Origin of the sequence: Enterobacter sp. SM3, from assembly GCF_009811935.2 — a bacterium.
Classification (GTDB): Bacteria; Pseudomonadota; Gammaproteobacteria; order Enterobacterales; family Enterobacteriaceae; genus Enterobacter; species Enterobacter asburiae_D.
This window is the reverse complement of record NZ_CP099971.1, coordinates 1669908-1895966: the sequence shown is the minus strand read 5'-3', so window position 1 is coordinate 1895966 and position 226059 is coordinate 1669908. Positions and strand designations below refer to the sequence as shown.

General features: G+C 56.2%; 233 protein-coding genes, 4 tRNA genes, 3 pseudogenes and 2 riboswitches (2 of these 242 running past the window's edge). Of the genes and pseudogenes, 104 read left to right on the top strand and 136 right to left on the bottom strand.

All coding sequences use genetic code 11. The annotated features are described in order from the left end of the window. The 3 genes from yeaG to GVO84_RS08890 all read left to right on the top strand — a co-directional run. Positions 1–1078, top strand: partial view of a protein kinase YeaG gene (yeaG, locus tag GVO84_RS08900; RefSeq protein ID WP_008500713.1) — the 3' portion only. It extends 857 nt beyond the left edge of the window; 1078 of the gene's 1935 nt are visible here — the last part of the coding sequence; its start codon lies off the left edge, out of view; its stop codon occupies positions 1076–1078. A 74-nt stretch (positions 1079–1152) separates the two neighbouring features. Continuing rightward, positions 1153–2436, top strand: coding sequence for a YeaH/YhbH family protein (locus GVO84_RS08895; protein WP_024908577.1), 1284 nt, complete (start codon positions 1153–1155; stop codon positions 2434–2436). Positions 2437–2534: 98 nt separating this feature from the next. Beyond that, on the top strand, positions 2535–3035 hold the full coding sequence (locus GVO84_RS08890; RefSeq protein ID WP_029739834.1) for a YbaK/prolyl-tRNA synthetase associated domain-containing protein: 501 nt from the start codon (positions 2535–2537) through the stop codon (positions 3033–3035). A 21-nt stretch (positions 3036–3056) separates the two neighbouring features. On the opposite strand, the gene yoaI is transcribed toward GVO84_RS08890, so the two are convergent. Next, positions 3057–3161 (bottom strand): small membrane protein YoaI, encoded by a 105-nt coding sequence (gene yoaI, locus GVO84_RS08885; protein WP_010430055.1) that lies wholly within the window; start codon positions 3159–3161, stop codon positions 3057–3059. A gap of 145 nt (positions 3162–3306) precedes the next feature. Between yoaI and GVO84_RS08880 the strand changes: the two genes are divergently transcribed. Beyond that, the gene (locus GVO84_RS08880; protein WP_121423405.1) at positions 3307–3753 is read left to right on the top strand and encodes a DUF441 domain-containing protein; all 447 of its coding nucleotides are present in this window, start codon (positions 3307–3309) and stop codon (positions 3751–3753) included. On the opposite strand, the gene GVO84_RS08875 is transcribed toward GVO84_RS08880, so the two are convergent. Further along, positions 3737–4528, bottom strand: a complete 792-nt coding sequence (locus GVO84_RS08875; protein WP_159513908.1) for an AraC family transcriptional regulator — start codon at positions 4526–4528, stop codon at positions 3737–3739. The genes GVO84_RS08880 and GVO84_RS08875 overlap by 17 nt on opposite strands. A 99-nt stretch (positions 4529–4627) precedes the next feature. Between GVO84_RS08875 and GVO84_RS08870 the strand changes: the two genes are divergently transcribed. Next, positions 4628–5815, top strand: coding sequence for a CynX/NimT family MFS transporter (locus GVO84_RS08870; RefSeq protein WP_159513907.1), 1188 nt, complete (start codon positions 4628–4630; stop codon positions 5813–5815). Between the two features lie 96 nt (positions 5816–5911). Here the strand turns inward: GVO84_RS08870 and GVO84_RS08865 are convergent, their stop codons facing one another. Continuing rightward, positions 5912–6622: a CTP synthase C-terminal region-related (seleno)protein gene (locus GVO84_RS08865; protein WP_159513906.1), complete on the bottom strand. Its 711-nt coding sequence runs from the start codon at positions 6620–6622 to the stop codon at positions 5912–5914. A 101-nt stretch (positions 6623–6723) separates the two neighbouring features. On the opposite strand from GVO84_RS08865, the gene GVO84_RS08860 reads away from it, so the two are divergent. Further along, the gene (locus tag GVO84_RS08860; protein ID WP_159513905.1) at positions 6724–7068 is read left to right on the top strand and encodes a DUF488 domain-containing protein; all 345 of its coding nucleotides are present in this window, start codon (positions 6724–6726) and stop codon (positions 7066–7068) included. On the opposite strand, the gene GVO84_RS08855 is transcribed toward GVO84_RS08860, so the two are convergent. After that, entirely contained in the window at positions 7069–7374 is a 306-nt protein-coding gene (locus tag GVO84_RS08855) for a hypothetical protein (protein ID WP_121423401.1), read from the bottom strand. It abuts the gene before it with no gap. Between the two features lie 80 nt (positions 7375–7454). Further along, positions 7455–7709, bottom strand: coding sequence for a putative hemolysin (locus tag GVO84_RS08850; protein WP_159513904.1), 255 nt, complete (start codon positions 7707–7709; stop codon positions 7455–7457). Between the two features lie 309 nt (positions 7710–8018). On the opposite strand from GVO84_RS08850, the gene GVO84_RS08845 reads away from it, so the two are divergent. Beyond that, positions 8019–9047: a sensor domain-containing diguanylate cyclase gene (locus tag GVO84_RS08845; protein ID WP_159515618.1), complete on the top strand. Its 1029-nt coding sequence runs from the start codon at positions 8019–8021 to the stop codon at positions 9045–9047. 45 nt (positions 9048–9092) lie between these two features. After that, entirely contained in the window at positions 9093–9191 is a 99-nt protein-coding gene (locus GVO84_RS08840; RefSeq protein WP_029739841.1) for a YoaK family small membrane protein, read from the top strand. Between the two features lie 129 nt (positions 9192–9320). Here the strand turns inward: GVO84_RS08840 and GVO84_RS08835 are convergent, their stop codons facing one another. The 3 genes from GVO84_RS08835 to GVO84_RS08825 all read right to left on the bottom strand — a co-directional run bounded on the left by GVO84_RS08835 (position 9321) and on the right by GVO84_RS08825 (position 12999). Next, positions 9321–9569: a GlsB/YeaQ/YmgE family stress response membrane protein gene (locus tag GVO84_RS08835; protein WP_006174788.1), complete on the bottom strand. Its 249-nt coding sequence runs from the start codon at positions 9567–9569 to the stop codon at positions 9321–9323. A 281-nt stretch (positions 9570–9850) separates the two neighbouring features. Then, positions 9851–11335 (bottom strand): sensor domain-containing diguanylate cyclase, encoded by a 1485-nt coding sequence (locus GVO84_RS08830; RefSeq protein ID WP_370686452.1) that lies wholly within the window; start codon positions 11333–11335, stop codon positions 9851–9853. Between the two features lie 113 nt (positions 11336–11448). Beyond that, positions 11449–12999 (bottom strand): EAL domain-containing protein, encoded by a 1551-nt coding sequence (locus tag GVO84_RS08825; protein WP_236545794.1) that lies wholly within the window; start codon positions 12997–12999, stop codon positions 11449–11451. Positions 13000–13204: 205 nt separating this feature from the next. On the opposite strand from GVO84_RS08825, the gene GVO84_RS08820 reads away from it, so the two are divergent. Beyond that, a complete protein-coding gene (locus tag GVO84_RS08820; RefSeq protein WP_159513903.1) occupies positions 13205–14704 on the top strand; it encodes an EAL domain-containing protein in 1500 nt (499 codons plus the stop codon). 290 nt (positions 14705–14994) lie between these two features. On the opposite strand, the gene GVO84_RS08815 is transcribed toward GVO84_RS08820, so the two are convergent. From GVO84_RS08815 to GVO84_RS08805, 3 genes and pseudogenes are all read right to left on the bottom strand, one after another. After that, positions 14995–15240, bottom strand: a complete 246-nt coding sequence (locus GVO84_RS08815) for a DUF2543 family protein (RefSeq protein WP_159513902.1) — start codon at positions 15238–15240, stop codon at positions 14995–14997. Between the two features lie 74 nt (positions 15241–15314). Further along, complete coding sequence (locus GVO84_RS08810; protein ID WP_159515615.1) at positions 15315–15662, bottom strand: DUF1304 domain-containing protein; 348 nt, start codon at positions 15660–15662, stop codon at positions 15315–15317. 77 nt (positions 15663–15739) lie between these two features. Continuing rightward, a pseudogene (locus GVO84_RS08805) lies at positions 15740–15910 on the bottom strand (NADP-dependent isocitrate dehydrogenase); the annotation flags it as partial. Positions 15911–16346: 436 nt separating this feature from the next. Here GVO84_RS08805 and GVO84_RS08800 point away from each other — a divergent pair. After that, complete coding sequence (locus GVO84_RS08800) at positions 16347–17063, top strand: DUF6602 domain-containing protein (RefSeq protein WP_159513901.1); 717 nt, start codon at positions 16347–16349, stop codon at positions 17061–17063. A 215-nt stretch (positions 17064–17278) separates the two neighbouring features. Here the strand turns inward: GVO84_RS08800 and GVO84_RS08795 are convergent, their stop codons facing one another. After that, positions 17279–17827: a hypothetical protein gene (locus tag GVO84_RS08795; RefSeq protein WP_159513900.1), complete on the bottom strand. Its 549-nt coding sequence runs from the start codon at positions 17825–17827 to the stop codon at positions 17279–17281. 464 nt (positions 17828–18291) lie between these two features. On the opposite strand from GVO84_RS08795, the gene GVO84_RS08790 reads away from it, so the two are divergent. Together GVO84_RS08790 and GVO84_RS08785 are read left to right on the top strand one after the other, a co-directional pair. Beyond that, on the top strand, positions 18292–18993 hold the full coding sequence (locus GVO84_RS08790; RefSeq protein WP_159513899.1) for a hypothetical protein: 702 nt from the start codon (positions 18292–18294) through the stop codon (positions 18991–18993). A gap of 497 nt (positions 18994–19490) precedes the next feature. Continuing rightward, a pseudogene (locus GVO84_RS08785) lies at positions 19491–19888 on the top strand (integrase); the annotation flags it as partial. A gap of 52 nt (positions 19889–19940) precedes the next feature. Here GVO84_RS08785 and GVO84_RS08780 read toward each other — a convergent pair. Together GVO84_RS08780 and icd are read right to left on the bottom strand one after the other, a co-directional pair. Continuing rightward, positions 19941–20780: a putative phage abortive infection protein gene (locus GVO84_RS08780; RefSeq protein WP_159513897.1), complete on the bottom strand. Its 840-nt coding sequence runs from the start codon at positions 20778–20780 to the stop codon at positions 19941–19943. A 116-nt stretch (positions 20781–20896) separates the two neighbouring features. After that, entirely contained in the window at positions 20897–22147 is a 1251-nt protein-coding gene (gene icd / locus GVO84_RS08775; RefSeq protein ID WP_159513896.1) for an NADP-dependent isocitrate dehydrogenase, read from the bottom strand. Positions 22148–22264: 117 nt separating this feature from the next. On the opposite strand from icd, the gene rluE reads away from it, so the two are divergent. The 8 genes from rluE (at position 22265) to GVO84_RS08735 (ending at position 30074) form a co-directional block, all read left to right on the top strand. Then, positions 22265–22918 (top strand): 23S rRNA pseudouridine(2457) synthase RluE, encoded by a 654-nt coding sequence (gene rluE / locus GVO84_RS08770; RefSeq protein ID WP_159513895.1) that lies wholly within the window; start codon positions 22265–22267, stop codon positions 22916–22918. A gap of 9 nt (positions 22919–22927) precedes the next feature. Then, positions 22928–23401: an NUDIX hydrolase gene (locus GVO84_RS08765; RefSeq protein WP_159513894.1), complete on the top strand. Its 474-nt coding sequence runs from the start codon at positions 22928–22930 to the stop codon at positions 23399–23401. Between the two features lie 40 nt (positions 23402–23441). Further along, positions 23442–24554 (top strand): tRNA 2-thiouridine(34) synthase MnmA, encoded by a 1113-nt coding sequence (gene mnmA / locus GVO84_RS08760; RefSeq protein ID WP_032657963.1) that lies wholly within the window; start codon positions 23442–23444, stop codon positions 24552–24554. Between the two features lie 27 nt (positions 24555–24581). Next, positions 24582–25211 (top strand): high frequency lysogenization protein HflD, encoded by a 630-nt coding sequence (gene hflD, locus GVO84_RS08755; protein ID WP_159513893.1) that lies wholly within the window; start codon positions 24582–24584, stop codon positions 25209–25211. A gap of 19 nt (positions 25212–25230) precedes the next feature. Continuing rightward, positions 25231–26601: an adenylosuccinate lyase gene (gene purB / locus GVO84_RS08750; protein WP_159513892.1), complete on the top strand. Its 1371-nt coding sequence runs from the start codon at positions 25231–25233 to the stop codon at positions 26599–26601. 123 nt (positions 26602–26724) lie between these two features. Continuing rightward, positions 26725–27396, top strand: coding sequence for a two-component system response regulator PhoP (gene phoP, locus GVO84_RS08745; RefSeq protein WP_028019015.1), 672 nt, complete (start codon positions 26725–26727; stop codon positions 27394–27396). Continuing rightward, on the top strand, positions 27397–28860 hold the full coding sequence (gene phoQ, locus GVO84_RS08740; RefSeq protein ID WP_159513891.1) for a two-component system sensor histidine kinase PhoQ: 1464 nt from the start codon (positions 27397–27399) through the stop codon (positions 28858–28860). It begins immediately after the preceding gene. A gap of 92 nt (positions 28861–28952) precedes the next feature. Further along, positions 28953–30074 carry a cupin domain-containing protein gene (locus tag GVO84_RS08735; RefSeq protein ID WP_159513890.1) on the top strand — a complete coding sequence of 374 codons (1122 nt, stop codon included), beginning with the start codon at positions 28953–28955 and terminating at the stop codon, positions 30072–30074. Positions 30075–30166: 92 nt separating this feature from the next. On the opposite strand, the gene GVO84_RS08730 is transcribed toward GVO84_RS08735, so the two are convergent. Together GVO84_RS08730 and pepT are read right to left on the bottom strand one after the other, a co-directional pair. Next, on the bottom strand, positions 30167–30658 hold the full coding sequence (locus GVO84_RS08730; protein WP_159513889.1) for an REP-associated tyrosine transposase: 492 nt from the start codon (positions 30656–30658) through the stop codon (positions 30167–30169). Positions 30659–30754: 96 nt separating this feature from the next. After that, positions 30755–31978 carry a peptidase T gene (pepT, locus tag GVO84_RS08725; RefSeq protein ID WP_159513888.1) on the bottom strand — a complete coding sequence of 408 codons (1224 nt, stop codon included), beginning with the start codon at positions 31976–31978 and terminating at the stop codon, positions 30755–30757. Between the two features lie 237 nt (positions 31979–32215). On the opposite strand from pepT, the gene potA reads away from it, so the two are divergent. The 4 genes from potA to potD are packed head-to-tail and all read left to right on the top strand — an operon-like array spanning position 32216 to position 36024. Further along, on the top strand, positions 32216–33364 hold the full coding sequence (potA, locus tag GVO84_RS08720; protein WP_201283091.1) for a spermidine/putrescine ABC transporter ATP-binding protein PotA: 1149 nt from the start codon (positions 32216–32218) through the stop codon (positions 33362–33364). Next, positions 33348–34205, top strand: a complete 858-nt coding sequence (potB, locus tag GVO84_RS08715; RefSeq protein WP_121425912.1) for a spermidine/putrescine ABC transporter permease PotB — start codon at positions 33348–33350, stop codon at positions 34203–34205. The genes potA and potB overlap by 17 nt, the downstream gene beginning before the upstream one ends. Then, complete coding sequence (potC, locus tag GVO84_RS08710; RefSeq protein ID WP_159513886.1) at positions 34202–34993, top strand: spermidine/putrescine ABC transporter permease PotC; 792 nt, start codon at positions 34202–34204, stop codon at positions 34991–34993. The genes potB and potC overlap by 4 nt, the downstream gene beginning before the upstream one ends. Further along, the gene (gene potD / locus GVO84_RS08705) at positions 34990–36024 is read left to right on the top strand and encodes a spermidine/putrescine ABC transporter substrate-binding protein PotD (RefSeq protein WP_121425910.1); all 1035 of its coding nucleotides are present in this window, start codon (positions 34990–34992) and stop codon (positions 36022–36024) included. The genes potC and potD overlap by 4 nt, the downstream gene beginning before the upstream one ends. 47 nt (positions 36025–36071) lie before the next feature. Here potD and GVO84_RS08700 read toward each other — a convergent pair whose 3' ends face one another. After that, on the bottom strand, positions 36072–37301 hold the full coding sequence (locus GVO84_RS08700; protein ID WP_121425909.1) for an EAL and HDOD domain-containing protein: 1230 nt from the start codon (positions 37299–37301) through the stop codon (positions 36072–36074). A 238-nt stretch (positions 37302–37539) separates the two neighbouring features. On the opposite strand from GVO84_RS08700, the gene GVO84_RS08695 reads away from it, so the two are divergent. Next, on the top strand, positions 37540–39471 hold the full coding sequence (locus GVO84_RS08695; RefSeq protein ID WP_159513885.1) for a methyl-accepting chemotaxis protein: 1932 nt from the start codon (positions 37540–37542) through the stop codon (positions 39469–39471). Between the two features lie 45 nt (positions 39472–39516). On the opposite strand, the gene cobB is transcribed toward GVO84_RS08695, so the two are convergent. Genes cobB through lolC form a run of 5 tightly spaced genes read right to left on the bottom strand, consistent with a single transcriptional unit; the run spans position 39517 to position 44456 of the window. Continuing rightward, positions 39517–40338, bottom strand: coding sequence for a Sir2 family NAD+-dependent deacetylase (gene cobB / locus GVO84_RS08690; RefSeq protein ID WP_121425907.1), 822 nt, complete (start codon positions 40336–40338; stop codon positions 39517–39519). Between the two features lie 14 nt (positions 40339–40352). Further along, on the bottom strand, positions 40353–41264 hold the full coding sequence (nagK, locus tag GVO84_RS08685) for an N-acetylglucosamine kinase (RefSeq protein WP_159513884.1): 912 nt from the start codon (positions 41262–41264) through the stop codon (positions 40353–40355). 54 nt (positions 41265–41318) lie between these two features. Next, entirely contained in the window at positions 41319–42563 is a 1245-nt protein-coding gene (gene lolE, locus GVO84_RS08680) for a lipoprotein-releasing ABC transporter permease subunit LolE (protein WP_159513883.1), read from the bottom strand. Beyond that, on the bottom strand, positions 42563–43264 hold the full coding sequence (gene lolD / locus GVO84_RS08675) for a lipoprotein-releasing ABC transporter ATP-binding protein LolD (protein ID WP_159513882.1): 702 nt from the start codon (positions 43262–43264) through the stop codon (positions 42563–42565). The genes lolE and lolD overlap by 1 nt, the downstream gene beginning before the upstream one ends. Further along, complete coding sequence (lolC, locus tag GVO84_RS08670) at positions 43257–44456, bottom strand: lipoprotein-releasing ABC transporter permease subunit LolC (RefSeq protein WP_024908607.1); 1200 nt, start codon at positions 44454–44456, stop codon at positions 43257–43259. Before lolC ends, lolD begins: the two co-directional genes overlap by 8 nt. A 256-nt stretch (positions 44457–44712) precedes the next feature. On the opposite strand from lolC, the gene GVO84_RS08665 reads away from it, so the two are divergent. From GVO84_RS08665 to ldtC, 3 genes are all read left to right on the top strand, one after another. Next, on the top strand, positions 44713–45786 hold the full coding sequence (locus GVO84_RS08665) for an acyltransferase family protein (RefSeq protein ID WP_159513881.1): 1074 nt from the start codon (positions 44713–44715) through the stop codon (positions 45784–45786). Positions 45787–45935: 149 nt separating this feature from the next. After that, positions 45936–49382: a transcription-repair coupling factor gene (mfd, locus tag GVO84_RS08660; RefSeq protein WP_159513880.1), complete on the top strand. Its 3447-nt coding sequence runs from the start codon at positions 45936–45938 to the stop codon at positions 49380–49382. A 148-nt stretch (positions 49383–49530) separates the two neighbouring features. Beyond that, positions 49531–50496: a L,D-transpeptidase LdtC gene (gene ldtC / locus GVO84_RS08655; protein ID WP_029739865.1), complete on the top strand. Its 966-nt coding sequence runs from the start codon at positions 49531–49533 to the stop codon at positions 50494–50496. 75 nt (positions 50497–50571) lie between these two features. On the opposite strand, the gene bhsA is transcribed toward ldtC, so the two are convergent. Further along, positions 50572–50829, bottom strand: coding sequence for a multiple stress resistance protein BhsA (gene bhsA, locus GVO84_RS08650; RefSeq protein ID WP_032639138.1), 258 nt, complete (start codon positions 50827–50829; stop codon positions 50572–50574). A 244-nt stretch (positions 50830–51073) separates the two neighbouring features. Between bhsA and GVO84_RS08645 the strand changes: the two genes are divergently transcribed. Then, positions 51074–51709, top strand: coding sequence for a TetR/AcrR family transcriptional regulator (locus tag GVO84_RS08645; RefSeq protein WP_029739866.1), 636 nt, complete (start codon positions 51074–51076; stop codon positions 51707–51709). A 59-nt stretch (positions 51710–51768) separates the two neighbouring features. On the opposite strand, the gene GVO84_RS08640 is transcribed toward GVO84_RS08645, so the two are convergent. The 8 genes from GVO84_RS08640 to hinT all read right to left on the bottom strand — a co-directional run bounded on the left by GVO84_RS08640 (position 51769) and on the right by hinT (position 57857). Continuing rightward, complete coding sequence (locus tag GVO84_RS08640; RefSeq protein ID WP_028012731.1) at positions 51769–52308, bottom strand: glycine zipper 2TM domain-containing protein; 540 nt, start codon at positions 52306–52308, stop codon at positions 51769–51771. A 193-nt stretch (positions 52309–52501) separates the two neighbouring features. Then, positions 52502–53806, bottom strand: a complete 1305-nt coding sequence (locus GVO84_RS08635; protein WP_023335290.1) for an NAD(P)/FAD-dependent oxidoreductase — start codon at positions 53804–53806, stop codon at positions 52502–52504. Positions 53807–54044: 238 nt separating this feature from the next. Continuing rightward, positions 54045–54587 (bottom strand): alpha/beta hydrolase YcfP, encoded by a 543-nt coding sequence (gene ycfP / locus GVO84_RS08630; RefSeq protein ID WP_121425902.1) that lies wholly within the window; start codon positions 54585–54587, stop codon positions 54045–54047. A 34-nt stretch (positions 54588–54621) separates the two neighbouring features. Continuing rightward, positions 54622–55647: a beta-N-acetylhexosaminidase gene (gene nagZ, locus GVO84_RS08625; protein WP_159515614.1), complete on the bottom strand. Its 1026-nt coding sequence runs from the start codon at positions 55645–55647 to the stop codon at positions 54622–54624. An 11-nt stretch (positions 55648–55658) separates the two neighbouring features. Next, entirely contained in the window at positions 55659–56483 is an 825-nt protein-coding gene (thiK, locus tag GVO84_RS08620) for a thiamine kinase (RefSeq protein ID WP_159513879.1), read from the bottom strand. Beyond that, positions 56464–57111 carry a penicillin-binding protein activator LpoB gene (gene lpoB, locus GVO84_RS08615; RefSeq protein ID WP_023311160.1) on the bottom strand — a complete coding sequence of 216 codons (648 nt, stop codon included), beginning with the start codon at positions 57109–57111 and terminating at the stop codon, positions 56464–56466. The genes thiK and lpoB overlap by 20 nt, the downstream gene beginning before the upstream one ends. A 10-nt stretch (positions 57112–57121) precedes the next feature. After that, positions 57122–57496, bottom strand: a complete 375-nt coding sequence (locus tag GVO84_RS08610) for a YcfL family protein (RefSeq protein ID WP_159513878.1) — start codon at positions 57494–57496, stop codon at positions 57122–57124. 1 nt (position 57497) lies between these two features. After that, complete coding sequence (gene hinT, locus GVO84_RS08605; protein WP_159513877.1) at positions 57498–57857, bottom strand: purine nucleoside phosphoramidase; 360 nt, start codon at positions 57855–57857, stop codon at positions 57498–57500. Between the two features lie 350 nt (positions 57858–58207). On the opposite strand from hinT, the gene fhuE reads away from it, so the two are divergent. Beyond that, on the top strand, positions 58208–60397 hold the full coding sequence (fhuE, locus tag GVO84_RS08600; protein ID WP_121425899.1) for a ferric-rhodotorulic acid/ferric-coprogen receptor FhuE: 2190 nt from the start codon (positions 58208–58210) through the stop codon (positions 60395–60397). A 141-nt stretch (positions 60398–60538) separates the two neighbouring features. Here the strand turns inward: fhuE and ptsG are convergent, their stop codons facing one another. From ptsG to yceD, 14 genes are all read right to left on the bottom strand, one after another. Beyond that, the gene (ptsG, locus tag GVO84_RS08595; protein WP_121425898.1) at positions 60539–61972 is read right to left on the bottom strand and encodes a PTS glucose transporter subunit IIBC; all 1434 of its coding nucleotides are present in this window, start codon (positions 61970–61972) and stop codon (positions 60539–60541) included. A 297-nt stretch (positions 61973–62269) separates the two neighbouring features. Continuing rightward, positions 62270–63064, bottom strand: a complete 795-nt coding sequence (locus GVO84_RS08590; RefSeq protein ID WP_159513876.1) for a metal-dependent hydrolase — start codon at positions 63062–63064, stop codon at positions 62270–62272. 10 nt (positions 63065–63074) lie between these two features. Further along, on the bottom strand, positions 63075–64079 hold the full coding sequence (holB, locus tag GVO84_RS08585; RefSeq protein ID WP_159513875.1) for a DNA polymerase III subunit delta': 1005 nt from the start codon (positions 64077–64079) through the stop codon (positions 63075–63077). Beyond that, entirely contained in the window at positions 64076–64717 is a 642-nt protein-coding gene (tmk, locus tag GVO84_RS08580; RefSeq protein WP_029739872.1) for a dTMP kinase, read from the bottom strand. The genes holB and tmk overlap by 4 nt, the downstream gene beginning before the upstream one ends. Beyond that, complete coding sequence (gene yceG, locus GVO84_RS08575; RefSeq protein WP_159513874.1) at positions 64707–65729, bottom strand: cell division protein YceG; 1023 nt, start codon at positions 65727–65729, stop codon at positions 64707–64709. Before yceG ends, tmk begins: the two co-directional genes overlap by 11 nt. Positions 65730–65731: 2 nt before the next feature. Beyond that, positions 65732–66541, bottom strand: coding sequence for an aminodeoxychorismate lyase (pabC, locus tag GVO84_RS08570; protein WP_159513873.1), 810 nt, complete (start codon positions 66539–66541; stop codon positions 65732–65734). Positions 66542–66661: 120 nt separating this feature from the next. Further along, on the bottom strand, positions 66662–67903 hold the full coding sequence (gene fabF / locus GVO84_RS08565; RefSeq protein WP_023335279.1) for a beta-ketoacyl-ACP synthase II: 1242 nt from the start codon (positions 67901–67903) through the stop codon (positions 66662–66664). 91 nt (positions 67904–67994) lie between these two features. After that, positions 67995–68231 carry an acyl carrier protein gene (acpP, locus tag GVO84_RS08560; RefSeq protein WP_003857954.1) on the bottom strand — a complete coding sequence of 79 codons (237 nt, stop codon included), beginning with the start codon at positions 68229–68231 and terminating at the stop codon, positions 67995–67997. A 154-nt stretch (positions 68232–68385) separates the two neighbouring features. Next, positions 68386–69120: a 3-oxoacyl-ACP reductase FabG gene (fabG, locus tag GVO84_RS08555; RefSeq protein WP_028019048.1), complete on the bottom strand. Its 735-nt coding sequence runs from the start codon at positions 69118–69120 to the stop codon at positions 68386–68388. A 12-nt stretch (positions 69121–69132) separates the two neighbouring features. Continuing rightward, positions 69133–70062, bottom strand: coding sequence for an ACP S-malonyltransferase (fabD, locus tag GVO84_RS08550; protein ID WP_159513872.1), 930 nt, complete (start codon positions 70060–70062; stop codon positions 69133–69135). Between the two features lie 15 nt (positions 70063–70077). Next, on the bottom strand, positions 70078–71031 hold the full coding sequence (locus tag GVO84_RS08545) for a beta-ketoacyl-ACP synthase III (protein WP_159513871.1): 954 nt from the start codon (positions 71029–71031) through the stop codon (positions 70078–70080). Between the two features lie 6 nt (positions 71032–71037). Further along, positions 71038–72072: a phosphate acyltransferase PlsX gene (gene plsX, locus GVO84_RS08540; RefSeq protein WP_060568787.1), complete on the bottom strand. Its 1035-nt coding sequence runs from the start codon at positions 72070–72072 to the stop codon at positions 71038–71040. Between the two features lie 80 nt (positions 72073–72152). Further along, positions 72153–72326 carry a 50S ribosomal protein L32 gene (gene rpmF / locus GVO84_RS08535; protein WP_003857964.1) on the bottom strand — a complete coding sequence of 58 codons (174 nt, stop codon included), beginning with the start codon at positions 72324–72326 and terminating at the stop codon, positions 72153–72155. A 16-nt stretch (positions 72327–72342) separates the two neighbouring features. Further along, positions 72343–72864, bottom strand: a complete 522-nt coding sequence (gene yceD, locus GVO84_RS08530) for a 23S rRNA accumulation protein YceD (protein WP_014883375.1) — start codon at positions 72862–72864, stop codon at positions 72343–72345. A gap of 140 nt (positions 72865–73004) precedes the next feature. Here yceD and GVO84_RS08525 point away from each other — a divergent pair, with 140 nt between their 5' ends. Next, the gene (locus GVO84_RS08525; RefSeq protein WP_121425892.1) at positions 73005–73589 is read left to right on the top strand and encodes a Maf family protein; all 585 of its coding nucleotides are present in this window, start codon (positions 73005–73007) and stop codon (positions 73587–73589) included. A gap of 100 nt (positions 73590–73689) precedes the next feature. Here the strand turns inward: GVO84_RS08525 and rluC are convergent, their stop codons facing one another. Continuing rightward, the gene (gene rluC, locus GVO84_RS08520; RefSeq protein ID WP_024909023.1) at positions 73690–74637 is read right to left on the bottom strand and encodes a 23S rRNA pseudouridine(955/2504/2580) synthase RluC; all 948 of its coding nucleotides are present in this window, start codon (positions 74635–74637) and stop codon (positions 73690–73692) included. Positions 74638–75209: 572 nt separating this feature from the next. Between rluC and rne the strand changes: the two genes are divergently transcribed. Then, a complete protein-coding gene (gene rne, locus GVO84_RS08515) occupies positions 75210–78332 on the top strand; it encodes a ribonuclease E (protein ID WP_159513870.1) in 3123 nt (1040 codons plus the stop codon). Between the two features lie 41 nt (positions 78333–78373). Here the strand turns inward: rne and GVO84_RS08510 are convergent, their stop codons facing one another. Further along, a complete protein-coding gene (locus GVO84_RS08510) occupies positions 78374–79276 on the bottom strand; it encodes a LysR family transcriptional regulator (RefSeq protein WP_370686449.1) in 903 nt (300 codons plus the stop codon). A 145-nt stretch (positions 79277–79421) separates the two neighbouring features. Between GVO84_RS08510 and GVO84_RS08505 the strand changes: the two genes are divergently transcribed. Beyond that, positions 79422–80636, top strand: a complete 1215-nt coding sequence (locus GVO84_RS08505) for an MFS transporter (protein WP_159513869.1) — start codon at positions 79422–79424, stop codon at positions 80634–80636. Positions 80637–80710: 74 nt separating this feature from the next. On the opposite strand, the gene flgL is transcribed toward GVO84_RS08505, so the two are convergent. The 11 genes from flgL to flgB form a co-directional block, all read right to left on the bottom strand. After that, positions 80711–81664: a flagellar hook-associated protein FlgL gene (flgL, locus tag GVO84_RS08500; protein WP_121425888.1), complete on the bottom strand. Its 954-nt coding sequence runs from the start codon at positions 81662–81664 to the stop codon at positions 80711–80713. A gap of 14 nt (positions 81665–81678) precedes the next feature. Continuing rightward, complete coding sequence (gene flgK, locus GVO84_RS08495) at positions 81679–83319, bottom strand: flagellar hook-associated protein FlgK (protein WP_159513868.1); 1641 nt, start codon at positions 83317–83319, stop codon at positions 81679–81681. Positions 83320–83394: 75 nt separating this feature from the next. Continuing rightward, positions 83395–84348: a flagellar assembly peptidoglycan hydrolase FlgJ gene (flgJ, locus tag GVO84_RS08490; RefSeq protein WP_159513867.1), complete on the bottom strand. Its 954-nt coding sequence runs from the start codon at positions 84346–84348 to the stop codon at positions 83395–83397. After that, on the bottom strand, positions 84348–85445 hold the full coding sequence (locus GVO84_RS08485) for a flagellar basal body P-ring protein FlgI (RefSeq protein WP_029740346.1): 1098 nt from the start codon (positions 85443–85445) through the stop codon (positions 84348–84350). Before GVO84_RS08485 ends, flgJ begins: the two co-directional genes overlap by 1 nt. 12 nt (positions 85446–85457) lie before the next feature. Next, the gene (gene flgH / locus GVO84_RS08480) at positions 85458–86156 is read right to left on the bottom strand and encodes a flagellar basal body L-ring protein FlgH (RefSeq protein WP_024909015.1); all 699 of its coding nucleotides are present in this window, start codon (positions 86154–86156) and stop codon (positions 85458–85460) included. A 57-nt stretch (positions 86157–86213) separates the two neighbouring features. Beyond that, entirely contained in the window at positions 86214–86996 is a 783-nt protein-coding gene (gene flgG / locus GVO84_RS08475; RefSeq protein ID WP_008500810.1) for a flagellar basal-body rod protein FlgG, read from the bottom strand. An 11-nt stretch (positions 86997–87007) separates the two neighbouring features. Then, entirely contained in the window at positions 87008–87763 is a 756-nt protein-coding gene (locus GVO84_RS08470; protein WP_121425885.1) for a flagellar basal body rod protein FlgF, read from the bottom strand. A 20-nt stretch (positions 87764–87783) separates the two neighbouring features. After that, entirely contained in the window at positions 87784–89034 is a 1251-nt protein-coding gene (flgE, locus tag GVO84_RS08465) for a flagellar hook protein FlgE (protein ID WP_121425884.1), read from the bottom strand. Positions 89035–89060: 26 nt separating this feature from the next. Further along, the gene (gene flgD / locus GVO84_RS08460) at positions 89061–89771 is read right to left on the bottom strand and encodes a flagellar hook assembly protein FlgD (RefSeq protein WP_121425883.1); all 711 of its coding nucleotides are present in this window, start codon (positions 89769–89771) and stop codon (positions 89061–89063) included. Positions 89772–89782: 11 nt separating this feature from the next. Beyond that, a complete protein-coding gene (gene flgC / locus GVO84_RS08455; RefSeq protein ID WP_008500814.1) occupies positions 89783–90187 on the bottom strand; it encodes a flagellar basal body rod protein FlgC in 405 nt (134 codons plus the stop codon). Positions 90188–90190: 3 nt separating this feature from the next. Next, positions 90191–90607 carry a flagellar basal body rod protein FlgB gene (flgB, locus tag GVO84_RS08450; RefSeq protein WP_023311135.1) on the bottom strand — a complete coding sequence of 139 codons (417 nt, stop codon included), beginning with the start codon at positions 90605–90607 and terminating at the stop codon, positions 90191–90193. A gap of 157 nt (positions 90608–90764) precedes the next feature. Here flgB and flgA point away from each other — a divergent pair, with 157 nt between their 5' ends. The 3 genes from flgA (at position 90765) to flgN (ending at position 92241) form a co-directional block, all read left to right on the top strand. Continuing rightward, entirely contained in the window at positions 90765–91424 is a 660-nt protein-coding gene (gene flgA, locus GVO84_RS08445) for a flagellar basal body P-ring formation chaperone FlgA (RefSeq protein ID WP_121425882.1), read from the top strand. A gap of 93 nt (positions 91425–91517) precedes the next feature. Further along, positions 91518–91811 carry a flagellar biosynthesis anti-sigma factor FlgM gene (gene flgM, locus GVO84_RS08440; RefSeq protein ID WP_023311133.1) on the top strand — a complete coding sequence of 98 codons (294 nt, stop codon included), beginning with the start codon at positions 91518–91520 and terminating at the stop codon, positions 91809–91811. A 4-nt stretch (positions 91812–91815) separates the two neighbouring features. Beyond that, positions 91816–92241: a flagella biosynthesis chaperone FlgN gene (flgN, locus tag GVO84_RS08435; protein WP_025755834.1), complete on the top strand. Its 426-nt coding sequence runs from the start codon at positions 91816–91818 to the stop codon at positions 92239–92241. A 59-nt stretch (positions 92242–92300) separates the two neighbouring features. On the opposite strand, the gene murJ is transcribed toward flgN, so the two are convergent. From murJ to rimJ, 4 genes are all read right to left on the bottom strand, one after another. Then, positions 92301–93836: a murein biosynthesis integral membrane protein MurJ gene (gene murJ, locus GVO84_RS08430; protein ID WP_023311131.1), complete on the bottom strand. Its 1536-nt coding sequence runs from the start codon at positions 93834–93836 to the stop codon at positions 92301–92303. A 129-nt stretch (positions 93837–93965) separates the two neighbouring features. Next, a complete protein-coding gene (locus GVO84_RS08425; RefSeq protein ID WP_159513866.1) occupies positions 93966–94889 on the bottom strand; it encodes a Gfo/Idh/MocA family protein in 924 nt (307 codons plus the stop codon). A gap of 2 nt (positions 94890–94891) precedes the next feature. Further along, a complete protein-coding gene (locus GVO84_RS08420; protein ID WP_159513865.1) occupies positions 94892–95542 on the bottom strand; it encodes a YceH family protein in 651 nt (216 codons plus the stop codon). Positions 95543–95551: 9 nt separating this feature from the next. Continuing rightward, entirely contained in the window at positions 95552–96136 is a 585-nt protein-coding gene (gene rimJ, locus GVO84_RS08415; protein WP_008500822.1) for a ribosomal protein S5-alanine N-acetyltransferase, read from the bottom strand. Positions 96137–96372: 236 nt separating this feature from the next. Here rimJ and mdtH point away from each other — a divergent pair, with 236 nt between their 5' ends. The 9 genes from mdtH to GVO84_RS08370 all read left to right on the top strand — a co-directional run bounded on the left by mdtH (position 96373) and on the right by GVO84_RS08370 (position 103049). Further along, on the top strand, positions 96373–97581 hold the full coding sequence (gene mdtH / locus GVO84_RS08410) for a multidrug efflux MFS transporter MdtH (protein ID WP_159513864.1): 1209 nt from the start codon (positions 96373–96375) through the stop codon (positions 97579–97581). A gap of 123 nt (positions 97582–97704) precedes the next feature. Further along, on the top strand, positions 97705–98265 hold the full coding sequence (locus tag GVO84_RS08405) for a lipoprotein (protein ID WP_029740355.1): 561 nt from the start codon (positions 97705–97707) through the stop codon (positions 98263–98265). Positions 98266–98391: 126 nt separating this feature from the next. Further along, positions 98392–99438 (top strand): dihydroorotase, encoded by a 1047-nt coding sequence (gene pyrC, locus GVO84_RS08400; protein ID WP_033145198.1) that lies wholly within the window; start codon positions 98392–98394, stop codon positions 99436–99438. Positions 99439–99512: 74 nt separating this feature from the next. Beyond that, a complete protein-coding gene (gene dinI / locus GVO84_RS08395) occupies positions 99513–99758 on the top strand; it encodes a DNA damage-inducible protein I (RefSeq protein WP_008500826.1) in 246 nt (81 codons plus the stop codon). A gap of 273 nt (positions 99759–100031) precedes the next feature. Continuing rightward, positions 100032–100286: a biofilm formation regulator BssS gene (gene bssS / locus GVO84_RS08390; RefSeq protein WP_008500827.1), complete on the top strand. Its 255-nt coding sequence runs from the start codon at positions 100032–100034 to the stop codon at positions 100284–100286. Between the two features lie 116 nt (positions 100287–100402). Next, positions 100403–101521, top strand: a complete 1119-nt coding sequence (solA, locus tag GVO84_RS08385; protein WP_159513863.1) for an N-methyl-L-tryptophan oxidase — start codon at positions 100403–100405, stop codon at positions 101519–101521. A gap of 59 nt (positions 101522–101580) precedes the next feature. Next, the gene (locus GVO84_RS08380) at positions 101581–101694 is read left to right on the top strand and encodes a YceO family protein (RefSeq protein WP_032638658.1); all 114 of its coding nucleotides are present in this window, start codon (positions 101581–101583) and stop codon (positions 101692–101694) included. Between the two features lie 208 nt (positions 101695–101902). After that, positions 101903–102469 (top strand): cytochrome b, encoded by a 567-nt coding sequence (locus GVO84_RS08375; protein WP_063145757.1) that lies wholly within the window; start codon positions 101903–101905, stop codon positions 102467–102469. Between the two features lies 1 nt (position 102470). Further along, complete coding sequence (locus tag GVO84_RS08370; protein WP_024909002.1) at positions 102471–103049, top strand: YceI family protein; 579 nt, start codon at positions 102471–102473, stop codon at positions 103047–103049. Positions 103050–103090: 41 nt separating this feature from the next. Here the strand turns inward: GVO84_RS08370 and GVO84_RS08365 are convergent, their stop codons facing one another. Next, the gene (locus GVO84_RS08365) at positions 103091–104140 is read right to left on the bottom strand and encodes a rhodanese-related sulfurtransferase (RefSeq protein ID WP_023335250.1); all 1050 of its coding nucleotides are present in this window, start codon (positions 104138–104140) and stop codon (positions 103091–103093) included. A gap of 221 nt (positions 104141–104361) precedes the next feature. Here GVO84_RS08365 and GVO84_RS08360 point away from each other — a divergent pair, with 221 nt between their 5' ends. The 3 genes from GVO84_RS08360 (at position 104362) to GVO84_RS08350 (ending at position 107118) form a co-directional block, all read left to right on the top strand. Then, entirely contained in the window at positions 104362–105288 is a 927-nt protein-coding gene (locus GVO84_RS08360; RefSeq protein WP_029740361.1) for a Kdo(2)-lipid IV(A) acyltransferase, read from the top strand. A gap of 140 nt (positions 105289–105428) precedes the next feature. Further along, positions 105429–106646: a multidrug efflux MFS transporter MdtG gene (gene mdtG / locus GVO84_RS08355; RefSeq protein WP_159513862.1), complete on the top strand. Its 1218-nt coding sequence runs from the start codon at positions 105429–105431 to the stop codon at positions 106644–106646. A 97-nt stretch (positions 106647–106743) separates the two neighbouring features. Beyond that, positions 106744–107118 (top strand): MysB family protein, encoded by a 375-nt coding sequence (locus GVO84_RS08350; protein WP_023311118.1) that lies wholly within the window; start codon positions 106744–106746, stop codon positions 107116–107118. Between the two features lie 6 nt (positions 107119–107124). Here the strand turns inward: GVO84_RS08350 and GVO84_RS08345 are convergent, their stop codons facing one another. From GVO84_RS08345 to mdoG, 3 genes are all read right to left on the bottom strand, one after another. Next, complete coding sequence (locus GVO84_RS08345; protein ID WP_121425871.1) at positions 107125–107352, bottom strand: YceK/YidQ family lipoprotein; 228 nt, start codon at positions 107350–107352, stop codon at positions 107125–107127. 84 nt (positions 107353–107436) lie between these two features. Next, positions 107437–109965: a glucans biosynthesis glucosyltransferase MdoH gene (gene mdoH / locus GVO84_RS08340; RefSeq protein WP_038417546.1), complete on the bottom strand. Its 2529-nt coding sequence runs from the start codon at positions 109963–109965 to the stop codon at positions 107437–107439. Next, complete coding sequence (gene mdoG, locus GVO84_RS08335; protein ID WP_021240787.1) at positions 109958–111511, bottom strand: glucans biosynthesis protein MdoG; 1554 nt, start codon at positions 111509–111511, stop codon at positions 109958–109960. The genes mdoH and mdoG overlap by 8 nt, the downstream gene beginning before the upstream one ends. Positions 111512–111765: 254 nt before the next feature. Between mdoG and mdoC the strand changes: the two genes are divergently transcribed. Beyond that, positions 111766–112905, top strand: a complete 1140-nt coding sequence (gene mdoC, locus GVO84_RS08330; protein ID WP_121425869.1) for a glucans biosynthesis protein MdoC — start codon at positions 111766–111768, stop codon at positions 112903–112905. A 33-nt stretch (positions 112906–112938) separates the two neighbouring features. On the opposite strand, the gene ymdB is transcribed toward mdoC, so the two are convergent. From ymdB to csgB, 5 genes are all read right to left on the bottom strand, one after another. Continuing rightward, on the bottom strand, positions 112939–113481 hold the full coding sequence (gene ymdB, locus GVO84_RS08325; RefSeq protein ID WP_159513861.1) for an O-acetyl-ADP-ribose deacetylase: 543 nt from the start codon (positions 113479–113481) through the stop codon (positions 112939–112941). Between the two features lie 106 nt (positions 113482–113587). After that, positions 113588–113908 carry a type 1 fimbrial protein gene (locus GVO84_RS08320; RefSeq protein ID WP_121425867.1) on the bottom strand — a complete coding sequence of 107 codons (321 nt, stop codon included), beginning with the start codon at positions 113906–113908 and terminating at the stop codon, positions 113588–113590. 164 nt (positions 113909–114072) lie between these two features. Then, positions 114073–114405 (bottom strand): curli assembly chaperone CsgC, encoded by a 333-nt coding sequence (csgC, locus tag GVO84_RS08315; RefSeq protein ID WP_032658052.1) that lies wholly within the window; start codon positions 114403–114405, stop codon positions 114073–114075. Positions 114406–114466: 61 nt separating this feature from the next. Further along, positions 114467–114919, bottom strand: coding sequence for a curli major subunit CsgA (gene csgA, locus GVO84_RS08310; protein WP_121425866.1), 453 nt, complete (start codon positions 114917–114919; stop codon positions 114467–114469). Positions 114920–114960: 41 nt separating this feature from the next. Next, the gene (gene csgB, locus GVO84_RS08305) at positions 114961–115416 is read right to left on the bottom strand and encodes a curli minor subunit CsgB (RefSeq protein ID WP_121425865.1); all 456 of its coding nucleotides are present in this window, start codon (positions 115414–115416) and stop codon (positions 114961–114963) included. Positions 115417–116158: 742 nt separating this feature from the next. Here csgB and csgD point away from each other — a divergent pair. Genes csgD through csgG form a run of 4 tightly spaced genes read left to right on the top strand, consistent with a single transcriptional unit; the run spans position 116159 to position 118500 of the window. After that, a complete protein-coding gene (csgD, locus tag GVO84_RS08300; protein ID WP_090417387.1) occupies positions 116159–116809 on the top strand; it encodes a biofilm master transcriptional regulator CsgD in 651 nt (216 codons plus the stop codon). 4 nt (positions 116810–116813) lie between these two features. After that, positions 116814–117203, top strand: a complete 390-nt coding sequence (gene csgE / locus GVO84_RS08295) for a curli production assembly/transport protein CsgE (RefSeq protein WP_121425864.1) — start codon at positions 116814–116816, stop codon at positions 117201–117203. Between the two features lie 23 nt (positions 117204–117226). Further along, positions 117227–117640, top strand: coding sequence for a curli production assembly/transport protein CsgF (gene csgF / locus GVO84_RS08290; RefSeq protein ID WP_121425863.1), 414 nt, complete (start codon positions 117227–117229; stop codon positions 117638–117640). Between the two features lie 26 nt (positions 117641–117666). Next, entirely contained in the window at positions 117667–118500 is an 834-nt protein-coding gene (csgG, locus tag GVO84_RS08285; protein ID WP_121425862.1) for a curli production assembly/transport protein CsgG, read from the top strand. 43 nt (positions 118501–118543) lie between these two features. On the opposite strand, the gene GVO84_RS08280 is transcribed toward csgG, so the two are convergent. From GVO84_RS08280 to ghrA, 4 genes are all read right to left on the bottom strand, one after another. Continuing rightward, positions 118544–119026 carry a DUF1097 domain-containing protein gene (locus GVO84_RS08280; protein WP_159513860.1) on the bottom strand — a complete coding sequence of 161 codons (483 nt, stop codon included), beginning with the start codon at positions 119024–119026 and terminating at the stop codon, positions 118544–118546. A gap of 96 nt (positions 119027–119122) precedes the next feature. After that, the gene (locus tag GVO84_RS08275) at positions 119123–119677 is read right to left on the bottom strand and encodes a TorD/DmsD family molecular chaperone (protein ID WP_159513859.1); all 555 of its coding nucleotides are present in this window, start codon (positions 119675–119677) and stop codon (positions 119123–119125) included. 20 nt (positions 119678–119697) lie between these two features. Then, complete coding sequence (locus GVO84_RS08270; RefSeq protein WP_121425859.1) at positions 119698–120435, bottom strand: phosphatase; 738 nt, start codon at positions 120433–120435, stop codon at positions 119698–119700. 84 nt (positions 120436–120519) lie between these two features. Next, entirely contained in the window at positions 120520–121458 is a 939-nt protein-coding gene (gene ghrA, locus GVO84_RS08265; protein ID WP_159513858.1) for a glyoxylate/hydroxypyruvate reductase GhrA, read from the bottom strand. A 232-nt stretch (positions 121459–121690) separates the two neighbouring features. On the opposite strand from ghrA, the gene GVO84_RS08260 reads away from it, so the two are divergent. After that, positions 121691–121778 (top strand) — tRNA-Ser (locus tag GVO84_RS08260). 241 nt (positions 121779–122019) lie between these two features. On the opposite strand, the gene GVO84_RS08255 is transcribed toward GVO84_RS08260, so the two are convergent. Beyond that, the gene (locus GVO84_RS08255) at positions 122020–122925 is read right to left on the bottom strand and encodes a LysR family transcriptional regulator (protein ID WP_121425856.1); all 906 of its coding nucleotides are present in this window, start codon (positions 122923–122925) and stop codon (positions 122020–122022) included. Between the two features lie 109 nt (positions 122926–123034). Between GVO84_RS08255 and GVO84_RS08250 the strand changes: the two genes are divergently transcribed. The 3 genes from GVO84_RS08250 to GVO84_RS08240 all read left to right on the top strand — a co-directional run bounded on the left by GVO84_RS08250 (position 123035) and on the right by GVO84_RS08240 (position 124828). Continuing rightward, positions 123035–123895, top strand: a complete 861-nt coding sequence (locus GVO84_RS08250) for a pirin family protein (protein WP_159513857.1) — start codon at positions 123035–123037, stop codon at positions 123893–123895. A gap of 20 nt (positions 123896–123915) precedes the next feature. Beyond that, entirely contained in the window at positions 123916–124593 is a 678-nt protein-coding gene (locus tag GVO84_RS08245) for an isochorismatase family protein (RefSeq protein ID WP_032638688.1), read from the top strand. A 147-nt stretch (positions 124594–124740) separates the two neighbouring features. Next, a tRNA-Ser gene (locus tag GVO84_RS08240) sits at positions 124741–124828 on the top strand. A 341-nt stretch (positions 124829–125169) separates the two neighbouring features. On the opposite strand, the gene phoH is transcribed toward GVO84_RS08240, so the two are convergent. The 4 genes from phoH to efeU form a co-directional block, all read right to left on the bottom strand. Then, positions 125170–125958 carry a phosphate starvation-inducible protein PhoH gene (phoH, locus tag GVO84_RS08235; RefSeq protein WP_008503509.1) on the bottom strand — a complete coding sequence of 263 codons (789 nt, stop codon included), beginning with the start codon at positions 125956–125958 and terminating at the stop codon, positions 125170–125172. A gap of 499 nt (positions 125959–126457) precedes the next feature. Continuing rightward, the gene (gene efeB, locus GVO84_RS08230; protein ID WP_159513856.1) at positions 126458–127741 is read right to left on the bottom strand and encodes an iron uptake transporter deferrochelatase/peroxidase subunit; all 1284 of its coding nucleotides are present in this window, start codon (positions 127739–127741) and stop codon (positions 126458–126460) included. Positions 127742–127746: 5 nt separating this feature from the next. Further along, positions 127747–128874, bottom strand: a complete 1128-nt coding sequence (efeO, locus tag GVO84_RS08225; protein WP_159513855.1) for an iron uptake system protein EfeO — start codon at positions 128872–128874, stop codon at positions 127747–127749. A 40-nt stretch (positions 128875–128914) separates the two neighbouring features. Next, positions 128915–129748 (bottom strand): iron uptake transporter permease EfeU, encoded by an 834-nt coding sequence (efeU, locus tag GVO84_RS08220; RefSeq protein WP_159513854.1) that lies wholly within the window; start codon positions 129746–129748, stop codon positions 128915–128917. Positions 129749–129999: 251 nt separating this feature from the next. On the opposite strand from efeU, the gene GVO84_RS08215 reads away from it, so the two are divergent. Next, a complete protein-coding gene (locus GVO84_RS08215; protein ID WP_159513853.1) occupies positions 130000–131184 on the top strand; it encodes a NupC/NupG family nucleoside CNT transporter in 1185 nt (394 codons plus the stop codon). A gap of 95 nt (positions 131185–131279) precedes the next feature. On the opposite strand, the gene GVO84_RS08210 is transcribed toward GVO84_RS08215, so the two are convergent. After that, positions 131280–131699, bottom strand: a complete 420-nt coding sequence (locus GVO84_RS08210) for a DUF3574 domain-containing protein (RefSeq protein ID WP_032658073.1) — start codon at positions 131697–131699, stop codon at positions 131280–131282. A gap of 115 nt (positions 131700–131814) precedes the next feature. Then, positions 131815–133323, bottom strand: coding sequence for a sodium/proline symporter PutP (gene putP, locus GVO84_RS08205; RefSeq protein WP_159513852.1), 1509 nt, complete (start codon positions 133321–133323; stop codon positions 131815–131817). A 422-nt stretch (positions 133324–133745) separates the two neighbouring features. On the opposite strand from putP, the gene putA reads away from it, so the two are divergent. Together putA and GVO84_RS08195 are read left to right on the top strand one after the other, a co-directional pair. Then, positions 133746–137708: a trifunctional transcriptional regulator/proline dehydrogenase/L-glutamate gamma-semialdehyde dehydrogenase gene (gene putA, locus GVO84_RS08200; protein ID WP_159513851.1), complete on the top strand. Its 3963-nt coding sequence runs from the start codon at positions 133746–133748 to the stop codon at positions 137706–137708. 101 nt (positions 137709–137809) lie between these two features. Next, the gene (locus GVO84_RS08195) at positions 137810–138205 is read left to right on the top strand and encodes a lysozyme inhibitor LprI family protein (protein ID WP_159515613.1); all 396 of its coding nucleotides are present in this window, start codon (positions 137810–137812) and stop codon (positions 138203–138205) included. Here the strand turns inward: GVO84_RS08195 and rutR are convergent. Continuing rightward, the gene (rutR, locus tag GVO84_RS08190) at positions 138202–138840 is read right to left on the bottom strand and encodes an HTH-type transcriptional regulator RutR (protein ID WP_023335217.1); all 639 of its coding nucleotides are present in this window, start codon (positions 138838–138840) and stop codon (positions 138202–138204) included. The genes GVO84_RS08195 and rutR overlap by 4 nt on opposite strands. 715 nt (positions 138841–139555) lie before the next feature. Here rutR and GVO84_RS08185 point away from each other — a divergent pair. From GVO84_RS08185 to rutG, 10 genes are all read left to right on the top strand, one after another. After that, entirely contained in the window at positions 139556–141001 is a 1446-nt protein-coding gene (locus GVO84_RS08185) for a hypothetical protein (RefSeq protein ID WP_159515612.1), read from the top strand. Between the two features lie 98 nt (positions 141002–141099). Continuing rightward, positions 141100–141291, top strand: a complete 192-nt coding sequence (locus GVO84_RS08180) for a hypothetical protein (protein WP_159513850.1) — start codon at positions 141100–141102, stop codon at positions 141289–141291. 24 nt (positions 141292–141315) lie between these two features. Beyond that, positions 141316–141717 (top strand): hypothetical protein, encoded by a 402-nt coding sequence (locus GVO84_RS08175; RefSeq protein WP_159513849.1) that lies wholly within the window; start codon positions 141316–141318, stop codon positions 141715–141717. A 316-nt stretch (positions 141718–142033) separates the two neighbouring features. Then, positions 142034–143125, top strand: a complete 1092-nt coding sequence (rutA, locus tag GVO84_RS08170) for a pyrimidine utilization protein A (RefSeq protein WP_100167076.1) — start codon at positions 142034–142036, stop codon at positions 143123–143125. Beyond that, positions 143125–143814, top strand: coding sequence for a pyrimidine utilization protein B (gene rutB, locus GVO84_RS08165; protein WP_029742091.1), 690 nt, complete (start codon positions 143125–143127; stop codon positions 143812–143814). Before rutA ends, rutB begins: the two co-directional genes overlap by 1 nt. Before the next feature lie 11 nt (positions 143815–143825). Continuing rightward, entirely contained in the window at positions 143826–144212 is a 387-nt protein-coding gene (rutC, locus tag GVO84_RS08160) for a pyrimidine utilization protein C (RefSeq protein WP_010429508.1), read from the top strand. 7 nt (positions 144213–144219) lie between these two features. Then, positions 144220–145020, top strand: coding sequence for a pyrimidine utilization protein D (gene rutD / locus GVO84_RS08155; RefSeq protein WP_159513848.1), 801 nt, complete (start codon positions 144220–144222; stop codon positions 145018–145020). A gap of 9 nt (positions 145021–145029) precedes the next feature. Continuing rightward, a complete protein-coding gene (locus tag GVO84_RS08150; protein WP_121425844.1) occupies positions 145030–145620 on the top strand; it encodes a malonic semialdehyde reductase in 591 nt (196 codons plus the stop codon). Between the two features lie 9 nt (positions 145621–145629). Then, positions 145630–146124 carry an NADH-dependent FMN reductase RutF gene (gene rutF / locus GVO84_RS08145; RefSeq protein ID WP_023292823.1) on the top strand — a complete coding sequence of 165 codons (495 nt, stop codon included), beginning with the start codon at positions 145630–145632 and terminating at the stop codon, positions 146122–146124. Positions 146125–146145: 21 nt separating this feature from the next. Further along, positions 146146–147468, top strand: a complete 1323-nt coding sequence (gene rutG, locus GVO84_RS08140; RefSeq protein WP_159513847.1) for a pyrimidine utilization transport protein G — start codon at positions 146146–146148, stop codon at positions 147466–147468. A gap of 60 nt (positions 147469–147528) precedes the next feature. Here rutG and GVO84_RS08135 read toward each other — a convergent pair whose 3' ends face one another. From GVO84_RS08135 to GVO84_RS08120, 4 genes are all read right to left on the bottom strand, one after another. Beyond that, positions 147529–148050, bottom strand: a complete 522-nt coding sequence (locus GVO84_RS08135; protein ID WP_159513846.1) for a GNAT family N-acetyltransferase — start codon at positions 148048–148050, stop codon at positions 147529–147531. A gap of 6 nt (positions 148051–148056) precedes the next feature. Beyond that, on the bottom strand, positions 148057–148326 hold the full coding sequence (locus GVO84_RS08130) for a DUF1778 domain-containing protein (RefSeq protein WP_008499829.1): 270 nt from the start codon (positions 148324–148326) through the stop codon (positions 148057–148059). Positions 148327–148387: 61 nt separating this feature from the next. Next, the gene (locus GVO84_RS08125; protein WP_159513845.1) at positions 148388–149305 is read right to left on the bottom strand and encodes a DMT family transporter; all 918 of its coding nucleotides are present in this window, start codon (positions 149303–149305) and stop codon (positions 148388–148390) included. A gap of 116 nt (positions 149306–149421) precedes the next feature. Then, a complete protein-coding gene (locus GVO84_RS08120; protein ID WP_024909630.1) occupies positions 149422–149595 on the bottom strand; it encodes a general stress protein in 174 nt (57 codons plus the stop codon). A gap of 390 nt (positions 149596–149985) precedes the next feature. Here GVO84_RS08120 and wrbA point away from each other — a divergent pair, with 390 nt between their 5' ends. Then, positions 149986–150582 (top strand): NAD(P)H:quinone oxidoreductase, encoded by a 597-nt coding sequence (gene wrbA / locus GVO84_RS08115; protein ID WP_121425840.1) that lies wholly within the window; start codon positions 149986–149988, stop codon positions 150580–150582. A 20-nt stretch (positions 150583–150602) separates the two neighbouring features. Beyond that, entirely contained in the window at positions 150603–150830 is a 228-nt protein-coding gene (locus GVO84_RS08110; RefSeq protein ID WP_008499832.1) for a YccJ family protein, read from the top strand. Between the two features lie 33 nt (positions 150831–150863). Here GVO84_RS08110 and agp read toward each other — a convergent pair whose 3' ends face one another. After that, positions 150864–152105, bottom strand: coding sequence for a bifunctional glucose-1-phosphatase/inositol phosphatase (agp, locus tag GVO84_RS08105; protein ID WP_159513844.1), 1242 nt, complete (start codon positions 152103–152105; stop codon positions 150864–150866). A gap of 152 nt (positions 152106–152257) precedes the next feature. Here agp and GVO84_RS08100 point away from each other — a divergent pair, with 152 nt between their 5' ends. Together GVO84_RS08100 and GVO84_RS08095 are read left to right on the top strand one after the other, a co-directional pair. Further along, the gene (locus GVO84_RS08100; RefSeq protein ID WP_159513843.1) at positions 152258–152701 is read left to right on the top strand and encodes a winged helix-turn-helix transcriptional regulator; all 444 of its coding nucleotides are present in this window, start codon (positions 152258–152260) and stop codon (positions 152699–152701) included. 124 nt (positions 152702–152825) lie between these two features. After that, positions 152826–153620, top strand: coding sequence for an SDR family NAD(P)-dependent oxidoreductase (locus tag GVO84_RS08095; RefSeq protein WP_159513842.1), 795 nt, complete (start codon positions 152826–152828; stop codon positions 153618–153620). Between the two features lies 1 nt (position 153621). Here GVO84_RS08095 and GVO84_RS08090 read toward each other — a convergent pair whose 3' ends face one another. Then, entirely contained in the window at positions 153622–153981 is a 360-nt protein-coding gene (locus tag GVO84_RS08090) for a winged helix-turn-helix transcriptional regulator (protein ID WP_121425836.1), read from the bottom strand. Positions 153982–154081: 100 nt separating this feature from the next. Here GVO84_RS08090 and GVO84_RS08085 point away from each other — a divergent pair, with 100 nt between their 5' ends. Then, a complete protein-coding gene (locus GVO84_RS08085; protein WP_121425835.1) occupies positions 154082–154831 on the top strand; it encodes an SDR family oxidoreductase in 750 nt (249 codons plus the stop codon). Position 154832: 1 nt separating this feature from the next. Here GVO84_RS08085 and GVO84_RS08080 read toward each other — a convergent pair whose 3' ends face one another. After that, positions 154833–155336 carry a DedA family protein gene (locus GVO84_RS08080; protein WP_159513841.1) on the bottom strand — a complete coding sequence of 168 codons (504 nt, stop codon included), beginning with the start codon at positions 155334–155336 and terminating at the stop codon, positions 154833–154835. Between the two features lie 159 nt (positions 155337–155495). After that, positions 155496–155665, top strand: a riboswitch (M-box (ykoK) riboswitch). Between the two features lie 60 nt (positions 155666–155725). Here GVO84_RS08080 and GVO84_RS08075 point away from each other — a divergent pair. Next, positions 155726–156727 (top strand): magnesium transporter, encoded by a 1002-nt coding sequence (locus GVO84_RS08075; RefSeq protein WP_023311069.1) that lies wholly within the window; start codon positions 155726–155728, stop codon positions 156725–156727. A gap of 84 nt (positions 156728–156811) precedes the next feature. Here GVO84_RS08075 and hpxK read toward each other — a convergent pair whose 3' ends face one another. The 7 genes from hpxK to hpxU form a co-directional block, all read right to left on the bottom strand. Next, positions 156812–158041, bottom strand: a complete 1230-nt coding sequence (gene hpxK / locus GVO84_RS08070; protein WP_159513840.1) for an allantoate amidohydrolase — start codon at positions 158039–158041, stop codon at positions 156812–156814. After that, entirely contained in the window at positions 158038–159279 is a 1242-nt protein-coding gene (locus tag GVO84_RS08065; RefSeq protein WP_159513839.1) for a pyridoxal-phosphate-dependent aminotransferase family protein, read from the bottom strand. Before GVO84_RS08065 ends, hpxK begins: the two co-directional genes overlap by 4 nt. Before the next feature lie 13 nt (positions 159280–159292). Further along, on the bottom strand, positions 159293–160030 hold the full coding sequence (locus GVO84_RS08060; RefSeq protein WP_032638731.1) for an amino acid ABC transporter ATP-binding protein: 738 nt from the start codon (positions 160028–160030) through the stop codon (positions 159293–159295). Beyond that, positions 160011–160667: an amino acid ABC transporter permease gene (locus GVO84_RS08055; RefSeq protein WP_071789398.1), complete on the bottom strand. Its 657-nt coding sequence runs from the start codon at positions 160665–160667 to the stop codon at positions 160011–160013. The genes GVO84_RS08060 and GVO84_RS08055 overlap by 20 nt, the downstream gene beginning before the upstream one ends. After that, positions 160667–161332 carry an amino acid ABC transporter permease gene (locus tag GVO84_RS08050; protein WP_032648997.1) on the bottom strand — a complete coding sequence of 222 codons (666 nt, stop codon included), beginning with the start codon at positions 161330–161332 and terminating at the stop codon, positions 160667–160669. The genes GVO84_RS08055 and GVO84_RS08050 overlap by 1 nt, the downstream gene beginning before the upstream one ends. Positions 161333–161336: 4 nt before the next feature. After that, entirely contained in the window at positions 161337–162119 is a 783-nt protein-coding gene (locus GVO84_RS08045) for a transporter substrate-binding domain-containing protein (protein ID WP_023311064.1), read from the bottom strand. 191 nt (positions 162120–162310) lie between these two features. Beyond that, a complete protein-coding gene (gene hpxU / locus GVO84_RS08040; protein ID WP_032658113.1) occupies positions 162311–163150 on the bottom strand; it encodes a MurR/RpiR family transcriptional regulator HpxU in 840 nt (279 codons plus the stop codon). A 142-nt stretch (positions 163151–163292) separates the two neighbouring features. Between hpxU and hpxW the strand changes: the two genes are divergently transcribed. From hpxW to hpxZ, 4 genes are read left to right on the top strand one after another with little or no spacing between them, the layout of a single operon-like run. Then, complete coding sequence (gene hpxW / locus GVO84_RS08035) at positions 163293–164876, top strand: oxamate amidohydrolase (protein ID WP_159513838.1); 1584 nt, start codon at positions 163293–163295, stop codon at positions 164874–164876. A gap of 10 nt (positions 164877–164886) precedes the next feature. Further along, a complete protein-coding gene (hpxX, locus tag GVO84_RS08030; protein WP_054830440.1) occupies positions 164887–165075 on the top strand; it encodes an oxalurate catabolism protein HpxX in 189 nt (62 codons plus the stop codon). Next, positions 165072–166469, top strand: a complete 1398-nt coding sequence (locus GVO84_RS08025) for an AtzE family amidohydrolase (RefSeq protein WP_159513837.1) — start codon at positions 165072–165074, stop codon at positions 166467–166469. Before hpxX ends, GVO84_RS08025 begins: the two co-directional genes overlap by 4 nt. Continuing rightward, complete coding sequence (gene hpxZ, locus GVO84_RS08020) at positions 166466–166852, top strand: oxalurate catabolism protein HpxZ (RefSeq protein ID WP_159513836.1); 387 nt, start codon at positions 166466–166468, stop codon at positions 166850–166852. The genes GVO84_RS08025 and hpxZ overlap by 4 nt, the downstream gene beginning before the upstream one ends. 305 nt (positions 166853–167157) lie before the next feature. On the opposite strand, the gene puuE is transcribed toward hpxZ, so the two are convergent. The 3 genes and pseudogenes from puuE to GVO84_RS08005 form a co-directional block, all read right to left on the bottom strand. Then, entirely contained in the window at positions 167158–168057 is a 900-nt protein-coding gene (puuE, locus tag GVO84_RS08015) for an allantoinase PuuE (RefSeq protein ID WP_236545930.1), read from the bottom strand. After that, positions 167975–168851: pseudogene (gene hpxA, locus GVO84_RS08010) on the bottom strand (allantoin racemase). The gene puuE and the pseudogene hpxA overlap by 83 nt, the downstream one beginning before the upstream one ends. Further along, positions 168851–169567, bottom strand: coding sequence for a GntR family transcriptional regulator (locus GVO84_RS08005; RefSeq protein ID WP_010429412.1), 717 nt, complete (start codon positions 169565–169567; stop codon positions 168851–168853). The pseudogene hpxA and the gene GVO84_RS08005 overlap by 1 nt, the downstream one beginning before the upstream one ends. 144 nt (positions 169568–169711) lie before the next feature. Between GVO84_RS08005 and GVO84_RS08000 the strand changes: the two genes are divergently transcribed. Both GVO84_RS08000 and guaD read left to right on the top strand, forming a co-directional pair. Continuing rightward, positions 169712–171208 (top strand): NCS1 family nucleobase:cation symporter-1, encoded by a 1497-nt coding sequence (locus tag GVO84_RS08000; protein ID WP_032649014.1) that lies wholly within the window; start codon positions 169712–169714, stop codon positions 171206–171208. Between the two features lie 99 nt (positions 171209–171307). Then, entirely contained in the window at positions 171308–172627 is a 1320-nt protein-coding gene (gene guaD / locus GVO84_RS07995; protein WP_159513833.1) for a guanine deaminase, read from the top strand. Here the strand turns inward: guaD and uraH are convergent. Both uraH and uraD read right to left on the bottom strand, forming a co-directional pair. Next, entirely contained in the window at positions 172607–172930 is a 324-nt protein-coding gene (gene uraH, locus GVO84_RS07990) for a hydroxyisourate hydrolase (protein WP_121425824.1), read from the bottom strand. The genes guaD and uraH overlap by 21 nt on opposite strands. Then, complete coding sequence (uraD, locus tag GVO84_RS07985) at positions 172927–173427, bottom strand: 2-oxo-4-hydroxy-4-carboxy-5-ureidoimidazoline decarboxylase (RefSeq protein ID WP_159513832.1); 501 nt, start codon at positions 173425–173427, stop codon at positions 172927–172929. The genes uraH and uraD overlap by 4 nt, the downstream gene beginning before the upstream one ends. Before the next feature lie 239 nt (positions 173428–173666). Here uraD and hpxO point away from each other — a divergent pair, with 239 nt between their 5' ends. From hpxO to GVO84_RS07970, 3 genes are read left to right on the top strand one after another with little or no spacing between them, the layout of a single operon-like run. Then, complete coding sequence (gene hpxO / locus GVO84_RS07980) at positions 173667–174821, top strand: FAD-dependent urate hydroxylase HpxO (RefSeq protein WP_121425822.1); 1155 nt, start codon at positions 173667–173669, stop codon at positions 174819–174821. Between the two features lie 17 nt (positions 174822–174838). Continuing rightward, positions 174839–175873: a molybdenum cofactor-independent xanthine hydroxylase subunit HpxD gene (gene hpxD, locus GVO84_RS07975; RefSeq protein ID WP_159513831.1), complete on the top strand. Its 1035-nt coding sequence runs from the start codon at positions 174839–174841 to the stop codon at positions 175871–175873. An 11-nt stretch (positions 175874–175884) separates the two neighbouring features. Continuing rightward, positions 175885–176820 (top strand): PDR/VanB family oxidoreductase, encoded by a 936-nt coding sequence (locus GVO84_RS07970; RefSeq protein ID WP_159513830.1) that lies wholly within the window; start codon positions 175885–175887, stop codon positions 176818–176820. 123 nt (positions 176821–176943) lie between these two features. Here the strand turns inward: GVO84_RS07970 and GVO84_RS07965 are convergent, their stop codons facing one another. The 4 genes from GVO84_RS07965 to GVO84_RS07950 are packed head-to-tail and all read right to left on the bottom strand — an operon-like array spanning position 176944 to position 181885. After that, positions 176944–177543, bottom strand: a complete 600-nt coding sequence (locus GVO84_RS07965; protein WP_159513829.1) for a DJ-1/PfpI family protein — start codon at positions 177541–177543, stop codon at positions 176944–176946. 22 nt (positions 177544–177565) lie between these two features. After that, positions 177566–178756 carry a glycoside hydrolase family 88 protein gene (locus GVO84_RS07960; RefSeq protein WP_159513828.1) on the bottom strand — a complete coding sequence of 397 codons (1191 nt, stop codon included), beginning with the start codon at positions 178754–178756 and terminating at the stop codon, positions 177566–177568. A 13-nt stretch (positions 178757–178769) separates the two neighbouring features. After that, positions 178770–180050 carry an oligosaccharide MFS transporter gene (locus GVO84_RS07955; RefSeq protein ID WP_159513827.1) on the bottom strand — a complete coding sequence of 427 codons (1281 nt, stop codon included), beginning with the start codon at positions 180048–180050 and terminating at the stop codon, positions 178770–178772. After that, on the bottom strand, positions 180047–181885 hold the full coding sequence (locus GVO84_RS07950; protein ID WP_159513826.1) for a DUF2264 domain-containing protein: 1839 nt from the start codon (positions 181883–181885) through the stop codon (positions 180047–180049). Before GVO84_RS07950 ends, GVO84_RS07955 begins: the two co-directional genes overlap by 4 nt. A 228-nt stretch (positions 181886–182113) precedes the next feature. On the opposite strand from GVO84_RS07950, the gene GVO84_RS07945 reads away from it, so the two are divergent. Next, positions 182114–182971 carry an AraC family transcriptional regulator gene (locus GVO84_RS07945; RefSeq protein ID WP_159513825.1) on the top strand — a complete coding sequence of 286 codons (858 nt, stop codon included), beginning with the start codon at positions 182114–182116 and terminating at the stop codon, positions 182969–182971. 38 nt (positions 182972–183009) lie between these two features. On the opposite strand, the gene cobT is transcribed toward GVO84_RS07945, so the two are convergent. From cobT to GVO84_RS07840, 21 genes are read right to left on the bottom strand one after another with little or no spacing between them, the layout of a single operon-like run. After that, a complete protein-coding gene (cobT, locus tag GVO84_RS07940; protein ID WP_159515611.1) occupies positions 183010–184065 on the bottom strand; it encodes a nicotinate-nucleotide--dimethylbenzimidazole phosphoribosyltransferase in 1056 nt (351 codons plus the stop codon). Between the two features lie 17 nt (positions 184066–184082). Continuing rightward, positions 184083–184691 carry a histidine phosphatase family protein gene (locus GVO84_RS07935; protein WP_159513824.1) on the bottom strand — a complete coding sequence of 203 codons (609 nt, stop codon included), beginning with the start codon at positions 184689–184691 and terminating at the stop codon, positions 184083–184085. Positions 184692–184694: 3 nt separating this feature from the next. Further along, entirely contained in the window at positions 184695–185453 is a 759-nt protein-coding gene (gene cobS, locus GVO84_RS07930) for an adenosylcobinamide-GDP ribazoletransferase (protein ID WP_121425812.1), read from the bottom strand. Further along, a complete protein-coding gene (gene cobU / locus GVO84_RS07925) occupies positions 185444–185995 on the bottom strand; it encodes a bifunctional adenosylcobinamide kinase/adenosylcobinamide-phosphate guanylyltransferase (RefSeq protein ID WP_159513823.1) in 552 nt (183 codons plus the stop codon). The genes cobS and cobU overlap by 10 nt, the downstream gene beginning before the upstream one ends. Further along, positions 185992–187515, bottom strand: coding sequence for a cobyric acid synthase (locus tag GVO84_RS07920; RefSeq protein WP_159513822.1), 1524 nt, complete (start codon positions 187513–187515; stop codon positions 185992–185994). The genes cobU and GVO84_RS07920 overlap by 4 nt, the downstream gene beginning before the upstream one ends. Next, positions 187512–188330: an energy-coupling factor ABC transporter ATP-binding protein gene (locus GVO84_RS07915; RefSeq protein ID WP_159513821.1), complete on the bottom strand. Its 819-nt coding sequence runs from the start codon at positions 188328–188330 to the stop codon at positions 187512–187514. The genes GVO84_RS07920 and GVO84_RS07915 overlap by 4 nt, the downstream gene beginning before the upstream one ends. 11 nt (positions 188331–188341) lie before the next feature. Then, positions 188342–189019: an energy-coupling factor ABC transporter transmembrane protein gene (locus GVO84_RS07910; protein ID WP_159515610.1), complete on the bottom strand. Its 678-nt coding sequence runs from the start codon at positions 189017–189019 to the stop codon at positions 188342–188344. Next, a complete protein-coding gene (locus GVO84_RS07905; protein WP_148242572.1) occupies positions 189006–189287 on the bottom strand; it encodes an energy-coupling factor ABC transporter substrate-binding protein in 282 nt (93 codons plus the stop codon). Before GVO84_RS07905 ends, GVO84_RS07910 begins: the two co-directional genes overlap by 14 nt. A 1-nt stretch (position 189288) precedes the next feature. Continuing rightward, positions 189289–190026 (bottom strand): cobalt ECF transporter S component CbiM, encoded by a 738-nt coding sequence (cbiM, locus tag GVO84_RS07900; protein WP_159513820.1) that lies wholly within the window; start codon positions 190024–190026, stop codon positions 189289–189291. Further along, complete coding sequence (locus tag GVO84_RS07895; RefSeq protein WP_159513819.1) at positions 190023–190736, bottom strand: cobalt-factor II C(20)-methyltransferase; 714 nt, start codon at positions 190734–190736, stop codon at positions 190023–190025. The genes cbiM and GVO84_RS07895 overlap by 4 nt, the downstream gene beginning before the upstream one ends. Further along, the gene (cbiK, locus tag GVO84_RS07890; protein ID WP_159513818.1) at positions 190733–191527 is read right to left on the bottom strand and encodes a sirohydrochlorin cobaltochelatase; all 795 of its coding nucleotides are present in this window, start codon (positions 191525–191527) and stop codon (positions 190733–190735) included. The genes GVO84_RS07895 and cbiK overlap by 4 nt, the downstream gene beginning before the upstream one ends. A gap of 10 nt (positions 191528–191537) precedes the next feature. Continuing rightward, a complete protein-coding gene (locus GVO84_RS07885) occupies positions 191538–192323 on the bottom strand; it encodes a cobalt-precorrin-6A reductase (RefSeq protein ID WP_159513817.1) in 786 nt (261 codons plus the stop codon). Further along, entirely contained in the window at positions 192320–193045 is a 726-nt protein-coding gene (locus tag GVO84_RS07880) for a precorrin-3B C(17)-methyltransferase (RefSeq protein ID WP_121425802.1), read from the bottom strand. Before GVO84_RS07880 ends, GVO84_RS07885 begins: the two co-directional genes overlap by 4 nt. Further along, complete coding sequence (gene cbiG, locus GVO84_RS07875; RefSeq protein WP_159513816.1) at positions 193045–194100, bottom strand: cobalt-precorrin 5A hydrolase; 1056 nt, start codon at positions 194098–194100, stop codon at positions 193045–193047. The genes GVO84_RS07880 and cbiG overlap by 1 nt, the downstream gene beginning before the upstream one ends. Continuing rightward, on the bottom strand, positions 194081–194854 hold the full coding sequence (locus GVO84_RS07870) for a cobalt-precorrin-4 methyltransferase (protein WP_024907721.1): 774 nt from the start codon (positions 194852–194854) through the stop codon (positions 194081–194083). Before GVO84_RS07870 ends, cbiG begins: the two co-directional genes overlap by 20 nt. Continuing rightward, positions 194847–195416: a decarboxylating cobalt-precorrin-6B (C(15))-methyltransferase gene (locus GVO84_RS07865; protein WP_159513815.1), complete on the bottom strand. Its 570-nt coding sequence runs from the start codon at positions 195414–195416 to the stop codon at positions 194847–194849. The genes GVO84_RS07870 and GVO84_RS07865 overlap by 8 nt, the downstream gene beginning before the upstream one ends. Next, positions 195406–196011: a cobalt-precorrin-7 (C(5))-methyltransferase gene (locus GVO84_RS07860; RefSeq protein ID WP_159513814.1), complete on the bottom strand. Its 606-nt coding sequence runs from the start codon at positions 196009–196011 to the stop codon at positions 195406–195408. The genes GVO84_RS07865 and GVO84_RS07860 overlap by 11 nt, the downstream gene beginning before the upstream one ends. Further along, positions 196005–197144, bottom strand: a complete 1140-nt coding sequence (cbiD, locus tag GVO84_RS07855) for a cobalt-precorrin-5B (C(1))-methyltransferase CbiD (RefSeq protein WP_159513813.1) — start codon at positions 197142–197144, stop codon at positions 196005–196007. Before cbiD ends, GVO84_RS07860 begins: the two co-directional genes overlap by 7 nt. Next, a complete protein-coding gene (locus tag GVO84_RS07850; protein ID WP_159513812.1) occupies positions 197141–197773 on the bottom strand; it encodes a cobalt-precorrin-8 methylmutase in 633 nt (210 codons plus the stop codon). Before GVO84_RS07850 ends, cbiD begins: the two co-directional genes overlap by 4 nt. 12 nt (positions 197774–197785) lie before the next feature. Next, on the bottom strand, positions 197786–198745 hold the full coding sequence (cbiB, locus tag GVO84_RS07845; RefSeq protein WP_159513811.1) for an adenosylcobinamide-phosphate synthase CbiB: 960 nt from the start codon (positions 198743–198745) through the stop codon (positions 197786–197788). Beyond that, positions 198742–200121, bottom strand: coding sequence for a cobyrinate a,c-diamide synthase (locus tag GVO84_RS07840; RefSeq protein ID WP_159513810.1), 1380 nt, complete (start codon positions 200119–200121; stop codon positions 198742–198744). Before GVO84_RS07840 ends, cbiB begins: the two co-directional genes overlap by 4 nt. A gap of 97 nt (positions 200122–200218) precedes the next feature. Then, positions 200219–200393: riboswitch (cobalamin riboswitch) on the bottom strand. Between the two features lie 444 nt (positions 200394–200837). Between GVO84_RS07840 and GVO84_RS07835 the strand changes: the two genes are divergently transcribed. Next, positions 200838–201704: an L-threonine kinase gene (locus GVO84_RS07835; protein ID WP_159513809.1), complete on the top strand. Its 867-nt coding sequence runs from the start codon at positions 200838–200840 to the stop codon at positions 201702–201704. Here GVO84_RS07835 and GVO84_RS07830 read toward each other — a convergent pair. From GVO84_RS07830 to cobA, 3 genes are read right to left on the bottom strand one after another with little or no spacing between them, the layout of a single operon-like run. Continuing rightward, positions 201696–202343: a precorrin-2 dehydrogenase/sirohydrochlorin ferrochelatase family protein gene (locus tag GVO84_RS07830; protein WP_159513808.1), complete on the bottom strand. Its 648-nt coding sequence runs from the start codon at positions 202341–202343 to the stop codon at positions 201696–201698. The genes GVO84_RS07835 and GVO84_RS07830 overlap by 9 nt on opposite strands. 4 nt (positions 202344–202347) lie before the next feature. Beyond that, positions 202348–203418, bottom strand: a complete 1071-nt coding sequence (gene cobD, locus GVO84_RS07825; RefSeq protein ID WP_159513807.1) for a threonine-phosphate decarboxylase CobD — start codon at positions 203416–203418, stop codon at positions 202348–202350. Positions 203419–203455: 37 nt separating this feature from the next. Then, on the bottom strand, positions 203456–204226 hold the full coding sequence (gene cobA / locus GVO84_RS07820; RefSeq protein WP_159513806.1) for a uroporphyrinogen-III C-methyltransferase: 771 nt from the start codon (positions 204224–204226) through the stop codon (positions 203456–203458). A gap of 518 nt (positions 204227–204744) precedes the next feature. Here cobA and glmS point away from each other — a divergent pair. The 10 genes from glmS to cobO all read left to right on the top strand — a co-directional run bounded on the left by glmS (position 204745) and on the right by cobO (position 215835). Beyond that, positions 204745–205194 carry a methylaspartate mutase subunit S gene (gene glmS / locus GVO84_RS07815; RefSeq protein ID WP_121425791.1) on the top strand — a complete coding sequence of 150 codons (450 nt, stop codon included), beginning with the start codon at positions 204745–204747 and terminating at the stop codon, positions 205192–205194. Then, positions 205194–206582: a methylaspartate mutase accessory protein GlmL gene (gene glmL, locus GVO84_RS07810; protein ID WP_159513805.1), complete on the top strand. Its 1389-nt coding sequence runs from the start codon at positions 205194–205196 to the stop codon at positions 206580–206582. Before glmS ends, glmL begins: the two co-directional genes overlap by 1 nt. Before the next feature lie 18 nt (positions 206583–206600). After that, the gene (locus GVO84_RS07805; RefSeq protein ID WP_028019186.1) at positions 206601–208046 is read left to right on the top strand and encodes a methylaspartate mutase subunit E; all 1446 of its coding nucleotides are present in this window, start codon (positions 206601–206603) and stop codon (positions 208044–208046) included. Beyond that, positions 208046–209287: a methylaspartate ammonia-lyase gene (locus GVO84_RS07800; protein WP_159513804.1), complete on the top strand. Its 1242-nt coding sequence runs from the start codon at positions 208046–208048 to the stop codon at positions 209285–209287. The genes GVO84_RS07805 and GVO84_RS07800 overlap by 1 nt, the downstream gene beginning before the upstream one ends. Positions 209288–209290: 3 nt before the next feature. Further along, positions 209291–210661 carry an acyclic terpene utilization AtuA family protein gene (locus GVO84_RS07795; protein ID WP_159513803.1) on the top strand — a complete coding sequence of 457 codons (1371 nt, stop codon included), beginning with the start codon at positions 209291–209293 and terminating at the stop codon, positions 210659–210661. Next, positions 210658–210975, top strand: coding sequence for a DUF4387 domain-containing protein (locus GVO84_RS07790; RefSeq protein ID WP_121425786.1), 318 nt, complete (start codon positions 210658–210660; stop codon positions 210973–210975). Before GVO84_RS07795 ends, GVO84_RS07790 begins: the two co-directional genes overlap by 4 nt. Positions 210976–211140: 165 nt before the next feature. Continuing rightward, positions 211141–212433 (top strand): dicarboxylate/amino acid:cation symporter, encoded by a 1293-nt coding sequence (locus tag GVO84_RS07785; RefSeq protein ID WP_159513802.1) that lies wholly within the window; start codon positions 211141–211143, stop codon positions 212431–212433. Positions 212434–212486: 53 nt separating this feature from the next. After that, entirely contained in the window at positions 212487–213488 is a 1002-nt protein-coding gene (gene glsA, locus GVO84_RS07780) for a glutaminase A (protein WP_121425784.1), read from the top strand. An 82-nt stretch (positions 213489–213570) separates the two neighbouring features. Then, the gene (locus GVO84_RS07775; RefSeq protein ID WP_159513801.1) at positions 213571–215223 is read left to right on the top strand and encodes a class I fumarate hydratase; all 1653 of its coding nucleotides are present in this window, start codon (positions 213571–213573) and stop codon (positions 215221–215223) included. A 9-nt stretch (positions 215224–215232) separates the two neighbouring features. Then, positions 215233–215835 (top strand): cob(I)yrinic acid a,c-diamide adenosyltransferase, encoded by a 603-nt coding sequence (gene cobO / locus GVO84_RS07770; protein WP_159513800.1) that lies wholly within the window; start codon positions 215233–215235, stop codon positions 215833–215835. A gap of 47 nt (positions 215836–215882) precedes the next feature. Here the strand turns inward: cobO and GVO84_RS07765 are convergent, their stop codons facing one another. Together GVO84_RS07765 and GVO84_RS07760 are read right to left on the bottom strand one after the other, a co-directional pair. Beyond that, positions 215883–216788, bottom strand: a complete 906-nt coding sequence (locus GVO84_RS07765) for a LysR substrate-binding domain-containing protein (RefSeq protein WP_121425781.1) — start codon at positions 216786–216788, stop codon at positions 215883–215885. 435 nt (positions 216789–217223) lie between these two features. After that, positions 217224–217311, bottom strand: a tRNA-Ser gene (locus tag GVO84_RS07760). Between the two features lie 277 nt (positions 217312–217588). On the opposite strand from GVO84_RS07760, the gene GVO84_RS07755 reads away from it, so the two are divergent. From GVO84_RS07755 to GVO84_RS07725, 7 genes are all read left to right on the top strand, one after another. Further along, on the top strand, positions 217589–218725 hold the full coding sequence (locus GVO84_RS07755; RefSeq protein WP_159515609.1) for a D-alanyl-lipoteichoic acid biosynthesis protein DltD: 1137 nt from the start codon (positions 217589–217591) through the stop codon (positions 218723–218725). Next, positions 218722–218844, top strand: coding sequence for a hypothetical protein (locus tag GVO84_RS07750; protein ID WP_023335174.1), 123 nt, complete (start codon positions 218722–218724; stop codon positions 218842–218844). Before GVO84_RS07755 ends, GVO84_RS07750 begins: the two co-directional genes overlap by 4 nt. Positions 218845–218853: 9 nt before the next feature. After that, positions 218854–219972 carry an MBOAT family O-acyltransferase gene (locus GVO84_RS07745; RefSeq protein ID WP_159515608.1) on the top strand — a complete coding sequence of 373 codons (1119 nt, stop codon included), beginning with the start codon at positions 218854–218856 and terminating at the stop codon, positions 219970–219972. Then, positions 219969–221402: an AMP-binding protein gene (locus GVO84_RS07740; RefSeq protein ID WP_159513799.1), complete on the top strand. Its 1434-nt coding sequence runs from the start codon at positions 219969–219971 to the stop codon at positions 221400–221402. Before GVO84_RS07745 ends, GVO84_RS07740 begins: the two co-directional genes overlap by 4 nt. Before the next feature lie 17 nt (positions 221403–221419). Further along, the gene (locus GVO84_RS07735; protein ID WP_008499867.1) at positions 221420–221638 is read left to right on the top strand and encodes an acyl carrier protein; all 219 of its coding nucleotides are present in this window, start codon (positions 221420–221422) and stop codon (positions 221636–221638) included. 158 nt (positions 221639–221796) lie between these two features. After that, positions 221797–222825, top strand: a complete 1029-nt coding sequence (locus GVO84_RS07730) for a diguanylate cyclase domain-containing protein (RefSeq protein ID WP_159513798.1) — start codon at positions 221797–221799, stop codon at positions 222823–222825. A 178-nt stretch (positions 222826–223003) separates the two neighbouring features. Next, positions 223004–223840, top strand: coding sequence for an alpha/beta fold hydrolase (locus GVO84_RS07725; RefSeq protein WP_159513797.1), 837 nt, complete (start codon positions 223004–223006; stop codon positions 223838–223840). 99 nt (positions 223841–223939) lie between these two features. On the opposite strand, the gene GVO84_RS07720 is transcribed toward GVO84_RS07725, so the two are convergent. From GVO84_RS07720 to GVO84_RS07705, 4 genes are all read right to left on the bottom strand, one after another. Continuing rightward, the gene (locus tag GVO84_RS07720) at positions 223940–224647 is read right to left on the bottom strand and encodes an SAM-dependent methyltransferase (protein ID WP_159513796.1); all 708 of its coding nucleotides are present in this window, start codon (positions 224645–224647) and stop codon (positions 223940–223942) included. 9 nt (positions 224648–224656) lie between these two features. Further along, positions 224657–224914, bottom strand: coding sequence for a YjhX family toxin (locus tag GVO84_RS07715; protein WP_021240841.1), 258 nt, complete (start codon positions 224912–224914; stop codon positions 224657–224659). 289 nt (positions 224915–225203) lie between these two features. Then, positions 225204–225291, bottom strand: a tRNA-Ser gene (locus tag GVO84_RS07710). Positions 225292–225421: 130 nt separating this feature from the next. After that, positions 225422–226059: the 3' portion of an ABC transporter substrate-binding protein gene (locus GVO84_RS07705; RefSeq protein ID WP_159513795.1), read on the bottom strand. 991 nt of this gene lie beyond the right edge of the window; the window shows 638 of its 1629 coding nt (coding positions 992–1629); the start codon falls outside the window, past its right edge; the stop codon is at positions 225422–225424.

The window sequence follows — 226059 nt, the reverse complement described above, 5'->3', positions numbered from 1 at the left end:
GACGGAAGGTATCTCCGCCCTGCCGTTTAACGGGATTATTCTCGCCCACTCGAACGAATCTGAATGGGTGACCTTCCGTAATAACAAAAACAATGAGGCCTTCCTTGACCGCGTGTACATCGTCAAGGTGCCTTATTGCCTGCGGATCTCCGAAGAGATCAAAATTTACGAGAAACTGCTTAACCACAGTGAGCTGGTGCATGCCCCCTGCGCGCCCGGCACGCTGGAAACGCTGTCACGCTTCTCCATCCTTTCGCGTCTGAAAGAGCCGGAAAACTCCAGCATCTATTCGAAAATGCGCGTCTATGACGGTGAGAGCCTGAAGGACACCGACCCGAAAGCGAAATCGTATCAGGAATACCGCGACTATGCCGGGGTTGATGAGGGGATGAACGGTCTGTCCACGCGTTTCGCGTTTAAGATCCTCTCCCGCGTCTTTAACTTCGACCATGCGGAAGTGGCGGCCAACCCGGTTCATCTGTTCTACGTGCTGGAGCAGCAAATCGAACGCGAGCAGTTCCCGCAGGAACAGGCTGAACGCTATCTTGAGTTCCTCAAAGGTTACCTGATCCCGAAATACGCCGAGTTCATTGGCAAAGAGATCCAGACGGCCTACCTGGAATCCTATTCAGAATACGGGCAGAACATTTTCGACCGTTATGTCACCTATGCTGACTTCTGGATCCAGGATCAGGAGTACCGCGACCCGGATACCGGCCAGCTGTTTGACCGTGAATCCCTGAACGCGGAGCTGGAAAAAATCGAGAAGCCTGCGGGGATCAGCAACCCGAAAGACTTCCGTAACGAGATTGTGAACTTCGTCCTGCGCGCCAGAGCGCATAACAACGGACGCAATCCGAACTGGACCAGCTACGAGAAGCTGCGCACGGTTATTGAGAAGAAAATGTTCTCCAATACCGAAGAGCTGCTGCCGGTGATCTCGTTTAACGCCAAAACCTCAACCGATGAGCAGAAAAAGCACGACGATTTTGTCGACCGTATGATGGAAAAAGGCTACACCCGCAAGCAGGTCCGCCTGCTCTGCGAATGGTATCTGCGCGTGCGTAAATCGTCTTAAAACAAGTGCCCGGTAGCGGTTAGCGCTTGCCGGGCCTACAAAATGCAAGTTGGCAAATGCAGTACGGGGGGCATATGACCTGGTTTATTGACCGGCGTCTTAACGGCAAAAACAAGAGCACGGTGAACCGCCAGCGCTTCTTGCGTCGTTATAAAGCGCAAATTAAACAGTCTATCTCCGAGGCCATCAACAAACGCTCGGTGACCGACGTCGACAGCGGCGAGTCTGTCTCCATCCCCACCGATGACATCAGCGAACCGATGTTTCATCAGGGGCGAGGCGGCCTGCGCCATCGCGTACACCCAGGTAATGACCACTTCGTTCAGAACGACAGAATTGAGCGCCCTCAGGGCGGCGGCGGTGGTTCAGGAAGCGGTCAGGGACAGGCCAGCCAGGACGGTGAAGGCCAGGACGAATTTGTCTTCCAGATTTCGAAAGATGAATATCTCGACCTGCTGTTTGAAGACCTGGCGCTGCCGAATCTGAAAAAGAATCAGCATCGTCAGCTTAATGAATATAAAACCCATCGCGCGGGCTATACCGCCAACGGCGTGCCCGCCAATATCAGCGTCGTGCGTTCGTTGCAGAATTCGCTGGCGCGACGAACGGCGATGACGGCGGGCAAACGGCGCGAACTGCGCGAGCTGGAGAGCAGCCTGAAGGTCGTGGAAAACACGGAACCGGCGCAACTGCTGGAAGAGGAGCGCCTGCGTAAAGAGATTGCAGAGCTGAGGGCGAAGATCGAACGGGTACCGTTTATCGACACCTTTGACCTACGCTACAAGAATTACGAAAAAAGGCCTGAACCCTCCAGCCAGGCGGTGATGTTCTGTCTGATGGACGTGTCAGGCTCGATGGACCAGGCCACCAAGGATATGGCGAAGCGTTTTTATATTCTGCTCTACCTGTTCCTGAGCAGAACCTATAAGAACGTGGAGGTGGTCTATATCCGCCACCACACTCAGGCGAAAGAGGTGGATGAACATGAGTTCTTCTACTCGCAGGAGACCGGCGGGACCATCGTATCAAGCGCCCTGAAGCTGATGGATGAAGTGGTGAAAGAGCGTTATGACCCGTCGCAGTGGAATATTTATGCCGCGCAGGCGTCGGACGGTGATAACTGGGCCGACGACTCACCGCTGTGTCACGAGATTCTGGCGAAGAAAATTCTGCCGGTAGTGCGTTACTACAGCTATATCGAAATAACCCGGCGCGCGCACCAGACCCTGTGGCGGGAGTATGAACATCTGCAATCGATGTTCGATAATTTTGCCATGCAGCATATCCGTGACCAGGATGATATTTATCCGGTCTTCAGAGAGCTTTTCCACAAGCAATCTTCTACCAGCAACGCATAACCCAACAGCCAGCGAACCCGCTGGCTGTTTTCTTTCGACCCCGCTCATCCCGTGCTAATGTAGAACGCTGCATACTGGATTATCACCGGGAAATCGTTATGACTGACGACGTTATTGGGGCAGGAACCCACCAGCAACTGATTACCTTACTCACCGAGCAGGGCGCGCGGTTTCGCGTCATGGAGCACGAGGCGGTCGGGAAATGTGAAGCGGTAAGTGAAATTCGCGGGACCGATCTGCGGCAAGGCGCTAAGGCCCTGGTCTGCAAGGTGAAGGGAAACGGTGTAAAAAAACACGTTCTGGCGATCCTCGCCGCCGATCTGCAGGCTGACCTGAGCCAGCTTGCCAGCCATTTTGGCGGGCTGAAGGCCTCCCTCGCCAGCCCGGCCGAGGTCGATACCCTGACGGCCTGCGTTTTCGGCGCTATCCCGCCCTTTAGCTTCCATCCTGATTTGGCACTGGTTGCCGACCCGCTGCTGTTCGAGCGTTTTGACGAAATCGCGTTTAATGCCGGCCTGCTGGAGAAATCCGTGATTATGGATACCCAGGATTACCTGCGCATCGCCCGTCCTGAGCTTGTGAACTTCCATAAAGCATAACCGCTATGGCTGGCGACCCTGTCAGCCTTTTCTTTCCAGGAACAGTACGGAGGCGACGAGAATAACGGCAATAGCGAAAAACGATGAGGAGATAATCAGCGTTTCAACAAACATGTGATCGTTCATGATGGCGCCCCCTTTTGCGATATCTGCCTCCGTTTTAATCCGCGTAAATGACAAGGTTATGACAACAATAAAATCTTTTTAAAGCTGTCCTGCGTCGCGTTTGCGCGTACTGTAAGCAGGTTAATTATTTTGGCAAGGATTCCCTATGTTTGACCCTACTCTGCTCATTCTCCTGGCACTCGCCGCGCTCGGCTTTGTCAGCCATAACACCACCGTCGCCATCTCGATTCTGGTGCTGATTATTGTTCGCGTGACCCCGTTAAATAGCTTTTTCCCGTGGATAGAAAAACAAGGCCTCACCATCGGGATCATCATTTTAACCATCGGGGTAATGGCGCCCATCGCCAGCGGTACGCTGCCCGCCTCAACCCTGCTGCACTCGTTTGTAAACTGGAAATCGCTGGTAGCGATCGCGGTGGGGATTTTTGTTTCGTGGCTGGGCGGACGCGGCGTTACGCTGATGAGCAGCCAGCCCTCGATAGTGGCGGGTCTGCTGGTGGGCACCGTTCTGGGCGTGGCGATCTTCCGCGGCGTTCCGGTGGGGCCACTGATTGCGGCAGGCCTTGTCTCTCTGTTTATCGGGAAGTCGTAGTCAGGCTGGCCATATAACGCGCCGGCGTCTGGCCCAGTCCCTTTCTGAACATGGTGATAAACGCGGTGGTAGAGTCATATCCCAGTGACTGTGCCACCTGCTGTACAGATTTCCCACTAATCAAATGCTGTAACGCCACGATCAGCTGCAGCTGGTGACGCCAGCGGCGAAAGCTTAAGCCGGTCTCTTTCACCACCAGCCGCGCCAGGCTGCGTTCGCTCATGGCGAAGTGGCTCGCCCACTGCGCCAGCGTCTGCCAGGCGGCAGGCTCTTCCGCCATTTTCTCGCTCATCAGGCGAATTTTAGGATGGGGCGACACGGGCAGCTGCAGATGCTCCTGACGCTGGAGCGGCAGCTCGTCAAACAGGACGTCCACCAGGCGCGATGTGGCCGCAAGAGGCAGCTGTTCACGCGATTTTTCCGCCAGGGATAAAATCAGCTCCCGCACCAGAGGAGAGATTTTCAGGGTGCAGCAGCGCTCGGGCAAGCTTGCCGCCCCCGGCTCAATGAACAGAAAGCAGAGCTGCGCGCCCGGCGTAGCCCTGTTGCTGTGCGGCATTTGGCCGGGGATCCAGACGGCGTACTGGGGCGGGACCATCAGCATGGCATTTTCCACTTCGCAGGTGATCGCGCCGCCGAGGGCCAGAATTAGCTGCCCCTTACGGTGATGATGTCGGGGAATATATTGTTCCTCCGCCACCACGCGGATGCGAAACGCGACGGCCGCATCGTGCTGGCTATCGGGATCATAGCCGTCCAGTCCCAGACCAATCATCAGTTTGTCCGATTTTAGCGATAAACTGTCATTTTAGCCTGATTTCAACCGCTGAGAAAATCGGTATTGTGTGCCCTCGCTTGAACGTATGAGAACATAATGACTACTGCTATTCGCACCTCAGGAAAACACGGCGCGCTGTTGATTGCAGGCATCCTGATGATTGCCACTACGCTTCGCGTCACCTTTACCGGCGCAGCCCCGCTGCTCGACACTATTCGTCTTGATTATGGCTTAAGCACGGCGCAAACCGGTCTGCTGACCACCCTGCCCCTGCTGGCTTTCGCCCTCGTCTCGCCGCTCGCCGCAGGCGTTGCCCGACGCATCGGCATGGAGCGCAGCCTGTTTATCGCCCTGCTGCTGATTTGCGTCGGAATTGCACTTCGCTCGCTGCCTTCCGCCGCGCTGCTTTTCACCGGAACCGCGGTTATCGGCTGCGGGATTGCGCTCGGGAACGTGCTGTTACCCGGATTAATTAAACGTGACTTCCCGGGCCAGGTAGCCCGACTCACCGGGGCCTACTCCCTGACAATGGGCGTCTCGGCGGCGTTTGGCTCAGCGATGATTGTTCCCCTGGCGCAGGGTAATGCGGGCTGGCATGGCGCACTGCTGATGCTGATGGCGTTTCCGCTGGTCGCGCTGCTGCTCTGGCTGCCCCAGTGGCGTCAGAAACACGTTGCGACGGTAACGGGCGCTGGCGCGCTGCATAATCGCGCCATCTGGCGCTCGGCCCTCGCCTGGCAGGTGACGCTCTTTTTGGGGATTAACTCGCTGATTTACTACGTGATCATCGGCTGGCTGCCGGCGATATTGCTTAGCCACGGCTACAGCGAAGCGCAGGCCGGATCGGTGCACGGGCTGCTGCAGCTGGCCACGGCCGTGCCGGGGCTTGCCGTGCCGCTGGTCCTCCACCGTCTGAAAGATCAGCGGGTCATTGCAGGCGCAGTGGCGCTGCTGTGCGCGGTAAGCGCGGCGGGGCTGTGGTTTATGCCTGACATGGCGGTGATGTGGACGCTGGTGTTTGGCTTTGGCACAGGGGCAACGATGATCCTCGGCCTGACGTTCATCGGGTTGCGCGCCAGCTCCGCGCACCAGGCCGCGGCGCTCTCCGGCATGGCGCAGTCGATTGGCTATCTGCTCGCCGCCTGCGGCCCTCCGCTGATGGGGAAAATTCACGATAGCGCGGGAGACTGGCGGATCCCGCTCCTGGGCTGCGCCCTGGCCGCCGTGATAATGGCCATTTGCGGCGTGCTTGCCGGGCGAGACCGGGAGATCGCGCCCCGTTAAACAGTGTGGCAGACCATCGGGTCTGCCTTTTCTTACCCGCGCGCAGAATTGTAGGCCGGGTAAGCGCAGCGCCACCCGGCAAGAGAAGCGACGACGTTATGAATCGCGCGCCGCGCGCAGCATCGCCTGCACCAGCACGACCGGGCGTCCTTCCAGCGCACTACGCTCATGCTGGAATAAGGTGATTACGAAGAACGGGTGCGTAACCAGTTCTGCGGCGCGAATTTCCCCCTGTTCGTCCCAGCCCGTAACGTGCATATCACCGCTTTCCAGCGCCTGTGCAAACTCTGGCGACACGCCATAGTTACAGTGATATCCCTCTTCAATTTCCGGCTTGCCGTACGCTTTTGCGATCAGCGTATTTTTGCGCAGCTCAATGGCATCGGTTTTTTCCACCAGCGAGCAGGCCAGCGGCGCAATCACCATGGTGCCTTCGCTATCCGTCTCAGCATGTGCCGCATCAGCCCAGCCCAACACATTGCGGGCATACTCAATCAGCGCATGCTGGAATCCACCGCAGGTGCCAAGGAACGGAATGCTGTTTTCACGGGCGTAGCGCGCGGCGATAAAAGCGGCCTCGGTGTTTTTATAGGGGCTGGCGGGAACCAGCCAGATGGCATCGTAGCCCACCAGATCTTCAGGGCTTGTCAGCTCCGTGGTGGCAAGCCAGTCGTAATCGGCGGTGAGGTCAAGGACTGCGGCGGCGTCGTCAATGGCCAGCGGGATCGCCTGATGCGCAATAACATTGGGATTGTAATCGCCAACCAGCGCAATGCGCAGCGTCGTTTTAACCGGGAGGTGTTCCATGAAAGGTTCCTTATGCCAGAGTATTATCAGATAACATAAGGAACCTCAGACTACCGATCTTCTGCAATTATCACAATACCTTAAATTGGGAGGGTGGAATCATGATTCAATGCAAACGCGTGTACGAACAGGCAGCTCCGGACGACGGCTATCGGGTGCTGGTGGACAAGCTGTGGCCGCGCGGGGTCAAAAAAACGGACCTCGAGTATGATGAATGGTGCAAAGCGCTCACGCCCTCGAATGAATTACGCAAGGCCTTTCATAGCGAAACCATTGATTTCGCCGCCTTCAGTAAGGCCTATAGGGAAGAGCTGGCGCAGCACGCTGATGAGGGAAGGCGTCTGGCGACGCTGGCGAACAGGCAGACCGTCACCCTGCTCTTTGCGGCCAAAGACACGAAGCAAAATCACGCCCTGGTATTAGCCGACTGGCTGCGCCACCTCTGATCAGCCGATCGCCAGCTCATCAAGGGTTTGCGGCGCTTCATCGGGGGTGAGCGGCATCAGATGTTCGGCACGGACAAACGCAAAGCCGTGCTGATTGTCAAAGGCGTAAACATCACCCGTCACCAGCCAAAGCGCACGATCCGCAGTTGCGGGGAGTTGCGTCATCACGCCGTTGACCGGGTTAACGAAACGCAGGCCGGGCTGGCACAGGCCAAACAGCTCAACAGATTTACCAATATTGCGACGGCCTGACGCCGTGCGGGCACCCACGATCATCGCCATGCTGCCCGGTTTAAGCTGAAACATACTTCTCTCACGATAACGGTAGCCAGGGACTGGCTAAGAATAATCCTAAAGAGAAGTGTATCGCAGGCAATATACGTCTGTCACCTGGTGGGTTGCGGATGATCGCGACGGTAGAGCGTCCATTCATCAATCACTTCGCCCCCCGGGAGTTTGCACTCCGTGCGAACGCCCTGCGGGCTTTGAACCGGGATCTGTTCCCCGCCTTTCTCCAGACAGTACACGGAGGCCGGGTTCGCCATACCGATAGCGTGCGGCGGTTTCGGGGCATCGGGTGGGGTCGTTTTAGCGGTGCAGCCAGCCAGGGGAAGCGCCAGCGCCAGAAGCAGATATCTCATCTCATTGATCCTTTTCACATCATTACAGTCTAAGGGTAACGGGTCACCGCCGCTTTCTCCATGATTTCTCCATTTTAACTGCACTTTTCAACACTATAGTGATGCATGTTCTCGATATGACCAGAGAACATCATTCCGTAATCAAGATGTCTTTGCCCCGGTCTCAACAACGGGGCCTTTTTTCTCTCCTGCTGCCCTCTCCCTGCATATATTAAATTTTCTATATTCATGTTTTACTATGCCTGAAGTCTAAAAACTCAGCATAACATGCAGATGCAGACGTCTTCTGCCTGGGAGTCATTCTACGTCATGTCGGATATTATCCTTGCCCGTGTTTCAGAAACCCTCGCCACTGAACAATCCCTTGAAGGTCTCGTTCGCCAGCTGCTGGAGATGCTGGAGATAGTGACTGACATGGAGTCGACTTACCTCACCAAGGTAGATATAGAAGCCCGACTGCAGCATATCCTTTACGCCCGCAACAGCAAGCAGATGACAATCCCGGAGGGACTGAGCGTTCCGTGGGATGAAACCTTGTGTAAGCGCGCGCTGGATAGCGACACCGTATTCAGCAACGACGTTCCCGAACGCTGGCCGGAGTGCGAGGCGGCGAAAGCGCTCGGTATCACGACCTACATGAGTATTCCAGTCCATCTTGCGGATGGTTCGCTCTACGGAACGCTCTGCGCCACCAGCACGGCCAGAAAGCCGCTTAGCGAGCGCGGTGAACAGGTTCTGAAGCTATTCGCCGGGCTGATTGCCCAGTCCATTCAGAAAGAGTCGCTGGTGACCCAGCTTCGCGAAGCCAATGCGGCCCTCATCGCGCACTCTTACACGGATGCCCTTACCGGTTTACCCAACCGTCGCGCCATTTTTGAAGACCTGACCACGCTGTTTTCGCTGGCACGGCACCTTAAACGTAACACCGTCATCGCGTTCATCGATCTGGATGATTTTAAGCTGATTAACGATCGCTACGGCCACGAGGCTGGCGACCAGTTCCTGATTGAAGTGGGCAAGCGTCTGACGGAAGAAAAACAGCAGGACGATATCATTGGTCGGCTGGGCGGCGATGAGTTTCTGGTGGCGTCGTTGAGCACATCCCACGTCGAAGGAGATAACGCGCAGGTCACCCTGCTCAAAACGCGTCTCAGCGCCTGTATTGCCGGTGAATACTGGCTGGGTAGCATCAACCTCATCTACCCCGGTGCCAGCCTCGGCGTTATCGAAGTGGACCCTAGGGTAACCGATCCGGACAGCGCATTACGCGACGCGGATGTCGCGATGTATCAGGATAAGAAAGGAAAAAGCAAAACACGCTTTCTCACTATGGATTAACCCCGTACACTCTACGGCGTTATAGAAACCGAAACAGGTGATGGTATGAGAATAGGGATCCTCTTCCCGGTCGTTATTTTTATAACGGCGGTGATTTTTTTAGCGTGGTTTTTTGTCGGTGGTTACGCGGCGCCGGGGGCATAAATGAGAAAAACGACCCTCATTATGCTGATCGTTGCCCTCGCGGCGTTTGCCGGCACGCAGCTTGGCTGGTGGTAAACCCGCCACGTAAAAAAGGCCGCCATCCGGCAGCCTTTTTTAACGCGTTAAGGATCAGCTTTTGATTTTTCTGTAGATAAACAGAACAACCAGCGCACCGATCACCGCAACGGCGAAGCTGCCGAAGTTAAAGCCATCGACTTTGCCAAAACCGAAAAGCGTACTGATCCAGCCGCCCACTACCGCGCCGATAATACCCAGTATTACGGTGACGATAAATCCACCGCCATCTTTGCCCGGCATGATCCACTTCGCCAGAATACCCGCAATAAGCCCAAAGATAATCCAGGATAAAATTCCCATAACTTTCCTCTCTGTATGGTTTTTGTCATTAAATCAACGACACAAAAAAGAATAGCACAGGATTTCAGAAAGGAAATTTGTGATAGGCATCACAATGCGAGAGTGCGCAATTATCCATCAACAAAAAGAGCGTGCCACATAAACTGTGGGGTTGCATCTTTTGTTGAGAAAGATTATCTTTCTCAACACTGAATAGTTGAGCGAAACGCTCAGGTATTCAGTACGACATTGCTCACATTGCTTCCAGTATTTCTTGCCCACTTTTAAGTGGGCTTTTTTTTTCATACCCCAACAAACGCGTATCGGTTACGTCCTGCGCGTTTTGCCTGGTAGAGCGCCTGGTCAGCGGCAATAATGATATTCTGCTGGCTGCCCGCGATGTCGACCGCTCGCGCGGTAGAAATTCCGACGCTTACCGTCACCCGCCCGAAGGGGCTAAAAGCATGTGCGATTTGCAGAGAAAACACGTTGCGTATGATCGTCTGCGCCAGTCGAAGCGCCTCCTGGATATCCGTATCCGGCAATATCAGCGCAAACTCCTCTCCGCCGTATCGCGCCACAATCTGATTATCACGGGTAAGGCTCTTCCTGAGACTGTTTCCCAGCAGCGCCAGACACCGGTCCCCTTCCGGATGGCCGTAGTTATCGTTGTATTTTTTGAAGAAGTCCACGTCCACAATCAGTATCGAAATCGGTGCGTCATGTGCGGCACAAAGCGCGATTTCCGAGAGAATTTTTTCATCAAAAATACGACGGTTGTAAAGCCCGGTTAGCGCATCCTCAGAAGCGATAATCTTCAGCGCCTTGTTATCTCTGGTTTTTCTGGATAAGTCGGAATACAGGAAGTATGACGCGACGATGAGTACCGCAGTGAAAACGAAAATGAGTACCGCCAGCTGAATGGCCTGCTTGCGCCACGGAGCGAGGGCCTCATCAATGCTGACGGCCACGGTGGTGACCAGCCCGTAGCGTCGGTTTTTTTCATAGGCATAAATGCGTTCGATTTTATCAAACCGCGAAATGGAACTGGCTATCCCGGTATTTTGTACCTTGAGGTATTTCCTGAAGAGCGGTGAATCAGAAACGATCGTGCCGATATAGGTATTTTTAAAAGGATAACGGACCAGCAGCACGCCTGACTCGGTTGTTAAGCCAATGACCCCCGCGTGACCAATATTAATCTGCCCGTAGAGCGCGAGAAAATTCTCGATCCCCAGCGTCACCACCACAACACCATTGAATGCCCCGGTGTGGGTTTCAAGGCGGCGACTAATGGTGATGACCCATTTACCATTGGTTCTGCTGACTACGGGCTCACCAATAAAAATCTGCTGATTGTTATTTTCCTTGTGATAGATAAAAAACTCTCTGTCCGAGCCTTTGCGCGGGCCCGTAAACGTTTCGTGTAATGCGGTAAAGATATCGCCCCTGGCATCGTAAACAACCACATTATTAATCTGGGAAAGAAGATTGTCCTGATTATTTATCATCCACTGAATATGGGTCGCCTGTTGCGGCGTCATGCCATAAATTTCGATTATGTCGGAAACGGTAGTAATTAACATTTCACTCTGGCGCATAATCCCTTCGGTATAGACATCAAGGGTATGGCTCAGGTTAGCGACGCTGGTATTAATTTGCTGGATTGACTGCTGCCTGGACGTTGCAATTTGGACGGCAAGCGACAGCGAGATGATCAATGAGACAATGATGACGGTAATGGTTGTTGTGTAAAAAGTATTTTTCACATGCACGAGCTTTTCCACCTTATCACGCCTGACATCCCTGGCTGACAACTCTTGTCACTGTAACAAAGCTCAGGATAAGAGGAAAATGAATTGCACTTAAGCATACAACAGAGGCTCGTCTTAATTTCGTTTTACAAACTTACCGTCTCCCGGGGCTTAGATAAAATGACTTTAATAAATTCGATATAGGAGACGGGCTTACCAAAATAATAACCCTGCAACAGGGTAATCTCATTACGGTTGAGATACTCCAGCTGCGCTTTCGTTTCTACGCCTTCAGCCACAATGCGCAATGAGAGTTTTTTCGCCAGGTCAATGACGCAGTCCAGCAGGATCGTTGAATCCTTTTCATCTGAAACCCGGTTCACAAAGCTTTTATCAATTTTAATATAATCAATGGCAAGCGCATTAAGGCATGAAAGACCTGAATAGCCTGTACCAAAATCATCCAGCGCAATGACAAAACCGGCGTTATGCAGCATGTTAAGGTTTTTCACCAGGTGAGGATTATCGATCAGCGGTTCACGCTCGGTCACCTCGAGAACCAGTTTGACTTCTTTGCCCTGAAATCCCTTTCCGAAGACGCGACAGTCACCAATGAAGGAAGGTGCATTGATGTGTCTGGCGCTGACATTCACCCCGATATGAAACCCGTCCGGTAGCTTAGGCAAAAGCGGCTTAAGCTGCGTCACCACTTTCGCCATCAGCCCTTTGGTTAGCGGAATAATCAAACCGCTACGTTCGGCAATCGGAATAAAAACATCCGGTGGGATAAAGCCTGACTTTGGATGCTTCCATCTTGCCAGGACTTCAACGCCATACAGCCCGCCGGTATCGCCGTTCACGATCGGCTGGTAATACGGCACGATCTCCCCCTGCAAAATGGCCTTACGTAAATCGTCTTCAAATGAGGTGCTTTTCCCCTTGTAACGGCGGATCAAAATGCCCACCGCCACCGATAGCGCAAGAATAAGCAGTATCAGGCTCCATCCCTGTTGCAGCAGCCGCGTCAGGCTAAAAAAGGCAGGAGGTTGCCAGGCCAGGCTAAAGGGGAATTGCGTTGACGCCGTAACCGCCCCTGCCCAGGAGGCGGCTTTCCAGCCGGTAACATCACCGTTGCGCCCAAGCATGCTTTCGCCGACAACCAGCCCCAGATCTACGCTGTTTGATTCGCTCGCGATAACGTCCCGCAAGTGTGCATCACTCACGCTGACGATGACGCGCCCTGCCGCGACCGGCATCTGGAAAATAAGCACCGGAATGCCGTTCACCAGCCGATTGCCGGGTAACAGCATCAGTTTTTCGACAGGTAGCGTCTCCGGATGAATAATCAGCACGCCATTCCCGGGAAGGGATGTACAGATAATTTTACCCTGCTGCTGGATCATGATGGCGCGCAGATGCGGTTTTAGCGCGGCCTCTGTCCCCAGCGCCAGCTGTCCGCTACGGGTACACCCTTCGGCCGCAACATACTTCGCCGTGTTGGCCGCGCTGACGGCCTCAGCCAGAATGTTTTCTATTTTTTGGGTGCTTGCCGTGGCGGTATGACTATTATTAAGCTTCGCCATCTGCCATAGCTGCCAGTTAATAATCAGAATGCCGCTCAGAAAAAGAAACAGAGCGCTAAGAATAGGGATCATCACGTTGCGCACGATGTTTTCCTTAATAGAAAAAGCAAGCATGAATGTTCTGGGAGAAGAGCCTGTGCTAACCCGGTAATGCTTATAACAATGAAAATAGCTTAGCTGAGAATTGTCTTAAAAAACTGATGCTTTCGTATGAGTTCACCTGCCCGAATTTACTCACATGACGTGACTATCAGGCTTGTGCCTTGCCCTGGCTGTGTTAAGATTTGTGAAATCAGGGAGCGGACAGGATAACCGGGAAATGAAAAAGCTCATTGCCGTTGCGATCGTTTCAACGCTTCTGGTCATTCTGTCTCTTTATGCGGTCAATGCTGTTATCGTGGGGCAGCAGAAGAGCAAACAGCGTGAGATATCCCATACCCTATTACGTTATTCAGAAGACCTGTCCCAAAGCGTGGCGATGGCCCTTAAAAGCATCACTACGCAGGGATGTGATAAAACCAGCCTTGATAGCTACAGGCAAATAACGCTGAATAACTATTATTTTGACGATATCGGTTTTATCGAGAAGGGAAAAATAGTCTGTACTGCCTTTTGGGGTAAACTTGCAGCGCCCGTTGCGCTTCCTGCAGAACTGCATAAAACGCCGAGAGGCTTTCTCCTGGCTCAGTTTTCCAGAAAAGATTTTTTCACGGGCAATGCGGCAATTTATAATAATATTATTATCTTCACCACCCGCTATGCTTACGATAAATTCACCCCGGTTACGGCAAGCTATTCTCTGAGTACCACGACCAAAGACTTCGGCAGAGTCTTTTTTTCAACCGTCCCTGAGTTAACGCAGCAGAGCTGGCTGCATTCGACGTTGTTTACCCTGACCCTGACGCAGTGTAGCGCTCTCTGGGACCTGTGCGTCATCGTGAAGCATCACGACGCCGGGCTGGCCTCGTTACCCCCGTTTATCTTTTCCTTTCTCGCCGTCATTCTCTATTTTATCTGGGTCGCGATAACGTTATTTATCTTCCGCATCTATGAAGACCGTTTTTCTCTGGAACGCACGCTGATCAAAGCCGTCATCACCAATACCATCAGCGTTAACTATCAGCCTATTATCCGCATTCACGATCAAAAAATCGTGGGCGTCGAAGTTCTGTCGAGATGGCGCGATCAAAAGCATGGGGACGTCTCTCCGGAGCTGTTTATCCCATTAGTTAAAAAGATTGGTCTGTATAAAAAATATTACAGTAATATTATCGGGAAATCCCTTTCAGATATTGCCCCACTGGCGATTAAACACCAGCTGATCGTCTCCATTAACGTTGGGCGGACGGAAATTGAAGATGGGCAGTTCATTAACATTTTGCGCCGTGAATGTTTAGCCAATCACCTTCCCCTTTCCCTGATTAAGGTCGAACTTTCCGAGAAAGCCGTTTCCACGGCAGATATCCTCGAGGGGTTTTGTCAGGAGCTCAAATCGCTCGGCGTTAAAATATCAATAGATGATTTTGGCGTGCAAAATTCAAACCTCGCCCGCCTGTCGCTGCTAGAATATGATGAGATCAAAATCGATAAGTCGCTGGTGGACGGCATCAGCGAGCATTATAAGCAAAACATCTTTGCTATCTTCAGCGATGCCCTCGCGAGATTAAATAAGACCCTTGTTTTCGAGGGCGTGGAAAATGAAATTCAATATCGCTTTATTGCGAGCCGATATCCCGATGCGCTGATTCAGGGATGGTATTTTTCAAAAGCACTCACCCGCAGCGAGCTGGCGAAGCGACTCTCCGGGGTCGCACCGTAACCAGAAGCCTTGCGTATCCATTTTTTTCCAGTCGGGCATTTCCATTTTTTACGCAAAAACATATAGTCGTCACAATCAGACGGTAGATTACCCTGAAGCACACTCATATTTTGGTTAAAAACGTGAAATTATCCTTACTGTTCCCAGTGGTACTCTTTTGTCTGACCGTTATTTTCGCGCTGTTCATCGACGCCCCCGCTTCGCATATTCTGCGGAAAAAATGCATGTGGTCCGATAGCGTGATGCTGAGCTGTATTGCTAAGCATCAGCATAACGGTTTTTAAAGCAGACTATTCATTTCCCCACTGATTGAGGAAATTCGCAATATCATCAATGCGGCCCGCACGGATCCCGGCCTCAGCGGCCATCTCCTGCTGAGCCTCCTCGCTGATTTCCTCATTATTCGATAAACGGGTGAGCAGCAGCTGGAAATAATGCGCCAGCGCGTCGAGTTCTAACTCAGCGACTTGCTCTGCAGCTTCCGTCGCGTACTCATCGGCAATGTCATAATATTTCAGTGGGATATCGTTGTTCATAACTGTCTCGTCGTTAACCTGTAAAGGTAAAGCCATCAGTATATCGGACGCCTTACCTCAACCAAAGCATTGCTTCAGATGAGTAACGCAAGCAGCGCTGCGAGCGCGGGCGCGGCCTGTACATACAAAATTTTTCGGCTGGCGGTGGCTGCGCCAAAGAGCCCGGCGGCCAATACGCAGGCCAGGAAGAAGATGGCCACCTGAATCCCCTTTTCGCCGAGCCAGAGGCTCCAGAGCAGACCGGCCGCCAGAAAACCGTTATACAGCCCCTGATTTGCGGCCAGCACGCGGGTGTCGCGCGCAAAGTCGGGATGCAGATTAAAGGCCTTGTGCCCTGTTTTGGTATTCCACAGGAACATTTCCAGCACAAGAATGTAGAGATGGATGAGTGCAACGATAGCGATAAGGACAGTGGCTAACATCATGTTATCTCCCGCAGGCAGAGGCAAAAAAAACGGGAACCCTCAGGCCCCCGCTCTTGTTTAACCCAGAATCTGGATTACATATTCGCGATAATCGCGTCGCCAAACTCTGAACATTTCAGCAGTTTAGCGCCTTCCATCAGACGTTCGAAGTCATAGGTAACGGTTTTCGCGTTGATCGCGCCTTCCATACCTTTAACGATCAGGTCTGCGGCTTCGAACCATTCCATGTGGCGCAGCAGTATTTCATGAAATCAATCATGATGCATTGATTTTTAAGTAACAAAATCACAAATAATGCTCTCGTCACACATTGTTAGCCACTGGCTAACCATTTGATTATATTTAATTATTTTTGGGTTTTGATAGCCACTTTTCGGTTGTAGTAGTTATTCACCTCTTGAAGTCGGGAAATCAAAAGGTTATTTAAATCAGGTTTTATTCTGATATTTATCAGTGACATATGTGATATCTTTGCCATTGCATTGACGTTTAATGTCTAACTTTTCCGATAGATTGAAATTACCAATAAGTTACAGTGTCGAAAAATGACTCATGCTAAGTCTACGTTGTTGGAATGTATCTTAACTTTTTTTCTTGAACTTCGTGTAAAGAATTATAATTTTTCGCCGATAACATGCTTAGAAGCATCATTTTATTATAAATTTTAAGGATAAATTCAATATGCCTAGTCAATTTTTTACAACCATATTAAATAATAGAATAAAGCAAGGTTACGATAATGCAATGTCTGTAAGTCAGATACCTCACTCCACCGTTAAAGGGACATTTAGGGAGGGGTTTCTGGTTCCTATAATTCAATCCTTGTTGCCGTCCCACTTTGGAATAGGTTCTGGTCAACTCGTTGATAGATGGGATAGATTTTCCCCGCAGGCTGATATCATCATATATGATAAGCGCAAGATCCCACCAATTATTGAGCAGAATGGACTAGGTATATACTTTATCGACTCAGTACACCGAGTCATTGAGGTAAAAAGTGATTTAGACACAAAAGGTATGCATCAAACCTTAGATCTTGCATGGGCTATACACCCTGATAACCCAAATGGGTTGAAGACTGCTAAAAACGGAAAGTTAGAAGAAAATAAAACTAATTACCCCTTGGTTAGCTGCTTTTCATATAAACAATCTATCTCTGATCTAGATAGTGCACTAGCAAAATGGACTGTTACTGTTAACATTCCAAATGTTATGTTTTGTCTGCCAGAAGCTGGATTTTTCAATTATGTACGTTCATCGAATAGTTTTATTAAACTTCCTTCAACTGATAAAATAGATACAACCTCGCTCTATCTAACAATGTTCCTTAATTGCATTGAGGATGAGGCAGCATCTAGAGCTGATTTCTCTCTGATAGAATGGTTGCGACTGAGTTAAGCTTAAGCGTGCCACGATGGGGGGGCGGGGGGAGGTTAAAACCCTCTCGCGCAGACCAAAAACACATTTAAAACCAGTTAGTTACAGCTTATTTTAAATTATCACCCCTAAACCACCTCCCTAGGAGGTGGTTTAGGGGTGATAATTTAAACGCCAGCATAATAATTGGCGTATAATCCAGATCTATTTAGGTAAGCAGAATCAATTTATTCCAATTATTTATCCATCATTCCAATAATTTTATTTGAAATGCTCTTCAAAATTTCATCAACACACTTATCGAAGTTACGTCCACAATCCAAGATAGCAATCACCGCTTCTTGTTTATCTTTTATTTCATTACCATGCACAAGTGAAAAGTAAATATCATTAGCGGGTTTCAACTTTTTCTGTGCTTCAGAGATACTTGGAAAAACATCAGGGAAATATATTCCAGCAAGAATTGTTGTAACTTCTGAAATTTTCCCGAATTCAGGGCTATCAAGATTTCTCTGATTTATTCTCTCATTTATAGCATCTAGGGTTAGATGTCCTCTCACGAGTAAAACCCAATCATTATGAGTTACAAATACAGATCTTTTCCAAATAACAAGATTTTTATATAAATCCTCTCCTTTTTCCATTTTTTTCTTTTTGCTTTCTTTTATCCATTCATTTTTTTCTTTAGATCTATGGATAAGATACGTCATAAAATTTGAAATAATAGTACCGATTAACACGCCGCATGCAGCCAAGAGAGCGACAGTTTCTTTAGTAAGTTCCATTTTTACACCTTGAATTAAATCACAGATAAGGAGAATGCATGGAACCCAAAAAATTTGCAAGCAACTCACCTTCTTAACTGCTGTATTATTTCTTCAGATGTCCCTTTGAATCGTTCTTCTTCAAGTTCTACGACGATAGCCCAGCTGCCTAGTTCAATAGCTGCTTTAACAGTTGATCCCGACCATATTGTTCCTCTCCGCCCGAGCCAGGCATTCGGCATGTTTATGGCCCGCTATAACGAACTACTGAACTGGGAAAATGCAGCGACATCTTAAAGTGAATGAATTGGTGGCTGCAGTAAATGAAGAAGCCTCGAGCCTACCACCAGTAGTAGCACGCCTGATGCGAGAAGTCGCGGCCAGGTTTGATGTAACCTTTGCAGCCCTGATGGCACATACTCAGTAGTAACGCAGGGAGACGGCCGAATGAGCACTATATAAGTAGCGGTACATGTGCAAAAAAAGTGAAGAGACTAGGTAACTATCAAAAGCCAAATGATAAATTTCATTATATAATGACTAAAAATAAACAATTAGAGGAATTAATTTTGTTACCTCCACTAACACCACAGCAAAATATTGAAAGAGTATTGTTTCATGAGCTTGGGCATTGGATTATGTCAAGGCACATTGGGTTTGACGTTGGTGAAATTAAACTCACAACTAACAATTACACACAAGTACATGGTTCATCGACAGTGCATCCACATCCAGTAAAAAAACTCCAGACTATACAGGATGTAGACGAACATATCATTGACAGAATGTCTATTCTTTGTGCTGGTGTGCTCGCAGATCTTGTTTGGCATGAATTATTTTTGAAAATTGAGATTAAACAAGAACATGTCGAAAAAATTTTTGAAGATGGAATCATGGATAACACTGGTCTAAATGATAAGCGGAAAATTGAAGAGTTAGTGCATATAATAAATGGTATACGAAATGCTCCATCCAGTGATGGGAAGTGCCTTGAAGCACAATTTAATTTAATTGTCGCCGAGGCCTGGAATAAAGCTAAGGAAGTCATAAATGAGAACAATGAGAAACTCAAAAATATGGCACAGAGTCTCATAGCAACAAGCACTGGGAGAAATAGTTATGTATTTCCCAAAGAATATTTAACTTATCTTGAAAGTAAGTTCATTATAGCACCCCCTGATAAATAAAATGCCATTGATACAAGATTGTTTGAAATTTGTTATTTTTAGAGTATGGATATTAAGCTATTTATAATCCCATGCGCCTGTAAAAAAAATAAATGGTATATAAGTTTATTGGATATGCCCCGATAGTTTATAAATATCCGGGAGCAGCCGGTTTAGTGGAGAAAAGCCATGTTTCGAATGTTGACCTTAGAACAATAGGCCGCAGTCAAATACCAGAGAAATCCGCCCAGCCTGAACACATTGCGCGGGTATGCGAAGCAAAGCATGTTCTGTCCACCAGCACGGAAAGACGGAAGTTCTGGCGGGTGGGAAAAGATGCATAAATAACGAGAGTATAGCTCAGTCAATAATTAACAAATCAGACACACCAAAACTACAGAGGATATTGTCGGATGCTTGCCAGACCACGTAAAAATAACGTCAAAATACCAAATTTACCCATTATAGTCGCAAAGTGAACAAGGTTTATTGGCGATATAAACACCCAATAACAGGTAATCTCGACCATGAAATTTACCGATGTCTTGGAGGATCATCTTCACGTTGTGCAGGAGAAAACCGGGAGCAAAATTTCGAGCCCTCTCTCCCTACATCTGAATGCGATTGGCTGGAGCCTCAGGGATGTGGTAGCCAGATGCCGCAATTATGCAGTCAGCCCCTATACGGTTCATTTCTTCCGAGCAACATCACAAGCAAAGCGTAGTACACAAACATTACGATGAATTTCAGCAATGCACGCGATAAAGAAGATCCTAATTGGGGGGAAGGTAAGCCGGAAACTTTCCATGAACAACGGTCTTTAGCGGAACGTCTTTATACAGCTCAAGGGTTCGATAATTAGAAATTGCTAGGGTATAAATAGCCTAATCAGGCAGCGCGGTATCATGATGATTGAGGTAAAGATTGGCTGAAAGTGAATGCTTACGGATGACGCCTTTTAAAAAGCATCATTTCAATATGGGACCACCAAATAATTCTAATGCTATTTTATTATCACCCCAACATTTTTTATCAACTAAAACAACATGGTTTTTATATACTAATTTATAAACTGGCAAATTATCAAGAATTTCGTATTTGGCAAAGTAATACCTAAACTTTTCGCCATCAATAGACAGTGAATTATAGAATAGCATTATAAGTTCGTAATTTGATATTTGAGATCTTAAAATATTAGCATACTTCTTCTTGGATTCATTATCAATTTCCGCATCATCAATAAACTTAAATGTATTAAATAAAAACCGATAATAATGAGAAAGATTTTGAGATTTATCTTGAAAATGCTGACAGTACTGCTTGCCAATGACTCCAGCCATATGAAATTTGAATTGGTCACTATCATCGTTTGATACACGATAATGTCCATTCCTTTTCATCTCGCTTTTGAAGGCCTTGAAAAAATATAGGAATATACCTCTTCCCTCTGCTTTTACTTCTTTGGTTATTTTATTTTTAACTTTCATATCATTGATAATCACTTGAAGTAAATTCAGCATATTGAAAAATGAATTTTCAAAATCACGCCGTACATCATTTACCTCTTTGCGATTATTTTCTTTTTCGACTCTTCTGATTGAATCATTTTGTGTCTTTAACGTCCATAATACACCAACGAAACCCAAAGCTGAAAACACCGAAGTTAGAGCTCCCCATGAATCTCCGAATGTGCCTGTTTGACTAAAGTCGAAGTCTCCAAAAAGTTGAGGGATTTCTAGTATAAGTAATATATATAAAAAAGAAACAATCACGACGCCAAGAACTGCAATGAAAATAAACTGAACCATAATCTTTCCCAATTATTTTGTTAATTTATTTTGATAACTTTTTGATAATCATTCAAAAACTAATAATAAAAACGGGAACCAACTGGCTCCCGTTCTCTAATCACACAGCCTTTATACTACATGTTTTTGATAATCGCGTCGCCAAACTCTGAACATTTCAGCAGCTTAGCGCCTTCCATCAGACGTTCGAAATCGTAAGTTACGGTTTTCGCGTTAATCGCGCCTTCCATACCTTTAACGATCAGGTCTGCGGCTTCGAACCATTCCATGTGGCGCAGCATCATCTCTGCGGACAGGATGATAGAGCCTGGGTTCACTTTGTCCTGGCCTGCGTATTTTGGTGCAGTACCGTGGGTCGCTTCGAACAGGGCGCACTCGTCACCGATGTTCGCACCAGGGGCGATACCGATACCGCCAACCTGCGCTGCCAGGGCGTCAGAGATGTAGTCACCGTTCAGGTTCATACAGGCAATCACGTCGTATTCAGCAGGACGCAGCAGGATCTGCTGCAGGAACGCATCGGCGATCACATCTTTAATGATGATCTCTTTGCCGGTGTTCGGGTTCTTGATCTTCTGCCATGGGCCGCCGTCGATCAGCTCACCGCCGAACTCTTCGGTCGCCAACTGGTAGCCCCAGTCTTTGAACGCGCCTTCGGTGAACTTCATGATGTTGCCTTTGTGAACCAGAGTCACAGAGTCACGGTCGTTGGTGATTGCATATTCGATGGCTGCACGCACCAGACGTTTAGTACCGTCTTCAGAGCATGGCTTGATGCCGATACCGCAATGCTCAGGGAAGCGAATTTTCTTCACGCCCATCTCTTCGCGCAGGAATTTAATCACTTTTTCTGCGTCAGCAGAGTCCGCTTTCCATTCGATACCCGCGTAGATGTCTTCTGAGTTTTCGCGGAAGATAACCATATCGGTCAGTTCAGGGTGCTTAACCGGGCTAGGAGTGCCCTGATAGTAACGAACCGGACGCAGACACACGTACAGGTCCAGCTCCTGACGCAGTGCCACGTTCAGGGAACGGATACCGCCGCCAACTGGCGTGGTCAGTGGGCCTTTAATAGCAACGCGGTAGTCGCGGATCAGATCCAGCGTTTCTGCTGGCAGCCAGACGTCCTGGCCATAAACTTGAGTAGATTTCTCACCGGTGTAAATTTCCATCCAGGAAATTTTACGCTCGCCTTTGTAGGCTTTCTCAACAGCGGCATCAACCACTTTCAGCATTGCCGGGGTAACGTCTACACCGATACCGTCACCTTCGATGAACGGGATAATCGGATTGTGAGGAACGTTAATCTTGCCGTTTTGCAGGGTGATCTTTTTACCTTCCGCCGGAACAACTACTTTGCTTTCCATTAACCTCTCCTTCGAGCGCTTCTGGTTGTTACTGATCTTATGTTAATAAATTGTAATGAGCCCTTCGATAGTACCTGATTGTCCTGCGCCATGAAAGGTCTTCGTTATTAGGCTATAATGCGGCAATTGATAACGCCTGAAAATACCATGAAGAAAACTTCTTTTACAAAACACCGGGTTGAGCGATTCAGCTCGCGACAACCCGCCAGAAGACCGCAGGAAACCCAGCCGAAGCGGGTTATTTTGTTCAATAAACCCTACGATGTTTTGCCGCAGTTTACCGATGAAGCCGGGCGCAGCACGCTGAAGGACTATATTCCCGTTCAGGGCGTCTACGCAGCCGGGCGTCTGGACCGCGACAGCGAAGGCCTTCTGGTCTTAACCAACGACGGGGCTTTACAGGCAAAGCTCACACAGCCCGGGAAACGTACCGGTAAAATTTACTTCGTCCAGGTGGAAGGCGAGCCGGATGACGCGACGCTGGCAGCGCTTCGCAGCGGCGTGACGTTGAACGACGGCCCAACCCTGCCCGCAGGTATTGAGCGCGTGAATGAACCGGAGTGGCTGTGGCCGCGCAACCCGCCGATTCGCGAACGCAAATCCATTCCGACAAGCTGGCTCAAAATTACCCTTTATGAAGGCCGCAACCGCCAGGTTCGCCGCATGACCGCGCATGTCGGCTTCCCTACCCTGCGTCTGATTCGCTACGCTATGGGTAGCTACACCCTGGAAACGCTGGCAAACGGCGAATGGCGCGACGTTACCCCTTAAGGAGTCACTATGTTTAAACCTCATGTCACGGTTGCCTGCGTGGTCCACGCCCGGGGTAAATTTCTTGTTGTCGAAGAGAGCATTAACGGCAAAGCGCTGTGGAACCAGCCTGCCGGACACCTTGAAGCCAATGAAACCCTGCTGCAGGCAGCGAAGCGCGAGCTATGGGAAGAGACCGGCATCCACGCTGAACCCCAGCACTTCATCCGTATGCACCAGTGGATCGCGCCGGATCACACCCCGTTCCTGCGCTTTTTATTCGCCGTTGAGCTTAGCGAAACGTGCGCCACTGAGCCGCAGGATGACGATATCGACCGCTGTCTGTGGGTCACCGCCGACGATATCCTGAACGCGCCAAACCTGCGCTCGCCGCTGGTTGCGGAAAGCATTCGCTGCTGGCAGTCTGCTGGCCGCTTACCACTGGATGTCATCGGCGCATTTAACTGGCCGTTTACAGAGGGTGTCAATGGTGGGGGGGCGTGATAGAATACGCCGCCTTGAAGTTCAATGTCGTGAGTATTCCATGTCAGATAACAGCCAGAAAAAAGTGATCGTCGGCATGTCCGGCGGTGTCGATTCCTCCGTTTCCGCCTACCTGTTGCAGCAACAGGGCTATAAGGTGGAGGGCCTGTTCATGAAGAACTGGGAGGAAGATGATGGCGAGGAATACTGCACCGCCGCTGCGGATCTCGCCGACGCGCAGGCCGTATGCGATAAGCTCGGCATTGAGCTGCACACCGTTAACTTTGCCGCAGAATACTGGGACAACGTTTTTGAACTGTTCCTGGAAGAGTACAAAGCAGGGCGTACGCCGAACCCGGATATTCTGTGCAACAAAGAGATCAAATTTAAAGCCTTCCTGGAATTCGCCGCGGAAGATCTGGGCGCAGACTACATTGCGACCGGTCACTACGTGCGTCGTGCAGACGTGAATGGCAAAAGCCAGTTGCTGCGCGGCCTGGACGGCAACAAGGATCAGAGCTACTTCCTCTATACGCTGAGCCACGAGCAAATCGCCCAGAGCCTGTTCCCGGTCGGCGAGCTGGAAAAGCCGCAGGTGCGTAAAATCGCCGAAGAGCTGGACCTGATCACCGCGAAGAAAAAAGACTCTACCGGCATCTGCTTCATCGGCGAGCGCAAATTCCGCGATTTCCTGGGACGTTACCTGCCTGCACAGCCGGGTAAAATTGTCACCGTCGACGGGGAAGAGATTGGCCAGCATCAGGGGCTGATGTACCACACGCTCGGACAGCGTAAAGGACTGGGTATCGGCGGGACCAAAGAAGGCAGTGAAGATCCGTGGTATGTTGTCGACAAAGACGTCGAAAACAATATTCTGGTTGTTGCCCAGGGTCACGATCATCCGCGTCTGATGTCCGTTGGCCTTATCGCGCAGCAGCTGCACTGGGTCGATCGTGAGCCGCTGAAAGGCACGCTGCGCTGCACGGTGAAAACCCGCTACCGTCAGACCGATATCCCTTGCACCATTACCGCGCTCGATGACGATCGCATTGACGTGCGTTTCGACGAGCCGGTCGCCGCCGTCACCCCGGGTCAGTCCGCTGTCTTCTACAGCGGTGAGATCTGCCTGGGCGGTGGGATCATTGAACAGCGCCTGCCGCTGCCTGCTGTTTAATACGATTGCACACATAAAGGAGACCGTGTGGGGAAGAACTACTATGACATCACCCTGGCGCTGGCGGGAATTTGCCAGTCAGCCCGTCTGGTGCAACAGCTGGCGCATCAGGGTCATTGCGACGCTGACGCCCTGCACGTTTCACTGAACAGCGTTATCGATCTCAACCCCGGCTCCACACTGGGCGTGTTCGGTGGCAGTGAAACCAATCTTCGTCTCGGTCTTGAAACCCTGCTTGGCGTGCTTAACGCCAGCAGCCGTCAGGGTTTAAACGCGGAGCTGACCCGCTACACGTTGAGCCTGATGGTGCTGGAGCGTAAGCTGAGCGCCGCAAAAGGCGCAATGAATACGCTGGGCGATCGTATTGCCGGGTTACAGCGTCAGCTCGACCATTTTGACCTGCAGTCCGAAACGCTGCTCAGCGCCATGGCCGGCATTTATGTTGACGTCATCAGCCCGCTGGGCCCGCGTATTCAGGTCACCGGATCCCCTGCCGTGCTGCAAAGTCCGCAGGTACAGGCAAAAGTGCGCGCGTCCCTGCTGGCAGGGATCCGCGCCGCCGTGCTGTGGCACCAGGTTGGCGGTGGCCGCCTGCAGTTAATGTTTTCTCGTAATCGCCTGACCACTCAGGCAAAACAAATTCTTGCTCATTGTTAACCTCCCGGAGTTGCGAATTATGGAATTATCCTCACTGACCGCCGTATCCCCTGTCGATGGACGCTACGGCGATAAAGTCAGCGCGCTGCGCGGGATCTTCAGCGAATATGGTTTGCTGAAGTTCCGTGTTCAGGTTGAAGTACGCTGGCTGCAAAAGCTGGCCGCCCAGGCAGCAATCAAGGAAGTTCCTGCTTTTGACGAAAAGGCAAACGATTACCTTGATAAAATCGTTGCCGAGTTCAGCGAACAAGACGCCGCGCGCATTAAAACCATTGAACGCACCACCAACCACGACGTGAAAGCGGTTGAGTACTTCCTGAAAGAGAAAGTGGAAAGCGTCCCTGCGCTGCATGCCGTGTCTGAGTTCATTCACTTCGCCTGTACCTCTGAAGACATCAATAACCTGTCTCATGCGCTGATGCTCTCCACCGCGCGCAAAGAGGTGGTGCTGCCTTACTGGCGTAAAATCATCGACGCGGTAAAAGCGCTGTCCGTGGAATACCGCGACATTCCGCTGCTCTCCCGTACCCACGGTCAGCCAGCCACCCCATCCACGATGGGTAAAGAGATGGCGAACGTCGCGTACCGTATGGAGCGCCAGTACCGTCAGCTGGAACAGGTTGAAATTCTGGGCAAAATCAACGGCGCGGTCGGTAACTATAACGCCCACATCGCCGCTTATCCGGAAGTTGACTGGCACCAGTTCAGCGAAGAGTTCGTGACCTCTCTGGGCATTCAGTGGAACCCGTACACCACCCAGATTGAGCCGCACGACTATATCGCCGAACTCTTTGACTGCATCGCGCGCTTCAACACCATCCTGATCGACTTCGATCGTGACGTGTGGGGCTACATCGCCCTGAACCACTTCAAGCAGAAAACCATCGCCGGTGAAATCGGCTCTTCCACCATGCCGCACAAAGTCAACCCAATCGACTTCGAAAACTCCGAAGGCAACCTGGGCCTGGCGAACGCCGTGCTGCAGCATATGGCGAGCAAACTGCCGGTATCCCGCTGGCAGCGCGACCTGACCGACTCCACCGTACTGCGTAACCTGGGCGTGGGCATTGGCTACGCGCTGATCGCGTATCAGTCCACCCTGAAAGGCGTGAGCAAACTGGAAGTGAACCGTGACCGTCTGCTGGACGAGCTGGATCACAACTGGGAAGTGCTGGCGGAGCCAATCCAGACCGTGATGCGCCGTTACGGTATCGAAAAACCGTACGAGAAGCTGAAAGAGCTGACCCGCGGCAAACGCGTTGACGCCGAAGGCATGAAGCAGTTTATCGACGGTCTGGCCCTGCCGGAAGAAGAGAAAACGCGCCTGAAGGCGATGACCCCGGCGAACTATATTGGCCGCGCCATCACCATGGTCGACGATCTGAAGTAACGCCCCTCTCCCCCTTTTCGCCCGAAAAGGGGGATGCTTTTCCCCGGTTTACTCAATGTTTATCCCCACAACAACATAATCAGCGTTAAACTATTCATACCAATTATTTAGGGAGAAGAGATGATGCGCGTACTGGTTGTTGAGGATAACGCATTGCTACGCCATCACCTGAAGGTACAGCTTCAGGAGATGGGACATCAGGTGGACGATGCTGAAGATGCAAAAGAAGCCGATTATTATCTCAATGAACACCTGCCGGATATCGCCATTGTCGATTTAGGCTTGCCTGACGAAGACGGTCTGTCGTTAATTCGCCGCTGGCGCAGCCACGATGTCTCCCTGCCGGTTCTGGTTCTGACCGCCCGTGAAGGCTGGCAGGATAAGGTTGAAGTGCTCAGCGCGGGTGCGGATGATTACGTCACCAAGCCGTTTCATATTGAAGAGGTGGCGGCGCGCATGCAGGCGCTGTTACGCCGCAACAGCGGGCTGGCTTCACAGGTTATTTCCATCCCGCCTTTCCAGGTCGATCTCTCCCGCAGGGAATTAGCGATCAATGATGAAGTGATCAAACTCACCGCCTTCGAATACACCATTATGGAAACGCTGATCCGTAACAATGGCAAAGTGGTGAGCAAAGATTCCTTAATGCTCCAGCTCTATCCTGATGCTGAACTGCGCGAGAGCCATACCATTGACGTGCTGATGGGACGTTTACGTAAGAAAATTCAGGCGCAGTATCCGCAGGATGTGATTACCACCGTCCGCGGTCAGGGCTACCTGTTCGAATTACGCTAAATGAAACGGATTTTACGCCACATCCTGCCCCTCTCGCTGCGGGTTCGTTTCTTACTGGCAACAGCCGCCGTCGTGCTGGTGCTGTCGCTCTCCTACGGCATGGTCGCCCTGGTGGGCTACAGCGTCAGCTTTGATAAAACCACCTTTCGGCTGTTGCGTGGCGAAAGCAATCTGTTTTATACCCTGGCGAAGTGGGAAAACAACCGAATCACCGTCGAAATGCCGGAAAACCTGAATCAGCAGAGCCCGACGCTGGCCCTGATTTATAACGAAAAGGGAAAGTTACTGTGGGCGCAGCGCGACATCCCCTGGCTGGTCAAAAGCATTCGTCCGGAGTGGCTTAAAACTAACGGGTTTCATGAGATTGAAGCCGATCTCAATACCACCAGCACGCTGATCCGCGAAGATCGCTCTATGCAGCAGAAGCTCAATGAAATTCGCGCTGATGATGCCGAGACGGAGATGACGCACTCCGTGGCGATCAATATTTACCCTGCGACAATGAACATGCCGCAGCTGACCATTGTGGTGATCGACACCATTCCGGTTGAGCTAAAACGCTCTTACAAGGTCTGGAGCTGGTTCGTGTATGTTCTTGCCGCCAATCTGCTGCTGGTGATCCCGCTGCTTTGGGTAGCGGCCTGGTGGAGCCTGCGGCCAATTGAATCTCTTGCCCGCGAGGTACGCGAGCTGGAAGAACATCATCGCGAGAAGCTGAACCCGGAAACGACCCGTGAGCTCACCAGCCTGGTGCGTAACCTCAATCGCCTGCTGAAAAGCGAACGCGAACGCTACGATAAATACCGCACCACCCTTACCGACCTGACCCACAGCCTGAAAACCCCGCTGGCCGTGATGCAAAGTACCCTGCGTTCCATGCGCAGTTCGAAGCTGAGCGTCGACGATGCCGAGCCGGTGATGCTGGAACAGATCAGCCGTATTTCACAGCAAATTGGCTATTACCTGCATCGCGCCAGCATGCGTTCCGGCAGCGCCCTGCTGAGCCGCGAGCTGCACCCGGTAGCCCCGCTTCTGGATAACCTCACGTCCGCCCTCAACAAGGTGTATCAGCGTAAAGGTGTGAACATCAGCCTCGATATCTCGCCAGAGATAAGCTTTGTGGGTGAAAAAAATGACTTCATGGAAGTGATGGGTAACCTGCTGGATAACGCCTGCAAATACTGCCTGGAGTTCGTGGAAGTGTCTGCGCGCCAGACGGAAACCGAGCTGCATATTATCGTTGAGGATGATGGCCCGGGGATCCCGCGCAATAAGCGTGACGTGGTGTTCGATCGCGGTCAGCGCGCCGATACGTTACGTCCAGGCCAGGGCGTAGGATTAGCCGTCGCGCGCGAGATTGTCGATCAGTACGACGGAAAAATCGAAACCAGCGAAAGCCTGCTGGGTGGCGCCAGAATGGAGGTCATTTTTGGTCGCCAGCAGCCCACATCGAACGATAGTTAACCCGTTATGTGAAAAATGCGAGGATCTCGCAGCCGGGGGGCTGAGCTTCCGTTATAATCCGAGTCAGTAAGAGCCTGCGGAATAAAAAAATTATGGATTATCACTTAACACTTAACTGGCCCGAGTTTATTGAACGTTACTGGCAAAAACGCCCGGTGGTTCTGAAGCGCGGGTTCAGCAATTTTGTCGACCCCATCTCGCCTGACGAACTGGCCGGTCTGGCCATGGAAAACGAAGTCGACAGCCGTCTGGTGAGCCACCAGGACGGAAAATGGCAGGTTAGCCACGGTCCTTTCGAAAGCTACGATCACCTCGGTGAAAACAACTGGTCGCTGCTGGTGCAGGCGGTCAACCACTGGCACGAGCCAACTGCCGCCTTAATGCTCCCGTTCCGCGCCCTGCCCGACTGGCGCATGGACGATCTGATGATCTCCTTCTCCGTACCTGGCGGCGGCGTGGGTCCGCATCTGGACCAGTACGACGTGTTTATCATTCAAGGTACGGGCCGCCGCCGCTGGCGCGTGGGCGAAAAAGTGCCAATGAAGCAGCACTGTCCGCATCCGGATCTGCTCCAGGTTGACCCGTTTGAAGGGATTATCGACGAAGAGCTGGAGCCGGGTGACATTCTCTACATTCCGCCGGGATTCCCTCACGAAGGCTACTCCCTGGAAAACTCACTCAACTACTCCGTAGGGTTCCGCGCGCCGAGCGGCCGCGAGATGATCAGCGGATTTGCCGACTACGTTCTGCAACGCGAGCTGGGCAGCTATCGTTACAGCGACCCTGATGTGCCTGCGCGCGAACATCCGGCGGATATTCTGCCAGAGGAACTCGATAAGCTGCGCGGCATGATGCTGGATCTGATTAACGAGCCGGAGCACTTCAAACAGTGGTTTGGTGAGTTTATCAGCCAGTCTCGTCACGAGCTGGACGTTGCGCCGCCGGAGCCGCCTTATCAGGCTGACGAGATTTACGATGCGCTTCAGCAGGGCGATAAGCTGGCGCGTCTGGGCGGATTGCGCGTGCTCCGCATTGGTGAGGAGGTGTTCGTCAACGGCGAGAAGCTGGACTCTCCGCACCGTCCGGCGCTCGAAGCCATTGCCAGCCATCTGGTGCTGACAGCCGACACCTTTGGCGACGCGCTGGAAGACCCGTCCTTCCTCGCGATGCTGGCCGCGCTGGTCAACAGCGGGTACTGGTTCTTTGAGGACTGAGTCGTGATATTTGCCGGGTGGCGGCTTCGCCTTACCCGGCCTACAAAAGCACGATCCCGTAGGCCCGGTAAGCGTAGCGCCACCGGGCGTTTTTATCTCCGCTCCCCCGCTGCAAAATCCTCGATCTCTCCCGCCCAATCCGCAGGATACAACCCTTCCCGTACATCGCGATGAAACGTTGAATACGGCCAGTCGCTGACTTTGCTGACATAGCCATGCTTCACCGGATTGATGTAGACGTAATCCATATGCCGCCGGTAGTCCTCTTCGTTACGGACGGTGTGCTCCCAGAAGCGTGGCTGCCAGATATGGCGCATTTCGATGTTGCGGCTAAATGTCTTTTTGATGTCGCGCCAGCGGGCCGAAAAGTCACTGTCGCCTTCCGGTAAAGTCCAGATACAGTGCATATGTTCGGGAAGGATAACCCAGGCGTTTATGATAAAGGGCTTCGCGCGTTTAACCGTAGAGGTGGCAGCACGCAGGCTGTCGATATAGCGTGTAAGCAAATCGCTCTGGCGGTTTTGCAGGTTGACGGTGAAGAACCAGGTACCGCCGGGGACGTAATGACGACGATAGTGAGACATTGGCGTTCCTTGCCTTAATGCCGGGTGGCGGCTACGCCTTACCCGGCCTACGAACCGAATGTAGGCCCGGTAAGCGTAGCGCCACCGGGCGTTTTCTCAGCATTTTGCCGTCAGTTCAGCTATCCGCACAATCACCTTCACCGCTTTTTCCATCCCCTCCAGCGTCACAAACTCATGCTTGCCATGGTAGTTGTAGCCACCGGTAAACAGGTTCGGGCACGGCAGCCCCATAAACGACAGCTGAGAACCGTCGGTGCCGCCGCGAATCGGCTTCAGCTGCGGTTCAATATCACAGTCGCGCATCGCCTGCTGGGCGATATCGAGAATATGCGGATGCGCCATCACCTTCTCGCGCATATTGTAATAGCTGTCTTCAATGATCAGCTCAATATAGCAATCAGGGTGTAACCCTTTGCCCACCTTCTTGGCGATCTCCATCATCTTACGCTTGCGCGCCTCAAAGGCTTTGCGGTCGAAATCGCGGATGATGTAGTGCATCTGCGCGCTGTCCACGGTGCCTTTGATGCTGGTCAGGTGATAGAACCCTTCATACCCGTCGGTCTGTTCAGGACTCTCTTCCGCCGGGACTTCCGCATGAATGCGTGACGCCAGCGACAGCGCGTTCACCATGACGCCTTTCGCCGAACCGGGGTGAACGTTGTTGCCGACAATTTTGATCGTGACGGACGCGGCGTTAAAGTTTTCATACTCCAGTTCACCGACGCCCCCACCGTCAACGGTATAGGCCCACTGCGCGTTAAAGGCCTCCACGTCGAAGTGCTTCGCGCCCTTGCCGACCTCTTCGTCCGGCGTAAAGGCCACGCGGATATCCCCATGCGGGATATTTTTCTCTTTCAGCACCGCCAGCGCGGTCATGATCTCCGCAATGCCCGCCTTGTCATCCGCCCCCAGCAGCGTTTTGCCGTCGGTGGTGATCAGCGTCTGGCCCAGCAGCTGGTGCAGCACCGGAAACATCACGGGCGAGAGCACTTCGTCGCCAATACCCAGCGCAATGTCGCCGCCGCGGTAGTTTTCCACAATCTGCGGGTTCACATGTTTACCGCTAAAATCCGGAGAGGTGTCGACATGAGAGATAAAGCCAATCGCCGGAATATCACCCTGAACATTCGCCGGCAGCGTTCCCATCACAGTGCCTTTCTCGCTTAAGGTGACGTTGACCAGCCCCATGGCGTCAAGCTGCTCTTTGAGCAGGTTTAACAACTTCCACTGGCCTTCGGTGCTCGGCACCTGGCGAACACCCGGCTTAGATTGGGTATCCAGCGAAACGTACTGTAAAAAACGCTCAAGTAATTTATCCATGCAGTCACCCTCACTTTTTGTGACAACATTATCAATAAGCATCAAAACGCAAATATTGCGTCAGGTCACTTTTATCCCGCAAACGAGAATATTTTCCGTTTATATCGTTATGCGTTAATAAATGTAGCTTATGAATCAGTGACAAGGATTGGCGATTGCAGGGGATTGCCGTAGAATGTCCGCCCTCATTACGAGTCACCAAGGTGGTTACACACAAACCCCGCTTCAGTCTGCTGCCTGAGGCGTCTATATGGGACAGCGCAAAAATTGAATACACAATCCCGTTCACGTTCACCGCTGGTGCAACTGGAACGAATTCGTAAAAGCTTTGATGGCAAAGATGTCATTTCCGACCTCACGCTCACCATCAATGACGGTGAGTTTCTGACGCTGCTTGGCCCCTCTGGCTGCGGCAAAACAACCGTACTACGCCTTATCGCCGGGCTGGAAAGCGTCGATAACGGCCATATCCATCTTGAGAACCAGGACATCACCCGGGTTCCCGCCGAAGATCGCCACGTCAATACCGTCTTTCAGAGCTATGCCCTGTTCCCGCACATGACCGTGTTTGAAAACGTGGCGTTTGGTCTGCGGATGCAAAAAACCCCGGCGAGCGAGATCGAACCGCGCGTCACCGACGCCCTGCGCATGGTGCAGCTTGAGACGTTTGCCCAGCGTAAACCCCATCAGCTTTCCGGCGGCCAGCAGCAGCGCGTGGCCATCGCCCGCGCCGTCGTCAACAAGCCTCGCCTGCTCCTGCTGGATGAATCCCTCTCGGCGCTGGATTACAAGCTGCGCAAGCAGATGCAGAACGAGCTCAAAGCCCTGCAGCGCAAGCTCGGCATTACCTTTGTCTTCGTCACCCACGATCAGGAAGAGGCCCTGACCATGTCTGACCGCATCGTGGTGATGCGCGACGGCAAAATCGAGCAGGACGGCACGCCGCGCGAAATCTACGAAGAGCCGAAGAATCTGTTTGTCGCCAGCTTCATTGGCGAGATCAATATCTTCGACGCCACGGTGATTGAGCGTCTGGACGACCAGCGCGTGCGCGCCAGCGTTGAAGGACGCGAGTGCAATATCACGGTGACTTTCCCCGTCGAAAAGGGACAAAAGCTCAACGTTCTGCTGCGCCCGGAAGATCTGCGCGTCGATGAAATTCACGGCAATACCGAGGCCGAAGGTTTAATCGGCTATATCCGCGAGCGCAACTACAAAGGGATGACGCTGGAGTCTGTCGTCGAGCTGGAGAACGGCAAGATGGTGATGGTCAGCGAATTCTTTAACGAAGACGACCCTGACTTCGACCACTCTCTCGACCAGAAAATGGTTATCAACTGGGTAGAAAGCTGGGAGGTTGTGCTGGCTGATGAAGAACACAAGTAAATTCCAGAATGTGGTGATCGCCACGATCGTCGGTTGGCTTGTGCTGTTTGTCTTTTTACCCAACCTGATGATCGTTGCCACCAGCTTCCTGACCCGCGACGACGCTAGCTTCGTTTCGCTGGTCTTTACGCTGGACAACTACGCGCGCCTGCTCGATCCGCTCTATTTTGACGTGCTGCTGCACTCGCTCAATATGGCGCTGATTGCCACCCTTGCCTGTCTGGTGCTGGGTTATCCCTTTGCATGGTTCCTCGCGGGCCTGCCGCAAAAGGTGCGGCCCCTGCTGCTGTTTTTACTGATTGTTCCCTTCTGGACGAACTCGCTCATCCGTATTTATGGCCTGAAGATCTTCCTCAGCACAAAGGGCTATCTCAATGAGTTTCTGCTGTGGCTCGGGGTGATTGATACGCCGATCCGCATCATGTTTACCCCGAGCGCGGTGATTGTCGGCCTGGTCTATATCCTGCTGCCGTTTATGGTGATGCCGCTCTACTCCAGCATCGAGAAGCTGGATAAACCGCTGCTGGAAGCGGCAAAAGATCTTGGTGCCAGCAAGCTGCAGACCTTTCTTCGCATCATCATTCCGCTGACGATGCCCGGCATTATCGCGGGCTGTCTGCTGGTAATGCTCCCGGCGATGGGCTTGTTCTATGTATCGGATCTGATGGGCGGCGCGAAAAACCTGCTGATCGGTAACGTCATCAAGAGCCAGTTCCTCAACATCCGCGACTGGCCGTTCGGCTCGGCCACCAGCATTACGCTGACGGTGGTAATGGGCCTGATGCTGCTGGTCTACTGGCGCGCCTCTCGCCTTCTGAATAAAAAGGTGGAACTCGAATGATCGGTCGACTGCTTCGCGGCGGTTTTATGACCGCCGTTTATGCCTGGCTCTATATCCCAATCGTTATTTTGATCGTGAACTCGTTTAACAGCTCGCGGTTCGGGATTAACTGGCAGGGCTTTACCACCAACTGGTACAGCCTGCTGATAAACAACGACAGCCTGCTGCAGGCCGCTCAGCACTCGCTGACGATGGCGATCTTCTCCGCCACCTTCGCGACGCTAATTGGCTCGCTCACCGCCGTGGCGCTGTACCGCTATCGCTTTCGCGGCAAACCGTTCGTCAGCGGCATGCTGTTCGTGGTGATGATGTCGCCTGACATCGTGATGGCCATTTCGCTGCTGGTGCTGTTTATGCTGCTGGGCGTACAGCTTGGCTTCTGGTCGCTGCTGTTTTCCCATATCACCTTCTGCCTGCCGTTTGTGGTGGTGACCGTCTTTGCACGCCTTAAAGGGTTCGACGTGCGCATGCTGGAGGCGGCGAAAGATCTGGGCGCCAGCGAGATGACCATCCTGCGAAAAATCATCCTGCCGCTGGCGATGCCTGCCGTGGCGGCCGGATGGCTGCTTAGCTTCACCCTGTCGATGGATGACGTGGTCGTGTCCTCCTTCGTCACCGGTCCGAGCTATGAAATTCTGCCGTTGAAGATCTACTCAATGGTGAAAGTCGGCGTCTCACCAGAGGTGAACGCGCTGGCGACCATTCTGCTGGTGTTTTCGCTGGTTCTGGTGATCGCCAGCCAGGTTATTGCTCGTGATAAAACAAAATCTCAGGGGACAATGAAATGAAAAAAATGCTCGCCGCTGCGGCGCTGGTGCTTGGCATGGGTGCCGCGCACGCTGATGACAGCAAAACGCTCTACTTCTACAACTGGACCGAATACGTGCCGCCGGGCCTGCTGGAACAGTTCACGAAGGAGACGGGCATCAAGGTGATCTACTCGACCTACGAGTCGAATGAAACCATGTATGCCAAGCTGAAAACGTACAAAGACGGCGCGTACGATCTGGTCGTTCCTTCCACCTACTTTGTCGACAAAATGCGCAAAGAAGGCATGATCCAGAAGATCGATAAAACGAAGCTGACCCATTTTTCAAACCTCGATCCGAAGATGCTCAACAAGCCGTTCGACCCGAATAACGACTACTCCGTTCCGTATATCTGGGGTGCGACCGCTATTGGCGTGAACAGCGAGGCCGTCGATCCGAAATCGGTGACGAGCTGGGCCGACCTGTGGAAACCGGAATACAAAGGGAGCCTGCTGTTAACCGACGACGCGCGTGAAGTGTTCCAGGTGGCGCTGCGCAAGCTGGGCTATTCGGGCAACACGACGGATCCGAAAGAGATCGAAGCGGCGTATAACGAGCTGAAAAAGCTGATGCCTAACGTGGCGGCGTTCAACTCTGATAACCCGGCTAACCCGTATATGGAAGGCGAAGTGAATCTGGGGATGGTGTGGAACGGCTCCGCGTACGTGGCCCGCCAGGCCGGTACGCCTCTTGAGGTGGTCTGGCCGAAAGAAGGTGGGATCTTCTGGATGGATAGTCTGTCGATTCCTGCCAACGCGAAAAACGTGGATGGCGCGCTTAAGCTGATTAACTTCCTGCTGCGCCCTGACGTGGCGAAACAGGTCGCCGAGACGATAGGCTACCCCACGCCAAACCTCGCGGCACGCAAGCTGCTGAAGCCTGAGGTAGCTAACGATAAATCGCTCTACCCGGATGCCGAAACCATCAGCAAGGGTGAATGGCAGAACGATGTCGGCGACGCCAGCCGCCTCTACGAAGAGTATTACCAGAAATTGAAAGCGGGCCGATAAACGGTATCGCGTTCTTCCTCGCGCCGCCTGTACGGCGTGAGGAAGGATTAACTGACCGCATTCTCCCCGGCCCAGACCGTCGCCTTTCTCATCGCCTCAACTACCTCCTCATCCGACAGCCCCAGCGCCTGGCGAACTCTGGTCGCCTCGTCCCACTGCTGCTGTTCATAGTACCGGCAAAGGCTCACCATATCGGCTAACCTTCCCTCCTGGTGACACAGCGCATTGCTCACGCTCTGCGGCACCGCAATTTGCTTCATCAACTCGGCCATCGGCACCTCAAGGAGGGTATCGAGCAGAGAAAACAGGCCGCACATGAAGGCATTTTCAGCCAGCGCCGGTTCTTTCATCGTCTCAGCTATCAGCTCACAGAACTTACCGCGCATCATGCTCAACGGGTAAAGCTCGCTAACGGTGTCATTGCCCGCACTGGCGAGGACCACGACGGCAACAAACCGCCTCAGCTGGTTTTCCCCGAGGTATCTGAGCACTTCGCTCAGGGTTAACTTACTGAAATTACAGGCACCGATATGTTTAAATGCGGTGTGCTTCATGTAGCGCATGATCTTCCAGGACAGCGTGAGGTCGGTTTTAATCAACGACTCGACGATCCGAAAATCAGGCTTATTGCGCCCAACCTCCATTTGCAGCCGAAAAATCGCCAGCTGATTTTGCGATAGCCGTTTATATTTAATGACCTCCGGACGGCAGAAAAAATAGCCCTGAAACAGCGAGAATCCCTCTTCCCTGTATTGGTTGAATTCCTCTTTAGTCTCAATTTTTTCAGCGAGATATTTAATATGCCCGGTCAGATGTTTACGCTCTTTCAGATACGCTTTAATTTGCGCTAAGGAATAATTTCTGACGTCGAATTTCAGTATAGAAATATAGGGTAAAAAAGCATCCCATTCTGGAGCAAGGGTGAAATCATCAAGCGCAAACTGATAGCCGTGCGCATTCATCTCCCTGACGGCCTGCAGCAGTTCAGCCCCTGGCACAGCATCTTCAAGAATCTCAATGACCACGCTCTCTTTATCCAGCGCTTCTCCGCTGCGGTCAATGACCATTCGCGACGGGAAATTAATAAACGACGTATGCGCCCCGGCGATGCGCTGGGAAGGCACGCATAAAAACTGATCGGATATCATTCTGGAGGTGGCATATTCCGCCGACACGTCCGGAAAACGGTTTGTCATCCCATCTCTGAAGAGCAGCTCATAGGCCACCGTATTCATTTCAGGGTTAAAAATGGGTTGTCGCGCAATAAATCCGTACATATCCCATCCTCCTCTACAACTTTATTATTTATTAGCATCCTCTTTCTACACGACGATAACGAGCATTATCGAGCACTATTTTGATTGAATGCACAAAATAAAAGCATCCACACTAATTAACGGGATTTATATGTTCAGGATTTAAATTAAATATACCTGGCGATCTACAGAAAGAGGAAAAAATATCCGATAAGGAATAGGTGCCTGCCCAACATGCACAATATTACGGGAGAAGAGAATGAAAGACGCCATGGTCCGAAGACAAAAAATAAGAGTCAAGACGTTGATGCTATTGTCCATTTTCCTCACCGTGACGGTGGGCTTTACGGCAACGATCGGGTTTATGATGTGGCAGTGGATGGCGCAGCAGGAGGTTCTGGCCAAAAAACATATCCGCCAGATTGCCGAGGTGCAATCGATGCAGGTCAGCAAACAGCTGGATTCTGCCCTGACTGCCGCCCGGGACATGGGCAACAGCGCCCTGGCGCTGCGCGAGGCGGGCGTATCCGATCGCCAGAGCCTGAACCAGCTGCTCATTCACTATCTGTCGGCTCATCCACAGTTTCTCTCTATGTCGATGGCCTTTGAGCCCAACGCGTTCGACGATAAAGATGCCGCCTGGGCCGGTCAGAGCGGTGAAGATCCTGCCGGGCGCTATGCCCGCTACGTTGACCGGGATGCCACCGGCAAACCGGCATTACACCTGCTGACGGACATCGAAACCCCCGGCAGCGGTGATTACTATCTGCTGCCGAAACAACGGCATAAAGATGTGATCATCGAGCCCTATATTTATCCCTACAACGGCGTGGACGTGATGCTCACCTCGATTGCCGCCCCCATCATGCGCGACGGTCAGTTTCTGGGCTCGGTCACCTCTGATTTCTCCCTCGCCACGCTGCAATCGACCATCGGCGCGATTAAACCGTGGAACGGAACAGGCTACGCCCTGCTCCTCTCCGCGGGTAATAACGTAGTGTCCAGCCCGGACAAGCGCGCGGCAGGCAAGCCTTACGCCGGTCAGATTACCGGTCATGACGTCACCCGGGTAAGCGATCCGCTGCTGAAGGAGGATGTGTTCATCACCTGGCAGGATATCGCCGTCGGTAATAGCCAGACGCCATGGAAACTCGCCATTATCACTCCGGTCAGCGAAGTGATGGCCGAAGCGCGCGCATTTTTACTGAAAGCCATCGTCCTGATGGTATTAAGCATCGTGGCGGTTAGCCTGGTGATGGCGCAGATCTTTACCCGCAAAGTTGACCGTCCGGTGGGGGGTGAACCTTCGGAAGCCGCCGGGATCGCCCTGGCGGTTGCCCGGGGGGATCTGAACAACACCATCCCGGTTCGTTCCGGGGATACCCACAGCATTTTTTATGCCCTGCACACCATGCAGATGCAGCTCAAGCGCATCGTCGACAATATCAGCGAAGCCAGCCATTCCGTGCACGGCGGCACCAGCGAAATTTCGGCGGGCAATCTTGACCTCGCCTCGCGGACCGAAGAACAGGCGGCTGCGATTGTTGAAACGGCAGCCAGCATGGAAGAGATTTCGGTCACAGTGAAAAATAACGCCGACAACGCCCATAAGGCGACGACGCTGACCGATCGCGCCGCGAGCCTCGCCGGGCATGGCGAAACGCTGGTAAACGACGTGGTCGTGGTGATTGGGGAGATTGACGAGAGCGCGCGTAAGATCGGTGAGATTAACAGCATTGTCGATGGCATCGCCTTCCAGACCAATATCCTGGCGCTGAATGCTGCCGTTGAAGCGGCACGGGCTGGCGAACAGGGGCGCGGCTTCGCGGTTGTCGCAGGGGAAGTGCGCAATCTTGCCCAGCGAAGCGCCAACGCGGCAAAAGAGATCTCTCAGCTGATTGCCGAGTCCTCAGGCCGCGTAAGCAAAGGCGTTGAGCTGGTCAATGAAACCGGGGTGATGATGAAACAGGTGATTGAAGCGGTGTCGCATGTGCATCTGGTCATTAACGATATCGTTCAGGCGCTAGACGAGCAAAATCGGGGGATTAGCCAGGTGAGCACCGCCGTTAACCAGATGGACAGTACAACCCAGCAGAACGCCTCTCTGGTTCAGCAGATCTCCGCGGCGGCGCTCTCGCTGGATGAGCAGGCTAAATCGCTGGAGAAGACGCTGGCATTCTTCCATTCATAAATAAAAAGGCACCCGCTGGACGGGTGCCCGTTTACTCTCTTACCGCTACAGCCCTTTCAGCAGCTTGTCGACAAACTCCGGGACGACCGTACTTGCCAGACCGTAGTGTTTCTCTTCAAACTCGCTGCCCACCTGGCTTGGCTCAAGGTTGAGTTCAACCGTATGCGCACCGTGCAGTCGCGCTTCGTGGACAAACCCCGCCGCCGGGTAAACATGACCGGATGTGCCGATGGCGATAAACACGTCGGCCATCGCCAGCGCGCTGTAGATCTCATCCATTCCCAGCGGCATTTCGCCGAACCAGACCACGTGCGGACGCAGGCGTGACGGGAACTGGCAGCAGTGGCACTTATCCTCTGGCAGCACGTCTTCTTTCCAGTCCAGCACCTGGCCGCTCCAGGCGCAGCGAACCTTGAGCAGCTCGCCGTGCATGTGAATGATGTTCTTGTTACCGGCCCGCTCGTGCAGGTTGTCGATATTCTGCGTGACCAGCAGAAAACGATCGCCGAGCTCCTCTTCCAGCTTTGCCAGCGCCAGATGCGCCGCATTCGGCGCAACTTCAGGCTGCTGAAGCTGACGACGGCGGGCGTTGTAAAACGCCTGCACGAGATCCGGGTCGCGGGCAAAGCCTTCCGGCGTGGCCACATCCTCCACCCGGTGCTCTTCCCACAGCCCGTCCGCCGCGCGGAAGGTTCGAATTCCTGACTCGGCGGAGATCCCCGCCCCGGTCAGCACCACCACTCTGGGTTTATCCATCGCTTCTGGCATCATTCTGTCTCTGAAAAAGATCCGCTGGCGCAAGCGCTCACGCAAGCGGCGTTTGTTTTTGCGAAAACGGCTGAGTCGACCCTGGCGACGCGACAGCATAGAAACCTCGTAAACTAATCGGTGAGATGAAGGAATGCGGCTCCGCGCATGCCTCCTGCGTCCCCGTGTCGCGCGCGTTCAATACGCGGCACGCGGGCAACCGGCAATAAATGTCGGGGCAAACGCCCGGACAACCGTTCCGTAATCGCGGTAAAGTTTGAAAGCCCTCCCCCGATCACCAGCAGATCCGGGTCGACGATGGTGAGAATATTTCCCAGACACACCGCCAGAAGATTCAGATAGCGCTCGACGTGCTCACGCGCCTGCGCATCCCCTTGCTCCCACAGGGTAATGATTTGAGGGGCCTCAAGTTTCTGATGATAGAAGTGTTCGTAAAGCCATGCAAATCCGCGCCCTGAGAGGTAGTTCTCAATACAGCCGTGCTGGCCGCAGCCGCAGCGGGTCAGCGGAAAATCACGCCCCACCACCTCCAGCGCGTCCACCGGCAGACGGATATGGCCAAACTCTCCGGTTATGTAGCTGCGCCCGGTAATGGGCTTACCGTTGATGACAATCCCCCCGCCGACGCCGGTACCGAGGATCAGCCCCATCACCAGCGGATACTGACGGAATTCATCATCCCAGGCTTCGGAGAGCGCAAAGCAGTTGGCATCATTGTCTAAACGCACGTCGCGTTCAAGGAGGGCAGAGAGATCGGCGCGGAGAGGTTTACCGCTGGCGGCAGGCACGTTGGCGGCATACAGCGTGCCGTCGTCCGTTTCGGGCATACCCGGAATGCCGATGCCGACGCTGCCTTTGACGCCGAAGCGTTCATCGGCTTGCGCCACCAGCGCGGCAATCGCGGTTAAAAATTCGTCGTAGCTTTCGCGCGGCGTGGGAACGCGGGTTTCCCACTGCAGCTTGAGGTCTTTATCAAACACGCCGAGCGCAATCTTGGTGCCGCCAATATCAAATCCATAATACATAAACGCATTCCTCTTTTGACCTGGCGGCCCGAAAGCCGCTAGATCATGACGTAATTACTGGCCACTTAATACCCTCGCCGGATCAATTCGGCTTGCGCGACGCGCCGGATACCAGCTTGCCAGCAGACTCAGTAAAAGTGCTGTAACCAGCACATAAAAAACATCCAGCCAGTGCAGTTCAGACGGCAGGAAGTCAATAAAATAGATATCACCCGACAGGAACTGGTGGCCGATAAGCTTTTCGATCCCGTTGATAATGGGGGTCAGCTGCAGGGAAACCACCACGCCAATCACCACGCCGCACAGGCTGCCAAAGAGCCCAGCCAGCAAACCGTACCAGACGAAGATGGCGCGAATAAGACCGTCTTTCGCCCCCAGCGTACGCAGCACGGCGATGTCGCCGCTCTTGTCCTTGACCGCCATCACCAGCGTGGAGACGATATTAAAGCACGCCACACCAATCACCAGCACCATCGCCAGATACATAATCGCGCGGATCATCTGGATATCACGGTACATATACCCGTAAGTGCCGATCCAGCTTTTGATGTAGACATAGTTATTGGTCACGCTGCCCGCGTCGCGGACCAGCTTGTTGGCGTTAAAGACGTCGTTCACCTTAATGGCAATACCCGTCACGCTGTCGCCCATATCGAGATACTGGCGCGCATCTTCCATCGGCACCATGGCGAAGCTGTGATCGAGCTGACCGCTCAGCTGAAGAATACCGGTGACGTGCAGGCGCACGCGCTTAGGCTGCTGCAGCTTGTGGTCGGCGCTGGCGTTCGGGATCATGATTGACACCCAGTCGCCCTGCTTCACCTTCAGGGCATCGGCCACGCCTTTACCCATGATGATCTGCTGTTCGCCGGCCTTAAAGTTGGCCCACGCGCCGTTCTGCACATAGTTTGGCAGCGCGCTGAGACGCGCTTCCTGGACGGGGTTGACCCCTTTCACCTGAATGGCGCGCAGGTTTACCCCGCTCTCCACCAGCCCGGTAAAGTTGATGTAGGGCGCGGCCGCGGCAATGCCCGGCACTTTTTCAACTTTGGTGAGCGCATCGCTCCAGTTCGTCCACGGCTGGTTGACCGGCTCGATCTCCCCGTGCGGCACCACCGCCAGAATGCGGTTATTCAGCTCGCGCTCAAAGCCGTTCATGGCGCTTAAGCCCACAATCAGCACCGCCACGCCCAGCGCAATACCGATGGTCGAGATGACGGAGATCAGCGACACCATGCCGCCGCGACGGCGGCCGCGGCTAAAACGTAAACCGATGAGTAACGATAACGGTGACGCCATTACTCTGCTCCCATCAGGGTCAGTTCCGCGTTCAGATGGCCGTCGCGCATCTCAAGCTGACGTCCCATGCGTTTTGCCAGTTGCAGATCGTGGGTCACGACCAAAAACGCGGTGCCCTGCGAGGCGTTCAGCTCGCCCAGAAGCTGGAAAATACTGTCCGCATTGCGGGCATCCAGGTTACCGGTAGGCTCATCCGCCAGCACCAGACGCGGGTTGTTGACCAGCGCACGGGCAATCGCCACGCGCTGGCGCTCGCCGCCGGAAAGCTCAGAGGGACGATGGTTACCTCGATGGCCCAGCCCTACCGCTTTTAGAATGTCGCTGGCGCGAGCGTTAATTTCTGCCGGTTTCTTTTTGCCAATCAGCAGCGGCATCGCCACGTTTTCCAGCGCCGTGAAGTCCGGCAGCAGGTGGTGGAACTGGTAGATAAAGCCCAGCTCGCGGTTGCGCAGCTCGGCCTTCGCCGCGGAGGACATTTTGCTCATCGGCTGGCCGGAGAAAATCACGTCGCCTTCGGTTGGCGTATCCAGCCCGCCCAGCAGATGCAGCAGCGTACTTTTGCCCGAGCCGGAGCTGCCGACAATCGCCATCATTTCGCCTTCACCCACGCTAAAGCTCACATTGTGCAGCACGTCGGTTTGCACAGTGCCTTCCTGATAGCGTTTGGACAGGTTGTCGCATTGCAACAGGATCTTATTCATAACGTAAAGCCTCAGCGGGTTGAGTGGCGGCGGCGCGCCAGGAAGGATAAAGCGTAGAAAGTAGCGCAATGGCCATCGCGGCCAGCGCAATACCGACCACCTGCAGCGGCTCGATAGCCACCGGCAGCGCCGCGCCGTCAAGCAGCGCGCCGATGATCGGCATTAAGTTATTAAGCTGGCTGGCAAGCAATGCCCCCAGCACGGCACCGAGCAGCGCGCCGATGATACCGGCACTGGCCCCCTGCACCATAAACACCGCCATGATCTGGCGCGGCGTGAGCCCCTGGGTTTGCAGAATGGCGACTTCGCCCTGCTTCTCCATCACCATCAGGCCCAGCGAGGTAATGATGTTGAATGCGGCCACGGCCACGATCAGGCTCAGCAGCAGCCCCATCATGTTTTTTTCCATCCGCACGGCCTGGAACAATTCGCCTTTGCGCTCGCGCCAGTCCTGCCATTTGGTGCCGTCCGGCAGTTTTTGCTGGCTGAGGGTATCGACCTTCAGCGGCGCATCGAGCCACAGGCGCCAGCCGGTGATGTTCCCTGCCGGGTAGCGCATCAGGCGTGAAGCATCCTGAATGTTAACCAGCATCTGGTAGCCATCGACTTCGCTGTTGGCGGCAAAGGTACCAATCACGTTGAACAGGCGCTGGCTTGGCAGGCGCCCCATCGGGGTAAACTGGCTGGCAGAAGGCACCATCACGCGCAGCTGGTCACCGCGGTTGACGCCAAGCTGGCCGGCAAGCTGCTCACCCAGAATCACGTTGTATTTTCCGGCTTCCAGATCGGTCTGCTTCACGTTAACCAGATACGGCGTCAGCGGATCGTTTTGCGCCGGGTCAATACCCAGCATCACGCCGACCGCCACGCTGCGGGCGCTTTGCAGCACCACGTCGCCGGTCGTCAACGGCGCAACGCGCGTGACACCCTGTAACTTCGCCGCGCTTTCCGGCAGCTGTTGCGGGTTAACCGAACCGTTAGTCGATGAGAGAACGGCCTGCGGCATCAGCCCCAGGATGTTATTTTGCAGCTCGCGCTCAAAGCCATTCATGACGGAAAGCACCGTCACCAGTGCCATCACGCCAAGCGTAATGCCAATAGTCGAAAGCCAGGAGACAAAGCGACCGAAGCGGTCCGCGGCGCGCCCACGCATGTAACGTAAGCCTATGAAGAGTGCGACAGGTTGATACATGAAATCCGTCTGTTTGCTGATAGCAGACCCACGAGTATATAAGCGAATCCGTTAAGCGTAAATGACTGAAACAGTAAGCTTTGGTAATCATTTTTCCGAAAAATTCAGATAAATCAGGGTGCTATTGTCTGAATACTCACCTCGCAACCTCCACCTTTTCCGAAAAACCTCCTGATACAGACTGTTACCCATTACATCCTGGTTTCGTTTTACAACAATTGCTCGTTCGTTTATGGCAATAAGGTAGTGGCGAACAATGAAGCAAAAAGCATTATGGATTAACCAGATAAAAGGGCTGTGTATCTGCCTGGTGGTTATCTATCATTCGGTTATCACGTTTTATCCCCATCTGATCGGGCTGCAACACCCGCTCTCCGGCCTTCTCGCCAAATGCTGGGTCTATTTTAACCTCTATCTCGCACCGTTTCGTATGCCGGTCTTCTTCTTTATCTCCGGCTACCTGATCCGTCGTTATATCGACGAGGTGGACTGGCGAACCAGTCTCGACAAGCGGATCTGGAGCATTGTCTGGGTCCTGGCGCTGTGGGGCGTCCTGCAATGGCAGGCGTTGACCCATCTGAACGCCTGGCTGGCGCCCGAGCGTGAGCTTGCCACCTCGTCGAACGCGGCCTACGCCGACTCGTTCTCAGGCTTTGTGCTGGGGATGGTCACCGCCAGCACCAGTCTGTGGTATCTGTATGCTCTGGTGGTCTACTTCACGCTGTGTAAACTGCTGAGCCGCTGGAAGCTGCCGGTACTGGCACTGCTGGCGCTGGCAAGCATCGCGATTAACTTCCTGCCGCTGCCGTGGTGGGGAATGAACAGCGTGGTACGCAACATGATCTACTACAGCCTCGGGGCGTGGTATGGCGCAGAGCTGATGGCGTGGATGAAAAGCGTCAACCTGCGCCGCATCTGGCTGGCAACCGGCGCTTTCGCCGCCGTCTCCGTGGTGCTGTGGTTTGCTAACGTTCCGCTGCTGCTCTCATTGCTGTCGATTGTGCTGATCATGAAGCTGTTCTATTGCCTTGAGCAGCGCTATGCGGTTCACCCGAACAATCTGCTGAACGTGATTGGCTCAAACACCATTGCGATTTATACCACCCACCGTATCCTGATTGAGGCCTTTAGCCTGTTCCTGATTGGCGAGATGAATGCCGCTTACTGGCCGGTCTGGGCAGAGCTGAGCTTGATCCTGGTCTATCCGTTTGCCAGCCTGCTTATCTGTACCCTTGCCGGGCTCGGGGTGCGTAAAATCTCTACCGCGCTGTTTGGGGACGTTTTCTTCTCTCCTCCCTCTACGCTGACCTTGTCACCTTCAACGCGTTAATACCCTCTCCGCCCCCGTTTCGGGGGCGTTTAGCCCTGCCGTGCGGTTACGATTTGCTTATGTAAAACGATCGAGGATAATAAAGACATTGCGTATCAGTGATATGCCCCAATACTGTTGGTATATCCATAAGAGACTCTGACATAGCCATGCCTGAACACTATCGTTATTCCTTACCTGTCAAAGCGGGCGACCAGCGCCAGCTGGGTGAACTCACGGGCGCGGCGTGCGCCACGCTGGTGGCGGAAATCGCCGAGCGTCATCCAGGCCCGGTGATTCTGGTTGCCCCGGATATGCAAAACGCCCTGCGCCTGCACGATGAAATTCGCCAGTTCACCGATAGCCTGGTGTTCAGCCTGGCCGACTGGGAGACGTTGCCGTATGACAGCTTCTCTCCGCATCAGGAGATAATCTCCTCGCGCCTGTCGACGCTCTATCAACTCCCGACCATGCAGCGCGGCGTGCTGATTGTGCCGGTAAATACCCTGATGCAGCGCGTCTGTCCGCACAGCTATCTGCACGGTCACGCGCTGGTGATGAAAAAAGGCCAGCGCCTGTCCCGTGATGCCCTGCGCGCGCAGCTTGACGGTGCTGGCTATCGCCACGTCGACCAGGTGATGGAGCACGGGGAATACGCGACCCGCGGCGCGCTGCTCGATCTTTACCCGATGGGTAGCGACCAGCCGTATCGTCTGGACTTTTTTGATGACGAAATCGACAGCCTGCGCGTGTTCGACGCCGACACGCAGCGCACGCTGGAAGAAGTGGAGTCCATCAACTTACTGCCCGCGCATGAGTTCCCCACGGACAAAACCGCTATTGAACTGTTCCGCAGCCAGTGGCGCGATAAGTTCGAGGTGAAGCGCGACGCGGAACATATTTATCAGCAGGTCAGTAAAGGCACGCTTCCTGCCGGGATCGAATACTGGCAGCCGCTGTTCTTCAACGAGCCGCTGCCTGCCCTGTTCAGCTACTTCCCGGCGAATACGCTGATTGTCAACACCGGGGATATCGACGCCAGCGCAAGCCGCTTTGAAAGCGAAACCCGCGCCCGCTTTGAAAACCGTGGCGTTGACCCGATGCGTCCGCTGCTGCCGCCGGAAGCGCTGTGGCTGCGCACCGACGAGCTCAACGCCGAGCTGAAGCGCTGGCCGCGCATGCAGCTGAAAACCGATTCGCTTGCCGATAAGGCCGCCAACACCAACCTCGCCTTCCGGACGCTGCCGGACCTGGCCGTTCAGGCGCAGCAGAAATCCCCGCTGGATAATCTGCGCAAGTTCCTGGAGTCCTTTACCGGCCCGGTGGTGTTCTCCGTTGAGAGTGAAGGCCGCCGCGAAGCTTTAGGCGAGCTGCTGGGACGCATTAAGGTGGCGCCGAAGCGCATCCTGCGTCTGAGCGAAGCGACCGGAAACGGTCGTTACCTGATGATTGGCGCCGCCGAGCACGGGTTCATCGACACGCTCAACAACCTGGCGCTGATTTGCGAAAGCGATCTGCTGGGTGAGCGCGTCGCCCGCCGCCGTCAGGACAGCCGTCGGACCATCAACCCGGACACGCTGATCCGTAACCTGGCCGAGCTGCATCCTGGCCAGCCGATTGTCCACCTGGAGCATGGCGTTGGGCGCTATCAGGGGATGACCACGCTTGAAGCGGGCGGCATCAAAGGTGAATACCTGATGCTGACCTACGCTAACGACGCCAAACTGTATGTCCCGGTTTCCTCCCTCCATCTGATCAGCCGCTACGCGGGCGGTGCCGAAGACAATGCGCCGCTGCACAAGCTGGGCGGCGATGCCTGGGCGCGCGCGCGCCAGAAGGCGGCGGAAAAAGTGCGCGACGTGGCCGCCGAGCTGCTGGATATCTACGCCCAGCGCGCGGCCAAACAGGGCTTCGCCTTTAAGCATGATAAAGAACAGTACCAGCTGTTCTGCGACAGCTTCCCGTTTGAAACCACGCCGGATCAGGCCCAGGCCATCAACGCCGTGCTGAGCGACATGTGCCAGCCGCTGGCCATGGACCGCTTAGTCTGCGGCGACGTCGGCTTCGGTAAAACCGAAGTGGCGATGCGCGCCGCCTTCCTTGCGGTCGAAAACAACAAGCAGGTTGCGGTGCTGGTGCCGACTACCCTGCTCGCTCAGCAGCACTTCGACAACTTCCGCGACCGTTTCGCCAACTGGCCGGTACGTATTGAGATGCTCTCGCGTTTTCGCAGTACTAAAGAGCAGACCCAGATCCTCGAACAGGCCAGCGAAGGCAAAATTGATATTCTGATCGGCACCCATAAGCTGCTGCAAAGCGACGTGAAGTGGAAAGATCTGGGGCTGCTGATCGTCGACGAAGAGCACCGCTTCGGGGTGCGTCACAAAGAGCGCATCAAAGCGATGCGCGCCGACGTCGATATTCTGACACTGACCGCGACGCCTATCCCGCGAACCCTGAACATGGCGATGAGCGGTATGCGCGATCTGTCGATTATCGCCACGCCGCCGGCGCGCCGTCTGGCGGTAAAAACCTTTGTCCGCGAGTACGATAATCTGGTGGTGCGTGAGGCCATTCTGCGTGAAGTGCTGCGTGGAGGGCAGGTCTACTACCTCTACAACGACGTGGAAAACATCCAGAAAGCGGCGGACAGGCTGGCGGAGCTGGTGCCGGAAGCGCGCATAGCTATCGGTCACGGGCAGATGCGCGAGCGCGAGCTGGAACGGGTGATGAACGACTTCCACCACCAGCGCTTTAACGTGCTGGTGTGCACCACCATCATTGAGACCGGGATCGACATTCCGACGGCGAACACCATCATCATTGAGCGCGCGGATCACTTTGGTCTGGCGCAGCTTCACCAGCTGCGCGGCCGCGTCGGGCGTTCGCACCATCAGGCCTACGCCTGGCTGCTGACGCCGCATCCGAAAGCGATGACCACCGACGCGCAAAAGCGTCTGGAAGCTATCGCCTCGCTGGAAGACCTCGGCGCAGGCTTTGCGCTGGCCACGCATGATCTTGAGATCCGCGGTGCCGGCGAGCTGCTGGGTGAAGACCAGAGCGGCTCCATGGAAACCATCGGCTTCTCGCTCTATATGGAGCTGCTGGAGAACGCGGTCGATGCCCTGAAGGCCGGGCGCGAGCCGTCGCTGGAAGATCTCACCAGCCAGCAGACCGAGGTCGAGCTGCGTATGCCTTCCCTGCTGCCGGACGATTTCATTCCGGACGTGAATACCCGCCTCTCATTCTACAAGCGCATCGCCAGCGCGAAGAAGGAGAACGAGCTGGAAGAGATTAAGGTGGAGCTGATTGACCGCTTTGGTCTGCTGCCCGATCCGGCGAGAAATTTGCTGGATATCGCGAGACTGCGCCAGCAGGCGCAAAAGCTGGGGATCCGCAAGCTCGAAGGCAATGAAAAAGGCGGCGTGATTGAATTCGCCGAGAAGAATCACGTCAACCCGATGTGGCTGATCGGCCTGCTGCAAAAACAGCCGCAGCATTTCCGTCTGGATGGTCCAACCCGTCTGAAATTTACCCAGGAGCTGACGGAGCGCAAAACCCGTATGGACTGGGTGCGTAACTTCATGCGTCAACTGGAAGAGAACGCGATCGCATAACCTTCCTTCCCCCTGTTAGCCCGGCGCTACGGGGGGACAATTTACAAACTCTTTGCACTTCACCCGATCTTCCCGACACACCCATTCGCCATAATTATGTTTAACCCCTTATAAAACAATAACCTTATCATTTATATGGATTATGGTGATGATGACCTCTTCGCGTTTTACTCGCTGGATGACCCTGTTTGCGCTGGCAGCCACCGTCGCGGTTGCGCTTCCCGCTCGGGCAAACACCTGGCCCCTTCCTCCTCCCGGCAGCAAGGTGGTGGGTGAAAACCGCTTTCATGTGGTTGAAAACAACGGTGGTTCACTGGAAGCAATTGCCAAAAAATATAACGTCGGTTTTCTGGCCCTGCTGCAGGCGAACCCCGGCGTCGATCCGTATGTCCCGCGCGCGGGCAGCGTACTGACGATCCCGTTACAGACTATCCTGCCGGACGCCCCGCGCGAGGGGATGGTGATAAACCTCGCCGAGCTGCGCCTGTACTATTACCCGCCGGGTAAAAACGAAGTGACCGTCTACCCTATCGGTATTGGCCAGCTGGGCGGCGACACGCTGACGCCGACGATGGTCACCACCGTCTCGGATAAACGCGCGAATCCAACCTGGACCCCGACGGCCAACATTCGTGCCCGCTATAAGGCCCAGGGGATCGATCTTCCTGCCGTGGTGCCGGCAGGTCCGGATAACCCGATGGGGCACCACGCGATCCGCCTGGCGGCATACGGCGGCGTCTACCTGCTGCACGGAACGAATGCGGATTTTGGCATCGGCATGCGCGTCAGCTCCGGCTGTATTCGTCTGCGCGATGACGATATCAAAACGCTGTTTAACGTCGTTACGCCGGGAACCAAAGTGAATATTATCAATACGCCGATTAAAGTTTCAGAAGAGCCCGGCGGCGTGCGGCTGGTTGAGATTCACCAGCCGTTATCGAAAAACATTGGCGACGATCCGCAGACGCTGCCCATTAACCTGAATGCCGCGATGGTGAGCTTCAAAACGAATGCCAATACCAATAGCGTGGTGATGGAGCGCGCGATGGAAGCGCGGTCAGGCATGCCGACCGATGTCACCCGGCATCACGACGTCGTCCCGCAGTCGATGTAAATCAGAAATAAAAAAAGGCCCTGCTGAGCAGGGCCTTTTTTATTGCAGTGGCATAAATGAGGGTTTATGCCCGGCTTATTTGTAGATGACAGCCGTACCGTGCAGGGTGTTAGGACCGGTCACGGATGTGATGCGGTAAGATTTTGCACCCATCTCTTGCGCTTTTTGTGCCAGCTGATCTTCCAGGGAACTCAGGTTAGTACCGGCAGAGGCAGAGATTGTCCCGACTTTATGCTGGTCAGCAGGCGTAGATTGCACTTGTACAGCAGCAAAGCTTGCAAAAGAGAGTGAACTCAGGACAGCGGCAGCGATGAGGGTTTTTACGTTTTTCATGATGTTTACCTTTAGCAGATGAATTTGGAGGTCGTTAATCATTTAGTTAACGATCGATAGGTAAATCATAAATGTGATCCAGGTCACGCGTCAACATAATTTTATAACGAGCGTTAATTTAATTTTAAAATTGTTATTTTTCATACATATATGATTAATTTATTTTTAAGCATTCTGCACTGGTGGTGGGTTGCGTTTATTTTTATAATGGTCATTCACCAAACCAACAGAGGACCAACGGCAAATGACAACCGATGTCACGAGTTGTGCGAAGAAAAGCCGTGGCCGACCAAAAGTGTTTGACAGGGATGCAGCGCTTGATAAGGCCATGACTCTCTTCTGGCAACATGGGTATGAAGCAACCTCGCTTTCCGATCTGGTAGAAGCCACCGGAGCCAAAGCGCCGACGCTGTATGCCGAATTTACCAATAAAGAGGGGCTGTTCAGGGCGGTGCTGGACAGATACATTTCGCGCTTTGCGGCGAAACACGAAGCCCAGCTGTTCTGCGAAGAGAAAAGCGTTGAACAGGCGCTTCGCGACTATTTCACCGCCGTCGCGACCTGTTTCACCAGTAAAGAGACGCCTGCGGGCTGCTTTATGATTAACACCTCTGCCACCCTTGCGGCGTCCTCTAAAGAGATTGCCAATACGGTGAAATCGCGGCATGCCATGCAGGAGGAGACGCTCAGCGCATTTCTGGCGCAGCGCCAGCAGCGCGGTGAAATCCCTGCGCAGTGCAACCCTCAGCTGCTGGCGCAATACCTGAGCTGTATTTTGCAGGGGATGTCGATCAGCGCCCGTGAAGGGGCTACGCTGGAAAAACTGCAGCATATTAGCGAAACCACGCTGCGGCTGTGGCCTGAGCTACTGAAAATCTGACGCAAAAAAAAGCTCCTCAGCCTGAGCGCATGAGGAGCTAAATTCAGAGAACATCTTTTTTACGCTTTGTTATTCAGAACCAGCTGGCCATTTCCATCCAGTGGAATTTGCGTGCCCGGGTCTTTATCCATGCGGATTTTGCCCTGCTGATCGCCAATTTTGTACGTCACGTCATAGCCCAGCATTTTTTCCGACTTGTCATAGACGGTTTTGCAGCGTTGCTGAGTCGTGGTGTAGGTATCATTATCCTGCATTGCGCCCTGCACCTGGTTACCGGCATAGCCGCCACCCAGCGCGCCGACCACGGTCGCTACGTCTTTACCACGGCCGCCGCCAAACTGGTGACCAATCACGCCACCCGCTACCGCACCCAGAACAGAACCGGCAATGCGGTTTTCATCCTGTACCGGACGACGGTGCGTCACGGAGACGTTGCGGCACTCCTGACGAGGGGTTTTCACGGTTTCTTTAATCGGTGTAGCAGAAACCACCTGTGCATACTGCGGGCCGCGATCTAATACGTTGAGACTGGCAACGGCAGCCACACCTAACGCAGCCGCGACGCCAATCCCTATACCCGCCAACATTGATTTATTCACGGGACTTCCTCCTTTGTTGCTATTGGTAACAATTTTGCAATGGAGGCAACGCTTCGCCAATAAGATAAAGGATCAAAAAAGGGGCGTTGAGAGGAGATATATTGTATTTAGGAGAACTCTTAAGCACTCAAACTGTGATCTACAGCATGAAATGCTAAAAACTCCCTCCGGAGGGCCCGGAGGGAGTGGAAGATTAGTGCAGCTTCAGACGAGGACGGATCACGCGGTTGATTCTGCCCACCAGCATCATCAGCCCGGTTTTGAAGTAGCCATGCAGCGCAATCTGGTGCATACGGTACAGGGAGATATACACGAAGCGGGCAATGCGCCCTTCTACCATCATTGAGCCGCGCATCAGGTTGCCCATCAGGCTGCCGACGGTAGAGAAGTTTGACAGCGACACCAGTGAACCGTGGTCTTTGTAGACATACGCTTTCATTGGCTTGCCTTTGTACTGCGCCAGAATGTTGTGCAGCACCAGGCTTGCCATCTGGTGAGCGGCCTGCGCGCGCGGCGGCACGAAACCACCTTCAGGACGCGCGCAGGAGGCACAGTCACCGATAGCAAAGATTTCAGGGTCACGCGTGGTTTGCAGCGTTGGCTCGGTTACCAGTTGGTTAATGCGGTTCGTTTCCAGACCGCCGATCTCTTTCATAAAGTCAGGCGCTTTGATACCTGCCGCCCAGACCATCAGATCCGCTTTAATATACTCGCCGTCTTTGGTGTGCAGACCGCCTTCGTCGGCGCTGGTCACCATGGTTTGCGTCAGCACCCGCACGCCCAGCTTGGTGAGCTCATTGTGCGCCGCACCGGAAATTCGCGGAGGCAGCGCAGGCAGGATGCGTTCACCGGCTTCAACCAGCGTGACGTTCAGCGCTTCGTTAGTTAACCCTTTGTAACCGTAGCTGTGCAGCTGTTTCACCGCATTGTGCAGCTCCGCAGACAGCTCAACGCCGGTCGCGCCGCCGCCGACGATGGCGATATTCACCTTACCGTTCGCACCCATATTGCTGGTGTACTTCAGGAACAGGTTCAGCATTTCCTGATGGAAACGCCGCGCCTGGTGCGGGTTATCGAGGAAGATACAGTGCTCTTTCACGCCCGGCGTGTTGAAATCGTTGGAGGTACTGCCCAGCGCCATGACCAGCGTGTCGTACGCCAGTTTACGCTCGGGAACCAGCAGCTCCCCTTTTTCATCGCGCAGCTCTGCCAGGGTGATGGTTTTGCTTTCACGGTTGATGTCCACCACCGAGCCCAGCTGGAACTGGAAATGATGGTTGCGCGCGTGCGCCAGATAGCTGAGCGCGTCCACGCCCTCATCCAGAGAGCCGGTCGCCACTTCGTGCAGCAGCGGTTTCCACAGGTGGCTGTGGTTACGATCCACCAGCGTAATTTTGGCTTTTTTACCGCGACCCAGCTTCTTGCCCAGCTGTGTAGCCAGCTCCAGCCCGCCAGCACCACCGCCTACAATCACTATCTTTTTCAATGGCGTAGTCAACGTGACCCCCTCAAATTATTAACCAATTGTTAATTAAAAGTTATAAAAATAACCCTTAATTAACAACAGGTTACAGCACTGAAACCATTCAGGTGCATTGAGAATAACACGTCAGGCGCATTGGTCATACCAAAATTGATATGCATCAAGTTTTGATGGCTTAAAAGTAGACAATTCTGGTCAAAAAGAAAGCCCGGAACGCTTTCGCGGCCGGGCTTTGATGCCTGCGGGTATAGGCTTAACCGAGCGTTTTAAACGCTTTGATACGCTGCAGATGCGGGGAGATGTTTTTGAACTTGTGGGTCTGCGCTTCGTCCCAGACGATCTCATAGTAATGATGCAGCAGTTCTGCTGCCCGATGGCTGTTGAGCGCTTCATCATTACGGGAAAGGATCACCAGGCAGCGGTCGCGGTTTTTCTCACGAAAATTGCTGACGCACTTGGTCGCAATATCGACATACTCTTCCGGGCGGTCAATTTTGCCTTCCATGTTCTCGTTCGGGAACAGGTTAGGATTGAACACCACCTGGCGAATGTCGCACAGGAAGCCAATGCGCTCCGCCCAGTAGCCGCCCAGCCCCACGCCGCAGATCAACGGGCGATCGTCGACGTTGAGCTGCAGCATCTTATCCACCTCTTTGAGCAGATGCTGCATATCATGCTTCGGATGACGCGTGCTGTAGCTGATCAACCGTACATCCGGATCGATAAACTGCAGCTGCAGCACCTTCTCATGATTACCAGGACTGTTTGAGTCAAAACCGTGTAAATAGATGATCATCGTCTTCTCACCACGCTACGCCTTCCGGGAGGGTTTACAGGCTGGCTTTATGTGCCTGCCAGCGCTCATTCAGGTCTTCAAGCCGGGCGTTGACCGTCTTCCAGCGCGCCGAATCCATCAGCTCCTGACGGCTAAATGAACCTTTATGATACAATTGTGTAACACGCTCTGCATTGATCGGCGACAGGTTATCCAGCACGCTAACGGCCCCTTTACGATTATTGCAGACCAGGATCATATCGCAACCTGCATCCAGCGATGCCTGACCGCGTTCAGCGTAGCTGCCCATGATCGCGGCCCCTTCCATCGATAAATCGTCAGAGAAAATCACGCCGTTGAAACCCAGCTCCTGACGCAGAACGGTTTTCAGCCAGTGCGGAGAACCGCTGGCCGGACGCGGGTCGACGTCGCTGTAAATGACGTGTGCGGGCATAATGGCATCCAGCTTGTTATCGGTGATAAGCGACTGGAAAACCGACATATCTTTGGCGCGGATCTCCGCTTCCGGGCGCGGATCGCACGGGGTCTCTTTGTGAGAATCCGCCGTCACCGCCCCGTGACCCGGGAAGTGTTTCCCGGTGGTTTTCATCCCGGCATCGTGCATGCCGTCGATGAACCGGGTCGCCATTGCCAGCGCAATACGCGGATCGTCATGGTATGAACGCTCTCCGATAGCAGCGCTGATATGCCCTACATCCAGCACCGGGGCAAAGCTGATGTCGATATCCATGGCAATCATTTCGCTGGCCATCAGCCAGCCGGCCTCCTGCGCCAGTTTTCCACCCTCTTCCGTGCCGAGCAGCGCGGCAAAAGACTGGGCGGCGGGCAGGCGGGTAAAACCGTCGCGAAAACGCTGCACGCGTCCGCCTTCCTGATCGACGGCCACCACCAGATGATTGCGCGACGCGGCGCGGATCTGACGCACCAGCTCACGCAGCTGCGCCGGATCGTGATAGTTGCGGGTAAACAGGATCAGGCCACCCACCAGCGGATGCGCCAGAATTTCGCGCTCCTCCGCATCCAGCTCAAACCCTTCTACATCCAACATGACTGGACCCACATCCACCTCTCTTATCCTTTAGTTTGTAACTGACGCCAGGCATCGTCTGCCAGCGCAATAAATTGTTTGTCTCTGGACTGCCGATAGCGCATTTCAAACCAGCCAGCCATTAGCATGACGACCCAGGGTCGCCAGCGTCTGACCTGACGCGTAAGCGCATCGGGGTCAATATGTGCCACCCGGGCATAGCCCCTGATGAGCATTTGCCGCGCGGCGTCACTCTCCGTCCAGACTGCCGCCAGCTCCAGCGCCACATCGCCATCTCCGGCATACTCCCAGTCGATAAGCCTGATGCCCGCTGGCGTATGAACAATATTCCCGGCATGAACATCCATATGCAGCGGCGCGAGCCGAATCGGCTGCGGCTCGCCCGTTTTACGCAGCCGCTTGAGATGTGCCAGCCATACTGGGGTACGCCTGTCAGGCAGGGCTTGCTGCCAGTAATGTTCAAGCAGCGGGAATAACGTAATTCGCCATCCCAGACGTGGCTGCCGGTGCAGATGATACAGCATCGCCGCAAGCTCCGGCGTGTCCGGCAGCGCGCTTTTAACGTCACCGTCCAGATAGTCGACGGCCATCCAGCCCTGTCTGAAAAAACGGGGCTCAGGCACGAGATCTGACGGAAGACGTCTCAGGGCACGAAACTGACGACGAAAATGGGAGGCAGGAGCAAAGGGGTCGTGATTTTGCCGCAAGACCAGACGTCGTTCGCCCTGCTCTATAATGCAACTCGCGCCGCCAAGCCCGGAGTGGGCCTGCGGCGCGATTAGGCGGTACTGAGGAAAATAGCGCGTCAGAATCTCTTCACGCGTGCCGTCATTGTTGCGTAACCGCACCTTTACCTGACCAGATAATTTCGCCTGTCTGAACCAGCATCAGCTGCATCTGCAGGGCTGGGGTATTCACGTTACCGGTGGCGTTAGAGTAAAGCACATACTGTGCGCCAACGTTACGGGCGATGCCGATCGCTTTGCTGCGTGTGCCGAGGCTATCCTGCGGCGACAGGCCCAGCTGCTGTTTGGCCACCGCGAGCTGCTGAGCCGAGACCAGCGTAAACTTGCCGTTGTTAGCCAGAGCATTGCGCAGGGTTTCCGTCGCTTCACCCGCGTTCAGCGAACCGTTGGTACGGTTGTTGACGCTGTCGACCAGCAACACGCTGCCCGCCGTCACACCCTGCGCCTGCAGCATTTTGCCGACCATCGGCTGCATGGCCCCGTTCCAGTCGTAATGGCGCACGCGCGGCGTGGGCTGTGACGTCTGGTCCGGATGCTCAATCGGGCCCGGCTGGGCCGGAATAGACGGTACAGACGGAACGGTTGGCTGCTGCTGCGTTGGCGGTGTCGGCTGTTCAGTACCCGGTTTAGCCTCTTCCACAGGCGCAGGCTGTTCAGTTCGGGTCACACACCCTGCGAGAAACAGAGCGAAAGCGGTCACGAGCGCATAGCGGCTCAAATTTTTAATCAAGGTTCACCCCTCAGAGATAAAGATAAAGTCTCACCTTATGCGCACCCAGATAGTTGGCGCTGCCATAGAGCGTTACCGACGACCTGGCCGGAATGGTGACGCTGCGCGGCGCCTCCAGCGGATGCATTTCAAGACCTCTTACGTCATACCAGAAAAAACGGTAGTGGACCGTCACTGGTTCATGTCGTTCATTAAAGAGCATAGAGGAGGCAGATGAGTTGATTTCACTGATGGTCAACGCGGGCTGTTGCGCCGTGATGCCCGCGGCAAGCACGGAGGATTCCATGACCAGCGTCTGTTCATCATTCACGGGGATCGCCGGACGCGAGCTGCACCCCACAATCATCATCGTCATTACCAGCGCTGCAATACGCCCTTTAAACATGTTAAAGACCTTTATGTGCCAGCATCGGCCCCAGAGGACGTCCACCCAGCAGATGCATGTGAATATGATAAACTTCCTGGCCACCATGACGGTTGCAGTTCATGATCAGACGGTAACCGTCTTCTGCAATCCCTTCATGTTCAGCGATTTTCGCGGCCACCGTCAGCATACGACCTAATGCCACTTCATGCTCGGTTTTTACGTCGTTTACAGTCGGAATCAGAATATTGGGAATGATAAGGATGTGCGTCGGGGCCTGAGGGGAAATGTCCCGGAAAGCCGTCACCAGTTCATCCTGATAGACGATATCCGACGGAATTTCGCGGCGGATAATTTTACTGAAAATCGTTTCTTCAGCCATGACCTTTTCCTATTTTGTTTAATCTGGCGCAATGCGTCCGCTGTAAACACACTCCGGGGATCGGTGTGTGACACAATTCAAGAGTATGAGCGAGTTTCTCCTGTCCTTTCAACCTCCTCCCTCGATTTCTTTCCTGAATGTTCATCAGCTGAGCGAAGAGTGACCGCTCGTATGCCTCAACGGGCTGAAACATTATTTCAGTTGCGGTCGACACATTTGTTTACAGCATTAATAGCAATGCGTATATTTCGCATTTGCATTTTCATGCGCATTTTCAATATAGAAAACGACGCCAGCCCGTTTCTGCGGGACTGACGCATACCCTCTACACCGTTCATAAGGGTTTGATAATGTCTTTCATTAATCACACCAGGGATGGGCAACATCAGCCTGTCGCAACGCCTTCGTTGCTGGCAGTCTGCATTGCTATGGCATTGACGCCAGCCACCGCTTTCGCTGCATCAACAGCCGAAGATACCGTCATCGTAGACGAAGGTTTTGACAATACACAGGATCCTTCCGCAAACCAGGCTCAGGATTACAGCGTAAAAACCACCACCACCGGCACCAAACTGTTGCTGGTTCCCCGCGATATCCCGCAGTCCGTCAGCGTGATTAGCCAGCAGCGCATGGCCGATCAGAACCTGCAGTCCATCGGTCAGGTGTTAACCAACACCACGGGCGTTACGGCGCAGGTGCAGGACAGCGATCGTACCGTGTTTTACTCACGCGGGTTCTTCGTTAGCAACTACGCCTATGACGACCTGCCGACCTCCATCAGCGAGGTGTGGAACTTTGGTGATACCGCCGCCGATACGGCGATCTATGACCGCATCGAAGTGGTGCGCGGCGCAACCGGCCTGATGTCCGGTACGGGCAACCCGGCGGCGTACGTCAATATGGTACGTAAGCATGCGGACAGCAATGAATTCAAAGGGAATGTCTCCGCCAGCTACGGCAGCTGGGACAAGCAGCGCTACGTGCTGGATTTGCAGGCGCCGCTGGTAGAGTCCGGCAAGGTACGGGGCCGCCTGATTACGGGTTATCAGGATAACGACAGCTTCGTGGATAACTACCACTACCGGAAAAAATTCCTCTATGGCGTGATGGACGCGGACATCACCGACAGCACCGCCCTCTCTGTGGGATATGAATATCAGGAAAGCCATACCGCCGACCCAACCTGGGGCGGACTGCCGACCTGGTACAGCGACGGAAGTAAAACCGATTACAATCGTAGCCAGACCGTCGCGCCTGACTGGGCCTACTCGGACAAGGACAGCACCCGCATCTTCGCTAATCTGACCCAGCGTTTCGATAATGGCTGGGAAGCGCACATTAACGGCATGCATGCTGAAACCAACTTCGACTCTAAGCTGATGTATATGTCCGGTTATCCGGATAAAGAGACCGGCGCGGGCATGGTGGGCTACGGCGGCTGGAACCGTGGCGAACGTAAACAGGATGCAGTGGACGCTTTCCTGCGTGGCGGTTTCGAACTCTTTGGCCGTCAGCACGAAATGATGTTCGGCGGCAGCTTCAGCCGTCAGCGTAACCATTACGACAACTCAATGCCTGACGCGGTTTATGGCATGGTTGATGTGGGTAACTTTAAGAACTGGAACGGGAACATTGCCGACCCGCAGTGGACGCCGTGGAAGCTCTACAGCCAGGACGACATCCGCCAGTCCTCAGCGTATACCTCCGCCCGCTTCTCGCTGGCTGACCCGCTGCATCTGATCCTCGGCGCGCGTTATACCAACTATAATATTCGCTATAACCCGGCGGGCTCCCCGGACACCCGTCTGGAAAGCACTAAAGATGACGTTACGCCGTACGCAGGCCTGGTCTACGACATCAATGAAGACTGGTCGACCTACGTCAGCTATACCTCCATCTTCCAGCCGCAGGACAAGCGGAACGCCAGCGGACGCTATCTCGACCCCACCACGGGCAAAAGCTACGAAGCCGGTGTGAAGGCAGACTGGTTCAATACCCGTCTTACCACCTCGCTGGCGATTTTCCGCATTGAGCAGGATAACGTAGCAAGCAACACGTATACCTACATGCCGAGCGGTGAGTCGATCTATCAGTCGCTGGACGGCGTAGTGAGCAAAGGGATTGAGTTCGAGCTGAACGGCGCGTTGACCGATAGCTGGCAGCTGACCTTCGGCGCGACTCGCTACATTGCTGAAGATAAGAATGGCAACGCCGTCAGCGCCGATCAGCCGCGCACGACCATGAAACTGTTCACCCGTTATCAACTGCCTATGCTGCCAGCCCTGACCGTAGGCGGTGGTGTAAACTGGCAAAACAAAGTGTGGACGGATGTGGATGGCGCTCCGGCTGGCCGCAACCGTGCGGAGCAAGGCAGCTACGGGCTGGTTAACCTCTTTAGCCGCTATCAGGTCACCAAAGATTTTGCCGTTCAGGCGAACGTCAACAACCTGTTCGACAAAGAGTATTACGATTACGTCGGCTCTTATGTGGTTTATGGCGCGCCGCTGAACGTCTCGGTGAGCGCGAGCTACGACTTCTGAGTGGCAGAAGCCCGGTGGCGCTACGCTTGCCGGGCCTACCCATCACCCAGGCCGGGTAAGGCGCAGCCGCCACCCGGCACCATAAACCACAGGAATAAAAAAGGCAGCCATTCGGCTGCCTTAGTCTCCCCAGGTCACAACTTAGTTGCTGCGGATGTACTCATCCATTTCGGTTTTCAGGTTATCGGATTTGGTACCGAAGATTGCCTGTACACCAGAACCTGCAACAACTACGCCCGCTGCGCCCAGTTTTTTCAGACCCGGCTGGTCTACTTTCGCGACGTCGGCAACGCTCACACGCAGACGAGTGATGCACGCGTCCAGGTTAGTGATGTTCTCTTTACCACCGAACGCTGCGACCAGTGCCGGAGCCATTTCGCTGGTAGCGCCTGCTTTGCTGTCTTCTGTCGCATCTTCACGGCCTGGAGTTTTCAGGTCCAGTGCTTTAATCAGCACGCGGAAGATGGTGTAGTACGCAACCGCATAGCACGCACCCACGATTGGGAACAGCCACAGTTTGCTGCTGTTACCGGACAGAACGATGAAGTCGATCAGGCCGTGAGAGAAGGACGTACCGTCACGCATACCCAACAGAATACAGATTGGGAACGCCAGGCCCGCCAGAATCGCGTGGATAATGTACAGGATCGGCGCAACGAACATGAAGGAGAACTCGATCGGCTCGGTGATACCGGTCAGGAACGATGTCAACGCTGCGGAGATCATGATACCGCCCACTTTTGCACGGTTCTCTGGCTTAGCAGAGTGCCAGATAGCAATCGCAGCGGCTGGCAGACCGTACATTTTGAACAGGAAGCCACCAGACAGTTTACCTGCAGTTGGGTCGCCCGCCATGTAACGTGGGATATCGCCGTGGAATACCTGACCTGCTGCGTTGGTGAATTCACCAATCTGCATCTGGAATGGAACGTTCCAGATGTGGTGCAGACCAAATGGCACCAGGCAACGCTCGATGAAGCCGTAGATACCAAACGCTACAACCGGGTTCTGGTAAGCAGCCCACTGAGAGAAGGTCTGGATAGCGGAGCCGATTGGTGGCCAGATGAAGGACAGGATCACGCCAGTGAAAATCGCTGCCAGACCAGAGATGATCGGAACGAAACGCTTGCCCGCGAAGAAGCCCAGATACTCAGGCAGCTTGATGCGATAGAAGCGGTTAAACATATACGCTGCAATCGCACCGGAGATGATACCGCCCAGAACACCGGTGTCTGCAAGGTGTTTCGCGGCGATCTCTTCTGCCGGTAAATGCAGAACCAGCGGCGCAACCACAGCCATGGTTTTCACCATGATGCCGTAGGCAACCACTGCAGCCAGCGCAGAAACGCCGTCGTTATTGGTGAAGCCCAGAGCCACACCGATCGCGAAGATCAGTGGCATGTTAGCAAAGACAGAACCGCCTGCTTCGGCCATCACGTGGGACACTACGGCTGGCAGCCAGCTGAAGTTAGCAGAACCGACACCCAGCAGGATACCTGCGATAGGCAGTACGGATACTGGCAGCATCAGCGATTTACCGACCTTTTGCAGGTTAGCAAATGCATTCTTAAACATAATTGAGAGTGCTCCTGAGTATTTGTGCTTTTTTTACGCTTTCACGCATTGGCCCGGGGGGAGTACCGTGCCGTGGACAGGACATCTAAGCGCCCTTTATTTATTACACAGAGTAAAATAATTCCCTCTGAGTTTGTTTGACGGCTATCACGTTTCAGCTTAAGGCGGTCGAAAAACTTTCAGTTATTTACAAAAAGCATGTCCGGATGTGTCTAAAAACACCCTCACCGCCCCAAATGAGGCGGTGAACTTTACTCGCTTTACTTATTAATTACGAGCCTAAAAAAAACAGGTGTATCAGACAGATTGCAGGCGGGCGGGGTCGATATGGAACAGCGTGGAGAAGTTTTCCGTCGTCACGCGGGCCAGCTCATCGATGCTGACGCCCTTCAGTACGGCCATGTACTCAGCCACATCTCTCGTCATAGCGGGCTGGTTCTCTTTACCGCGATGCGGTACCGGTGCGAGATACGGAGAATCTGTCTCCACCAGAATGCGATCGAGCGGAACATAGCGTGCAGCATCACGCAGCTGCTCAGCATTACGGAACGTCACGATCCCCGAAAACGAGATATAAAACCCTAAATCAAGCAGCTTACCCGCCGTTTCTCTGTCTTCTGTGAAACAGTGTAGTACGCCACCGCAATCCGTCACGTTTTCTTCCCGGAGGATCGCCAGGGTATCCGCACGCGCGTCGCGGGTGTGGACGATAACCGGCTTGCTCAACTCCCGGCCAATGCGAATATGGTTGCGGAAGGACTCCTGCTGGCGCGGTTTGGTTTCCGGCGTGTAAAAATAGTCCAGCCCGGTCTCGCCCATCGCCACCACGCCCTCTTCTGCTGCCAGTCGGCGCAGATCCTCAACGTCGTACGCCTCGTCCTGATTCAACGGGTGCACGCCGCAGGAGAACACCACGTTATCGCGAACGCCCACCAGCTCACGCATGGAGCGGTAGCCCGGCAGCGTGGTTGCTACCGCAAGACAGAATTTCACATCGCGGGCAGCGGCTTTTGCCAGCACGTCATCCACGTTTTTATGCAGGGATTGATAATCCAGGCCATCAAGATGGCAGTGTGAGTCGACTAAAAACATAATGTCTCTCTCAGAGATGGGAAACTGGCGGTGTGACGCCGGGTTGCAGGTAATGTTCGATACGCAGTAACTGGTCGGTCAGTAAAAGCTCGCGATTAAGACCCGTCACGGTTAAAAGCTGTTCACGACTCTGGCAAATTTCATGGAGCATCGCGTGAAGAATCTTCCCTGAGAGGCGGTTCGCCAGCGTATTCACCAGCGGCCACGCATCCGGGTTGGTCAGAAGCGTTGCCTCTTGCTGGATTTTGAGCGCATCCAGCAGCAAGGAGGCCAGCCAGTGCAGACGCTCAACGGCCCGATCGCTGTTAAGCGCAGGCAGTAAACTTAGCCAGTCGTGACTGTTCAGTGAAGCGTCTACGGCCCGGCAGAGCGTTTCTCGCTCTGACCAGACGCCAGGCTGCAGTAATGCCAGCGCCGCAGCAGGCGCGCCGCTGCTCAGGCGCAAGGCGGTCAGCGCGCTCTCAGGTGACGTTGTCACCTCACGCTCAAGCCAGCTCAGCGCCCATGATTCCTGGGGCACCGCCAGGTGATGGAGACGACAACGGCTGCGCAACGTCGCCAGCAATCGTCCCGGGTCACGGCATGAGAGGAAAAACCACGTTTTTACCGGCGGCTCTTCCAGGGTTTTGAGCAGAGCGTTAGCGGCCGCCTCGGTGAGCAGCGTAGCGTCTTTAAGCCAGACCACTTTAGCGCCGCCCAGTCGTGCGTGTTCATACAATTTTTCACCGACTTCACGCACGGCATCAATACCGAGCGCGCTTTTGCCCTTTTCAGGCTCAAGGGTGTAGTAGTCAGGATGCGTGCCCGCCTGCATCAGTTGACAGCCACGGCATTTACCACAGCTCTTGTGCCCTTCCGGCTGCTGACACATCAGAAAACGGGTGATGGCATAAATCAACGCATCATCACCCATCCCCGGCAATGCCTGAATCAGTAACGCATGATGCCCCCGACCCGCCTGATAGCTGCCGATCAGCTGTTCAAAGTGTGGGCGCAACCATGGATACCATTTCATGCCTGCTGCTCCTGCACCCACTGCGTAATGGTATGCTGAATGTCACGCGTGACGTCGTCCAGGGACTGCGTCGCATCGATGGTACAAATTGAGCTGTCCTGTGCGGCCAGTTCAAGATAGCGCGCACGGGTGCGGTTAAAGAAATCAAACGACTCTTGTTCTATGCGGTCCAGCTCGCCGCGCGCGCGGGCGCGCTTGAGGCCCACTTCCGGCGTCACATCCAGATAGAGCGTCAGGTCGGGGCGAAAATCACCCAATACGGCATTACGCAGCGTGGCCAGCATTGTCTGGTCGATACCGCGTCCTCCGCCCTGATACGCCTGAGTCGACAGATCGTGACGGTCGCCGATCACCCACTTACCCTCGGCCAGGGCAGGTTTGATAATCGTCTCAACCAGCTGAACGCGCGCCGCGTAGAACATCAGCACTTCGGCTTTGTCAGTGATAACTTCGTCGCCGACGGATTTGATATCCAACACCAGGCTGCGCAGCTTTTCAGCCAGCTGCGTGCCGCCCGGCTCGCGGGTAAATACCATGTCCGCCACGCCAAGCGCTTTGAGCGTATCCACCACCACGTTGCGGGCGGTGGTTTTACCTGCCCCTTCGAGTCCCTCAATGACAATGTATTTACTGCGCATTTTTTTCCTTAAGTGCCTTCAGATAGTCCTGAACAGAGCGATTGTGGCTGGCAAGGTTGGTGTTAAAGGTATGCCCCCCTTTTCCATCAGCCACAAAATAGAGATACGGTGTTTTAGCCGGATGCGCGGCGGCTTTGAGCGACGCTTCGCTCGGCGTGGCGATCGGGCCCGGCGGTAAACCGCTAATCACGTAGGTATTATACGCCGTTGGCGTCTCCAGATCTTTTCTTGAGATCTTGCCGGTATAGCTCTCACCCATGCCGTAGATAACGGTAGGGTCGGTTTGCAGACGCATGCCGATGCGCAGACGGTTGATAAATACTGACGCCACCCTATCGCGCTCGGCGGCAACGGCTGTCTCTTTCTCAACGATCGAGGCCATGGTCACAAACTGATTCTGATCGCTGTAAGGCAACCCTTCCATTCGCCCCTCCCAGGCGGCATCCACGGCGGCGACCATTTTTTTGTGCGCCCGCTTCAGGATGGCTACATCGGTCGTGCCTGCCGTGTACATCCAGGTGTCTGGCCAGAACCAGCCTTCCACCCATTCCGGATGTTCAAGCTTCAGCGCGTCAGCCACCGTCTGATAGCTATCGTCTTTTAACGTATGTTTGATATACGGCGCATCACGCAGCTGTTTAAGGTAATCGCTCAGGCGCATCCCTTCTACAAACCGCAGGGGGAACTGGGCTTCTTTGCCGCTTTCCAGCAGCTGCAGCATCTCCCTGACGGTCATTCCCGGCGTAAAGCGATAGGTACCGGCTTTGAAATGCGACAGCTCAGGATCCACGCGCAATAGCCACTGGAATACCCGTGGACGATTGATAATCTTGTCGCCATAGAGCTGTTCCCCCAGCGCCTGACGGCCGGTTCCCGCTTTCAGGGTAAAGATCGTTTCGTCTTTAACCAGGATCTTGCTGTCCGCCAGTTGGCGAACTTTCCATACGCCAGCTCCGCCAGCGACGCCCAGCGCAACGATGAGGATAAGGACAAAGCGCAACATTTTTTTCATGACTATCTGGTTTGCTCACATATCGGGGCTAAAAACTGAAACAGTTCGCGCGAAGACCAGCGTTGTTGGCCATACGCACTGACGGGTACAACAGGCATCAGCGCATTGCAGATGATGACTTCATCTGCGGTCTGTAGCGCGGCTTCTCCTGCGCTAACTTCGACAACGCGAAAGCCAGAGCGTGCCAGCTGTTGCAGACAAAACTGACGCATTAACCCATTTACGCCAGCGTGTTCCAGCGACGGAGTGAATACCTCTTCCCCCTGCCGCCAGAGTAAATTAGCCGCACAGCATTCCGTAATGAACCCTTCGCTGTCAAGAACCAGCGCCTCATCGGCGTCCGTCTGTTCAAGATGAGTACGAATGAGCACCTGCTCCAGGCGATTGAGATGCTTAAGCCCGGCCAGCATCGGGTTTCGTCCCAGCCGTACCGGGCTCAGCGTCAGCGTGACGCCGTCTTCTCGCCAGCGAGAATAATGCGCGGGATAAGCAGAAACGGAAAGAATACGCGTTGGGTTGACACAGGATGCGGCGCTGTAACCCCGGCCACCACTGCCGCGGCTGATGATGACCTTGAGTACGCCGCTGTCCTTCCCGGTTGCCAGCTGGCACATTTCCTGGCGCAGTGTGTCCCAGTGCGTAAAGGGGATCATGAGCTTTTCACAGCCATGCTGCAGGCGTCGAATATGCGCCTCCATCAGGCAGACATCGCCATCCAGAATGCGCGCCGTCGTAAAGCAACCATCACCGAACTGTATCGCCCTGTCGCTGGCAGGCAGCGTGTCCTGCTCAAGGCCATTGATTAAAAACATGGTGGCTCCTTATGCGTGGGCGTTTAGTCTGGCAGGATGTCATGCAGCCGACAAGAAGATTAGGCTTAATAAAAAAGGCCCGGCAAGCGGACCTTTTTAAACGCTATCGGGACGTCAGGATCAGATCTTTTTGAAGATCAGAGAGCCGTTGGTGCCGCCGAAGCCGAAGGAGTTACACAGGGTGTACTCCATACCGCTAACCTGACGCGCTTCGTGAGGAACGAAGTCCAGATCGCAACCTTCATCCGGGTTATCCAGGTTGATGGTTGGCGGTACAGCCTGATCGCGCAGCGCAAGGATGGAGTAGATTGACTCTACTGCACCCGCCGCACCCAATAGGTGACCGGTCATGGACTTCGTGGAGCTCACCATTACGCGGCTGGCAGATTCGCCGAAGATAGACTTAACCGCCTGAGCTTCAGCTTTATCGCCTGCAGGCGTAGAGGTGCCGTGCGCGTTCACGTAGCCAATTTGTGCTGGGGTAATACCCGCATCACGAATCGCGTTTTCCATCGCCAGCGCAGCACCCGCGCCGTTCTCAGGAGGAGACGTCATGTGGTAAGCATCGCTGCTCATGCCGAAACCAACGATTTCAGCATAAATTTTCGCACCGCGTTTTTTCGCGTGTTCGTACTCTTCCAGTACGATCATGCCCGCCCCGTCGCCCAGCACAAAGCCGTCACGATCTTTATCCCACGGACGGCTCGCCGCCTGCGGGTTATCGTTACGGGTAGACAGCGCACGCGCCGCACCAAAACCGCCGACACCCAGCGGGGTACTGGCTTTTTCAGCACCGCCCGCAACCATAGCATCTGCATCGCCGTACGCGATAATGCGCGCGGCCTGGCCGATGTTATGTACGCCAGACGTACAGGCGGTCGCGATAGAAATGCTTGGCCCACGCAGGCCGAACATGATGGTCAGGTGACCTGCCACCATGTTAACAATCGTGGACGGAACGAAGAACGGGCTGATCTTACGCGGGCCACCATTCATCAGAGATGTATGGTTTTCCTCGATCAGGCCAAGACCGCCAATCCCGGAGCCGATAGCGGCGCCGATACGGGTTGCGTTCTCTTCCGTAATCTCAAGGCCAGAATCCTGCATGGCCTGAACGCCAGCGACAATTCCATATTGAATGAAGGCATCCATCTTGCGCTGTTCTTTGCGCGAGATGATCTCTTCACAGTTAAAATCCTTTACTAAGCCAGCAAATTTCGTTGCATAGGCGCTAGTATCGAAATGGTCGATTAGGCTGATGCCGCTCTGACCGGCAAGGAGAGCTTTCCAGGTGGACTCTACGGTATTGCCGACAGGAGACAACATGCCAAGTCCGGTCACAACTACACGACGCTTAGACACGTTTGTCCTCCAGGGAGGGATAAAAAAAGAGATTCGTGGGACTAAAAAAGATAAAACTCAGGCGGTCGAATGACCGCCTGGAGATGTTCACTTACGCCTGGTGACCGTTGATGTAATCAATGGCAGCCTGAACGGTGGTGATCTTCTCAGCTTCTTCGTCCGGAATCTCAGTATCAAACTCTTCTTCCAGAGCCATTACCAGCTCAACGGTGTCAAGAGAATCTGCGCCCAGGTCTTCAACGAAGGAAGCGGAGTTCACAACTTCTTCCTGCTTAACGCCCAGCTGTTCGCCGATAATTTTCTTAACGCGTTCTTCGATAGTGCTCATACTCTTAAATTTCCTATCAAAACTCGCTTTCGCGATGGTTTTCGTAGTGTATAAAATGTTGAAAAATTTGCAACTAAATCCCGGCAGTTCTTACCACGATTTTACGTTATTTTGAGGCCATTCGCCCTAATAACGCAAATATTTTTCATCGTGGTTAAACCATATACATCCCGCCGTTGACGTGGAGGGTCTCACCAGTGATGTAACCCGCTTCGTCAGAGGCTAAAAATGCAACCGCGCTGGCGATTTCTTTAGGGTCGCCAAGACGACCCGCCGGAACTGCCGCCAGCGTACCCGCACGCTGCTCTTCAGTCAGCGCACGCGTCATGTCCGTTTCAATAAAGCCCGGAGCAACAACGTTTACCGTAATACCGCGGGACGCAACTTCACGCGCCAGCGACTTACTGAAACCAATCAGACCTGCTTTCGCCGCAGCGTAGTTAGCCTGACCAGCATTTCCCATGGTACCAACCACAGAACCGACAGTGATAATCCGACCATGACGCTTTTTCATCATAGCGCGCATTACCGCTTTTGACAGACGGAATACAGATGACAGGTTGGTTTCGATGATATCGTTCCACTCGTCGTCTTTCATTCGCATTAACAGGTTATCGCGAGTGATCCCGGCATTGTTTACCAGAATATCCACTTCGCCAAACTCTGCGCGAATATTTTCCAGAACAGATTCGATAGATGCAGGTTCAGTCACATTCAGTACCAGACCTTTACCGTTTGCACCCAGATACTCGCTGATGGCCTGAGCGCCATTCTCGCTGGTTGCTGTACCAATCACCTTCGCGCCGCGCGCAACCAGTGTTTCAGCAATTGCACGCCCGATACCGCGGCTTGCGCCAGTGACCAGGGCGATTTTTCCTTCAAAACTCATGGTATTCCTCTTTTATTGCGAGAGTGCCGCTGACATTGCTTCCGGCTCGTTAATCGCCGAGGCTGTCAGGGTGTCAACAATACGTTTTGTCAGACCGGTGAGGACTTTACCAGGGCCGACTTCATACAGATGCTTAACGCCCTCCGCTGCCATAAACTCAACGGTTTTAGTCCACTGTACCGGGCTGTAGAGCTGGCGAACCAGTGCGTCACGGATAGCTTCCGGCGTGGTTTCGCATTTCACATCGACGTTGTTCACAACGGAAATCGTCGGTGCGTTAAACGTAATTTTTTCGAGCTCAATCGCCAGTTTTTCAGCAGCAGGCTTCATCAGCGCACAGTGAGACGGCACGCTGACCGGCAGCGGCAGCGCACGCTTAGCACCGGCTGCTTTACAGGCCGCACCCGCACGTTCAACCGCTTCTTTATGACCGGCAATAACTACCTGGCCCGGCGAGTTGAAGTTTACCGGAGAGACAACCTGGCCTTCAGCAGATTCTTCACACGCTTTTGCAATTGCAGCGTCATCCAGACCGATGATGGCAGACATGCCGCCCGTGCCTTCCGGCACCGCTTCCTGCATGAATTTACCGCGCAGTTCAACCAGACGTACCGCGTCAGCAAACGCGATCACGCCGGCACACACCAGCGCAGAATATTCACCCAGGCTGTGACCCGCGAGCAGCGCTGGCGCTTTACCGCCCTGCTGCTGCCAGACGCGCCACAGCGCAACGGACGCGGTCAGCAGCGCTGGCTGGGTCTGCCAGGTTTTGTTCAGTTCTTCGGCCGGACCCTGCTGGGTCAGCGCCCATAAATCATAACCCAGTGCATCAGAAGCTTCACGGAAAGTCTTTTCAATTACGGAGTAGTTTGCTGCCATTTCAGACAACATCCCAACCGTTTGAGAGCCCTGGCCCGGGAACACAAAAGCAAATTGCGTCATTTTTTATTCCTTATCCTAGAAACGAACCAGCGCGGAACCCCAGGTGAACCCGCCACCGAAGGCTTCAAGCAAGACCAGCTGGCCCCGTTTGATTCGTCCATCGCGTACCGCTTCATCAAATGCGCACGGTACCGACGCCGCAGAGGTATTGCCGTGACGATCCAGCGTCACCACAACGTTATCCATCGACATGCCGAGCTTTTTAGCGGTCGCGCTGATGATACGCAGGTTCGCCTGATGCGGCACCAGCCAGTCGAGCGCGGAGCGCTCAAGGTTATTCGCTTCCAGCGTTTCATCAACGATGTGCGCAAGCTCAGTCACCGCCACCTTGAACACTTCGTTCCCTGCCATAGTCAGGTAAATCGAGTTGTCCCGATTAACGCGATCGGCGTTAGGCAGGGTCAACAGTTCGCCGTAGCTGCCATCAGCATGCAGATGCGTCGAGATGATACCCGGCTCTTCGGACTGCCCCAGCAGCACCGCGCCCGCACCATCACCAAAAATAATGATCGTTCCGCGATCGGTTGGATCGCAGGTGCGCGCCAGCACGTCAGCACCGATCACCAGCGCATATTTAACGGCACCGGATTTCACGTACTGATCGGCAACGCTCAGCGCATAGGTGAAGCCTGCGCACGCGGCAGCGACGTCAAACGCCGGGCAGCCTTTGATGCCGAGCATATTTTGCACCTGGCACGCCGCGCTTGGGAAAGCATGCGTGGCAGACGTCGTGGCGACCACGATCAAACCAATCTGTTCTTTATCAATGCCCGCCATTTCGATAGCACGCTGTGCGGCTTCGTAACCCATGGTCGACACGGTTTCGTCTGGCGCGGCAATACGACGTTCACGGATACCTGTGCGCGTGACAATCCACTCGTCAGACGTATCTACCATTTTTTCCAGATCGGCGTTGGTACGCACTTGTTTTGGCAGGTAGCTGCCGGTACCTAAAATCTTCGTATACATGTACGCTCAGTCACTTTTAGCTAATACAGATTCCAGGCGAGCGGCAATCCGCTGAGGGACTTGTCGCTGCACCGCCTGCACTGCCTGTTCAATCGCGACAGCAAATGCTCGCTGATTGGCGGCGCCATGACTCTTAATCACGATGCCGCGCAATCCTAACAGACAGGCGCCATTATACTGGTCGGGGTTGAGGTGACTGAATCGCCGCGTCAGGCTCTTTTGTAACCAACGCTTCAATAAAATTAGCCACCAGGCGCTTTTTTTGCCTTCTCCCTGCGATTTCAGCAGAGAAAGAAACATGCGCACGACCCCTTCCATGGTCTTCAACGTGACGTTTCCGGTGAAGCCATCGCACACCAGAACATCCGTTTTACCCGTCAACAACTCATTGGCTTCGAGATAACCAATATAGTTGATGGAGGGAACCTGTTTGAGCAATTCAGCCGCTTCGCGAATGCTGTCCAGGCCTTTGGTCTCTTCTTCACCAATGTTCAGTAACGCAACACGGGGAGTGTTGATCCCGACGACTTCTTCTGCCAGCACCGATCCCATCACGGCAAACTGAGCCAGCATAGTACTATCACAGTCGACGTTAGCGCCCAAATCGAGCACCACCGTTTTGCCCTTCTGCTGATGCGGTAACACCGTCACCAGCGCCGGACGCTCAATACCTTCAATAGGTTTGAGCAGTAATTTCGACAGCCCCATCAGCGCGCCGGTATTCCCCGCGCTGACGCAAGCCTGGGCTCGCCCTTCTTTCACCAGCTCCAGCGCTATCCGCATAGAGCTGCCACGACTATTGCGAATAGCCTGCGAGGGTCGGGCATCACTGGCAATAACTGACTGCGCAGGAATAATCTGCAGACGCGAACGTTGTTCAAAGTCAGCTTTTGCGAGTAATGGCGTGATTGCGTCGGGATTGCCGACTAAAAGAAGTGTGAGTTGCGAATTAGAATTCAGTGCCTGCAATGCTGCAGGCACTGTCACGGAAGGGCCAAAATCTCCCCCCATGACATCTAACGCCAGGGTTAGACGTGTCAAGGTATCGTCGCAGCCTGGTTCGGTAAATTCCCCGTTTGCACGGGGAAATCCTCACTAAGCCTAATCACGCTTGCGCGTGATTACTTAGTGATAACCTTGCGGCCGCGGTAGAAACCGTCAGCGGTGATGTGGTGACGCAGGTGTTTCTCACCAGAAGTCTTGTCTACAGACAGGCTGGTAACTGCAGTCAGCGCGTCATGGGAACGACGCATGCCACGTTTGGAACGGGTTGGTTTATTCTGTTGTACGGCCATGGACCTTACTCCTCAATTACTTACGCTTTAAGCTGGCTAATACGGCAAATGGGTTTGGTTTTTGCGCTTCATCAGGCAGTTCCCCAAAGACCATGTCCGCCTCGGACACTTCACAGTGTTCAGAATCATGCACCGGAACCACTGGCAAGGTGAGGATGATTTCATCTTCAACCAGAGCCAGAAGATCGATTTCACCGAATTCGTTAACCTCAATCGGCTCATACGCTTCCGGGAGTGCTTCAGCCTGTTCGTCAGAACGAACCGGACTGAAACAATACGTTGTGTGAACATGCTGTACAAACGGTTTCCCGCAACGCTGACACTCGAGCGTTACCGTCACCTTTGCATCACCGGTTAAAACGGCGAGACGCTGGTTGTCGATAGCGAACGACATGGAGCATTCTACATCACTGTCCACACTGACTACGGATTCGGCAATACGCTCAGCCTGATCGGAAGTATAGATACCTTCGTAATCGAGGCGTTTTTGAGCCGTACGAACCGGATCAAGAGTCAGGGGTAATTTTACCTTTTGCATAGGGCGCGCATATTAACTTTGTAACGTCATAGAGTCAAAGAAAAAGGCAACCAGAGCTGCCTTTTGCCAATTATTCGCACACATTGCGGCCTGTAGTTTAAAATGGCTGGCATCGATACGCTATATCTGGTGATAAAAATATGCCAAATCTCGTCCTTGCTTCCACTTCTCCCTACCGCCGAACGCTGCTGGAAAAACTCGGGATCCCGTTTGAATGCGCCGCGCCAGAGGTTGATGAGACACCGCAGCCGGGCGAATCACCGCGCCATCTGGTGATGCGTCTTGCTAAGGAGAAAGCGCAGTCGCTGGCCGCACGCTATCCTTCGCATTTGATTATAGGCTCCGATCAGGTTTGCGTGCTGGACGGCGAAATCACCGGCAAGCCTCATACGGAGGAGAACGCCTGTCAGCAGCTTCTGCGTGCGCGAGGCACGATCGTGACCTTTTATACGGGCCTGGCGCTCTATAACTCCGCCAACGGTCATCTGCAAACGGAGTGCGAGCCGTTCGACGTACACTTCCGCCATCTCAGCGAACAAGAGATCGTGGATTATGTGCGCCGTGAGCGACCGCTGAACTGTGCGGGGAGTTTTAAAAGTGAAGGCTTGGGGATTGCGCTGTTCGACAAGCTGGACGGTCGCGATCCCAACACGCTGGTGGGGTTACCGCTGATTGCCTTGTGTCAGATGTTAAGACGAGAAGAGTGTAATCCGCTGACCATGTGACTGGGACGCTGCGGCCTGATGCCCTCACCCTGGCCCTCTCTCACAGGGAGAGGGAGCAAACATTAAAAACGGCAACATTCGTTGCCGTTTTACGTTTACCTTAGCCGCGCAGAACCTTAAGACAGCGTTTCAACTGCTCGTCCAGCGGCGCTTCAATACGGATGACTTCCCCCGTATTAGGATGGGTAAACTTCAGCGCTGCCGCGTGCAGGAACAGACGCGACAGTCCCGTCCCCGCCAGCTGCTTATCAAACTCGCGGTCGCCATAGCGGTCATCAAAGGCGATTGGGTGTCCTGCAAACTGCGTATGCACGCGGATCTGGTGGGTACGACCGGTCACCGGACTGCAGCGCACCAGCGTGGCAAACTCATAGCGCTCTTCAACTTTAAAGCGCGTCTCAGACGGTTTCCCTTCCTGGCTCACGCGGACAATGCGTTCACCGCTTTGCAGAATGTTCTTCAGCAGCGGCGCCTGCACCACTTTTACATGGGACTGCCACTGACCGCGAACCAGCGCCAGGTAATCTTTCTGCATCCCTTTTTCACGCAGCTGTTCATGCAGAGAACGCAGCGCAGAACGCTTTTTCGCCACCAGCAGTACGCCTGAGGTGTCACGGTCAAGACGGTGCACCAGTTCAAGGAAGCGCGCTTCCGGGCGCAGGGCTCGCAGCCCTTCAATCACGCCGAAGCTCAGACCGCTACCGCCATGGACAGCCGTTCCTGACGGTTTATTGAGCACCAGAATGTGGTCATCTTCGTAAAGGATCACATCACTTAAGGCCGCCACTTTCTGTAGCTTCGGTGAAACGGTCTCTTCTTCACGTTCCGCAACGCGCACCGGCGGAATACGCACTTCATCGCCAGCCTCGAGTTTGTACTCGGGCTTCACGCGTTTTTTGTTAACCCGCACCTCGCCCTTGCGCAGGATGCGGTAAATCATGCTCTTTGGCACACCTTTCAATTGGGTGCGCAAAAAGTTATCGATACGTTGCCCCGCGTCATCTTCGGCGATGGCAACCATTTTTACGGCTGGAGTCTCTGTTTTCATGGTTGGCGATTCTAAATATCGTCAGCCATTAGCGCCACTCATTTTTCTATGCTTATATTTACTTTTATCCGGCCAGCTCCCCGTTTCGCGCAACCGATTTGGTGGTTATTAAACCAATCGCCATTCTGAAGTGAAGAAACTGTGAGTAACCGGGTGATAATTGGTAAAAGTCATCTTGCTATAACCCGGCGAGCAGTGGAATAATGAGGCTGTTTTCCGTGTTAAATCCTGGTTAAGTAAGGATGTTGACGGAATGACCAATTTTGTCTGACCGATCATCCACGCAGCAATGGCGTAAGACGTATTGATCTTTCAGGCAGTTAGCGGGCTGCGGGTTGCAGTACTTCCCGGTATAAGGATTGTTCTCTGGAGAGTTCTACCCAGGCAATTCCCCTGATAATTGCGCTGTGTTTCCGTATGAAATACAGGCAACCGACACTCTGCGCCTCTTAAGCGAGCGACAACCGTGAGGTTGGCGACGTGAACAGACACGAGGCCATCGGTTCATACCCCGGAAAGCGTCACCTTGCCCGCAGCTTTGTCGTCAATGTAAGAATAACGAGTAAGTTACGATGAAAAGAATGTTAATCAACGCAACTCAACAAGAAGAGTTGCGTGTCGCCCTTGTGGATGGGCAGCGCCTGTACGATCTGGATATCGAAAGTCCTGGACACGAACAGAAAAAAGCGAACATTTACAAAGGTAAAATCACCCGCATTGAACCAAGCCTTGAAGCTGCATTTGTCGATTACGGTGCTGAGCGTCATGGTTTTCTCCCTCTGAAAGAAATCGCCCGCGAATATTTCCCTGCAAACTACAACGCCCATGGCCGCCCAAACATCAAAGATGTTCTGCGTGAAGGTCAGGAAGTTATCGTTCAGATTGATAAAGAAGAGCGTGGCAACAAAGGTGCCGCACTGACCACCTTTATCAGCCTGGCAGGGAGCTATCTGGTTCTGATGCCTAACAACCCGCGTGCGGGTGGCATCTCTCGCCGTATCGAAGGTGATGACCGTACCGAGCTGAAAGAAGCGCTGGCAAGCCTCGAACTGCCTGATGGCATGGGGCTTATCGTGCGTACCGCAGGCGTAGGCAAATCAGCCGAAGCGCTGCAATGGGACCTGAGCTTCCGTCTGAAGCACTGGGAAGCCATTCAGAAAGCTGCGGAAAGCCGCCCTGCTCCGTTCCTGATCCACCAGGAAAGCAACGTTATCGTGCGTGCCTTCCGTGATTACCTGCGTCAGGACATCGGTGAGATTCTGATCGATAACCCGAAAGTGCTTGAGCTGGCGCGCCAGCACATCGCCGCGCTGGGTCGTCCGGATTTCACCAGCAAAATTAAACTGTACACCGGTGAAATCCCGCTGTTCAGCCACTATCAGATCGAATCCCAGATTGAGTCCGCCTTCCAGCGTGAAGTACGTCTGCCTTCCGGCGGTTCTATCGTTATCGATACCACTGAAGCGCTGACCGCTATCGACATCAACTCCGCGCGCGCAACGCGCGGTGGCGATATCGAAGAGACCGCCTACAACACTAACCTCGAAGCCGCTGATGAAATCGCCCGCCAGCTCCGCCTGCGCGACCTGGGTGGTCTGATTGTTATCGACTTCATCGACATGACCCCTGTACGCCACCAGCGTGCGGTTGAAAACCGCCTGCGCGAAGCGGTGCGTCAGGACAGGGCGCGTATCCAGATTAGCCATATCTCACGCTTTGGCCTGCTGGAGATGTCCCGTCAGCGTCTGAGCCCGTCTCTCGGCGAGTCCAGCCATCACGTTTGTCCGCGCTGCTCCGGCACCGGTACCGTGCGTGATAACGAATCTCTGTCTCTCTCCATTCTGCGTCTGATTGAAGAAGAAGCGCTGAAAGAGAACACCAAAGAGGTTCACGCCATTGTGCCGGTTCCCGTTGCCTCTTACCTGCTTAACGAAAAACGTGCAGCGGTAAGTGCCATTGAAGCGCGTCAGGGCGGCGTTCGCTGCATCATCGTGCCAAACGACCAGATGCAGACCCCGCACTATCACGTACTGCGCGTGCGTAAGGGCGAAGAGACGACCACCCTCAGCTACCTGCTGCCGAAGCTGCATGAAGAAGAGATGGCCCTGCCTTCCGATGAAGAGCCTGCAGAGCGTAAACTGCCAGAGCAGCCTGCGTTAGCGACCTTCATCATGCCAGAAGCGCCACCGGAAGCAGCTCTGGAAAAACCTGCCGCCAAACCTGAAGCGAAGAAACCAGAAGCAGCGGCAGCGAAAGCCCAGCCGGCACAGCCGGGTCTGCTGAGCCGCTTCTTTGGCGCGCTGAAGAAGATGTTTGCTGAAGAAGAAGTTCAGCCAGAGCAGCCGAAAGAAGAGCCTAAAGCGGCCAAACCGGAGCGTCAGCAGGATCGTCGCAAGCGTCAAAACAACCGCCGCGATCGTAACGACCGTAATGACCGTAATGACCGCAGCGAGCGTCGTGACAACCGTGACAATCGCTCTGAGAATGGCGAAGGCCGTGAGCAACGCGAAGACAACCGCCGCAACCGTCGCGAGAAACAACAGCCGAATGTTGAAGATCGCGAAATTCGCCAGCAGGCGGGCGATGAGTCTGAGAAGAGCAAACAGCGTGATGATCAGCAGCCGCGCCGTGAACGCAACCGTCGTCGTAACGACGAGAAGCGTCAGGCACAGCAGGAAGTCAAAAACCTGAACCGCGAAGAGCCTGTTGAACAGCAGGACGGCGAGCAGGAAGAACGTACTCAGGTTATGCCGCGTCGTAAGCAGCGCCAGCTTGCTCAGAAAGTTCGCTTCGCCTCTGAAGCAACCGAAGAGTCAGCCGTTGTCGCGGTTGAAACCAGCGAGAGCACAACCGGTACGCAGCTGGCGAAAGTTGATCTGCCGGCGGTCGTTGAAAACAACGTTGAGCAGGATGATAACGGTGAAAACCGTGATAACGCCGGTATGCCGCGCCGTTCACGCCGTTCCCCACGTCATCTGCGCGTCAGCGGCCAGCGCCGTCGTCGCTATCGTGACGAGCGTTACCCTACTCAGTCGCCAATGCCGCTGACCATTGCCTGTGCTTCACCAGAAATGGCCTCCGGTAAGGTCTGGATCCGCTACCCGGTTGCTCGCCCGGAGCAGGTTGTTGAAGAACAGCCTGTAACCGAAGAGGTGATTGCACCTGCAGCAGCAGCGGTAGAAGACGTCGTGACTGAAGCGGCAACCGTGGTTGAACCTCAGGTTGTTGAAACGGAAGCACCTCACGCAGTGGAAGTTGAAACCACCCATCCAGAAGTGATTGCCGCGCCGGTTGATGCCGCACCGCAGCTTATCGCCGAAGAAGATGCCGTGGTGGCTGAGGAAGTTGCTGAAGAGGCTGAACCTGTAGCCGCAGTGGAAGACACCGCCGAAACCCTGATTGAAACCACCACTGAAGAAGTTGTTCAGGACGTTGAGATTGAAGTTGAACCGGTTGTTGAAGAAGCGAAAGCGCCTGAGGTGAAACCTGAGACGGTTGTTGCTGCGCCAGCCGCTGCCCACGTGGCGACAGCACCAATGACGCGCGCCCCGGCGCCGGATTATGTGCCAGAAGCCCCGCGTCACAGTGACTGGGTACGCCCGGCGTTCAGCTTCGACGGTAAAGGCGCTGCAGGCGGCCACAGTGCAACGCATCAGGCGACTGCACCGGCAACGCGTCCGCAGTCTGTCGAATAACGACGCTGAAAGTAAAAAGCCGACCTTAGGGTCGGCTTTTTTTATGGCTGTTGCACGGGCTTTCTCATCCCGGTGACCTCCGGCATGACCTGCCGCATCAACTCCAGAAAACGCCGCAAGCGGGCCGGGTAATAACGGGACCAGGGATAAACCAGATGCACCGGTAACGCCGCTGGCTGCCAGTCTGGCAGCAAATGCACAAGTCGCCCTTCCCGAATATCATCCTGTACCGTCCAGCTGGATACCACCGCCACGCCAAGGCCGGTGAGCGCCGTGTTGCGTGCGACATACAGGCTATCGGTGCTGAGGCGTGGGGTAATCGCCACTCGCGCGGTGGCTGGTGATGCATCGTGAAAAAGCTCCACATGGCGCTGGTAGAAAGAGCTAATCGCTATCCAGGGAAACTGCTGCAAATCCTCCGGCGCGGTAACCGTTGGAAAACGGGCCAGCAGCGCCGGTGAAGCCACCACCGAGCGCGGCACTTCCGCCAGCAGCACGGATACGGTCGCCGGATCGACCTCCACGCCCACCCGAATAGCACAGTCAAGGTTGTCGCCGAGGAAGTCCGCCGACCGATCGTTGAGCATCCACTCAATCGAAAGCTGCGGATAGCGTTGCAAAAATTCGGTTACGGGTTTCAGAAGCTGGTCCTGACCAAACGCGTGGGGTGCCCGCACCCTCAGCACGCCAACGGGCTCATCTTCCGTCTGCCCCACCTCATCTTCCAGCGCCAGCCAGCTGTCAATCACCCGACGGGCGTGCTGATAGCAGCGCTCGCCGTCATCCGTCAGCCGCGTCGTGTGGGTAGTGCGCAGTATCAGGCGCACCCCCAGCATGGTCTCCAGCGACTGTAACCGTCTGCTCACCGTGGCCTGAGTGGTGGCCAGCTGCCGCGCCGCCGCAGAGAGGGAACCCGCCTCCACAATGCGGACAAACGTCCGCATCAACTCGACCCTGTCTATACGCTCAGCTCTTTTCATCGCATTTTCACTTATACGTCCAACGTATAAGCGTTTTACCACCGGGCCCGCTACCGTCGCAAGGCGTACTGATAAAAAATAGCCTCACACGACGAATGAGGAACATCTTATGAACACAACAACCGCCGCCCATGCCGTGAGCCGCTGGGTAATCTTAATGCTGGCGATAGGTGCAGGTTTCAGCGTGGCATCTATCTATTATGCCCAGCCTCTGCTGCCGCTTATGGGAGCAGACCTTCACCTGAGTATCGAAGGCATGGGCCTGGTCCCGACGCTCACCCAGGCGGGATATGCCCTGGGGATCCTGTTCCTGCTACCGCTCGGCGATCGCCACGACCGCAGGACGTTAATCCTGATAAAGAGTGCGGCGCTGGCGCTGTTTCTTCTCGGCTGTAGCCTGACCGGGCAGATACATTCTCTGCTGCTGGCAAGCCTGCTCATCGGCATGGCCGCCACCATGGCACAGGACATCGTCCCTGCCGCGGCCATCCTTGCGCCGGAAGGTAAACAGGGGAAAACCGTGGGTACGGTAATGACCGGGCTGCTGATGGGTATCTTATTATCCAGAACCGTGAGCGGCGTGGTGGGCGAAGCGTTTGGCTGGCGCGTCATGTACCAGCTGGCGGCGGCGAGCATTGCATTCATCGGCGTGATGATGTGGTTTGTGCTTCCCCGTTTTGCCATTCATTCCACGCTGAGCTACCCCGCGCTGATGCGCTCAATGGAACATCTGTGGCGTCGCTATCCGGCGCTGCGCCGTGCGGCGCTGGCTCAGGGCTTCCTGTCGATTGCCTTTAGCGCCTTCTGGTCTACGCTTGCGGTCATGCTGCTTGAACGCTATCACCTGGGTAGTGCCGTAGCGGGTGGTTTTGGTATTGCAGGTGCCGCCGGTGCGTTAGCTGCCCCGCTGGCAGGAGGTCTGGCGGACAAACTCGGCGCAGGAAAAGTCACGCAGCTTGGTGCAGTTCTTGTGACCGTCTCATTCGCTCTGATGTTCCTGATGCCCGCGTTGGGCGTTCATGGACAGCTGATGCTGATCGCCGTCTCCGCCGTTGGGTTCGACCTGGGTCTGCAGTCCAGCCTGGTCGCTCACCAGAACCTGGTTTACAGCCTTGAACCGCAGGCGCGGGGGCGTCTCAATGCCCTGCTCTTTACGGTGGTCTTTATCGGGATGGCGCTGGGTTCCGCGTTAGGCAGCAATATCTACTCGCTGGCTGGCTGGACGGGCGTGGTCGCGCTGGCGACAGTCTGTGGGGTCATTGCGCTGGCAATCCGTCTGATAGAAAGCGCACGTGTCGCCTCCGTACCGGCGGAAGTTGCATAAAAAAATGCCCAATCCAGACGGATTGGGCAGTAAAACATGCCCAGTTTCAAGACATGTTCCAAGAGGTCAAGATGTTATTTGTTCAGCTGGAACAGAGACATGCCCTGCATATCGCTAAACGCTTTATAAGACGCCTGCAAGGCCGCCTGCTGCATGGTGTAAGAGGAAATCGCTTCGTTCCAGTCAACATCTACCAGATCACTCATCTGCTTGGTCTGACCCAGCGCGCGGTCATCACCCAGCGTATCGAGTTTTTCCAGCTCGTTCATCTTGGTTCCCACATCCGCAACGACCGTCAGGACATTGTTCTGGGAGTTTTTGATGCCGATTTGCGCATTGGCAATCACCTGGCTTTGTGCCGTTGCGGCAGCCGGATCGTTCTCAATCGGTGTCTTCAGCGACGCAATGGCAGAATCCAGGATTTTGAACATATTTGTTTCGCCATACCCACCGCCCGGCAGCTGTTCCGCATTACTGGTAATGCTTTCGAAAATTTGCTGTCCGGTATGGCTGATGGTCATATTTCGCGCCGTATCAACCTGCTGGCTGATGGCCTCTGCGCCGCCGTTGTAATCCCCGGTCGCGGCATCAAACGGTGCGCTCTCTGTTTTGTATCCCGCAAAGATAAAGCGACCATTACCGTCCGTCGTGTTGGCCAGGTTCATCAGCTGATCGCGGATCCCCTGAATATCGGTCGCCAGAGAAAGACGGTCGTCATCGCTTAATGTGCCGTTTGAGGCATAAACCAGCTTCTCGCGCACGCTTGAGATCGCGGTATTCACTTGGGTTAACACGTTATCTTCCAGCGAGACCTTCTGCGTTGCAAAGGTACGCGCGAGTGCAAACTGGCTGTTTTGCGACTGAGATTGTGACAGAACGATGGCCTGCGACGCGGCGATAGGATCGTCCGAAGGACGATTGACGCGCTTACCGGTGGACATCTGCTCACCGTAGCTCAGCCATCTGCTCTGGGAATCGGTGATCCCTCGCATGTTCTGCTCATACATCATCTGGGTGCTAATACGCATTGTTCACCTCAACCTTAACGAATGTTGATAATTGCATCGAAGAGCGTACTGGCAGTTTGTAATACCTGGGCATTGGCCAGGTAATACTGCTGATAACGCTGCAAATTGCCATACTCTTCGTCGAGGTTTACCCCAGAGATGGTCTGCTGCTGCTTGATTAACTGCGTCTCCACGTTGGCTTTCGTCTGGCTGCTCACCTTCAGTGACGCCGTTGAGCTACCCACGGTACTGACGAGAGAGGCATACGCATCGTTGAAGGTTTTGTTGCCCCCCACGACTTTCGCGTTTTGTAGATCGAGCAGTTTCTGGCCGTTACGGTTGTCACTTTCGCCGCCGTTCTGCACCGATGCCATCGCCAGTTTGGACTCGTCGCTGATCGCGAGATCCATGTTCATGATGACGTTGGAAACAGGCTTCACGGTAAAGCTGTCTTTGGTATTTGCCGTGCCGCTGACGTTGACGTTAAGGCCATCAAACGACAGATTACCGCTGGCATCCGGGCTCATCGTAAAGCTGGTTTTGTCTGACGTGCGGGTGACCGTCCAGTCAGTGCCGTTAAACTGCAGCTTATAGTCTGTCGCCTGGACCTGTTTACTGTCCGCCACGGAGGCCGTGACAACGGCCGAGCCGCCGTTCTTGCTGTTGGACAGCACCGCCGGAGAACCAAAGTTGAACAGCTTACCGCCCGCATCACCGTTCGCATCAAAACCGGCTTCATGCTGCGTGTTCATCGCATCGGCGAAGGCCAACGCCATCTGGTTCAGGCTGTTACGCGCTTTATCCAGATCTTCCGTGCGGAAGGTCAGTAAACCGCCTAAAGAACCGGTGGTGATAAATTTCTCGGGGATCTCAATATTACCCGCCACGTCATCGACGTAGGCAATGGTCGTACGAGCCGGATCGGCGCTGGACTTCACGGCTGCCAGCTGGCTGGCTTTGCTGCCCTGCACCAGGCTGTAACCGTTGCCGAGAGAGATATTAAACGTGCCGCTATCCTGTACGGAGACTTCCACGCCCACGATTTTGTTCAGTTCAGTCACGAGCTGATCCCGCTGGTCGAGCAGGTCGTTAGGCGAAGCGCCCGCACCGACGCCGGTCAGACGGGAAATCTGATCGTTCAGGTTCGCAATCTGTGTCGCGTAGTTGTTGATCTGAGACACGCTGCTTGAGATGGCGGTATTGACCTGCGTATCCTGGTCACGAAGATACTGATCGTTGGTTTTGAACTGATTGACCAGCCCCCCCGCTTTACCCAGCACCGTCTGACGTGCAGCCGGGTCTTCCGCGTTGCTCACCAGGGTTTGCAGGCTTTTGAAGAAGTCCTGCAGGGTGGTGGAGAGCGAGTTGGTGGTATCGGAGAGCACATCGTCAATTTTTGACATCTGCTGATAGCGCGTCGTCAGACCGCTGCTCTGCGTCTGCGCGGCGCGCAGCTGGTTGGTGATGAAGGCGTCATACTCACGCTGGACACCGGAGACATAAACCCCGTTACCCACCCAGCCACCGCCGGTCAGCGTGCTGTTAGATGCGCCCAGCACCGTGGTCTGGCGGGTGTAGCCTGCCACGTTATAGCTTGAAATATTATTACTGACGGTATTGAGTGCCGACTGCGCAGCACTGAGGCCACTCATGGCGCTGTTAATCAAACTGGACATGGGGGTTCCTTTTATACGTTCAGACACGAGTCCTGATGAAGGTTATCGGCAACCTCCACCGGGACTTGAGAACTTTCAGAACAGATTTTCAATATCTGTGCTATAGGCTTTGCTGACCTTCTCGCCCATGGATTTCAGCTGCTGGATCATGCTGGTGAGCTTACGTGCATAGTTCGGGTCAGTCGCGTAGCCCGCGTTTTGCAGCGCCTGAGCACCCTGCTCCGCCGTCGCCGCCTGCGTAACGGCGGTATAACGCGGATTTCGGCTCAGCAGGCCGACATAATCGGACAATGCTTCCAGATAAGAGCTGTAGACGCGGAATTTTGCTTTGACCTTCACCGCCGCACCGTTCTCGTATTCGGTGGTGGTGATCTCCGTTGTCGGCCCCTTCCAGCTGGAGGTGGCCTTCACGCCGAAGATGTTGAAGCTCGGCTCGCCGTTTTCCTTGCGGATCTGGCGCTGGCCCCAGCCCGACTCCAGCGCAGCCTGCGCCAGAATCAGGTGATGCGGCACGCCGCTCTGCTGGCTGGCAAGGCGCGCAGGCAGAGAAAGCTGCGCCAGGAAGTCTTTGCTGTCACCCGAGAGCGGCTCATCGCCGCTCTCCGTCGCTTTAGGTATGGCTTTACGCACCAGCTGCGTCAGGGCCTGGTTCTGATAACTGGTCACCGTTTCCAGGTCGAACTTCATCGGTACCTGCTGCGGCTGCTCCTGAGGCTGAATACCCTGCGCGGCTTCGGTCTGTTTCACAATCATGTCAGCCAGACCGAGGCCTTTACCGGCTGTCATCTGCTGCGCAATCTGCTGGTCATACATGCTGGTGTAGAGACGCGTTGAATCACTGCTGAACATCCCGTCTTTCGGCAGGGTTTCACGCATGCTTTTCAGCATCATCTGTACAAACATCCCTTCTACCTGGCGGGCGACCGGGTGGATGTTCGCCGCCGGGTCTTTGCCTGCTTTGGTTTTCAGTTCGTTGAGCGACTGGGCGTCCCAGGCTGCACTGGTCAACAGTTTGCTATCGGTCAGCATTAGATGATTTCCAGTTTGGCGCGCAGGCAGCCCGCGCTTTGCATGGATTGCAGGATAGACATCAGGTCCATCGGCGTTGCCCCCAGGGCGTTCAGGGCACGTACCACGCTGTTCAGGTTGGCGCTGGAGCGAACGCTCTGCAGCGACCCGCCGCTCTGACGCATATCAATCTGCGTTTGCGGCGTCACCACCGTCTGACCGCCACCAAATGGCGTATTCGGCTGGCTCACGTTCGCGGAGCGGTTTACCGTCACGGAGAGATTCCCCTGCGCCACGGCACAGCTGTCCAGCGACACTTCCCGGTTCATCACCACCGAGCCGGTACGGGAGTTGATGATCACCTTGGCATCCTGTACCGGAACGTTCACTTCCATATTCTGGATATCCGCCAGCATGCGCACCTGGTTGCTGCTGCCTGTTGAGGTACGGATCTGCACGGTGCGCGCATCGAGTGCCGTTGCATTACCGTAGCCGCGGCTGCGGTTGATGGTATCGGCAATTTGCTGCGCCATCGTGAAGTCTTCATTATTGAGCTGCAGGTTGATGGTGTTGCCCGCGCCAAACTGGGTCGGCAGTTCACGCTCAATGATCGCACCGTTGGTGATACGTCCACCGTTCAGCTGGTTCACCTGCACGCTGCTTCCGCCTGCGGATGCACCCGCACCGCCAACCAGAATGTTCCCCTGCGCCAGCGCATACACCTGGCTGTCAACGCCTTTCAGCGGAGTCATCAGCAGCGTACCGCCGCGCAGGCTTTTGGCGTTACCCATTGAGGAGACCACCACATCAATGGTCTGCCCCTGACGCGCAAAGGCCGGGTAGGACGCGGTGACCATGACCGCGGCCACGTTTTTCAGCTGCATGTTGGTTCCCGCCGGCACGGTAATGCCGAGCTGGGAAAGCATGTTGTTCAGGCTTTGGGTGGTGAACGGCGTCTGGGTCGTCTGGTCACCGGTACCATCCAGACCCACCACCAGGCCGTAGCCAATCAGGGAGTTTTCACGGACGCCCTGAACGCTGGTGAGGTCGCGAATACGGTCAGCCTGGGCAAATGTTGCCACCAGCGCGAGCGCCACGGCGAAGATCGATTTAAACATGGGTCACCTCGCTTACATCGGCGATAAATTAAGGAAGAAGCGCTGCAGCCAACCCATATTTTGCGCTTCATTGATATAGCCGTTACCGACGTACTCAATGCGCGCGTCCGCCACCTGGGTGGACGGAACGGTGTTGGTGCCGCTGATGGTGCGAGGGTTAACCACGCCCGAGAAGCGAATGAATTCAGTGCCCTGGTTGATGGCAATCTGTTTTTCACCCACAACGTGTAAGTTGCCGTTAACCAGAACCTGGTCAACCGTGACCGTCAGCGTACCGCTGAAGGTGTTGCTGGCGTTCGCGCCGCCTTTGCCGTTAAAGGTGTTGCCGCCGGACGCGTTCACATCAGCACGCGCGTTGCCGAACAGCCCTTCGAGATAGCGTGGCACGGTATCGAAGCCAAAATTGGTTTTGCCATCGCGGCTGGCGTTCGCCGACGAGCTCTTGCTCGCGCTGACGTTTTCCTGCAGCACAATGGTCAATGTATCGCCGACGTTACGCGGGCGGCGATCTTCAAACAGCGGCTGATAGCCGTAATTAATCGGCTGCGCGGTCTGGAAAATGGAGCCGTTTACCACTGGCGCAGGGCCAGGAACGGGTTGGGCAGTCGTCGCACCCTGGACCAATGGTTTAGACGGGATCAAAGCACACCCGCTGAGGGTGACAGCCAGAACAGTCAGTATCGGATAACGAAACGCCGCGTTTTTTTGCATTGCCTTCATCTTCGAAAACAGGGAGCCGGTGCGGCGTTTACCGCACCGGGCTACACCTTAGAGTTGCGTCAGTTTCTGCAGCATCTGGTCGGTCGTCGACACTGCTTTACTGTTAATTTCATACGCGCGCTGAACCTGGATCATATTCACCAGCTCTTCCGCCACGTTCACGTTGGACGTTTCAACATAACCCTGATACAGCAGGCCCGCACCGTTCAGGCCCGGGGTGCTCTCATTAGGCGTACCGGAGGATTGCGTTTCGGTGTAGAGGTTCTCACCAATGCTTTCCAGACCGGTATCGTTCATGAAGGTGGTCAGGTTGAGCTGCCCAACCTGAACCGGCGCGGCCTGTCCCTGCTGGGTCACGCTGACCACACCGTCACGTCCGATGGTGATGCTCAGGGCGTTCGCCGGGATGGTAATTGCAGGCTGAACCTGGAAACCGCCCGCCGTCACCAGCTGGCCGTTCTGATCCACCTGGAATGAGCCGTCACGGGTATAGGCCGAGGTACCGTCAGGCAGCTGCACCTGGAAGAAACCCTGCCCTTTAATGGCCACATCTTTACTGTTGTTGGTCTGAGACAGGTTGCCCTGGCTGTGCAGACGCTCAGTGGCCACCGGGCGAACGCCGGTACCGATCTGCAGGCCCGACGGCAGCGTCGTCTGTTCAGAAGACTGCGCGCCCGGCTGGCGGATGGTTTGATAAAGCAAATCTTCGAAAACGGCACGCTGACGCTTGAAACCATTGGTGCTCACGTTTGCCAGGTTGTTGGCAATCACGTCCATATTGGTTTGCTGGGCGTCCAGGCCAGTTTTCGCGATCCATAAAGAACTGATCATAAGGAGTCCTGTTAACTCATAGCCAGAAGTTGGTTAGCTTTGCCCGCGTTTTCATCCACGCTGCTGATGATCTTCATCTGCATTTCAAAACGACGGGCGCTGGCAATCATGTCGGTCATGGCTTCAACCGGCTTGACGTTGCTGCCTTCCAGAACGCCGGACATCACGCGGATGCTCGGATCGGCCTGCAACGTGGCACCACGCGTCGCCTGCGCCGCCTGGGTCAGACGGAACATGCCGTCATCGCCACGCTGCACGTCTTTGCCTTCCGCCTTAACCAGCTTCAGACGTCCGACGGGCGCAACGGTGTTGGCCGGGTCGCCCGGGTTCAGCGCCGAAATGGTGCCGTCCGCGGCGATAGTCAGCTCAGAGCCTTCCGGCACGGTCAGCGGGCCCGCTTCACCCATCACCGGATGGCCCTGAATCGTCAGCTGGCCCGTCGCGCTCACCTGGATATTGCCGTTACGGGTATAACCTTCGCTGCCGTCCGCAGTTTGCACCGCCAGCCAGCCGTCCTGCTGCAGGGCAACGTCCAGCGGGCGCGAGGTGTAGTCCATCTGCCCTGGCGTCATATCTGCGCCAGGGGTTGATGCCGTCACCAGCGTACGGGTTGGCAGAGAAAGCCCTTCAACCGGCACCGCGCGCAGCGCATTAAGCTGCGCGCGAAAGCCCGGCGTCGAGGCGTTTGCCAGGTTGCTGGCAGTAACGGCCTGCTGATTGAGCGTCTGGCTTGCCGCGCCCATCGCGGTATATATTGCGTGATCCATTGCGCTTTCCTGTTAGCCGCTTAACGCAGGTTAACCAGCGTGTTGAGGATCTGATCCTGGGTTTTGATGGTCTGCGCGTTCGACTGATAGTTACGCTGCGCGACAATCATGTTCACCAGTTCTTTACTCATATCCACGTTGGAGGCTTCCAGCGCGCCGTTGGTCAGCTTGCCGAAGTTACCGGTGCCTGCGGTACCCAGCAGCGCCACGCCGGAGGACTGGGAGGCAGACCAGACGTTGTCGCCTTCCGATTTCAGGCCTTCGTTGTTCGCGAAGTTTGCCAGCACGATCTGACCCAGAACCTGAGTCTGTTCGTTGGAGTAGTTCCCCACAACGGTGCCGTCATCGTTGATCTGATAGCTCACCAGGTCGCCCGGCTTGAAGCCGTTCTGATTGGTCGCCACGATATTGTTTGCACCGGTGTTCTGCTGCATGGAGTTCTGGAAGCTGAGGGAGAAGGTCGCAGCCGTCGCACCGCTGACAGAACCCGTGGTGATGTTAATTGCCGGCGTGGCGTTTGGCGTTGCGCTCAGTACACCCGCAGCGTCGTAGTTATAGACACCCGCCAGGTTACCGTTCGCATCAAAGTTCATCTGCGCCGCTTTGGCCGCTGTAGAACCCGCAACGCTGCCGTCCTGAGTGTAAAGATCCCATTTATTGTCGGCCGTCTTAACGTAGTAGACATACATGTTATGGGCGTTACCCTGGCTGTCGAATACGGTCACGGTCCCTTTTTTGTTATAGGTATCCGGGTTAGTCGCATCGAAGGGGGCCGTTTGAACAGGATCGGTTGAGTTCAGGTTGATCTGCTGCGACGCGGTGGTGGTCGATTTCGCCGCCATCAGGGTATTCGGGATAGTAATCGCCTGAGGGTTCGCACCGGTCTGAACGGTTGGTGGCGTACCCGCTACCGGGTAGCCCGTCAGCTGCATGCCCTGCATGTTAACCAGCGTACGGTTTTCATCCAGCTTGAACTGACCGTTACGGCTGTAGAACACAGAGCCGTTGGAATCGACCATACGGAAGAAACCGTTCTGGCTGATGGCAACGTCCAGACCACGACCGGTGTTGGTAGTGGTGCCGTCGGTAAAGTCCTGAGTGATGCCCGCAACTTTCACGCCCAGGCCGACTTTGGAACCGGCAAACATGTCTGCAAATGAAGCAGAACCGGATTTAAAACCATAGGTCGCGGAGTTGGCGATGTTGTTGCCAATGACGTCCAGGTTGGTGGCCGCAGCATTCAGGCCGCTGACCGCTTGAGAAAAGGCCATGACTTACTCCTGATAAGTGTTAAGGCTTAGATAATCTGCCGAACTTCGTCGAGTGTGGTGGTACCCGAGGTACCCAAATCCAGTTTGTTGCCGTCGCCCCCTTTAATCACGCCCTGAACCAGCGCGAACTGCAGCGGCTGCGCCACCAGCTGGGTCGTGCCGTTGCTGGCGCTAATCGCGACTTTGTAGGAACCGTTTGGTGCTTTCGTGCCGTCGGTCAGGCTGCCATCCCAGGTAAAGGTGTGAACGCCCGCCTTCAGCTCGCCGATATCAATGGTGCGAACCACCACGTTATTGGCATCCATGATCGTTGCAGTCACCTTGTCAGCCGGCTGCTGGAGCTCAACGCCAAACGGCGTGGTGGTCGTTGTGGTGTTGCCTTCGGTGGTGCTGGTGCCCGCCAGAATCGTGGTTCCCGGGATCATCACCCCGTGGCCAATCAGGCTTGCCGCCTGCAGAGACTGGGCGCTGTTAATCTGGCCGGAGACGGAACCGAGGGTCGTATTCAGTTTCTCAATGCCGCTAACGGTGCTGATCTGCGCAAGCTGCGTGGTCAGTTCGTTGTTCTGCATTGGGTTGGTGGGATCCTGGTTCTTAAGCTGCGCCACCAGCAGCGTCAGAAAGCTGCCCTGAAGATCGGAGGCATTGCTCCCGGTGAGGGAGTTAGAACCTGTCGTACTCTTGGTGTTATTAACACCCGAGTTCGTAGGATCATTCACATTTACGGCGATGGACATGCATGTCTCCTTTACTGGCCGAGAGTGAGTGTTTTGAGCATCATGCTCTTCACGGTATTAAGCACTTCGACGTTGGCCTGATAGCTGCGAGAAGCCGACATGGAGTTCACCATCTCACCCACCACATCCACGTTTGGCATTTTCACGTATCCGCTGGCATCCGCGAGCGGGTTACCCGGCTCATACACCAGCCTGTCCGGCGCCTGGCTCTCTACCACATCAGACACCTTCACGCCGCCCGTCGCCGCGCCCGGCGCAGCATCGACCTGAAAGACAACCTGTTTGGCACGATAAGGCTGACCGTCTGGTCCGGTTACGCTGTCGGCGTTTGCCAGGTTACTGGCAGCCACGTTCAGGCGTTTGGACTGCGCGGTTAACGCCGAACCGGCAATATCAAAAATATTCAACAAGGCCATCTATCAGTTCCCCCCCTGCAGGACGTTCATCATGCCTTTGATTTGTCCGCCGAGTACGGTCAGGCCCGTCTGGTATTTCAGGCTGTTATCGGCAAACTGGGTACGCTCCCGGTCCATATCCACGGTGTTACCGTCGAGTGAGGGCTGATCGGGAATGCGGTAAAGTAAATCGGTCGCTGGCGCGGTCATCGCCTGAGCAGGAATATGGCGAGAGGATGTCATGGCAAGTGCAACACCCGTTCCTTCGGCACGTCCACGCTCCATCACCTTTTTGAGTTCACTGGAAAAATCAATATCGCGCGCCTGAAACCCTGGGGTATCGGCGTTAGCGATGTTGGCGGCTAAAATCTCCTGCCGCTGGGCGCGTAAATTGAGCGCTTCCTGCTGAAAACGTAACGCGGCGTCGAGTTTATCGAGCATGTCTCCTCCGCTGATGGCAAAATTTCAGTTCACAGCTTAAATCTCACCCGGTCTCCCCTATCGACGGAATAAGCGCAAAATGCGTCGCTATTTATTGCGTTGATGCAAAACCACTGCAGGTAGAATTCATTCAACTCTGGAAACGGTGGAACTTGCGATGCAAACGTTAAAACGTGCCCTGATGGCAACTTTCTTGCTGTTTAGCCCTCTGGTGCAGGCTGAAGGCTTACAGGATCGGCTGACGGCTTTTTTTGCTGAAAAGCTGGCGGGCTTTAGCGATGACGTTAGCGTTACCGTGCGCACCCCACCGAATCTGTACCCTACCTGTGACCAGCCGTCATTCAGCGTGACGGGGACCACCCGGCTGTGGGGAAATGTGAACGTGCTGGCACGCTGCGCCAACGAAAAACGCTATTTACAGGTTGCAGTTCAGGCGACGGGCAATTATGTTGTCGCCGCCGTGCCGATTGCGCGCGGCAGCCTGCTGCAGACGAACAGCGTGACGTTGAAGCGCGGCCGTCTGGATCAGCTGCCTCCACGCACCATGCTGGAAATGAATCAGGCACAGGACGCCGTCAGCCTGCGTGATGTCGCCCCCGGCCAGCCGATACAGCTCTCAATGCTGCGTCAGTCATGGCGGGTAAAAGCGGGTCAACAGGTGATGGTCGTGGCCAACGGAGATGGCTTTAGCATCAACAGTGAAGGGAAAGCGTTAAACAATGCCGCGGTGGCGCAAAATGCCCGCGTCAGAATGTCCTCAGGCCAGGTGGTGAGCGGAACCGTCGATTCTGATGGGAATATTCTGATTAACCTATAATCTTTTTAAAGATTTCGCGGCGCGTGCCGATAAATATTCCACTAATGATGATGTCAGGCGCAAACGCCGCGAACCCTCGATGAGGACAACACTATGAGCATTGATCGTACATCAGCCCTGAAGCCGGTAAGCGCTGTACAACCTCGCGAAACGAATGACGCTCCTGCGCAGAAAACGCGTCTGGAAAAACCGTCAACGTCCAACAGCACCAGCGTAACCCTGAGCGACGCGCAGGCAAAACTGATGCAGCCAGGCAGCAACGATATCAATATGGAACGTGTTGAAGCGCTGAAAACGGCTATTCGTAACGGTGAGCTGAAAATGGATACCAGCAAGATTGCTGATGCCCTGATTCAGGAAGCACAGAGTTTCTTACAGAGTAACTAACCGTATGAGTCGACTGTCAGAAATACTGGATCAAATGACGGTTGTCCTGAACGACCTGAAAACGGTAATGGACGCTGAACAGCAGCATCTCTCTTCCGGTCATATCAACGGCAGCGCGCTGCAGCGTATTACTGAAGACAAAAGTTCGCTTCTGGCAACGCTGGATTATCTGGAGCAACAGCGCCGCGCTGAGCAGGATCCTAAGCGCAGCGCCAATGACGATATTGTTGAGCGCTGGCAAACCATTACTGAAAAAACCCAGCACCTGCGCGACCTTAACCAGCACAACGGCTGGCTACTGGAAGGTCAGATTGAGCGTAATCAGCAGGCGCTTGAGGTGTTGAAACCGCATAAAGAAACCGGACTGTACGGTGCGGATGGTCAGACGGCAACTGCGCGTATTGCGGGAGTTAAAAAGATTTCGATTTGACGCCTGAGCGACAAATCATGCAGCGGGGAGCACCATAAGGTGAACTCCCCTTTTGGCGTTTATGCCGTACGGCGGGCAAACTCTTTCACTTTGAACCCCAGCACCGCGAGCGTGGCAAAGTAAGCCACCACCCCGACGCCTACCACGGCCATCAGCCGCATCAGACGATAAGGCATGGTGCCCAGGGACCACTCCGGCATCACGTACATCATGCCGAGCAGCGCGGCAGACATCACCAGTACCGCAACGATCAGACGCACCAGGAAACTCCCCCAGCCCGGCTGCGGCGTGAAAATATCCTGCTTGCGCAGCTGCCAGTACAGCAGTCCGGCATTCAGACAGGCCGCCAGACCAATCGATAATGACAGGCCTGCATGCTTCAGCGGACCAATAAACGCCAGGTTCATCAGCTGGGTCATAATCAGCGTCACAATGGCAATTTTCACCGGCGTTTTAATATCCTGACGCGAGTAGAACCCGGGCGCCAGCACCTTGACGACGATCAGCCCCATCAATCCGACCGAGTAGGCAATCAGCGCGCGCTGGGTCATGGCGGCATCAAAGGCGGTGAATTTCCCGTACTGGAAGAGCGACACCGTTAGCGGTTTAGCCAGAATACCCAGCGCCACCGCGCTTGGCAGGGCCAGCAGGAAGCAGAGACGTAAACCCCAGTCCATCAGGCGGCAATATTCATCATGGTTACCGCTGGCAAAACTTTTCGACAGCGACGGCAGCAGGATGGTCCCCAGCGCCACGCCCAGCACTCCGGACGGGAACTCCATCAGACGGTCGGCGTAGTACATCCAGGATACCGAGCCGGACACGAGGAAAGAGGCAAAGATGGTGTTGATGATAAGCGAGATCTGGCTGACGGAGACGCCAAGAATGGCGGGCCCCATCTGCTTGATCACGCGCATCGCCCCGGCATCTTTGAGATTGATGCGCGGCAGCACCAGCATGCCGATTTTTTTCAGATGCGGCAGCTGGTACGCCAGCTGCAGTACGCCGCCGACGGTGACCGCCCAGGCCAGCGCCAGCACCGGCGGGTTAAAGTGCGGCGCGGCGAACAAGGCAAAACCGATCATGCTGACGTTGAGAAACGTTGGCGCAAACGCCGGAACAGAGAAGCGGTTCCAGGTATTCAGGATCGCCCCCACCAGCGAGGCCAGCGAGATGAGCAGAATATAGGGGAAAGTGATGCGCAGCAGCTGCGAGGTCAGCGCAAATTTGTCAGCCGTATCGGCAAAACCGGGCGCGGTCACCATGATCACCCACGGCGCGGCCAGCATCCCGAGTACGGTCACCACCGCCAAGGCCAGCGTCAGCAGCCCGGAGACATAAGAAACAAAGACGCGCGTCGCGTCTTCACCCTGCTTGCTTTTATATTCCGCCAGGATAGGCACGAATGCCTGAGAAAACGCCCCTTCCGCAAAAATACGACGCAGCAGGTTCGGCAGTTTGAACGCGACGAAAAAGGCGTCCGTGGCCATCCCTGCACCAAATACCCTTGCCACAATGGCGTCGCGCGCAAAACCCAGCACGCGGGAAAACATGGTCATCGAGCTGACGGCCGCCAGCGATTTTAATAAGTTCATTAACGTGAATTTCCAGAACCATACGGATTTGTAAGCCGGGTGAGCCTAAGCGCCACCCGGCAAAGCCAACAAGCGGCGCTTAGTCTAACCGGATTTCAACGAATTACTATCCGCAGATGTTACAGCGAGTTATTCGCTCATGGCTTCGCGCCAGAGTCTTTCCACAATGCGCTGCGCCAGAATGGCCTGCTCGCCGGACGTTTCAGGAACCGTCTGATTTTGCACGCAGGTGATAAAGTGACGGGCGCATCCTGCGAAACCGCGCTGCTCCAGGGTGCTCTGCCAGCCTGGCGCCGGGAGCGTCACCACGCCGTTGCCCTTCTCTTCCCGCCACTCGCGCATGTCCGTAATGTCATACAGCGCGCCGTCGGTCACCGCCTGCACGGATTCACGCTGGCTTCCTGCCCGACGGTGCATGCTGGTGGTAATCTGAAGATGCTCAACGGCGAAGTGGTGTTCCGCGTAGACCATCTGCCCCTGGTCATTCGTCAACAGGGTACCGCTTTTCAGCAGCGCTTCGCCGTTGCTCAGCCACAGCGCCGTATCCACAACGTGCAGATAATCATCCAGAAGGGTGAAGCGCAGATCGTTAGGCCCAACGCTGTCGGTACGGTGCTTATCCATCCGCAGCGAGGCGAGCGTACCCGACTGCGCCTTCAGCTGCTGGTAAAGCGGCGCGAAGCGGCGGTTGAAGCCCACCATCAGCGTCAGTTTTTTGCGCGCGGCCAGCTCAATCAGCCGCTCGGCATCCTGAACATTTTCAGCCAGCGGTTTATCCACGCAGACGTGAACCCCCGCATTGAGCAGCTCGCTCACCACCTGATAGTGGGTTGCCGTTGAGGTATGCACAAAAACCGCATCACACTCGCGGGCCAGATCCTGCAGGGAGGCAGCATACGGAATGCGCCAGGTTTCGCAGATACGTTCTGCCTTTTCTCGGGTGGGCGACCATGCCCCCTGCAGGGTCCAGCCCGTCGCCGCACCTAAAACAGGCAGCCAGGCTTTTTGCGCGATACCGCCCAGCCCCACCACGCCTACGCGTAATTTTTTCACCGTCAGTCTCCCAAATGTGCCAGCAACGCATCCAGACGCTGTTTCAGCCCGGCGACCTCTTCTTCCAGCGCCTCTACGCGCGCGGCAAGAGTGTCATTGCCAGCTGAGGAGCCCGCATCGCTCTCCACGGTAGCGACATCGACGTCGCCGCTGAACAGATGCATATAGCGGCTTTCACGTTTGCCCGGCTCGCGCGCCAGACGCACCACGTACGGGCCGTCTTCGCGAGAAGCCAGCCCTTCCAGGGTCTGCTCGACCTCCTGCATATCGCTGAACTCATGCATCCGGGAAGCGCGCGTGCGCAGTTCCCCCGGCGTCTGCGCCCCGCGCAGCAGCAGCGTGGTGATGACCGCCACTTCCGCGCTGCTCAGCTTCAGGTCACCGAATTCGGAGTTACAAAAGCGCTGTTCGTATTTGGTCACGCGGTTGCCGAAGCCGCTGACGGTGCGCAGATAGTGGCGTTTTACCAGCGCATCCAGCACGTCCTGAACCTCATGCTCGCTGAGGTTCATCACCGGCTCGCGGTTGGTCTTCTGGTTGCAGGCCATGGTCACGGCGTTGACGGAGAGCGGATACTGCTCCGGCGTGGTGACCTGTTTTTCGAGTAAGCACCCAATCACGCGCGCTTCTGTACCGTTTAGCTGATACTTCATCTTTTCTCCTTAACGACCTGCGGTCCAGTCCCGGGTGGTTAACGCCGTCAGAACGTGGTCGCGCCACTCTCCGTCTATCAGCAGATAGTCTTTAGCGTAACCCTCTTTCTCGAACCCTAAACGCGCCAGCAAATTGCCGCTGCGCTGATTATGCGGCATATAGTTCGCCATGATGCGATGGATATGCTGCGTGCGCTGCATATAGCGGATCGCCACCGTTAACGCCTCGTACATCAGCCCCTGCCCCTGCCATTTCTGGCCGATGGAGTAGCCAAGGTAGCAGGCGTGAAACGACCCGCGCACCACGTTTGAAAAATTGGCGATCCCGATAATCTCTTTCTCTTCAGGATCCAGCAGCGCGAAATAGAACGCGCTGCCCTGCTTGTGAAATTCCGTAATCATGCTGAGGCGCGCCTGCCAGCCGGAAGGGTAACAATGGCTCTCATCCCGAACGGGTTCCCAGGGTTTTAAAAACTGGCGATTCTCGGCGTAATAATCCGCCAGACGCCAGGCATCACGCTCATGCACCAGACGAACGACCAGCCTGTCCGTTGTCAGACGCACTTTTGGCACATTACTGCGATAGCCAAACATCGATACCACTCCTTCCCGTCACTTCAGCTTACCCATTAGCTTTACTATACCTGCGCCTGCGCCGTCTGTGAAAACAGTGACATACCATTTTGCCCTCTTTTCATTATTTTCGATGAGAACTCTCTATCAAAGCACCCTTTTGATAAAAAAATATTGTCACGCCCGGGGGTGGGAAAAAACGCGGCGACACCGCAGAATGTTAGCGTGCTCACCTTCTTATTTTCCCTGGAGGGAAAATGTCCCGCGTATCACAGGCCAGGAGCCTGGGTAAATATTTCCTGCTCGTCGATAACATGCTGGTCGTGCTCGGCTTTTTTGTCGTTTTTCCTTTGATATCGATCCGATTTGTCGATCAAATGGGCTGGGCGGCATTAATGGTTGGCATTGCCCTGGGGTTACGCCAGTTTGTCCAGCAGGGTCTGGGCGTCTTTGGCGGGGCCATTGCCGACCGCTTTGGCGCTAAACCGATGATCGTGACCGGTATGCTGCTGCGCGCGGCAGGCTTTGCCACGATGGCTGTCGCCCAGGAGCCCTGGCTGCTCTGGTTCTCCTGTTTCCTCTCCGGTATCGGGGGTACGCTGTTCGATCCGCCACGCACCGCGCTGGTGGTGAAGCTTATTCGCCCCCAGCATCGCGGCCGTTTCTTCTCGATTCTGATGATGCAGGACAGTGCCGGGGCGGTTATCGGCGCCCTGCTGGGAAGCTGGCTGCTGCAGTATGACTTCCGACTGGTCTGCGCGGCGGGGGCGGTGCTCTTTATTCTGTGCGCGCTGTTTAATGGCCTGTTCCTGCCCGACTGGAAACTCTCGACGGTCAAAGCGCCGGTCCGGGAAGGGCTTGGCCGCGTGCTGCGCGACAAACGTTTTGTCACTTATGTGCTGACCCTGACGGGATACTACATGCTGGCTGTGCAGGTCATGCTGATGCTGCCGATCATGGTTAACGACATTGCGGGCACGCCTGCTGCCGTTAAATGGATGTACGCCATTGAAGCCGCACTTTCCCTGACGCTGCTCTATCCGATTGCCCGCTGGAGCGAGCGGCGTTTTCGTCTGGAGCATCGCCTGATGGCCGGGCTGTTCCTGATGACGCTGAGCATGATGCCGATCGGCCTGGTGAACTCTCTCCAGCAGCTGTTTACCCTGATTTGTACGTTCTACATAGGGTCGATCATCGCCGAGCCTGCCCGCGAAACGCTGAGCGCCTCCCTTGCGGATGCGCGTGCGCGCGGCAGCTATATGGGCTTCAGCCGGCTGGGACTGGCGCTTGGCGGCGCATTAGGTTACGCCGGTGGCGGCTGGTTGTTTGATGCTGGCAAAGCGTTAAACCAGCCCGAACTCCCGTGGATGATGCTCGGCGCGGTGGGCTTTATGACGCTCCTTGCCCTGTGGTGGCAGTTCAGCCAGAAACGCAGCGCGAGCGGGATGCTCGAGCCTGGCGCGTAGCCTTTCCCTCGGGCGGGAGCCGCTCCCGCCCCACTTCTCAGTTTTTTCTGCTGGTTTCTGCCAATTCACACTGACATACTGACGGAACAGGACAGAAGCGCCGATTTTTCGTTGAGGAACACTATGAAGAAAATTGTCTTTGCCGCGGCATTAGTTGTCAGCGGTCTGCTGGTTGGCTGTAACCAGCTCACGCAATATACCGTCAGTGAACAGGAAATTAATCAGGCGCTGGAAAAACATAACAATTTTTCTAAAGACATTGGCGTGCCGGGGCTGGCGGACGCGCATATCGTGCTCACGAATCTGACCAGCCAGATCGGACGTGAAGAGCCGAACAAAGTCACCCTGGCCGGTGATGCGGCTCTCGATATGTCATCCCTTTTTGGCAATCAGAAAGCCAACATCAAGCTCAAGCTGAAGGCACTCCCCGTGTTCAACAAAGAGAAAGGGGCGATTTTCCTCCAGGAGATGGAAGTCGTCGATGCGCAGGTTTCGCCGGACAAGATGGCACCGGTACTGCAAACCCTGATGCCCTATCTCAACCAGTCGCTGCGTAATTATTTCAACCAGCAGCCCGCGTACGTCTTAAGCGAAGACAAAAGCAAGGGTGAAGCTCTGGCGAAAAAATATGCAAAAGGCATAGAGGTGAAACCGGGTGAAATTATCATTCCTTTCACCGATTAACCTGAAGGGCGCTGCGGCGCCCTTTTTTTTACGGAAAAGTGTGCAAACGAAAACGTTTCCGCTTATGATTTGTGTCCGGCAAAAACAGCCATCCTTATGACTGATTCCTGACAAGCCGGAGCTTCCATGACTGCACAACCCCAGGTTCTTAAAATCCGCCGCCCTGACGACTGGCATATCCATCTGCGTGATGGCGATATGCTGAAAACCGTCGTGCCTTATACCAGCGAAATTTATGGCCGCGCGATTGTCATGCCTAACCTGGTGCCACCAGTCACCACCGTCGATGCCGCGATGGCCTATCGCCAGCGCATCCTGGATGCCGTCCCTGCGGGACACGATTTTACGCCGCTGATGACCTGCTATCTGACCGACTCGCTGGACCCGAACGAAGTGGAGCGCGGGTTTAACGAAGGCGTATTTACGGCGGCGAAACTCTACCCGGCAAATGCCACCACCAACTCCAGCCACGGCGTCACCAGCATTGATGCCATCATGCCGGTTCTGGAACGCATGCAGAAACTGGGCATGCCGTTGCTGGTCCATGGTGAAGTCACGCATGCCGAGATTGACATCTTCGACCGTGAAGCCCGCTTTATCGAGACCGTGATGGAGCCTCTGCGCCAGCGCCTGCCCGCGCTTAAAGTGGTCTTTGAGCATATCACCACCAAAGACGCGGCAGAGTATGTGCGTGACGGCAACGATCTTATCGCCGCCACCATTACGCCGCAGCACCTGATGTTTAACCGTAACCACATGCTGGTGGGCGGGGTGCGCCCTCACCTGTACTGCCTGCCGATTCTCAAGCGCAACATCCACCAGCAGGCGCTGCGCGAGCTGGTTGCCAGCGGCTTCTCCCGCGCGTTCCTCGGCACCGATTCCGCGCCTCACGCCCGCCATCGTAAAGAGGCGAGCTGCGGCTGCGCAGGCTGCTTCAACGCCCCAACGGCGCTTGCCAGCTACGCGACCGTATTTGAAGAGATGAACGCGCTGGAACATTTCGAAGCGTTCTGCTCCCTTAACGGCCCGCGTTTCTACGGCCTGCCAGTCAATGACACCTTCATCGAACTGGAGCGTAAAGCGAGCCACGTTGAGGAGTCCATTGCGCTGACGGATGACACGCTGATCCCCTTCCTGGCGGGCGAAACCGTCAACTGGACGGTAAAACGTTAAAAAATCAATGCCCCTTGTTGTCAAACCGACAATATACCTGTATAAATAAACAGTATATTACACAGGGGGCATTTATGCGTATTGAAGTCACCATAGCCAAAACAACCGTTCTGCCTGCCGGCGCGCTTGATGCACTGGCAGGCGAATTATCCCGCCGTATTAACAACACCTTTCCCGACAACGCCGGTGCCGTAACGGTGCGTTACGCCGCGGCGAACAACCTCTCCGTCATTGGTGCTGCGAAAGAAGATAAAGATCGCATCAGCGAAATCCTGCAGGAAACGTGGGAAAGCGCAGACGACTGGTTTATCACAGATTAACACTGCTCCCTCATTGTGTTTTTTGCCGGGTCGCCCCGGCTTTTTTTTGTCTAAAAATACGGTAAGTTCAAATTAATTCGGCATCTTCTTTAAGAATCGTGAACAAGATGGTGTTTTATTGTTCGAACAATCCTAAAAAGCAGAAAAATGTGTTGCCACCTGTTTATTTTTCCCTTCGGAACCCTTATTACTTGGTATACTGAAGATGCTTTCAGAAAAACATGCATTGAACCTCAAAGCCGTTGTCTTCTAACACGCATTAAGGGGGTTATAATGGAAAAGAATAGTGAAGTGATCCAGACCCATCCACTTGTTGGCTGGGATATCAGTACCGTAGATAGCTACGATGCGCTGATGCTGCGTTTGCACTACCAGACCCCGAATCAACTCAACCGTGAAGAAGCGGAAGTTGGACAGACGCTGTGGCTAACAACAGACGTCGCCCGTCAGTTTATTTCTATTTTAGAGGCAGGTATTGCAAAAATAGAATCTGGCGACTATCAGGAAAATGAGTATAAACGACACTAAGCTTATGCCCACTTTTCTCTCTACAGGCACCCTCGCGGTGCCTTATTTATTTCTCTCTTGTCTAACCCCGTGTTGTTAATTACTCTGCTAACAAAACGTCAGTTTACGAGATGCATATGAGATACGACTTAATCATTATTGGTAGCGGCTCCGTGGGTTCCGCCGCCGGTTATTACGCAACGCAGGCAGGTCTGAAGGTCCTGATGATCGATGCCCATCTTCCTCCCCATGCGGAGGGTAGCCATCATGGCGATACCCGCCTCGTGCGCCATGCGTATGGAGAAGGCGAGCGCTATGTACCGCTGGTGCTTCGCGCCCAGACGCTGTGGGACGAGCTGGCGAAACAGACCGAAGAGCGTATTTTCGAGCGTACGGGCGTCATCAACCTTGGCCCTGCCCATTCTGATTTTCTCGCCAGCGTCGAGCGCAGCGCAAAAGCCTTTAATCTGGAAGTTGAGAAGCTGGACGCAACGGGCATTACCGCGCGCTGGCCTGAAATTACCGTCCCCGACGATTACATTGGCCTCTTTGAAGCCCACTCCGGCGTGCTGCATTGTGAAACGGCGATTAAAACCTGGATCGATCTTGCCGCGAAAGCCGGCTGTGCGCAGCTGTTTAACTGTCCGGTAGAGGCCATCACCCATGACGAAAATGGCGTCACGGTAACGACTATCGACGGCGACTATTCAGCGTCCCGCCTGCTCGTCAGCGCAGGGACCTGGGTCACTCGCCTGCTGCCGGAACTGCCGATCCAGCCGGTGCGCAAGGTCTTCTCCTGGTTCCAGTCGGATGGTCGCTACAGCGCGCAGAATAAATTCCCGGCCTTCACCGGCGAATTGCCGAATGGCGATCAGTTCTACGGCTTCCCTTCCGAGAAAGACGCGCTGAAAATCGGTAAACACAACGGCGGCCAGGCTATCACCTCCCCTGAAGAGCGTAAGCCTTTCGGCGCCTTCCCACTGGATGGTTCGGAAGCCTTCTCGTTCCTGCGCACTATTCTCCCGGGCGTCGGTGGCTTGCTGTATGGCGCGGCCTGTACCTACGACAACACGCCGGATGAAGACTTCATCATTGATACGCTGCCCGGGCATGACAACACCCTGCTCATCACCGGGCTGAGCGGCCACGGCTTTAAGTTCGCTTCCGTGCTGGGGGAAATCGCCGCGCAGTTTGCCCAGGGTATCGCGCCGCAGTTTGATCTGACGCCCTTCTCACTCTCGCGTTTTAACGGATAATCCGCACGGGCTCCGGATGTCCCGGGGCCCGTGTCATTCACACTGCATTACGGGGCGTTATGCGCAGGATCGTTAGCTTTCTGATGAATAATATTCGCGAGCACTTTATGCTCTATATCTTATTGTGGGCGCTGCTGGCCATTATTGATTTTGTTTACATTGTATTTTATTGAAAGCCCTGACTGACAATAATTGACATTTATTTAGCTTTGTTGAAAATCTGAATTTCATCTTGCACGAAGACATTGAATTACCTTTATCAATCCTGTTCAAAAACGCTGAAATAAATAAAATAAAAATCAATAGACAATTATTTCAGTTGCAATATCACAACTTCCCGTTCATTTTTACCCTTCGGTTAATTTGAAAATGGACATTCTAATGCAATTGCGTAACTCCTCCCGGCGCTACGGAATAATATCCATAGGTTTGCACTGGATATTTGCTATTGCCGTCTACGGTATGTTTGGACTTGGGCTCTGGATGGTCACGCTCAGCTATTACGATGGCTGGTATCACCAGGCACCGGAGTTACATAAAAGCATTGGCGTCCTCCTGATGCTGGGCCTGGTTTTTCGCGTAATCTGGCGGCATGTTTCCCCGCCGCCCGCCGCGCCGAAGACCCATGGCAAAATGACCCGCCTGAGTGCAGTTGCCGCGCATATCGCGCTCTATGCGCTGCTTTTCGCCATTCTGATCAGCGGCTACCTTATCTCGACGGCGGACGGTAAGCCGATTAGCGTCTTTGGCCTTTTTGACGTCCCGGCAACGCTCAGCGATGCGGGCGCTCAGGCTGACACCGCAGGGGTCGTTCACCTCTGGCTCGCATGGAGCGTCGTGATCCTGTCTGTACTGCACGGGCTTGCCGCCCTCAAACACCATTTTATTGATAAAGACGATACGCTAAAGCGCATGCTTGGCCGCTCGTCAGTTGACTCTGGAGCATAAAATGAAAAAACACCTGCTGGGTATCGCCCTGGGTTCTCTGTTATTCACCGCCGGTTCCGCCGTGGCGGCCGATTATAAAATTGATAAAGAGGGCCAGCACGCTTTCGTCAATTTCCGTATTCAGCACCTGGGATACAGCTGGCTGTACGGTACCTTTAAGGATTTTGACGGCACATTCACCTTTGACGAGAAAAATCCTGCCGCCGACAAGGTCAATGTGACCATTAATACCAACAGCGTGGATACCAATCATGCTGAACGTGATAAACATCTGCGCAGTGGGGAATTCCTCAATGTCGGGAAATACCCACAGGCTACTTTCACCTCCACGGAAGTGAAAAAAGACGGTGATAAGCTGAATATTACCGGCAACCTGACGCTTAACGGCGTAACAAAACCGGTCACGCTTGATGCTAAATTACTGGGCCAGGGTGACGACCCGTGGGGCGGTAAACGCGCAGGATTTGAAGCGGCGGGTAAAATTCACCTGAAAGATTTTAATATCACAACGGATTTAGGCCCGGCGTCTCAGGACGTTGAGCTGATTATTTCCGTTGAGGGTGTACAGCAGAAATCATAATAGATTCGCCCGGCAGGCTTTTGCCGTGCCGGGCGTTATTATCATTCCGGGTCGGGGATACCCAGTTTGGTATTCAGACGGCCGCGTGATTTATTGAAAATCTTGTTGCCGTTTTCACGTCCTGCGCGGCGGCGACGCTGCTCTTCTTCCGGCAAGATGCTCTCTTCGCTGCACAGCTCGCTACAGCAGCCGTTAAACTTCTCGGCACAGGCCGGGCACTGAATAAACAGCAGATGGCACCCGTCGTTTTTGCAGTTGGTATGGGTATCGCACGGCGCGCCGCACTGGTGGCACTGGGCAATAACGTCTTCCGAGATACGCTCACCCATACGCTCGTCAAAGACAAAGTTTTTCCCGATAAAGCGTACCGGTAAACCCTGCTCGCGGGCGCGGCGGGCGTACTCGATAATGCCGCCTTCAATATGCCAGACCTTATTAAAGCCGTTGTGCTTCATCCACGCGCTGGCTTTTTCACAGCGGATACCGCCAGTGCAGTACATAACGATCTTTTTATCTTTATGTTCCTGCATCATCTCAACCGCTTTGGGCAGCTGCTCGCGGAAGGTGTCGGCCGGGATTTCCATCGCGTTCTCGAAATGCCCCACTTCGTACTCATAGTGATTACGCATATCAATGAACACGGCATCCGGATCGTCCAGCATCGCATTCACTTCCGCAGCCTTCAGATATTCACCGACATCCGCCGCGTTAAACTCAGGATCGTCAATACCGTCCGCCACGATGCGCTCACGCACCTTCATGCGCAGCACCCAGAAGGATTTCCCGTCGTCGTCCAGGGCAATGTTCAGGCGCAAACCGTCGAGGGCCGGATCGAACTGATAAAGCACGTCGCGGAAGGCGCTGACTTTGCTTTCCGGTACGCTAATTTGCGCGTTAATGCCTTCACGGGCAAGGTAGACGCGGCCGAAGACGTTCAGCGCCGTGAACGCCTGATAAAGCGCATCGCGGGTCGCCTGTGGATCGTTGATGGTGAAGTATTTATAGAAAGAGATGGTTGTGCGCGGTTCGGTTTCAGCCAACATACGCGCCTTTAACATCTCATTCGACACGCGGTTGTGTAACACTGGCATGGTGTACAGTCCTGGAATCGTTAGAGAGAATGAAAAATCGGTCGGCATCATATAGCAAATAAAACCAATTTACATCCACACAATTTACGCTACATTTCACACACCCTGATTAATCAGGCTTAACAATTGCTGTATTCGTGCACGCTTCGAAAGCAGATATTTTGGCTACGTCTCAAAAAATGAGACACTAGCAAAACAGGACGTTTGAAAACAGGAATGACATGACCCAGTTACCAAAATTTACTGCCGCCCTTTTGCATCCCCGTTATTGGTTGACCTGGCTTGGCATCGGCTTTTTATGGCTGCTGGTACAGCTTCCCTACCCTGTTATTTTTCGGTTGGGTAAATTTCTGGGCCGTTTCGCGCAACTGTTTATGAAACGTCGCGCCAGAATCGCGTACCGTAATCTTGAGCTGTGTTTTCCGCAGATGAGCGAGTCAGAGCGTCACGATATGGTCTCGAAGAATTTCGAATCCGTCGGGATGGGGCTCATGGAAACCGGAATGGCGTGGTTCTGGCCGGACAAACGCATGGCCCGCTGGAGCGAGGTGACGGGGACCGGCATGGAGCCGGTGCATACGCTTCAGGCCAATCAGACGGGCGTTCTGCTGATCGGCGTCCATTTCCTGACGCTGGAAATCGGGGCGCGCATGTTCGGCATGCAGGCACCCGGCATTGGCGTTTATCGTCCTAACGATAACCCGGTCATCGATTTAATCCAGACTAACGGCCGCATGCGCTCCAATAAAAGCATGATCGACCGTAAAGATCTGAAGGGGATGATCCGCGCGCTGAAATCCGGTGAAGTGGTCTGGTATGCCCCCGACCACGACTATGGCCCACAGGCCAGCGTATTTGTCCCCTTCTTCGCCGTTGAAGAGGCCGCCACGACGACCGGAACCTGGATGCTGGCGCGCATGTCCAAAGCCGCCATCGTGCCTTTTGTTCCCCGCCGTAAGCCGGATGGTTCAGGCTACGAGCTGATGATGCTGGAGCCGGAACTCGCGCCGCCGCTTGACGATGCAGAAACCACCGCACGCTGGATGAACAGCGTTGTGGAGAAGTGCATCATGCTGGCGCCTGAGCAGTATATGTGGCTGCACCGCCGTTTTAAAACGCGGCCACAAGGCACGCCGTCCCGCTATTAATCCTCATGCGGTCCTCAGGGCCGCATGCCGTTTTAGCTTTAAAAGCTCCTCCTCATTGCGGCAATCATAACCCAGGCGCATAATTAGCAGGCTTATTACTTTATGCCTCAGGTGCTCTGCACCTCATTATGCGGATAGTTATGTCACCCTCAGATGCCCCCATAAACTGGAAGCGTAACCTCACGGTTGCGTGGCTTGGCTGTTTTCTTACCGGCGCGGCGTTTAGCCTGGTCATGCCCTTCCTGCCGCTCTACGTCGAACAGCTTGGCGTGACGGGCCACAGCGCGCTCAATATGTGGTCTGGCCTGGTATTCAGCATCACGTTTCTCTTTTCCGCGATAGCCTCGCCCTTCTGGGGCGGCCTTGCCGACCGCAAGGGACGTAAAATCATGCTGCTGCGTTCGGCGCTGGGGATGGCCATTATCATGGCGCTGATGGGCGTGGTGCAGAACGTCTGGCAGTTTCTGATCCTGCGCGCGCTGCTGGGCCTGCTGGGAGGATTTATTCCCAACGCGAACGCCCTGATAGCCACGCAAATCCCCCGCCATAAGAGCGGCTGGGCGCTAGGGACGCTCTCTACCGGCGGCGTGAGCGGTGCTCTGCTGGGACCGCTGGCCGGCGGATTACTGGCGGATAACTACGGCCTGCGTCCGGTCTTTTTCATCACCGCCAGCGTGTTGTTCCTGTGCTTTATCGTCACCCTGCTCTGTATTCGTGAAAACTTCACGCCTGTCGCCAAAAAAGAGATGCTCCACGCCAGAGAGGTGCTGACCTCGCTTAAAAATCCCCGACTGGTGCTGAGCCTGTTCGTGACGACAATGATTATCCAGGTCGCTACCGGGTCGATTGCCCCTATTCTGACGCTGTACGTTCGCGACCTGGCGGGTAACGTCAGCAGTATTGCGTTCATTAGCGGGCTGATTGCCTCCGTACCCGGCGTGGCGGCGCTGCTGAGCGCCCCGAGGCTGGGAAAACTGGGGGACCGGGTGGGTCCGGAAAAAATCCTGATCTGCGCGCTGGTAATTTCCGTCCTGCTGCTTATCCCGATGTCGATGGTGCAAACGCCATGGCAGCTGGGCGTCCTGCGCTTTTTGCTGGGCGCCGCCGACGGCGCGTTGCTGCCCGCCGTACAGACCCTTCTGGTCTACAACTGCACGAACCAGATTGCCGGGCGTATTTTCAGCTATAACCAGTCATTCAGGGATATCGGCAACGTCACCGGACCGCTGCTCGGGGCCGGGATCTCCGCAAGCTTTGGTTTTCGCGCCGTCTTTATCGTGACGGCGGGCGTCGTGTTGTTCAATGCCATTTATTCATGGTTCAGTTTATCCCGTGCGCTACGGCCCGTGATGGAATAAGACGAACGCCTGACGGCTTATTTTCGCATTCATACTTGCAGAATCTTATATTCAGCTATTCTTTCCCTGAAACCTTCTGGAAAACAGGGAGACACCAATGACCATGTACGCCACGCTGGAAGAAGCTATTGATGCCGCTCGTGAAGAGTTCCTCGCCGACAACCCCGGCGTTGAAGAAGAAGATGCTGACGTGCAACAGCTTAATATCCAAAAATACGTTCTGCAGGATGGGGATATTATGTGGCAGGCCGAATTCTTTGCCGATGAAGGTGAAGAAGGGGAATGCTTGCCGATATTAAGCGGTGAAGGTGCGCAGGCCGTCTTTGATGGCGACTATGACGAAATCGAACTTCGGCAGGAATGGCTGGAGGAGAACACCCTGCACGAGTGGGATGAGGGCGAGTTTCAGCTCGAGCCACCTCTGGATACGGAAGAAGGTCAAACCGCTGCCGATGAGTGGGACGAGCGTTAATTTACGCTATTCGTAAGGGCCGTGGCTGGCATCGATCGGCAGCAACAGCGTGTCGAAAATCAGCGAGAACGGCAGATCGAGCACGGTCAGGTAGCGCCATGCGGAATCACGGAGATCCCATTTCACGCCGGGGTAATACTGATTACCGTGGCCTTGCCCTGGAATGGTGCGACTGATGATACTGCCGCAGCCGCTGAGCAGGCATGCCATCATGATGACGATGATTATTCTCATCTCTAGCCTCTAAAAAAATACCGGCCTCACAGCCGGTATTTTATCTGGCGGGTGGCGCTTCGCCTACCCGCCCTGCTTAACAACTTACTTCGCCTTCAGTGCAAGCGGATTCAGCTTCATGTCCTTATAGTAGTTCACCCACGAAGAGTATTTCTCCGGAGCGGACCACACGCGGTAGTGAAGACGCGCCATTGTCACCGGGTCGCTCAACAGCACCAGTCGACGGTCGCGGTTGAGTTTTTCCGGGGTCTCGTTAAGCGCCTGCTCAACGTGACGATCGCGAGCAATCTCCAGCACCTGGCTGGCACGGTGACGCGCGGTCGCCATTGCCGTTGCCAGGGCGTTGAATGACGGGTTAAACACGGCGTGCATGAAGCCGTCATCCAGCGAGCGACTGCGGTTCTGTTCCAGGTAACGATCGGTATCCACCAGCACCTGCGGCGGGGAATACTCTTCCGGGATCAGGAACAGTTTCCAGCGTTTGGTTCGCAGCCCCACCGTTGAACGGCTGGAAATCACGGACACAAACGGCGACAGGATCAGCGAGAAGACAATCGGCGCCAGCCAGAACAGGAAGCGCAGATCCAGCCAGGCCATCCCGGCCGCCCACACCAGACCCAGCAGCAGCTGAGAACCGTGGCGCATAAAGGCTTCACTCCACGGCGTGGAGTCGTCGTCACGCTGCGGTGAGTTCCAGACCACTTCCCAGCCCAGGAACGCGCTGACCACAAACACGGTGTGGAACAGCATACGTACCGGCGCCAGCAGCACGGAGAACAGCACTTCCAGCAGCAGTGAAAGGGTCACGCGGAAGAAACCGCCGTACTCTTTCGAGCCTTTGCACCAGATCAGGATGATGCTGAGCAGCTTAGGCAGGAACAGCAGCACCATGGTGGAGGCAAACAGGGCAATCGCCAGCTCCGGACGCCACTGCGGCCACACCGGGAACAGCTGCCGCGGTTGCAGGAAGTATTGCGGCTCCGTCAGGGCATGAACCACCTGTAAGGCAGTCGACAGCGCCAGGAACATAAACCACAGCGGTGCGGAGAGATAAGACATCACGCCGGTCAGGAATACCGCACGGTGAACCGGGTGCATCCCTTTTACCAGGAACAGGCGGAAGTTCATCAGGTTACCGTGACACCAGCGGCGGTCACGTTTGAGCTCGTCCAGCAGGTTTGGCGGCAGCTCTTCGTACGATCCCGGCAGGTCGTAGGCAATCCAGACGCCCCAGCCAGCACGACGCATCAGCGCCGCTTCTACGAAGTCGTGCGACAGAATAGAACCGGCAAACGAACCCTCACCCGGCAGCGGTGCCAGCGCACAGTGTTCAATGAACGGCTTCACGCGGATAATGGCGTTGTGCCCCCAGTAGTGCGACTCACCCAGCTGCCAGAAGTGCAGACCCGCCGTAAACAGCGGCCCGTAAACACGAGTGGCGAACTGCTGGCAGCGCGCGTAAAGGGTGTCCATGCCGGACGCTTTTGGCGAGGACTGAATGATACCCGCGTTAGGGTTGGCTTCCATCAGACGCACCAGACCACTCAGGCAGTCTCCGCTCATGACGGAGTCAGCATCCAGCACCACCATGTAGCTGTACTGGTTACCCCAGCGACGGCAGAAGTCATCGATGTTACCGCTTTTACGCTTCACACGACGGCGGCGGCGGCGGTAGAAGATCTGGCCTTCGCCCTGCACTTCTGCAATCAGCTCCATCCACGCTTTTTGCTCTGCAACGCAGATATCCGGGTTGTAGCTGTCGCTCAGGATGTAAACGTCAAAATGCTCCGCGTTGCCGGTCGCCTTTACGGACTCCCAGGTCGCACGCAGGCCCGCGAATACGCGGTCAACGTCTTCGTTACAGATAGGCATAATCAGCGCAGTACGGTGCTCGGGATTGAGGGGTTCATCCCCGACCGTTGACGCCGAAATGCTGTATTTGTCACGCCCCATCAGCAGCTGCAGGAAGCCCATCAGCGCGGTCCAGAAACCGGCCGAGACCCAGCAGAAGAGGACCGCGAACAGCAGGAGAATGCCGCTCTGCAGGATATACGGCAGCAGCTGCATGAAGGAGACCCAGAGATCCTGGCCCATCATGTCCGTCGGGTTGATAAACGCCCAGCCCTGGTAAGGCAGAATGGTTTTCATATACCAGGTCGCGACGACGGTCTGCGCCAGCGTCAGAAGCAGCAGGATATAGCGACGGATTGTCCCCACGGTACGCCATTTCTGTTCGGACGCCTGCTCTTCTTTCGTCAGGCGCGACAGATAGCGCGGCGTAACATCACGCCCGCGCAGGCGATCCCAGAAACGGCCCACCGGGTTGGTGCGCCATGGGTCGGGGAACATAGAGGAACGCGTGGCCTTCGGCATCGCCTGAAGCTGATCGCGTCCTTCATCGTCTTTAATCAACTGCCCTTCCGCCAGCGAGTCCGGCCATGCCTGCTCCAGACGCGCCTTGACTGACCCGAGCGGCGTATCATCATCACGAGAAAACGTATGATGTTCACCATCCAGCGCGGTGTGAACCGCGCGGATGTCGCTCTTAGGCAGTGCCGCTTTTTCGATATCCGTCAGCGGCATGGCATCAATATATTCAGATGTATTATTCATTGGCAGGTAGCTGATAGCTCCAGGTTTCACTCAGCGGCTGATCGTTACTGACCAGCGCAGCACGCATTTCAGTGGTCTGTTTCGGATCTTTCACTTTCACGCGCAGGGTCAGACGCCAGCCTTTGGTTACCGGGTTGTAACGCACGGTATTCTCAACGATTTCACCGTTATCACCGATGCTGGCCTGAGCGGCAACGGCGGTGTCCGGTGACAGTTTCTTCATATCCTGGCCCGTGAAGTCCACGACGAACGCCACGGTACCGTCAGGCTGACGGATAAGATTAGACTGCTTCACATCACCCGTTGAGCGGCGAGTCTGCATTACATACGCGTTATCCGGCGCATGCAGCTTATCTTCGTCGCGGCTGAAGGTAATGGTGTACTTGAAGTTCATCTCTTTACCGGCTTCCGGCAGCTGATCCGGTGTCCAGTAAGCGACGATGTTATCGTTGGTTTCGTCGTTGGTTGGAATTTCTACCAGCTCGACCTTACCTTTACCCCAGTCACCGTTTGGCGTGACCCAGGCACTTGGACGCTGGTCATAGCGATCGTCCAAATCTTCAAAGCGGGAGAACTGACGACCACGCTGCAGCAGGCCGAAACCTTGCGGGTTTTCCATTGCGAAGCTGCTAACCGCCAGATGTTTCGGGTTATTCAGCGGACGCCAGATCCACTCACCGTTACCGGCATGAATAGACAGACCGTTGGAGTCATGCAGTTCCGGGCGGAAGTTGGTTGCCGGAGACGGCTGGTTCGGCCCAAACAGGAACATGCTAGTCAATGGTGCAACGCCCAGTTTGCCCACTTTATCACGCAGGTAAACCTTGGACTGCACGTCAACTACCGTGTCACGACCCGGCATAATCACAAAGCGATAGGCACCGGTTGCACGCGGGGAATCCAGCAGCGCATAAATGGTCAGACGTTTATCCGTTGGTTTTGGACGCTCAATCCAGAACTCACGGAAACGCGGGAACTCTTCACCTGATGGCAGCGCGGTATCAATAGCCAGACCGCGCGCAGAAAGCCCGTATACCTGCCCCGCGCCAATGACGCGGAAATAGCTGGCACCCAGCATGCTGACGATTTCGTCGTTTTTATCTTTGCTGTTGATCGGGTAAAGCACCTTAAAGCCTGCGAAGCCCAGGTCTTTCACCGTATCTTTGTCGTGTTGCACATTGCCAAAATTGAAGTAATCCGGGCTGTACTTAATCTTACGAACCGCAGTCGCCGTCACTTCATTGATGGCAACAGGCGTGTCGAAGTACATACCCTGATGATAAAATTCAAGCTTGAACGGGGTTTTAATATTGCTCCAGTACGCTTTATCGTGATTGAACTGGATCTGCTGATAGTCCGCATACTTCATGTCGCGGAAAACGGAGGGCAAGTTACTTTTCGGCGCTTCGTAGCTCTTGCCTGCCATCGATTTTGCCTGTTTTGCGACATCGTCGATGTTAAAGGCCAGTGCCGATGAGGTATACAGTGACAACACCACTGCAGCACCTAACCAACGCATTTTCATCATCTGTGGTTTATGTTTCATAATAAGTAAGCACTTCCCCCTTTGTGTGCTTATATCGATCCGATCCATTTTAATGGAAACTCAGGCAATCCGACAACATTATCACTGCTTTGTTCAGCTGCTGGCTCATGGATTAAGCAAATGAAAGAACCCGCTATTCACTTTGCGTGCTTATCCTGGAGACAGGGTGTCGGTCTTGGTGTAGGGTTGGCTTCGAATGTAACCATTATGAGTCTTAGGGATAAGGCGAAAAGTCTGAGAATGCACAACGTTATATGAGCACAACACCAATACAACGGGAATATTTCCTCGACTCGATCCGGGCATGGCTGATGCTATTGGGGATCCCCTTTCACATTTCACTGATTTACTCCAGCCACACCTGGCACGTGAATAGCCAGATGCCCTCCTGGTGGCTGACGCTGTTTAATGACTTTATTCACGCCTTCCGTATGCAGGTGTTTTTCGTCATATCCGGCTATTTCTCTTACATGCTGTTTCTGCGATACCCGCTCAAGCGCTGGTGGAAAGTGCGCGTAGAGCGCGTGGGGATCCCCATGCTGACCGCAATTCCGCTGCTGACGCTGCCTCAGTTCATTATGTTGCAGTACGTGAAGGGCAAGGCGGAGAACTGGCCGAATCTGACGCTGTATGAAAAGTACAATACGCTGGTCTGGGAGCTGGTATCTCACCTGTGGTTCTTGCTGGTCCTGGTGGTGCTCACGACGGTGAGTCTGTTGATTTTCAGCCGCCTGCGCCGCCATCTGAGTACGAAAGCCGACACCTTTTTCGCCAACGTTACGATGGGCAAACTGTCAGTGCTCTTCTTGCTGTTGGGGATTGCCTATGCCGCCGTGCGACGGACCCTGCTTATCGTCTACCCGCCGATTTTGAGCGACGGGTTATTTAATTTTGTGGTGATGCAGTCCCTGTTCTACATTCCGTTCTTTTTAATAGGCGCGCTGGCCTTTATTCATCCGAAACTTAAATCGCTGTTTGTCACCCCGTCACCGTGGTGCGCGCTGGGAGCCACCCTCGCGTTCGCGGCCTATCTGCTGAATCAGCGCTACGGCAGCGGCGACGCCTGGATGTATGAAACGGAAAGCGTGATCACTATGCTGCTGGGCCTGTGGATGGTGAACGTGGTGTTCGCGCTCGGCCACCGTTTGCTGAACTTTAAGTCCAGCCGCGTGACCTACTTCGTTAATGCTTCGCTGTTTATTTATCTGGTGCATCATCCGTTGACGCTTTTCTTCGGGGCTTACATCACACCGCACATCGCCTCCAACACTCTGGGCTTCTTTACCGGGCTGGTGTTTGTGGTGGGGGTAGCGATCGTTCTCTACGAGATCCATCTGCGGATCCCGCTCCTGCGTTTCCTCTTTTCAGGAAAACCACCGGCGAAAGCCTCATAAACCACGCGGCGCACTCGATGCGCCGCGTTTGCTTCAGCTTTCCAGCTCTTGTCTGCGCTGAGTCAGAAGCCGCTGATAAAGATGCGTAGTGTCCTCGTCAAAACAGACAAAAATCACCTTCTCCGGCAGCGGTTTTAAAGACAGGTAGCGGTAAACGGTTTCGACGGCGATTGTTGCGGCGGCGGCCTTAGGATAACCATACACGCCGGTGCTGATGGCCGGGAACGCAATCGTTTTATAACCGTTGTCGGCGGCCAGTCGCAGACAGTTCCGGTAAGCCTCTTCGAGAATACTCGCTTCGTGCTGGTCCCCGCCATGCCAGACGGGCCCTACGGCATGAATAACCGCTCTGGCAGGCAGATTGCCCGCAAGCGTAATCACCGCGTGACCGGGAGGACACTCGCCCTGCTGTTGCCGCACGGTTTTACAGGCTTCCAGCAGCTGCGGTCCGGCAGCCCTATGGATAGCCCCGTCCACGCCCCCTCCTCCCATCAGGGATGGATTGGCCGCATTGACGATAACGTCGACGTGCATAGTCGTAATATCGCCATGAATAATCTCAATTTGCGGTTTCATAAAGCCCCTCTGCAACCCGCCATTTTCTTAAGTGTATCGCAGAGGAGACCGGGAGAAAAAACTATCAGAAAAAATCCTCTTCCACCGCAGGGCGGAAGAGTGCGCACTAGCGATACTGGATTTCGACAACCGCGAGCGTTTTTTCAGGATTAAGGTATTTCATATTGAGCGTCGCCAGGCTTGAGTCGCTCACTTTCCCGTTAAGCGCCTCTTCATAGCTGACCATACGCGTTTGCATACGGTTATTGTTTGGACATGACATTGCAAACTGTTGCTTCTGGGGAGTGACTTCACAGGGGTCTGCGACAATGGCACCGCGGAAATGAATGACACCACCGTCAACAACCGTGGCCGAATAGGCCGGGATACTCAAAGCAGAAACGACCAGACCCAGACCTGCCGCGAGTCGAGCAAAATAGTTGTTCATTATAGGTACTCCTCAATGAAAATCGTCCATGAGGGGTAAACGCGCTTCATTTATTACGGCAAACGAAGTTTCACGTTACGGAACATAACGACCTGGTCCCTGATATCAGCATAGCTCAACGGCACAGACCCGCCACATTCTCAACCTATTGATTTCATGAATGTTTAGAGCGAGCGTTCCGCTGGCGACCACTGTTGTGATAAATGCAGCGATTTACCGTCTGAAACGGTGACAACGATTTTTACCGTGTCTCCCGCGCTAATATTTAAACTCAGGCGCATTAAATCAATCGTCTGATTAGCGGGTATAAAAAGTGTGTTTTGCTGTCGGGAAGAACTTTGCCCCCCCTGCCCTTCTCGCAGAGAAACAATCTGAACCTGACAATCACACGATTGCGCCAGAGTGACCTGCGGAATAATGGTGGTCATATTTTCCTGCTGTGACGTTTTGAAGGTTATCTGGCTGGAAAGCGCGGCGAGGAGAATTAAGGTATTCATGATGAACTCCCGAAAAAAAACAGGGCTGATGCCCTGTTTTTTTGTAGCACAGATTTCAGTATCAGTACTGATGAGCTGTCGCGTGGTTACCAAAACCGATCTGGGTAACGTTAACAGTTGAATTGGACGCAGTCTGGTCTACGAGGGCACCGTTAAAGCCGCCGGACTGGCTAACATTCATGACGGATTTTTTGCTGTTCCACTGATCAAGTGTCGCACTGTTACCAAATCCTTTCTGGGTCAGGTTGATTTTACTGTCATCAGAACCCTGACCAACGTCAGCACCGTTACCGCCACCTTTCTGGGTAATATTCAGCACGGAATTTCTGGCGTCTGTCTGCAGAGCAACCGCGGAGTTACCGCCACCGTCCTGATAAATATTCAGGGTAGAATTTGGGCCACTGTATCCACCGTGACCATGTCCATGACCCCAACCGCCCTGATTAATAGAACCCGCCATAGCACTACCAGAAACTACGATTGCTGCAAGTGCTGCCACTTTGATAAATTTCATGGTAAACCCCCATCGGATTGATTTAAGTCGTCGCGAAAGCGCTAATGTTGAATAACGTTAATAGCCATTTGCGACTGTTTCTGCACTACAACTGCGGTTTTCTGCGTACCGTACTGCGTAATATTTGCTCTATTACCCGACCCTTTCTGGATAATTTTCGCGCTATTACCGTATCCATCTTGCGTAATACCTGCATCATTCGCGTTACCGCTCTGATCGATCCAGGCTATATTGTAACTCCCTGATTGATCAACTCTCGCTCTGTTCCCCACCCCATCCTGTGAAACAATGGATAAGAGTCTTGAACCGTCCTGGCGAACCTCAGCGTTATTGAAAACGCCCTGTTGACCAATAATGGCTGCCTGATTTAGTGATGAAAGACTTAATTCGTTAACCGCAAAGTTATATTCAGAATTTGCCAAATCTGAATTCGCTGCGGCTACAAATCCAGGCGCACCCAGTAATGTAAACATCATAATTAACGATGCGTTTTTCATGTTGTCACCCTGGACCTGGCTATTTAATCACTCCATGTTTAAACGACTCGTATTGTGTTAACGCGTCGTTACGGTGAAGAGTATGTCCGCTGAAACATTTTAAATATCTCACCCGCGCGGCTTATTTTTATTTATCGGATCACCACAAAGTCGTAATTTACCTCAAAAATCACTGTAATCAGGCCAGCTTATATTTTTTATTAAAGGTGCTTTGCGAAAGGTTGTACAACGAGACGAAGGCTGTCTACGCTTCGTCCCGGGTTGTTTAAACGTAACGGCAGGAGAACATTTTTCTCATCGCGTGACACGGAGCCTCTTTTCTTAAGCCAGACAGTCGCTCATTCGTGGGCTTAGAAATTATCTGAAACTCATACTTAATTATCGCCTCATGAAAATAACAAATAACATTAAAAATCAATTCATTAAAAATATTTGTATGATTTTTAAAATCTGTGCACCTCTATTTAGGTGTACAACTTTCTCATCAATTATTGCCATTCCAAACAACCTAATTTCACAAATTAATATTGATTTTTACATCCTGTTACATGTTTAACACTTGCTTTAAACTTCGTAAAAGCTAGATTGAAATTAGATGTACGAAATTGGTTTTATATTTACCTCCCTGTGGAGGTTATGGTCTGATTCTACACACAGCAGTGCAACATCTGTCAGTACTTCTGGTGTCCTCTTTTAAACAGGAGGACAGCTGCCAGGTGCCAAAAAAAAGTGGGGTTTCATCATGTATAATGAAGTCCATAGTTTACATGGTCATACATTACTGTTGATCACAAAACCTTCTTTGCAAGCGACAGCGTTATTACAACATTTAAAGCAATCTTTATCACTGAACGGGAAATTGCATAATATTCAACGTTCTTTTGATGATATTGCACCTGGCAGCATCATTCTTTTCGATATGATGGAAGCTGATAAAAAGCTTATCCATTACTGGCAGGATATTTTAAGCAGGAAAAACAATAATATCCGCGTGCTATTGTTGAATACGCCTGATGAATATCCTTTCAGAGATATTGAAAGCTGGCCGCATATCAATGGCGTGTTCTACGTCACAGAAGAAGAAGACCGGGTGGTAGAGGGGCTGCAGGGTATATTGCGCGGAGAGTGTTATTTTTCGCAAAAGCTTGCCAGCTATCTCATCACGCACTCCGGAAATTATCGCTATAACAGCACAGAGTCAGCACTGCTCACGCACCGTGAGAAAGAGATCCTGAATAAGTTACGCATTGGTGCTTCAAATATTGAAATCGCCCGTTCGTTATTTATCAGCGAAAATACGGTAAAGACGCACCTTTATAATCTTTTCAAGAAGATAGCTGTGAAAAACCGAACTCAGGCGGTTTCGTGGGCAAACGATAACCTCAGGCGTTAATCACATGAAGCGCACGTTGAGTTGGATCGCCGCAGCGGGTTTCTTGCTCGCTGCTGGGAATCTGAAGGCCGTCGAGGTCGAAGTTCCCGGATTGTTAACAGACCACACTGTCTCATCGGTCGGGCACAGTTTTTACCGTGCCTTCAGTGACAAATGGGACAGTACCTACACGGGTAATATAACAATCAACGAGCGGCCCAGTGCACGATGGGGAAGTTGGATAACAATAACGGCTAATCAGAACGTTATTTATCAAACGTTTTTATTCCCGACCAAAATAGACTTCGATAAAAACGTCGTCTTAGCACTGGAACAATCAGAAGACGCTATTAATCGCCTGCAAATAGATAAAGCCCTATTAAGCACCAGCGATTTAGCAAAAGACGAGTTCTAGCGAACCGATATGCGGAGGCTGTCATGCGTATTGCATATGCAGTTGTTTCAATAATGCTGATAACACCCATCAGCTGGGCCGGAAACATGACGTTTCAGTTCCGTAACCCTAACTTTGGCGGTAACCCTAACAACGGCGCGTTCCTGCTGAATGAAGCTCAGGCGCAAAACTCCTATAAGGACCCAAGCTTAAAGGATTTTAGCATTGATACCCCGTCCGCACTGGACAACTTCACTCAGGCCATCCAGTCGCAGATTTTAGGTGGGTTATTGACCAACATTAATACCGGTAAACCCGGGCGGATGGTGACCAACGACTTTATCGTTGATATCGCCAACACGGACGGACAGCTTCAGTTGAACGTAACCGATCGTAAAACCGGAAGACTCTCCACCATTCAGGTTTCCGGTCTACAAAGTAATTCAACTGACTTTTAAACAATAGCTAAATAAGGACAACGATCATGCAGCGCTTCCTGATATTTGTTGCAGTGTGCTTATTGAGCGGTTGTTTAACTGCTCCACCTAAAGAAGCTGCAAAACCTACATTAATGCCTCGGGCCCAGAGTTACCGTGATTTAACGCATTTACCTGCTCCAACGGGGAAAATATTTGTCTCCGTATACAACATTCAGGATGAAACCGGGCAGTTCAAACCTTACCCGGCAAGTAACTTCTCCACGGCCGTGCCGCAAAGCGCCACCGCCATGCTGGTTACCGCGCTCAAGGATTCGCATTGGTTTATTCCGCTGGAACGTCAGGGTCTTCAGAACCTGTTGAATGAACGCAAAATCATTCGTGCCGCTCAGGAAAATGGCACCGTCGCGGACAATAACCGCATGCCTCTGCAATCTCTGGCGGCAGCGAACGTGATGATTGAAGGATCGATTATCGGCTACGAAAGTAACGTTAAATCGGGTGGTGCGGGAGCACGTTACTTCGGTATCGGTGCGGATACCCAGTACCAGCTCGACCAAATCGCCGTTAACCTGCGTGTGGTTAACGTCAGTACAGGCGAAGTGCTCTCTTCGGTGAACACCAGCAAAACCATTCTGTCTTATGAAGTTCAGGCTGGGGTATTCCGCTTCATCGATTACCAGCGTTTGCTGGAAGGTGAAATCGGCTACACCTCTAACGAGCCGGTCATGATGTGTCTGATGTCAGCCATTGAAACCGGCGTGATTTACTTAATTAACGACGGAATAGACCGCGGGCTGTGGGATCTGCAAAACAAAGCAGACGTGCAGAACCCGATACTGGTGAAATACCGCGATATGTCAGTCCCTCCGGAATCCTGACAGGAAGCGCATAAAAAAGGCGAGATGATTATCTCGCCTTTTTTTATTCACTCACCGCAGTGATGTTTTGCGCTTTTTCCCTCTTCGACGCCAGCCAAAGACCGCTGTTTTTCATGGCATAGCCAAACAGCAGCCCCAGCGCCAGCGAGGGGACCACCAGCTTCCAGTTACCCTGCCCTGCAAAGGTCGCGCACGCCCCCATAAAGGTTCCCGGCACAAATGAAAGCAGGAGATGCTTAGCCTGGATGCACATCAGGAAGGCGACAACGCCCGTCATGATGTATCCCAGGATTTCCAGATGCGGCGCCAGCGCGCTGCCTTTCATGATCACCAGCGCCCAGATGACACCGCTCATCAGCGTGCAGCCAGAGATAAAGAGCCCTCTGACGCCCCCCTGCGGACAAGCGAAATAGGCGGTACAGCCGAGGAACCCGGCCCAGCTGAGCAATCCGAGAGACACGGCTACCCATCCCCAGAGCCCGGAGAGAACACCTGTCGTAATTGCGATACAAAGTAATATGTTCATGGCGCGCATCTTAGCAGAAGCGCACCATAGAAATGCGATCGGCAGCACATTACGTGCAAGTTGGAATGTTGAGTTGCAGAGTTTATGTGACCCAAGTCACTCTTCGTTCTCTTCTTCCAGCTCATCCCACATTGCCGCGATAGCATCGCGGGTCAGCGGCGCCAGCGTTCTCCAGAATGGCGAGGTGGCATGCGCTTCAACTTTACCCAGGAATGTCCCGACCCACGGCAGCAGGTACGTTTCGAACAGGGTTTCGATAGCTTCGTTCTCATCATCACCGGCGTTGTCTTCGATCCAGGACGCCGCCAGCAGCAGCGTACCGATATGATCGGCTGACGTATCGCTCAGCGGCATACCGCGCGTGGAGAGGAACGCACGGACTTCCGCTTCCGTTGCCCCGTCCTGCCATGCTGAACGGTATGGCGAAACGCGGCACTCATCGCCGACGAACAGCGCATTGTAGTCCGTCGCAATCTGCTGCATGTCGCAGCTTTTTTGCAGACGCTCCAGTAAATCATCCTGTTCCAGCGGCCAGTTCTGCGCCAGCTTACCTTCACGAATTAACGTAAAGAGCGGCACCAGCAGCGGATCTTGCGGCTGGCGATAATAGAGCGTACCCAGCACGCGACAAAGGATGGAGAACTCATTCATTTTTTTATTCCATTACACAATTAAAGATCGGCAAATTCGGCAATCGGCTCCATTCCGCGCGACTCGAGGAAATCGAGCATGCGGCGTGGGGTCACGTTCAGGATTTGCGCTTCCGGGAAGTTAACATCATTCAGCACTTTCAGGCACTCGCTGAAATCACCCAGCGTAAACGCGGTATGAGAATCGGACCCCAGCGCCACCATCCCGCCCGCATCACGTACGGCGGCCGCCACGGCGCGACAGTTGGCTTCACTGCCTTTACGCGAGTGAACAAAGGAGGAGTTATTAATCTCTAGCGCCACGCGGTGCTTCGCTGCCGCCTGCGCGACAGCCTGAATATCAATCGGGTACTTCGGGTTACCGGGGTGGCTGATAATGTGCACATTGCCGCTGGCAATGGTGGCAATCATCGCCGCGGTATTGGTGTCTTTATCCTGAGGCGGGAAAACCGGCTCATGGAAACCGGCGAGAATAAGATCAAGTGAGGTCAGCATCGGGCCGGTGCAGTCGATCTCACCGTCGATATTTTTGATGTTCGCCTCAATGCCGCGCAGTATCCCAATGCCGTCCACCAGACGTGGCCAGATCCGCATATTCACAAAATGCCAGTAGTGCGGCGCATCCGCCATGTCCGGGCCATGATCGGTGATCGCGAACAGCTTAATACCTTTAAGCTTCGCCTGGGCGATATAATCATGGAGGTTGCTGTACGCGTGGGTGCTGGCGACGGTGTGCATATGCAGGTCAACGGGATACATCTCTTTCTCCTCTGCGGTTTTTCCAAAGGATAGCAGTTATCAGCGGCGAATATTAGCAAAAACCCGGCGAACGCCGGGTTTCTCTCAGTAGCCGCGCTGTCTGTCGACCTGTCCGGTGACCGCGTGACCCTTTTCCAATTCGCTGATGGTATGGGAGATATACGCCACCGCTTCTGCCGGACGCGTCACGGCAGCCACGTGCGGAGTCATCGCCACGCGCGGGTGCGCCCACAGCGGGCTTTCCGCGGGCAGCGGCTCACGGCTATAGACATCCAGCATGGCGCCTTTTAGCTTTCCGCTGTCCAGCGCCTTCAGCAGATCGCCTTCCACGACATGGACCCCGCGCGCCAGGTTCATCAGGTAGCTCTGGTCGACGAGCTGATTGAGCAGGGCTTCATTGATGATCCCTACCGTTTCCGCTGTGTTTGGCAGCAGGTTAATAAGCACGCGTGTGCCTTTCAGGAACGCAGAAAGCTCATCCGTTCCGGCAAAGCTCTCTACGCCGGGATAATCCTTACGGCTGCGGCTCCAGCAGCGCAGCGGGAAGCCCCACGGGGCGAGCGCTTCTGCCACCTTCGAGCCGAGCACACCCGCGCCGAGGATGCCGATTGTAAAATCTTCATGTCGATAATCCGGCAGCGGCTCCCAGTGGGCCTGCTGTTTAAAGGCCAGATAATCGTCGAAGCGGCGGAACCAGTGCAGCACCTGGCTCACGGCATACTCCTGCATTTGCTGGCCCATTCCGGTATCTTCCAGGCGGAACAGAGGGATCTCTTCCGGCAGCATTTCAGGGTGTGCCTTCAATTTGCTCAGAATGGAATCCACCCCAGCTCCCAGGGCAAAAACGGCTTTCAGCTTACGGCCCTGGAGCATTTCGACCGGGGGATGCCAGACCAGCGCATAGTCGGCATGTTCATTATCGCCACGCTTCCACTCGCGAACGCGTGCGCCGGGCAGCGCCGCCGAAAGTGCGTCAATCCAGTAAGCGGTATCAAATGTAGGGTGATAGAAGAGAATATCCATGGTCATTCCTGCCTTTTATTGCGCTGTTTTGTTTTCATTTTCAAATGGATTGCCAGCATAACAAATTTATCAGGAAACCGTGTTGCTGATAAAAGAGGCGCTTTGTGCACATTTAGGAGTCAGGTTGCTTGAAGTTTGTCTAAACGCGCTAAATTACTGAAAAAGTGAGTTGACGGCAGTTCGGCTTTTCCTTACATTAGCGCCCGTCCCGACAACAACGGGATGACAATATGGTGAGGTGTCCGAGTGGCTGAAGGAGCACGCCTGGAAAGTGTGTATACGGCAACGTATCGGGGGTTCGAATCCCCCCCTCACCGCCATATTTAAAGAAGAGCTCGCATGAAAATGCGGGCTTTTTTTTCGCATGTTGCACACCCCGGGGGGATGAGAATCCCCGACCGGGGTTCGACAACTGGCGACAGCCAGTTGGACAGACTGAGAGCGAAGCGAACAGGCTGCCCGCAGGGCGAGCGAAGCGAGTCAATCCCCCCCGGTGCTATATGCAGCTCGGTGCGGCCTGAGCCCCTCACCCTGCCCCTCTCCCCAGGGGAGAGGGAAGTGCTACTCTTCCACCATCCGCGCATACTCTTCGGTCAGAAAATCCACCAGCGTCCTGACCGACGGCAGCAGACCGCGCCGCGAAGGGTAAACCGCGTGAATCACTTCCCGTCGGGGTTCCCACGCGTCCAGCACCCTTATCAGTTCCCCTGACGCAAGCTGATCCTTCACCATCAATATCGGTAGCTGCACCACGCCGATACCTGCCATGGCAGCTTCACGAAGCGCCAGCATATCGGTGGTGATCAATCGAGGATGGTAATGGATCTCCGCTTTAGCACCTCCGGGACCGGACAGATCCCATTTATGAATATGTTTCCCCTCGTTCATGCTTAACCCAGGCCAGGCGCTGAGTTCAGACGGGACGACCGGTTTTCCCAGGCGTTGAATCAAGGCCGGACCCGCGACCAGACAATGTCCTCTGTCAGCCAGCACTCTTAAAACCAGATCGCTGTCATCAAATGGACGCGGGCGTACGCGGATCGCGACATCTACACCCTCTCCCACCAGGTCTACCCGCCGGTTGGTCGCCTCAAGCTGAAGATTGATGCCGGGGTAGCGCGCCATAAATCTGGCCAGCATCGGACCAACGTGGACATGCAATAAGGTTATCGGGCACGTGATCCTGACGATACCGCGCGGTTCAGCCTGCAGTGCCGCCACGGCTTCCTCCGCGGCCTCGGCCTCCACCATCATCGCTTTACAGTGCTGATAGAAAGTCTGCCCCACTTCCGTCACCGTAAACTGCCGCGTAGTGCGCTGTATCAACCGTACGCCAAGCCGATCCTCCAGCTGCGCGATCCTGCGGCTCAGTTTGGACTTAGGTTGGTCGAGCGCCCTTCCCGCCGCCGCAAAGCCACCGTAGTCGACCACCTTCACAAACCAGACGAAGTCATTGAGATCTTGCATAAATCCTCATCGTTCTATTTTCGGAACAGTGAATGCCATTTTCACTATCTACCGGGACATTAACTCTGAATATAAGCTAATTACATCAACAGAACATCAGGAGTTAATCATGAAAAACGTAACAGGCGTTTATACCGCTCCGCGTCAGCACTGGGTTGGCGATGGTTTTCCGGTTCGTTCGATGTTTTCTTACCAAACCCACGGCGAGCCGCTGAGTCCGTTCCTGCTGCTGGACTACGCAGGTCCGTACACCTTTCCGGCAGATGGGGCGAAACGCGGCGTAGGCCAACATCCTCACCGGGGTTTTGAAACGGTCACCATCGTCTATTCCGGTGAAGTAGAGCATCGCGACTCCACGGGCAAGGGCGGCGTTATTGGCCCCGGCGACGTGCAGTGGATGACGGCAGGTGCAGGCATCCTGCACGAGGAGTTCCACTCAAGTGCGTTCTCGCAGAAAGGTGGAGAGCTGAAAATGATGCAGCTGTGGGTCAACCTGCCAGCGAAAGACAAAATGGCGGCACCGGGCTACCAGAGCATCACCAAAAGCGACATCCCGGTTGTGACGCTGCCGGATAACAGCTGCACCCTGCGGGTGATTGCCGGTCGCTACGACGAGGTTACCGGCCCTGCGCACACCTTCTCACCGCTCAACGTCTGGGACATCGCGCTGAACCAGGGAAGCCATCTGACGCTCAATCAGCCCGAAGGCTGGAGCACCGCGCTGGTCGTGCTTGAAGGCAACATCACGGTGAACGGTACAACGCAGGCAGGTGAAGCCCAGCTGGTCGTACTGAGTCAGGAAGGCGACAAACTGCACCTGGAGGCGAACAGCGATGCAAAAGTGCTGCTGATGGCCGGCGAGCCGCTGAATGAACCCATCGTGGGCTATGGCCCGTTTGTGATGAACAGTAAAAGCGAAATCAACGAAGCCATTCGTGATTTCAACTCCGGCCGCTTCGGCCAGATCTGAACGTAATAAAGGAGAAGAACATGTCTACACCTGCGAATTTTAACGGCACCCGTCCGGTTATTGATGTGAACGATGCGGTGATGTTGCTTATCGATCACCAGAGCGGCCTGTTCCAGACCGTTGGAGATATGCCAATGCCGGAACTGCGCGCCCGTGCAGCAGCGCTGGCAAAAATCGCGACCCTGGCGAAGATCCCGGTGATCACCACCGCGTCCGTCCCACAGGGACCGAACGGACCGCTTATCCCGGAGATCCACGCCAACGCGCCGCATGCGCAATATGTTGCCCGTAAAGGTGAGATCAACGCCTGGGATAACCCGGAGTTCGTGGCCGCGGTGAAAGCGACCGGACGCAAGACGTTGATTATCGCGGGCACGATCACCAGCGTCTGCATGGCCTTCCCGTCAATCAGCGCGGTGGCGGACGGGTATAAAGTGTTTGCGGTGATTGATGCCTCCGGCACCTATAGCAAGATGGCGCAGGAGATCACCCTGGCGCGCGTGGTGCAGGCCGGTGTGGTTCCGATGGATACGGCGGCGGTGGCCTCTGAGATCCAGCGAACCTGGAACCGTGAGGACGCGGCTGAGTGGGCTGAGGTTTACACCCACATCTTCCCGGCTTATCAGCTGTTGATCGAAAGCTACGGCAAAGCACAGGAAGTGGTTAAAAACAGCGAAGTGCTCGATTCACAGCGTTAATAACCCGCTCCACGGCGTAAAAACCGTGGAGCTGATTAATGCTTAACCGAACAGGCACTAAAGCTGAAAATCTGCTTGACCGTGTCAGCGCAACTCCCTATAGTAGCGCCCCGTTGCCCCCCAAGCGGTCAGGCAGCAAAACAATATGGTGAGGTGTCCGAGTGGCTGAAGGAGCACGCCTGGAAAGTGTGTATACGGCAACGTATCGGGGGTTCGAATCCCCCCCTCACCGCCATATTTAAAGAAGAGCTCGCATGAAAATGCGGGCTTTTTTTTCGCATGTTGCACACCTGCAGGGGGGATGAGAATCCCCGACCGGGGTTCGACAACTGGCGACAGCCAGTTGGACAGACTGAGAGCGAAGCGAACAGGCTGCCCAGCGAGTCAATCCCCCCCTCACCGCCATATTTGAAGAAGAGCTCGTACGAAAGTACGGGCTTTTTTTTGCATTGCCTGGTGGCGCTGCGCTTACCAGGCCTACGGGTATTGTAGGTCGGGTAAGCGCAGCGCCACCCGACATCATACCCGCACAAAAAACAAAGCCCGGTTTCCCGGGCCTTGAACACAACAGCAAACTCAATAATACGCTTGCAGCGTGCGCTGGCAGAGCGCGGAGCGCACACAGTCATCTTTGGTGAAGCGTACCACCCCAATCATCTCATCTTCCTCAAAACGTGACATGGCGTCGCTCAGCCCGGATTTCACGCCGGATGGCAGGTCACACTGGGTAATATCGCCGTTAACGATAACCGTCACGTTCTCCCCGAGGCGCGTTAAAAACATCTTCATTTGCGCAGCGGTCACGTTCTGAGCCTCGTCAAGAATGACGACCGCATTTTCAAATGTACGTCCGCGCATATAGGCGAACGGCGCGATTTCCACCTTGCCAATCTCTGGCCGCAGGCAGTACTGCATAAAGGATGCACCCAGTCGCTTCACCAGCACGTCATAGACGGGCCTGAAGTACGGGGCAAACTTCTCCGAAATATCTCCTGGCAAGAAGCCGAGATCTTCATCAGCCTGCAGTACCGGACGGGTAACAATAATTCTCTCCACGTCCTTATGGATCAATGCTTCCGCCGCTTTGGCTGCACTAATCCAGGTTTTCCCGCATCCGGCTTCACCGGTTGCAAAGATGAGCTGTTTACTCTCGATAGCATTCAGGTAGTGCGCCTGAGCCTCATTGCGCGCCACAATTGGAGAATTATCACGGCTGTCTCGGGCCATGCCAATTGCTTCTACGCCACTCATCTGCACAAGCGAGGTGACCGATTCTTCTTCACGCTGTTTATGGCTACGTGAATCCCGTCTCAGCACACGTTTTGCTTCGCGACGAGCTTTGATCACTGCTTTTTGTCTTCCCATGGATAGCACCTTGAGTTGTTGGTATTCATCACACGCGCCAGCTTCGGCACGATTATGCGCACGAACATCAGAGGGTTGGCTTCCTTGTAAGCCATTGCTTGCTTTATCGGATGACGATACGGAACAGCTACGCGCACCGTTCTGCACGTCGGTCGAATCAGATTCTTGAGGAAGGGGGGAGAATTTAGTGGTGAGGAAATCGCTGCCGGAGTCTGAGCCTCCGCGCCGGGTGCTGCGGTTGTTATGTTTACCTTGTCCAGTACAGGACGCAACCATTCGCGATCTCCATAGTGATTCAGCATCACTGCCGGGAACTACCGCTGTCTTATCTTAAGTACATCAGGAGTTATCATAAATGCAACATTTATTTTACCTGAGTGCAACTTTTAAGACTGCTCCTGCAGCGGAATCAGTCTCATATATGAATATTACAGAAATATAACAACAAGATAGTCATATGAAAAAATAATGTCCCCGCGAACGGTTGCGGGGACAATTATCAGGCTTCAATAAGACCTTGAGCGAGGTACGCGTTGCTGTCGCGCACGCCCGGCAGGGCAAAGAAATAGCCGCCGCCGATAGGCTTAATGTACTCTTCCAGCGCTTCGCCGTTGAGCCGCTTCTGCACGGTCAGGAAACCTTTCTCCAGATCGTGCTGATAGCAGACGAACAGCAGCCCCATATCAAGCTGGCCGGAGTTGGTCACGCCCAGCGAATAGCTGTAGCCCCGACGCATCATCAGGCTGGACTGCGTCTCTTTGGTGCGCGGGTTAGCAAGACGGATATGGCTGTCCAGCGCGATGGTATCGCCATTGGGATCGCTGGCGTAGTCAGGCACGTCGTGCTCGTTCTTCATGCCGAGCGGTGCCCCGCTTTGCTTATCCCGACCAAAGATCGTCTGCTGCTCTTTCAGCGGCGTGCGGTCCCAGAACTCCACGTGGAACTGAATAATGCGCACCGCCTGATAGCTGCCGCCCACCGCCCACGCCGGTTCGCCCTGATCTGCCGTCACCCATACCACGTCTTGCATCAACGCCGCATCGCTGCTGTCCGGGTTGGCCGTACCGTCCTTAAAGCCCAGCAGGTTAACCGGGGTCTCTTTGCCTTTGCTGCGGGCGGCGTGGTCAGAGATAAACCCTTCCCGCTTCCAGCGCACGCTCAGCAGATCCGGCGTGTGCTTGATAATATCGCGCAGGGCGTGGATCACCGTGTCCTGGGTATTGGCACAAATTTGCAGGAGCAGGTCGCCGTGGCACAGCGCCGCGTCGAGGGAATCATTCGGGAAACGCGTCATTTTCTGCAGCGCTTTCGGCTTCTGTTTTGCCAGCCCGTAGCGCGCGTCAAACAGAGACTCCCCGAGCGAAACGGTAATGGTCAGGTTATCCGGGGCGATAAACGGCCCCAGGATGCCGGAGTCCATTGGCGGCAGGCGCGGGTTCGGCGTATCGGGCGCCGGTCCGCCCGCGGTGAGAAACGCGATGCGCGTCGTCAGCAGGCGGAACAGGCGCGCCAGATCGGCTTTATCGCTGGCCAGCGAATCAAAGGCCACCAGCATCATGGACGCCTGCTGCGGCGTCAGGATACCCGACTGATGCTCGCCATAAAATGGCTGCGTCTCCATGCGGGCATTGGGTGACAGCGTGCCGGGCGCGCTTTGCGGTTTCGCCGCATGCGCTACCGGACAGCCACCGGCCAGGGCAAGCGCGCCGCCCAGCGCCCCTACCCCTTTTAACAATCGACGACGTGAAGGCTCAACCACGTCGTTCTCGCTATGCTTATTCATCGTGCTTAGTCCAGACCCAGTACGCCACGCAGCAGAGAGAGATCTTCCGCCAGGGCGGTAATCGGGCCTTTCAGCGCGTTACGGTCGGCATCGGTCAGCTTGTCGTAGGTTTCAAACCCGTCTTTAGTCCGGTACTTCGCCAGAATGGTGTCGACTTTTTTGAAGTTGGCATCCACCTTGGCCAGCAGTTCGCCGTTCTCTTTCTGCAGCTGAGGACGCAGCAGGTTAACAATTTTCTGCGCGCCGTCGACGTTGGCCTGGAAGTCCCACAGATCGGTATGGCTGTAGCGATCCTCTTCACCGCTGATTTTACTCGCGGCCACTTCTTCAATCAGACCAGCCGCGCCGCCCACCACTTTTGACGGCGGGAAGGCCAGCTCGCTGATGCGCTTTTGCAGCTCCAGCACGTCGCCGTTCAGCTGCTCGGCGTATTTCTCCATCCCTTTGGTGGAGTTGTCGCCAAACAGGGCTTTCTCCAGACGGTGGAAACCGGTGAATTTCGGATCGGCGGCCTTCTGCTCGAAATCATCTTCGCGAGCATCAATGCTGCCATCAAGATCAGAGAACAGTTCGGCAATCGGTTCGATACGCTCGTAGTGCTGACGGGTTGGCGCATAGAGGGATTTCGCTTTTTCGATGTCACCCGCTTTCACCGCATCGGTAAAGGCTTTGGTTGCCGTCACCAGGTCCGCCGTCTCTTTCGTGACGTAGGCTTTATACGCGGTAATCGCGTCACCCAGACTCAGCACCGCAGCGCCTTTCGCCGCATCGGCCGTCGCTTCACCTTTGACGATAAGCTTCCCTTTAGGGTTGGTCAGCAGACCGCAGGTCATCTCATACTCGCCCGGCTGCAGGTTGGCGGTCATCTTCTGGCTGAAGCCAGGGGCGATATTTTCACGCTCCTCGACCACCAGAACCCCTTTCAGGATCTCCCATTCCAGCGCCTTCTGGCTGTGGTTCTGAATAATGAACTGGGTTTTGCCGCTATTCACCGTGAGGGTCATCGGCTCACACTGCTTATCATTAACGGTGACTTTAACCTGAGGAACATCCGCGCCCCAGGCGGAGAATGCGGAAGCGAACAGCGCGGCAATGCCTGCGCATAACGCACTACGACGGAACTGAATTGCCATGACTCTTCCCTTTAAAAGTATGTTGTAACTAAAACAAAAATTATGGCGTAACGCGCGACGCCTGCGAGCCGGTACGCGGCGGCATTGCGAAAAGCACCAGCGCCGGAACCAGATAAATAAAGTACATCGCCACTTCGCTGACGCTCGGCGTTTCCTGATAGCCGAAGATGCCTTCAAGCAGGGTGCCGGTCAGAGAATGGGTGGAGAGAACGTTGCTGAGATCGAACGCCACGTCCTGGAAGTGGTTCCACAGGCCCGCCTCGTGGAGGGCGCGGATTGCGCCCGCCGCCAGCCCTGCCGCCACCAGCAGAATAAACAGGCTGGTCCACTTGAAGAACGCGCCCAGGTTCAGGCGAATACCGCCCCAGTAGAGCAGAAAGCCCAGCACAACGGCGGTTGCCAGCCCGAGCATCGCGCCAACCGGCGGCCAGATACCCACGTCCTGCTGAAACGCCGCCAGCAGGAAGAAAACAGACTCCAGGCCTTCACGCGCGACGGCGAAAAAGACCATCATAATGAGCGCCCAGCCGTGGTTGTTGCCCTTTTGCAGCGCGTTATCCACCGCCTGCTCCAGCTGCACCTTCACGTTGCGTGAGACTTTACGCATCCAGAACACCATCCAGGTAAGGATCACCACCGCAATCACGGCGACGATCCCTTCGAACAGCTCCTGCTCTTTCTGCGGGAACTCCCCGGTGGTTTCGTTGATGAGGATACCGAGGCCCAGGCAGAGCGCCGCGGCGAGGAATACCCCGACCCACATGACGCCAATCCAGCGTCCGCGCTGGGTTCGCTTCAGATAACTGGCGATGAGGCTCACGATGAGGGCAGCTTCGAGCCCTTCACGTAACATAATGAGAAATGGAACAAACATGCCGACACCTTAAATGTTTATCGCGGTCAACTGATGCAAAGAAAGGTAAATTCTTGTGATAGTGATTATCATTACGGCGAAAAGAAACACAAGCGAAATGTGTGGTGTTTTGATGACGAGTTGTAAACGCAAAGCCTGTTAATAGTTGCCAGCGTTACCGTTAAGTTTATAAGTTATAATAAAATTGCCCATTTACGGTTAACCAGCGCTGTGGCTAAATATCCTCCTCAAAAACCAACTGAAAATAAACCATGTTTAAGATTGTCCATTTCCTGCTGGCGCTGGTGATTATTCTTGCGCTCGCCTGGCTGGTGAGTTTCGACCGCCGAAAAATTCGCATTCGTTTTGTTTTACAGCTGATTGTCATTGAAATAGCGCTGGCGTTCTTTTTCCTGCACGCCGAAAGTGGGTTATTCCTGATTAAATACGTCTCGGGATTTTTTGAATCACTGCTTAAATTTGCCGGCGAAGGCACCAATTTCGTCTTTGGCGGAATGGGAGAAAAAGGGCTGGCGTTCATTTTCCTCGGCGTGCTTTGCCCGATTATTTTTATTTCCGCGCTGATTGGTATTCTTCAGCACTGGCGGATCCTGCCGATTTTTATTCGGGTCATCGGAACGCTGCTGTCAAAACTGAACGGTATGGGCAAGCTGGAATCCTTTAACGCGGTGAGCTCGCTGATCCTCGGCCAGTCGGAAAACTTCATTGCCTACAAGGGCGTGCTGGGCGATCTCTCTTCTCGTCGTCTCTTCACCATGGCGGCCACGGCCATGTCGACGGTCTCCCTGTCGATTGTCGGCGCCTATATGACCATGCTCGACGCCAAATTTGTCGTCGCGGCGCTGATTCTGAACATGTTCAGCACCTTTATTATTCTCTCTGTCGTCAACCCGGCGCGTCCTGAAGCGGAGCCGGATATCAGGCTGGAAAAACTGCACGAATCGCAGAGCTTCTTCGAAATGCTCGGCGAGTATATTCTGGCCGGTTTTAAAGTGGCGATGATTATTCTGGCCATGCTGATTGGCTTTATCGCCCTTATTAGCGCCGTAAACGCCCTCTTCTCCAGCGTATTTGGCATGAGCTTCCAGCAGATTTTGGGCTATGTGTTTTATCCGCTGGCATGGCTTATCGGTATTCCGCTGAGTGATGCCCTGAACGCGGGCAGTATTATGGCGACCAAGCTGGTGGCGAATGAATTTGTGGCGATGATTGAGCTGCAAAAAATCGCGCATCAGATGTCCCCGCGCGGGCTGGGCATTTTGTCCGTCTTCCTGGTGTCCTTCGCGAACTTCGCGTCCATCGGCATTGTGGCCGGGGCGATTAAGGGCCTGAACGAGAAGCAGGGGAACGTAGTATCGCGGTTTGGTCTGCGTCTGGTATACGGCGCGACGCTGGTGAGCCTGCTGTCGGCGAGCTTTGCGGGGTTGGTGTTGTAAGTTTTGTGCCGTTTGTGCCCGGCGGCGCTTCGCTTGCACGGGCCTACGGGTTTTGTAGGCCCGGTAAGGCGTAGCCGCCACCGGACATCGGTTTCTCAGAACTGCACGCACACCGGCTGGTCGACGCGCATCACCGACTCCTGCGCGAAGCGTGATTTATAAATCCCGCGCAACGCTTCGATGTTTTTCTCGCTCTGCGCATCTTTACCGTGGATCAGCATCAGCGCTTTGCTCGGCTCACGCGCCACTTTTCCGTCGTTCCCCAGCCACTGCCCGCGCGCATCAAATACCGTTAAGCCATCGCGAAAGCGCGGCGTCACGTCCTGGTCAACAAACTGCTGCCACTCGTTGCCGGTGATCTGCGCCCCGGCAGGCCGATTTAAGCCGAAATAGAGCGTGGTTTGCTGCATCTGGTTATCCGCTTTGCAGGTCTCTACCGCTGCGTGTTGCGATGGCGCGTTGCAGCCAGCCAGCATCAATAATGCCGCCGCCATTAACCCTGTTTTGATTGTCATGCTTCGCTATCCTCATTGTTATAAGTGCAGCGATATCAACGTAATTCTGGAAAATTTGCAAGAAAAAGCCGGGTGGCGCTAACGCTTACCCGGCCTACGGTGTTACGTGGGAAAATTATTCCGGCTGCAGCTTAGACGGCGGCGCGGAGTGGTAGTGCGCGTCTGCTTCTGCAAAGCGTTTCTGCATGGAGGCAGACGGTGCTTTACCCAGCAGGCTGAAGACCACGATACCGATGCTGCCGAAGATGAAGCCCGGAATGATTTCGTACAGGCCCAGCCACGCGAACTGCTTCCAGACAATGACGGTCACCGCACCGATGATCATCCCCGCCAGCGCGCCGTTGCGGGTCATGCGTGACCACAGTACGGAGAACAGCACCACCGGACCAAACGCGGCACCGAAGCCCGCCCACGCGTAGCTCACCAGGCCCAGCACGCGGTTATCCGGGTTGGCCGCCAGCGCGATGGCAATCAGCGCCACCACCAGCACCATAAAGCGCCCTACCCACACCAGCTCTTTCTGGCTCGCGTTTTTACGCAGGAAGGCTTTGTAGAGGTCTTCGGTGATCGCACTGGAGCAAACCAGCAGCTGGCAGCTCAGGGTGGACATCACCGCCGCCAGGATCGCGGAGAGCAGAATACCGGCAATCCACGGGTTGAACAGAATTTGCGCCAGCTCGATGAACACGCGCTCGGCGTTCTGGTTCACCGCGCCCGCCTGCGCCGGGTTGTTGTTGAAGTACGCGATACCGAAGAAGCCGACCGCGCACGCACCCGCCAGACACAGAATCATCCACGTCATACTGATGCGACGGGCATGAACGATGGTGTGGTGAGAATCCGCCGCCATAAAGCGCGCCAGAATGTGTGGCTGACCGAAGTAGCCCAGGCCCCAGCCCATCAGCGACACGATGGCCACGAAGTTCAGCCCTTTCAGCATGTCGACGTTTTCAATGCTCTTCTGCTTGATCACTTCCAGCGATTCGCCAAAGCCGCCAACGGTGAAAATCACAATCACCGGGGTCAGGATCAGGGCGAAGATCATCAGGCTCGCCTGCACGGTGTCGGTCCAGCTCACCGCCAGGAAACCGCCCACGAAGGTATAGAGGATGGTCGCCGCCGCACCGGCCCACAGGGCGGTTTCATAGCTCATGCCGAAGGTGCTTTCGAACAGGCGCGCGCCCGCCACAATGCCGGAGGCACAGTAAATGGTGAAGAACAGCAGAATAACCACCGCGGAGATAATGCGCAGGATGCGGCTGTTATCTTCAAAACGTCCGGTGAAGTAGTCCGGCAGCGTCAGGGCGTTGTTGTTGGCCTCGGTATGCACGCGCAGGCGGCCTGCCACCAGCTTCCAGTTGATCCACGCGCCGACGGTCAGACCGATGGCGATCCAGCTTTCAGAGATACCGGAGATGAAAATCGCGCCCGGCAGCCCCATCAGCAGCCAGCCGCTCATGTCAGATGCGCCCGCAGAGAGTGCGGTCACCATCGGGCCTAAACTGCGTCCGCCCAGAATGTAGTCGTCAAAGTTCTTTGTAGAACGCCACGCCAAAAACCCTATCAGGATCATGCCAAAAATATAAACGAGAAATGTCACCAGCATCGGTGTGCTAATAGCCATTCAAATTCTCCAAAATGTCGAGCGACAACCATCCGGGCTGCCTTGTTATATGATCACCGGAACGAGGTGAATGTATCTTGTGTTTCGGTTGGGCGCGCTATCCTGCCGTATGCGCCTTCCGCTGACAAACGATTTAACACTGCATTTACATCAATTTCATCCCCGGTTTGATACGAGTTTCCTATAGGTTGCACTCGCTCACGCTTTTACGGGTTGCACCTTTGAAAAGTGTTAACTGCCGCATAAAACCAGGCTTCCCGCACAAAAGCCAGCGCGTTTTTCCAGCTAACCATTCGTTAACAATCCATTCATTTTCCGGGTTGCAAACCAGGTCACATTTAACACGGTTGCACAAAGTTGCAACATGGGGGATATTTCACGCTATCTACAGAACGCTATTACAGAACAACAGGAGCTTTGGCATGGGTATGACCACCATGGGGGTTAAGCTGGATGACGCAACCCGCGAACGGATTAAGACCGCAGCAACCCGCATTGACCGCACGCCGCACTGGTTAATTAAGCAGGCGATTTTTAACTATCTCGAAAGACTCGAGAGCGATGAGGGCCTGCCGGAGCTGCCTGCCCTGCTGGCCGGTGCGGCGAACGAAAGCGAGGAAGCGCCCGTCTCTGGCGACGAGAACCATCAGCCGTTCCTTGAGTTTGCCGAGCAGATCCTGCCGCAGTCCGTCAGCCGTGCCGCCATTACCGGCGCCTACCGCCGTGCCGAAACCGACGCCGTGCCGATGCTGCTGGAGCAGGCTCGCCTGCCGGAAGCCATTGCCGCACAGGCGCACAGCCTGGCGTATCAGTTAGCCGACAAGCTGCGCAACCAGAAAACCGCCACCGGCCGCGCCGGGATGGTTCAGGGTCTGCTGCAGGAGTTTTCCCTCTCCTCTCAGGAAGGCGTGGCGCTGATGTGCCTCGCGGAAGCGCTGCTGCGTATTCCGGATAAAGCCACCCGCGACGCGCTGATCCGCGACAAGATCAGCAACGGCAACTGGCATTCCCACATTGGCCGCAGCCCGTCGCTGTTCGTCAACGCGGCAACCTGGGGCCTGCTGTTTACCGGCAAGCTGGTCTCCACCCATAACGAAGCCAACCTCTCCCGCTCCCTGAACCGCATCATCGGTAAGAGCGGCGAGCCGCTGATCCGCAAGGGCGTGGACATGGCGATGCGCCTGATGGGCGAGCAGTTCGTCACCGGGGAAACCATTGCCGAGGCGCTGGCGAACGCCCGCAAGCTGGAAGATAAAGGTTTCCGCTACTCCTACGACATGCTGGGCGAAGCGGCGCTGACCGCCGCCGACGCGCAGGCCTATATGGTCTCTTACCAGCAGGCGATCCACGCCATCGGTAAAGCGTCCAACGGTCGCGGTATTTATGAAGGCCCGGGCATCTCCATTAAGCTCTCTGCCCTGCATCCGCGCTATAGCCGCGCACAGTACGACCGGGTGATGGAAGAGCTCTACCCGCGCCTGAAATCCCTGACCCTGCTGGCGCGCCAGTATGACATCGGCATTAACATCGACGCCGAAGAGGCCGACCGTCTGGAGATCTCCCTCGATCTGCTGGAAAAACTGTGCTTCGAGCCGGAGCTGGCAGGCTGGAACGGCATCGGTTTCGTTATCCAGGCCTACCAGAAGCGCTGCCCGTTCGTCATTGATTACCTGATTGACCTGGCCAGCCGCAGCCGTCGTCGCCTGATGATCCGTCTGGTGAAAGGCGCCTACTGGGACAGCGAAATCAAACGCGCCCAGATGGACGGGCTGGAAGGCTATCCGGTTTATACCCGCAAGGTTTACACCGACGTCTCTTACCTCGCCTGTGCGAAAAAGCTGCTCGGCGTGCCGAACCTGATCTATCCGCAGTTCGCGACCCACAACGCCCACACCCTGGCGGCGATCTACAGCCTGGCCGGGCAGAACTACTATCCTGGCCAATACGAGTTCCAGTGCCTGCACGGCATGGGCGAACCGCTGTACGAGCAGGTCACCGGTAAAGTGGCGGACGGCAAGCTGAACCGCCCGTGCCGTATCTATGCTCCGGTGGGTACCCACGAAACCCTGCTGGCGTACCTGGTACGTCGTCTGCTGGAAAACGGCGCGAACACCTCCTTCGTTAACCGCATCGCCGACACCACCCTGCCGCTGGACGAGCTGGTGGCCGACCCGGTGCAGGCCGTTGAGAAGATGGCGGCGCAGGAAGGTCAGATTGGCCTGCCGCATCCGAAGATTGCCCTGCCGCGCGAGCTGTACGGCAAAGGCCGCGTCAACTCGGCGGGTCTGGATCTCGCCAACGAACACCGTCTGGCATCGCTCTCCTCTGCCCTGCTCAACAGCGCGCTGCAGAAGTGGCAGGCCAAACCGATTCTGGAGCAGCCCGCTGCTGACGGCGACATGCAGCCGGTTATTAACCCTGCAGAGCCAAAAGATATCGTCGGCTACGTGCGTGAAGCCACCGAGGCGGAAGTGGATCAGGCGCTGGACAGCGCGGTGAATAACGCCCCTATCTGGTTCGCCACCCCGCCGCAGGAGCGCGCCGCGATTCTGGAACGCGCCGCGGTGCTGATGGAAGATCAGATGCAGTCGCTCATCGGCATTCTGGTGCGCGAAGCGGGTAAAACCTTCAGCAACGCCATTGCCGAAGTGCGCGAGGCCGTCGATTTCCTGCACTACTACGCCGGTCAGGTGCGCGATGATTTCGACAACGAAACCCACCGTCCGCTGGGTCCGGTCGTCTGTATCAGCCCGTGGAACTTCCCGCTGGCGATCTTCACCGGCCAGATTGCCGCCGCCCTGGCCGCAGGCAACAGCGTGCTGGCAAAACCGGCAGAGCAGACTCCGCTGATTGCCGCGCAGGGCATCAACATTCTTCTGGAAGCCGGCGTGCCGGCGGGCGTGGTTCAGCTGCTGCCGGGCCGAGGTGAAACGGTCGGCGCCAAACTGACCTCCGATAACCGCGTGCGCGGCGTGATGTTCACCGGTTCGACCGAAGTGGCGTCCCTGCTGCAGCGCAACATTGCCACCCGTCTGGATGCGCAGGGTCGTCCTACGCCGCTCATCGCGGAAACCGGCGGGATGAACGCCATGATCGTTGACTCCTCTGCCCTTACCGAGCAGGTGGTGGTCGACGTGCTGGCCTCCGCCTTCGACAGCGCCGGTCAGCGCTGCTCCGCGCTGCGCGTGCTGTGCCTGCAGGACGACGTGGCGGACCACACGCTGAAGATGCTGCGCGGCGCGATGGCCGAATGCCGCATGGGCAACCCGGGCCGTCTCACCACCGACATCGGACCGGTGATCGACGCGGAAGCCAAAGCCAACATCGAAAACCACATTCAGACCATGCGCGCGAAAGGCCGTCCGGTATTCCAGGCGGTGCGTGAAAACAGCGAAGATGCCCGCGAATGGCGGACCGGCACCTTTGTGCCGCCAACGCTGATTGAGCTGGCAAGCTTCGACGAGCTGAAAAAAGAGGTCTTCGGCCCGGTGCTGCACGTGGTGCGCTACAACCGTAACAACCTGAACGAACTGGTTGAGCAGATCAACGCCTCCGGCTATGGCCTGACGCTCGGCGTGCATACCCGTATCGACGAGACTATCGCGCAGGTGACCGGCAGCGCCAAAGTGGGCAACCTGTACGTCAACCGCAACATGGTCGGCGCGGTCGTGGGCGTACAGCCGTTTGGCGGCGAAGGCCTCTCCGGGACCGGTCCGAAAGCGGGCGGTCCGCTCTACCTGTACCGTCTGCTGGCGAACCGTCCTGAGAATGCGCTGGGCGTGACGCTGGCGCGCCAGGACAGCGAGTATCCGGTAGACGCACAGCTGAAAACTGTGCTGACGCAGCCGCTGGACGCGCTGATTAACTGGGCCGATAAACGTCCAGAGCTACAAAAGGTGGCGAAGCAGTACGGCGAGCTGGCGCAGGCGGGCACCCAGCGTCTGCTGCCGGGGCCAACCGGCGAGCGCAACACCTGGACGCTGATGCCGCGCGAGCGCGTGCTGTGCGTGGCCGATAACGAGCAGGACGCGCTGGTGCAGCTGGCCGCCGCGATGGCAACCGGTTGTGAAGTGCTGTGGCCGGAAGATGCGCTGCATCGCGATCTCGCCAAACAGCTGCCGAAAGCGGTCTCAGCCCGCATTCGCTTCGCGAAAGCCGATGCGCTGCTGACGCAGCCGTTTGATGCCGTAATTTACCACGGTGATTCCGACCAGCTGCGCGAACTGTGCGAGCAGGTGGCGGCCCGCAGCGGGGCGATTGTTTCGGTACAGGGCTTCGCCCGCGGTGAAACCAACCTGCTGCTGGAGCGTCTGTACGTGGAGCACTCGCTCAGCGTCAACACGGCGGCGGCAGGCGGTAACGCCAGCCTGATGACAATCGGTTAATCGTGTAAACTTTCCCCGGTGACGCTACGCTTACCGGGGCTACAAAATCACCCCAGGCCGGATAAGCGCAGCGCATCCGGCTTTTTTACACGGAGGGAATGATGAAAAGAGTATTTCTCGCAGGCGCAGCGCTGCTGCTTAGCGCCAGCGCGCTGGCCGACGAGTGCGACAAAGCGACCACCCAGCTTGAATTGAATACCTGTAGCGCGCAGCAGTACCAGGCTGCCGATAAAAAACTCAACCAGACCTATCAGGCCGCCATCAAACGCGCGGCAGCCCCCCAGCGCGACCTGCTGAAAAAAGCGCAGCAGGCGTGGATTACCCTGCGCGACGCGGACTGTGCGTTTATCGGTTCGGGGACGGAAGGCGGGAGCGTCCAGCCAATGATTGTTAACCAGTGCCTGGCGGAAAAAACCGTGGAGCGCGAAGCGTTTCTGGCCTCGCTGATGCAGTGTGAAGAGGGCGACTTAAGCTGCCCTCTCCCGCCGGGAAACTAGCGCAGGCGGATCCCTTCGATAATCATCCGCTGCACGTTTTCCAGCGTGCTGTGGAAAAACGCCTCGTCCTGGAGCGTTTTACCGGTCACCGCCTCAACCTGGGCCGCAAAGTCAGCGTAATGCTGGGTGGAGGCCCAAATCATAAAGATCAGATGATGCGGGTCGACCGGTGCCAGCTTTCCGCTGGCGACCCATCCGGCAATAATGGCCGACTTATCGTCAACCAGCTGCTTTAAATCTCCGGTTAATTCCGCCTGCAACAGCGGCGCGCCCTGCAGCATCTCAAGACAAAACAGCCTTGATGCCTGCGGGTAATCGCGCGACACCTCCAGCTTCAGGCGAATGTACTCTTTGATCGCCACCAGCGGGGCCAGCTCTGCGCGGAAGGCCTTCAGCGGCGCCAGCCAGATATCGAGGATCTGCTGCATCACCGCGATATAGAGCGCCTCTTTCGACGGGTAGTAGTAGAGCAGATTGGTTTTGGATACCCCGGACTGCTCAGCCACCTGCTCCAGGCGCGTGCCGTGAATACCAAACTGCGAAAAGGTCTCCAGCGCCGCGCTGAGGATCGCCTGTTTCTTAGCGCTCACCGCCTGCGAACGTTTACCTGGTGTTTTCACTGCGCCTTGTGCCATTCCCGCTCTCCTTATTGGTTTGCCATAGCATAGCAAAAGCCCTGCTTTCTCTCGACATTTTGGGGTGCAGGCTCTGTGCAAAATCGAAAAAGAAAAGCTGTTGAGCGAGGTCAGGTGCGAATGTTGCTAGTCCTTTATAGCTGACTCCTCGGTACTTTAAACGGTCCGCTTCGTGCCTGGTACGGTTGTTAAAACTACATGAACCATAAATTTTTTGAGAAACAGGCTGATGTTTTTTTCAATACACCATTTATTCATTTGGTGAATAAATCTATTGTTAAGGCTTTCTATTCTACCAAAGTAAAATCAATAAAATCCTGAAAGTGTTTAATGCCATGAAATTAAATACCACAATAAAAATAAAACTCAGTATTTTAATGTTATTTTCATTTCTAACCGGAAATCACTGGAGTTGTTTTTAAGCAGGTCTAAGTTTAATGAAGTTACCTACTCGAGCTTGAACCACTGTGCTTTTATGTTTAGAAAACCATTTGATGATGAAATGATGAGAACAAATCACATTTACTCTTTAACACACTAAATAACCTTAATTTGGGACTAAGGTTTTTAAAAATAGATTCTATTGCTTATGAATTATTGCATCCTAAATGTTCAACTCACAGCATTTGATTGGGTAAAGCATATGAAATTATCAAAGATGTTCATCATAATGTTTTGTTCTACTGTCAGCAGTTGTAGCAATTCTGATACGGTAATGGCTCCTTATGAAAAGAAACTTGAACTCGATGGCACAACCACTCGAAGCTTTCACTCTATGTTATATTATCCTTCAGGTATAGCCCTTCACAGCCCCGGATATATCATTGGCGTTGAAAAATCACCGATAAGAACCATCGGCGGACCAAATAAAATCAAACCACTACCAAAAAGCAATAGAAAATCCATTTTTATATCTCATATCATAAAAAATAATTTTAATGTCATAAATGAAAGCTCACCCACTCCTTATATTACTAGCAGCTACTGTTTTGTTTATAATTCCTATATATCAGAAGAATTAGTAGGCAAATCAAATATCGATCTAGCAAAAATAAATGGGTGGGATGCGTGTAAAATTTCCAGCTCTATTGAAGATGCAAAGCACGCTGAATTACGCTCATTTTATAAAAATAGTGACGTTGGGATTACTGCACTTAAAAGCAATCTCAAGCATGATCTTAAAAGTGGCGCTTATAGCCATATCCTGATCATCGTCATGGGCTGGAATACGTCTCAAAGTGACGCAGTTCGTAATTTTAATGACATTACTGGAAATATAATAACAGCCTCTCTGGAACAACAGGATCATGTTAAAGAAAACCCTTTAAGTTCCACAAGTAACATACTAATCCCCAGAGTACGAGTCATAAAGTCCTTCGAAAAAAATAACCTTCCTTTTAGGCCACTCGTAATTGGTATTACCTGGCCTTCATATTGGTCCACCAGGCTAGATAATGTTGCCAGCTACCCAAACAAAGCAAACGATGCGGACGAACTGGGTCTCATCTGGCTTAATAAAATTATCAATCAAACTATACCTGAGAGCATGAGCGAATCAGGCATCAAACTTCCTGTCATCGCCATAGGTCATAGTTTCGGTGCTCGCGCTATGACTCGAGCGCTATTTAGCAGTCCATTAATAAAAAATGACACCACGGTCTCGAGCCCCGTAGATTTAGCAGTGTCATTGCAGGGTGCCATGAGTATCAACAGGTTCTTTCCTGGGTTAAGTGAAGAAGGAGCGCCATATAGAGATTACATGAGATTGGGTAATACTAAATTAGTATTAACAGCATCGAAATTCGACTCAGCAGTAAAATTTGCGAAATGGACTGACCCTGCAGGAGCAGTGAAAAGTTATGTGAAAGCTTGTACGCAACCAGTTTACTCGGGAACATTTCACTGTATGACTGCCTCAGATACATCAGCTACAGAAACACATGGTAAATTTTCACTCTGCAACCGTGGTGATACATCAGAAAAATGTACAAACCCTCTTAAAATTATTAATGAGTCAAGAATAATTGATTACATTGATACATCAAACGGAATTACACAATTCAATTCCTTTGGTACAGGTGGCGATGCCCATAGCGATATCTATCGATTACCTATGGGCCGGTTGTTATGGAGACTAATCGAGGCTTATGCAATGAAATAAAAACGTTGGCTAACTCCGTAACATGTTCAGCCATTAGAGTCCCTTAATGGTGAATAAAGATTGAATCCATTTAATTATCCTTTTGATTGGAGTCCCCCATGTCGACTAACTTTGGTTTTTATTTACGCATTCTCTCAAACTCAAACAAATTGATTGCTCCCTCTATTGTGTTAGCTAGTTTACTTTTAAGTGGGTGCACCTCAGAGGCACCTAAGGAAACTGATATTTTAGCGATTACCAATCAAGCTTCATATAACTGTGATGATTATAAGGATGCTAATGGAATTTAGCACCACAGAGATAGCAATTGCAGAGTGCAAGGTAAATTAATTTTAACCAACCCTATGAAAAATTTATCTTATGTCCTTTACCGGAAGGGTGATACAGCACACTTCGAACCAGTACTTTGTACCCTACCATCTCAAGCAGCAGAAGCATTAAAAAAGATCCGTAATACAGAAGCTACAATCACCGTACCGAAAGTATCTATTACTGGGAAACGTGATACTCAAGATACTTCTGACGTGGTTGTTCTGAATAAGGACGATGAAATGTCATCTGCTCTGTTTGTATTATCGTCTAGCTTCTCACTATGCATGGCTTATGGTTCAAATGCCATAGACCAAGATGCCTACGCACAACTATTCTCTAAAATATTAGATAATGCTATCAAAGGTAAGGAGACTGTGGTTAATGCTAAACCAGCAACTAAATAAAAGTCGTTTTTATGCGTGAAGCCACAATAAACGCTAACCTGCGATCCCGGACTGCACCGGGATCGTGCTGCATTCCCCTCCTCGCTCCTGCACCGCCATCGAGCACCGTTGCCTGCTTTGTGTGCATTTCTTTTGACCATTTAGTCCACTTTATTTACACCCAATTCACCAACCCATAATTAACACATTAATAACAAAGCAATTTTGAAAACTGGCATTCCCTTTGCAAATCCTTTCTCACGAGGCTGAACAGGATATGCAGGATGCAGCGCCACGTCTGACTTTCACCCCACACTGAGATGAAGAGAGGTTCGTGATGAAAATTGGCGTATTTGTACCCATCGGCAACAACGGCTGGCTTATCTCGACCACTGCACCGCAATACATGCCGACCTTTGAGCTGAATAAAGCCATCGTGCAGAAGGCGGAGCACTACCATTTCGACTTTGCGCTTTCGATGATCAAGCTGCGCGGCTTTGGCGGCAAAACCGAATTCTGGGATCACAACCTGGAGTCCTTTACCCTGATGGCCGGTCTGGCCGCGGTCACCTCGCGTATTCAGATTTACGCTACCGCCGCCACGCTCACCCTCCCACCGGCGATCGTGGCGCGCATGGCCTCCACCATCGACTCCATTTCCGGCGGGCGCTTTGGCGTTAACCTGGTCACCGGCTGGCAAAAACCCGAGTACGAGCAGATGGGGCTCTGGCCAGGTGACGACTACTTCTCGCGTCGCTACGACTACCTGACCGAATACGTGCAGGTGCTGCGCGATCTGTGGGGTACCGGAAAAAGCGATTTCAAGGGTGACTTCTTCACCATGAACGACTGCCGCGTCAGCCCGCAGCCGTCGGTGCCGATGAAGGTGATTTGCGCCGGGCAGAGCGACGCGGGGATGGAATTTTCCGCCAAATACGCCGACTTTAACTTCTGCTTCGGTAAAGGCGTGAACACGCCTGCCGCCTTTGCCCCGACCGCCGCGCGGATGAAAGAGGCCGCCGACAGGACGGGACGCGACGTGGGCTCCTACGTGCTGTTTATGGTGATTGCCGATGAAACCGACGACGCCGCGCGCGCCAAATGGGAGCGCTATAAGGACGGCGCCGACGAGGAGGCCCTGAGCTGGCTGACCGAACAGAGCCAGAAGGATACCCGCTCCGGGGCGGATACCAACGTGCGTCAGATGGCCGACCCGACCTCTGCGGTCAATATCAACATGGGCACGCTGGTCGGCTCGTACGCCAGCGTCGCCAGAATGCTTGACGAAGTGGCGGCCGTCCCCGGCGCAGAAGGCGTCCTGCTGACCTTTGATGATTTCCTCACCGGCGTAGAAACCTTCGGCGAGCGCATCCAGCCGCTGATGCAGTGCCGCGCCCACATCCCTGCCGTCACGAAGGAGGTGGCGTAATGACGACTCTTAACGCACGCCCGGAAGCCATCACCTTTGCGCCGCAGCAGAGCGCGCTGATCGTGGTGGACATGCAAAACGCCTACGCCAGCCAGGGCGGTTATCTGGATCTGGCGGGGTTCGACGTCTCCGCCACCCGGCCGGTGATCGAGAACATTAAAACCGCCGTCGCCGCCGCGCGCGCTGCGGGTATGCTCATCATCTGGTTCCAGAACGGCTGGGATGACCAGTACGTCGAGGCCGGCGGCCCCGGCTCGCCCAATTTCCACAAGTCGAACGCCCTGAAAACCATGCGTAAACGGCCCGAACTGCAGGGCAAGCTGCTGGCGAAAGGCGGCTGGGACTATCAGCTGGTGGATGAGCTGGTACCGCAGGCGGGCGATATTGTCCTGCCCAAACCGCGCTACAGCGGCTTTTTCAATACCCCGCTCGACAGCCTGCTGCGCAGCCGGGGCATTCGCCATCTGGTGTTCACCGGCATCGCCACCAACGTCTGCGTGGAGTCGACCCTGCGCGACGGCTTTTTCCTCGAGTATTTTGGCGTAGTGCTGGAGGACGCGACCCATCAGGCCGGGCCGGAATTCGCCCAGAAAGCGGCCCTGTTCAATATCGAAACCTTTTTTGGCTGGGTCAGTAACGTCAATGATTTCTGCGACGCCCTGAATCCCCCGCTCGCCCGTATCGCCTGAGGAGACACCTGATGCCAAAATCCGTGATTATTCCGCCGGGCACCAGCACGCCCATCGCCCCGTTTGTTCCCGGCACCCTCGCCGACGGCGTGGTGTATGTCTCCGGCACGCTGCCTTTTGATAAAGACAACAACGTGGTGTTTATCAACGACCCAAAGGCGCAAACCCGCCACGTGCTGGAGACGATCAAAACCGTGATCGAAACGGCGGGTGGCACGATGGAGGATGTGACCTTCAACAGCATCTTTATCACCGACTGGAAAAACTACGCCGCGATTAATGAGATCTACGCCGAGTTCTTCCCCGGCGATAAACCGGCCCGGTTCTGCATTCAGTGTGGGCTGGTGAAGCCTGAGGCGCTGGTTGAAATCGCCACCGTTGCGCACATCGCGAAGTGAGGCAGGTATGAAACTCTCCGTCTCGCCGCCCCCGTTTGAGGGCGCGCCCGTGGTGGTCTTTATTTCCGGTCTCGGCGGCAGCGGCAGCTACTGGCTGCCCCAGCTGGCCGCGCTGGAGCCGGAGTATCAGGTGGTGTGCTATGACCAGCGGGGAACGGGCAATAACCCTGACACCCTGCCGGAAGGGTACAGCCTTGCGCAGATGGCGGACGAACTGGCCCAGGCGCTGGCTGATGCCGGGATTGCCCGCTACAGCGTCGTGGGTCACGCGCTGGGGGCGCTGGTCGGCCTGCAGCTGGCCCTCGACAGGCCCGACGCCCTCACCGCGCTGGTATGCGTCAACGGCTGGTTGACCCTCAACGCCCACACCCGCCGCTGCTTTCAGATCCGCGAGCGCCTGCTGCATTACGGCGGCGCGCAGGCGTGGGTCGAGGCGCAGCCGCTGTTTCTCTACCCGGCGGACTGGATGGCCGCCCGCGCTCCCCGTCTGGAGGCAGAAGAAGCGCTGGCGCTGGCCCATTTCCAGGGTAAAACCAACCTGCTGCACAGGCTCAGCGCCCTGAAAAAGGCCGACTTCAGCCGCCATGCCGCGCGCATTCGCTGTCCGGTACAGATTATCTGTTCCGCCGACGACATGCTGGTGCCCTCCGTCTGCTCGTCGGAACTGCAGGCCGCGATCCCGCACAGCCGCAGCGCGGTGATGCGCCAGGGCGGGCACGCCTGTAACGTCACCGAGCCGGATACCTTTAACACCCTGCTGCTGAACGGGCTTGCCAGCCTGCTGCACAGCCCGGAACCCGCTTTATAAGGAGCTTTAATGAGCGAAGCCATTACGCCCGCCGCGCTGGAAACGCTGTTCACCGGCGCCCGCACCCACAACGGCTGGCAGGATCTGCCGGTCAGCGACGAAACGCTGCGCGAAATTTATGACCTGATGAAATGGGGGCCAACGTCCGCCAACTGCTCCCCGGCGCGGATTGTGTTTGTGCGAAGCGCAGAAGGGAAAGAGAAGCTGCGTCCGGCGCTCTCCAGCGGCAACCTCGAGAAAACGCTCACCGCCCCGGTCACGGCCATTGTCGCCTGGGACAGTGAGTTCTTCGAGCGCCTGCCCGAGCTGTTCCCGCACGGCGATGCGAAGAGCTGGTTTACCACCAGCCCCGCGCATGCGGAAGAGACCGCCTTTCGCAACAGCTCAATGCAGGCCGCCTACCTGATTTTCGCCTGTCGCGCCCTGGGGCTGGACACCGGCCCTATGTCGGGCTTTGACCGCCAAAAGGTCGACGAGGCCTTTTTCACCGGCACCACGCTTAAAAGCAATCTGCTGATCAACATTGGCTACGGCGATACCCGCAAACTTTACGGGCGCCTGCCGCGTCTGGACTTCGACGATGCCTGCGGGCTGGCGTAAGGAGTGATTATGACGACACCGGATAAACAAACCTTTCGCGACGCCATGGCCTGCGTGGGCGCGGCGGTCAATATCATCACCACCGACGGCCCTGCGGGGCTGGCAGGCTTCACCGCCAGCGCGGTGTGCAGCGTCACGGATTCACCGCCCACCCTGCTGGTGTGCCTGAACCGCGGCGCGTCCGTCTGGCCTACGTTTAGCGAAAACCGCACCCTTTGCGTGAATACCCTGAGCGCCGGGCAGGAGCCGCTGTCCAATCTGTTTGGCGGGAAAACGCCGATGGAGGAACGCTTTGCCGCCGCCCGCTGGCAGACGGGCGACACGGGCTGCCCGCGCCTGGAGGATGCGCTGGCCTCGTTTGACTGCCGCATCAGCCAGGTGGTGAGCGTCGGCACCCACGACATTCTGTTTTGCGACATTGTTTCGATTATCCGCCACCCCGCGCCGCAAGGTCTGGTGTGGTTTGACCGCGGCTACCACGCGCTTATGCGCCCCGCCTGTTAACCCGCTCTAAGGAGACAGACCATGTTCGGATTTCCCCACTGGCAGTTGAAATCGACCTCCACAGACGCAGGCGTGGTCGCGCCGGATCAACGACTCCCGCTCGGGCAGACGATGGTGATGGGCGTTCAGCACGCGGTCGCCATGTTTGGCGCCACGGTGCTGATGCCAATGCTGATGGGGCTGGACCCCAACCTCTCTATTTTGATGTCGGGTATCGGCACGCTGCTGTTCTTTTTCGTCACCGGCGGGCGCGTCCCCAGCTATCTCGGATCCAGCGCCGCCTTTGTCGGAGTGGTCATCGCTACCACCGGGTTTAACGGCCAGGGGATCAACCCCAACCTGAGCGTGGCCCTCGGCGGCATCATCGCCTGCGGTCTGGTGTACACCCTGATTGGTCTGGTGGTGATGAAAATCGGCACGCGCTGGATAGAGCGAATGATGCCCCCGGTCGTGACGGGCGCCGTGGTGATGGCGATTGGCCTGAACCTCGCCCCGATTGCGGTCAGGAGCGTCTCCGCCTCGCCGTTTGAAAGCTGGATGGCTGTGATCACCGTGCTGTGCATCGGCCTGGTGGCGGTGTTCACGCGGGGCATGATCCAGCGGCTGCTGATCCTGGTTGGGCTGATTGTCGCCTGTCTGGTCTACGCCCTGCTGGCCAACGTTTTCGGTCTGGGCAAGCCGGTTGATTTTACCCTGCTGCATCAGGCCGCCTGGTTCGGCCTGCCGAAGGTGACCTCGCCCACCTTTAACACCCAGGCGATGATGCTTATCGCACCGGTGGCGGTGATCCTGGTGGCAGAGAACTTAGGCCACCTGAAAGCCGTGGCGGGGATGACCGGGCGCAGCATGGATCCGTACATGGGCCGCGCGTTCGTCGGTGACGGGCTGGCGACCATGCTCTCCGGTTCCGTGGGCGGCAGCGGCGTGACCACCTATGCCGAAAACATCGGCGTGATGGCGGTGACCAAAGTTTACTCCACGCTGGTCTTCGTGGCGGCGGCGGTGATGGCGATGCTGCTCGGATTCTCACCGAAGTTCGGCGCGCTGATCCACACCATTCCGTCACCGGTTATCGGCGGGGCATCAATTGTGGTGTTTGGGCTGATCGCCGTGGCCGGGGCGCGTATCTGGGTGCAGCATCGGGTCGATCTCAGCCAGAACGGCAACCTGATTATGGTGGCGGTCACGCTGGTGCTCGGTGCAGGCGATTTTGCCCTGACGCTGGGCGGGTTTACGATTGGCGGGATTGGTACGGCGACCTTCGGCGCGATCCTGCTTAACGCCCTGCTGAGCCGCCGAATGGCCGCCGCGCCGCAGGGCACCGTGGTGCATCAGGATTCCTGAAATCTCCAGGTCGGGTGACCCGACCTGGATGTTCCTTAAGAACGCCAGGATGTAAAGCTATCACTCTTGCTCAAACAGCCGTTCGATAGATTTTGTAGGGAAGAACAAAGAATGGCTGTTTTCACCTGTCAGAGGGATAAACCCCTGCTTCAGGTAAAATTGTTTTGCCTGCTCGTTAAGGGCATCAACAAATATTCCGTGTACCCCCACAGCCTGTGATGCCAGGTAGACAACGCGCATAGCATGCGCAACGAGCGTTGTTCCCCACTCGTTTCCCTGTAGTGTTTTATCTACAGCCAGACGTCCCAGCGTCACACTGGGTACGTTGATATAAGGGATCCGGCGCTGCTGCGTCTTAGAAGGAAGCATCGCTCTTTCAAAGCAGCTTCCCGATAACGTGTAATAACCCAGGACGCGCGAACGATCGCGCTCTTTAAGCAGGTAGGCTCGTAAAATACGACCATTGTGCTGACGTACCAGGTGTTCTGCAAGGAAGGCATTTAGCGAGGGTTCTCCACAATCAAAATCCTCGAAGTCGTAATCGGTTCCCTCAGATAACATTTCGATCGTGAGATTTGCCACGACGCTTCACTCCATGTTTCGAAGACGTTTTGCTGCTCGTTTCAGGCGTTCGTTTGGCTCAGGCGGATTGTCAATGGCATCCATCACCGCATTCCATGATGCTTCGTTTAATACGAGTCGACGGTGCTGCTCAATGACCTCTGCAGCACGCTCTGACGCACTGTTCACCATAAACTGGGTGATGGTCTGGTTCGTCATCGCCGCCGCTTCTTCAATCATTGTTTTGTCTTCGTCCGTTAAGCGAAGATCGATACGCTGTTTTTTAAGTGCTGGCATGGTTTACTTCACCGTGTACGGTATTTATCCGTACACATCGTAGATAAGCTCGTTCATTTTTTCAATCTAAACCTTCTTTTGCCGTCAAATCCCTGACCTCACTCCGACGCTTTCTGAGCTTTAACTCGCTCACCAGCACCCCGGCGACAATAAATGCCGCGCCCACCAGGGCCAGCAGCGGCAGACGCTCCCCGGCCAGTCGCCCGAAAATGCCCGCCCAGACCGGTTCACCGGTATAAATCACCGTCGCGCGGGTTGGCGATACGCTGCGCTGCGCCCAGTTCATGGTGACCTGAATAATGGCGCTGAAGATACCCAGCCCCAGTGCAACCACCACCAGACCGGTGGACATCGGCGGTACGGACTCGCCTGCCGGCACCATCGTCGCAAACGCCACCAGCGACGCGGTGGCAAGCTGTACCACCGTCACCCGCTTGACGTCGACCTTGCCCGCCCAGGCGCTAATCAGAATAATTTCCGCCGCGATGGCAATCGCCCCAATCAGGGTGATGATTTCGCCCGGCCCCAGCGCCAGCAGGTTATTTTCCGGCCCGGCCAGCAGGATCAGGCCGATAAACGCCAGCACGATGCCAATGCAGGACATCAGACCCGGAATTCTGCCGAGACAGAGCCACTGTAAAAGCGGCACCAGCGGTACATACATGGCGGTGATAAACGCGGATTTACTGCTGGAGATGGTCTGCAATCCCCACGTCTGCAGGCTGTAGCCCATTGCTATCGCCACCCCAATCGCCACGCCGGCCTTAAGCTCTGTAAGCGTCAGCCCCCGCAGCGTTTTAAGCGAAATCAGCCCTACGGCAAGCGCCGCCGTCGCGAAGCGCAGGCCAACAAAAAAGAACGGATCGCTGAGGGTCACCGCGTACTGAACGGCCAGAAACGTCCCGCCCCAGAACATGGTGATGAGAATGAGGATGGCTTCCTGCGGTTTTATGGAGAATTTGAAGCGTGAGACAGACATGCGGCACTCGCGGTTAAGATCAATTCCCTAGTGTGCGTTGCCTTTGGTTACAGTTCAATGTTGCAGAAATAAAAAAACCGCCGGGAGATCCCGGCGGCAGGGTTCAACCCGGCGTGTTACTTACTGCTGCTGCCGTGGCTGTTTTTGCCCCCTTTCTTGCCAGCTTCAGATGCGCGTTGCGGGTCATTCTTGAAGTTGCCCCCGCTATGCTGGCCACCTTTACGGCCTGCTTCTGATGCTCTTTCACGGTCTTCTGCGAAATTACCTGAACCACCACGATGGTTTGCCATCTCTAACCTCCAGAATGTGAAACATTAGACATCATATTGCATTCAGTAAAAGAGGAATCTTTCACCTCGCAACACAAGGACAGTGCCTTTATCTGTGCCGCGTGAAACTAAGCTTAGTGGAATGCCGCTATCCGGCAAGCCGCAGGTAATATTCTGCAACATGAACTCAGCCTTTCGGGTGAGATGACGCGACGGGGATGCATAAGCCTTTCTTATCATTTCAAAAATCCGCCGCCTAAAAGTTGTTTCATTTTGCTACAACGCCTTTTTGTAACCATATTGTTATAAATCAAAGAAATGCCGTTCATTTTTGCAGTCTGGCTGTGATGGCATATCTTTAAAAGAACGCAGCGATCCGCTGTAAGAAAAACCAACGAGGAGTGATGCAAAATGGCAAAAGTTCTGGTGCTCTATTATTCCATGTATGGACACATTGAAACCATGGCTCACGCGGTAGCAGAAGGTGCAAACAGGGTTGATGGCGTTGAGGTTGTGGTTAAACGCGTACCGGAAACCATGCAGGCGGAAGCCTTCCTGAAAGCCGGGGGGAAAACACAAAACGCCCCGGTCGCCACCCCGCAGGAGCTGGCGGAGTATGATGCCATTATCTTCGGCACCCCGACCCGCTTCGGCAATATGTCAGGCCAGATGCGCACCTTCCTCGATCAAACCGGCGGACTTTGGGCATCCGGGGCGCTCTACGGCAAACTCGCCAGCGTATTCAGCTCTACCGGCACCGGCGGCGGTCAGGAGCAGACGATTACCTCAACCTGGACTACCCTTGCTCATCACGGGATGGTGATTGTGCCGATTGGCTACGGCGCGCAGGAGCTGTTTGACGTTTCCCAGGTGCGTGGCGGTACGCCGTACGGCGCAACCACCATTGCCGGTGGGGATGGCTCACGTCAGCCAAGCAATGAAGAACTGTCTATCGCCCGCTATCAGGGTGAATATGTCGCGGGTCTGGCCAAAAAACTGAACGGCTAACACCCAACAGGAGGACAAGCATGCCAACTCAAGAATCCAAAGCTCACCACGTGGGCGAATGGGCAAGTTTACGCAACACCTCTCCGGAGATTGCCGAAGCTATCTTTGAAGTCGCGAAGTACGATGAAAAGCTGGCCGAGCAGATTTGGGAGGAAGGTAACGATGAGGTGCTGGTACGCGCCTTCGAAAAAACGGATAAAGACTCGCTCTTCTGGGGCGAGCAAACCATCGAACGTAAAAACGTCTAAGCGTTTCCCCCCGCCGCAGCGGGGGGTTCTCCTTTACTTCGCCGCGTTATTCATAACCGCATTGAATTTATCGACAGGACAGAAGCCGTTCGCATCCACCGGGCAGCCTTTCAGCTCCAGCGTCACGCGCTGCGCAGGCGACTGCAGCGACAGCACGCTGGCGTTACGCAGCTGCTCTGAACTCTGGTAAACATACTCAATTTTCATCAGCTCCTGATTGGCATTTTTGTCATGCCAGCGCTGGAAGACAATTTTGCCGCCAATCGGGGTACGTTCCTGCTGGTCGTGCAGCTGATACGGTTTGAAATCCAGCGCGGTGAGCAGGGAAGCAATGTTCGAGTCATGCCCCACCAGCAGGGTGATTTTCGGCGCTTTCGCCTGCTCGGTGACCAGCGTTTTATCAATGTACTTCACCAGCGGTTTCGCCACGTTTTGCGCCACCTCGGTGGAGGTAAACAGCGAGTCCTGATAGCCGTTCTTCAGCTTCGACAGCACGCGCCACTGCTGGTCGGTTTTAATTTCGCCCCAGGCCACCTGGTCGGCCGGGAAGCCTTCGTAATACTGCAGCGTAAACGCGTCCACCAGCGAGTTACCCACCTTCAGCGGCCCTGATACGCCAGGCTCTTTTTCATAGTCGGCGCTGAAGGTATCTTTCGCGTCTGCCAGCGAGCAGACCTTTTTCTCTTTGCAGGACGGGGAGTCCGCATAGTTCGTCAACTGCTCCAGCAGCTTATAGCTTTCGCCAAGCTGCATTTTCTGCCGCTCGGACTCCATCGCCTTGAGCGCTTTTTCGCGGAATTCTGGCGAGTTATCGGTAATCACGGGATTGAAGGTCGGATCCATGGTGCCCATTTTTTCCTGATGGTGCACGGGAACGTCGCAGCCCGGGAACGCGCCGGTGATAAAGAACTGCGCGGTGGCGACGGTGCGCTGCAGGCTGTTGGCATAAGCATAAACGCTATCCGCCGCTGGACACTCTCCCGTCTTCACCATCCCCTGCTGCGCCAGCCACTCGCGCATATAATGGCCCATATAGACTTCCAGCACGCCACCCTTGGTAGTGAGCTGACCGCCCGGCACCTCCCACTCCGGCCACTGCTTCGGCGTGGACTGCTCCAGCACGCTGCCGTTATTGGCGAGCGGCGCGCGCAGGTTATGGCGACTCATGATTAAAACTTGCTCCAGCTGATACCCTTCCGGCGTCTCTTGCGCCTGCACGCCAAACGTTGCTGAAATGGAACCGGCGACTGCCAGCGCGAGTAGTGCTTTTCTCATCCCTAATTCCTCACTCGTTTTAAAATGTCGCGCTCAGTGTGACAGATTGGTGACAATTTTCCGGGAAGCATTTCTCAAACTGATGATTAACCTGCTTACGACGCGCGCAGATTAGTTTTATAATAAAACCACACCCTACCGGAGAATTGACCGTGAAACGTACCCGCCTTGAAGAGAGCACCTGCCCCGTCGCCCGCTCGCTGGATATCATCGGCGACTGGTGGTCGCTGCTGATCGTGCGCGACGCGCTGCGCGGGATTAAACGCTTCGGCGAGTTCCAGAAAAGCCTCGGTATCGCAAAAAACATGCTGACCACGCGGCTGAAGCTGCTGGTCGACGAAGGCATCCTCCGGCTTCAGCCTGCATCCGACGGCAGCGCCTGGCAGGAGTACGTCCTGACCGAGAAAGGACGCGCCCTGCAAACGGTGCTGGTTGCGCTGTCCCAGTGGGGCAATGAATTTTTGTTTGCTGAAAACGAATGCGGTACCGTGCTGGTCGATGCTGAACAGCGCAAACCCCTGCGCAAGCTGGCGCTTATCGCCGACGATGGGCGCGAGCTGACGCCTGAGCAGATCGTGGCTAAACTCCCCTCCTGATCGTTCCCGACGGCAAAAGCACAAAATGCTCGCTAATATGGTTGCATTATAAAACCAAATAGCCGAGAGTTAATTCAGTTTCATATTGAAACCAAATAACTACTTTGCCTTGAGGTAACACACGATGACTACGCAAATCACCACCGCCCTGATTACGGGCGCCTCTTCCGGGATTGGTGCCGTTTATGCCGACCGTCTTGCCGCACGCGGCGCTAACCTGGTGCTGGTTGCCCGCCGCGAGGATCGTCTGAAAACCCTCGCTGCCGACCTGCGCGCGCGCTATGGCGTGGCCGTCGATATTCTGGTGGCCGATCTCACCGACGAGACCGGGATCCGCGCCGTGGAAGAGGCGCTGCGCAGCAATACCGCCATTGATACGCTCGTTAACAACGCGGGCACCGCGCAGATGGCACCGTTCCTCGCGGGCGATGTGGCGCAGCATCAGGCCATTAACACCCTGAACACCACGGCGCTGATGCGTCTGACCTACGCCATCCTGCCCCGCCTGGCGCAGAACAATCGCGGCACGCTGATCAATATCGCCTCGGTGTTAGCGCTGCACGTTCGCGCCGGAAGCGCCCTCTACAGCGCCACCAAGGCGTGGGTACTGAGCTTTACCCGTGGGTTACAGGAAGAGTTTGCCGACAGCAGCGTGCGCATTCAGGCCGTGCTGCCCGCCGCCACGGCGACCGAAATCTGGAGCCATTCGGGCGTCACGGTGAACGATCTGCCGGAAGGTTCGGTGATGACCACCAACGATATGGTGGATGCGTCGCTGGCGGGTCTGGATCAGGGTGAACCGATCACCATCCCGCCGATGCACGACGTCGGCCTGTGGGATCGCTACGAAGCGGCGCGACTTGAGCTGTTCAACAGCGCGCGCACCGGCATTCCGGCACCGCGCTACGCAAAACAGTAGCCTAACGCTCAAGCTGGTCGCCGTACTCGCTCATCCATGCGGCCAGCGGCGAGAGCGCGTCCTGCAGGGTTAACCCCAGCCCGGTGATCTGATACTCCACGCGCGGCGGGATCTCCGGGTAGACCGTCCGCGTCACCAGACCGCGCTGCTCGAACAGGCGCAGCTGCTTCGTCAGCTCTTTCTGGGTGATGGGGGCAGCGGCACGCAGCAGATCGCCAAAGCGTACGGGCGTGTTGAACACAATCAGGCGGTAGAGAATGGGGATCGCCCACTTACCGGATATCAGGTTGACAAACTGCGTCATCGGGCAGGTATACGCCTCAGATTTTTTTTCGCAGCACACCTCCAGCATTTCTGCCATAGCACACCTCTTGCCTCGTTAGTATCCATTTGGTACCTGGTTTCCTTTCGATACTAACGTTTCTATAGTGCTTTCTCCAGTGACATTTCAGGAGAAGAACATGGGTCGTTTAACAGATAAATATACGCTGATTACCGGCGGCACCAGCGGCATCGGCCTCGCCACCGCGCAGGCGTTTATCGCCGAAGGCGCGCACGTCGCCGTGACCGGACGCAACCCGGAAACGCTCGCCGAAGCAGAACGTATTCTTGGCGATAAGGCCTGGGTGATCCCAACCGATGCGGGCGATATCGCGTCGCAAAAAGCGCTGGCGGACACCCTCGCCGCCCGCTGGCCGCGCCTTGACGCGGTTTTTCTCAACGCGGGCGACGTGACGCACGCGCCGCTGGAAGCCTGGCAGGAGGATGCCTGGGACCGCCTGATGGGCATCAACCTGAAGGGACCGTTCTTTTTAATTCAGGCGCTGCTGCCGCTGCTGAATAACCCGTCGTCGGTGATCCTCTGCGGCTCCGTGAGCGCGCGCATCGGCCTGCCCACCAGCAGCGTGTATGCCGCGAGCAAGGCCGCCCTGCTGTCACTGGCGCGCACGCTCTCGGCGGAGCTGCTGCCGCGCGGGATCCGCGTTAACGGCCTGAGCCCCGGCCCGGTGGAAACCCCGGCGTTTACGAAGACGGGCCTAAGCGACGAGGCGCTTAACGCGATGATGGCAGAGGTCATCAAGCTGGTGCCGCTCGGCAGAATGGGCTCGACGACGGAGCTGGCAAAAGCCGCGCTCTATCTGGCGTCCGACGAGTCGAGCTACACGGTGGGAACGGAGCTGCTGGTGGACGGCGGAATGGGGAGTTTATAACTCAAAAGGCGCTGATGCCGGTGACGATGCCGACATACAGCGCCGCCCATGCGCAGGCGGAAAGCAGGCTGACGGCGTAGACCTTGACTGCATTCAGCCTGAGCATCCCCGCCGCCAGCGGGACGATGTAGCGCAACACCGCCAGAAAGCGTGACGTAAACAGCACGATGACCCCGTTCTTTTGCAGCTGATGCTGGACCCGCAAGAACTTATCGGCATGCTTTGAGGTGAAACGCGTGACCAGCCGGGAGTGCCCCATCAGCTGGCCAATATGGTAGTTCAGCACCGAACCCGCCGCTGCTCCCATTACCACGGCGAGCCACGCCAGCACAGGATGCATACTCGTCTGGCTGACGGTAATGCCCGCCAGCAGCATCACAGAGGCGGGCGGCAGCACGGAGGAGATCAGCACCGTCGATTTACTCAGCGCCATCATAAATAACAGCGCGAAAAGATGTGCCGGATAGAGCGCAAAATGATTCAGCAGATTATCAAACCACGCCATTTCCTCCTCCTCCGTTGATTATATAATCCTTTATTAGAAATGAATTACCTTAAATAAACCGTCAACGCTTTATTAATAACATTCTCCTAAACCGTTCTTAAACATTATTTAATTTCCCGAGCGGCAATATCAAATAAGCGTATTATTTCTCTCGTTTTACAACGATCTCGTTATGGCGAGGCTCCTGTACAAATACACGTTATCGCTCTGGTGGGTTCGAGAGAACCGGCACAGGGTAAAACAGGCACTGTCGAATCAAGGCTTTGTCAGTATAACTTCCCTCACGGGATACGGTGTACAGTGCTGAACCCAGGACGTGGGGATCTCCTCTTCGACATGCCCTGTCTTGCTCGCCCCTGAGAGATGTTATTATTCAAAGGGAATTCACTATGTCTTACGCTATTCACAACCAAAACCTGGCATTCAATGACAGCGCGATCGCGCAATATATGAATACCGATTTTATTGTCCTCGATATTTCATTATGCGTGGCGCTGGCGCGCGAGCAATTCTTCGAAAAATTAAAAGACGACGATATTCCGTCTCATATTTTTATTGAAGACAATGGCCGCCTGGCGGGCATGATTGCCGTGCGTAAATTGCTGCAGACCGCGGATACTGTACAGCCGGTGAAATCGCTGATGATTTCGCAGTTTTTGCAGGTCAAACCGGAGGATGAACGTGCCGACGTTGCCGGACTGCTGGCGCACGGCGGCGCGGACGTGGTGCCCGTGGTCACCCACGGCAAGCTCGTCGGCTGCCTGACCGAGCGCGAAATCGCCCATCTGCTGGAAGATGACGTCACCGAAGACGCACAGCTTCAGGGGGCGACGCTACCGCTGGAGAAGCCCTATCTGGACACCAGCCCGTACAGCCTGTGGAAGAAACGCTCCGTCTGGCTGCTGCTGCTGTTTGTCGCGGAGGCCTATACCAGCTCGGTGATCCAGCATTTTGAAGAGGCGCTGGAGTCCGCCATCGCGCTGGCGTTCTTCATTCCGCTGCTGATCGGCACGGGCGGCAACAGCGGCACGCAAATCACCTCCACGCTGGTGCGCGCCATGGCGCTGGGGGAAGTCCGTCTGCGCGACGTTGGCCGCGTGCTGCGTAAAGAGATGACCACCTCGCTGATGATTGCCGCCACGCTCGGTGTCGCCGGGTGCATTCGCGCATGGATGATGGGGATTGGGCTGGAAATCACGCTTATCGTCAGCCTGACGCTGGTGTGCATTACGCTGTGGAGCGCGATTGTGTCGTCCGTCATCCCGATGGTGCTCAAGCGCTGCGGCATTGACCCGGCGGTCGTCTCCGCGCCGTTCATCGCGACGCTTATCGATGGCACCGGGCTGATTATCTACTTTAAGATTGCGCAATATACGCTGGGGCTGGAGTGATGTGATTTCTTGCCGGGTGGCGCTGCGCTTACCCGGCCTACCCATCCCGTTGGCCCGTGCAAGCGTAGCGCCGCCGGGCACTACTCAGGCCGCACCAAGCGATCTCACCGCCAACCCAAACGCCTCAATCGCCAGGGCAACATCCTCAGCCATCACCGATTCTGCCGGATGATGGCTGACGCCCCCTTTGCAGCGCACAAACAGCATGCCGACCGGCCAGCGTTCTGCCAGCGCGATGGTGTCATGCCCGGCACCGCTCGGCAGCGATAATGAGCGCCCCTGGACCGATTCAACGGCCTGTCCCAGCAGCTCCTGCAAACGCGCATCGCACGGCGTGGCGGCGATACGATAAAACTCCTCGGCGCTGAAGCTCAGCCCGCGACGAGCGGCAATGGCCTGCGCCTGCGCCAGCAGTTCCGCGAGCAGCGCGTCAAGCGGGCCATCCTGCGGGCCGCGAATATCCAGCGAGAGCGCAACCTCGCCCGGAATAACGTTGACCGCACCGGGCAGGCAGCGCAGTTCCCCGACCGTCGCCACGCGATGACCGCCCTGCTGTCGGGTGGTGTTTTCGATCAGCACCATCCATTCGGCGGCGGCGGCCAGGGCATCTTTACGATGAGCCATCGGCACGGTACCCGCGTGTCCGGCCTCGCCGGTGAAGCGGCAGTTGAGGCGGCGCGCGCCGTTAATGGCTTCCACCACCCCCAGCGCCAGCCCTTCCTGCTCCAGGCACGGCCCCTGTTCGATGTGCAGTTCCAGACAGGCGCTGAAATCGTCCTGATGGCGTGCCGCCAGCACCACGCGGGCGGGATCTAATCCTGCCTGCACCATCGCCTGCGCCACGCTGATGCCGCTGGCATCGCACGTCTCCAGCCAGCCCTGCGGCCAGGTGCCCGTAATGCCCCGGCTGCCCAACAGGGTGATGCCAAAACGGGTCCCCTCTTCGTCGCCAAAGCCGACAATCTCGATGGCCTGCGCCAGATGCAGCCCCTGCTGATGCAGGCTGTCCACCACCTCAATGGCGGTGAGCACCCCGAGCATGCCGTCGTAGCGCCCGGCGTTGCGCACGGTGTCCAGATGCGAGCCGAGCAGCACCGCCTGCGCCCCCTCCTGCGCGCCCTCATAGCGTCCACAGATATTGCCCACGCTGTCCTGCCAGACGGTCATGCCCGCCTGGCGCATCCACTCGCCGACCAGCTGGTTGGCCTGAAGATGCTGCGCCGAAAGGTACACCCTCGTCAGCGCATCCGGGGTTTCGCTGATGGCGGCCAGCGCGTCGGCGCGCGCCATCACCCGTTCTGCCGCCGGGCTCATTGCGGCGTCTCGCGGCGATAGTGGTCCCACGCGGCCTGCATGGCGGCACCCTGCGTGGTGGTGAATTTCAGGTAGTTCAGCACCGACTCCAGCGCGCTCAGGGTGGTCATCACGCAGTCTTTGCGCGCGTTGTAGCCCATGGTGCCAATGCGCCACACTTTGCCGTGCAGCGGGCCAAACGAGGTGCCGATTTCAATCCCGAAATCCTCCAGCATCAGCTTGCGCACCTGGTCGCCGTTGACGCCCTGCGGTATCACCACGCCCAGCACGTTGTTCATCTTGTGCTTCAGGTCGCCGAAGGTCTCCAGCCCCATCGCCTGAATGCCCTTCAGCAGCGCATCGCCGTGCAGCTTATGACGCACGATGCCGTTATCCAGCCCTTCCTGCAGGATCAGCCGCGCGCATTCGCGGGCACCAAACAGCGCGGTCGTGGCTTCGGTGTGGTGGTTCAGCCGCTCCGGCCCCCAGTAGTCCATCACCATGCCGAGATCGAAATAGTTGGAGTAGATCATCTCCTCGTCACCGTCGCGGTGGGCGTCGGTGCGAATGCCCTCCTCAACGCATTTGCGGCGGCGGATCGCCTCTTCCATGCGCGCGCTCAGGGTGATCGGCGAGGTGCCCGACGGGCCGCCGAGGCATTTCTGCATCCCGGCCGAGACGGCGTCCAGTCCCCAGGCGTCGGTCTCCAGCGCGTTACCGCCGAGCGACGCGGTGGCGTCAGTGTAAAACAGCACGTCATAACGGCGGCAGATGGCACCCAGCTCGGCGAGCGGCTGCAGCATGGTGGTGGAGGTGTCGCCCTGCACGGTCAGCAGCAGGCGCGGGCGAATACGCTTAATCGCATCCTCAACCTGGTCCGCGGTGAACACCTCGCCCCACGGCACCTCAATGGTATGCACCTCCGCGCGGCAGCGGCGGGCAATTTCGCACAGCAGATGACCAAAGCGGCCAAAGACCGGCACCAGCACCTTATCCCCTGGGCGAATGGCGGAGACCAGAATGGCTTCAATTCCCGCGCGGGAGGTGCCGTCCACCAGCATCGTCCAGCGGTTCTCGGTGCGGAACACACCGCGATAGAGCGCCATCACCTCGTTCATGTAGTGGGTCATGGCCGGATCGTACTGGCCGATCAGTTGGCTCGACATGGCGCGCAGCACGCGCGGGTCGGCGTTGATCGGGCCCGGCCCCATCAGCAGGCGCTGGGGCGGGTTGATTTGCGGAAAGCGTGCGATATCCATTGTTAAGTCCTTATCAGTTGAGGCCGCGCACGGAGGAGATGAACTGCTTCAGTTCCGTGGTCTGCGGGTTGGCGAACAGCGTTTTGCTGTCGCCCTGCTCCCAGACTTTCCCCTGGTGCATAAACACCACGCGGTCGCCCACTTCGCGGGCAAAATTCATTTCATGGGTAACCAGTATCAGCGTCATCCCCTCGGCCGCCAGCTGCTCCAGCACCTTGAGCACTTCACCCACCAGCTCCGGGTCGAGCGCGGAGGTGATCTCGTCACAGAGTAAAACTTTAGGCGACATGGCCAGCGCCCGGGCAATCGCCACGCGCTGCTGCTGGCCGCCGGAGAGGCTTGACGGGTAGTAATCCAGACGATCGCCTAAGCCCACTTTCTCCAGCATCTGCTGCGCCAGCTCGCGGCATTCGGCGGCGCTTTTCTTCAGCACCCGACGCGGGGCGAGCATCACGTTTTCCAGCGCCGTCATGTGCGGGAACAGGTTGAAGCTCTGGAACACCATCCCGACCGAGCGGCTGATTTCACGCGCCTGAGAATCCCGGTCGGTAATGGTCATGCCGCCCAGCTTGATGCTGCCGTCCTGATAGCCTTCCAGTCCGTTGATGCAGCGCAGCAGCGTGCTTTTGCCCGACCCGCTGCGCCCGATAATGGAGATCACCTGGCCCATGTCGATATCCAGATCGACGCCCTTGAGCACGTGGTTATCGCCGTAGTACTTCTGCACCTGATTAATGGTGATGAGAGGCATTGAATTTCGTCTCCAGATAGCGGCTGTAGCGCGACAGCGGATAACACAGAATAAAGTAGCCGAGCGCCACCAGCGCAAAGACCTTAAACGGCTGATAGGTCACGTTGGTCAGCATGGTCCCGGCCTTGGTCAGCTCGATAAAGCCGATAATCGACGCCAGCGCGGTGCCCTTGATCACCTGCACGGCAAAGCCGACCGTCGGGGCGATGCCGATGCGCAGCGCCTGCGGGGCGACGACGCGAAACAGGGTCTGGCCGAAGGTCAGTCCCAGGCAGCGCGAGGCTTCCCACTGCCCTTTCGGCAGCGCGCGAATGCTGCCGTTCCAGATGTCGAGCAGAAACGCGCTGGTGTAGAAGGTGAGCGCCAGCGAGGCGGCGGTCCACGGCGAGACGTCGATGCCGAACAGCGCCACGCCAAAGAAGGCCAGGAACAGCTGCATCAGCAGCGGCGTGCCCTGAAACAGCTCAATGTAGCCGCGGATGATGCGCTTCACCGCGCGCCCGCCCGTCAGGCGCAGCAGCAGGAGCGGCAGCGTCACCGCCGCGCCGCCGACGAACGCCACCAGCGACAGCAGCACCGTCCAGCGCCCGGCCAGCAGCAGGTTGCGAATAATGTCCCAGTCGGTAAAGGTGGTCATCATGCCTGCACCCCCAGCCATTTGCGTCCTGCCGCCATCATCAGCTGGCGCAGGGTAATCGACAGCGCTAAGTAAATCCCGGTTGTCACCAGATAGACCTCAAAGCTCAGAAACGTTCTGGACTGGATCAGGTTGGCGGCGAAGGTCAGCTCTTCATACGAGACCTGCGACACCACCGACGAGCCGAGCATCACGATAATGCACTGGCTCACCAGCGCCGGGTAGATGCGTTGCAGCGCGGGCGGCAGCACCACGCGAATAAAGGTCTGCAGGCGGGTCAGCCCCAGCACGCGTCCGGCTTCCCACTGCCCTTTCGGCGTGACCTGAATGCCCGCGCGGATAATCTCGGTGCTGTAGGCGCCCAGGTTCACCACCATGGCCAGCAGCGCCGCTTCCCCCGCCGTCATCTTCAGGCCGAGATTCGGCAGGCCGAAGACGATGAAAAACAGCTGCACCACAAACGGCGTGTTGCGGATGATTTCCACGTACGCGCCCCAGATACGGCTGAACCAGGTGGTGCGTCCGCTGCGGATCGCCGCCCCGAAAATCCCTGTTGCCAGCCCGCCGACGGTCGCCATCACCGTCAGTTGAACGGTGACCCACAGCCCCGCCAGCAGCTCCGGCCAGTGAGGCCAGAGCGCGGAGAAATCAAGTTGCTCCGTCATCGGCTCAGGCGCCAAGGTTTGCCGGCAGCGGGGCCTTCAGCCATTGCTCAGACAGGCCGTTCAGCGTGCCGTCCTTGATGCCCTGCTCAATCAGCGCATCCACTTTTGCCTTCAGGGCCGGTTCGTTTTTCTTCAGGCCAATAAAGCACGGCGAATCTTTCAGCATAAAGCTCGGCACGGGGGCTTTATCCGCGTTCTGGCGCGAAATAGCCGCCACCACGAGGTTGCCGGTTGCCACATACTGCACCTGTCCGGAGAGGTAGGCGGAGAGCGTGGTGTTGTTATCTTCGTAGCGCTTCACGTCCGCGTCTTTCGGCGCCAGGCCGGTCAGCACCATGTCCTCCACCGCCCCGCGCGTCACGCCGATGGTTTTTCCGCTCAGCGCGGCGGCGTCCTTCAGCTCGGCGCCTTTCGGGCCAAACACGCCGAGGAAGAACGGCGCGTAGGCGCGGCTGAAGTCGATCACCTTCTCGCGCTCCGGGTTTTTACCGAGGCTTGAAATAACCAGATCCACCTTATCGGTTTGCAGGTACGGCACGCGATTGGCGCTGGTCACCGGCACCAGCTGCAGCTTGAGCTTCATCTGTTTGGCCAGATAGCGCGCCATGTCGATGTCATAGCCCTGCGGCTGCAGATCGGTCCCCACCGAGCCAAACGGCGGGAAGTCCTGCGGAACGGCAATGCGAATGGTGCCGCGCTTCTCGATATCCTGAAGCTGGTCAGCCTTTGCCGGCAGCTGCGTGAAGAGGCATGCGGCCCCGGCCAGTGCAATCAACAATTTTTTCATGGTGCTTCCCCGTAACGTTAACATGAAACAAAAGATTCTTTGAATGTGATTTTGCAACTAATGTGCCAGATAAGGCGAAGCGGGGAATATTCTTGTAGAGCCTGATAAAACGCGGACGGGGCGAAAATATTCTCCATTTTCGCCCCGTCAGACTGCACCATTTTAATGCAAAGCACCAGCCTGATGCCCCATTATCGCTGTTCGAGTTCGTCCAGCTGCTGGTAGAGGGAGGCAATGTCGTGAATGCGCGGACGGCCTTTATCGAGAATTTCATGCAGGAAGGCATTCGCCAGCAGGTTGATCAGGCTGTTGACCGAGGAGTAGCTGTCATAGGCCGAGACGCTGTCCAGCGGGGCGCAGAGCTGCCAGCTCGCCAGCGGAAACAGGCTGTGCGCCTGCGGCTCGCACATCAGCAGCACCGGAATGCCGCTGCTCTGAAGCTGCTGCATCAGCGGGCGGATAATGCGCGGGCGGCGGCGAAAGGCCATCATGACTACCAGATCGTCCGGCGTTAAATCCACCAGCTCTTCGCCCAGGCTCTGCCCCGGCTGCGGCAGGACCAGCACCTGACCGCGCGCCTGCAGCAGCTGCTGGCGCAGGTGCAGCGCCGCCGGATAGGCGTTACGCATGCCGATAATGACGATGCGCCGCGCCTTCACCATGCAGGCCATCGCGTCGGCAAACTGCTGCGCGTCGAGGGCATTGACCCACTGGGTCAGGTTCGCCATCTCCTGCTTATAGTGGCGCGCCAGCAGCGTATTGCCCTGCACCGCGTCGCGGTTATCGGTGAGCGGCATCCCGCTCTGGCGCAGGGTGCGCAGCTCGTCGCGCATGTCCTTATATTTCTCATAGCCCAGACGCTTAAACAGACGGCTGACCGTGGCTTTCGACACCCCGCTCAGCTGCGCCAGCTCGGCGCTGTTGTAGCTAATCAGATCGTCAAAATGATCGAAAATAAAATCCGCCACCCGCTGCTCCTGCGGCGACAGCGACGGGTACTGTGCTTTCAGACGTTCATCCAGTTGTTCCATAGCGCCTCTGTAACTTTTGTTTCATCACATTTTGCCTTTCATTCTACCTTTCATTATGCGTGCCAGTTTACTGAAACTTTTCTTTCAGAACTGGAACAGCTTTTGCAGCACCTTGTGACTTTCAGGGTTACGAGGACGCTTCATGCAAAGTAATGTCTCCACGCACGGCATGGCCGTTGCGCCCCACCATCTTGCCAGCCAGAGCGCGCTGGCGGTGCTGCGCGAAGGCGGCAGCGCCATAGAGGCAATGGTCGCCGCGGCGGCCACCATTGCCGTGGTTTATCCCCACATGAACGGGCTGGGCGGCGACGGCTTCTGGCTTATCGTGCCGCCGGACGGCGAACCTGTCGCCATTGATGCCAGCGGCGCGGCGGGTTCTCGCGCAACGCTCGCCGCCTACGACGGGCTGGCGCATATTCCCCATCGCGGCCCCCGTGCGGCGCTGACCGTCGCCGGCACGGTGAGCGGCTGGGACGAGGCGCTGAAGGTCTCCCGCGAGATGACCGGCAAGGCGCTGCCGCTGGCCCGCCTGCTGGCCGACGCCATTGAGTATGCGCAGAACGGCACGCCGGTCACGGCCTCACAGGCCCATGCCACCGCCAGCAAATTCGACGAGCTGAAATCCATCCCCGGCTTCGCGGAAACCTGGCTGGTGGACGGTAAGCCGCCAGAGGTCGGCAGCCGCTTTTACCAGCCCGCCATGGCCACGACCCTGACGCGCCTGGCGGAGGACGGTCTGGACAGCTTTTACCGCGGCCCGCTGGCGGACGTGCTGGCGCACGGCATGGAGACGCTGGGCCTGCCCGTGACGCTGGCCGATCTTAACGCGCACGCCGCCCGGCGCACCGCGCCGCTGAAGCTGCAGCATCAGCAGGGGGAGATCTTTAACCACGCCCCGCCGACGCAGGGGCTGGTCTCGCTGGCGATACTCGGCATCACCGACCGCCTGAACATGGCGGAGGCCGACGACGCCGACACCGTTCACCGCATCGTTGAAGCCACCAAGCTGGCCTTTGGCCTGCGCGATGCCCACATCACCGACCCGCGCGAGCTGAAAACAGATATTCAGGGTCTGCTGGATCCCGCCGCTCTGCAGGCGCTTGCCGACAGGGTTGACGACGGCCGCGCCGCGCCGTGGGGCACCGGAAAAGGCCCCGGCGATACGGTGTGGATGGGGGTAATGGACAACAGCGGGCTCGCCGTGTCGTTTATCCAGAGTATCTATCACGAGTTCGGCAGCGGCGTGGTGCTGCCCGACACCGGCATCGTCTGGCAGAACCGGGGGGCATCGTTCAGCCTCGATCCGGGGCATCTTCTGGCCCTCGCGCCGGGAAAGCAGCCCTTCCATACCCTGAACCCGGCGGCGGCGCGCCTCAGGGACGGGCGCGTGATGGTCTACGGCTCCATGGGCGGCGACGGACAGCCGCAAACCCAGGCCGCGATCTTTACCCGCTACGCGATTCAGGGCGTGCCTTTACAGGAAAGCATTTCCCGCCCCCGCTGGCTGCTGGGGCGCACCTGGGGACAAACCTCGGACACCTTAAAGCTTGAAGGACGCTTTAGCGCTGAGACGGTCTCGCAGCTCCGCGCGCGGGGACATGAGGTGGAAATCTTCCCTGACTTCAGCGAAGCGATGGGCCACGCGGGCGCGATTGTTCGCCACCCCAACGGGCTGTTCGAAGGGGCATTTGACCCGCGCAGCAACGGCGCGGCGGCCGGATTCTGAGGAGAAAACAATGACGACACCACAACCCGACTGGCAGGCGTATCTGGCGCAAATGGAGTCCGTTCTCGGCGTGACGCTGGACGATGCCCGCCGCGCCGAGCTGCAGCTGCAGTTCAGCCGCATTGCAACCCTGGCCGCCCCGCTGATGGCGCTGCCGCTCGACGACCGTCTGGAGATCGCAGGAGTATACAAAGCATGAGGCTACACGAGATGAGTATCAGCGCGATCCAGCATGCGCTGAGCGCAGGCGAGCTGAGCGCTCGCGAGATTGCCCGCCAGACGCTGGAAGCGATTGCGCGCGTGAACCCGCAGATTAACGCCTGGACCGCCGTGACGGAAGCGCGCATGCTCGCCGAGGCCGAGAGCATCGACACCCTGCGCCGCGAAAAGCGCCCCCTGCCGCCGCTGGCGGGCGTGCCCTACGCGGTAAAAAATCTGTTCGACGTTGCCGGTCACACCACCCTTGCCGGGGCAGAGCTGTTAAGCCAGCGCCCTGCCGCGGCCGCTGACAGCTTCGCGGTGCGCCAGCTGCGCAGCGCGGGCGGGCTGCTGACCGGGATGGTGAATATGGACGCCTACGCCTACGGCTTCACAACCGAAAACAGCCACTACGGCACCACGCTTAACCCGCACGATCTGGCGCGCATTGCGGGCGGGTCCTCCGGCGGTTCAGCCGCCGCCGTGGCCGCCGGGCTGGTGCACTTTTCGCTTGGCACCGACACCAACGGCTCGATTCGCGTTCCGGCCTCCCTGTGCGGCATCTATGGCCTGAAGCCCACCTTTGGCCGCCTGTCGCGATCCGGCAGCCATCCGTTTGTCGCGAGCCTCGATCATATCGGCCCCTTTGCCCGTCGCGTGTGCGACCTGGCGTCCGTATACGACGCGCTGCAGGGGCGGGACAGCAGCGACGGTTTTCAGGCAGAGAGCTCGCGCGAGCAGACGCGCCCCCTGCTTGAGCGCGGGCTTGACGGCCTGCGCTGCGCGGTGCTCGGCGGCTACTTCACCACCTGGTGCGACGCGGATGCCAGATACGCCGTGGCGCGGGTGGCGAAGGCGCTCGACGTGCAGGATGAGCTGCAGTTTCCGGACGCCGAGCTGGCGCGCTCCGCCGCGTTTATCATCAGCGCCTCCGAAGGGGGAAATCAGTACCTGCCCGCGCTTCGCCGCGAGCCCGCGCGTTTTGAACCGCATTCCCGCGAACGCCTGCTTGCCGGGGCGATGATCCCCTCCGCCTGGTACATTCAGGCCCAGCGGTTTCGCGCGCACGCCCGGCAGGCGTTTAAAAACCTGTTCGCGCAGGCCGACGTGCTGATCGCCCCGGCAACGCCGCGCAGCGCGACGCTCGCGGGTGAGCAGACCATGGAGATTAACGGCCAGGCGCTCCCCATCCGCGCCAGCATGGGGATGCTGACCCAGCCGATTTCGTTTTTGGGCCTGCCCGTGACCACCGTTCCGCTGCGCACCGCCCAGGGTGCGCCGATTGGCCTGCAGCTGATTGCCGCGCCGTTTAACGAGCAGGCCTGCCTTCGCGTTGCGCGCGTGCTGGAGGAGAGTGGCATCACCGATGCCCGTCCGGCGGAGGTGGCCGCATGATAAATCACGATGACATTAACCTGCCGTGGGTGGTTGCCGAGGTAACCGCCGCGTTTTACCGCTATGAAGACGCGCTGGTGAGCAACAACGTTGCGGTGCTGGACGAGCTGTTCTGGCACGACAAAAAAACGGTGCGTCTGGGAGCGGGTGAAAACCTGTACGGGATTGATGAAATCCGCGCCTTTCGCGCGGCGCGCCCGTCCGCCGGGTTACAGCGGACGTTGCGCCACACCGTCATCACCACCTTCGGGGAGGATTATGCCGTATGCAGCACCGAGTTTACCCGGGAGGGCACGGAACGCACTGGACGCCAGCAGCAGACGTGGGTGCGGTTTGCCTACGGGTGGCGGATCGTGGCGGCGCAGGTGAGTTTGATGGTGTAACGCTGAAAAACCTGCCCGGTGGCGCTGCGCTTACCGGGCCTACAATGTCCCGTATGCTCTGTGGGTCCTGTAGGCCGGGTAAGGCGCAGCCGACACCCGGCAAAACAACGCACACTTACTTCTGAAACGGATGCACCTCCCGCCAGTGGTCGGCAATCTGCTGGCGGGTACAGACCCGCACCCGCTCGTGTTGCTGCACGTAATCCAGGAACCGCTGCGCTTACCGGGCCTACAATGTCCCATATACCCTGTGGGTCCTGTAGGCCGGGTAAGGCGCAGCCGCCACCCGGCTAAACACGGCACACTTATTTCTGAAATGGATGCACCTCCCGCCAGTGGTCGGCAATCTGCTGGCGGGTACAGACCCACACCCGCTCGTGCTGCTGAATATAATCCAGGAACCGCTGCAGCGCGCGAAAACGCCCCGGCCGCCCCAGCAGGCGACAATGCATGCCGATGGACATCATCTTCGGCGCGCGTTCCCCCTCTTCGTACAGCACGTCAAAACTGTCCTTCAGATAGGTATAAAACTGCTCGGCGGTGTTAAACCCCTGCGCGGTCGCGAAGCGCATGTCGTTCGCATCCAGCGTATAGGGCACAATCAGGTGCGGTTTTTGGGTGCCGTCGCCGCAGGCCACTTCCGTCCAGAAGGGCAGGTCGTCGCCGTAGTAGTCGCTGTCGTAGTCGAAGCCGCCGTGCTCCACCACCAGCTGGCGGGTGTTGGGGCTGTCGCGCCCGGTGTACCAGCCCGTCGGCGGCTTGCCGAACAGGTCGGTCAGCACCTGCACCGCCTTGTTCAGGTGTTCGCGCTCCTGCTGGATATCCATGTGCTGATAGTGGATCCAGCGCCAGCCGTGGCTCACCACGTCGTAATCCGCCGCCCTGATTGCCTCGACGATCTCCGGGTGACGCGCCAGCGCCATCGCCACGCCGAAGACCGTCAGCGGCAGGCCGCGCTTTTGAAATTCAGCGTGGATCCGCCAGAACCCGGCGCGGCTGCCGTATTCGTAGAGGGAGTCCATCGACATGTGTTTATCCGGGTAGCTGGCCGCGCCGATGATGTCCGACAGAAACTGCTCGGATCCGGCATCGCCGTGCAGAACGTGGTTTTCCGCCCCTTCCTCATAATTGAGCACAAACTGCACGGCGACGCGCGCCTGATTTGGCCACCGCGCGTGCGGCGGGTTGCCCGCGTAGCCGCGCAGATCCCGCGGGTAATTCTGTTCAAAAAGCGCCATTACGTCTCCCCTTACCTTCAAAATGGATTCAATGCCTGAAACTGTCCGCTTAACGCTTTTTTCTCCGGGAAGGCCAGATCCCCATGCTTGCTGGTCGACAGCCCCAGCGCCACCAGCGATTCCACCATCTTCACCGCCGCGCTGACGCCGTCGATCACCGGCACGCGCAGCTCGCGGGTCAGCTCCTGGGCCAGGGTCGCCATGCCGCCGCAGCCGAGCACGATGGCGCCGCAGCCATCCTCCTTCAGCGCCTGTATACAGCGCGCGCGCACCTTCTCCTGCGCCAGGCCGCTGCCGTCTTCCAGCGCCAGCACCGGGAGATCGATAGCGTGCAGCGCCGCGCAGCGATCGTGAAAGCCATACTGGTGCAGCAGATGACGGGCAATGATCAGCGTGCGCGGCAGCGTGGTCACCACCGAAAAGCGCGTCGCCACCAGCGTCGCCATATGCATGGCGGCTTCCGCAATGCCCACCACCGGCCCCTGCGCCAGCTCGCGCGCCGCCAGCAGGCCCGGATCGCCAAAGCAGGCGATGACGTGACCGTCCACGCCCTGCTCTCTGCCGAGCCTGACCTGTTCGAGAACGCCCACGGCGGCGATGGCTTCATCAAAGTGGCCCTCGATAGACGGCACGCCCGCGCTCGGGCAGACCGCGAGGATCTCCGTACCCGGCGCCGCTACCGCGCGGGCCGCCGCGCCGATGGTTTCCGTCATCGCGAGGCTGGTGTTGGGGTTGATCACTTGTATACGGACAGAGGACATTACGACTCCTTGTGGCCGGCAAACAGCCGGGCAAAATCAGGCAGGCACTCGCCCGCCCGCTCGAAGCAGAGGCTGGCGACGATATGTTCAAAATGGTGCATTAAGGCATCGCTGAGCGGCTGGAGCGCCTTCTGGCGCAGCAGATCCACAAGCTGTTCGTGATCGTTGCAGCGACAGCCCTGACGCCACGGCGCGCCCCAGGTGGCAATCACCAGCGAGGAGCGCTGGCTCAGACCGGTCACCATCTCCGTCAGCACCTGGTTGCCGGAGATGGCCTGCAGCTGAATGTGAAAATTGGCGGAGTGGCGAATTGCCGCCGGGCCGTCGTATGCCTCGTGCGCCTGCTGCTCCTGGCGAATGATGGCCTCCAGCGCGGCAAGGTGCGGCGGCTGGCAGCGGGCCAGCACGTCCGGCAGGTTTGCGACCTCCAGCAGGGCGCGGGTGCGAAAGATGTGCTGCGCCTCTTCCACCGTCGGGCTGGCGACGTGTGCACCACGCTTGGGCGTTAAGGTGACCATTTGCACAGCCGCGAGTCGCTGCAGCACCTTACGGATGCCCGTGCGGCTTACGCCAAACACCTCGGCCAGCGCCTCTTCCGGCAGTTTGCTCCCCGGCAGCAGCTGATGTTCGACAATCGCGGTCATCAGCGCCTGAAAGATCGATTCATCTTTGTCATGCAGGTCTGGCGCGGTCTGCAGGGCGTTTATGTTGTTCATTCACCACTCCGTCTTTTACTCTTCGTTATCGAATCGTATACATAAAAATAAAATATTGCATACAAGATTTATTATTTTGGCCTGGATCCTGCAACACCGTCTGTACTCCCACTCAACGGGTTTTCATTCACAGGAGCAGGTTTCATGCCAAACAGTCAAAACGCGCAGCAGGGTACGGCCGCTGATTCCGGTGCGGTTTACAGCCCACGTCTTTGCAATGAGGATCTGGCACCAACGCGTGACCAGAACTGGAGCTGGTACAACATCTTTTCGTTCTGGATGTCGGACGTTCACAGCATGGGGGGTTATGTTGTCGCCGCGAGCTTCTTTACGCTCGGGCTGGCAAGCTGGCAGGTGCTGCTTTGCCTGCTGGTGGGGATTTGCATCGTGCAATTGTGCGCCAACCTGGTGGCCAAACCGAGCCAGATGGCGGGCGTGCCCTACGCGGTGATCAGCCGTCAGGCGTTTGGCGTCTTCGGGGCCAATATTCCGGCGGTGATCCGCGGCCTGATTGCCTTCGCGTGGTACGGCATTCAGACCTATCTGGCCGCGAACGCCCTGATGCTGGTGGCGCTGAAGTTCTGGCCGTCGCTCTCTTCGCTCACTACCGGCGCGTTCCTGGGCCTGTCGCATCTGGGCTGGATCTGCTTTGCCATCATGTGGGTCCTGCAGGCGATGGTCTTCTGGCACGGCATGAGCGCCATCAAGCGCTTTATTGATATCGCCGGTCCGGCGGTCTACGTGGTCATGCTGGCCCTTGCAGGCTGGATTGTATACAAGACCGGTTTTGACGGCATCTCCTTCACCCTCGCCAGCAAATCCCTGAGCGCGGGCGAGCAGACCTGGCAGATGATCACCGCGACCGCGCTGGTGGTGTCTTACTTCTCCGGCCCGCTGCTCAACTTTGGTGACTTCTCCCGCTACGGCAAAAGCATGGGCGAGATCCGCCGCGGCAACCGCTGGGGCCTGCCGTTTAACTTCCTGCTGTTCTCCATCGTCACCGTGGTCATTGTCTCCGGCACCCAGTCGCTGTTTGGCCGCATGATCACCGACCCGATTGAGACCGTCAGCCGCGTGGGTAACGATCTGGCCGTGGCGATTGGCCTGCTGACGATGATCACCGCCACTATCGGGATCAACATCGTCGCGAACTTCGTCTCTCCGGCGTTTGATTTCTCTAACTGCTCGCCGCAGAAAATCAGCTTCCGCACCGGGGGGATGATTGCCGCCGTCGGCTCGATCCTGCTCACCCCGTGGAACCTGTTCAACTCGCCGGAGCTTATCCACTACACCCTGGACGTGCTCGGGGCCTTCATCGGCCCGCTGTTCGGCATTCTGATTGCCGACTTCTACCTGATTAAGCGCGGCAAGGTGTCGGTTGACGACCTGTTCGACGACACGCCAAAGGGCAAATACTGGTACCGCAACGGCTTTAACCCGAAAGCCATTGGCGCGCTGATCCCGTCCGTGGCCGTGGGCCTGGTGATTAGCTTCATCCCGGCCCTGCATGAGGTGGCGAACTTCAGCTGGTTCATCGGCGTCTTCCTCGGCGGCGTGACCTACCGCTGGCTGGCGCGGGAAGAGCGCGAGACGGCGGGCGCGACGTCGTTCAGCTCCCGCGTGGCGACGCAAAAAGAGTAACCCCCTCCCTCCGGCCGCAGCGTGTCTGCGGCCCGTTCATTGTGGCACCGTTCTTGCTGCGCCTTCTCACCCCGCTACGCAAACACTAAGGCAGGAACCATGATGGATTACCAGACAGCGATCCGCGGTGCATTTTTTGATATTGCCCAGGTCTGCGACAGCGCAGACGCGATTGCCCAACACGCGCGCTACCTTGAGGACGGGCTGCTGTTTATACAGAGCGGGAAAATTCTGGCGCAGATGCCGTGGCAGGAGGGCGAGCAGTATCTTGACCCCCACAAGGGCTACACCGACCTGCGCGGCAGGCTGCTGCTGCCCGGTTTTGTCGACACCCACGTCCATTACCCGCAAACGGAGATGATCGGCGCCTTTGGCGAACAGCTGCTGGAGTGGCTGACCACCTACACCTTCCCGGTGGAGAGCCAGTTTGCCGATGAAGCCTACGCGAAAGAGATCGCCGAATTTTTCATTCAGCAGTTGGTGAGCAACGGCACCACCACCGCGCTGGTGTTTTGCACGCTGCATCCGGAATCGGTCGAGGCGCTGTTTACCGAAGCCCTGCGGCTCAACATGCGCCTTATCGCCGGAAAGGTGATGATGGACCGACACGCGCCGGACTACCTGAGCGAAGACGCGAAGCAGAGCTACCGGCAGACGCGGGCGCTGATCCAGCGCTGGCATCACCGTGGACGCCTGGGCTACGCCATTACGCCGCGCTTTGCCCCGACCTCATCCCCCGAGCTGCTTGCCGCGGTCAGCCTGCTCAGAGAGGAGTTCCCGGATACCTGGCTGCAGACCCATCTGAGCGAAAACCCCAACGAAGTGGCCTGGGTAAGCGACCTCTGGCCGGAGCATGAGCGCTATCTGGACGTGTATCACCACTACGGCCTGACCGGCGAGCGCAGCGTGTTTGCCCACGCGATTCATCTACACCACAGCGAGTGGCAGTGCCTGCACGACACCGGTTCGGCGGTGGCGTTTTGCCCCACCTCTAACCTGTTTCTCGGCAGCGGGCTCTTTCGCCTGCCCGCCTGCTGGCAGCACAGGGTGCGGATGGGTATCGGCACCGACGTCGGGGCGGGCACCACCTTCAGCATGCTGCGCACCCTGGGGGAAGCCTACAAGGTCGGCCAGCTTCAGAGCTACCGCCTGCGCGCCAGCGAGGCCTTTTACCACGCCACGCTGGGCGGCGCGCACGCCCTCCGCCTGGACGATAAGATCGGCAACTTCGCGCCCGGAAAAGAGGCGGATTTCGTGGTTATCGACCCTGACGTAACGCCGCTGCAGCGCCTTCGCAATCGCCGCTGTCAAGATATCTACGAGCAGCTTTTTGTGCTGATGACCCTGGGCGACGAGCGCAACATCAGCGAGACCTGGGTCAACGGCGAGCGGGTGTGGTCAACTGCCCCGGTAGGTTGACCACCCGCCGGGCGCAATCACAAACGGCAGATGGAAGTGCTCGCCTGCCGCTTCTCCCGTCATAAAATCAATTTGCGCGCAGGGGTAGAGCGTGTCGCGACCGGTTTCGCTAAACCACGCGCCGATCTCCGCCACCAGCCGATAGCGGCCTGCGGGCAGAGAAGGAACGAACGCGGCGATGCGCCCCTGCGCGTTGGTCACGCCGGTGGCGAGCGTCTTCCCCTCCTGCTGGAGATGAACCGTCACGCCAACTGCGGGTTTGCCCGTCGAGATATCCAGAATATGGGTGCTGAGTGTGCTCATTCGCTAATGACTCCTTCCAGCCGTAGCAGCGTAATTTCCCGCAGCTGTTCCAGCGCGGCACGGATTTCCTGCGCGTCACTGTTCTCCAGCCGCGCGTGCAGCGCCTGTAAAATCTCTTCGCCGCTGCGGCCCTTCGCGCGGATCAGAAAGACGCGCTCGAAGCGGGCCTCGTAGCGGGCATTGCCCTCGCGCAGCGCCCGGGCAAGGTCAGCATCGCCGTCATTCACCGCGCCCTGCTCCTGGCGCGACAGCGCCGCCTCCGCCTGTGAACCTACGGGCTTTTCCCCGATGCGCGGATGGGCGCTCAATGCCTGCGTTAATGCCGCTTCGCCCCAGTTTTGCGTCAGCGCGTTTGCCGTACTGAACAATTCGTCCCGGCTGGCGTAGGGCCGCCCCAGAGCCAGCGCGTCGGCCCAGTCGGGGAGCGCCACGCAGGGGTGAATCAGCGCTAACGCCTTTTCGTGGGAAAGATGATTGAACTCGTGCAGTGCGATCATAGCGTCTCCTTTATTGTCTTCCTCCGGGTTGTTGCACAAACCACGCCACTCTGAGCGCGGGCGTGAAACAGTCGATTCCGCATAGCTCAACTGGAAATTTTTGATTCAAAAAAAGGCACGCTCACCGCGTTTGCGCACCTTAGCAGTGCACACTCACCTCTCACAACGCCGTTTTCGCCACTCTGCAGCCTGGTACGCAAATTGCTGAATGCCTTTACACCCTGCAAAAGGAGAGAAGCATGAGAGCAATCGTCATTGGCGCGGGTATTGGCGGCCTGAGCGCCGCCGTCGCGCTGAAGAAAGCGGGCATCGACTGTACCGTATTTGAAGCCGTAAAGGAGATCAGGCCCGTCGGGGCGGCCATCTCTATCTGGCCTAACGGCGTGAAATGCATGCAGCACCTCGGCATGGGCGACATCATCGAGACGTACGGCGGGCCGATGCGTTTTATGGCCTACAAGGATTACCGGCGCGGCGAGACCCTGACCCGCTTTAGCCTGGCCCCGCTGGTTGAGCGTACCGGCGGGCGCCCCTGCCCCGTCTCGCGCACCGAGCTCCAGCGTGAAATGCTGGACTTCTGGGGACGCGACAGGGTGCAGTTCGGCAAGCGCGTCGAACGCGTAAATGAAGACGACGCGGGCGTGAGCGTGACCTTCACCGACGGCACCACGGCATCCGGCGATTTTCTGATTGCCGCCGACGGCAGCCACTCGGCGGTTCGTCCGTACGTGCTGGGATATACCCCCGAGCGCCGCTACGCCGGGTACGTAAACTGGAACGGGCTGGTGAAGATTGATGAAGAGATCGCCCCGGCGCACCAGTGGACCACCTTCGTTGGCGAAGGCAAACGCGTGTCGCTGATGCCCGTCTCCGGCGGTCGTTTCTACTTCTTTTTTGACGTGCCGCTGCCCGCGGGCCTGGCAGAGGATCGCACCACCCTGCGCGCCGATCTCACGGGCTACTTCCGCGGCTGGGCGCCGCCGGTGCAGAAGCTTATCGCGGCGCTGGATCCTGAAACCACCAACCGCATTGAAATCCACGACATTGAGCCGTTCGACAGCCTGGTGCGCGGCAACGTCGCGCTGCTCGGCGATGCCGCGCACAGCACAACGCCGGACATCGGCCAGGGCGGCTGTGCGGCGATGGAAGACGCCGTGGTGCTGGGTGAGTGCCTGCGTGAAAACCACAGCATTACGCTGGCGCTGCGGCAGTACGAAGCGCTGCGCTGCGACCGGGTGCGCGATCTGGTGCTGAAGGCGCGTAAACGCTGCGACGTCACCCACGGGAAAGACATGGCGTTGACGCAGGCCTGGTATCAGGAGCTCAAAGAGGAGACCGGCGAGCGCATCATCAACGGTCTGTGCGAGACCATTCAGGGCGGCCCGTTAGGCTGAACGCAAGAGGGACAACGATGAAAAGAGAACCGACTCCACCCGCCCACTGCACGTTTGAGCCAGAGGACTGGCTGCGCCTGGCGAAATGCTGGCACCCGGTCGCGCGCGCCTGCGACGTCGGCCCGGCACCGGTCAAGGCGACCCTGCTGGATGAACAGCTGGTGATTTATCGGATCCACGACCAGGTCGTGGTCGCCCGTGACGTCTGCCCGCACCGCGGCGTGCCGCTGACGCTGGGCTTTCACGATGAGCACGGGATTATCTGCCCCTACCACGGCCTCCGCTTCGGGGAGGACGGGCGCTGCAACCGTATTCCGTCCAGCCCCGACCAGCCCGTTCCGGCGAAGCTGAACCTGATTAACTACGCCGTGGAGGAGCGCTTCGGCCTGATCTGGACCTGCCTGGCGTTTGACCCGGAAAACCCCGCGCCGCTGCCCACCATGCCGCACTGGGATGACGACGGATTTCAGCAGATCAACTGCCCGGCGTTTGAGGTGAACGGCTTCGCCGGGCGTCAGGTGGAGGGGTTTCTGGACGTGGCGCACTTTGCGTGGATCCACACAGATACCTTTGCCGATCCCAATAATCAGCTTGTGCCCGCCTATCAGCCGCAGGAGACCGAATTTGGCTTTGTTGCCGATTACTGGAGCTCCGTGAGCAACTATCCCGCCGGTTCACCCGTGCAGGCGCCAGAAGGGTTCCAGTGGCTGCGCCATTTTGAAATGCATCTGCCGTTTACCGCCACCCTGACGATTCATTTTCCGGGAGAGTCGAGACTGGTGATCATGAACGCCGCGTCGCCGGTGTCATCGCGGGTGACCCGCATGTTCGCCCCTATTGCGCGCAACCTTGACCTGCATATTCCGGTGGAGGACGTGCATGCCTTTAACCTGCGCATCTTCGAAGAAGATCGCCTGATGGTGGAAACCCAGCGCCCGGAAAGCCTGCCGCTGGATCTGACGCTGGAAGCCCATATTCCCGCCGATAAAAGCTCAATTGCCTACCGTCGGGGACTGAAAAAAATGGGCTTTGGCGAATTTTTCCTGGTATGACGGAGGCCGATATGCTGAGCGTAATTGTTGACGGGCTGTGGCGCGAGGGCGACAAAAGCCTCGCCGTCAGGCTGGTGGCTGAAGACGGTGAAGCGCTGCCGCCGTGGCAGCCGGGGGCGCATATTGACGTTCACCTGCCCTGCGGCGTGGTGCGCCAGTATTCCCTGACCGGGGCATGTCAGGACGAGAGCTATCTTATCTGCGTGGGCCGGGAAACCGCCTCGCGCGGCGGGTCGCGCTACGTTCACGAGACGCTGCGGCCCGGACAGACGCTGACCATCTCTGCACCGCGCAATCTGTTTCCGCTTGCTCAGGCCGAGCGGGTTTTGCTGCTGGCGGCGGGCATTGGCATTACGCCGCTGTATGCGATGGCCCTGCAGCTGAAGGCGTCCGGAACGCCGTTTACGCTGCACTATTACGTCAAAAACCGCGAAAGCGCGGCGTTTGCGCGCGAACTCTCGCAGTGCGGTGAGTGCATCATTCATACAACCAGCCCGCGCACAGCGCTGGCAGAGCATCTTCCGGCGGCCGAGGCAGGGCTTCACGCCTGGATCTGCGGTCCAGCGGGGTTTATGGAAAAAGTACGTGAGGTGGCCACGGCGAAGGGCTGGGATGACGGCCATCTTCACAGCGAGGCGTTTCAGCCCGCAGCCCCTGCCGCAGGCGGTGAATCCGGCGAGATCTTTACGGTCAAGCTGGCCTCCACCGGGGAGCGCTGGCCTGTGCCTGCGGACAAAACCATCGCCCAGGTGCTGCAGGCAAACGGCGTGGACGTGCCGCTGTCCTGCGAGATGGGGATCTGTGGCGCCTGCCTGACGCCGGTGATTGACGGCGTGGTGGATCACCGTGACAGCGTGCAGTCGGAGGCGGAAAAAAGCGCACCGGAGCAGCAGGTGGCGCTGTGCTGCTCGAGGAGCCATTCGGGGGAGCTGGTGATCGGGCTGTAAACCACCTGCACAGTCTTTCTTGCCGGGTGGCGCTACGCTTACCCGGCCTACATTGCGCAGACTTTTCAATTGGTTGCACGTTTTATTGTTGGCCCGTGCAAGCGTAGCGCCGCCGGGCGGAACTCACAAATCGCACTTTGCCAGCCCGTAAACGGGCTCGCTATCCTGCCACGCGTACTCAATATGGCTGGCCTGCTCTTGCGCCAGTGCCCCATCGCCCTGCAATCGCGCCGCCAGGGTAAAGGCGAAATCAAACGCGTTGCCCAGCCCGCGGCCGCTTAGCAGATTGCCGTCTTCCACCACGTCGGCATTGACGTAAATGCCATCGCTGACCGTTTTCCACAACTCGCCGGAGCAGACATAGCGGCGCCCTTTGAGCAGTCCGTTGCCGCCCAGCACGCGCGCGGCGGCGGAGCAGATCGGGCAGATATATTTGCCCGCTTCATCATGGCGGCGAACGAAGGCAATCACCTCCGCGCTTTTCGCCAGGTTGACGCTGCCTTCCGGGCCGCCCGGCAGCACCACGGCGTCAAAGGTCCGATCGAGGCTGGCCTTCAGGGTGCTATCCGCCACCATTGGGATGGCGTGATAGCTCACCACTTCGCGACTCTCGCCGCAGGCAATCGTCTGCACCCTAATATTCAGGCGGCGCAGGATATCGATAGTGACAATCGCTTCCCCCTCTTCAAAACCGGGGGCTAATAGCACGGCTACGCTTTTCATCTTGCTCTCCATTGCTTCAGGGTTACCAGTACGGATGCCAAATCTGTCGCAGCCGCGCCAGCAGCTCAAGATAGAAATAGTCACCCCAGCTACAGCACTGATCGACGCCTTTCCCGCTGCCCATATGATAAACCGAGTGCTGCAGCAGCCCTTCGGTCGGATCGTCGTCATGAGCCAGGTAGTTATCGGTCAGCGACTGCGCAATACGCAGCGCCATCTCTTCATAATACGCGCGGTGTGCGTCGAGCGTCGGCAGCGCCTTGACCAGCTCCAGCAGGCCACAGGCGGCAATCGCCGCCGCTGAGCTGTCGCGCACGGCGTCGGTACCGAGCAGGGCCAGATCCCAGTGGCAAACGTCATCTTCCGGCAGACGGTTGAGGAAGTAATGCGCCAGGCTGCGCGACAGCTCAACCATCTGCTTATCGCCGGTGTGCTGATAGCTGAGCAGAAAGCCGTAAATGCCCCACGCCTGGCCGCGCGACCAGCACGAGGTATCGCTGTAGCCCTGATGGGTATTGCCAAAGCGCGGCTCACCCGTCTGCACATCCATATAGTAAGTGTGGTACGTCGAGGCATCCTCACGCACGATATAGTTCGCGGCCTGTCCTGCATGAGCCGTCGCCGCCTGCGCATAGCGCGGATCCCCGGTCTGTTCGCTGGCCCAGTACAGCAGCGGCAGGTTCATATTGCAGTCGATGATCATTCGCCCCTGCTGCTCCGGGTCGTTTAAATCACCCCACGCCTGAATAATGTTGGCCGTCGGATTAAAACGCTCCATCAGGCGCTCGGCTGCCAGCAGCGCCGACTGGCGAGCGGCTTCGTTGCCGGTGAGCCGCCAGGCGCTGATGCAGGAGAGCGAATAGAGGAACCCGAGATCGTGCGTGGCGGTGTCGATACGCTGCTCAATACGCCGGGCGAACGACGGTAAATAGCGCTCGGCGGCTTCGCGATAATGCGCTTTGCCGGTCATCTCCCACGCCAGCCACAGCTGGCCAGGCCAAAAGCTGGTGGTCCACTCCACGTTATCGGTGCGCGGCCAGACGCCCTTCTCACAGGCTTCGCCGGGGAACTTATCGCCGAAGGCGACAATATTGTTGTCGAGCTTGCGCGTTACGCGGGTTAAGGCCGCTTCCAGCTTCTGGCTCAGCGCCAGGCGATCGACCTGATGCAGTTCGATCGGCCGCAGCGCTTCGGTGATAACAGATTTGGTCATAACAACTCCTGAATTAATGTTTGGCCGGTTCAACCGGGGCGGTATCTAAAGCCGGAGCAAAGGGTCGTGAAACATCGCGATTCGACTGGCAGCGCGACAGCGTAAAGGCGGAAATCAGCGTAAATATCAGGGCGCAGCAGCCCATCAGCAGATAGGTATGCTCAAAGCCTATCCTGTCGTACAGGTAGCCGGCAGGCGGGGCGACCACAATCGAGCCAACGTAAATCATCGCCTGGTAGCCCAGCAGGTACATCGTGGCGTTAACCCGACGATGGAAATGTTCGGCGATGTATTTGAAGACCGAAATCAGCAGCAGCGCGATCTCGACGCCATAAAACGGTTTGATGATGGAGATAACAATCGGGTCGCTGGTCAGTCCGGAGGCGATCAGCCGTGCTCCTACCACGCAGCCGCAGAACAGCAGGCCGCGCTTAGCGCCGTAGTGGTTCACCAGCCACGGGATAAACATCATCATCACGAACTCCATCCCCGACTGGACAGTGCTCAGGTAGCCGTACCAGGCATTCCCCTGCTCTTTGGTGGGGAAGAACGACACGAAGTAGCGCGGGAACTGCTGCTCGGCGATAAACATCATCCACGCCACCCCGGCAACGTAGAGGCTGAACATCCAGAATTTGCGGTTTTTCAGCAGCATCAGCACGTCGGCAAAAACGATCTTATTGGCGGAGATGACGCTGTTGTTGCGCAGCTGCTCGTCGCCGATTTTGAGGCTGATCAGCACCAGCAGCATCACTACCGAGGTACCGCTGCTGAGCAGAAAGTTGGCCAGCGGCGTGAAGTTAAACAGCAGCCCGGAGACCGAAGCCGCCATCGCCCAGCCCAGCGAACCCCACATTCTGATGCGGCCAAACTCCAGCCCGTACAGGCGGCTAAAGCGGTCGGCGTAAGATTCAGACGCCGCCACGCCGGCGTACCAGCCCAGGCTCAGATACAGCGCGCCGATGATAATCCCCGCCATCGCATGGCTTTGCAGCAGCGGCTGATACACCAGCGCGAAGAACGGCGCCATCAGCGCAGAAATGGCGCAGACAAAATAGAGCAGCCACTTGCTCATGCCGATTTTGTCCATGATGTAGCCGTACACCGGCTTCAGGACCACCGCGAAGACGCCGTTGATGGCGAACACGCTGCCGATGGTGATGCTATCGAGGCCCACTTTCTGGCTCAGCCATAGGGCGTACAGGCCAAAGCTGGATGACCAGGTGAAGAAGTAAAGAAAAATAAAGGTACTCATTTTGTACTGTGCGGCGCGTACGGACGATGATGTGCTCATAGCGATGCCTCCGGGGCCAGAACGAGCGTCGTTTCTTGTCGTGCCGTCACGAAGCGTACCGCATCATCGCTAATGATGGCCTGTGGGCAGTATTGCGGATCGAAGTCGGCGGCATTTCCCGCCCACACCGCGCTTATCAACAGATGCTTGCCGGGGTCGATCTCGCCGCGCAGCAGCGGCACCGCCGCGCGCTCGGCGAACAGCAGATTACTGTTTGGCGGCGTCAACACCGTCTCGCCGCGGCGGGCGTGCGGGTGTAAACAGAAAATGGCTGATACATCCCGGGCATTGCGTAACCAGCAGGCGCTGTCGCTCTCGTGGACCTGCGGCTGCGGGCGGTTTGCCAGGCTAAAGCCACCCTCCGCGCAGTCCAGCGCGCGCCGGGTATTGATACGATGGACGCGCAGCTGCCAGTCGCCCAGCGCCAGCAGCCAGCTATCAATTACCACATCGCGCCACGGCAGCCAGAGGCTGTAAATGGTGCCGTCTGCGGTGACCACGCGCTGGCATTCGCGGCGGCCACGCCAGTAGTTATCCTTTTCGGCCAGCAGCAGCATCGAATCGGGCGCGGCATGGTTCAGGCCGTAGCGTCCGCGTTCGATGGTGAAGCCAAAGCGGGTGGAATAGGCAAATTTGCAGTATTTCGCTTCGGTATTGACGAAGTTGTTCAGCTCCAGCTGGCCGGAAGTCAGCATCCACAGGTGATCGGCCTGATGCACCACCACCTGATCCGCGTGGGCTATCGTGTGCTGTACGGGCAACAGTGGCAGCGGCAGCTCCGCCGCCTGCCAGAAGGCATCGCCCTCATCTAATGCCAGCACCAGCAGGGTCTTCAGGCCCCAGTAGGGCGAACCCGGCGCGTTGTAGTCTTCCGCCATCGCCAGATTCGGGTAGCTGTAGCCGACGCTGAGTACGCCGTCGCGGTCGAACATCGGCTGCTTCAGCCACCAGCGCAGATGGCGCAGAACGATGCCCTTAATCACGCCGGGTGAAAAGACCTCCAGCCCGGCGAAGGCCGCCGCACTCCAGAACGCCGCCTCGGCAAAGCGGTAGGTCAGGCTGCGGCCAAACGGGATCGCCGCGCCGTCTTCGGCAAAGAAATGGATGAAGTCAGAGGAGAAACGCGCGGCGCGGTGACGCAGCGTTGCACAACGCTCTGGATCGACCTCGACCATGAGCTTCGCGTAAATCAGGCCATAGAAATGAAAGCCCATCGAGATGTAATAGTCGCGCGGCCGCCCCGGACCATCGGAGTACCAGCCATCGCCGAGATAGTAGTGCTCCATGGCAGCAAAATGATTTTCCAGCACCTGCGGGTTGGTCGGCATGCCGCAATAATGGAAGCCGACCTGCACCAGAATCGGAAAGAAGTGCCAGTTGTTATCGGGGATCTCCTGGGTCTCGCACTGCTTTAGCCAGCGCCATAAGTTCGCTTTCTCCGTCCCGGTGAAGTGCGCCAGCACGGTATCGCCCGCCAGCGCCAGCAGCAGCCCGTAGGCCGCCATCTCGACGATTCGCTGATCGTACGGTTCGACGTCGCCCCAGTAATCGGCATGCTGCGGATTGGTGCCGTTTTTTATCGCCTGTAAATAGAAGGAGAAGCGCTGCGGCTCGCTGCCGCCGGCCAGCAGCGGCGTGACGCCCCACAGCAGGCGGGAAAAGGTTTCCATGCTTGCGACCTGCTGGCCGTAGTGAGCGGTAAAGTTCGCTAAATCAATGCGGCTGGCGTCGTTTTTAAACCAGGGCGCCACCGCGTTCAGCATGTCGTTGACCAGCCGTTGCACCTCTTCCCGGCTTGTCAGTGGATTATCCAGATGAATATTTTCAGGTTGCACAGGGTCCTCCCGCATTACACGAGGGTAGAGATAAGTTATTGTTATTTGGCTTTTTAAAGCCACGAGTGCGACGTCTGGATGAAGAGTAACTGCTTTTATTCCCGGCGCTGAGTGAGCAGACTCACAAATTTGAACCGCTATTTCATTTTTTCTGGATTTTGTCGGTCGCGAAGGGGATAAATTACAAATGATGGCCTAAAAATTTAAATCGGTTGTCCTGGAGGTAAAATGGGTGAAACGCAGCTGCTGGAACGCATTACGCTCGATCGGCAGGCCATTTCTTTTAACCGCATGTACGCCAGCAGCGCGATTTACTACCACTGGCATCAGTGCGTTGAATTGCTCTATATTTCCAGCGGCTACGGCATCGTGGTGGTGGATAACCAGCACTACACCGCCCGTCCGGGGCGATTATTTATCTTCCCGCCCTTCCGCTTGCACAAAGTGCAGGTCGATCATAGCGATAAGAACCCCTATCACCGCACCACGATGCACATTGAGCAAGCGGTCGTCGAAAGCGCGCTCAGCGCCTTCCCGCGCCATCAGGCCCGGTTCGCCGCGCTGGCCGCCAGCAATCTGCCCGCGCAAATCTACGATCTCAGCGAGCACGCGGCGTTTATCGAGAGGATCCTTGAGCAGTTTCAGCGTCTTGAGGGCAGCGAGCAGACCGAGGCCTGCGAGGTGGCATTTCTGGTGATGCAGCTCATGACATTTCTCCCCGACCAGCCGCAGCCCTACCCGCCGCGCCAGCAGACCGTCGCCTCGCGGATTATGAGCTGGATCGAAGCCCACTATGCCAGCAAGTTTTCGCTCGACCAGCTAGCGCACGACCTGGGGCTTTCGCGCAGCTATACCTCACGCATCTTCCGCCAGCAGACCGGGGGCAGCATCCACGAATATTTGCTGACCCGGCGGATAAAAAGCAGCTGCGATCGGTTACGGTACAGCGACGAGACAATTGACGCGATTGCCCTGGCCGTCGGGTTTAGCGAGGTGACCTACTTCATCACCTGCTTTAAAAAAATGATGCGTCAGACGCCGCTGCAGTATCGACGTCGTATCCTCAACACCAGAATGCCAGGTTAACGGGGTTTTGATGACTGCCCAAAGCTGAACGCTTTCCGTCATGCAGGAACCGGCAACTCAATGCCGCTTTGCGCCAGCTGCCCCATCTCGCAGTACATTGCGCAGGCCGCACTGACGATAGACATTGCCAGCGCGGCGCCGCTCCCTTCGCCAAGACGCATATCAAGATGGATAAACGGCGCCAGCCCAAGGTGCTCCAGCGCGCGCCGGGCCCCCTTTTCGGCGGAAAAATGAGAGGGAATACAGTAGTTCTTAACCTCTGGCGCAATCTGACAGGCGGCGATGGCGGCGGCATACGAGAGAAAACCGTCTAACACAACGGGCAGCCCGCATGCGCCAGCGCCCAATATCACTCCGGTCATGCCCACCAGGTCATAGCCGCCGACTTTGGCCAGAACATCAACCGCATCGCGCGCATCAGGCTGGTTAATGCGTATCGCCTGCCGGACAATGTTTTCCTTATGCTGTACCCGGTCCTGCGGCAAATTGGCCCCAATCCCCACCACATCATGCGGATCGCTGTCGGTCAGCACGCTGATGATTGCCGAAGCCGGCGTGGTATTGGCAATACCCAGCTCGCCAACGCCAAAGACGGAGATCCCCTCCTGAGCGCGTTTTTTAACGAGGCTGGCACTCGCCAGCAGCAGGTGCTCGGCATCCTGACGGCTCATCGCCGGACCCTGAGCAATATTACCGCTGCCGCGCGAGAGTTTAAGGCTGAGCATATTGTCGATAGGCTCGCCGTCAATACCGATGTCAACGGGCAGTACCGACGTCTGGCTATTGCGGGCCAGCACGCATACCCCGGTCAGCCCTTTTTGCATATTGACGGCCTGAAGCCAGGTCACCACTTTCGGCGTCACGGCCACGCCTTCATCAAACACGCCGTGGTCGGCGCACATGACGATAATCTCTTTTTGCAGATTATCGAGCCTGTCGATGCCCCGCATTCCCGAAAGCTGAATTGCCAGACTCTCCAGCCGACCGAGGCTGTTTGTCGGCTTTATTAAGCCATCGACATGCCGCGAGGCCGCCTGAATCTTCTGTTTATCAAGCGGTCTGATGGCCGCCGCCAGCGCCTTCACTGTCCCCATCCCCATCCTCATCACCCTCACTCTTCTGTTTGCCAAACGCTTTTGCCATTAAATACCCGTAACACCCAATACCCGGCCCGATTTTCAACGACCGTGTAGGCATCGTGACTGAACGGGAAATGCCACATCGCCGCCACGGGCATCCCTAACCAGGTTGCCAGCAGCAGGCTCAGCGCGCCCTGATGCGCCACAATGAGCGTGTCTTCGCCCTGCTGAAGCTGACTCATCTCGTCCGCCGCCGCCCTGACGCGCGCGGCGAAATGCGGGAAGGCCTCGCCGCCGTCGGGCGTGGCGTTTTGCCAGTCATCCATCCAGCGCTGCCACGACGCGGGACTTTCTTTTTCGATATCGCTGAAGTGCCGCATCTCCCATTCGCCAAAATCCAGCTCGTTAAGTCGCGCATCAACATGGACATCATCGGCTGTCGGCACGATAAGCCGCGCCGTTTGCTGCGAACGCTGGAGCGCGCTGACGCGCGTGTGCCCGAACGCGACGCCGGACAGGTACCCGGCAACACGCTGGCTTTGCGTAATACCCTGCGGCGAGAGCGACAGATCGGTGCTCCCGTAAAATACGCCGCTGACGTTAGCGGCTGTTTGTCCGTGCCGGACCAGAAATATGCGCATACATCAGACCCACAGAAGCGACAGCAGGAAGACCATTTCGCCGATCTCTTCCATCGCGCCCAGGGTATCCCCCGTCAGCCCGTTCAGTCGGCGGCTTAAAAAGGTCTTTACGGCGTTGACGACAATCCAGGTGATGACGCTGGCGACCAGCCCCTGCATCCCCGCCAGCAGCCCCACGAGCGCCACGCCGATGCAGAGGGTGATGACCGTCTCTTTGCCGCTGATATGGCCGAGATAGGCGTTTGCCATTCCTGCACCTTCGCGCGCATAGTGCTGCCGGTACATGACCAACACCATTCCCGTTCGCCCGACGATCGGCGCGCACACCAGCAGCGCAAACAGGGTATTAACCGGAAGGTGAGCCAGGGAAATCACCGCTGCGACCTTGATAAGAATGCAGAATACGATAGCCAGACCGCCGTAGGTCCCCAACCGGCTATCGCGCATAATCTCCAGCATCCGTTCGCGGGTGCGGGCAGAAAAAACGCCATCGCAGGTGTCCGCCAGGCCGTCCAGATGAAACCCGCCGGTCAGTAGCACCAGCGCCAGTACCCAGGCGACCGCGCCGATATAGATGCCCCCGCCGGTCTGGCTCACCGCCAGATAGCCTAAGGCGGCCAGGACGCCAACGATCAGGCCCACCACGGGAAACCAGGGAACGCCACGGCCATACTGCGAAAATTCAACGCCGTCGCTCCATTTTTGCGGCACCGGAATGCGGGTAATAAATCCCAGCGTCGCCCACAGCATTTTTAACGGCATTTAATCTTTACTCCAATTCCCGAGACCACCAGCCACACTTCCTGCGCCGCCCTCGCCAGCCTTTGGTTCGCGCGACCGGCAATATCAACAAAATGACGCGCCAGCCGATTCTCCGGCGTGATGCTCATGCCCAGCTCGTTGGTCACAATATAAACCGGCGCCGCCGACTGCTGGCAGGCCGCAATCAGGTCGTCCACCTGCTGTTGCAGCACCGCCTCAAGCGTGGAAAAATCGAGGGTTTCCGGCGAAGCGCCGCCGCTGGCGTCATAGAGCAGGTTCGACAACAGGGTAGTGACGCATTCCAGAACCACGCCTTCGCCCGGCTGCACCTGATGGCGAATCACGTCGCCCAGATCGCGATACCCTTCCCAGGTTCGCCAGTGCGCAGGACGCTGGGCGCGGTGCCTGTCAACGCGCAGCGCCATCTCTTCATCGGTAATTACCGACGTCGCGATATACAGCACGCGCTCGCACTGCGCCGCCGCCAGCTGTTCGACGTGCGCACTTTTCCCGCTGCGCGCGCCTCCGGTGACCAAAATCATGCGCCTTCCTCCTGATGCTCCCGCATTATTTGATAGATCTTTTTAATATCAATATGTTCTCTCATCGCGCTCGCCAGGATATCAAACTGTTGCGCTTTGTAGCCCGCGTAATCGACCGCAACGTCTAAGGGCGCCAGCCCTTTGCGCTGGCGCAGGCCGTCCACCATCGCGCGCGTGAAGGCATCGTTATCGAATAACCCGTGGAGATAGGTCCCTATCACCTGCCCGTCAGCGCTGATGGCGCCGTCCGCGATGCGCTCGCCCTCTTTTTCGAGAAACAGCGCCGGGCTATCGTCGGATGTCAGCCGGGTCTCTCCCATATGGATCTCGTAGCCCTGCACCTTAATGCCCGCCGCCGACTTAAGCCACGCCGGGAGCGCCGACGCCATCTGCGCCGAGACCTGCGTCGTGGTTTTTCGCTGCGCGAAGCGGGTCACGGTGTGGAGCAGCCCCAACCCCGGCTGGGTTCCCAGCCCCGACTCCACCTCATCAATGATGGTGTCGCCCAGCATCTGGTAGCCGCCGCAAATGCCCATGACGGGCACGTTCTGCTGGTGTAACTGGAGCACCGCGTGCGCCATGCCGCTTTCCCGCAGCCAGGCCAGATCGCCCAGCGTATTTTTACTGCCGGGTAGAATCACGAGGTCAGCCCCCGCCAGCTCCTGGGGATAGCGGACATAGCGCACGCGAACATCGGGCTGCGCCGCCAGCGCGTTAAAATCGGTGAAGTTGGAGATATGCGGTACCTGCACCACGGCAATGTCGATATCGCGCTGGGCGGTTCGCAGGTATTTTCCCTTTTGCAGCGCCACGCCGTCTTCGTCTTCCAGATCCACCTCCAGCCACGGCATAACGCCCAGCACCGGCACGCCGGTCAGGTTTTCTATCTGCTCAATACCCGAGTAAAGCAGCGCGACATCGCCACGAAATTTATTGATGATGACCCCTTTCACCCGCGCCCGTTCGCGATCGTGCAAAAGCGCCAGCGTGCCGTAGATGGCGGCAAAGACGCCGCCTCTGTCAATGTCCGCCACGAGGATCACCGGGCACTGCGCTATTTCGGCCATTCCCATGTTGACGATATCGCGATCGCGGAGGTTAATCTCCGCCGGGCTGCCCGCCCCTTCCAGCACCAGCACGTCATACTCTCCGGCCAGGCTGTTATAGACGTCGCGGATCTGCTCCCGCAGGCGCGGTTTGTACTCGTGGTAGCTGACCGCGTCCATATCGGTTGCCACCTGTCCCATCAGCACCACCTGCGCTTTACGGTCGCTGGTCGGTTTTAACAGCACCGGATTCATCCGTACGTCCGGCGTAATCCCCGCTGCCTCAGCCTGAAATATCTGCGCGCGGCCCATCTCTTTTCCCTCCGGCGTGATACCGGAGTTGAGCGCCATATTCTGCGACTTAAACGGCGCGGTACGCAGGCCATCCTGATAGAAAATCCGGCACAGCCCCGCCACCAGGACGCTCTTGCCCACGTCAGAAGCGGTGCCCTGCAACATAATTGCCTGCGTCATGAGGCCTCCTTCATTACGTTTTTTTGTCGCATACGGCTGAAAAATTCATCTTCGGTTTTACATAACGGCAGGCCAAGCTCCGCGTGCAGCTTGACGAGCCAGGGCTGCGTTAATCCGGCCCGTTCAATCAGTTCGCCGCGAGCGAAGACCTCACCCGGCGCGCCGTGCGCCAGCACTTCTCCCTGGCGCAGCACGTAGACGGCATCGCTGACTTCGTAAATCAGATCAATATCATGACTGGAGATCACCACGTGGTTCCCCTGCGCCACAATGCGCCTGATAATCTCGATCATCTGCGTGCGTCCTGAAGGATCAAGCCCGGCCGTGGGCTCGTCCAGCAGAAGATAGCGCGCCCCCAGCACCAGCGCCCCGGCAATGGCGACCCGCTTCTTTTGCCCGTGGCTCAGGCACTGGATCGGCTGCTGGCGAAAACGCTGCGCGTCGACCAGCGTCAGCGCATCGTCGACGCGCCGCGCAATCTCCGGTTCCGCCACGCCCAGGTTGCGCAGGCTGAAGGCGATGTCGCTATCAATATCGGTATAAAAGATCTGCTGATCGGGATCCTGAAACACCGTTGCGACCTGCTGACGAAGCGCCAGCAGTCCGCGCTTGCTGTAGTCCAGCGGCTTCCCCTGCCACAGCACCGCACCCTGCTGCGGCCTCAGCAGGCCGCTCAGATTCATAAATAACGTCGACTTTCCGCAGCCGTTAGCCCCGACCAGCCCGGTGACCGGATGGGTCGAAAAATCCAGCGTCAGCCCTTTGAGTACCTGCGCCTCCTGATAGCGAAACCAGAGATCGGCGGTGGTCAGCATGGTGCGATTCCTTACAGGGGAAAATCACCCTGGTAGAGTTTAATATCCAGCGTGGTCGCCATCTGCTGATAGCGAATCAGCACCCGGGTGAACAGCAAACCGACCAGCATCGCCAGCGAGCGATAGCCTTTTGGCAGGCTACGATAGCCAAAACGCAGCGTCTGCGCGCGGTGAATCGCCAGCGCTTCGTCTAACAGAATAAAAATAAAGCGCCAGGTCAGGAGGATCTGCTCGGTGAGTAGGCGCGGCACGCGCGCCCGCTTAAGCAGCACTATCAGCTGCGGAAACGGCAGGTTCAGCACCAGCCAGAAGGTCGCCGCCAGCGCGGCAAGGCTGCGCCAGAAGGTTTCATTGGCGACGGTCAGCCCGGATGCGGTTATCCCCAGCCAGTAGTGCCCCACCGGGACGCCTGCCGCCAGCGTGTGCGGATCGCGGGTGACGCTAAAGAGGATCGTCAGCACGCCGACCAGCAGAAAGCCAAACGGCAGCGCCATCCAGCGGCACCAGCGCCAGAAGGTCATCCGCAGCAGCCAGCAGGTCAGTCCCGCCGTCAACGCCAGGACGATCCCCTGCCCCAGCGGCGGCAGCGCAAACGCCAGCATCATCAGCGCCAGCCAGAGCAGAAACTTGCGTTCCGGCGCAACGTGGGCCCAGCGGCTCTGGTAGCTAAGCCTGTCAAGCCCGGTCATCACGGCGCTGTCTGCCTTTGGTGTAGCCCAAAATATAGAAAATCACCGCTGCGCCAATGGACCCCTGAAGCGTAAACAGCAGGCTTTCAATTTCGCCGCTGGCGGGCTCATAGAGCGGCGTGAACCACGGCGTGTAATCAGGCGCCACAACCTGAATCTGGTTTTCGGCTTCGCCATCCGAGCCGCCAAATTCCCCCCCGTGATCGATAAAAAATGGCAGTACGATCAGAGCAAGCACCATCGCCAACAGCATCAGCGTCTTTTTCATTTCAGTGTCCTTGTGCGGTAATCAGCTGACGTTTGGTCAACTGGTCATAAATCATGACGGTTAACAGCCCCTCCGCGATGGCGATGGGGATCTGCGTCAGGCAGAAAATGCCCATGAATTTCACCATCGAGCCCGCGGCACCCGTCGCCGGGTCCGGGAATGCCGCGCCAAGCTGGACCGAGGTGACAAAATAGGTCACCAGATCCGCCAGCATCGCGCACAAAAATACCCCGACGTCACGACGGAGCCCGGCGCGGCAGGCCATTTTCCACACCATGTACCCGACAACCGGCCCAATCACCGCCATCGACATGCCGTTCGCGCCAAGCGTGGTTAACCCGCCGTGCGCCAGCAGCAGCGCCTGAAACAGCAGCACGATGGCGCCGAGAATGGCGACGACGCCCGGCCCGAACAGAATCACGGCGAGCCCCACGCCGGTCGGGTGCGAGCAACTGCCGGTCACCGAGGGGATCTTCAGCGCCGACAGCACGAAAATAAACGCCCCGCACAGCGCCAGCAGAACTTTCTGGTGGCTATCCTCCTGCACGATACGGCGCAGGCGTACCAGCCCGTACCACAGGCACGGTAAGAAGATCAGCCACCACGCCAGCGCCCACATCGGCGGTAAAAATCCTTCCATGATGTGCATCGCGAACGCCTGCTCCGGCACCACCATCAGCAATAGCGCCGCCGCCAGACCGCTGAGTGACAGCTGTTTAAGCTGTTGTTCAAGTTTCATCGGGCATACTCCCACTGTTTGTTGACCAGAATGGTCGAGAAATAGGGTAACGGCTGGTCGTCAGCAACCTCATCCAGATGCCGCCAGCACTGCTCGCCGGGGAGCGTGGCCTCTGACATCATCAGCGCGCAGTTAAGCAGCCCGGCCTGCCTCAGCAGCGCTTTAATGCGCGCAAACCGGCCATAGACCTTCATCAGCACCAGGCTGTCGTGCTGCTGCAGCGCCTGCGCAATTTCCGCTTCCGGCGCGGTACAGGCGATCACCGCCAGCGACTGCTGTTCCATCGCCAGCGGCGTTTTGGACCGCGCGGCAATCGCGGCAAACGACGTCACGCCAGGCACAATTTCCAGCCAGTCCGGACTGCCGATGCGCTGAAGTAAGAACACCCAGGTGCTGAACAGCATGGCGTCGCCCAGGGTGATAAAACCAACCTGTTTTCCGGCGTTCACCTCCGTCACTAACGCGTCGGCCACCGCATCCCACACCGACTCCTTTTCGGCGCTGTCGGCGCTCATGGGAAAGTGGCAGCAGCGGATTTCGGCCTGCTCGCCGACATATTCACGAACGATAGAAAGCGCCAGGCTGTCGCCCCCTTTTCGTCCCGCCGGGGCGTAGAGAATATCCAGCGAACCGAGGATTCGTGAGGCGCGCACGGTGATGAGGTCCGACGCGCCCGGCCCGGTACTGAGGGCGTACAGTTTGCCGCTCATGCTGCCTCCTCCATCGCCACGCTCAGCGCCTGCTGGAGATGGGCAACGAACATCGCGCGCACCGCCGGGTTTTCCCCCAGCCCGTTCAGCCACGGCGTTGCCGGGATCCCGGCGGCGTTAAACAACGTCTTCCAGGAGTCCTCGTCGTCAGAGGCCATATCGTTAATGGCGTGATCGCCCGCCACCAGCATCAGCGGCATCAGATGCACGGCGGTAACGCCTTCTCTACCGAGGCTCTCAATCAGGATGTCGACTTCCGGATAGCTCTCCACCGCGCCGACGCGGGCTGGGAAGCCCTGGGCCATCATCATGTGGTCGAGGCAGGCATAGGCCGCAAAGGCGTGATGGCTGGCACCGTGGCCCATAAACACCACTTTTTCCGTGGCCCCAAGCGTCGGCATCTGCTGTTGCAACGCGCGCATCAGCCGTGCGTAATCGTCGTGGCTGCTCAGCAGCGGTACCCCCAGCGTCAGGCGGGTAAACAGCGGGCGCAGGCTCTGCACTTCACGGACGATTTTCTCGTACTCATCGCCGTTGATGATGTGCAGGGACTGGATCGCCACGTCCTGATATCCCTGAGCCGCAAGCTTTTTCAGCGCCTGCAGCGGCGTATCGATCTCAATGCCGTCACGCTGTTTGAGCTTGCGAATAATCATCCCGGAGGTGAATGCCCGAAACGGCTCGCGGTCAGGGCAGCTTTCCGCCAGCGCACGCTCGCAGGCCACAATGTTTTTCTCGCAGGTATCGTGGTAGCTGGTACCAAAGCTGACCACCAGAAGCGCCTTTTTCATCTCTAACTCCTTAAGCAGCGGCCAGCCAGCGGGCTAAACGCCCGGCGAATGCGGCCTGACTTTCCAGTAACTCGTCTCCCGTCACCAGCGGCGCCGGGCGTGTAATCACGATGCAGGGGATGCCCGCATCCAGACAGGGTTGAACCTTTTCCCGATAGCCGCCTTCCGCACCGGACGCTTTGGTGATCATCACGTCAGCCCGGCACTGGCGGTAAAACGCCGCGTTAAACTCAGCGCTGAATGGCCCGCACAGAGCGAAGATCTCGGTAACGCCAAAGCCAAGCCCGGCGCATTGCTCAACGACCTCGGGCACCGGCAGCACCCGAGCCAGCAGCGTTTTCTCCGGCAGCCCTGCGCGCCAGCGCGCCAGATCTTTACTGCCGGTGGTCAACAGCACGCGTTCGCCCAGCCGCCGCGCGATGTCGCAAGCCTCGTCAATTCCCGGCACGCTGTAGAGCAGCGGATGCGTCAGCTCGCTGAGCTGTTCGGGGCGCTGATAGCGGCTAAGCAGCACGCCCACCGTTTCACAGGCCGTCAGGATGTTGCGGCTGACCACCTCGGCGTAGGGGTGCGATGCGTCAATCACCCAGCGGGTCCCGTTTTCCGCAAGCCAGTCAACCATCTGCTGCGGCTCCAGGCGGCCACAGCGCACCCGGCCGTTAATGTCGCCCGCCAGCCGCTGCCCGGTGGGCGTCGCCACCGACAGGGTGTAGGCCACGCCCGCCGCATCCAGCTGCTGGCAGATCGCGCGGGCATCGCTGGTGCCGCCCATGACCAGCACGTCGCCATAGTTCACAGCACATAGCCCCGGGGCGTGATCATCAGCCCCTCCTGCACGTAGGTGGCCTTATTTCCGACGATCACCAGGCTTGTCATATCGACCGGCTCAAAGTCCATGTCACCCAGCGTGGTCAGCCACTTCTCCTGCTTTTTACGCCCGGCAGACTTCACTACCCCTACCGGCGTTTGCGGGCTTTTGCTGGCGGACAGCAGCTCAAACGCCCGCGCCAGATGGCCCTCGCGACCCCGGCTGCGCGGGTTATAGAAACAGATGACAAAGTCCGCTTCTCCCGCGGCGACAATGCGTTTTTCGATGACCGGCCACGGCGTCAGCAGATCGCTCAGGCTAATGTGGCAAAAATCGTGCATCAGCGGCGCGCCAAGCAGAGCCGCGGCGGCGATACTGGCCGTCATCCCGGGGATCAGGCGAACCTCAACGTCCAGCTTCTGCCTGCTGACCAGCTCCAGCACCAGCCCCGCCATCCCATAAATACCGGCGTCGCCGCTGCTGATAAGCGCGACGTTATGCCCGGCCTGCGCCAGCTCGATCGCCGCCTGACAGCGTTCAATCTCTTTGCACATCCCGGTTTTGATCACCTGTTTGTCGCCGGTGAAGGCCTTCACCAGATGGGTGTAGGTTTTGTAGCCAACGATGATTTCAGCCGCCTGCAGCGCGTCTACGGCTTCCATGGTCATCATGGCCTGCGAGCCAGGGCCGATTCCAATTACGGTTAACATCAGTGTGAAACTCCCAAAGTGATAGTGACGCCCTGTTCGCGCAGGGTTTCTCCTCGTAGCTGCCCATGGCTCAGCAGCCACGCTGCCGGTCCCGAGACGCTCCCTACCCCAACCGTCTGGCGTACAAACGGTGAAGCCGGAAAGCGATGTTCGTGCTCACGCAGCGCGTCAGCGGTAAAGGTTTCAAACGGCACGCCCCAGCAGGCGGCAAGCTGAAGCAGGCCCGCCTCGTCTTTTTTAAGGGAGACGCTGCCAATCGCTTTCAGCGCCAGCGGATCGAACTGCTGCGCCTCAAGCTGACGCGCCAGCAGGGTCGCCAGCAGCGGAAACGGCGTGTCGCGTCGACAGCCGATACCCGCCACGACCCGCTGAGGGACCAGCTTCCAGTGCGGCAGAGGCAGTTCCGGCAGCGCGTTGCGCAGCGTGATACAGACCAGCGCATCCAGTTCCGGGCGGTGCTGCAGGTCGCTCACGGTGATAAACCCGCGCCGATCGCACCGACTGACGTCGTCGTCGAGTTCCGCATCCCACCACAGCCCTACCCGCTGATGGCTCACCAGCATCTGGTTGACGATTTTTACCGACGTTCGGAAATCGCTCATTCGGGCATTCAACTGGAAGGCAAGGGTATCCAGCGCGGCCATCTCGTTGACGTCGGTGGCGGTGGTAATCACCGGGTCCGCCCCCAGCATTCCCGCCAGATAGCGGGTCAGCGCATTCGCCCCGCCAGCATGGCCGGAAAGCAGGCTAATCACGTGCTGCCCGCGCTCGTCGATCACCACCACCGCCGGGTCGCTCAGCTTGTCGTGGATGAGTGGCGCCAGGACGCGCACCGCAATGCCGGTTGCGCCGATAAAAACCAGCGCCGAATAGTGCCTGAACGCCTCGCGAACCGCCGCGGCAAAGCCGCCGTCGAAGGAGACAAAGCCCTCTTCCTGCAGGCGCTCGCTGGTAAAGCAGGTGACCGGCAGCATCGCCGCCAGGCGCTTCGCCAGCCGCACGCCGCCCGGCGTCAGGCAAAACAGCGCGATGGACTCAGGCTTTACGGTATTCATGGCTAAAATCCGCGGCATAGAGTTTTGAGTAGTGATACTCCTCGCCGAGGAACTTCCCGACCAGAATGAGCGCCGTTTTGCGGATCCCCGCCTCGCGGACTTTGTCGGCGATATCCGCCAGCGTGCCGCGTACGGTGTGGCTTTCCGGCCAGGTCGCTTTATAAATGACGGCAACGGGCGTGGTGGCCGGATAACCGCCCTCAATCAGGCGTTCCGCCACCCGGTGAATACGCTGGACCGAGAGATAAATCGCCATGGAGGTCTGATGGCTGGCAAATGACTCCAGCTGTTCCCGCTCCGGCACCGGCGTACGGCCTTCGAGGCGGGTAATAATCAGGCTCTGTGAGACTTCAGGCACGGTGTATTCCACTCCAAGCTCCGCCGCGGCGCCGAGGAAGGCGCTGACGCCGGGCACCACCTGCCAGGCGATGCCGCGTTTGGTCAGCTCTTCGCCCTGCTCGCGGACGGAGCCGTAGAGCGAGACATCCCCGGTCTGCAAACGTACCACCGTTTTTCCGGCCTTCACGCCCGCCGCCATCAGGTCGATTATCTGTTCTAAATGGAGTTCCGCGCTGTCGTGGCATTCGGCCCCCTGCGGGCAATACGCCAGCAGTTCGGTGTTGATAAGCGAACCGGCATAGATAACCACCTGCGCCTGCTGCAGCAGCCGGTAGCCCTTGAGCGTGATGAGCTCACGGTCGCCGGGACCTGCTCCTACAAACCACACGCAACGGGAATCAAACGTCTCAGACATGGTGTTTTTCCTTCTGACAGGCGATAACAAAAACGGGATTATTCGGTTTGAAATAGTGGCCGCTGCCGAGCGGGGTCAGCGCGGAGACCTGCATTTGCAGGCAATCAATGTCCTGGACGCCGACCTGCTGCAGATGGGCCAGCGCGGTATGGAGGTTTTCCTGCAGGATAAACGTCATCACCAGACGTCCCCCCGGATGTAGCTGGCGCAGGGACCAGTCAATAAGCGAGGTCAGATGGCCGCCGCTGCCGCCCATGAATACCGCATCGGCCTTATCCGCCACCGGCAACGGCGCAACGCCGGGCAAAATCGCGATATTGCGACAGGCAAAATGCTGGCGATTTTCCGCAAGCAGCTGCAGAGCCGCAGGGTTACGCTCAATGGCCGTCACCCGCAGCGAGGGAAACAGCAGCGCCGCCTCTATCGACACGCTCCCGGTCCCCGCGCCGACGTCAATCAGGTGGCTGGCGCGGTGCAGCTCGAGCTTCGTGAGGGCCAGCGCGCGTACCGCCTCTTTGGTCATCGGCACCGTTTCGCCGCGCAGAAACAGTTCATCTTTCATCGAGGATCACCACCGCATTCATCTCATAGTCGGCACAGACCTCACTGACGGGCAGCCAGTGGATCCGTTCGTTTTCCATCGCCAGGTTTTCACCAATCACCATCCAGCGATGGCCCTTACCGCGTGCCGCCAGCTGCGCGGCAATCTCTTTCGGCCCGCACCGGCTGTCGGTGACCATCGCCACTTTGCGATGCCGTGCCAGCTCGTCCACATTCACGCTGCGGCCATGGCTGCTGGTGAGCCACATCTCATTCATATCAATACCCGCCTGCGCGCACAGGTACTGCACCGCGCTGATGCCGGGAATAATGCGCACGCGCGCAATACCGAAATGCGCCACCATCCGCGTTCCGATGCCGTAAAAGAGCGGATCGCCGGAGGCCACAATCACCACCTTTTTCTCCTGACGCGCCTCAACCCAGGCCAGCAGCTCCGGAATGTTGGCGCTCAGGACAAACGTCTCGCCGCAAAACCCCGGGAACTGCAGCAGATGACGTTTTCCGCCGACCAGCGCATCGGCGCGTTCGATGGCTTCACGCGCAGCGGGCGTCATCAGGCGCAATCCCGCAGGCCCCATGCCCACGACCGTTAACATTGCAGCTCCCGGGCAATCGCCTCGACCGGGCGGTTGCTGCCCAGCACCTGGTTATCAAAGGAAAACAGAATGGCGTCGCAGGTCGGCGGATTTTTGGTAAAGCGCAGCCTCTGCATTACGCGCAGGCAGATCCGTTCGGCGAGGTGGCTGTAAAGCGTCTGAAAACCATAGATTTCGATGTGCTCCATCGCCGCTTCGGTGGTATCGCACTCGCTGACGACGGTGAGTAATTCCAGCGGCGCGCCGAGCAGCGCCAGATGCGCCACCAGCGTTTCCATGCGCGCATCGGCGATATGGCTGTGGGTGTGGAAAATCCCGGCGGCAATTTTGATGAGCTTGCCGGGATGGCCGATCAGTACTATCTGGCGAAACCCCAGCCGCACCGCCTCTTCGATCATGTAGCCGACAAAGTTGCTCATGGTGACCACGACATCTTCATCGATGCCCATCTGCTCGCGCACAAAGCGTTCACCATGATTGCCCGGCACCAGCACGACCCGCTCCAGCCCGGCCGCGCGTTTAATCTCCAGCTCCAGAGAAAGCGAGCGTTTCCAGCTCTCCTCTGACATCGGCGTGACAATCCCGGTGGTGCCGATGATTGAAATACCACCCAGGATGCCGAGGCGTGAGTTGTAGGTTTTCTGCGCCCGCTCTTCACCTTCAGGCGCGAAGATTTCGACGTCGGCCCCGCGCGTCGGGCCAATCGCCTCGCGCACGGCGGACTCAATGGTGTGACGCGGCGTGCGGTTGATCGCCGCGCTGCCGATGGGCAGGCCAATGCCTTTGCGCGTCACGGTCCCCACGCCCTCGCCGCCCGCCAGCGTGATCTCGCCGCTGTCGTTGAGCGTCACGCGGGCGAAAATCAGCATGCCGTGGGTGGCGTCGACGTCATCACCGCCGTCTTTGCGGATGGCCGCCATCGCCTGCTGCCCTTCGATGTGCGGCGATTCCACGTTCAGACACAGCGTGACGCCGGAGGGTGTCACAATGGAAACCTGATGAATGAGGTGCTGGCGCAGCACCATCAGCGCGGCGACTTTCGCCGCCGCGGTCGCGCAGGAACCGGTGGTGTAGCCTTTACGTAATGCCTTCCCGTTATGCCATACCGGGGCGTCAAAGGTGGACTCGCTCATCGCGCCCCCTGCAGGTAGTAGAGCATGGCGTTCACAATCGCCGCCGCCACATTGCTGCCGCCTTTGCGCCCGAGTGCCGCAATCGCGGGCAGATGGCTGTGCGTCAGCGCCTCTTTCGATTCCGCCGCCCCCACAAACCCCACCGGAACGCCCACCACGCCGCGGACGGCAACGTCATGCTCAAGCAGGCGAAACAGCGCCGTGGGCGCGTTGCCAAAGACGAAGATCTTCTCGCTCTCTTCCGTCACCGCGATATCAACGGCCGCCATCGAGCGGGTGATTCCCTGGGCTTTTGCCTGGGCCACTACCCGCGGGTCGCTGATATAGCAGCGGCATTCGCCCCCGAACGTGGCCAGCAGCGTTTTGTTGATCCCGGAGAGCGCCATCGTGGTATCGGTATAGATAACGGACGGGCGACGGAGCGCCGCGCAAAGCTGCTCCAGCGCGTCATCTGAAAACCAGAGAATATCCAGCCAGTCGAAATCTGCGGTGGTATGGATCACCCGCTTGACGATCGCCTCATGCAGCGGGCTGGCGAACCGGTACTCTGGCCGCGTTTCGCGAATGATTTCGCCAATGATGTCGAAACTTTTGGCTTCAATCGCCTGGGGTTGCTGGATGTATTGCATTGTCTTTTGTCCTCAGGCCGCGCCAGCCATCAGCCAGCGTGCTGCCATAAACAGCGCCAGCGCCAGGGTGGAGGAAACCCACATCAGTCGAATGGTTCGGGAAATGTCGTCTACCGCAATCGGGCGCAGCGCGTCGCCGATCCACGGCTTTTCCACGCGCTGGCCAAAATAGGTGTTGGGTCCGCCAAGCCGGATGCCCAGCGCACCGGCAACCGTCGCTTCAGCCCACGCGCAGTTGGGGCTACTGTGGTTGTAGCGGTCGCGCCAGCCGACGCGCAGCGCGCGGGAGGGATACTCGCGGCATAGCCACGCCGCAGCGCTCAGCAAGAGCCAGCTCAGGCGCGCGGGGATTGCGTTCGCCACGTCATCCATACGGGCGCTGACCATGCCGATTGCGCGGTATTTTTCGTGCTTGTAGCCCACCATTGAGTCGAGGGTATTCACCGCCTTATAGGCCATCGCCAGCGGCGCACCGCCCAGCAGGAGGAAGAACAGCGGAGCGATAACGCCGTCGACCGTGTTCTCCGCGACGGTCTCCACCACCGCCCGGTTGATCTGTTCCGGCTGAAGCTGAGAGGTATCGCGCCCCACTATCCATGAGAGCTTTTCGCGGCTTTCATCAAGGTCGCCCGCCCGCAGAGGGCGTTCAACGTCCCGCGCGGCGTTGGCCAGGCTGCGCCCGGCCAGCACGGTAAACATCATCCACACCTCAATCGCCCAGCCCAGCCAGGGATGAACCCACCGTCCGAGCGCCAGCACGCCCCAGGCCATGCCCCAGGTCAGCCCCACTACCGCCAGCCACATGACGCCGCCGCCAACGCGTAACGCCGCGTCGCTATGACAGCAGCGGCGAATACCCCGCTGTGCCGTATTGATCAGGTTGCCTATCCAGCGCACCGGATGCGGCCAGCGTTGCGGGTCGCCGATGATGACATCGAGCAGCCACGCGACGCACCATGCCAGCAGGGTCATAACGCTCCCCTCGCCGCGGTAAGCCAGCGGCTGAGCATCAGGGGCCGTTGGGCAAAGTGGAGGTGCAGGTAACTCGCGAACGTGTTGCCAACCTGCCAGCCACCCGCCCATTCCTGCATCGTCACGCCATCGCGCACTTTGCGGCACGCCAGCACCGCAGGGGTTTGCGGGGTGAAGTCGGAATAGTGAAATTCATGCCCACGCAGCACCTCCCCGCTATCGGCCAGCAGCGTGGGCTGGCGCGCCTGCGCCTCACAGTAGCCAAAACGGGTCAACCGTTTACCCATCCTGCTGTGGCCGGGGATAATATTGGCCATCCGGTGGGTAACCCCTTCGCTATCCTCCAGCGTGCTGCCGAGGTACATCAGCCCACCACACTCGGCGTAGATCGCCACGCCGCGCCGGTGCGCCTCCCGCAGGCTGGCGAGCATCGCGGTGTTTTCCGCAATCCGTGCTGCGTGCAGCTCCGGGTAACCGCCCCCGAGCCAGACCATCTGGCAGTCAGGTAAACGGCTATCGCGCAGCGGGCTAAAGCGAATAATGTGGACCCCGGTACGTTCGAGCAGCGTGATGTTATCCGGGTAATAGAAGTTGAAGGCCTCGTCATCGGCCATCGCAAGCGTTAACCCGAGTCCGGCGTCCCCGTCAGGAAGCGCGGGCCAGGTGCCCTGCGGCAGCGACGCCATCTGGCTGAGCGCGAGAAGTTGCCCGATATCCAGCGTACGTTCGAGAATGGCGGCAAAATTTTGCCAGGTCTGCGGGTCCGAGACCGACTCCCGCGCGGTGACCAACCCCAGATGGCGCTCGGGCAAACCGACGCCCTCAACGTGCGGCACATAGCCCAGGACGGGTACCGCGCAGTAGTGCTCAATGGCCGTTTTGAGCAGCTGATAATGCGACTCGCTGTTGACGCGATTGACAATCACCCCGGCAATATTGAGGGTGGGATCGAATCGCTGAAAGCCCATTACGGTCGCGGCAATCGACGTAGAAACCGCCTTGCCGTCCACCAGCAGAATCACCGGACAGCCCAGCTGTTTTGCCATCGCGGCGGTGCTGCAATAGTTCGGATCGGTGCCGTAGCCGTCATACAGCCCCATCACGCCTTCAATAACCGCGATATCCGCCTGCTGCATATGCTCGCAAAACAGCGCGTTGAGTATCGGTTCAGGAAGCATAAAGCTGTCGAGGTTGCGGGAGGCGGTACCGCTGATGTTGGTATGCCAGCCGGTGTCAAGATAGTCAGGGCCCACTTTGTACGGCTGGACGCGTAGCCCACGCTGTTTTAGCAGACTCAACAGGCCCAGCGTCACCGTGGTTTTACCACAACCGCTTCCGGTACCTGCCAGAACAAACGCGTGCTGCATTGCCGCCATGACCCCGATCCTGTCCAGGGTGGTAGGGAGGTATAGATACACGTTGTCCCAGTCTTTCGACTGTATGCATCAGTACAACCCACTTCCCACCGAAGTTGTTGAACGTGCCCGACAGGCAGGTCTTCTGGCTTAGCGTCCTCCTCGCCCGTCCTTCCCAATCTCGCGATCAGTGGTCATTACGGGGTCGTCAGCATCACAGCAGCGGGGGCTGCGGGGGATTGTCACCCCCTTCCCTGCCACAAATGTGGCAAACCTGTCGGCTTACATTATGAGAAAGAGTACGTTCTCAACACAGCAATGCTATTTACGGCGTTTCAATTCACCTTAGGCAAATACTTAACCGCAAATGAAAACTATGCTGAGTAAAACGTGGCGCCAGAATAATTGACGTCCTTCTCGATAACTCAACGTTTTATCACAAAAAATAAAAAGCAAAGATAATTACGATTAAAATCTCAATATTTATTGCGCTACGACAAGTTATTGCACCACTTGATATTTTTTCATTTTATCATGATCAAAATTCATCAGGATATTAAAGCCCGGCAACAACATAATATTGCTATTCAACGTATGTTCGTGTGATTTAATTGATGCATTACGCGTTCAGCAGGATCGCAGAATAATATGGAGGCTATAATTTGCGGTATATCAAGGTAAGCGGAATATCCTCATGACACTATGCTCCAGAAATTTCTGACCAGAAAGGTGAAAAGGTGGCTGTTGCGCAATGCCCCGCGTCGTGCGGTGAGCTTATCCAGGGCTGGATATTGGGCAGTGAGAAGCTGGTCTCCTGCCCTGTCGAATGGTACAGCACCGTTGAGGTGAGCCACGGCTCACCCGTGGCGGATGAACGCCCGCTGTCGCGCGCGATGGTCGAGCGGTTACTTCAGCACTGGCACTACCCGGCACAGCTAAGCCAGGATATCCGCATTGACGTGCACTCGACCATCCCGGTTGCCAAAGGGATGGCCAGCAGCACCGCAGATATTGCCGCCACCGCCGTCGCCACCGCCCGTCATCTGGGGCGTCAGCTCGACGAAAGCACGCTGGCAGCGCTCTGCGTTTCGCTCGAACCCACCGACAGTACCGTGTTTCGCCAGTTGACCCTTTTCGATCATAACGACGCGTCCACGCAGATTGCCTGCGACGCCCAGCCCGATCTCGACCTGCTTGTTCTCGAAAGTCCGCAAACGCTGCGCACGGCAGACTACCACCGCATTCCGCGTCAGGCGGGGCTACAGGCCGGTGCGCCAGCGCTGAAACGCGCGTGGGAAAAAATCCAGGAGTCCTGTATCACGCAAAACCCTTACCGACTGGGCGAAGCGGCAACCCTCAGCGCCATCGCCAGCCAGAGGCTGTTGCCCAAACCAGATTTTGACGCACTGCTCGCACTGGTAGAGGAGTGCGGTATTTACGGGGTGAACGTAGCGCACAGCGGCAGCGTGGTGGGGCTGATGCTGGACAGAAGTAAAGACGATGTCGACTATGTGATATGGCTGCTGGCGAAAAAACAGCTCACCCGCCACTGGCCTCAACAACACCTGCTGCGGATGGTAAAAGGCGGCGTGACGCTACTCTGACAGCAGCCTGTGCTGAATGAGCCACTCGACCTGCTGCTTGACCTCCTGCTCGTGCTCCTGCGCTAGAGCCTGCTGCAGCGGCACATGCCGGAAGAACGCGTCCCAAAATGCACGCTTGCGCTCCCGGTCACCGCATGCGCCATTAATCCTTTCACGAAGCGCCCCCGCCAGCCGCACGCTTTCCCGCATGCCCGCAGGAAGATGGTCTGCGACATGCGCTTTGAGGATCGTGCTGTATACCGGCGCGTTGCCTCCGCAGCTCAGCGCAATAATGACCGGCGAACGGTCGATAACGGCCGGTGAGATAAAGGTGGCAGCAGAGGGGTCGTCAGTGACATTGCAAAAGATACGCTCCGCGCTGGCGGCCCCTGCGACCTGACGGTTCACCTGCCGATCGCTGGTCGCGGCAATGACCAGCCAGCATGACTGGAGAAACCGCGGCGAAAACGTCTCCGGAAACCACTCGATGTCACCGCTCGCGTGCAGGCTGGCGAGTTCCGGCGTCAGGGTGGGCGCAACCAGGCGCAGCACCGCTCCGGCGGCCAGCAGCCCCTTTGCCTTATGCGTCGCCACCTGCCCGCCACCGACGAGCAGGCAGCGTTTCCCCTTCAGGTTGCAAAAAATTGGGAAATAGTCCATCGCCTTAGCCTTGTAAAACGTGAGTCAGCGCGTCAATAAACCGGCGGTTCTCCGCTTCGGTACGCACGGCAATCCGGTAGTAGTCGCGATCGAGCCCGGGATAGTTTTCGCAGTGGCGGATGAGGATGTGATGGCCGAGCAGCGCCGCCTTCAGGTCGAAACCCTGACGCAGGCAGCGGAAGAAAATAAAGTTGGCCTGCGGCTTCCAGACCGCCAGCGAGGAAAAGCGCGTCATCGCCTGCCACAGGACATCACGCTCCCGGGCGATAAAGGCGTGGCTGCGCGCAATATAGTCTTCATCCAACAGCAAATGTTGCCCCACCAGCGCCGAGAAGGCATTCACGGACCAGGGCTCGCGGGTGCGTTTCAGCTGGCGAATAGTTTGCGTATTTCCGCTCAGCAGATACCCAAGGCGCAGCCCGGGAATAGCAAAAAACTTGGTCAGGGAACGCAGCAGGTAAAGATAGCGTGACTTCGCCAGCCGCGGTGCCAGCGTGGAGCCCTGCGGCAGAAAATCGATGAACGCTTCATCCACAATCAGCGCAATCTGCAGCGCTTCGCACAGCGAGGCCAACCGGTCGAGAAGATCGGCATCAGGCATGAGTCCGGTAGGGTTGTTTGGCGTCGCGATGAACAGGCAATCGGGCCTGCGCGCGCGAACGGCGTCCAGTATGGAAGCATCCACCTGGAACCCGCTCTGCTCACTCAGCGCATAGTCGATTATCTCGCAACCCTGCTGCTGTAATGCCCGGCGATATTCAGCGAAGCCCGGCACCAGCAGCATCGCCCGGCGAGGGGCAAGCGTTCGCACCAGGCCATAGATCAGCTCCGTTTCGCCATTCCCGGCAATCGTCTGGTCATAGTCACACCGGCAGGCGCTGGCCAGCGCCTGATGAAGATGGCGGTACTCAACGTCCGGGTACTGCATGATGATATCCAGATGGGACACAATGAGCGACCTGACGCGCTCGGGCAGCCCTAGCGGATTGATGTTCGCGCTAAAGTCCAACAGCAGCTCGGGATCGATCCCCAACTGCAGCCCCGTTTCCAGAACGTTACCACCATGCTCACTCATTCGTTTCACTCGTCCATTTCAAAATGTCAGGATAACATCAGACCACAACCTGATTCAGCGCGAGATGTGATGCGGTAAACGCCAGTATCTCCTGCAGGTTGACGACCTCACCGATGACGATGAGCGCCGGAGCATGCAGTTGTTGACGTTCAACCTCGAGGTGGATATCGGTCAGCGTGCCTTTGGCGATCTGCTGACGAGACTGGCTGGCATACATCACCACCGCCACCGGCGTCCCGGCGGACATGCCTCCCTCGATAAGCTGCTGGCAGATTTCAGCCAGCCGGGTCATTCCCATCAGAACAATCAGCGTTCCGTTCATTTGCGCCAGGGCATGCCAGTTTTGCGGGTCGTTTCCCTGGCACATATGGCCGGTCACAATATGAAAGCTGGAGGCGTAATGACGGTGCGTGACCGGGATACCGGCATAGGCCAGTCCGCCAATCGCGGAACTGATCCCCGGCACAATTTCGAACGTCAGGCCGTCTTTCGCCAGCTGCTCTGCCTCTTCACCCCCGCGGCCAAAAACGTAGGGGTCTCCGCCTTTCAGACGCACCACCTGCCGCCCTTCCCCGGCATGCTTGACCAGCAGGGCATTGATTTGTTCCTGAGGGACCGGATGATGGCTTGGGGTTTTACCGACATCAACCATCAGACAGCCTGCCGGAGCCTGGGCCAGAAGTTCAGGGTTAACCAGGCGATCGTGAACAATCACCTCCGCATGGCGGATACAGTGCAGACCTTTTACCGTAATTAAAGACGCATCGCCAGGCCCTGCCCCTACAAGCCAAACCTTCCCTTTACTCATCGTTATATCCTCAGATTAAATATTTTAAGACGCAAGAAAGCGGATAATTAAAATTAGCGCTGAATTATACATCCCCTCCACGCGTCAAAAATTTGATGTATTTATCACTCTTTCTTAATTTTACGAATGGCGTTTATGACCAATATCAATAAAACAGTGAATACCGCTTTTCCTCTGCCATTGCGACATTATCGCTTTGGTCATTATGCTTAAAAAAACATATTAACCACTATCAACAATAAAACAGGCGCGCGATCACAAATATTACAATGGTTTTGTCAGTGACGTTTATAGATAAATATCAAACCTAAAATGAAGAACTCACAACCAATTGATATAAAACATTTTTTAATATCACCCCATTACCATCGTCATTTTTGGAAGGATTTTTTGAAAATAGATCAATTGCTTCCTTTTCGTCTTCAAAACACACTCCAACACCATTAACAGACCCAATGTACATTAACCGTTTTTTATACCCTTTTTATTTCCACTATCAGCCCTACAGAGGATTACCCATGAAGAAATCAACACTTGTTATTGGCGTCATTGGTGCTGACTGCCATGCGGTAGGCAATAAAGTTCTGGACCGCGTTTTTACTTCCCATGATTTTCACGTCATCAATCTTGGCGTGATGGTGAGCCAGGATGAATATATTGATGCGGCCATCGAAACGGGTGCTGATGCTATTGTCGTTTCATCCATCTACGGCCATGGCGACATCGACTGCCTGGGGCTGCGCGAGCGCTGTATCGAACGCGGTATCGGCGACATTCTGCTTTATGTTGGCGGTAATCTGGTCGTAGGCAAGCACGATTTCGCCGATGTCGAAGCCAAATTCAAAGAGATGGGGTTCAACCGCGTGTTCGCCCCGAGCCACGACCTGGAAGACGTCTGTCAGCTGATGGCGAACGATATACAGCAGCGTCAGCGCGTTGAAGAGCTCTGTCTTGAAGAGGGCTTCTGATGCAAATCGTCTCAGTCGACATTGGCTCGACGTGGACCAAAGCCGCGCTCTTCACGCCGGAGGGTGATGCGCTAACGCTGGTCAACCACGTTCTGACCCCGACGACGACCCAACATCTGGCGGAGGGCTTCTTCACCAGCCTGAACCAGGTGCTAAACGTTGCCGATGCGCGACCGTTGCTGAACAGCGGGGACGTTACGCTGAAATACTCGTCGTCGGCAAAAGGCGGGCTCGCCGTTGCCGCAATGGGTCTGGTGCCGTCGATAACCCTGGAATCAGCCAAAGTCACCGCCCATTCTGCGGGCGCCAAAATCGCCCAGTACTACTCCTACAAGCTGAACCGTCACGATATCCAGGCGCTGGAGGACTCCCCGCCGGACATTCTGCTGTTCACGGGCGGTACGGACGGCGGCGAAGAGAGCCACGGACTGGCCAATGCCCGCGCGCTGGCAGCGTCAAACCTGGATTGCGCCATTATCTACGCGGGCAATCGCGATATTCAGGACAACGTGCAGGCCATTCTTGGTCACAAAGATTTGATCGTGGTCGACAACGTGTTGCCTGACCTCGATCACCCGAATCCCTATGCCGCCCGCAAGGCCATCTGCGATGTCTTTCTCTCCCGCATCGTGAAGGGGAAAGGACTGGACGTTATCGTCGGGGAAACCGGTGAAGAGCCGATGCCCACGCCGTGGACCGTCTACGAGCTGGTGAAGGCGATCAGCGATGTCGACAGCGCGTGGAAAGAATTCATGCTGATCGACATGGGCGGTGCCACCACCGACGTCTACTCCGCCAGCGCCAATATGCTCTCCCCGGATACCGTTCTGCACGGCGTACCTGAGCCGTTTGTGAAACGCACCGTAGAGGGCGACCTCGGCATGCGCGTCTCGGCGGTGGTGGTCGGCGAAAGTACGCAGGAACTGGTGAACGCGGTGTTCGCCCACCAGCCTCAGCGCAGGGACGCGTTTTATGGCTATCTGCGCCATCTGGTCGCGCATCCGGACTATCTCCCCGTTACCGAAGAAGAAAAGCATTTCGACACGCTGCTGGCCGGGCTGTGCGTGGGATACGCCAGCGAGCGCCATGCCGGCACCAAAAAACAGGTCTGTACCTGCGTGGGCAACGTCGATTTGCAGATGGGGCGCGATCTGACCACCGTGCGCAAGGTGGTGGGCTCCGGGGGATGGCTCTCCCGCGCCAGCCAGTTCGATATTCACCGCTGGCTGAAGTACCGCGAGCTGGACGATAGCAGCAGGCGCGTGCTTTTACCCGGGCAGTTTGACTATTACCGCGATGCAAAAGGTCTGCTTCCTCTGTTGGCGAACGTCGCCAGGCTGGATCCGCAGGCGGCGGCTCGCACCAGTATTCATTGTTTAACCCTATAAAACCTAAGGCAGCAACGAATGGAACTTCGAAATAAAAAGCTAACCCATGACGAATTCATGACTGAGCGGCAACAGGTCTTGCAGACCTGGCACACCGGCAAGGACGTTGAGAACTTCGAAGATGGCGTGAAGTACCAGCAAACCATTCCTGAACAAAAACGCTTTTCTCACGCCCTGCTGAAGGCGGACCAGGAAGGTAAAACCCTGAGCCAGCCGCGCGCAGGCGTAGCGCTGATGGATGAACATATCGCCCTGCTCAAAACGCTGCAGGAAGATTGTGATTTGCTGCCCAGCACCATCGATGCCTATACCCGCCTGAATCGCTATGAAGAGGCGGCGGTAGGGATCCAAAAATCCATCGAAGCGGGCACCTCCAAACTTAACGGCTTACCGGTCGTCAACCACGGTGTCGCCGCCTGCCGCCGCATGACCGAAGCGCTGGAGAAACCGATTCAGGTACGTCACGGCACGCCGGATGCGCGCCTGCTGGCGGAGATCGCGATGGCCAGCGGCTTTACCAGCTATGAGGGCGGCGGTATCTCCTACAACATTCCGTACGCTAAGCGCGTCACTCTGGAAAAATCCATCCGCGACTGGCAGTACTGCGACCGCCTGATGGGCCTGTACGAAGAGAACGGCATTCGCATTAACCGTGAACCGTTTGGCCCGCTGACCGGCACCCTGATCCCACCGTTTGTGTCCCACTCGGTGGCGATTATCGAAGGTCTGCTGGCGCTGGAACAGGGCGTGAAGTCAATTACCGTTGGCTACGGCCAGGTCGGTAGCCTGACGCAGGATATCGCCGCGATTCAGGCCCTGCGCGAGCTGTCCCACGAATATTTCCATAACCACGGCTTTGACGATTACGAGCTGAGTACCGTCTTCCACCAGTGGATGGGCGGCTTCCCGGAAGATGAGTCGAAAGCGTTTGCCATTATCTCCTGGGGCGCAGCGGTTGCCGGTATGTCAGGGGCGACCAAAGTGATCACCAAGAGCCCACACGAAGCGTTCGGTATCCCGACCGCCGCCGCAAACGCCCAGGGGCTGAAGGCCTCGCGTCAGATGCTCAACATGGTCAGCGATCAGAAATTCCCGCCGTGCGCCGCCGTCGAGCAGGAAGTCGAGCTCATTAAGAGCGAAGTCCGCGCCGTGCTGAAGAAAGTCTTCGAGCTGGGCAACGGCGACGTGGCGCGCGGGACGGTGCTGGCGTTTGAAGCGGGCGTGCTGGACGTACCGTTCGCCCCCGCCTCCTGCAACGCGGGCAAAATCCTGCCGGTTCGTGATAACGCCGGCGCCATTCGCGTGCTGGAAGCCGGTGCGGTTCCGCTACCGAAAGATATCCTCGCCCTGCATCACGATTACGTCGCCGAGCGCGCGCGTTTTGAAGGCCGTAAACCCTCATTCCAGATGGTTGTTGATGACATCAACGCGGTATCCCACAGTAAATTAATAGGAAGACCATAATGAAAATTAAGCAGGCCCTTTTCACCGCAGGCTACTCCTCATTCTATTTCGACGATCAGCAGGCCATCAAAAACGGCGCCGGGCATGACGGGTTCATCTATACCGGCAATCCGGTAACGCCCGGGTTTACGTCCGTTCGTCAGGCGGGTGAATGCGTCTCCGTACAGCTGATTCTGGAAAACGGCGCGGTGGCGGTGGGCGATTGTGCAGCGGTGCAATATTCAGGCGCGGGCGGTCGCGATCCGCTGTTCCTGGCTGAACACTTCATTCCGTTCCTCAACGATCACATCAAGCCGCTGCTGGAAGGCCGTGAGGTTGACCGGTTCCTGACGAACGCCCGCTTCTTTGACGAACTGCGTATAGACGGCCATCTGCTGCATACCGCCGTACGCTATGGCCTGTCGCAGGCGCTGCTCGACGCGGCGGCGCTGGCGACCGGCCGTCTGAAAACGGAAGTCGTGTGCGATGAATGGCAGCTGCCGTGCGTCCCGGAGGCCATTCCGTTATTTGGGCAGAGCGGCGACGACCGCTATATCGCCGTCGACAAGATGATCCTCAAAGGCGTTGACGTACTGCCGCACGCGCTTATCAACAACGTGGAGGAGAAGCTGGGCCTGAAGGGGGAAAAACTGCGCGAGTATGTGCGCTGGTTATCCGACCGCATCTTAAGCCTGCGCACCAGCCCGCGCTATCGCCCGACGCTGCACATCGACGTGTACGGCACCATCGGTCTGATTTTCGATATGGACCCGGTACGCTGCGCCGCCTATATCGCCAGCCTTGAAAAAGAGGCCCAGGGCCTGCCGCTGTACATCGAGGGGCCGGTGGATGCGGGCAACAAGCCGGATCAGATCCGCCTGCTGACCGCCATCACCCACGAGCTGATGCGTCTGGGTTCCGGCGTGAAAATCGTTGCCGATGAGTGGTGTAACACCTATCAGGACATTGTGGACTTCACCGATGCGGGCAGCTGCCACATGGTGCAGATTAAAACCCCGGACCTGGGCGGTATTCACAACATCGTTGATGCGGTGCTGTATTGCAACAAACACGGCATGGAAGCCTATCAGGGCGGGACCTGTAACGAGACGGAAATCAGCGCCCGCACCTGCGTGCACGTGGCCCTCGCCGCTCGCCCGATGCGCATGCTGATCAAACCGGGCATGGGCTTCGATGAAGGTCTTAACATCGTGTTTAACGAAATGAACCGCACCATCGCACTGTTGCAGGCTAAGGATTAACAGATGGCACGTACATTTAAGATCTTATCGCCAACGGCTATCCTGGGCTATGGCTTCCCGGAAGAGAGCTTTCGTAAGGCCATGGAAGCGTCGCCGGATCTTATTGCGGTCGACGCGGGCTCTTCCGACCCTGGCCCCCACTACCTGGGGGCAGGTAAGCCTTTCACCGACCGGGCGGGGGTAAAACGCGATCTGCGCTATATGATCGTGGCCGGCGTTAAGCACAACATTCCGGTGGTGATCGGTACCGCCGGTGGGTCCGGGGCCGCGCCGCATCTGGAGTGGTGCCGACAGATAATCCTTGAAATTGCTCAGGAAGAGAAGCTCTCGTTCTCTATGGCGCTGATCCCGTCGGATGTCGATAAAGCCACCGTGCATCAGGCGCTGGATAACGGGAAAATCACCGCCCTGGATTTCGTCCCGGCGCTGACCCACGAGGCCATCGAAGAGAGCACCTATATCGTGGCGCAAATGGGTATCGAGCCTTTCCAGCGGGCGCTGGCGGCCGGGGCGCAGGTGGTGCTGGGCGGACGAGCGTACGATCCGGCCTGCTTTGCCGCGCTGCCCATCATGCAGGGCTTCGATGAAGGTCTGGCGCTGCACTGCGGTAAGATCCTGGAGTGCGCGGCGATTGCCGCTACGCCGGGGTCCGGCTCCGACTGCGCGATGGGCATCATTGACGATAACGGCTTTACGCTGAAAACGTTTAATCCGAAGCGTAAATTCACCGAAACGTCGGCCGCGGCCCACACCCTGTATGAGAAGTCCGACCCGTACTTCCTGCCGGGGCCGGGCGGCGTGCTGAACCTGAAAGGGTGCAGCTTCAAAGCGGTCAACGAGGGCGAAGTGTACGTCAGCGGTTCCCGCCACGAAGAAACGCCGTATGCGCTGAAGCTGGAAGGCGCCCGCCGGGTCGGCTTCCGCTGTCTGACCATTGCCGGTACGCGCGACCCGATCATGATTGCCGGGATCGATAATATCCTCGAAGAAGTGCAGGTCAGCGTGAAGCGCAACCTCTCGCTGAATGACGACAGCATCCGCATGACGTTCCACCTGTACGGCAAGAATGGCGTGATGGGCAACCATGAGCCGATGCAGTCCGCCGGGCACGAGCTGGGGATTTTGCTGGACGTGGTGGCCCCCACCCAGGATATCGCCAACAGCGTCTGTTCGCTGGTGCGCTCTACCCTGCTGCACTACGGCTATGAAAACCGGATCGCAACGGCGGGCAACCTCGCGTTCCCGTTCTCCCCTTCCGACATTCAGAGCGGCCCGGTGTATGAGTTCTCAATCTACCACCTGATCGAAGCGAGCGACGCGCTGCGTTTTGATTTCCACCTCGAGCAGGTCACGCCAGAAGGAGTTCAGTCATGAAACACGGTATTTGCTCACTGGCGCAGGTCATTCGTTCTAAAAACGCCGGACCGTATGAGCTGGTTCTGGATATTTTATTTAAAACGCGTGAAGACTATCAGCGGGTAAAAGCCTCGGAGCAATTAACGCCGCAGCTTATTGCCCGTTTATATAACGTTAAGCCTGACTTTATTCATCGCATTATCTGGTTCGACCCGGCCAATGCGGTCAAAATCGTCATGCCTCGCGATATTATCTCCGGCAACGTCGGCGACAATGATGTCTATGGTGCCCAGCAGCATGCACCGTTATTAAGTATCGAGTTCGATCTGTAACACTACAAATACAACAACGTCCATTGGGATATAGATATTTGCTGTATCACTGTATTCCAGATAATTCATGCGGTTGGTCACAACAAACGTGCGTCTGAGCGGTTCGTCAGGGCTCAGACGCACGCGCCCCTACACATTAACCAACCTTTATCCGATGGAGTAAACATGAAAAAAATAAGCTTAACGAAAATGATCATCTTAGGTTTGATACTCGGCATGATAGCCGGGGTGGTCATTAATAATATGGCATCAGCAGATACAGCAAAATCGTACGCGCAGGATATTTCTATATTTACCACCATATTCTTACGCATGGTGAAAATGATTATCGCCCCGCTGGTGATTTCCACCCTCGTGGTTGGCATAGCCAAAATGGGTGATGCTAAAACGCTTGGCCGAATATTCTCCAAAACCTTTTTCCTCTTTATTTGCGCCTCGCTGCTGTCCATCGCGCTGGGGCTGGTTATCGTCAACATCTTCCAGCCTGGCGCAGGCATTAACTTTGTTCCCCATGACGCCGGGGCCGTTGCGGCCGTTCAGTCCGAGCCGTTCACGCTGAAAGTGTTTATCTCTCACGCGGTACCGACCAGCATCGTTGATGCCATGGCCCGCAACGAGATCCTGCAAATCGTGGTGTTCTCGATTTTCCTCGGCTGCAGCCTGGCGGCCATTGGCGAGAAAGCCGAACCCATCATTAAGGTGCTCGACTCTCTGGTGCACGTGATGCTGAAGCTGACGGGCTACGTCATGCTGTTTGCACCGCTGACCGTGTTTGCCGCGATCTCCGGACTGATTGCCGAACGCGGTCTGGGCGTGATGGTCAGCGCCGGTATTTTCATGGGCGAGTTCTACATGACGCTCGGCCTGCTGTGGGCGATTCTGATTGGCCTCTCCACGCTGATTGTCGGTCCGTGCATCCGTCGTCTGACAAAAGCGATTTTCGAACCTGCGCTGCTGGCCTTTACGACCTCAAGTTCAGAAGCGGCTTTCCCGGGTACGCTGAACAAACTGGAAAAATTCGGCGTCTCCTCAAGAATTGCCAGCTTTGTCCTGCCCATCGGCTACTCCTTTAACCTGGTCGGCTCAATGGCCTACTGCTCGTTTGCGACCGTATTTATCGCCCAGGCGTGCAACATCGAACTGAGCATTGGCGAGCAGATCACCATGCTGCTGATCCTGATGCTGACCTCTAAAGGAATGGCGGGCGTGCCGCGCGCATCGATGGTGGTTATTGCCGCCACGCTCAACCAGTTCAACATTCCGGAAGCGGGCCTGATTCTGCTGATGGGCGTCGATCCGTTCCTCGACATGGGCCGTTCCGCCACCAACGTGATGAGTAACGCGATGGGTGCCGCTATCGTCGGTCGCTGGGAAGGCGAGCACTTTGGCGTCGGCTGCCGCGGCAAGGTTCCGGCCAAAGAAAGCGCCGCTTCAGAAACTGAAATCGCCATGTATTGATTACAAAGGCCAACCGTCGTTGGCCTTTCGTCTTCCGATGACAGGATAGCCCCATGAAGATAAACATTTTCGGCGTCAGCCTCTTATCCGTCAGCCTGTTGTTTAGCGCCGCCGCGCTGGCGCAACCCGCGCCGGACTACGCGCAGCTGCTTGAGCAGGCTCACCAAAAATTCAAAGGTAATCATGAGGGAAAGGTCGCCGACTACATCCCTGCCCTGGCGACCTATAGCCCCGACAATTTCGCCATCACCCTCGCCACGGTCGACGGCAACATTTACCAGGCTGGCGACGTGAAAAAAGCGTTTCCAATGGAGTCGCTGAGCAAAGTTTTCACCCTGGCGCTGGCGATGGAGCAGCGCGGTCCGCAGGAGGTGCTGGATAAACTCGGCGCCAGTGCGACCGGTCTGCCCTTCAACTCCGGCTTAGCCATTGAGCTGACCAAAGGTGCGCCGGAAAACCCGCTGGTGAACGCGGGGGCGATGAGCACGGTCAGCCTGATTGAGGCGAAAGATAAGACCGACCGCTGGAACACGATCCTCAATAACCTGAACGCGTGGGCCGATGCCTCGCTGACCGTCAACGAGCCGGTGTTCAAATCAGAAATGGAGACCAATCAGCATAACCAGGCGCTGGCGATGCTGATGGCGTCCTACAACAGCTTTTATGGCGATACCCGGGAAGCCGTCGAAATCTACACCCGCCAGTGTTCCGTAGACATCACCGTTGAGCAGCTCGCCAAAATGGGCGCGGTGCTGGCGAACAAGGGCAAATCGCCTTTCAACGGCAAACAGCTGCTGAATGAACGCTACGTGCCGCAGGTTCTGGCGGAAATGGCGATTGCCGGGCTGTACGACGGCAGCGGCAAATGGCTGTACACCGTTGGGATCCCGGCGAAGAGCGGCGTCGGCGGCGGCATGGTTGCCATCGTGCCCGGGCAATACGCCATCGCGGTCTACTCGCCGCCGCTGGATGCCGCCGGGAATAGCGTTCGCGCCCAGCAGACGATTGCGTATGTTGCCGGGGCGACGCAGGCCAACCTCTTTTTAGCCCATTGATTCTAACAGCCTGTGATTTTGTCAGCCGGGCGCGCCAGCTGCGCCAGCGCCCGGCAAAAACAACCTCAAAGTGAGAAGTACTATGTCTAAACCATTTGTCTGGCAGGACCTGTTTGTTCAGGGTAACGATACGACGGAATATGAACTCCTCAGCACACAGCACGTTACGGTGACGGAGCTAGAGGGCGAGGAGGTCATTAAGGTGGCGCCTGAGGCATTGACCCTGCTGGCCCAGCAGGCCTTTTATGAAGCCTCATTTTTCCTGCGCGGCGGACATTTAACGCAGATAGCCAGCATCCTGCACGACCCGCAGGCCAGCAGTAACGACAGGTATGTCGCCCTGCAGCTGCTGCGCAACGCCGAAGTATCGGCAAAAGGCGTCCTGCCAAACTGTCAGGATACCGGCACGGCCACCGTTGTGGCGAGCAAAGGCCAGCACGTCTGGACCGGCGGGGATGACGCCGAAGCGCTGAGCAAGGGGATTTACGCCACCTTTAGCGAGTGCAACCTGCGCTACTCGCAAAACGCACCGCTGGACATGTACACCGAGGTCAACACCCAAACCAACCTGCCGGCGCAGATAGACATCAGCGCCACGCCGGGGAGCGAATATCGCTTCCTGTTTGTCAATAAAGGCGGCGGATCGGCTAACAAAGCCGCGCTGTTCCAGGAAACGAAATCCATTCTGCAGCCGGATAAACTTACCGCGTTCCTGATCGAGAAGATGAAGTCGCTCGGTACGGCGGCCTGTCCACCGTACCACATTGCCTTTGTGGTCGGCGGCCTCTCTGCCGACCAGGCGCTGAAGGTGGCGAAGCTGGCCTCAACAAAATATTATGACAACCTGCCCACCATCGGGAACGAGCTGGGCCAGGCGTTCCGCGATACGGCGCTGGAAGCCACGCTGCTCAACGCCAGCCGCGAATTCGGCATCGGCGCCCAGTTCGGCGGCAAGTACTTCGCACACGATATTCGCGTCATCCGCCTGCCGCGTCACGGCGGCTCCTGCCCTGTCGCCATGGCGCTCTCCTGCTCCGCCGACCGCAATATCAAAGCGAAAATCAACAGGCACGGCATCTGGCTGGAGAAGCTGGAGCATAACCCTGGGAAATATATCCCCAAGGCCAGCCGTGATGAAAACGACGCCCGAGCCGTACAGATCAACCTGAACCGCCCGCTGCGCGAGATCCTGCGCGATATGTCCGCCCTGCCCATCGGCACCCGGCTGTCGCTAAGCGGCCCGATCGTGGTCGCCCGCGATATTGTCCACGCAAAAATCAAAGCGCGGCTGGATAACGGCGAGCCGATGCCGGAGTACATGAAAAACCATATCGTCTATTACGCCGGTCCGGCGAAAACGCCGGAGAATCAGGCCTGCGGCTCCCTCGGTCCAACCACCGGCGGGCGCATGGACGGCTACGTCGATGCTTTCCAGGCCTCGGGCGGAAGCCTGATCATGCTTTCCAAAGGCAACCGCAGCCAGCAGGTCACCGATGCCTGCCATAAGCACGGCGGCTTCAACCTCGGCAGCATCGGCGGTGCGGCGGCCCTGCTGGCGCAGCAGTATGTGAAAAGCCTGCGCTGCCTTGAGTATCCCGAACTGGGTATGGAGGCGGTGTGGATGATGGAGGTCGAAAATCTGCCCGCCTTTGTGCTGGTGGACGACAAAGGGAATAATTTCTTCAGCCAGTTTGAGCAGCAGCATCGCTGCGCATCCTGCCCTGCCGGACATTAAGGAGCCACTATGGAAGCGCGAGCTAACGCAGACAAACACCGCCAACGACAGCAAAAGCGCAAAGAGCAGGTTGATATCCGCGTGGCGGCGGCAACAGAGAAGAGAGGCATTCTGATCGTCTTCACCGGCAACGGAAAAGGCAAGTCCACCGCCGCCTTCGGCACGGCGACGCGTGCCGTCGGCCACGGTAAAACCGTTGGCGTCGCGCAGTTTATTAAAGGCCAGTGGGATAATGGTGAATACAACACCCTGCATCCGCTCGGCGTCGAGTTTCACATTATGGGCACCGGCTTTACCTGGGAGACACAAAACCGGGAGACGGATATCCAGGCCGCAACGGCGGTGTGGCAGGAGAGCAAACGCATGCTGGCTGACCCGAGTTACGACCTGGTGGTGCTGGATGAGCTCACCTATATGCTGGCTTATCACTATCTGGATACTCAGGAGGTGATCGCGGCGGTTGAGAACCGTCCAGTGCAGCAGACCGTGATCGTCACCGGGCGCGGCTGCCACTCGCAGTTACTGGCGCTTGCCGACACGGTCAGCGAAATGCGCCCGGTGAAACACGCATTTGACAGCGGTATTCAGGCGCAGGAGGGCGTTGACTGGTAAGCGTGTCTGTACCGGATGGCGCGCCGCGCTGCCGCCATCCGGTGTTATTACTCTACCGGCGAGACCACTGATTTTTGTAATAGCCACTCGCGGAAGGTTTGTAACGGCAGGGATTGAGCCTTTTCCTCTCGCCACGTCATGATGAAGCGGTTGCCGGTGCGGATAGGAACATCACAGGGGATAACCATCTCGCCGCAGTCCAGGTCATGCTGGATGGCGAAGCGGGGAAGCAGCGCGACGCCAAGATTCGAGCGTACTGCGGCAATCAGCATTGAGAGGAGGTCAAAGCGCGGGCCAAGGTTCACGTCCGGACTGGTGATACCGGACAGCGCAAACCACTCCTGCCAGCCATTGATGCGAGTGCTTTGGTGTAACAGCGGAAACTCCCTTAGCAGCTCCTCCACCCCCAGCTTCTGCTCCGCGCTGGGGAGCAAACTTCGGCTGCAGACCGGCAGGATCTCCTCTTCAAATAAATAATCGACTTCCGACCACGGGGGACAAAAATCGGCGCGCATAATAGCCGCATCGTATTCACGATTTAAAAAATCGCCGATATTGGCCAGCGAGTGAATATTAACAATAATATCAGGATTTAATTTATTAAACTCCCATAAATTAGGGATCAGCCAATGCGTACTGAAGGTGGGATTTACCGCCAGCTCCACAACCTGAACGGCAGGCTGCCAGGACATTATCATATTTGTATCGCGTTCCAGCTTATTAAGCGTCTCTTTGACGATATTCAGATAATGCTTTCCCGCTGCATTCAGAAAAATCCGCTTTTTGGCATGATTAAATAATGAGGTGTGTAAAAACTCCTCCAGGGCCGTCACCTGTCTGAACACTGCACTCTGCGTTAACGCCAGCTCTTCTGCGGCGCGGGTATAGCTCTCGTGGCGCGCCACAACTTCGAACGTCACCAGCAGCTCGCTCTTGGGGATTTTTCCTCTCATCATGTCTTCCATTCATGGTGGGTAACAGTAATTTTTTGAAGCGAATAAACCCTGCTTCAGAACGATACCGCCATTATATTTTAGTTATGCTCCGTCGGCAGTGATCCACACCATGATTTAATCAGTTTTGCGCGTCAGGCCAGAGTACTTGCAGAAAATGAAATGAAACATGAAAGATTATTAAGAACCTGTTCAATTTGTGCCTTACATAATGGCGGCAGCGCCTTATTATACGAAAAACCGTATGGGCATTAAAAACAGGAATAGTGCAGGACCGGACGTTAAAAAATATAAAACAAAACGTTGTGCTAAAAATACTGCGGGGTTTTGTGTACGTCCCTCCGATAACCGGCGCACCTGCGCCTCTTCAGCACGCATGCTGAAACCGGCTCAAAACAAAAAACCCAGGTCGCATAACGACCTGGGTTTCGAATTTGGCGGAAGCGTAGAGATTCGAACTCTAGAACCCTTTCGGGTCGCCGGTTTTCAAGACCGGTGCCTTCAACCGCTCGGCCACGCTTCCAAAGTGAGGCGCACTATAAACATCTATTAGCGCCTTGTAAAGCAGGATTTTTTCTATTTTTACCCACCGACGTTTGACTGCGCAAAAATCACCCAGGCGCTGACGGCGCATCGGTCTCTGCTCGCTTGTACATACCGTAACACAGCAACGCTCATCCTTTTAAATCGCTCTGGTATAGAATGCCACAAAAATAAACGGTCATTTGTTGTGTAATTGTTATAAATCTGAGCAGTCACAGATTTTAGAAATTACTGCCATGCAGTGTTACTGGTTGATGATGAAAATCAAAAATACGTTTTGCTTACATATCCTGATGGCGACCCTGGCCATTCTGTTCCTGTGCGTTCACCCGCTGGTGACGAGCTTCGATCCGCCCCTCACCTTCCAGCCGCTGATTAAATCAATGGACGGCACGCCGAAAGAACAAGCGGAAAAAATTGCGACTATTTCCCACGCCTTAGAAGGGAATGCTATTTTCTTCATCGGCGCGTCTGAGGTTGCCACCTCGGAAGATGAACATTACGCGGTATATAATTACTTTAATAAGCAATTGCACACGCCCGTCGTGGCGTATGGCGATGCGTTTGTCGATGACGAAACGCAATTTTTACTGTTCTCACGTTTTAAAAATAGCCTTAACGCAAACAGTAAAGTGGTTTTGCTTCTGGCACCTGACAGCTTTTACTCAAAAGGTCTGCCACCGGCTATCTATGCCGATAATTTCCCCGCTTCTATTTTTAATCCGCTGATGAAGGATCCGCAGGCGCGCCCGCTGCTGGTTAATTATTTAAAGCATATTGATAGTAAAGACATAAGCCATTTAACCTTTGGCCAAATGCGCGTCTTTGGCTGGCACCCCGACCTGATATGGGACGAGCTGAGCTTCCAGTTTGCGAACGTCTGCACCCTGATAAAAAACGACTGGCTGGCGCTGCTCAACGTCACGCCCCGGACGGTACAGCCCTGGCCGCAGCAGCCAACCACCCACATCACCCCAGACTGGGATAAAGAGCTGGCGAACGCGCGCGAGTTAAATAAAAAACGCCAGCAGAGCGCGGCCACGCTGTGGATGGACAAAACGATTTACGAAGAGGACGGTAAGCCACAGCAGTGGGATGACACGCCGGTCGTGCCTGCGCAAATCGCCGCGCTCAGTAAAACCGTTCAGCTGCTGAAAGAACGTCACGTGCAGGTGATTGCTATCGTCGACCCGGTTAACCCCTGGGCGCTTTACAATACCGATACCTTCCGCCCGGTTGATAAGCAAATTAAAACCATTCTGGAAAAGAACCAGATCCCTTATTTAGATATGTACGCCATGCCTTATCAGAATGGCTGGAACTGGGATCGTTTGCACCCTTCCGAACTGGCCTGGGTTCCTATGATTCGCTTTATTGCACAGAGTTTTAAATGATGAAAATCGCGATCCGTCTTTTTTTCCTTTATCTCCTGCTGGCGATCACCATCGTCGCGTGGACCTCTGTCGATGACAGCATGAGTATGCAGCTGCATTTTGAATATCAAAAGTTCTGAGGCCGAATGATGTATAGCTCAGGCATGTTTTTTGTTTATTTGTTTTCCTCCGCCCTGGCGTTTGCGCTGGTCAATCGCGTATTACGCCATCGCCTGACCTGGTTATCTGCGCTGTCGGTGCTGACGGCGCTGGGATGGGGATATATATTTCAGGGGGATTATATTGTCCCCGCCGCCGTATTTTTCAGTTTTTATGTTTTCGCCACGCTAAAAGAGAAGGGATGGTTAAAAACGTGGCAGGCGGTCGTCCTGACATTATTGCCGTTGTTGCTGGTGAAACTTCACTTAAATAACCACTGGGGCATGATCGGCCTCTCTTTTATGACGTTCCGCGCGGTGGACGTGCTGCTCTATCGCAGTAAAAAAGAAGGTCAGAATTTCCTGCACTATTTCTGCTATCTGTTTATGCCCTTTATCATCCTGGCCGGCCCCATGTACCGCTGGCGGACATGGATGAGCGATGTCAGCAAGCCCGTATTTGCCTTTAACCGTGAACAGTTTTTAGTCGCGTTAGAGCAAATCATTACCGGCATTGTCCAGAAGTTCCTGTTTGCCATGCTGGTCGATTCGCTTGTCGTGCAGCCCTGGAGCCATAAGCCGTTTACGCTGACCGTGGGCGTGGTGATGTCGATTGCCTATAGCACCTACCTGTACTTTGATTTTGCGGGTTACAGCAATATGGCCATCGGTGCAGGCCGCCTGTTTGGGCTCAATATTCCGGCAAACTTCAACATGCCGCTTCTGGCAAAGAACCCGCAGGATTTCTGGCGCCGCTTCCACATCAGTTTGTCTGAATGGCTGCGCGATGTGGTCTTTATGCCCGTTTACATGAACCTGATGAAGTTCAACTTTTTCCGTCAAAACAAAGCGCTGGCGCAAAATATCGGTATTTTTTGCACCCTGTTCTGCATGGGGGCATGGAATGGCCTGGAGCGCCATTACGTTATCAGCGGCGCGCTGTTTGGCGCGATTTCCGTCACCCATAACATGCTGCTGTGGTCAGCCAAACGCAGCCCGGCATTGCACCGCGGTTTGCAGTATCCGGCCGTTGCGTTTTTAGGGCGAATTCTGACGCTGGGAAGCGCCGCGGGATCCCTTTACATCTTTAGTGGAATGTCACCTCTATGAAAAATCACTCCGATCTTCAGGAACTGCAGGATTTCTTACGTGCGGCATTATGCGATCCCGCCTCTCCGCAGCAACTGGCCATCAGCGGCAGCGACGAAGCCTTAAGCTGGCTACAGCTTTCTGCTGCCGTGACGGACTGGGCACAGCGCTATCAGCGTTGCCAGCCTGCTGCCGGTACGCCTGTTGTCCTGTACGGACACCAGCAGGCCGAGTTCGCCGTGGCGATTTATAGCTGTTTGCTGCACAACATCCCCTACATCCCGGTGGACTGCATCTACCCGCAGGAGCGCCTGCGCGAGATCTGCCATCTGGCCAATGCCCCTTACTATTACGACGTCGCGACCCGGCAGTTCATCGCCACCGGTGAACCGGGCAAGGTGCTGGAGGAGCAGGATCTGGCCTACATCATGTTTACCTCGGGCAGCACCGGTAAACCTAAAGGCGTGCAGATTGGGCGTGAAAGCGTATGGCACTTCATGAAATGGGTCAGCCAGGACTTTTCACTGCCGGAAAAACCGGTCCTGATGAACCACGCGGTATTCAGCTTTGACCTCTCCCTGATCCCTTTGCTGGCGAATCTGGCGATGGGCGGACACATCGTGCTGAACGCTAAAGAGGATATTCAGAAAGAGAACTGGCTGGAGCGACTGAAAAGCAACGCGGTCTCCGCCTGGGTTTCCACCCCCTCTTTTGCCTACCAGCAGCTGCTTTCCCCGCAGTTCAACAGCGAGTATTTGCCCGCGCTGAGCGTCTTTATCTTCATTGGTGAAGTGTTAAATAAGGCGCTGGTTAAACAGCTCCGCCGCCGTTTCCCGCAGGCCAAAATCATCAACTCCTATGGCCCAACGGAAGCGACCATCGCGACGACCGTGGTTGAAATCACGGATGAGATCCTGAACAGCGACAGCGCCGTGCTGCCGGTGGGGGTCATGATGCCTGAGAGCAAAATGGAAATTTCCGCCGACGGCGAGCTGATTATCTGGGGTAAAAACGTCATGCGCGGCTACCTCGGCCTGCCGCAGGAGAACGCGGAAAAATTACTCCGCCGGGAAAATGAAGCGTTTCGCGGCTACCGGACCGGCGATCTGGGCTACGAAGCGGGGCTTATCTATTGCCAGGGCCGCAACGATAGCCAGGTAAAACTGAACGGTTACCGTATTGAAATCAATGAGATTGAAAACCGCCTGCTGGCCATGTCCGGCATCAACGAAGCGGTGGTTCTGCCGCTGATGAAATCCTGCGGTAGCGTGCTGCGCATTGCCGCGTTCTGCGTGACGGATATGGCGCCGGATACCATCAAAACGTCGCTGTCGAAGGTGGTTCCGCACTATATGGTGCCTTCACAAATTATCGTAAAAGACGCTTTGCCGCTGAATCCTAACGGCAAAATTGACCGCAAGCTGCTGGACGCTTACGCCCGCACAAATTAATGACTCCAGGAAAAATTATGGAACAAGAAATTCTCGCCCTGTTCGAAAAAGTGTTATCCCGTAAAGTGGGCTTTCACGATGAACTGATTGAATCCGACATTCTCGACTCCATCCTGGCGGTCGATATGGTGCTGGAAGTGCAGGACGTTTACGGCTGTATGATCCCGCCAACTGACGTGGCGACGGTGCTGAAAACCCCGGCGGACCTGGCCCGCTATATTGAAGAAAACCGCTAACCCGGAAGGCTCTGGAGGTATGCTCCGGAGCCTGTTTTATTGCTGCTGTCTAAATTACCTGCAAGCCCCCTACCGCTGCCCAGCCACACTCCCGATACAAAAAGTTATCTAAAGCGCCATAATTGATAGGTACCTAACTCTTTTGTCAGGAATTCAGTATGTCGCCACGTACCGCCAGCGATCTCTATTCAGAAATGAAAAATATGTCCGTTGAAGAGCGGATCCGCTTCTTCTCCCTTTCGCTGGCGGAAATGCACCGCGAGCTGCAGGAGAGCATCAGCCAGATAGAGTCGATGAAGCAGGCGCTGGAAGAGAGTGAAGAGTATCATCGTCAGCTGGTTGAAACCGCGCAGGATGCGGTGATTACCATCGATCATGCCGGTAACGTTGTAAACTGGAACCAGGCGGCAGAGCGAATGTTCGGCTGGTCAGCGGAAGAAGCGACAGGCAACAGCCTTGGCAAGATGATCGTACCGGAAGCGTTTCGCGAGCAGCACGCACGCGGCCTGATGCGCTTCAAGGCCGGGCAACCGTCGAATATTCTCAACCGCACTATCGAGATCGCTGCGCTGCATCGCACCAAAGGCGAGTTCCCTATTGAGCTCTCGATATGGCCCCACCAGCAAGCGGGTAAGCAGATATTTTCGGCATTTATTCGCGATATTACCGATCGCAAACAGCGTGAACACATCGCGTGGCTGCATGCTAACTTTGATGCCCTGACGGGGTTACCGAACCGAAGATTACTGGTTAACCGTCTTGAGCTGGCGATCGCCCAGGCCATCGCCCACGATAAAGAAGTGGCGCTGCTGTTTATCGACCTCGACCGGTTTAAACCGGTGAACGATCTCCATGGTCATGCCGTCGGCGACGAGCTGCTGCGGCTGGTGGCATTTCGTCTGCAAAGCGTACTGCGCGAAGGTGACACGGTGGCCCGCCTCGGCGGCGATGAGTTTGTCGCCCTGCTCCCCGATTTAACGACCTCCGATCCCTTACCCACCCAAACGGCGGAAAAGGTCAGCGCCGCGCTGGCACAGTCTTTTTTGATTAACGAGCAGGTGATTACCATCTCCGGCAGTATTGGTATTGCCCGCTTTCCTCATGACGCAGGTGATGCCGATACGTTGCTCAATAGCGCAGACAAGGCGATGTATACCCGCAAGCGGATTACGCCAGGAGAACGATGATAGGGCTGGCAATGGATGCCTTTAACAGCAATGAAACCAACCGCTTTTACTATTTCTCCTACACTTTAGGAGTACTGTCGGTACGGTAAAAAGAAAAAAGCCAACTTAATTAAGGCATTACTGATTCGCTGTGCGCTCAGCCGGGGATCGTTTTGCCTTTAACAGAGGAGTCTGCGGTATGGCATTCGTAACAACGAAAGACGGCGTCAATATTTACTACAAAGACTGGGGCCCAAAAGAGGCTCAACCCATTGTTTTCCACCACGGCTGGCCGCTGAGTGCCGATGACTGGGATAACCAGATGCTCTTCTTCCTCGCGGAAGGCTATCGCGTTATCGCTATCGATCGCCGTGGTCACGGGCGTTCGGACCAGGTGAGCGAAGGCCACGATATGGATCATTATGCGGCCGACGCGTCAGCCGTGGTTGAAAGCCTGGATCTGCGCAATGCCGTGCACGTCGGTCACTCCACCGGCGGCGGCCAGGTCGCCCGCTATGTTGCCCGGTATGGACAGCCGCAGGGTCGCGTCGCCAAAGCGGTGCTCGTCAGCGCCGTGCCGCCGCTGATGGTCAAAACGGACGCTAACCCAGGCGGAACGCCTATTGAGGTTTTCGACGGCTTCCGCAAAGCGCTGGCGGCTAACCGCGCCCAGTTTTACCTCGATGTCGCCAGCGGTCCTTTCTACGGCTTTAATCGGGAGGGCGCGGACGTTTCACAGGGCACGATCCAGAACTGGTGGCGTCAGGGAATGATCGGCAGCGCTAAGGCCCACTACGAGGGGATTAAGGCGTTTTCAGAGACCGACCAGACGGAAGATTTGAAAACCATCACGGTTCCCGTTCTGGTGTTGCAGGGCGACGACGATCAGGTCGTGCCGTATAAAAACGCTGCCCTGCTGCAGGACAAGCTGCTGGCGAACAGCGTACTGAAAATTTATCCGGGCTTCCCGCACGGGATGCATACCACCCATGCGGACACCATCAACGCGGACATTCTGGCCTTTATTCGCTCATAACGCCGCGTTTCTTGCCGGGTGGCGCTGCGCTTACCCGACCTACATTTGCACAATTCAATGCATGAACGCCACCCAGGAGGTGGCGTTGTTTATGACCTTTTAGCGCTTCTGCGCAACCAGTTGGATCATGTTGAAGTAAGCCCCGGCGCCCGCATCCATAATGGGCACCATCATCTCCTGGGCGATCTCGCATTGCATAAACTCATCCCACGCCTGCTGGCAGGTATCCATCTCCCGCACGGTGGTCAGAACCGAACCGGGCTCTTTTTCCCACAGCGCTTTCCACCAGGAGAGCGGATAGAAATACCACTCTGGCGTCCAGAAAGGCTTAACCACCTCCGGAAGATGCGTTTCGCTGTATTCACCGATAAACCCGGGAACGGCAACCGCAATATGTCCTCCGGGTTTCAGGAAAGGTAGCAGCGTGCCCAGCATGGCGTCATTGTTGCCAAAGTATTGATACGCATCCACGCTCACGATCAGGTCGAAGTAATCATGCGCGAACGGGATCGCTTTCGTGGCATCAACCCGTAGAGGAAAAATTTTTCCGTCCAGACCCCGTTCGCTGAAACGCGCTGCGTTTTCGCTCGGCGTAATCCACAGATCGGCGGCAAAAACCGTGGCGTCATATTTTTCGGCGAGCAGGATAGAAGAGATCCCTTTCCCGCAGCCGAGATCGAGAATGCGCATCCCTGGATCAATCTGCAGTTGAGCAACCAGCTCTTCGGTAAGCCGCATGGCGTTTGGGCCCATCATGGTATCGAGCAAAAAAGTGCGGTCGTAGCTATCTGTGTAAGGTGTATTCATCACTTCTCCTTAGCGATTATCCAGCTGGGCGCGAACGTTGTTCAGCCCGGTGGTGTTGATGCGGTAAGGCTGCCCGTTCACGGATCGGATCAGCTTTTTGGTGCGGAGTTTTTTAAAGACGCTGAGCGTGCAGTCGCTCAGCACCAGCCCTTCACGGGTGTAGCACTCAACGGACGTGACGCGGCCAGAACTGTCGCGGACGTGCACAATACGTCCACCTTTGGCGAGAACATGTAAGGTACGTTGTTCCTGACGGGATAAATTCATACTGGAAAACCTGTGTAATCATCATGCGTAAAAACAAGCCCACACCCGCAGGTGCGTGCGTAAGGTTTAAGCGCAGCGATAACCAGTCCGTCCTGAAAAGGGCGGGAAACTGATTATCTGATGAAAACATTCTCCAGCATCAAAGCCTCGGTGAGAGATGAAAAGGTATTTACGGGCTGAATGATAACGTCTGATTTTTACAGGGGAATAGCGGAGTTTTAAAAGTGTGAGGCGGATCGGTCAATCCAAAAGAAAACCCCAGGTTAACGAGTAACCTGGGGTTTATGTTTGGCGGAAGCGTAGAGATTCGAACTCTAGAACCCTTTCGGGTCGCCGGTTTTCAAGACCGGTGCCTTCAACCGCTCGGCCACGCTTCCTAAGTGAGGCGAACTATAAACACCTCACCGCGTGCTGTAAAGAGTGGCTGCACTCGTTCGCTGTAAAAATAGTCAAAACGTGTTTAATCGGTTGAACTGACGACACATCGACGATTTTATCAGCACAGGCTTAGTGTTTTTTGATGTACATGTCTTTCGTGAAATAGTACCCCAGCTTATCTGGCGTGAATCCACCGACCCACGGTTTCACCAGGTGCGTGCGGACGTAGTGATAAACCGGAATGGCCGGCACATCACGCCCCAGCAGATCTTCTGCCTGCTGGTAGTACTTACCCCGCTCTTCCGCCGTTTTGGCTTTTGCGGCATTCACCAGCGCCCCATCGTAGTCCGGATTGCTGTACTGGCTGGTGTTTTCGCTGTCGCCCGTGCGGAAGTTGTTCAGGAAGGTCGCCGCATCGTCGTAATCGGCAATCCACGCGTAGCGCACCGCGTCAAAGTTGTGGGTGTGCATGGTGTCCAGCATGGTTTTCCACTCCTGATTTTGCAGCTTCGCGTCCACACCGAGGTTTTTCTTCCACATGGAGCTGGCCGCAATCGCGATGCGCTGGTGCGATTCAGAGGTGTTGTAGAGCAGGTTGAAGCTCAGAGGATGGCTGGCGTTATATCCGGCCTCGTTCAGCAGCTTTTTCGCCTCCGCGATGCGCTTGTCCAGCGGCCAGCTGGCGTAATCCGGGTTGTGTAGCTTAACGCCGCCGATATCCGGCTGGCTGATGAGCCACGCCGGGCGCTGCCCCTGCCCCAATACTT

Excerpts from the sequence above, each read along its gene's own strand:
- GVO84_RS08765 (WP_159513894.1), top strand. The coding sequence starts at position 22,928 with ATGTTTAAACCTCATGTCACGGTTGCCTGCGTGGTCCACGCCCGGGGT.
- GVO84_RS07775 (WP_159513801.1), top strand. The coding sequence starts at position 213,571 with ATGTCTAAACCATTTGTCTGGCAGGACCTGTTTGTTCAGGGTAACGAT.
- pepT (WP_159513888.1), bottom strand. The coding sequence starts at position 31,978 with ATGGATAAATTACTTGAGCGTTTTTTACAGTACGTTTCGCTGGATACC.
- GVO84_RS08380 (WP_032638658.1), top strand. The coding sequence starts at position 101,581 with ATGCGCAGGATCGTTAGCTTTCTGATGAATAATATTCGCGAGCACTTT.
- GVO84_RS07970 (WP_159513830.1), top strand. The coding sequence starts at position 175,885 with ATGCTGAGCGTAATTGTTGACGGGCTGTGGCGCGAGGGCGACAAAAGC.
- cbiM (WP_159513820.1), bottom strand. The coding sequence starts at position 190,026 with ATGAAACTTGAACAACAGCTTAAACAGCTGTCACTCAGCGGTCTGGCG.
- csgG (WP_121425862.1), top strand. The coding sequence starts at position 117,667 with ATGCAGCGCTTCCTGATATTTGTTGCAGTGTGCTTATTGAGCGGTTGT.
- GVO84_RS07915 (WP_159513821.1), bottom strand. The coding sequence starts at position 188,330 with ATGCTGACCACCGCCGATCTCTGGTTTCGCTATCAGGAGGCGCAGGTA.
- efeB (WP_159513856.1), bottom strand. The coding sequence starts at position 127,741 with ATGAATAAGCATAGCGAGAACGACGTGGTTGAGCCTTCACGTCGTCGA.
- GVO84_RS08050 (WP_032648997.1), bottom strand. The coding sequence starts at position 161,332 with ATGACGGAGCAACTTGATTTCTCCGCGCTCTGGCCTCACTGGCCGGAG.
- bhsA (WP_032639138.1), bottom strand. The coding sequence starts at position 50,829 with ATGAAAAACGTAAAAACCCTCATCGCTGCCGCTGTCCTGAGTTCACTC.
- tmk (WP_029739872.1), bottom strand. The coding sequence starts at position 64,717 with ATGCGCAGTAAATACATTGTCATTGAGGGACTCGAAGGGGCAGGTAAA.
- ghrA (WP_159513858.1), bottom strand. The coding sequence starts at position 121,458 with ATGGATATTCTCTTCTATCACCCTACATTTGATACCGCTTACTGGATT.
- fabG (WP_028019048.1), bottom strand. The coding sequence starts at position 69,120 with ATGAGTTTTGAAGGAAAAATCGCCCTGGTCACTGGCGCAAGCCGCGGT.
- GVO84_RS08545 (WP_159513871.1), bottom strand. The coding sequence starts at position 71,031 with ATGTATACGAAGATTTTAGGTACCGGCAGCTACCTGCCAAAACAAGTG.
- GVO84_RS08880 (WP_121423405.1), top strand. The coding sequence starts at position 3,307 with ATGTTTGACCCTACTCTGCTCATTCTCCTGGCACTCGCCGCGCTCGGC.
- GVO84_RS07790 (WP_121425786.1), top strand. The coding sequence starts at position 210,658 with ATGAAACACGGTATTTGCTCACTGGCGCAGGTCATTCGTTCTAAAAAC.
- GVO84_RS08180 (WP_159513850.1), top strand. The coding sequence starts at position 141,100 with ATGTCGACTAACTTTGGTTTTTATTTACGCATTCTCTCAAACTCAAAC.
- GVO84_RS07860 (WP_159513814.1), bottom strand. The coding sequence starts at position 196,011 with ATGTTAACGGTCGTGGGCATGGGGCCTGCGGGATTGCGCCTGATGACG.
- wrbA (WP_121425840.1), top strand. The coding sequence starts at position 149,986 with ATGGCAAAAGTTCTGGTGCTCTATTATTCCATGTATGGACACATTGAA.
- GVO84_RS08895 (WP_024908577.1), top strand. The coding sequence starts at position 1,153 with ATGACCTGGTTTATTGACCGGCGTCTTAACGGCAAAAACAAGAGCACG.
- mdoH (WP_038417546.1), bottom strand. The coding sequence starts at position 109,965 with ATGAATAATACATCTGAATATATTGATGCCATGCCGCTGACGGATATC.
- rpmF (WP_003857964.1), bottom strand. The coding sequence starts at position 72,326 with ATGGCCGTACAACAGAATAAACCAACCCGTTCCAAACGTGGCATGCGT.
- solA (WP_159513863.1), top strand. The coding sequence starts at position 100,403 with ATGAGATACGACTTAATCATTATTGGTAGCGGCTCCGTGGGTTCCGCC.
- GVO84_RS07755 (WP_159515609.1), top strand. The coding sequence starts at position 217,589 with ATGAAAATCAAAAATACGTTTTGCTTACATATCCTGATGGCGACCCTG.
- GVO84_RS08365 (WP_023335250.1), bottom strand. The coding sequence starts at position 104,140 with ATGCCAGTGTTACACAACCGCGTGTCGAATGAGATGTTAAAGGCGCGT.
- lolD (WP_159513882.1), bottom strand. The coding sequence starts at position 43,264 with ATGAATAAGATCCTGTTGCAATGCGACAACCTGTCCAAACGCTATCAG.
- dinI (WP_008500826.1), top strand. The coding sequence starts at position 99,513 with ATGCGTATTGAAGTCACCATAGCCAAAACAACCGTTCTGCCTGCCGGC.
- GVO84_RS08700 (WP_121425909.1), bottom strand. The coding sequence starts at position 37,301 with ATGTACGGATTTATTGCGCGACAACCCATTTTTAACCCTGAAATGAAT.
- GVO84_RS07895 (WP_159513819.1), bottom strand. The coding sequence starts at position 190,736 with ATGAGCGGCAAACTGTACGCCCTCAGTACCGGGCCGGGCGCGTCGGAC.
- rutG (WP_159513847.1), top strand. The coding sequence starts at position 146,146 with ATGTTCGGATTTCCCCACTGGCAGTTGAAATCGACCTCCACAGACGCA.
- GVO84_RS08875 (WP_159513908.1), bottom strand. The coding sequence starts at position 4,528 with ATGATTGGTCTGGGACTGGACGGCTATGATCCCGATAGCCAGCACGAT.
- efeU (WP_159513854.1), bottom strand. The coding sequence starts at position 129,748 with ATGTTTGTTCCATTTCTCATTATGTTACGTGAAGGGCTCGAAGCTGCC.
- GVO84_RS07715 (WP_021240841.1), bottom strand. The coding sequence starts at position 224,914 with ATGAATTTATCCCGTCAGGAACAACGTACCTTACATGTTCTCGCCAAA.
- glmL (WP_159513805.1), top strand. The coding sequence starts at position 205,194 with ATGCAAATCGTCTCAGTCGACATTGGCTCGACGTGGACCAAAGCCGCG.
- GVO84_RS08370 (WP_024909002.1), top strand. The coding sequence starts at position 102,471 with ATGAAAAAACACCTGCTGGGTATCGCCCTGGGTTCTCTGTTATTCACC.
- GVO84_RS07880 (WP_121425802.1), bottom strand. The coding sequence starts at position 193,045 with ATGTTAACCGTAATTGGAATCGGCCCTGGCTCGCAGGCCATGATGACC.
- GVO84_RS08095 (WP_159513842.1), top strand. The coding sequence starts at position 152,826 with ATGACTACGCAAATCACCACCGCCCTGATTACGGGCGCCTCTTCCGGG.
- uraD (WP_159513832.1), bottom strand. The coding sequence starts at position 173,427 with ATGATCGCACTGCACGAGTTCAATCATCTTTCCCACGAAAAGGCGTTA.
- rluC (WP_024909023.1), bottom strand. The coding sequence starts at position 74,637 with ATGAAAACAGAGACTCCAGCCGTAAAAATGGTTGCCATCGCCGAAGAT.
- GVO84_RS08835 (WP_006174788.1), bottom strand. The coding sequence starts at position 9,569 with ATGGGAATTTTATCCTGGATTATCTTTGGGCTTATTGCGGGTATTCTG.
- GVO84_RS07785 (WP_159513802.1), top strand. The coding sequence starts at position 211,141 with ATGAAAAAAATAAGCTTAACGAAAATGATCATCTTAGGTTTGATACTC.
- hpxX (WP_054830440.1), top strand. The coding sequence starts at position 164,887 with ATGACGACACCACAACCCGACTGGCAGGCGTATCTGGCGCAAATGGAG.
- cbiD (WP_159513813.1), bottom strand. The coding sequence starts at position 197,144 with ATGAGCGAGTCCACCTTTGACGCCCCGGTATGGCATAACGGGAAGGCA.
- cobB (WP_121425907.1), bottom strand. The coding sequence starts at position 40,338 with ATGCTGTCGCGTCGCCAGGGTCGACTCAGCCGTTTTCGCAAAAACAAA.
- GVO84_RS08245 (WP_032638688.1), top strand. The coding sequence starts at position 123,916 with ATGTCTACACCTGCGAATTTTAACGGCACCCGTCCGGTTATTGATGTG.
- flgJ (WP_159513867.1), bottom strand. The coding sequence starts at position 84,348 with ATGCTGACCGATAGCAAACTGTTGACCAGTGCAGCCTGGGACGCCCAG.
- mdtG (WP_159513862.1), top strand. The coding sequence starts at position 105,429 with ATGTCACCCTCAGATGCCCCCATAAACTGGAAGCGTAACCTCACGGTT.
- potC (WP_159513886.1), top strand. The coding sequence starts at position 34,202 with ATGATCGGTCGACTGCTTCGCGGCGGTTTTATGACCGCCGTTTATGCC.
- rne (WP_159513870.1), top strand. The coding sequence starts at position 75,210 with ATGAAAAGAATGTTAATCAACGCAACTCAACAAGAAGAGTTGCGTGTC.
- GVO84_RS08795 (WP_159513900.1), bottom strand. The coding sequence starts at position 17,827 with ATGGAACTTACTAAAGAAACTGTCGCTCTCTTGGCTGCATGCGGCGTG.
- GVO84_RS08860 (WP_159513905.1), top strand. The coding sequence starts at position 6,724 with ATGATTCAATGCAAACGCGTGTACGAACAGGCAGCTCCGGACGACGGC.
- GVO84_RS08420 (WP_159513865.1), bottom strand. The coding sequence starts at position 95,542 with ATGAAGTATCAGCTAAACGGTACAGAAGCGCGCGTGATTGGGTGCTTA.
- GVO84_RS08800 (WP_159513901.1), top strand. The coding sequence starts at position 16,347 with ATGCCTAGTCAATTTTTTACAACCATATTAAATAATAGAATAAAGCAA.
- hpxO (WP_121425822.1), top strand. The coding sequence starts at position 173,667 with ATGAGAGCAATCGTCATTGGCGCGGGTATTGGCGGCCTGAGCGCCGCC.
- GVO84_RS08210 (WP_032658073.1), bottom strand. The coding sequence starts at position 131,699 with ATGACAATCAAAACAGGGTTAATGGCGGCGGCATTATTGATGCTGGCT.
- GVO84_RS08695 (WP_159513885.1), top strand. The coding sequence starts at position 37,540 with ATGAAAGACGCCATGGTCCGAAGACAAAAAATAAGAGTCAAGACGTTG.
- GVO84_RS08150 (WP_121425844.1), top strand. The coding sequence starts at position 145,030 with ATGAGCGAAGCCATTACGCCCGCCGCGCTGGAAACGCTGTTCACCGGC.
- agp (WP_159513844.1), bottom strand. The coding sequence starts at position 152,105 with ATGAGAAAAGCACTACTCGCGCTGGCAGTCGCCGGTTCCATTTCAGCA.
- mfd (WP_159513880.1), top strand. The coding sequence starts at position 45,936 with ATGCCTGAACACTATCGTTATTCCTTACCTGTCAAAGCGGGCGACCAG.
- GVO84_RS08360 (WP_029740361.1), top strand. The coding sequence starts at position 104,362 with ATGACCCAGTTACCAAAATTTACTGCCGCCCTTTTGCATCCCCGTTAT.
- GVO84_RS07960 (WP_159513828.1), bottom strand. The coding sequence starts at position 178,756 with ATGACCAAATCTGTTATCACCGAAGCGCTGCGGCCGATCGAACTGCAT.
- lolE (WP_159513883.1), bottom strand. The coding sequence starts at position 42,563 with ATGGCGTCACCGTTATCGTTACTCATCGGTTTACGTTTTAGCCGCGGC.
- GVO84_RS07735 (WP_008499867.1), top strand. The coding sequence starts at position 221,420 with ATGGAACAAGAAATTCTCGCCCTGTTCGAAAAAGTGTTATCCCGTAAA.
- GVO84_RS08000 (WP_032649014.1), top strand. The coding sequence starts at position 169,712 with ATGCCAAACAGTCAAAACGCGCAGCAGGGTACGGCCGCTGATTCCGGT.
- GVO84_RS08850 (WP_159513904.1), bottom strand. The coding sequence starts at position 7,709 with ATGAGATATCTGCTTCTGGCGCTGGCGCTTCCCCTGGCTGGCTGCACC.
- GVO84_RS08250 (WP_159513857.1), top strand. The coding sequence starts at position 123,035 with ATGAAAAACGTAACAGGCGTTTATACCGCTCCGCGTCAGCACTGGGTT.
- pabC (WP_159513873.1), bottom strand. The coding sequence starts at position 66,541 with ATGTTTTTAATCAATGGCCTTGAGCAGGACACGCTGCCTGCCAGCGAC.
- mdtH (WP_159513864.1), top strand. The coding sequence starts at position 96,373 with ATGTCCCGCGTATCACAGGCCAGGAGCCTGGGTAAATATTTCCTGCTC.
- GVO84_RS08730 (WP_159513889.1), bottom strand. The coding sequence starts at position 30,658 with ATGTCTCACTATCGTCGTCATTACGTCCCCGGCGGTACCTGGTTCTTC.
- putA (WP_159513851.1), top strand. The coding sequence starts at position 133,746 with ATGGGTATGACCACCATGGGGGTTAAGCTGGATGACGCAACCCGCGAA.
- flgK (WP_159513868.1), bottom strand. The coding sequence starts at position 83,319 with ATGTCCAGTTTGATTAACAGCGCCATGAGTGGCCTCAGTGCTGCGCAG.
- csgD (WP_090417387.1), top strand. The coding sequence starts at position 116,159 with ATGTATAATGAAGTCCATAGTTTACATGGTCATACATTACTGTTGATC.
- rutD (WP_159513848.1), top strand. The coding sequence starts at position 144,220 with ATGAAACTCTCCGTCTCGCCGCCCCCGTTTGAGGGCGCGCCCGTGGTG.
- csgF (WP_121425863.1), top strand. The coding sequence starts at position 117,227 with ATGCGTATTGCATATGCAGTTGTTTCAATAATGCTGATAACACCCATC.
- csgB (WP_121425865.1), bottom strand. The coding sequence starts at position 115,416 with ATGAAAAACGCATCGTTAATTATGATGTTTACATTACTGGGTGCGCCT.
- flgN (WP_025755834.1), top strand. The coding sequence starts at position 91,816 with ATGAGTCGACTGTCAGAAATACTGGATCAAATGACGGTTGTCCTGAAC.
- GVO84_RS08810 (WP_159515615.1), bottom strand. The coding sequence starts at position 15,662 with ATGTTAGCCACTGTCCTTATCGCTATCGTTGCACTCATCCATCTCTAC.
- cobD (WP_159513807.1), bottom strand. The coding sequence starts at position 203,418 with ATGAGTGAGCATGGTGGTAACGTTCTGGAAACGGGGCTGCAGTTGGGG.
- GVO84_RS08825 (WP_236545794.1), bottom strand. The coding sequence starts at position 12,999 with ATGCTTGCTTTTTCTATTAAGGAAAACATCGTGCGCAACGTGATGATC.
- flgA (WP_121425882.1), top strand. The coding sequence starts at position 90,765 with ATGCAAACGTTAAAACGTGCCCTGATGGCAACTTTCTTGCTGTTTAGC.
- yceD (WP_014883375.1), bottom strand. The coding sequence starts at position 72,864 with ATGCAAAAGGTAAAATTACCCCTGACTCTTGATCCGGTTCGTACGGCT.
- hinT (WP_159513877.1), bottom strand. The coding sequence starts at position 57,857 with ATGGCTGAAGAAACGATTTTCAGTAAAATTATCCGCCGCGAAATTCCG.
- GVO84_RS07805 (WP_028019186.1), top strand. The coding sequence starts at position 206,601 with ATGGAACTTCGAAATAAAAAGCTAACCCATGACGAATTCATGACTGAG.
- GVO84_RS07870 (WP_024907721.1), bottom strand. The coding sequence starts at position 194,854 with ATGTCTGAGACGTTTGATTCCCGTTGCGTGTGGTTTGTAGGAGCAGGT.
- fabD (WP_159513872.1), bottom strand. The coding sequence starts at position 70,062 with ATGACGCAATTTGCTTTTGTGTTCCCGGGCCAGGGCTCTCAAACGGTT.
- cobU (WP_159513823.1), bottom strand. The coding sequence starts at position 185,995 with ATGATTTTGGTCACCGGAGGCGCGCGCAGCGGGAAAAGTGCGCACGTC.
- hpxW (WP_159513838.1), top strand. The coding sequence starts at position 163,293 with ATGCAAAGTAATGTCTCCACGCACGGCATGGCCGTTGCGCCCCACCAT.
- GVO84_RS08855 (WP_121423401.1), bottom strand. The coding sequence starts at position 7,374 with ATGTTTCAGCTTAAACCGGGCAGCATGGCGATGATCGTGGGTGCCCGC.
- GVO84_RS08130 (WP_008499829.1), bottom strand. The coding sequence starts at position 148,326 with ATGCCAGCACTTAAAAAACAGCGTATCGATCTTCGCTTAACGGACGAA.
- GVO84_RS08645 (WP_029739866.1), top strand. The coding sequence starts at position 51,074 with ATGACAACCGATGTCACGAGTTGTGCGAAGAAAAGCCGTGGCCGACCA.
- GVO84_RS07945 (WP_159513825.1), top strand. The coding sequence starts at position 182,114 with ATGGGTGAAACGCAGCTGCTGGAACGCATTACGCTCGATCGGCAGGCC.
- GVO84_RS07750 (WP_023335174.1), top strand. The coding sequence starts at position 218,722 with ATGATGAAAATCGCGATCCGTCTTTTTTTCCTTTATCTCCTGCTGGCG.
- rimJ (WP_008500822.1), bottom strand. The coding sequence starts at position 96,136 with ATGTTTGGCTATCGCAGTAATGTGCCAAAAGTGCGTCTGACAACGGAC.
- potB (WP_121425912.1), top strand. The coding sequence starts at position 33,348 with ATGAAGAACACAAGTAAATTCCAGAATGTGGTGATCGCCACGATCGTC.
- GVO84_RS08780 (WP_159513897.1), bottom strand. The coding sequence starts at position 20,780 with ATGGTTCAGTTTATTTTCATTGCAGTTCTTGGCGTCGTGATTGTTTCT.
- GVO84_RS07720 (WP_159513796.1), bottom strand. The coding sequence starts at position 224,647 with ATGAATACACCTTACACAGATAGCTACGACCGCACTTTTTTGCTCGAT.
- efeO (WP_159513855.1), bottom strand. The coding sequence starts at position 128,874 with ATGGCAATTCAGTTCCGTCGTAGTGCGTTATGCGCAGGCATTGCCGCG.
- flgC (WP_008500814.1), bottom strand. The coding sequence starts at position 90,187 with ATGGCCTTGTTGAATATTTTTGATATTGCCGGTTCGGCGTTAACCGCG.
- csgE (WP_121425864.1), top strand. The coding sequence starts at position 116,814 with ATGAAGCGCACGTTGAGTTGGATCGCCGCAGCGGGTTTCTTGCTCGCT.
- GVO84_RS08840 (WP_029739841.1), top strand. The coding sequence starts at position 9,093 with ATGAGAATAGGGATCCTCTTCCCGGTCGTTATTTTTATAACGGCGGTG.
- GVO84_RS08125 (WP_159513845.1), bottom strand. The coding sequence starts at position 149,305 with ATGTCTGTCTCACGCTTCAAATTCTCCATAAAACCGCAGGAAGCCATC.
- GVO84_RS07740 (WP_159513799.1), top strand. The coding sequence starts at position 219,969 with ATGAAAAATCACTCCGATCTTCAGGAACTGCAGGATTTCTTACGTGCG.
- GVO84_RS07910 (WP_159515610.1), bottom strand. The coding sequence starts at position 189,019 with ATGACCGGGCTTGACAGGCTTAGCTACCAGAGCCGCTGGGCCCACGTT.
- GVO84_RS08890 (WP_029739834.1), top strand. The coding sequence starts at position 2,535 with ATGACTGACGACGTTATTGGGGCAGGAACCCACCAGCAACTGATTACC.
- GVO84_RS08405 (WP_029740355.1), top strand. The coding sequence starts at position 97,705 with ATGAAGAAAATTGTCTTTGCCGCGGCATTAGTTGTCAGCGGTCTGCTG.
- purB (WP_159513892.1), top strand. The coding sequence starts at position 25,231 with ATGGAATTATCCTCACTGACCGCCGTATCCCCTGTCGATGGACGCTAC.
- GVO84_RS08110 (WP_008499832.1), top strand. The coding sequence starts at position 150,603 with ATGCCAACTCAAGAATCCAAAGCTCACCACGTGGGCGAATGGGCAAGT.
- nagK (WP_159513884.1), bottom strand. The coding sequence starts at position 41,264 with ATGTATTATGGATTTGATATTGGCGGCACCAAGATTGCGCTCGGCGTG.
- flgG (WP_008500810.1), bottom strand. The coding sequence starts at position 86,996 with ATGATCAGTTCTTTATGGATCGCGAAAACTGGCCTGGACGCCCAGCAA.
- phoQ (WP_159513891.1), top strand. The coding sequence starts at position 27,397 with ATGAAACGGATTTTACGCCACATCCTGCCCCTCTCGCTGCGGGTTCGT.
- GVO84_RS07800 (WP_159513804.1), top strand. The coding sequence starts at position 208,046 with ATGAAAATTAAGCAGGCCCTTTTCACCGCAGGCTACTCCTCATTCTAT.
- GVO84_RS08345 (WP_121425871.1), bottom strand. The coding sequence starts at position 107,352 with ATGAGAATAATCATCGTCATCATGATGGCATGCCTGCTCAGCGGCTGC.
- cobT (WP_159515611.1), bottom strand. The coding sequence starts at position 184,065 with ATGGGGACAGTGAAGGCGCTGGCGGCGGCCATCAGACCGCTTGATAAA.
- icd (WP_159513896.1), bottom strand. The coding sequence starts at position 22,147 with ATGGAAAGCAAAGTAGTTGTTCCGGCGGAAGGTAAAAAGATCACCCTG.
- lolC (WP_024908607.1), bottom strand. The coding sequence starts at position 44,456 with ATGTATCAACCTGTCGCACTCTTCATAGGCTTACGTTACATGCGTGGG.
- murJ (WP_023311131.1), bottom strand. The coding sequence starts at position 93,836 with ATGAACTTATTAAAATCGCTGGCGGCCGTCAGCTCGATGACCATGTTT.
- pyrC (WP_033145198.1), top strand. The coding sequence starts at position 98,392 with ATGACTGCACAACCCCAGGTTCTTAAAATCCGCCGCCCTGACGACTGG.
- phoH (WP_008503509.1), bottom strand. The coding sequence starts at position 125,958 with ATGGGAAGACAAAAAGCAGTGATCAAAGCTCGTCGCGAAGCAAAACGT.
- GVO84_RS07865 (WP_159513815.1), bottom strand. The coding sequence starts at position 195,416 with ATGAAAGATGAACTGTTTCTGCGCGGCGAAACGGTGCCGATGACCAAA.
- mdoC (WP_121425869.1), top strand. The coding sequence starts at position 111,766 with ATGAGCACAACACCAATACAACGGGAATATTTCCTCGACTCGATCCGG.
- GVO84_RS08120 (WP_024909630.1), bottom strand. The coding sequence starts at position 149,595 with ATGGCAAACCATCGTGGTGGTTCAGGTAATTTCGCAGAAGACCGTGAA.
- GVO84_RS07765 (WP_121425781.1), bottom strand. The coding sequence starts at position 216,788 with ATGAGAGGAAAAATCCCCAAGAGCGAGCTGCTGGTGACGTTCGAAGTT.
- GVO84_RS08090 (WP_121425836.1), bottom strand. The coding sequence starts at position 153,981 with ATGGCAGAAATGCTGGAGGTGTGCTGCGAAAAAAAATCTGAGGCGTAT.
- GVO84_RS08510 (WP_370686449.1), bottom strand. The coding sequence starts at position 79,276 with ATGCGGACGTTTGTCCGCATTGTGGAGGCGGGTTCCCTCTCTGCGGCG.
- hpxZ (WP_159513836.1), top strand. The coding sequence starts at position 166,466 with ATGATAAATCACGATGACATTAACCTGCCGTGGGTGGTTGCCGAGGTA.
- GVO84_RS08025 (WP_159513837.1), top strand. The coding sequence starts at position 165,072 with ATGAGGCTACACGAGATGAGTATCAGCGCGATCCAGCATGCGCTGAGC.
- hpxU (WP_032658113.1), bottom strand. The coding sequence starts at position 163,150 with ATGGAACAACTGGATGAACGTCTGAAAGCACAGTACCCGTCGCTGTCG.
- flgM (WP_023311133.1), top strand. The coding sequence starts at position 91,518 with ATGAGCATTGATCGTACATCAGCCCTGAAGCCGGTAAGCGCTGTACAA.
- rutR (WP_023335217.1), bottom strand. The coding sequence starts at position 138,840 with ATGGCACAAGGCGCAGTGAAAACACCAGGTAAACGTTCGCAGGCGGTG.
- cbiB (WP_159513811.1), bottom strand. The coding sequence starts at position 198,745 with ATGACCCTGCTGGCATGGTGCGTCGCGTGGCTGCTCGATGTCATCATC.
- GVO84_RS08470 (WP_121425885.1), bottom strand. The coding sequence starts at position 87,763 with ATGGATCACGCAATATATACCGCGATGGGCGCGGCAAGCCAGACGCTC.
- GVO84_RS08060 (WP_032638731.1), bottom strand. The coding sequence starts at position 160,030 with ATGCCTCTCATCACCATTAATCAGGTGCAGAAGTACTACGGCGATAAC.
- rutA (WP_100167076.1), top strand. The coding sequence starts at position 142,034 with ATGAAAATTGGCGTATTTGTACCCATCGGCAACAACGGCTGGCTTATC.
- glmS (WP_121425791.1), top strand. The coding sequence starts at position 204,745 with ATGAAGAAATCAACACTTGTTATTGGCGTCATTGGTGCTGACTGCCAT.
- GVO84_RS08505 (WP_159513869.1), top strand. The coding sequence starts at position 79,422 with ATGAACACAACAACCGCCGCCCATGCCGTGAGCCGCTGGGTAATCTTA.
- cobS (WP_121425812.1), bottom strand. The coding sequence starts at position 185,453 with ATGCCGTTAAAAATGCTGTGGGCGACGCTGGGATTTATTACCCGCATT.
- GVO84_RS08085 (WP_121425835.1), top strand. The coding sequence starts at position 154,082 with ATGGGTCGTTTAACAGATAAATATACGCTGATTACCGGCGGCACCAGC.
- GVO84_RS08075 (WP_023311069.1), top strand. The coding sequence starts at position 155,726 with ATGTCTTACGCTATTCACAACCAAAACCTGGCATTCAATGACAGCGCG.
- fhuE (WP_121425899.1), top strand. The coding sequence starts at position 58,208 with ATGTCTTTCATTAATCACACCAGGGATGGGCAACATCAGCCTGTCGCA.
- potD (WP_121425910.1), top strand. The coding sequence starts at position 34,990 with ATGAAAAAAATGCTCGCCGCTGCGGCGCTGGTGCTTGGCATGGGTGCC.
- GVO84_RS07850 (WP_159513812.1), bottom strand. The coding sequence starts at position 197,773 with ATGCAATACATCCAGCAACCCCAGGCGATTGAAGCCAAAAGTTTCGAC.
- GVO84_RS08735 (WP_159513890.1), top strand. The coding sequence starts at position 28,953 with ATGGATTATCACTTAACACTTAACTGGCCCGAGTTTATTGAACGTTAC.
- ldtC (WP_029739865.1), top strand. The coding sequence starts at position 49,531 with ATGATGACCTCTTCGCGTTTTACTCGCTGGATGACCCTGTTTGCGCTG.
- GVO84_RS07730 (WP_159513798.1), top strand. The coding sequence starts at position 221,797 with ATGTCGCCACGTACCGCCAGCGATCTCTATTCAGAAATGAAAAATATG.
- mdoG (WP_021240787.1), bottom strand. The coding sequence starts at position 111,511 with ATGAAACATAAACCACAGATGATGAAAATGCGTTGGTTAGGTGCTGCA.
- GVO84_RS08375 (WP_063145757.1), top strand. The coding sequence starts at position 101,903 with ATGCAATTGCGTAACTCCTCCCGGCGCTACGGAATAATATCCATAGGT.
- rutC (WP_010429508.1), top strand. The coding sequence starts at position 143,826 with ATGCCAAAATCCGTGATTATTCCGCCGGGCACCAGCACGCCCATCGCC.
- csgC (WP_032658052.1), bottom strand. The coding sequence starts at position 114,405 with ATGAATACCTTAATTCTCCTCGCCGCGCTTTCCAGCCAGATAACCTTC.
- yceG (WP_159513874.1), bottom strand. The coding sequence starts at position 65,729 with ATGAAAAAAATGTTGCGCTTTGTCCTTATCCTCATCGTTGCGCTGGGC.
- GVO84_RS08665 (WP_159513881.1), top strand. The coding sequence starts at position 44,713 with ATGAAGCAAAAAGCATTATGGATTAACCAGATAAAAGGGCTGTGTATC.
- mnmA (WP_032657963.1), top strand. The coding sequence starts at position 23,442 with ATGTCAGATAACAGCCAGAAAAAAGTGATCGTCGGCATGTCCGGCGGT.
- ptsG (WP_121425898.1), bottom strand. The coding sequence starts at position 61,972 with ATGTTTAAGAATGCATTTGCTAACCTGCAAAAGGTCGGTAAATCGCTG.
- GVO84_RS07795 (WP_159513803.1), top strand. The coding sequence starts at position 209,291 with ATGGCACGTACATTTAAGATCTTATCGCCAACGGCTATCCTGGGCTAT.
- GVO84_RS07965 (WP_159513829.1), bottom strand. The coding sequence starts at position 177,543 with ATGAAAAGCGTAGCCGTGCTATTAGCCCCCGGTTTTGAAGAGGGGGAA.
- holB (WP_159513875.1), bottom strand. The coding sequence starts at position 64,079 with ATGAAATGGTATCCATGGTTGCGCCCACACTTTGAACAGCTGATCGGC.
- GVO84_RS07955 (WP_159513827.1), bottom strand. The coding sequence starts at position 180,050 with ATGAGCACATCATCGTCCGTACGCGCCGCACAGTACAAAATGAGTACC.
- GVO84_RS08255 (WP_121425856.1), bottom strand. The coding sequence starts at position 122,925 with ATGCAAGATCTCAATGACTTCGTCTGGTTTGTGAAGGTGGTCGACTAC.
- hpxD (WP_159513831.1), top strand. The coding sequence starts at position 174,839 with ATGAAAAGAGAACCGACTCCACCCGCCCACTGCACGTTTGAGCCAGAG.
- cbiK (WP_159513818.1), bottom strand. The coding sequence starts at position 191,527 with ATGAAAAAGGCGCTTCTGGTGGTCAGCTTTGGTACCAGCTACCACGAT.
- flgB (WP_023311135.1), bottom strand. The coding sequence starts at position 90,607 with ATGCTCGATAAACTCGACGCCGCGTTACGTTTTCAGCAGGAAGCGCTC.
- GVO84_RS08320 (WP_121425867.1), bottom strand. The coding sequence starts at position 113,908 with ATGAACAACTATTTTGCTCGACTCGCGGCAGGTCTGGGTCTGGTCGTT.
- GVO84_RS08185 (WP_159515612.1), top strand. The coding sequence starts at position 139,556 with ATGGCTCCTTATGAAAAGAAACTTGAACTCGATGGCACAACCACTCGA.
- uraH (WP_121425824.1), bottom strand. The coding sequence starts at position 172,930 with ATGAGCACACTCAGCACCCATATTCTGGATATCTCGACGGGCAAACCC.
- cbiG (WP_159513816.1), bottom strand. The coding sequence starts at position 194,100 with ATGAATACCGTAAAGCCTGAGTCCATCGCGCTGTTTTGCCTGACGCCG.
- rutF (WP_023292823.1), top strand. The coding sequence starts at position 145,630 with ATGACGACACCGGATAAACAAACCTTTCGCGACGCCATGGCCTGCGTG.
- GVO84_RS08865 (WP_159513906.1), bottom strand. The coding sequence starts at position 6,622 with ATGGAACACCTCCCGGTTAAAACGACGCTGCGCATTGCGCTGGTTGGC.
- GVO84_RS08845 (WP_159515618.1), top strand. The coding sequence starts at position 8,019 with ATGTCGGATATTATCCTTGCCCGTGTTTCAGAAACCCTCGCCACTGAA.
- bssS (WP_008500827.1), top strand. The coding sequence starts at position 100,032 with ATGGAAAAGAATAGTGAAGTGATCCAGACCCATCCACTTGTTGGCTGG.
- GVO84_RS08045 (WP_023311064.1), bottom strand. The coding sequence starts at position 162,119 with ATGAAAAAATTGTTGATTGCACTGGCCGGGGCCGCATGCCTCTTCACG.
- csgA (WP_121425866.1), bottom strand. The coding sequence starts at position 114,919 with ATGAAATTTATCAAAGTGGCAGCACTTGCAGCAATCGTAGTTTCTGGT.
- GVO84_RS08065 (WP_159513839.1), bottom strand. The coding sequence starts at position 159,279 with ATGGATATCGCACGCTTTCCGCAAATCAACCCGCCCCAGCGCCTGCTG.
- GVO84_RS08525 (WP_121425892.1), top strand. The coding sequence starts at position 73,005 with ATGCCAAATCTCGTCCTTGCTTCCACTTCTCCCTACCGCCGAACGCTG.
- flgE (WP_121425884.1), bottom strand. The coding sequence starts at position 89,034 with ATGGCCTTTTCTCAAGCGGTCAGCGGCCTGAATGCTGCGGCCACCAAC.
- GVO84_RS08005 (WP_010429412.1), bottom strand. The coding sequence starts at position 169,567 with ATGAACAACATAAACGCCCTGCAGACCGCGCCAGACCTGCATGACAAA.
- GVO84_RS08270 (WP_121425859.1), bottom strand. The coding sequence starts at position 120,435 with ATGTATCCCGTTGACCTGCATATGCACACCGTCGCCAGCACCCACGCG.
- GVO84_RS08485 (WP_029740346.1), bottom strand. The coding sequence starts at position 85,445 with ATGTTTAAATCGATCTTCGCCGTGGCGCTCGCGCTGGTGGCAACATTT.
- GVO84_RS07840 (WP_159513810.1), bottom strand. The coding sequence starts at position 200,121 with ATGGCGGCAATGCAGCACGCGTTTGTTCTGGCAGGTACCGGAAGCGGT.
- acpP (WP_003857954.1), bottom strand. The coding sequence starts at position 68,231 with ATGAGCACTATCGAAGAACGCGTTAAGAAAATTATCGGCGAACAGCTG.
- ycfP (WP_121425902.1), bottom strand. The coding sequence starts at position 54,587 with ATGATCATCTATTTACACGGTTTTGACTCAAACAGTCCTGGTAATCAT.
- flgH (WP_024909015.1), bottom strand. The coding sequence starts at position 86,156 with ATGCAAAAAAACGCGGCGTTTCGTTATCCGATACTGACTGTTCTGGCT.
- GVO84_RS07725 (WP_159513797.1), top strand. The coding sequence starts at position 223,004 with ATGGCATTCGTAACAACGAAAGACGGCGTCAATATTTACTACAAAGAC.
- GVO84_RS08820 (WP_159513903.1), top strand. The coding sequence starts at position 13,205 with ATGAAAAAGCTCATTGCCGTTGCGATCGTTTCAACGCTTCTGGTCATT.
- GVO84_RS08275 (WP_159513859.1), bottom strand. The coding sequence starts at position 119,677 with ATGAATGAGTTCTCCATCCTTTGTCGCGTGCTGGGTACGCTCTATTAT.
- guaD (WP_159513833.1), top strand. The coding sequence starts at position 171,308 with ATGATGGATTACCAGACAGCGATCCGCGGTGCATTTTTTGATATTGCC.
- cobA (WP_159513806.1), bottom strand. The coding sequence starts at position 204,226 with ATGAGTAAAGGGAAGGTTTGGCTTGTAGGGGCAGGGCCTGGCGATGCG.
- GVO84_RS07830 (WP_159513808.1), bottom strand. The coding sequence starts at position 202,343 with ATGGACTATTTCCCAATTTTTTGCAACCTGAAGGGGAAACGCTGCCTG.
- GVO84_RS08870 (WP_159513907.1), top strand. The coding sequence starts at position 4,628 with ATGACTACTGCTATTCGCACCTCAGGAAAACACGGCGCGCTGTTGATT.
- GVO84_RS07745 (WP_159515608.1), top strand. The coding sequence starts at position 218,854 with ATGTATAGCTCAGGCATGTTTTTTGTTTATTTGTTTTCCTCCGCCCTG.
- hpxK (WP_159513840.1), bottom strand. The coding sequence starts at position 158,041 with ATGAGCCCGGCGGCAGAACGGGTGATGGCGCGCGCCGACGCGCTGGCC.
- rutB (WP_029742091.1), top strand. The coding sequence starts at position 143,125 with ATGACGACTCTTAACGCACGCCCGGAAGCCATCACCTTTGCGCCGCAG.
- phoP (WP_028019015.1), top strand. The coding sequence starts at position 26,725 with ATGCGCGTACTGGTTGTTGAGGATAACGCATTGCTACGCCATCACCTG.
- GVO84_RS08280 (WP_159513860.1), bottom strand. The coding sequence starts at position 119,026 with ATGAACATATTACTTTGTATCGCAATTACGACAGGTGTTCTCTCCGGG.
- GVO84_RS08815 (WP_159513902.1), bottom strand. The coding sequence starts at position 15,240 with ATGAACAACGATATCCCACTGAAATATTATGACATTGCCGATGAGTAC.
- rluE (WP_159513895.1), top strand. The coding sequence starts at position 22,265 with ATGCGGCAATTGATAACGCCTGAAAATACCATGAAGAAAACTTCTTTT.
- yoaI (WP_010430055.1), bottom strand. The coding sequence starts at position 3,161 with ATGAACGATCACATGTTTGTTGAAACGCTGATTATCTCCTCATCGTTT.
- ymdB (WP_159513861.1), bottom strand. The coding sequence starts at position 113,481 with ATGAAACCGCAAATTGAGATTATTCATGGCGATATTACGACTATGCAC.
- GVO84_RS07920 (WP_159513822.1), bottom strand. The coding sequence starts at position 187,515 with ATGACGCAGGCAATTATGTTGCAGGGCACCGCTTCTGACGTGGGCAAG.
- glsA (WP_121425784.1), top strand. The coding sequence starts at position 212,487 with ATGAAGATAAACATTTTCGGCGTCAGCCTCTTATCCGTCAGCCTGTTG.
- GVO84_RS08610 (WP_159513878.1), bottom strand. The coding sequence starts at position 57,496 with ATGTTTAAAGGGCGTATTGCAGCGCTGGTAATGACGATGATGATTGTG.
- GVO84_RS07905 (WP_148242572.1), bottom strand. The coding sequence starts at position 189,287 with ATGAAAAAGACGCTGATGCTGTTGGCGATGGTGCTTGCTCTGATCGTA.
- flgD (WP_121425883.1), bottom strand. The coding sequence starts at position 89,771 with ATGTCCATCGCCGTAAATGTGAATGATCCTACGAACTCGGGTGTTAAT.
- GVO84_RS08350 (WP_023311118.1), top strand. The coding sequence starts at position 106,744 with ATGACCATGTACGCCACGCTGGAAGAAGCTATTGATGCCGCTCGTGAA.
- GVO84_RS08080 (WP_159513841.1), bottom strand. The coding sequence starts at position 155,336 with ATGGCGTGGTTTGATAATCTGCTGAATCATTTTGCGCTCTATCCGGCA.
- GVO84_RS08590 (WP_159513876.1), bottom strand. The coding sequence starts at position 63,064 with ATGTTTTTAGTCGACTCACACTGCCATCTTGATGGCCTGGATTATCAA.
- GVO84_RS08215 (WP_159513853.1), top strand. The coding sequence starts at position 130,000 with ATGTTTAAGATTGTCCATTTCCTGCTGGCGCTGGTGATTATTCTTGCG.
- cobO (WP_159513800.1), top strand. The coding sequence starts at position 215,233 with ATGGAAGCGCGAGCTAACGCAGACAAACACCGCCAACGACAGCAAAAG.
- GVO84_RS08055 (WP_071789398.1), bottom strand. The coding sequence starts at position 160,667 with ATGACCACCTTTACCGACTGGGACATTATTCGCAACCTGCTGCTGGCC.
- GVO84_RS07935 (WP_159513824.1), bottom strand. The coding sequence starts at position 184,691 with ATGCGCATATTTCTGGTCCGGCACGGACAAACAGCCGCTAACGTCAGC.
- putP (WP_159513852.1), bottom strand. The coding sequence starts at position 133,323 with ATGGCTATTAGCACACCGATGCTGGTGACATTTCTCGTTTATATTTTT.
- GVO84_RS08195 (WP_159515613.1), top strand. The coding sequence starts at position 137,810 with ATGAAAAGAGTATTTCTCGCAGGCGCAGCGCTGCTGCTTAGCGCCAGC.
- flgL (WP_121425888.1), bottom strand. The coding sequence starts at position 81,664 with ATGCGTATTAGCACCCAGATGATGTATGAGCAGAACATGCGAGGGATC.